We start from the raw sequence: 230,686 nt of genomic DNA, 5'->3' as shown, positions 1-230,686 counted from the left end.
TCCGCCTCGGACGCCCCGACGCTACCGAGACGGTCGACATTTTCGAAGACCCCATCTGCCCCGCGTGCGGCGCGATGGAAACCGCCTACGGCCAGGAGTTGGCCCAGAAGATCGACGAAGGCAAGCTCGCGGTGAACTACCACCTCGTCACCTTCCTCGACCCCCAGTCCAAGAGCAAGGACTACTCCACCCGCGCGACGGCCGCGAATCTCTGTGTCGCCCAAGCGGGTTCGGGCCCCACCTACAGCAAGTTCCACGAAACCCTGTTCACGAAGAAGCAGCCCGCCGAAGGCGGCTCCGACCTGAGCAACCCCGCCCTGGCCACCATCGCCACCGAATCCGGCGCCCCGGAATCGGTCGCCGCCTGCATCAACAACAGCACCCAGTCCGAAGCCGCCAAGGCCGCCGCCGCGAAGAACCTCGCCGACCTCGACGCCCGCACCGGCAACAAGTCCGCCACGCCGTCGATCTACGACGGCACCACCAAGATCAACTGGCAAGACGAGAACTGGGTAGTGAACCTGGCCCCCTGAGCCCCGCGTGAGGTTCGGCACATTCTAGTCCTGAACACCCGATCCTTCCCGCCTCACGGGCCACTGCGCCCCCGCCCGTAACCCCGCTTTTTCGCCGTCTACCAGCCGATTTGTTCTCGCTCAGACGGATGGTGTAACTTCATTCAGGCAGCAGCGAGAGCCGCTGAAACAACTGAACACGGGGCTATGGCGCAGCTGGTAGCGCACCACACTGGCAGTGTGGGGGTCAGGGGTTCGAGTCCCCTTAGCTCCACAGAAAAAGCACGGCAGACCGGGTCTGCCGTGCTTTTTGGTGTCGGGCCTCGCGTTACCTCCCGTTTTGGTTTCTGAACTTCTGTTCGGTCGCCGACTGTGGCGAGGTGAGCGGCGATGCGGCGTGCTACTCGAACGACGCTGCGTTCTCGGATGCCCACTGAGCGAAGGAGATCGGTTCCCGCCCGATGGCCTGTCGAACCCCGTCGGTCACCGTGTCGAGGCGGCCTTGGCGCACAGCGCGCCAGATGTCCACGAGGGCATCGACGTAAGGTCCTTCCCCAGCCCATCTGACAGCGTTTGCGCGCGCCTGTTGGTCAGATATTTCCTCGACGTCGATGGACTTGCCGATCGTCCGGCCGATCGTGGCCGCCATTTCCCGGTACGACAGCGCTTCGGGGCCCGTTATCACCAGGGCTCGGCCGTCGTTCTCACGCGTGAGCAGAGCGGTCGCCGCGACGGCAGCGATATCGCTCGGATGGATGAATGCGATCTTGCCCTCGCCCGTGGAGAAACGCAGGATGCCCTCGTTCCGGATCAGGTGCGACCAGCCCAGTGCGTTGGACATGAAGCCGGCGGCCTGAATGAACGTGAACGGGACTCCGCTTTCTCTGATGGCCAGCTCGCCCGCCGCATGCCAAGGCCCGGTGCCGATCCCAGTGAGAACATCCAGCGTCGAGAGCTTGACGATGTGCGCGACGCCGGCCTGGTAGGCAGCCGCGGAGATCGCTCGATCGTGTTCATGGAGGTTCGGTCCGTCCGTCAGGAGGAAGATTCCGTCCACACCGTCGAGGGCGGCGGGCAGCGTGAACCCCGGCGCCTCGAGGTCTCCGATATGAATATCGACCTGATCGCCGAACATCTCTCGCGCCTTGATCGCGTCACGCACGAAGACGGATGGGCGGGAGCCGGCCGCTATCAGATGGTGAGCTACCCGGGAGCCGACAGTGCCGGTGGCGCCGAAGACGAGGCACTTCACGTGAGGTTGCTCCAGCCCCGGATCACTTCGAGTGCCATTCGCTTCTGGCCTTCCACCGTGAGATGCAGTCCGTCTCCCATGAGCAGATCGGAAGCAGGCGGAGCCCCCAGCGCATCGAATACGTCGAACACGGGGGCGCCGCTGTCGCGGACGATAGTGGCGACTCGCTCCAAGTCCTGATTTCGGTACCGAACTCCGAATCGCGCGAGGCCCCAGTGGTTCGCCACCATCGACTCATCCACCGCGGGCGGAGTGACCCAGATGGCTGTTGCCGAGGTCTCGCTGGAGATGCGGTGACGCAGTTCCGCGATGTTGCGCTGGGTCTCCTCGTGGTGGACGAAAGTCTTTGTGGGGTGCGGCCCCTGGGTGCGGGCGTCGTTGGTGCCGAATAGGAAGAGGACCCAGTCGGGCTGGGCGTCGATGGTGTCCGCGATGCGCACCAGACCGTGTGTGGTGCTCTCGCCCGCGACGGCGTTGATGGTCAGTGAGATCTTGTCGTCGCCTCGGCGCTTGGCCAGCACCTCCCGCAGAATCACCGCCCACGACTGGGGGTCGGAGGTCAAACTGTCACCGAATGCCACGACTTTCGCGCCTTCCCGCAGGGGAAGTTGGTCGACCATCGTGGCTACGGCCGGATCCGCCAGCAATTCGTCCGCCGCTGCGGAGGCCTCTTCGCGCATGCGGTCGAGTTCGGCTGTGTAGACCTCGGTCGGGATGCCGAGGAGCTCGGCATGAGCTATCGGATCCAGGCTCGCTGCTCCGGGGAGAGAGGCCAGGGTCCGCTCGGGTTGGATGACCTTCAACAGCCACTGCACTTGTTCGTTCGACATGGGTGGTTCGCGTCCTTGGTTCTACTCGATCGGATTTCCTTCATCCTGTGGTCGGACGAGGTGAGCCGTCCAAGACCGATCCAGTGTCCGGCGATACCGCACGGGTATTGATACCGGTCAGCGACGGATACGATGCGTTGATGGAGACACGCGAGTTGCGATACTTCGTCGCCGTCGCCGAGGAGCTGCATTTCGGGCGGGCGGCACAGCGGCTCATGATGGCGCAGCCACCGTTGTCGCGGGCGATCCAGCAGCTCGAACGACGGCTCGGGGTCGTGCTATTGCATCGCACTGCTCGCGCCGTCACGTTGACCGGGGCCGGAGCAGTGCTGCTGCGGGAGGCCCGGCTCGCGCTCGACGCGGTCGAAGCCGCCGAGTCCCGCACCCTCCGAGCTGCCGCCAACCGACCCACCTTGGTGCTCGCCGCCAAAGCCGGAGCATCCGGCGAACTGCTGTCGAAAATCCTCGACGCCTACGCCGCTGAACCGGGCGCCGTCGCGATCGAGGTGACGCTGGGTGGGCCGGGCCAGCCGGAAACCCTGCTGCGCACCGGGCATGCCGACGTTGCTCTGCTTCACCGGCCATACGACGAGACGGCCGGACTGGACACCGAGGACCTGCACACCGAACAACAGGTGCTGGTCCTGCCCGCCGGTCATCCACTCGCCGGCCGACCCCACCTGGCAATGGCCGAGGTCGAGGCGTTGCATGACCTGCCCCTACCGCGCTGGCCGGAACCCGATGGCAGCTACCCCGACGGCCCCGGCCCGCAAGTCCGCGACCACACCCAACTGCTCCAACTGATCTCGCTCGGACTGGCCTGCGCTGTCGTGCCCGAGTCACTGCGATCCCAACTCCGTGACGGGCACGCGTCGGTGCCGATCTCCGACGCGCCAACTGTCACGACCGTCGTCGCCTGGCCCCCGCAGAGCACGTCCCAGGCGCTTGCCGACTTCGTCCGCACCGCAACACGGCTCTGAAAATTTGATCATGTGGCTGGTGTTCTGATCTTGTACCGAACAGATCAGGCCTGGTTTTCGAATCGGGTCTTTTGTGTTCTCTGCCAATGAGTCAGGATTCGGAGGGCAGTCGGCCCCGGACGATGATGTCTGTGGGAGTGCTGTAGGTGAGCTTGTCCAGGACGGTTTCGCGGTTTCCCTCGATCCGGGCAGTGCTCGCCATCAGAATGAGTCCGCCGGGCGTAGCGCCTTTCCGGTAGAGACCGGAAATGATGGTCCTGGCGGTCGGCACTGCCGCTCGCAACCGCGCCGCCTCTGAGGCCTCGTCGGTCTCATCTTGCTTATTCGGGGGTTGGACGCGGCTGAACAGAACACTTCATCGCTCGCCTCCTGATCAGCCCGTCTGTTTCCGACGTTGACGAAGGGCGCGCATGGATACCTGTGAGCCGCATCCAGGGCTGCAATAGCGGGCAGCTCGGTTTCGGGTTCGATCGACGAAGCCGAAGTGGCACGGCGGGTTACAGCATGCCTTGATACGTGGCCACTCGCCGCTGTGCGCCGCCTCGGTCACCGCGGCCAGAACGGTTCCCAAGACACCGGGGATGCCCGTGGAACCTGCGATGAGATGTGCCGATTCGGCGGTGATGACTGTTGCGAGCGGGTACCGGACACCGGTGTGGGCCAGGTACTTCTCTGCCTCGATGATCCGGGCGTCGGAGACATCATTGTCGCCGGCGTGAGCCAGCAGAACTGTCACCAGCGCGTCGCGAAGTTCGCGGGCGGCCGCCGCGTCCGAATCCGTCACCACCACGCCGCCGTCGAGCAAGCCGTGTTTCATCGCCCATTCGGCGAATTCCGCTGCCGTACCGAGGGTCTCGACGCGACCCGCCCCGTTGGCGCGCGTGTTGACGAACTGCAGCACCAACTCGGTCGCGTCGCGACTCCATCTCGATGAACCATGCGTCACGTCCACTCCTTCACAGTACAACCCGACAAGTCCATCGCTCATTCGGTAGCAACTTTTTTCAGAGAACACCTCGACATGTTGCGTTCTAAACGATTACGCTCACAACATGACAATTTCGACCAACACGGTTCCCGTATGGTTCATCACCGGAGCTTCCTCCGGAATCGGGCGCGAACTCGTGCGCCAAGCGCTCGAGGTGGGTGAGGTGGTGGCGGCGCTCGCCCGAGACGCAAGCCCTCTCGATGACCTGGGCGAATCCGATCGGTTACTCACGATCGACGCGGATGTGCGGGATGAGGCGGCGGTGCTGAGCGCGGTCGAACGGACGGTCGAGCGCTTCGGTCGCATCGACGTCGTGGCGAACAATGCGGGGTATGGACTGTTCGGCGCAGTGGAGGAGGTGGATGACGCTCGAGCGCGAGCGATCTTCGACACCAATGTTTTCGGTGTACTGAACGTGCTACGCGCGACGTTGCCCGTGCTGCGAGGTCAGCGGGCGGGCCACATTCTGCAGGGCTCGTCCTACTACGGTCAGACCGCGGACCCCGGCGTCGGCCTGCTCGCCGCGACGAAATACGCCATCGAAGGACTCTCGGACTCGCTCGCGACCGAGGTGGCTCCGCTCGGCATCTCGGTGACACTCGTTCAGCCCGGGCTGACCGCGACGGCGTTTCTGGGCAATCTCGATGTCGCCACGACAGCTCATGTCGACTACGACCAAACGGTTCGCGCTGTGCAGCAAACGATTCAAGGGCTGCCCGCGTCGGCTTTCTCCGCCGTCGACCGTGTCGCGGCCGGTATCCGCACTGCGGTGTTCAGCCACAATCCGCCACGGCGGCTCGCCTTGGGTGTGGCAGGGGCCGACAATATGCGGGCGGCGCTCACCGCCCGTGTCGCGAACCTCGACGAATGGGCCTCGGTCACCGAGAAAGTCGACGCCTGAACTCGAGTCGTAGCGGATGGGGTCAGGTCGGGCGGCGGCTTGCTCGAATCGCAAGCCGCGCCCGGTAGGCGTGGTGAGGCGGTCTTACTGTCCGCCGATCAGTTCCAACCGGCGGGCCAGCCAGTCCATCGCGATCCGCAGCCCGACCGACCACACCGACCAGCTATGTCCGCCTGGCAGTTCACGGGTCTTGATACTCATACCGGCGGTCTGGGCGGCTGCGGCCACGGTCCGCTGCGCCTGCAGTCCGGGCTGATCATCGGTGCCTACGACGAATATTCCCGCGGTGCCGGGGTAGCGACGAGTACGCAACAACCTCTCCGGGCTGACCCGGTCGAAGGCGGCGGTGTCGCCGCCGTAGGCGGCGTCGATGGTGTGGGCACGGTCGCCCAGGGTCGGTTCGGGGTCGCCGGAGAGGTCCATGAAGGTGGGGTAGATCTGTGGATGGTTGGTTGCCATCTGCAGTGCGCAGGTGCCACCGTAGGACATTCCACCGATCGCCCAACGCTGCTTGTTCGGGTCCACCTGCAACTGCCGGGTTATCCATGCCGGAACGTCGACGGCCAGGTAGGTGGAGACGTTGCCCAGGCGAGAGTCCATGCACAGCGGGTTACGCCACGTGCCGCCGGTGGCGTCGGCGACGACTGTGACCGGTGAGAGGCCGTGATGGGTCGCGGCGAAAGCATCCATCGTGGCGGCCAGCCTGCCCCCGTGGAACCAATCGATCGGGCTACCGGGCTGCCCCGACAGCAGCACCAACACCGGGAGCAGCGGCCTCGGGTCGGTGAAATAGGCGGGAGGGACATAGATTTCGGCCGCACGTGCGTCGAACCCGGACTGAGTGCCGGGGATCGCCGCGCGAAGGACCCGCCCGTGGGCGAGTAACCCGGGCGGGGCCTGCCATGCTGTCGTCAAGGGAGAACCGGTCACCACCTGTGCTCGTGGTCCCGGGAGTAGGGCGTAGGAGATCCGGTTGCCTTTGCTGATACCGAACGCGTCCTCCACGGTGGGGTAGGCGGCGAACACCAGGTTGACCTGTACCGCCACCATGGCCAGAACCGTGACGATCGCGATTCCACCGCCGAGTCGGCCGCGCCAGCCGCGAGAGCGCCGAAGCTGGACCAGCAACAGACCGAACGCCCATATCGCGATTCCCGCCCACGCGTACACCGTGCGTGGCACCGGATCCGGGAACGGGCGCCACCACCGCTCCACCACCAGATATCCCGACATCACAGTCGCTGTCGCGCCGCCACAGCAGGCCAGTACCAGTCTCCCGGCAATCGGGCGCGCGCCGATCAACACCAGCAAGCCGAAGCCCCCGAGACCGGTCACGACCCAGGGCAGCGGACCCGATACCAGGGACGACTCGGGAAAACTGGACATCCGACCCTCGGTACTCACCTGTGAACGACAAACCGATACTACGGAACTTCTTCTTCGAAGCTGATATCGACGGTCGTGGTCGCACCATCGAATGGTCCGATGGTCTGCCCGGTGGTGAGAATCAGCCGCACCGCGCTGAAAAGAGACCGAGGCCCGGTGCGCGCACCGGGCCTCGGTCAGGCCATCTACCGATCCTGTCGGATTCGCGGGATCACCAGCCCGGGTCGCCCCGCAGCGGTACGTTCACGAAACTCGGCCGGTTCGGGTCCAACTGCACGTGCTGGGGACGCAGACCGGTGTCGACGAGCATCGCCAGCACCGGCAGACCCTTCGGGAAGTTGCCCGCGAACACGTCCACTCGCAACCGGTGCCCCGGCTCCAGCACCGCCTCGGTGGCGGACAGGGTGATGTCGAGGGTGGTCGCCTCACCGGGGACCGTCGGCTGCCGCAGGTCCAGCGAGGTGAACGGCCGGGGGTCGGTGTAGTCACCGTTGGCCGAGCGGGTGCTGTTGGCGTCGTCCACCTGCCGCAGCGAGGCCATGAGCTGCCCCGAGGTCAGCACCGAGGACCGCCCGTCGGGGGCGACATCGTTGACCGTCACCGTCCAGTAGCCGTCCTCGGCGTCCTGGACGGTGTTGAGCCGCACCGCGATCGGACCCGAGATCGCCGTCTTCGTGGCCACGGGGGCGCTGGTGAAGGTCAGCGCGTTGGTCTCGGCGATGCGGGAGTCCTTGGCGCAGCCGTCGATGATCGAGAGCGCGCCGGCGGTGCCCTGGGCCGCGTCGTTGGAGCACACCGTGCTCACGCCGGGGGCGACGGTCAGCCGGTCGCCGTCGGCGACGGGATCGGGTCGCAGCGAGCCGTCGTGCAGGCTCGCCGCGGTGCCGCTGGACGCCGCGGACAGGTACATCCGGCGGTGGGTGGCCCGATCGGCACCCGTGGCGCTGTCGCCGAAGCCGTTGGCGGTGACCCAGCCGCCGCCCTGCTGACGCACGGTGACCGGCCCGAAGCCGTCGATGCCGTTGTCGATGCCCTTGAGCCACTTGTCGAACCAGGCGCGCTGGAGCACGTCCAGGCGCGGGGGCAGCCCCGGCTTGCCGTACTCGTTGCCCGAGTTCAGGTGGTAGGTGTTGCCCATGAGCAGCTGTTTCTGGCCCGAGGGTAGCGGGATCTGGTTGTAGATCTTGGATTCGGAGTAGGTGAACAGGTCGTGCCAGCCGCCGACCACGAACGTCGGCACCCGGATGGCGCTCGGATCAGCCAGGTACTCCTGACGCGCCGGACTGCTCGCGCTGAGCAAATCCTTCAGACGCGGGTCGGCGTCCTCGAAGCGGGTCGAGGTGTAGGCGTTGAGGAAGACGTCCATGAACGTCAGCGGAGAGGCGGCGCGATCGGCGAGCCACTGCCGGTCGAACTGACCGTTGGCGATGGCCTGCGCGTCCGGGAGCCACTTGAGGGCATTGACCGCGGTCAGCCACAGCGGGATGAAGTTGAAGCCGAAGCCGCCGCCGGGCGCGAGCACGTCGTTGATCAGGTCGCTGCCGGGGACGATCGGGAAGATCGCCTTGAGCGCGGCGGGCTGTCTGGCGGCCGCCTGCACCTGGTTGATCGCCGAGTAGGAGATGCCGCTCATACCGATGTTGCCGTCGGACCAGGGCTGAGTCGCGGCCCAGTCGATGACCTCGACGGTGTCCTGCTGTTCGCGGTCCCGCAGCAGGTTCCATTCGCCCTGGGAGAAGCCGGTGCCGCGGACGTCGACGACGACCTGGGTGTAGCCGCTCGTGATCAGCTGGCGGTCCACGGAGAAGTTGCGCAGTTCGCCGCCGCCGAACGCCTTGGTCAGGTCGGTGACGCCGGACAGCGGGGTGCCGGAGAGGTCGAAGCGGCGCAGCGCGTCGATCAGCGTGTCGGACAGGCCGGGCACGGCACTCGCGTGGTCGGCGAGGTTGGAGACCAACTTGGTGTACGGGGTCAGGTTGACAACCGTCGGCGTGCGGGTCTCGATCGGGCGGCCGGAGGCGTCGGCGGGCCGATAGACGTTGCTCTTCAGCACGGTGCCGTCACTCATCGTGATCGGAACGTCCCACTCGATGAACACCTTCGGGTACTGCTGCGCGGCGTCCTGGGTCGCCACCCAGGACGCTCCCGCCGCACCGCCGTCGGGGCCGGTGGGCGCAGGCGTCGCGGCGGCGCCGGAATTGAGGAAGGGGACGAGCACGACAGTGGCCATCGCTGCCACCGTCGTACGCAACGCGTATTTCATCGGATGTCATTCACCTCTCTGGCGGGAGAACGACCAAACCTACCGTTCGGTAAGGAAGCCCGTTCTGCCCGTCATGTTCAGAATGACCGTCAACATATACGGAAAATTCCAGCAAGGACAGTCCGTGTACTCGCCACATTGATCGGCTACTGTCCAGAATGCTGGTTAACCCATTCGCGTAAATAGAGAATGTCATTACCCTGATGATCGGCCCGTCGCGTAGCAGGGGCCGCACGAACGGGGCTCCCGAGCCTGGTTCGCCGACACCGGGTACCGGTTGCCACGGGTGCCCACCCGAAAGGCGGCGCGATGCGCTTTGCGATGACCTATCCGATGACCAGCCATCCGTGTGACCCCGGGCTGGCTTCGGGAGCCGGGGTCGCCGCGGTGGCCGTCGCGGCCGAGGCCGCGGGTTTCCACGCGCTCGGCTTCACCGATCACCCCGCGCCCTCGCAGCGCTGGCTCGACGCGGGCGGACACGACGCGCTCGACCCCTTCGTCGCCATGGGGTTCGCCGCCGCCCACACCACGACACTGCGGCTGATCCCGAATATCGTTGTGCTGCCGTACCGCAACCCGTTCCTAGTTGCGAAGGCGGGTGCCACGCTGGATCGCCTCTCCGGCGGGCGGTTCACCCTGGCCATCGGTACGGGATACCTCAAGCGCGAATTCGCCGCTCTCGGAGTCGATTACGACGAACGCAAGGACCTCGTCGACGAGGGGCTCGCGGTGATTCGGGCGATCTGGACCGGCGACGATGTCTCCTTCGAGGGCAGGCATTTCAGTGCGCACGGCATCACCGCGCACCCGAGACCGGCGACCGCGCCGCCGATCTGGATCGGTGGGAATACCGGCGCCGCTCGGGCGCGGGTGGTCACCCACGGCGACGGCTGGTGTCCGTTCGCCGCGCCCGCTGTCCTCGCCCAGACGGCAGGCACCACCTCCATGACCTCGAACGATGCCCTCGTGCGTGGTATCGACGATCTGCGCAGACGCTGCGACGCCGCGGGACGCGACTGGACCGCGCTCGATATCAGTTTCACCAATTTCGCCGGTGGCAGACCCGGTGAAGCTGGATTCGACGCCGACGGCTATCTCGGCGGGCTGGAGGCGCTCGCGGCGATCGGTGTCACCTGGGTGCAGGTCCCGATGCTCGGACTCGGTGTCGAGCAGTTGGTCGAACAACTCGACCGTTTCCGTGCAGATGTCATCGACGTCTACGACCAGTGAGGAATGCCGATGGTTCTGCGTCGTGACGCCGCGTCGCTCGAAGGACACACGGCCGTGGTCACCGGCGGCGGCTCGGGAATCGGGCACGCGATCGCGCTGGCGTTCGCCGAATACGGTGCGCGGGTGGCGGTGTGGGAGAAGGACGGGGACCGGGCGCGCACGACGGCGGGCCTGGTAGATGGTCTGGCCTGTGTCACCGATGTCCGCGACGAGGGCCAGGTCGATGCCGCGATGCGTGCCACGGTCGAAAACCTGGGCGTGCCAACAATTTTGGTGAACAACGCGGGCGGGACGTTCCGGTCCGCGCTGCTGGAGACCACCGTGAAGGGCTGGGACGCGTTGATCCGGTCCAACCTCACCCACGTGCTGCTGTGTACTCAGCGCGTCGCCGCGGCGATGGTCGAGGCCGAGCGCGGCGGCTCGATCATCAATGTCAGCACGATCGAGGCTGTCCGGGCCGCCCCCGGCTACGCGGCCTACGCCGCGGCCAAAGCGGGGGTCGTCAACTTCACCAAGACCGCGGCCTTGGAGCTGGCTCCGCACGGGATCCGCGTCAATGGAATCGCTCCCGATGTCATTGCCACCGAGGGCATTCTGAACATGGCGCCGGAAGGTTTCGAGGAGCGGACGAGCCGGATGATCCCGATGAGCCGGATCGGCCATGCCGACGAGGCGGCGGGCGTGGCGGTCTTCCTGGCCTCCGCGCTCGGCTCCTATGTGACCGGTCAAACCATCCACGTGGACGGGGGTACCGCCGCGGCGGGCGGTTGGTATCACCATCCAGCGGACGAACGGTACGTCCTCGGACCGAGCGCGTGAGCGTCCGCGCCGCTGCGGGCTCGTGGGTGAGTGAGCTCTAGTCCGGCTGGAGGGCGCGGACTGCGGGGGCGACCCAGGTGGTGAGGTAGGCGCGCAGGTCGGGGCCGCGGCGCGGGGGGCGGCCGGGGTCGAGGATGAAGGATTGGACGATGCGGAGCATGTGTTCGACCAGTTCGTCGAGGCGGGTGCTGTCGATGCCCGCTTCGGTCCAGTCCACGGCGAAACGTTCGAGGATGGAACGGCCGAAGGTGCGGGCGGCGTCGGAGGTGACGCCCGCGGAGAAGGTGCCCGCGCGGCCGGGGGTCAGCAGCAGGCTGAGGTAGCGGTCTTCGTGGAGGCGTTCGAGGGTGTAGGCGATGCCTTCGACCACCGCGTCGGCCGGGTCGCGGATCTGGTCGAGGTGGGCGGCGAGGACGTCGAGGAACCGGCCTGCCTCGGTGAGCGCGGTGGCGGCCAGCAGCGCGTCGCTGTTGGCGAAGTAGCGGTAGACGGTCTGGCGGGTGACGCCGAGTTCGCGGGCGATCTCGGCCATCGTGAACTCCCCGCCCGAGCGACCGATGGCGGTGCGCGCGGCGGCGAGGATGCGCTCGATCGCCTCCTCGTCATCGACCGGGGTGGTGCCCGACCAGCCGTGCGTGCGCATCCCTCTCCTCGTGTCGATTTCGACAGACCCTAGCGGGCGTGGTCGGTTCGTGGGTTTCTCCCCCGGAATCGAGACCATACACATTGAGATTTATGTATGGTCTGCTCATGACGACACTGAATCCAGGTCTCACCGACGACCTGACCCGCCGCGCCCTGCGCCTGGTGCTCGACAAGACCACCGACATGGCCGAGTCGACCCTGCGCGTGCCGCTGCACTACTACCGCGACGCGAAGATCACCGAGGTCGAGGAGTCGCAGATCCTGCGCCGCACGCCGCTGGCCGTGATGCCGAGCGCGCGGATCCCCGAGCCCAACGACTACGTCGTGCGTTCGGTTCTCGGCGACTCGCTACTGGTGACTCGCGACCGATCCGGCCAGGCACACGTGTTCCTGAACTACTGCAGACACCGCGGCGCCCAGCCCGCGTGCGGATCGGGCAACGCCACCCGCTTCACCTGCCCGTACCACGCCTGGACCTACCGCAACACCGGCGAACTGGCCGGCGTGCCGGGCAAGGCGGGCTTCACCGGCATGCGCCGCGAGGACTACGGGCTGGTCGAACTCCCGAGCCAGGAACGGCACGGCTTCATCTGGGCGGTGCTCTCGGCCGAGGGCTCCATCGACATCGACGCGCACCTCGGTGCGATGGGACCTGAACTGGCCCAACTGGATTATGCCTCCTACGGCTACCACGACGACCGCGAGTTCGTCTCCGAGGTGAGCTGGAAGGGGGCGCTGGAGGCCTTCGCGGAGAGCTATCACTTTCCCTTCGTGCACGGCGAGAGCGTGATCGGGCAGAACACCGTCGCCGACACCTCCACCCACGACGAATTCGGCCGCCACCACAGAATGGGCTTTCCGTTCAACTGGATCACCGGCCTCGACACCGACCCCACCGGCACCTGGGATCCGCTGATGAACATGGGCGTCATCTACTGGATCTATCCCAACCTGATCCTGGCCAACAGCCCCGTCGGCGTCGAAGTCCTCGACATGCTGCCCGCCGGTGCCCCGACCCGCTGCACGGTCCGCCACAGCTGGATGGCCAAGATCCCCGCGACCACCGACGAACAACGCGCCGTCTACGACCAGATCTACTCCCAGGTCCACGCCGCCGTCCGCGACGAGGACTTCGCCATGCTCCCGCAATGCGGCGAAGGGGTGCGCCACGGCCAGCACGACCACATGCTCATCGGCCGCAACGAGATCGGCGTCCAACACATGATCAAGACCTTCGCCGCCGAGTTGGGGGTCGCTCTGGGCTGAGCGTGCCGATCCGGGTCGGAACACAACACCCTGGCTGCCTCGATCGCAGGCGGCAGTCATCACGGGACCGGCTCGTCAGGCGGGCGTCCATGGATTGATGACGGGCAGGCCCATCGGCTCGAAATCCTTCACATTGCGAGTCACCATGGTCATGCCGTATGCGTCTGCTGTTGCCGCGATCATCGCATCGCGCTCGGGCCGTGGGTCTGGGACGTGTAGCCGTGCCGCGCGTCGACCGACTGCGAGGTCGAGGGGCAGGATTCGATTCGCGAACACGTCCAATAGATCGTCTTCGAGCCAGGTGCGAAGCCGACTGCCCTGAGCTGAGTCGCGCCGTTCGATGCGGCAGATACCGACCTCGACCTCCATGATCGTGATGACGCTCAGGAACAAGTCGGATGGCCGTCGTTGCGCCACCCATGAGCGCACCGCTGGGTTCACTGACTGTGGGGACTTGCGCAACTCGCTGATGACATTGGTGTCGAGGAGGAAAGTCACAGGTCGGCGACCTTCAGGTTCACCTGCAGCGGCGCGGGCTCGAACTCGATGTCGTCGTCCATGCTCAGCCGGGAAACGAGATCCAGGCTATCGGCCTTCAATCGTCGGTACTCGTCGATGGAGAGGAGCACGAAAGCGTCCTCGCCCCGATCTGTGATCACGACAGGCCCTTCGGCCGCAGCCCGTTTAGCGGCGCTGACATCCTGGTTGAACTCCCGAGCGCTCATTGAAGACATCGCAACCCCTTCTTATGTAGGTACGTACCTACGATACGCCGAGTGGGGTCGTGCCGGCGACGGCCCTGCTGTTCCGGGGAGCCGACGGGGTTCGGTTGTCATCGATCTGCAACCCGTTCACCCGTGCGTGGCCTGGATACGCCATGCTTGTCCCGTGGTTATCGCGTCTGATGTCGTTCCCGTGCGTGGCAGTGAGTACTCGGTTCTGTTGCGTCGCGTCCGGGCGGCGGATCTGCTCGACCGGCGAGTGGGGTATTACGGGTGGAAGAGTGCGCTGACCGCGGTGGCCTTCGTTGGCGGGTGGGTGGCGTTCTTCGTCATCGGTGACTCGTGGTGGACGCTGCCGGTGGCGGCGTTCCTGGCCGCGGTGTTCTCGCAGATCGCGTTCCTCGGCCACGATGCCGGGCACAAGCAGATCTTCGCCGGGCGCCGGGCCAACTATCTGTACGGGCTGATCGCGGGCAACCTCGCGATCGGGCTGAGTATCGGCTGGTGGACCAGCAACCACAACCGCCATCACGCGCACCCCAACACCGAGGGCATGGACCCGGACGCGATGGGTGTGCTGGCGTTCCACGCCGACCGCGCGCGGGCCGGAAAGGGTTGGCGGCGATTCATCTTCCGCTACCAGGCGTGGCTGTTCTTCCCGCTGCTGCTGCTCGAGGGCGGCAGCCTGCACTGGAAGAGCATCGTCGCGGTGTTCCGCTGGCCGATCCCGAACCGTGTCTGGGAGGGTGCGCTGCTGGCGGCCCACTTCATCGGCTTGCTCTCGGCGGCGTTCCTGGTGTTGTCGCCGGGTAAGGCGTTGGTGTTCATCGCCGTCCAGCAGGGGCTGTTCGGTCTGTACATGGGCTCCACCTTCGCCCCCAACCACAAGGGGATGGAGGTGCTGCCCGACGGCGACAACACCGACTTCCTGCGTCGCCAGGTGCTCACCTCGCGCAATGTGCGCGGCAGCTTCCTCATCGACACCGCGATGGGCGGCCTGAACTACCAGATCGAGCACCACCTGTTCCCGTCGATGCCGCGCGCCAACCTCCGCCTCGCCCAGCCCATGGTCGCCCAGTTCTGCGCCGAGATCGACGTTCCCTACTGCGAGACCAGCCTGTTCGAGTCGTACCGCCAGGCGATGGCGGCCCTCAACGAAGTCGGCCGCCAGACGGTCCGCTGACGCCGACTCACCGACCGCCTCTACGACGACCGCTTCCACCACGAGCGGGTTCCCAGCCCCAGCGGCGTCGTGCACCACTTCTTCTGGCGTCGATAGGACGAGATCTCAGAGGCGGGGGTCGGTCGGTACGGACTCCATGGCGAGGATCGCGAACACCAATTCGTGGACGCGCCAGAGGGGTTCGCCGGTGGCGACGGCGTCGAGGGCGGCCAGGCCGAGGGTGTGTTCGCGCAGGGCGAGGGTGCGTTTGCGGCTGAGGGTTCGGTCGCGTAGGCGGGTGAGGTGGTCCGGGGCGGTGTAGTCGGGGCCGTAGATGATGCGCAGGTATTCGCGGCCTCGGCACTTGATGCCGGGCTGGACGAGTTTGCCGTTGGCACGATGGGCGAGTCCGGCGTAGGGCTTGATGACCATGCCCTCGCCGCCTGCCGCGGTCAGTTCGAGCCACCAGGCGGTGGCTTCGGCCTCGGCAGCGGGGTCGGACAGGTCGACGATGCGGCGGCCGGTGCGGCGGAAGGTCGCCGGGTCGGCGGCGACCAATCGGTCGCTGATGTCGAGATGCCAGCCGTGGTGGCGGTCGGCGTAGCTGGTGCCCTCGGCGGCGAGGAGGGCGAACGGGGCCAGTTGCAGGCCGTCGAGTCCTGTTGTGGGCCAGCAGTATCGACGGTAGGCGGCCGTGAAACCGGCTGCGTTCTCGGTGCGGGCGGCGGTGCGGGCGCGGAGTTCGCCGAGATCGAGTCCACGGGCGAGTCCGGCGTCGAGTGCCGCGACCGCGGCGGGCAGAGCGGACCGTGCGGCGGCGCCCGCGGCCGCGTACTGGGTGCGGATCAGCCCGGCGGCCTTGGCCGACCAGGGCAGCAGTTCGCAGTCCAGGAGCAGCCAGTCCGACTCGAGTTCGTCGAAAAGCGGTGCGGCCGCCGCGCGGACGCGGTCGAGGAGGGTCTCGGTGAGCGTCGCGTCGGTGAAGAACGCCCGGCCGGTGCGGGTGTAGATCGCACCGGAGCCGTCGACCCCGAATCGGGCCGCCGCGCTGTCGCGGCACACGAGCACCACGGCCCGCGACCCCATGTGCTTCTCCTCGCACACCACCGTGTCCACCCCCGCCGCGCGATAGTCGGCGAACGCCTCGGTGGGGTACTCGAGATATCCCTCCACGGTCGAGGTCGACGGCGGGGACATCGTCGGCGGCAACCACAGCAGCAGCCGAGGATCGATCGCGAACCGGCTCATCACTTCCAGCGCCGCCGCCGAGTTCTCGGCATCGACGATCACCGTGCCGTACTCGGTCCGGACGTGCCTGCGTCCGGTGACATCGGTGAGGTCGAGAGTCTCGTTGTCGCGCGCGGATTCGGCGTCGGCGAGCGGCCGGATCGGCTCGTAGTACGTCCGCTCGGCCCGGACCGCGACGAAGGTCTTCTCGGGGTAGCGCAGCGCCGTCAGTTCGCCGCCGAACACCGCGCCGGTGTCGAGGCAGACGGTGTTGTTGATCCATTCCACCTTCGGCGTCGGCACGTGTCCGTAGACGACCATCGCCGCGCCGCGATAGTCGCGCGCCCACGGATAGCGCACCGGCAGGCCGTATTCGTCTGTCTCACCGGTGGATTCGCCGTAGAGGCAGAAGTCGCGAACACGCCCGGACGCCCGACCGTGGTAGGACTCCTTCAGTCCGGCGTGCGCGACCACGAGGCGCCCACCGTCCAACCGCAGGTGGCTGACGAGATCGTGGATCCACTGCGCCGCCGACTCGACGAATTCCGTTGTCTCGCTGCTCAATTGTTCGAGCGTCTCGGCGAGACCGTGCGAGACCGTGACGTTCTTGCCTCGCAGTTTCCTCAGCAGTTTCTGCTCGTGATTGCCCGGCACGCACAGCGCGTTGCCGCTCGCGGTCATCCCCATCACCAACCGCAGCACGCCTGGGGAATCGGGCCCACGGTCGACGAGGTCGCCGACGAAGACCGCTCGGCGTCCGCGCGGGTGCGCGGCATCGACAGCACGGCCGGCCTCGTCGCGGATCAGCGTCCACCCGAGTTCGCCCAGCAGCGTTTCCAATTCGGCCCGGCAGCCGTGGACATCGCCGATGATGTCGAACGGTCCCGTGAGTTCACGCCGGTCGTTCCAGGCCTTTTCATAGGTGATCGTCACCTCGGCCGGGTCACGAACGACGTGCACCTTGCGGAAACCCTCGCGACCGAGCTCACGCAGCGAACGTCGCAGGTCCTGGCTCTGCCGCTTCAGGACATTGCGCCCGAAGTCGCGATCGGCGCGGTTCTGCGTGCGTTCCCAGGCCACAGCCTCGGGCGTATCGATGACGATGGCGACCGGCAACACATCGAAAGACTTCGCCAGAGAAATCAATTCGGCCCGCGCGTGCTTCTGCACATTGGTGGCGTCGATGACGACGCGCCGTCCGGCGCGCAGCCGGATTCCGGCGATGTGGCCGAGCGCGTCGAAGGCGTCCTTGGTCGCGGACTGATCGTTCTCGTCGTCGGCGACCAGGCCGCGGAAGAAGTCCGACGACAGCACCTCGGTGGGCTTGAAGTGCTCGCGGGCGAAGGTGGATTTGCCGGAGCCGGAGATGCCGACGAGAGCGATGAGCGACAGCTCGGGAAGGTCGATATTCACTGCGCGCCTTCACGTTCGGGCCCGGACGCGATAGCGGAGGGTGACTCCGCGGGGTCGAGTACTGGCATCGGTGCGGCTTTGCGGAAGAGCGCGAGTTGAGTGGGGGAGCCGGTCCGCGGGTCGCACTCGCCCACCGGGCGCAGGTCGACGGTGTATCCGAAGGCCTGCGCGACACGGGTGGACCAGGCGGCGAATTCCGCACGGGTCCACTCGAATCGGTGGTCGTCGTGGCGGTGCCCGTCAAGGGTCTCGTAGTGCACGTTGTATTCCACGTTCGGGGTCGTCACGATGACCGCGCCGGGTGCGGCATGCCCGAAGACGGCGCGTTCGAGCGCGGGCAACCGCGACTCGTCGACGTGTTCGATCACCTCCATGAGCACCGCCGCGTCGAAGCCGCGCAGTCGGCTGTCGTGGTAGGTCAGTGCCGACTGGATGAGCGTGATCCTGGCCCGCTGCCGGTCCGACATCCGGTCGAACTTCAAGCGCCGCTGCGCCATCGACAGCGCCGCGCTGGACACGTCGGCGCCGACGATCTCGGTGAACCTGGCCTCGGCTTGCAGTGCGAGCAGCAAAGCGCCTGGGCCACAACCGAGGTCGAGCACCCGCGCCGCGCCGGTCTCGGCGAGCGCGGCCAGGACCGCCGTCTTGCGCAACTGCACCAGGGGCGTGCGCCGCTCCGCGGCTTCGACGCGTTCGACCGCGTCCACGGGGATCTCGGTATCGTCGACCACCTCGTCCGCCGCGCGCAGCTGTTCCAGTGCGGACAGTGTGAGGGTCCGTCGTCCGGCCAGATAGCGTCGCGCGATCAGTTCGCGGTCGGGGTGCGCGCCGAGCCAGCCCTCGCCCGCGCGCAACAGCTTGTCGACCTCGTCGGCGTCCACCCAGTAGTGCTTGGCGTCATCGAGCACCGGCAACAGCACATAGAGGTGGTTCAGTGCCTCGGCCAGTCGCAGCGTCCCGGTCAGGCGCAGGTGGGTGTAGGGCGAAGCGCCCCATTCCGGGAACTGTGGATCGAGGGGCGTCGACGTGGTCGACACTGTCCAGCCCAGCGGTGCGAACAGCCGCTCGACGATCTCGGTTCCGCCCCGACACGGCACGGCGGGCACGTCGATCTCCAGCGGAATCGCGGTGCGCGCCAACTCCTGCCGGTCTCGGCTGGCCCCGTTCAGCGCCGACCGGAACACCTTGCCCATGGCCACCGACAGCAGGCTCGACGCCACGTACGGCCGGTCGTTCACATAGCGGCCGAGTGCGGATCCGTTGTGTCCCTTGCTCGGTCGCGCCAGCTCCACCGGGTCGACCTCGAGCAGCAGCGCCACGGTGCAGCGGTCGACGTCGGCCTGCGGATAGAACACATGGGCCGTGCCGCCGGTGGTCGTGAACGACTGCACGCGGTCGGGGTGTTTGACCACGAGGTAGCCGAGGTCTGTCGCCGGCACGTGAGTCGTGGAGATCGTCAAGAGCACTTGATGATCCTGTCACGGACCGCCAGCGATTTTCAGATCATCGGCAGTCGTCCGACGCGGGCAGGACAGGGTGTGGAATCCGCACCCTAGGGTGCAGATTTCGTTGAATCGCCTAACGACCGTATGGAGGGCCCCGATGAAGGCTGCATAGACGCGCTACAGCGCGCAAGGGGACACAGAATCGAGGAACCATGAAGAACACAGTTCGGCTGGGCGCGCTCATCGCCGTCGCCGCGGCGCTGGTCACCGGCTGCACCGACGAGAGTGGTGCAGGGACGACCACATCGACCTCCCGCGCGGCGGCCGCAGCATCGACCACCCGCGCTCCCGCGCCGGGTACCCAGAATCCGGGGTCCCCCGCGCCGGTGGAGACCGCGGCGCCCCAGCCCGGCGCCACCGTCGCGCCGGAGCCCGAAACACCGCCGGTCACACAAGCTCCTACGTCGGCACCCGGTACCACCTCGCCCGCCCCCGCGGACAACATCAGCGGACCGGGCCGCTGCATCGACCCGGCCTCGACCGGTGTGCAGAATGCCCTCGCGAGCCTGCAGGGCAGCTGGGTGGCCGGGCAGGCCTCGAGTGATCAGCCGGGTAGCTGTGGTCAGCTGTTATATGTGCGCGCCATCGGCGGCAACTCCGCGGGCGCTCCGATCCACATCTTGTTCTTCCGCAACGGAAAGTACCTGGGCACCGGCACTTCCGAGCCGTACGCCTTCACCACCGTGGTCGGGTCGAGCAACAACGCGGTCACCGTCGACTACCGCTGGCTCGCCGGTGACGAACCCTTCGCCGCGCCGCAGGGCGGCCCCGCGACGATCACCTATTCGTGGAACGGTTCGAAGGTGGTGATGGGCGGCACGCTGCCGACCGAAGTCACCCAGCCGCACCGCTGATCCGATCTCGGACGCTCCGGGTAACCGGGTTCAGTTGTCCGGGTGCAGCACCAGCACCGTGATCTCGCTGGGGGCGAAAACCCGAAGCTGGGGACCCCAGAAGCCGGTGCCGCGGCTGGTGTAGAGCTGGGTGTCGTTCGCGTGCCTGCTCAGGCCCGCGACCACCGGCTGGTCCAGCCGGACGAGGTAGTGGAAGGGCCAGATCTGCCCGCCGTGGGTGTGGCCGGAGATCTGCAGCGCGACGCCCGCCGCCGCGCTGTCGGCGATCTGCTTGGGCTGGTGGGCCAGCAGGACCACCGGGAGCGACGGGTCGGCGCCCGCGAGCGCGGCGGGCAGATCAGGGCCGTGACCGGGCAGTCCGACACCGGTCGGGTCGTCGATGCCCGCGATCACGAGCCGGTCGCCGTCGCGGGTGAGAACGCTGTGCTGGTTGTGCAGCGGCTGCCAGCCGAGCGAGGCCATGTAGTCGATCCAGCCCTGCGCGTCACCGAAGTACTCGTGATTGCCGGTGATGTAGAACCGGCCGAGCGGCGCCTCGACCTTGCCGAGCGGATCGACCTGAGCCTGACGTTTCACAACCGAACCATCGGCGAGATCACCGGCGTGGCAAGCGATATCGGGCCGCTGCGCGTTGACCACCTCGACCACCCGCTCGGACCAGCGGCGCCGATTCAGCGCCGCGTAGTGGGTGTCGGTGACGACCACGACACGCAACCCGTCCAGGCCCTGCGCGAGCCCACGAATCGCGACGTCGACCGTGCGGACGCGGGGCACCCGACGCGCCTCGTACACACCCCACCCGACCAGGACCGCCGAGGTGAGCAGGACCCCCGCCGCCACGATCCGCGCGCCGTCGACCCCGCCGACGGCCAGCGCGCCCCGGACGAACAGGCCGATGACCGACCAGGAGAACACCACCCATACGACCCCGAGCAGAGTGTCGCCGACGATCACCGCCGGATCGGACTGCGCGGGCCCGTGCCCGAGGAACATCGTGAGCGGCAGGCACACCAGGGCGGCCACGGCGATCGCCGTCCCGATCCAGAACAGCGTTCCGACGCCACCGGTCGGCGCCGAGACCAACGTCCACCAGGGCAGCCCGAACAGCAGGGCGAGGACCAGCGACAACATCATCAGGCGTACGGCGAGCTTCACGGCGGTCCCGTTCTGGGCAGGGCGGCCTGCGCGGCCACGAATCGACCTCCCAGCCTAGCGCCCCGTTCGCACCGCCCCGCACCGAGAATCCGCAGTTCGCAGCGGGCGCGCGAAGCGGATTGCCCCGCTTCATAATTCGCGGTACCCCGGGGATCGCCGGGCGCGCTATGCTGCCCGACAGGCCCCGCGCGCAGGTGTAGTACCGCGGCGGGTCGAGTGGGGAAAGCGGCCAGGCCGCACAGATGGGAAGGTCAGAACACCGATCATGCGTGGGGTAAACAGAGTTCTTCGGCGGGTGATGGTGGGCGCCGTCGTGGCGGTGCTGCCGTTCGGCGTCACGGTCGCGCCCGCGGCCGCCGACGCGGACCCGTCCGCGATCGACTTCCGGGTGCAAACCTCGATGGGGGAGATCAACACCAGGATCATCCGCGCGGCCGACGGCAACACCGATCGGGTGGTCTACCTGCTCGACGGCGAACGCGCCGAGGACGACCTGAACGGCTGGGAGAAGCACACCACCATCCCGGCGCAGATAGCGAAGTTCAACATCAACGTGGTGATGCCGGTCGGCGGGCAGTCCAGCTTCTACGCCGACTGGGACCAGCCGAGCAATTTCTTCGGTACCAACCCGGACGGGTCGCTGCTGCCGAGCGCGGACTCGGGTTCGGCGATCGGCGGCTGGGAGGACACCCAGGGTAAGACCAACACCTACCAGTGGGAGACCTTCATCTCCAAGACCCTCCCGGAGGCGATGAAGTCCCGGCTCGGTTTCAGCTCGACCCGCAACGGGGTGGTGGGGCTGTCCAGCGGTGGTGGCGCGGCGTTGTTGATGGCGGCCTACTACCCGGAGCAGTTCACCTACGCGGGTTCGCTGTCGGGCTACCTGCACATGTCGATGCCCGGCATGCGCGAGGCGCTCGGCGGCGCGATGATCGCCAGCGGTGGGTACAACATCGAGGCGATGGCGCCCGCGGGCAGCGAGAAGTGGAAGCGGATGGACCCCTACGGGTTCGTCGAGAAGCTGATCGCCAACAACACCCGCCTCTATGTCTCCGCCGGTAGCGCCAAGCCCGCCGATCAGGATCTGTCCTCGGTGGACGCGATCACCCAGGGCATGCCGCTGGAGGCGATCGCCCTTGCCAATACCCGCTCGTTCGAAAAGCGGGTGACCGCACTGGGTTACCAGAACGTCAGCTACGACTTCCCCGACATCGGAATCCACAACTGGGGCACCTGGGAGCAGGTCGCCATCCGGCTGATGCCCGATATGGCGCGCAATATCGGCAAGCCGCTGCCCGCGGGCGCGACCCCGCCTCCGGGTGGCGCACCGCCCGCGGGCGGACCACCGGCCGGTGGCGCACCCGCCGGTGGCGAGCCGCCGAAGTAGCCTCTACCGCAACTGAAACCGCCGCTCCCCGTTCGGGGGAGCGGCGGTTTCGTGTTTTCGTCCGAAGGTCAGCTGGTCTTGATCGGGGGCTCGGTCGTCAAGCCCCAGCGGTTCTCGGTGCGGACGGTGATATCGGCCGGTGGCGCGGCGACGGTGCGGGTGAGGCGCTGGAGTTCGCCCCAGTCGCGGGTCCAGTCGTCGGCCAGGTAGGCGGGGATGGTGCGTGCCTGCATGAGCATGCCGGTCCAGCCGAGGGGGCCGCCGCCGGTGTCACCCTGCCAGGTCTCGGAAACCTGGGCATTGAGCTTGTCGGGCTGGATGCGCCAGATCGGCATCTCGGCGACGCCGTCGCGGTGATCGAATGGGCGCTGGCACGGGAAGGCCAGTCCCACATGCCAATCCGCCAGCACCGGGTCGGAACTGCCGACGACAGTGGTCAGACTCGACAGTTTCGGCAGGCGTGGCGGGGTGATCGCGAGCCACTGCATGGGATCGGGCTCGGCCGGGTCGGCGACCAGGCGAACAGCGGTGGTGCCCGGGGGAATTCGGTCCAGCGCCACCGGAAGGTTTCGCCAGCCCGGAGCGCCGCCCACCGTCGGCGGGGTCACCTCGCCCAGCGCGGTGGTGGTTCCGTCCTCGGTGCGGCGAGCGAACTCCACCCGCAACCGCCGGCCCGGCATGCGTGAGCCATCGGGCGCGGTGGACTCGATGCGACCGGCCACCGTCAGGATCAACACCCGATACGCCGGATTCCGCTGTGCGGCGGCGAGATCCATCCGGTACCACTGCGTCGTCAGTCGCGTCGGCTGTGGTTCGCCGGTCGAGTAGCTACCGAGCACCGGTGTGCGTTCCGGGGCGAGCCCGAACGGCAAGGACACCGTGCTCCCGTTCACACCGGCCACCGCGGGCCCCGACACGCCCGGCGGACCCGCCTGCGGTCCGCTCGGCGGTGCTCCGGGGGAACCGCCTGGTGCTGAGCCGTTCGCCGCAGTGCCCGGCGCCCCGGATGTGCCACCCGGGGCGATACCCCCACCGGGTGCTGCGCCGCTGGGGCCTGCGCCGCTGGGGCCTGCGCCGCTGGGCGGGCCTCCGCTTAGACCGGAGCCGCCGGGGCCGGAGCCGCCGGGACCACCGCCGCCGGGGCCAGGGCCGGAACCTGAAGGCGGGGCGGAGGATTGACCGGGTCCGGGGTCGGGGGTGAGGCTGCCGACGCCGTTCGGCGTGAAGCCGGAGTTCTCGGCGGCCAGCCCGTCGGCTACGGGACCGCTGTACGGGGTGAGCAACGAGTCGGCGGTATTCGTCTCGACGAGAACGTCATCGGCCATCGCGCACCGATCACCCCCCAACGCGCGCAGATTCGACAGCCCGACCGAATACGCCGGGTACTGCGATATAGCCGCCGCCGCGAGCGAACCCACCTCGAACAGCACCATCGCCGCCGCCGCGACGGTCAGCGGCGCGATAGTCGCGACCTTGCGAGTGGGTCGGCCACGGCCACCGGATCTCTGCCGGACGCCGGGGCGTTCGAGTACGCGACTCGTGCCCGAACCTGCTGGACCTGCGGCATCGCCATCGGTTCCGTCCTCGCCGGTGCCGCCATCGTGAGCGCTCGGGTTGCCCTCACGCAGGTCATCGGCATAGTTCAGCGCGGTGGACGAGGTCTCGATGCCCGCGCGGTAGTACTGGACCAGGGCCGTGAGCAGGGTCGCGGCCGCAGCCACGAGGAACAGGGTCGACAACTCGACGCCGCCGAGAGCGGGGGCGCGGTCGGGCCACGGGACTCCGTAGCCGGAGACGTACCACCAACCATTCGACCCGGTGAAACTCACGGCGAGCAGGAACAGGACGGCGGCGGCGAACAGGGTGCGCAGGTGGCCGCGACCGACGCGGATCAACGCCACCGCCGTGATCGCGGCGAGTGCGGCCGCCAGGCCCGCGTAGACGCCGAAGTGATGGGTCCATTTGGTGGGGGTGAACATCATCAGCAGCAGAGCCATGAAGACGACGGCGAGGATTCTGGTCACCGGGCCACGCGCGGTGGCCGGGACGCGACCGCGGCGCAGGGTCGCGACGATGCCGACCGCGAGGCACAGCAGCATGGCCAGGACGCCGAAGCGGCGGGCCAGCGAGCCGTCGGGGTTGACCGACAGCAGCGAATCCCAGCGGGTGCGTTCCTCGAACCAGGACATGTCGGGGCCGACGAGCTGGCGCACCCGGGTGGCTTCGAGGACGGTCGAGAGGGTCTGGTCGGCGAAGACGACGACCAGCACGAGAGTGCCCGCGGCGATGATCGGGGCGAGGAGCGCGGCGTAGCGCAGGATTACGGCGCCGCGTTCCGTGGTGGCACGGGCGATGATCGTGCGGAGCACCGGTCGTGAACCGGCCAATAGCGCTGCCACGCAGATCAATCCGGTGGGACCGGCCGCCAGGGAGAAGGCCGCGACGAGCACCGCGACGGCGGCGGGCAGCAGGCGGCGGGTGGCGATCGCTCGTTCCATCGAGCACCAGGTGAGGAGCGCGCCGACCGCGATCAGGGGTTCCGGTCGCAGGCCGTTGTTGTAGGGCAGCCAGATCGACAGGAACACCAGGGCCGCTGTCCAGCGCGCCGCCCGGCTCGCCCGCACGCCCGAACCCAGGCGTGGCAACACTTCTCGGCTGAGCACCAGCCAGCACACGAACCCGGCGAGCAACGCGGGCAGGCGCATCCAGATCCCGGCTTCGCTGACCCGGGTCAGCTGGGCGAGCACCTCATACGGCCACCCGAACGGCGCCTCGGCCACCTGGAACCAGCGGTAGTAGTTGGCGGTGTAGCCGGCTTCTTTCGACGCGCGCGCCATCGTCAGGATGTAGCCGTCGTCAGAACTGTTGGCGCCGAGCACATGCCAGATGGCCAAGGTGCCCGCGACCACCGCGTCGAGACCGGTGAACCGCCACCAGCGGGCGGGCAGAACGCGCCGCGTCCGGCGTCCGTCGCGAATGTCGCCGCGGTGCAGGCAGATCAACGCGAGCAGCGCGCTCAGTACCGCACCGATGATCGCCGCCAGCTTCCAGCCGCTGGGACTCGACGAGAACCGCGCATCGATCTCGGCGTGCAGCCGGGCGTCTCCCATCCGACCGCGATCCAACTCGGTGAAGACCCCAACGACCTGTGGCCGTACATCGGCGTGCACGGTCGTCTTCATCGGCGATCCGTCGGCCCGCGTCATGCCCGTGAGTTCGGCGGTCGTGCTCGAACCGGTGGAAACCACGGTCAGCGCGCCACATCGAGCATCTCGGGCGGTCTCGGGCACAGCTGCGCCATTCGAACCGGTCGACGATCCGGTAGCCGATGGTCCGTTCGGCGACGGGGGAGGACTGCCAGGAGTGGGCGCGCCGTTGGGTGGGGTGCTGCCGGCGGGTGGTGCCCCACCGGGTGGGGCGCTGGCGAGTGGTGCTCCGTTGGGAGGGGTGCTGCCGATGGCCGGTGCACCACTGGGTGCGGCGCCGGCGGAGGGAGGCGCACCGTTGGGGAGGGTGCTGCCGGGGGGAGGTGCCCCGTTGGATGGTGTGCTGCCGGGGGGTGGTGTGCCACTGGGTTCGGTGCCGGCGAGGGGTGGTGCAATGCCAGGAGGCGGGCTGGCCGGAGAGCCGGCACCTGTGGGGCCCGTGGGCTGGTTCGCGCCGGTGCGTGGCGGACCGTTCCGGCCTTCGGTGGTTGAGCCGGGCGGACCGTCCAGCGCGGGATCGGTGCCCGCGATATCGGCGATCGGCGCGCTCAACAGCAGCTTGTCGCGCAGCACCACCGACACCGTGCGACCGGTGCCCGGCCGATCCTCGATGCGCGCGACCAGACCCTTCGAGCCCGCGCGCGGGGCCTGCGCGGGGACGGTGGCCAGGACTGTCCCGCCGGTCATATCGCGCAGCGCCGTACACGGAATGCTCACGTCCAGCGACAACGGCACGTAGTCCACGAGCGGTGCGCTCAGTTGCATCGACTGCGGCTGCGGCCAATCCAGACTCGCGCGCTGCTGCTGAACCGGGAGCAACGGAGTCGCCACCGCCAGCACCACACTCAGCGCCCCCGCCGCGATCCCGACTTTCTGAACTCGGCCGAAGCCGGAAGAATCTCCACCCACAAACGACGATGCTAGCCATGGTCGCCGGGTGGTCGTGACCTCAGCGCGGGCGACGCAGTTCGGTGACGGCGATCCGGGCCGCCTCGCCGATCGCGGCGTCGACCACCGGCAGCGTCGGATCCGCGCGGGCGGCACGGGTGAAGACCGCTACCGCGACCGGTGTTTCGCCGGGGAATTCGATGACGGCGACTTCGTTGCGGATCACCCCGATGGTGCCGGTCTTCCCGGCGACGAGCACGCCGCGATGGGGGAATCCGGCGGCGACGCGATGCGGCCAGATCTGCTTGCCCATCACCGTGCGGGCGAACGCGGTGCTCGCGGTGGACACGATGTCGCCCGACCAGAGCCGCCACAGGAACCGGGTCATCTCCTCGGGCGTGGTCGCGCTGGCGTAGGAGGGATCGTAGGCGGACACGGTCCACGCCTCGTCGTTGTCGGCCAGGGCCGCGAAAGCCTCTGCGGTGCTGTGGGTATCGGTATCACGGACCAGGCTGCGGTGCTGGTCGGCCGTGCCGCCGACGATGCGGGTGTCCGTCAGCGCGAGTTCGCGCAGGAGTTCGCCCACCGCGGCGAGGCCGACCTCGCCGAGCAGGACATCGGCGGCGGCGTTGTCGGACACGGTCATCATCGACGTCGCCAGATCGCGTCGGCTCAGTGTGACCGGATCATGCAGTGCCGCAAGGCCGGTCGGGCCCGGGGTGCAGTCGGCGGGGTCGATGGTGAGTCGGCCCGCGGGGTCGATCAGGCCGTGGTCGACCTGTCGCAAGAAGGTCGCCAGCAGCAGCAGTTTGTAGACCGACGCGATCACCACCCGCTCACGCCCGCCGACGCAGACCTCGCCGGCGGACCCATCGCAGCGGCGGGCGTGCAACCAACCGACGCAGCCCGCGTCGGCGAAGACGGCACGGATCCGCGCGCTCGCCGATTCCGAGACGCCGGCACCGCCATGGCCGGGGACGCTCGATCGGGGCGCGGCGTCGGTCGAGCTGAGCCGGTTCGCCTCGGCGCGCAGGTCGGGCGACGCCGCGTCGAACACGCTCATCGCAGTCGCTCGCGGTACAACACCCGATCCAGCGCATCGGCGAGCGCACCCGCGTCCACTCGGCGAATCACCCTCACCCGCACGGCGATCGACTGCGGTGCCAGCGTGAGCCACGCCACCCCGGGCGTCGGGGTCGGCGAGGTGGCGGTGACGCCGAAACTCGTGCCCGCAGCGACGGCCGCCAGCACCGCCCGGTCGTCGGGAGCCGCCAGCGGCGGTGCGTCGAGTCCACGTTCGCGCAGCAGGTCGACGATGCTGTCGAAGGCGGGCGGGTTCGCGGCGCGCGGTGGATGCGCGAAATGCAGTCCGGCGAGCATCGGGAAGGTCGGTCGTTCGGCGGTGGTGGTGCGGTGCTCGGCAGGCACCACCAACCAGCGCGGCAATTTCAGCACCGGTCCGGCTTCCACCCCGTCGACCAGCGCCGGATGTTCGATCACCGCCACATCGCAGACGCCGGCACGCACCCCGGCGACGAGATCGACGGTCGAGGCCAGCGTGGTCGCCACGCTGCCGCCCGCGGCGCGCAAGCCGGTGACACAGGCGGCGACCAGCCGATCGGGCAGCGCGCTCGTCGCGGCGAACCGCACCGTGCCGCGCAGCTGCGCGATCCGCTGTGATTCGGCGAGCAATCGGTCGGCGTCGTCGACGAGTAGCCGGGCACGCGGCAGCAGCTGCTTGCCCGCGGTGGTGAGCAGCGCCCCCTGGCTGGTGCGGCGGATGAGTTCGACGTCGAGGTGTTGTTCGAGGCGGCGCAACCCCTGCGACAGGGGAGGTTGGGTCATGTCGAGTGCCGCTGCTGCCCGCCCGAAATGGCCCTCGTCCGCGACAGAGACGAAGAACCGGAGGTGGCGGATCAGATCCATATCGGCCATTGAACCAGCGCGCTCGCCGCGACTCGGTCGATCCGCTTCGACGACCTGGTGGTGGTCGGCCTACCCTGTCACCTTACCGCCGCCGACCTGCGGTGATATCAGGTGCGACTCGTCCAGCCCGCTGTCCGATATTGGCCCCGAGGCGGTCGGCGATGATTGCGTACACCGGTGACTTCCTCCACCCCGACGCCCCGCTTGCGCACCCGGATCGCCGCTGTCGCGCTGGCGATCTCGACCGTGACGTTCACCGCCTGCTCGAGCGGCGACGCCGAATCGGCGCCCAGCACTTCGGCCACCGCGCCTGCCTCCGCGACATTCGCCGATCTGGAGTCGAAATACGGTGCCCGACTCGGACTCTCGGTGCTCGACACAGGCAGCGGGGCGGCCTTGGCCTACCGGGCGGACGAACGCTTCCCGATGGCCTCGACCTTCAAGGGCTTGGCGTGTGGCGCTCTCCTCCAGGCGCATCCGCTGTCCACCGGCTATTTCGATCAGGTCATCCGCTACACCCCGGCCGACCTCGTCGTGAACTCGTCGGAGACGGGGAAACACCTCGACACCGGGATGACCGTCGCCGCGCTGTGCGATGCGGCGATCACCCTGTCCGACAACACCGCGGGCAACATGTTGCTCCGATTGCTCGGCGGCCCAGCGGGATTCACCGCGTTCCTACGCACTCTCGGCGACCCGGTGTCGCGCCTTGACCGCTGGGAGCCCGAGCTCAACACCGCGATCCCCGGCGACGAACGCGACACCACGACCGCCGCCGCGCTGGTCGCGAACTACCGCGCCCTCGTCGTCGGGACCGCCCTCCCGGAACCCGAACGCGCCCAGCTCGCCACGTGGCTGAAGGCGAGCAAGACCGGCGCCACACGCATCAAGGCAGGTCTGCCCGCGGACTGGATCGTCGGCGACAAGACCGGCAGCCCCGCCTACGGCTCGGCCCTGGATGTCGCCGTCGCCTGGCCGCCCAACCGGGCCCCGCTGGTTCTCGCCGTGCTCACCACCAAACCGAAGCGCGATGCCGAACCCGCCAACGACCTCGTGGCGGAGGCGACTGAAGTCGCTGTAGCCCAGCTCGACTGATATCGGCCGTCGGTGCGCTGGCCTGGGCTTCGCGGCCGGGGAATGCCTGGTCGATCGGCCGCCGGGGCAGGCGTTAGCTCCATCGCGGTGTCAGTGTGATCGCCTAGAATAGCTCGAACGGGGATGCGCACTGCCTTCCGGAAACGGCCCCGCCGGGCCGACTTGTTACTTCTCGATGAGCGGAACCCAGTGACGAATTCTTCGCGACGCACGGCGGTGAGGGCTCCGCGTGAGGCCGCCGCGAGCGGTCGGTCGCCCGCCGGGCCCAGCGAATCGCGCCTCGCCCGCACGTCTTTCGGTATGCCGTGGTCACGGCGCTGACGGTGCGACTACGGTGGCTCGCCGCGCTCATCGCCGCCGTGGTCGCGCTGGCGCTGGTGGCCTTCGGTGCGCGCGATACCGAGACCTCGTGGTCGAGTGCCTGGACGACCGCCGTCCAGTATCCGGTGTATCAGAACTGGTCCGCGATGGGTTTCGCCGATCAGACTGTGCGACAGGTGTTCCGCCTGTCGGTGGAGGGGCCGCAGGTCCGGATTCGGTTGTCGAATCGGTTCGGCGAGTATCCGCTGCCGGTGTCGGGGGCGACGGTGGCCGCCAGTGCGGGCGGAGCGACGGTCGTTCCCGAATCGGTGCGGGGGCTGCGCGTCGGCGGGCAGTCCAGCTTCGAGATCGCGCCGGGGGCCGAAGTGATCAGCGACGCGGTGCGCACCGTGGGGGCCTCGGTCGCGGTCACGCTCTACTTCGACCGGCCCACCGGCCCCGCGACCCAGCACGGGCAGTCGCTGGCCACCAGCTACCGCGCGCAGGGCGACCACGCCGCCGACCCGTCGGCGGCACCGTTCACCGAAACCTCGCAGTCCTGGTACTACGTGGCGTCCATCGAGACACTGCGGTCGAGCACGGGCGATGTCACCGTGGCCTTCGGTGACTCGATCACCGACGGCTACCGCTCCACGCTCGACGCCGACCTGCGCTACCCCGACCAACTCGCGCGGGTGGGCTACCGAGGCCCGGTGGTCAACGCGGGCATCAGCGGCAACAGGCTGCTCACCGACTCGACAGTGCTCGGCGACAGTGCGCTGGCCCGGTTTCGCCGCGACGTCCTCGACCAACCCGGCGTCGGTACCGTCGTCGTCCTGATCGGGATCAACGACATCGGCCTGTCGGGCAGCGCGGGCCCGGACGGGGTCGTCTTCCCGCCGGTGTCGACCGGCCAGCTCATCACCGGGTTCGAAGCGCTGATCGCACAGGCGCGCGCGGCGGGTGTGCGCATCGTCGGCGCGACCATCCTGCCGTTCGCCGGTTCCGCGTACTTCTCGCCCGAGCGGGAGCGATTGCGCACCGAGGTGAACACTTGGATTCGACACGCGGGCGCCTTCGACACGATGGTCGACCTCGAACAGGCGTTGGCCACACCCGGTGACCGCAGTCGTCTGGCCGCCGCGTTCGACAGCGGTGATCACCTGCATCCCAATGATTTCGGCTATCGAGCGATGGCAGCGGTCATCGCACCGGCTCTCGCCACCTGATCGCGGGTTCGCGCACCTGTCGTGACCAGGTCGAACACTGACCCGTACCCGAACGGTCGGTGAATCCTGCTCGGTCGAGTGGCAGGTAGGGCGGGGGCTCGATATGCTCGACTCCGAATTTCGGAACAGGCTGCCTTGCTGCGTGTTTGGTCGACCACTGAAGGCAGGGGGCCTGTGAGTACTGCGGACGTAGTGCCGACGGCGCAGACAGTAGTAGCCGCGCCGAAGGCAGCCGGTGACGGCGCCGGATCGGTAGTGCTCGGTGCGGGCCTGGCGGTGGTGGCGATCGCGGTCGTGACCGCGGTGTTCACGCCGCAGACCATCGGCATCCCGGTGCTCGCCGCAGCGGTCGCCGCAGCGCTGATCGGCTGCCCCGCAGTGTGGTTCGCGCTGAGTCAGCGAAAGCAGGCCCGCGTGAGTCTGGCCGCCGCCGAGCAGGCCGAACAGCAACTGGCCGCCACCGTGGCCGAGGCGAGCGCGCGCCTGACCCAGGCCGACGAACACGCCGCCGCGTACGCGTGGGAAGCCCAGGACAACTCTCGCCGGGGTTCGGCGGCACTGGCCGCCTTCGCCGGCGCGGCCGGCCGCATCCAGGCGATGACCACCTCGATGCTGGCCGAACTGCGGGAGATGGAACACCGCCACGCCGACCCGCGCGTGCTCACCGACCTGCTCCACATCGACCACCGCACCGCTCAGGCGGGACGCCTGGCCGACAGCATCGCGGTCCTGTCCGGCGCGCGCACCGGCCGCCGCTGGGCGAAACCGATTGCGATGGAATCGATTCTGCGCGGCGCGATGGGCCGTGTCGCGGGCTATCAGCGCGTACGACTGCGCGCGATCGCCGAGGTCGGCATCGCCGGGCACGCCGCCGAAGGCGTGATGCACACACTGGCCGAACTCCTCGACAACGCCTGCAACTTCTCCCCGCCCACCACCGAGGTGCACGTCTACGCCGCGGAAGTACCCGCGGGCGTGGTGATCACGATCGAGGACAGCGGTCTGATCATGAGCGATTCCGCGCTGCGTCGCGCCGAAGCCGCCGTTTCCGGACGTGATCATCAGGGCAAGGGTGTCGACCTTGCCTCGCTGTCGGGTACCCGGCTCGGGCTCGCGGTGGTGGGACATCTGGCGCGCAAACACGAACTCACCGTGTCGTATCGGCCGTCGGCGATCGGTGGCACCGCGGTCGTCGTCGTCATCCCGCGCGAGCTCACCGCACGTGCCGAACGCCGCGGTCGCCCTGCCGTGGCGGCGCCGCGCTTCGCCGAACCCGCCACGCTGAGTCAGTTCGACAGCCCGATTCCGCGCAGAACCGACACCGGCACCATGGATTTCAGCGAGTCCGCCGGCCAGCACGCACGACCGGGGAACGACGACGCGGTCGCGAGCTCGCCCACGCTGCCGAAGCGGCGCAGGGGCGACACCCTGGCCCAGGTCCACCCCGGCGGACTCACCGCCGAACCCGCCGCCGCCGCGCCACCGGCCAAGCCCACCGCCCTCGGTGCTTTTCAGCGCTCCGCGCCGGGCCGCACCATCCCACGTCACGAATCGGGTAGCGGCGTCGCGGCTCCCGACCCCATGGAGGACCGATGACCACCACTGCCACCACGAACCTCGCCTGGCTGCTCGAGAAACTGCTCGCCCGCACCCCGCGCGCCAGGCACGCCCTGCTGCTGTCCGGTGACGGACTCAAGATTTGCCACACACCGGAACTCGATGTGGACCGCGCCGATCAGCTGGCCGCCATCGCCGCCGGATTCCAGAGCCTGGCGCACGGGGCTTCCGTCGAGTTCGGTGACGGGCGTGGCGGAGTTCGCCAGTCGATGACCGAGTTCTACGGCGGCATTCTGTTCGTGGTCGAGGCGGGGCGCGGCGCGCACCTTGCGGTGGTCGCCGCCGAGGACGCCGACGCCGGTCTGGTCGGCCACACGATGCACGAGCTGGTCGAACAGCTCGGCGAGCATATGGCTGCCCAGCCCAGACGCGGAGCGATCGAGTGACCAGGGCAGGTCGCGACGACGATCCCGACCGGTTCTATACGCTGACCGGCGGCCGCGCCCCCGTGACCGAGGAATTCGACCTGGTCACCCTGGTGGTCAGCGAGTCCGCGCCCACCGCGGGCATGCCGTCGGAACAGGCCGCCGTCCTCGATATCTGCCGGTCGCCGACCGCGGTGGTGGAGATCGCGGCCGAGCTGCACCTGCCCGTCGGGGTGGTCACGGTCGTGCTCTCGGACCTGCTCGCCGCAGGCAAGATCACGGTGCGCCCACCGCTGTCGGCGGCGATGTCGCTGGACGCTTCCACCCTCGAGAAGGTGCTCGTTGGACTTCGCAAGCTCTGAGAACGTGCCCGAGCGGGCTCGAGCGCCGCTGCACAGCACGGCAAGGCACGGGTTGAAGATCGTGGTGATCGGCGGATTCGGTGTCGGCAAAACGACATTGGTGCGTTCGGTGAGCGAGATCCGGCCCCTGGACACCGAAGCCACGATGACCGATGTCGGGGCAGATGTCGACGACACCAGCGGTGTGCCGGGAAAGTCCACCACCACCGTCGCCTTCGACTTCGGTCGCATCACCCTCGACGACGAACATGTGCTGTATCTGTTCGGAGCCCCTGGGCAGCAACGGTTCTGGTTTCTGTGGGACCGGTTGTTCGCCGGCACGCTCGGCGCGATCGTGCTGGTCGACCAGCGCCGGATCGCCGACTCCTGGTACGCGATCGACCGGCTGGAACATCAGGGCACCCCGTTCGTGGTCGCCTGCAACGACTTCGGCGATGTCCATTCGCCCGAGTCCGTGCGCGACGCACTCGATCTCGATCCGGCCGTTCCGCTGGTGATGTGTGACGCGCGCTCGCGCGAATCGAGCAAACAGGTGCTGATCACCCTGGTCGAGCACCTGTTTTCGGCTGTCCCGCACGGAGGAACCGTTTGATGAGCACACCGACCGGCGCCTGCCCGATCACCGGCGCGGTCCCGTTGAGCGGGCCCGAGTTCCACATCGAACCGCACGAGGTCTATCGACGGATGCGCCGTGATCACGGTCCGGTCGTGCGGGCCGAGCTGCCCGGCGGATTCCCGGCCTGGCTGATCATCGGGTATCGCGAACTGCACCAGGTGACCAGCGATCCGCTGCTGTTCCCGCGCGATGTGTCGCTGTGGAACCAGTGGGGCAAGGTGCCCGACGACTGGCCGCTGCTGCCGATGGTCGGGCGGCCCATGCCCTCGATCTACTACACCGCGGGCGCCGAACACCGCAGACACCTGGCGATGGTGGAGTCGGCGTTGGACGCGGTCGACCACTTCGAATTGCGCCGTGCCTGTGAGGAAATCGCAGACCGGCTCGTGGACCGGTTCTGTGGTCGCGGCAGCGCCGACCTGATGGCCGAATTCGCGGTGATGCTGCCGGTACTGGCGCTGGCCCGCATTCTCGGCCTGCCCGACACCGATGCGGCCGACCTCGCCCTGGTGATGAAACTGCTCGCCGACGGTGGCGCCGACGCCCAGGCCGGACACGCACGCTTCGCCGAACACATGGCGCGATTGCTGGCAGCCAAGAAGGCGCGTCCCGGTGGTGATCTGGTGTCGCTGATGCTGGCCGACGCCGAGCCGTTCACCGACGAGGAATACATGATGGACCTGATGGCGATCGCCGCCGCGGGCCATCTGCCCACCGCCGACTGGTTGGGCAGTTCGATGCGGTTGATGCTCACCGACGACCGGTTCGCCAACGCGCTCGGCGGCGGCAGGCGCAGCGTCGGCGAGGCGATGAGCGAGGTGCTCTGGGAAGAGAGTCCCACCTCGATCCTGTCTGGGCGGTGGGCGGCGCGCGATACCCGCCTCGCCGATCAGACGATCCGGGCGGGCGACATGCTGCTGCTCGGTCTGGCCGCCGCCAACCTCGATCCGCATGTGCGCCAATCGTTTACCGACGGCGGCTCGGTGCCGACGGGCAACAACGCGCACTTCGCGTTCAGCTACGGCGAATACCGCTGCCCCTTCCCGGCACAGCAGATCGCGGAGATCATTTCCAGGACCGGGATCGAGGTGCTGCTCGACCGGCTCCCCGACATGGATCTCGCGGTACCCGCCGACCAGCTCACCCGGCGACCCTCGCCTTTCCTACGGGGCATGAGCGCGCTGCCCGTCCGTTTCACACCGGTTCGACCCGTCGGAGGTTTCTCGTGAGTTCCCAATGCCCCTTTGCCATCGATCCCATGGTCAGCGACCTCGACGGGGAGACCAACCGACTACGTGAGCTCGGCCCGATCACCCGGATCGACCTGCTCGGCGTGCCCGCTTGGACGGTCACCGATCACGCCGTCGCGCGTCAGCTGACCACGGACACCCGGCTGGTCAAGGACATCAACGCGTGGTCGCTGTACGCCGACGGCGTGGTGACCGACCAGTGGCCGCTGATCGGGATGGTCCTCGTCGACCGTTCGATGTTCAGCGTCGACGGTGCCGAGCACCGCCGGTTGCGGCTCAAGACCTCCCAGGCGCTGGCCCCCCGGCGGTTGGAAGAGCTCCGCCCGGTGATCGAGCAGCTGACCGCCGACCTGCTCGACGACGTGGAGGCCGCCGGTGCCGATGGCGCTGCGGTGGACCTCAAGGAGGTTTTCGCCTATCCGCTGCCGATGCGGGTGGTCGGCGACCTCATGGGCGTCGCGCGCGAAGATCACGCGCAGCTGCTCGATTGGTACAAGAAGTTCTTCTCGGTGATGACCCCGCAGGACGAGCGCCTCGCGGTGATCGGCGGCCTCGATGTGTACTTCACCGACCTGGTCCGGCAGAAGATCGCGGACCCGGCCGATGATCTGACCTCGGCATTCGTCACCGCCGATGAGGGCGGCGAGCCGCTCACCGAGGAGGAGGCGATCGGCAACATCAAGGCCCTCGTCGCCGCCGGTCACGAAACCACCGTGAGCCTGATCATCAACACCGTGCGCGCGCTGCTCGGCGAACCCGAACAGCTGGCCAAGGTCCTCGCGGGCGATGTGGAGTGGAAGCAGGTGATCGAGGAGTCGCTGCGCTGGGACGGCCCGGTCACGCACCTGCTGATGCGTTTCGCCACCGAGGACATCACCGTCGGCGACACCGTGATCGCCAAGGGCGAGGGCGTGGTGATGTCCTACCGCGCCGTCGGCCGCGACATCACGGTGCACGGCGACACCGCCGACGACTTCGACGTGACGCGCTCGACCGCCAACCGCCACTTGGCCTTCGGCTACGGCCCGCACATCTGCCCCGGCGCCGCGCTGTCGCGTCTGGAAGCCGCCATCGCGCTGCCCGCGCTGTTCGCGCGTTTCCCGCGGATGCGACTTGCCGTGCCGCACGGTGAGATCGGCAATCTGCCGGTACTCACGCAGAACGATGTGGCCGCGTTGCCGATCATCCTGAACTGACCGGCGCCGCGTCGCGCCCGGTGGTCAGTTACGCCGGGCGCGACGCTTTTCTGCCCTACAGGCCCAGATCGCGGCCGATCAGTTCCTTCATGATCTCGTTGGAGCCCGCCCAGATCTTGGTGACCCTGGCGTCCATCCACGCCCGCGCGACCCGGTATTCGCGCATGTAGCCGTATCCGCCGTGCAGCTGCACGCACGCGTCGAGCACGTCGTTCTGCACCTGCGCCGACCACCACTTGGCTTTGGCCGCGTCGACCGCGGACAGCTCACCGGCGGCGTGGGCGACGATGCCCTGATCGACGAACGCCTGGGTCACTTCGATTTTGGTGACCAGTTCGGCGAAAAGGAACTTGTTGTACTGGAAGCTACCGATCTGCTGCCCGAAGGCCTTGCGCTCCTTGGCGTATTGCAGCGTCTCGTCCAGGATCGCGGCGGCGTGCGCCAGGTTGGAGATCGCCGCGCCGATCCGCTCCTGCGGCAGCCGCTCCATCATGGCGATGAAACCACGGTCGGTCTCGCCGAGCCGGTTGGCATCGGGGACGCGAACATTGTCGAAGAACAGTTCGGCGGTATCGGATTCGGGCTGGCCGACCTTGTCGAGCTTGCGTCCACGGGTGAAGCCGTCCATGCCGGTTTCGACGACGAACAGCGTGATGCCCTTGGCCTTCTTCTCCGGGCTGGTCCGGGCGGCGACGATCACCAGGTCGGCGTTGAAACCGTTGGTGATGAACGTCTTCGAGCCGTTGATGATCCAGTCGTCGCCGTCGCGCACGGCGGTGGTTTTCAGCGCGGCCAGGTCCGAACCGCCCGAGGGCTCGGTCATGCCGATGGCCGTGATGATCTCGCCGGTGCAGAACTTCGGGAGCCAGCGCCGCTTCTGCTCGTCGGTGGTGAGCTCGACCATGTAGGGCGCGCACACGTCGTAGTGGATGCCGAACGAGGACGCGATCGCGGCACCGGCCTTGGCCAGCTCTTCGCCGAACACCGCGTTGAACCGGTAGTCACCCGCGTCGCTGCCACCGAACTCCTCGGGCACGCCGAGCCCGAGGTAACCCAGTTCGCCTGCCGCGAGCCAGGTTTCGCGGTCGATCGCGCGCTCTTCGATGAATCGCTCGGCATTCGGCTCGATCGAGCGCTTGACGAACTCGGCGACCGACGCGCGGAAGGCGGCGTGGTCCTCGGTGTAGATGGAGCGCTTCATGATGTCCTTTCGCTGACCTGACTTACTGCTCGGGCCGTTCGCCCAGTAGAACCAGTGACGCGCGGACAACACTGGCCGCGTCGGGTTCGGCACCGCTGATCACATCGGTGTAGATGAAGGTCTCGGTGATCCGCACCAGCAGCAGCGCCAATTCCGGCACCGGCAGCAGCGGATCGAGAGCATCGGCCGAAATCTCTTCGGCGAGTAGGTCTTCCACAATCGCGACGATGCGGTGCTGCACCGACCCCGCGCGCGTGGTGAGTAGTCGCAGCGCCCGTTCGGGTTCGCGCAACAGGAACTGGCGGAAGGCGTCGGAGGTATTGGTGGCCTGCGCGAAATCGCCGAGAATCGTCGCGATGCGGTAGGCGCCGCGACCGGGAGCCGCGGCGGCCGCGCGCCGCAAGGTCGGCTCGGCGACCGACCAGATCACCTCGGCGAGTAGTTCGTCACGGCCGCCGACCCACCGGAACAGCGTCGCCCGGTTCACCCCGAGCGCGACGGCCAGTTCCTTCATCTCGAGTCGGTGCCCGGCCAGGAATACGGCCCTGGCGGCGCGGAACGCGCTCGCGGCATCGGGACGTGCCGCTGCGTCCCGCAGGCGCCGCTCCAGCGCCGTCTGCTCGATCACGTCACCTCCATACCCCGTTTCCTACAGTGTATGAATCGTGCAACGTCTGTCAATATGTTGCACTTCGGGCACAGGGTGCGGGCATGAAAAAACTCCCCGGTCACAATGACCGAGGAGTTCTCGCTGTAGCCCCGACGGGATTCGAACCCGCGCTACCGCCTTGAGAGGGCGGCGTCCTAGGCCGCTAGACGACGGGGCCAGAACCACAACTCACTTGCGTGAGCCGCGCGGACATACGATAGCCGATGACCAGGGGATCGACCAAAACGGGTGGTCACGGCCGATCGGTTGACCACCCGGTGACCTCGGGGCAGGGTGGGGCCATGACCAGCAAGGAGTTGCGCGGCGGGGTCCAGATGAGCAATCTCGATCAGCCGTTGTTCGACGGGGCCGAGGCGACCAAGCGGGATCTGGTCGACTATCTCGAGTTCGTGGGGGAGCGGCTCGTTCGGGTGCTGCGCGGGCGGGCGCTGTCGGTGGTGCGGGTGCGGCCGGGGCAGGAGCCGTTCATGCAGAAGAACCTGCCGAAATACACCCCGGATTGGGTGCCGCGCGCGACGGTGTGGGCGCAGAGTTCACATCGTGAGGTCACCTACGCCCTCGGCGACGACGTGCGCACGCTGCTGTGGTTCGGCAATCAGCGAGCGGTGGAGTACCACCCGCTGTTGCTGCCGGTCGACCACAGCGCGGGACCGACGCATCTGGTGCTCGATCTCGATCCGTCGCCGGTGCAGACGTTTCGCGATGCCGCCGCGGGGGCGCACCTGATCCGGGCGGCACTGGCCGCCGACGGGCTGGCGGGTGCGGTGAAAACGAGTGGGGCCAAGGGATTACACGTCTTCGTGCCGATCGAGCCGGGCGTCGCGATCGAGGACGCCGCGGCCGCCACCCGTGCGGTGGCCGCGCGGGCCGAACGCCTCGACCCCGCGGTCGGGACAACCGCGTTCATCCGCGAGGACCGCGCGGGGAAGGTCTTCCTCGATTCGACCAGGGCGGGCGGTGCGACGGTGATCGCCGCCTACAGCCCGCGTATTCGCCCGGGTGTCCCGGTGTCGTTCCCGTTGCGCTGGAACGACATCGACGCGGTGTCGCCCGCGGACTTCACCCTGCGAACCGCACCGGGCCTGCTCGGCGACAGCGACCCATGGGCCACGGAAATGCCCGCGCCGCAGGCACTTCCCGCCGATCTGATCGCCGAAGGGCACACCATCCCGATCGCTCGCGTCCAGGCCATGCACGAAGGCAAGCGACGCGCGCGAACCCGGCGGGAGCAATGAGCGACGGCGGCGTCACGATGCGTAGCGAAGGATGCCCGCGATCTGCGCGCCATCGGGCATGTCGTTCGCGCGCACCGCGAGGACTTCGCCACCGGTGAGCAGCACCCGGCGACTGATCTCGTCCAGCACTCCCGGGGACGCGGTGTCGGTCGCCTCGTCGAAAACGACGGCGCCCTCCGGGGATACGGTTCCCGGCACCGACGCGTCGATATCGATGAGCACCGTGTCGATCGCTCCCGCGGTCGCGGCACGCGCGAGGTCGGAGACGTCGGTGCTGGCCCGCCCTTCGCCGCGACGCTTGTCCAAGAGCTCGGCCAGTTCGGCCAGTTGTGTCGTGTAGTAGCGGTCCAGGATCTGCCTGGAACGGTCGGCGAGGTCCTGATCGGAGACGTGCTCGGGGTTACCGGGGATGCTCTCGGCCAGCAGGCCGTCGTAGCTGCTCACCGACCGGTACAGCGAGTCGCCGGGCTCGGTGGCGGCCAGAATCAGCGGAACGTCGCGGCCGGCCAGGATGTCTCGTAATTCGGCGTCGATCGCGCGGGCGTACTGGCGTACTCGCATCTTGCTGCCTTCGTCGCCCTGGACGCGGCCCTTCGGCGCACGATCGCCCAGGCTCGCCTTCCCGGCGTAGTCGGCGGCACTGCTCGGCAGACCTGCGACAGGCACCGTCCGCGCGGGTCGATCCGGGGCCACCTCGACCAGTCGCACCCCGCCCTCGGCCAGGGCGAGTACGAACGCGGACTGTGGGAAGGTCACCGCGCGCACCAGTCGCGCGAGGTAGAACCGATCGCCGACGGTTTCCGCGGCGCCGAGCACATTGGGCAGGCGGTAGGTGCGGATTCGCCGCGGGGTGGCGAGGACCACGAGGGTCCGGGCCTGATACCGCCAGAACTCGGCGTCCTCGATCAGCGCGTCGAACTCCTCTTCCAGTGCCGCGCGCGCGTCGGAGTCGGTGACGAGGTCCAGTGTTCGCCGAGCCTGATTGGCGAACGCGATCCGGTTCTGGTCCGGGTTCGCGGTATCGGATTCGGTGGGTGTGTAGATCGAGACGCACCAGCTATCGGTAACAGCGGCGAGGGCTTTGAGCTCGCTCCGGCTGGGGATATCGGTGTGTAGCACGATGGCCTCCGCATTCGTTGGTCGGACGGCGCGCCGACAGCAGCTGATGGGCAGAGCACTCTGCGGCCAGCATACGCTCGGCTAATGCGAGGTCGGCCGTCGTCGTCGGCCCGAACCTCGGACGGCACCGTCGCCCGACCGAAACCGGCAGTGCGACAGTGCCGTCCGCGACCGATCAGCTGCCGAGCGAGGCGACACCCGCTTTGGCGAACTTCTCGTCGAGGTCACCGCTGGGGGCGCCGGCCACCCCGATGCCCGCGATCGGGGCATTGCCCGCCCGCACCGGGGCGCCGCCACCGAGGAAGAGGGTGCCGTCGATGTCGGCCAAATGGGGAGCCGACTCGAGCCGCTCGGCCAGCTCCGTGGTGGGGGCGTTCCACGAGACCGCGGTGAAGGCCTTCTGCTGGGCGGCGTCGTAGGACTGCGGGCCTGCGCCGTCGCCGCGCAGGGTGACGATGACATTGCCGTTGCGGTCGACCACCGCCACGCTCACCCGCTGGTTCTCCTTCGCGGCGGCATCGAGGGCCGTCTGCGCGGCCCGGGTCGCGGCGGCGATCGACAGGTGGGTGGACTGCGCCAGATGGGCGTCGGCGGCGTTCACGATCACCGGTGTGCGGGTCGCCGGGTCCTGATCCTGCGCCTGGACCGTCACGACGCCGACCACGCCGGCGGCGACGACGCCGACGGTGGCGCCGGCGATGATGAGACGGTTGCGTGTGGTGGACTTCGCGGTCATGCCGGCTCCTGTGGATCTCGGCCGGTCGGCGGTCTGCCGTGGCCTGGTGATATCCATCCTGTGCGCCGCGCGGCGGCCCGGAATCGGCGTACCGGCTGCACTGCGCGCCCGGATCGGCCGACACCCGGGTCAACCGATCGGATGACCCGTCACGGGCGCGCACGGGGAGAATGGTCGGTATGGCCCAGTTGCTCGGCGCCCAGCGCGACGACACGCGACTGCTCGCCGTCATCGTCCACAGCGCCTTCTACGTACTGCTGGCCGCGTCGTTGCTGCGCTGGTTGATCCGGCACAGCGAGACCCGTTCGACGCCGTTGATCGTCGTGCTCTCCGTGGTGCTCGCGGTGCTGTACGCGCTGAGCGAGCTGCGGCAGTCGGGTCGGCCGGTGTGGTTCGCGCTGCTGGTTCTCACCTGGTCGGTGCTGGTGGTGCTGGCCCCGAGTTTCGCCTGGTGCGCGGTGCCGCTGGTGTACACGGGGTTGCGGATGCTGTCGGAGCGGGTCGCGGTGATCCTGGTCGTCGTGCTCACGGCGCTGGTGGTGTCGAGTCAGGTACGCATCGCCGGCTGGCTCGATCCGAATCTGGTGCTCGCCCCGCCCGCGGTGGCGGCGGTGACGACGGCACTGTTCGTCGGTATGCGCCGTCAGGCCGAGCGGCAGGCCGCGCTGATCGACGACCTGGTGCGGACCAGGCGGGAACTGGCGGCCACCGAACGCCGGGCGGGCACTCTGGCCGAACGGCAACGGCTGGCCATGGAGATCCACGACACCCTCGCACAGGGTCTGTCCAGTCAGCGGATGCTGCTCCAAGCCGCCGACCTGGTGTGGGACAGCGATCCACGGCTTGCGCGCACTCACCTGCGAACGGCTGCCGCCATCGCCGAACGCGACCTGACCGAGGCGCGCCGGTTCGTCCACGACCTGGCCCCGGCCGACCTGGCCGCGGGCGGATCGCTGCCCGCCGCGCTGGCCGCGCTGGCCGAGCGGGAGACGACCGACGCGCTGACCGTGCGCTGCCATATAGAAGGCGCGCCGGGACCGCTACCTCGGCGGATCGAGGCCACGCTGTTGCGGATCGCCCAGGGCGCGCTGGCCAATGTGCGCGAACACGCGGCCGCCACCACCGCGACCATCACACTCACCAGCCTCGACGACCAGATCGTGCTCGACGTCGCCGACGACGGACGCGGCTTCGACCCCGCCGCGCCGACCGACCCGGCCCGCCACCGCGGCCACGGGCTGCCCGCGGTCCGAGCACGGGTCAGCCAGCTCGGCGGTACCTGCACCGTCGAGTCCGCGCCCGGCGACGGCACCGTGCTCTCCGCCGCTATCCCGCTCGCTACCCGCCCCGGCGCGACCTCGGTCGACCGGTAGGCGCGTTAGCATCGGCACCTGTGACCACCGTGCGCTTGCTGATCTGTGACGATCACGCCGTGGTGCGCGCCGGTCTGCGCGCGCTGCTGTCGAGCGCGCCCGATATCGAGGTCATCGGGGAGGCGGCCGACGGGCCCGCGGCGGTCACGCTGGCCGCGAAGCTGAACCCGGACGTGGTGCTGATGGATCTCCAGCTCGGCAGCGACATGGACGGTGTCGAGGCGACCCGCCGCATCACCGCCCAGCCGGCGCCGACCCCGCACGTCCTGGTGCTCACGACCTACGACACCGACGCCGACATCACCCGCGCGATCGAGGCGGGCGCCACCGGGTACCTGCTCAAGGCCGAGCGGCCGGAGGAGCTGTTCGCCGCCATCCACGCCGCCGCGAGCGGACAGACCGCGTTGTCCGCGCCGGTCGCTGCCAAGGTGATGGCCAAGATGCGCAATCCGGGCCCCACGCTCACCGCTCGTGAGCGCGACATCCTCGGTCAACTCGCCCACGGCCTCGGCAATCGCGAGATCGCGCGTGCCCTGCACATCAGCGAGGCCACCGTGAAAACACATCTGGGCCGCATCTACGACAAGCTCGGCGTCGATACCCGCGCGGCGGCGGTCGCCGTCGCCACCGAGCGTCGGCTGCTCGCCTGACCTGCCCGAATTTCCGGTGGGAAAACGTGATAGGGGTCTCTGATTTCCTATGAGCCCCGTCACTTTACGGCGCTATAACGACAGTAGTGTGATTACGGATTTATTACGGTCGACCAGGGGTGAAAGGCTGTCCTTTGGACAATATCCGCTACAAAACACGCCGTGATAGGTACGTGATCTCAGGTCGCAAACCGGCTACATTCGATCACGGCTTGAACAACAACCCGAGCCGAATCGAATCGCAGAACGCCGGAAAGCCTGCCCCGCGATTCGAGGATCCCCGACACGACTGAGGGGCAGGGACGCGGTAGTTTCCATCACCGAGTCGGTGGGCGCAGGCAGGAAATACTTTATGTCTTTCAATCGCAAGTTCACCACCCGTGCCCTTGGCCTTGCCGCTGTTGCCGGCGCGATGATCGCCGTTCCGGCCGGTCTGACCACCGCCACCGCCTCGGCCAACAACTGGGACGCCGTGGCGCAGTGCGAGAGCACAGGCAACTGGAACATCAACACCGGTAACGGCTACTACGGCGGCCTGCAGTTCTCGCAGAGCACCTGGGAGGCCTACGGCGGCGCGGGCAGCGCCGACAACGCCAGCCGTGAGGAGCAGATCCGTGTGGCCGAGAACGTGCTGGCCGCGCAGGGTCCCGGCGCCTGGCCCGTGTGCAGCGCCTACCTGTAAAGAGCGCTGACAAGTAAGCTTTCCTTGTCGGGAAACGAATTACCCGCTATTCGATGCACACGTCGAATGGCGGGTTTTTTCGTTCTCCATGGAATCGAGTCGATATACCGTCAGCGACGCGGCGAGCATACGCGAATCTCGCGGATCAGCCGGGTCGAGGCCGGTGAGTTCGGCGATTCTTCGTAGGCGGTAGGTAAATGTATTCGGGTGCACGTGAATAAGTCGTGACGCGGTTTTGCGGTCGGCGCCGTGCATGAGATGCGCTTCCAGCGCGTCGATCAGGTGCGGACTGCTCAAGAGCGGAATCACCCGCTGCGCCAGACGTTCTCGGGCCGGGCCGGGCCGGGTGAGCTGATATTCCAGCAGCAGATCGTCGAGCCGATAGCAGCCACCGGGCCTGCCGCGTAGTCGCGCCAGTTCGGTCAGCTCGGTCGCGTCCTTGGCCGCGGCCGGAATCGCGTCACGGCGCACGCCGGAGAATTCGGACAGAAACACCGGTACACCGAACTGGGCGCGCAGGCGGTCGGCGAGTTCGTCGAACTTCGCCGCGTCGATGACATCGGTGTCGGAACTGTGGCTCAGCAACGCGATGCCGTACGCACCGTCGAAGGTGGCCGGAGTGGTGGTGCCGGTCAGTTCGTCCAGCGCGCGCTGCAACACCCGGATCCGGCGCCTGGTCACCAGGTTGGCCGCGGTGCCGACGCGCGGCGGCTCGCTCAGATGGACCGCCAGCACCGTGTACTGGTCGGCGAGGACCGTGTCGGCGCGGGCCGCGAGCTCCTCGGCGGGCAGGCCGCGCACCAGCGCCGAGCACAGCTCGCGGCGCGCCTCGCGTTCGGCGTGGTAGATCGACTGCTCGACCTCGGTGTAGGTCTCCACGACCGTCATGTTGATGTGGCGCAGCAGGTCGAGCAGGCGGTTGCCGACCAGCGCCATCTCCGCGGTCTCGGTCGGCAGGGCGAGCGAGAGCGCCTCCGCGAACACCGACTGCGCCGACCCGTGGATCGCGCCGATCAGCATCGGCAGCGGCAACCTGTCCTCGGCGTGACGCTCGGCGACCGGCGCCACGAACGCGGCCACCTCGGCGTAGGTGAATTCGCGATCGGCGCCGATCGCCTCGAGCACGGCGCGACCGCACGCGTAGATGGTCGGCAGTACTTCCGCGGTGAAGTGCCCGTCGGGGAGTTCGGCGGGGGCGGTGGCGCCGAGACCGGCGGCGAGCATGCGCTCGGAGATCTGCGGCCACCGCGTCAGCAGACGCGCGGTCAGCGCGGGTAGCGCGGGGAGTTCGGATACGGGGTGTTCGACGAGCATGCCTCGATTGTGTCCGACAACAGCCTGGTAGTGAGCAGTCCGAGCGAAAACGAACAGAACTTGGTTTCCGCACCAAACCCGTCGGTAGATTCCCGTTACCCGGTGCAGTGACAGCACTGTGGCCCGGGTCATAGATTCGCAGAGCGCGTCCGAACTACCTGTTCGTCGACGCGGATCTACGGAAGTGAAACCATGATTGCAACGACGCATTCCCTTCGCCGCGCTCTGTGCGGAATCGGCATCGCGGCGGCGCTGGCCGTCGCAGCGGGCCCGGCGGGCGCGGCCCCCACCCTGGAGCCGACGATTTCCTCGCTGGCCGAGTACCTGAACGCGGGCACGGTGGCGGCGGCCGACGGCCGCACGCCCACCGCGATCGCCGACACCGGCAGTGCCTCCGGGAGCAGCTCGGGTTCGGCAGGCAGCCGCGCTTCCGACGCGATCGGCGAGGGCCCGCAGATGTCGGCCTACCTGCCTGCCTTCGCCTACGGTCTGCTCCACCCCGATGCCGCGCCGCCCGGTGCCAACCGCTGGGACTGCAAGCCCTCGGCGCAGCACCCGCGCCCGGTGGTGCTGCTGCACGGCACCTGGCTCAACGCCTACGACACTTTCTCCTCCCTCTCGCCGCGCCTGGCCGAGGCGGGCTACTGCGTATTCACCCTGAACTACGGCAAATCCGGGCTGGTGGAGGCGGGTGGACTCGGCGCCGTGCTGCCGGGTCGCTACGGGGTCGGCCCGATGGTCGACTCGTCCCGTCAGGTCGCCACGTTCATCGAGCGGGTGCGCACCGCGACCGGGGCAGCACAGGTCGACATCGTCGGCCATTCCCAGGGCGGCACCATCGCCAATCACTACCTGAAGTTCGAGGGCGGCCAGGGTAAGGTCGGCACGGTGGTCAGCTTCGGCGCCACCCACCACGGCACCTCGCTGCTCGGGATCGCCACCCTGGGTCGCATGATCAACAACGCCGGCATCGACATTCTGGGCTTCTACCGGCCGATCATCGGCGCGGCCAATGTCGAACAGGCGATCGGCTCGCCGTTCTACACCACCCTCAACGCCACCGGCGACACCGTGCCCGGCGTCGCCTACACCGTGGTCGGTTCCCGCTACGACGAGGTGATGAACCCCCTCGAACTCGGCTTCCTGCGGGCCGGACCGGACGCGACGGTCGACAACATCACCCTGCAGAACGGCTGTGAGCAGGACGTCTCCGATCACCTGACCATGATGTACTCGCCGCGCGCCGCCTCGATCGCGCTGCGAGCCCTCGATCCGGCCGGCGATCACACCCTGACCTGCACATTCAACCCCTGGTTCGTCGGCGGCAGCGGCAGCCTATGACCGTCGACGCCCCGACCTCGACTCCGCTGCTACCGCCCGACGACCCGTTCTACGACAGCCCACCCGGCCTCGACGCGCTCGCGCCGGGGACGGTGGTGCGGTCGCGGCCGGTGGATGTCGCGCTGTTCGGGGTGATCCGGCAGCGGATCACGGCGTGGCAATTGCTCTATCGCACCTGCGATCTCGACGGTGCGCCGGAAGTATCGGTGACGACGGTGCTGCTGCCGTGGGGCGCCCCCGCGCGGTCCCGGCCGCTGGTGTCGTTCCAGTGCGCGATCGATGCTGTCGCGCCGCAGTGCTTTCCGTCCTACGCGCTGCGGCTCGGCGCGCGGACGATCGGCTCGATCGCGCCGCTGGAACTGCCGATCATCGCGATGGCCCTGGCGCAGGGCTGGGCGGTGTCGGTTCCCGATCACGAAGGGGCGGGCGGCCGGTTCGGGGCGGCGCGTGAACCCGGATACCGTGCACTGGACGGGATTCGGGCCGCTCTCGGCTTCGCGCCGGCAGCCCTGTCGCCGACCACTTCGGTTGCGCTGTGGGGTTATTCGGGTGGCGGGTTGGCGACGGCGTGGGCGGCGGAACTGGCCGCCGAGTACGCGCCGGAGTTGAAGATCGTCGGTGCGGCGGCGGGCTCACCGGTGGGCGACCCGGCCGCCGCCTTCGTCCGTCTCAACGGCGGCTGGTTCGCCGGGTTCCCCGCCGCGTTCGTCGCGGGGTTGCGGCAGGCCTACCCCGAGCTCGACCCGGTGCTGCGCGATCACCTCGACGCGCGATACCACGGTCTGCTCGGGGAGGCCGAGCAGCGCAGCACGTTCGCGTTGCTGCTGCGGTTCGCTCGCCGCGACGTGTCCCGGCACCTACGCGGGGGCATGGGGACGTTGCTCGCCGAACCCGTCCTGCGTCGCATTCTCGCCGATATCGAACCCGGCACCCGCGCGCCCGCGGCACCGTTGCTCGTCGTCCAGGGGGTCAACGACGAGGTGATCGCCGTCGCCGATATCGACGCTCACGTGCGGCGCTACGAGCAGGCCGGGGCGGCGGTGCGCTACCTGCGGGTGCGCCGGGGTTCGCACCTGCCGCTCGAATTCCTCATCGTGCCCGCTGTCCTCGACTGGCTCACCGACAGATTCGCCGGAATTCCCGCGCCGACCGGTACGTGCACCGTCGGCTCCGTCGCCCGTTCACCACGGGCGTTGCGTACCCACGTCGCGTTCGGGGGGCTGGCGCTGCGGATGCTCGCCGGTCTGCCGATCGGTGGGGAGGGGGAGCGTTCGCCCGAGCGAACCCGCTTGCGCCACAGCGATTCCGAACATCCGCATGGAATCGGGGATGCGATCGCGGTCGACTGTTGAGGCGGTGTCGGTCGTCGCAACATCGACGCGCCATGCCACGACGACGGTTGGCCGCGAACCGTTCACCCCGCGCACGGCATCAATGTCGGTGAGGGGTTTCACCGACGTCGTCGCCACCATCGCGTCGGCGTCGGTGAAGTACTACTGCCCCGGGAGCGATGGCCGCGCCGCGGCTCGCCGGTGGAGCCGCAGGGGGGTTCCACCCCGACGTCGGCGCGCCCTCCCCGGGCAAATCCGAACCCGGTTGCCGGACGAGAACCACCGGCAGCCGGGTTCCTTTCGCTGTGCGTGATCAGCTCAAACCAGCGACGATCGCCGCCCGCACCGGATCACCGACGGGTAGGCCCTTGGCCACCCGGCGCCAGGCGTTGCGCCCGGCCGTCAGCGAGCAGCGCACCGCGTCGGTGACCGCCGAGGTGTGCGTGCCACCGAGTGCCGTACCCGGCAGCAGCGAGATCTCGAGATCCTCGGACATGGTGAGCGACTTGGTGACGACCTGTCCGGTGAGCGTGCCGTCGTCATCGGCGTAGAGGACGACGAGCAATTCGGTGCTCTCGGCCCCGAGACGCACCGCGACCCGCACGATGTCACCCGCCGCGGCCCGAGCGCCGAACGAGTGCACCGAGATTCGCGTCTGCTCCGCACCCGCGGGCGAGCGGGTGAATTCGATCCCCAACTCCCGGTCGCGCTGCTTCTGCAATGTTCGGGTCGCCGGCTTCTCGCTCTCCGACGACGCGGCGAGCGGCTGCACGGTCCAGCCGGGCACCGTCATCGCGGCGCGGCGCGCACCGACATCGACGACAGTGGCCGAACGGCCCTGCCTCGACCCGATGTCGCCGCGCAGCAGCCGCTCGGCGATCCGGGCCCCCGCCGCCGCGGACTCCGCGTCGGCATCCGGACCGTCGGACTCGGCGAAGGCGATCAGTACGTCGATGTCGACCGGCAGACTCAACCGGTCCGCGTCATGATCCGGCGCCATCACGGTGTCTCCTCGTTGTCCCGTTCGTCGAGCTGCGCGCGGACGGCCGCGCGCAGCAACTTGGCTCCTGCCGCGCGTAATCGCTTGACCTTCTGCTGACTGAACCGCAGGTCCTGCGCCACCTCGCCGGTGGTCAGCACATCGGTGTAGCTGCCGTCCTCGGCGATCACGAAGGTCGCGCGGAGCACAGCCGCGGTCTCCGCGTGCGTGATCGAGGCCAGCGCGTTCAGCAGGACAGTGCGGTCGGCGAGCCGCTCCTCGACGTCGCCGGACCGGTGATCCTCGAGGACGAGCACAGCCGACTCGTAGTCGACCCGTCGGCCGGGGTGGCGCTTCTCGGCCGTGCGACTGCGCCGGTCCTGCAGCACCTGCCACTGAAGTCGCTTGATCACCAACGCTTTCCAGTGCCGGATGCGCTCGGTGGGTAGTGTCGCGGTGAGCTCGACCATGGTGTCCTGGGCGACATCCTCGAAGTCGCCGCGCCTGTCCGGGTCGAGCCGATCCAGGACGTAGCGTGCCTTGATCGCGGCGTAGCTCGACATGGTGACCAGATCGACGCCGAAGATGTGATCGACCACCGCGGGGCGCAGCCGTTCGGGAACCTCGCTCCAGGCGGCGCCGAGCCACTCGTCCAAGGGTTCAGTGCTCATCCGGCATCTCCACTCGGCCGAGGACGGGCACGCCACGACTCGGCTTCGCGATGGCGACCGTGCCGAGGTGAGGCAGCGGCCTGCGGTATGGGTTCGAGCCTGTCGCATCGCGGAGCCTCCTGTCGGTTCGATCGGCTCTTACACAGATGCGGTCGCGGCCCGCAGCGGTTCGCTCGGTCGGCATCGACGGTGTCCGCGCGGCTCAGGTCGGGCAGGCCGGGGAGGCGACCATGAACGAGAACGCGATCTGGCAGTACCAGGCCTTCTCGACCTTCCACTTCCCGTCCTCGGCGACGAAGTTCACGATGATCGGCTGCGGCGGGCTGTTGTCGACGGCGGCGGTGCCCTCGGCGAGCATGCCGGGTGGTGCGGTGCGGGTGCCCGTGATGGTGATCGTGACAGTGGTGCCGCTCTGCCGCGGTGCGTCGGCGACCCGGTTCGGCAGTTCGGGGTCGCTCCCGATGCCCTGGATCAGCTCGAGCTTCTCGGCATTGGGCACGCTCGCGTCGAGCAGCCAGTACAGCAGTCGGCCGACTTCGTCGGCGCTCGGCAGCGGCGGTGGTGCGGAGATCTCGTGCGCGACGACCGCGGTCGGCTTCGCGCCGGTGTCCTCGTCGGCGGCACAGCTCGCCGATATCGGGAGCGTGACGAGCAGGGCCGCCGCGGTCAGAGTGCGGCCGGCTAGGTGTCGTCTCGACAACGTGGTCCCCTGGGTCGATCGGTGGTGTGCTGGAATTTCATCGTATCGGGGCGTTCTCGCCAAGGCTCACCGGTGAGGCCCGACGGAAGATGAGGGAGACATGGCGGTCGAATCGACCGATCAGCCGACGGACGCGTCGTTGTCCGACGACGCGGTGCTGATCGAGCTGACCGGCGCGTCGCAGCGCTGGCTGGCCCTGTGCCGCGCCGCCGTTGCCGCGGGGTCCGAGGCCACGAGCCGACTGCTGGAGCATCGGCGGGAGACGGGCGTGCTGGCGCGGCAGTCGCTGGCCCGCTGGAAGGACATCGCCGCCGACGATCTGCTCGAGGAGGAGTCCGAGGATCCCGACGCGCAGGACCTGCGGACCACTGCCGATCTGTCCGCGGCACGCGCGATGGCGGTGCTGGCGAGGGCCCTGACCGGTTCATTCGACACCGACGACGCGTGCGCGTCGTTCCTCGACCACGCCGAACGCGCCGGACTGACCTCGGTCGGTACCCAGTTGTTGCCCGCGGGCACGCCGATCACCAGTGCGAACGCTCCACTCGGTGAGATCGTGCGCCATCTGCTCGGACAGGGCGCTCACCCGGCGCGCGGGTACGCCATCATGGCCGCGCTCGAGTTGTCCGGGCACACCCTCCCGGTCGTGCGCAGCAGCCGGATCAGCGTGCTGTTCGCGAGTTTCGGCGGCAGCGGCGAGGTGGGCGTGCTGCGCCTGGACCAGGTCAGAGGCGGACCGAGCGGCCTGCACCCCGACCCGGCACGAATGGGTTTCCTGCAGGCCGATCGCGCCTTCACCGACAGTCTCGACATGGCATGGCGAATCAGCAGATTGGCGGGCACCGACGCGTGTGTGCGATGGTCGGTCTCGACGCACGGCAGCGCCCCGGCCAACGACATCAACGGCGCGTCGATGGGCGCGGCGTTCGCGGTCGCCCTCGACGATCTCGCGCCGCGCCACGCCCTGCTGCGAAGGCTGCGGCCCCGACGCCTCGATCCCGAGTGCGCGGTCACCGCTGGCCTGTCCGGTGCGAATCTGACGGCGGTCGGTGGCTACGCGGGCAAACTGACTGCCGCGCAACGCTCTTCGCTGCGAGTGGTGGTGGCATCGGAGGCCCTCCGGGAAGCCGCCGACGAGGCGCCACAGAATTTCGCCGACCGGATCTCGGCCGCCCGCACGGTGACTGAGGCGATCGCCGAGACGCGTACACGGGCCAACTACGCGCTGTGGATCGTTTCCGTCGCGGCCGGGCTGGCCGTACTGCTGGCGGTGGTGTCGGTGGCCGAGGTGATCCAGCTGCGCAGCGCGGACACGACCGCGCGCGCGGAATCGAATTCGCGCCTGTTCGCCGGTGTCGCCCGTGGCGGCGGCAACCTCAATCCCGCGCTGTCCCAACAGATCGCGCTCGCCGCCTACCGCACCGCCCCGACCGAGGAGGCGCGGTCGGCGCTGTTGGAGAACACCGCGACGAACGCGCCGATCCGGATCAGCCCCGGCGTGGTGCTCGGCCGCGGGGTGGTCTTCGATCCCGACGCGCCGCGCATCGCGACCACCGAGCGGGGCGATGTGATCGCGATCGGTGAAGGCGACGGCTCCGTGGAATTGGTGCGGGTGACCGATTCCGGCGTCGACCGCTGGCCGCGGTTCGCCACCGAGAGCGGACACATCCGCGCTGTCGCGATGAGCGCCGATCACGCATGGTTGGTGGTCGCGGGCGATCTGCGATCGGCATTGTGGAACATCGCCGACCCGGGCGCGCCGCGCCTGGTGACCGAGTTCCCACTCGGCGGCCGGTTGCCCTCTTCGGTGGCGCTGAGTCCCGATCTCGGGTTCGTCGCGATCGGCACCCACACCGCGACGATCTCGAGCTGGCGCCTCGGCGACGATCCCGCGCACCCGGTCGCCCTGCCGACGGTGTCGGCCTCGGGTCGGCGTGCAGAGGTCGCCCTGAGTGATCGCACGCTCGTCATCGCGGTGCCGTCGCTGATCAGCGGGATCTGGACGACCACGGTGCGCGCCTGGAACATCGAGACCCTCGACCGCGAGCAGGCACCGATCTTCGATCGTCGCCTCGAACGGCCCGGCGGCGCGGAGGCCAGGTCGGTCGAGTTCCACGCTGACGGGACGGTGCTGGCCATCGGACTCAACCCGGGCGAGGTGGCGCGCTGGCGAGTCGGCGCGGGCGGGTTCGACCCGATGCCCGCGGTGACGCGGGGCGCCAACGAATACCTCGACGTGTCACTGACCGCGGACGGTCGATCCGCGGTGATCGTCGGCGGCGATTCCAGGGCGCGCATTCGCGATCTGGACACCGGCGAGGACCTGGTCACGTTCCCGATCGACATGGTCGCGCGGGCGCGTTTCCTGCGTGGTGGAAGATCGCTGGTGACAACGAGTTTCGACCACGCCGTGCATGTATTCGAGCTGCCGGGCCCGATCGTGTCGACCAGTTCGCTGACGCTGTTCCGGTTTCCGCTCGACCAGCCCGCCCTCCCGCACGAACTGTTCCCCCCGCTGCGAAAGCTGGCCAGAGCGCCGTACCCCACCGACCGGGCGCTGCTCGACGGCGACCCCGCGGGCCTGATCGATGTCGTCGCGATCGCCCCGAACGGGACCAGGGCGGTCACCAGAACGGAATACGAGATCCAGGTCTGGGATATCACCGACCCCGGCATGCCGCGTCGGGTCGGCGTGCCGTTCAGCGCGGTGGGCGTCGACATCCGCGCGATCACCTTCAGCCCCGACGGCACGTTGGCCATCGGCCGCAGCTTGACCCAGACCGTCGAGATCTTCGATGTCACCGGCGAACCCCGGCTGCGGTCGAGTATCCGTTTCGGCCGCGGCTACCCGACCTCGCTCGCGTTCAGCCCGGACGGCGGGCTGCTCGCCGTGGGTAGCCACCGCACCGGCAATGTCAGCGTCTACTCGACCGCGTCGACCGAGCGGCCCATCGCCGAACTGTCCGATCTGCGAACCCCGGGACAGACCATCGCGCTGGCCCTGAGCTCGCGCGCCACCCTCGCGGTCGGCACCCTCACCGGCGCCTTCGTCTATCAGCTCGGGCCGCCGGGTACCGCGCCGCGCGCGCTGGCCGCGCCCTCGGGCGCCAACGGTTCGGCGGGTTCGGTGGCGTTCGACCCGAACGGAACCCGGCTCGCCATCGACGACATCGTCAGCGGCACCATCCTGCTCTGGGACTACGCCGACCCCGCGCACCCCACCGCCTACGCCACCATCGCCAGGGGCCTGCGCCACCGGCAACCCACCATGCTGGCCTTCGCCGCCGACGGCACCGTACTCACCGAGTCCGCGGTCGACGGCACGCTGCGTCAATGGCGCACCGACGCCGCCGCCGAAGCCGATCGGATCTGTGCCAGCGGTACTACGCCGATCACCCGCGAGGAATGGGCGGTTGCCCTGCCCGGCCACGGCTATGTGAACACCTGCCCGGCACGCTGATCGGCCCGTTCTCGACTATGGGGGCGCGCCCTCGTCAGTGCGTATGCGGGGCCCGTTCGGGCACGTGCCTGGGCCCGTGTGCCTCGGCGCACGGGTGGGAATCGCGGTTGCCGATGGCGAGCAACGTCGGGCTCGCGTGGTCGACCTGCAGGGTGACGTGCTCGATGTGGTGGTCGTGATCGAGCATGTGTGCGATGTCCTCACGGACCGCATGGCAATCGTGGCCGGGCCGCACGAGCACATGGGCCGACAGCGCGGGGGAGCCGGAGGTGATCTCCCAGATGTGCAGGTCGTGGACTTCGGTGACGCCGTCGCGCGCGGCCATAGCGGCGCCGATCCGCGCGGGGTCGAGGTGTTCGGGCGCGGCCTCGAGGAAGATCCGGCTCGAGGCCTTGATCAGCCCGACGCCGGCCTTGATCATCAGCGCCACCACGATCAGCGTGGCGACCACGTCGGCCTGGACCCACCCGGTGAGGATGATGATCAGACCGGCGACCGCGGTGGCGATGAACGCGAACAGGTCGTTGAGAATGTGCTGGTAGGCGCCCTCGACATTGAGGCTGGTGCGGTCGGCGCGGCTGATCATCCAGGTGGCGAGCACATTCACGACGACGCCGACCAGCGCGGTGATCAACACCAGCCACCCGTGTACCTCCGGCGGCTCGAACAGTCGGCGAATCGCCTCGTAGCCGAGCCATGCCGCCAGGAGCAGCAGCGTCAGCCCGTTGGCCTGGGCCGACAGGATCTCGGCCCGTTTCCAGCCGAAGGTCATCCGCCCGGTCGCCGGGCGTGCCGCCAGGCGAATCGCCCACAGCGCCAGCGCGATCGAGGCGGCGTCGGTGGTCATATGGGCCGCATCGGAGAGCAGCGCCAGCGAACCGGCGATGACGCCGACGATCACTTCGCCGATCAGGAAGGTGACGATCACCGCCAGCGCGCCGGCCAGCCAGCGCCGATCGCTGTCGGCCGAAACCCCGTGGTCGTGCCCGTGCCCTGCGCCCATCACGTTCCCCTCTTCTGCGGTCCGATCGGTCGCAATCATATGCACACATCGCTATGTATGCAATACTCTCCTGGTCGAGCGTGATCGTCGCTGGTCACCCGGATGCGCGGCGTCGAATCCACCCTATGCCTGAGCGCGCGGTAGTGGTGCCGCGTCCCTGGCGGACGGTTCCGGGCATGACTGTGACGTCGCGAGATGTCCGGACGCTCGACGGGGGAAACGTCGTGAATTACTCGATCAGTCCTGATCGGGCCACGAATCGGCGACGACCAACTGCCCCGCCGCCAGGAGCAGCGCGTAGTGCGCGGCGATCACGCCGCTGGGGTAGGTCGGCCAGAACGACACCGCCCCGGTCGCCTTGTCGATCACGTACACCGAGCCGCCGATCGGGATCGGCCGATCCGGTGGCGCGTGCAACGGCTGCACCGCGAAAACCGCGAAGCCGTCGGCGAATTCGACGATCCTGCGATCGTGGCCCGGCAGGTCGGCCGGTAGATGTTCGGCCGCCACGCGGGTGGCCTCGGCCCGGTCGACCGGCGTCTGCGCGTCGGTCGGATATGCATGGATGTTCACGTTGTTCGCTCCTCGTGGGCGATTGTCGTCGCCCGGAACCGATCGTGGGCGTATTCGCCCGAATGCGCGAGCCCGTGATGATCGGGCACGGAAACGGAGCGAGCCCGGCGTCCCTGCTCCCCCCTCCTGGAGCAGGCCCGGCCGGGCTCGCGAGAACTACTTTCCGGTACACCCCCAGCGAGATCCTGAAGAGTCGCTTAACGCGCGACGTTGTCATCGGCGCGGTCGGGCGCGATAACCCCATATGACGGACAACACCTGCGGTGCGCGGTGCGCGCGCCTGTGTACCAGGGACGGACTGGCCGAGGTGCTCGCCACCGATCGCGGCCTGCTGCACTGGCGGGCGATGCGCAGTCTCGGCGACGCGGGCCTGGCCGAGCACGCGGTGCAGGAGACCCTGCTGCGGGGCTGGCGTTCGTGTCACGACTACGACAGCCGCAAAGGCAGCGTGCGGACCTGGCTGTCGGCGATCGAACACAATGTCATCGTCGACATCGTGCGGGCCAGATCCGTCCGCCCCGGTGACGTGGGCTGGGACGACATCACCGAGGTGTCCGTCTGCGGCAAACCGGATTTCGCCGACGGCCTGGTCGACGGATTGCTGGTCGATCAACTACTCGCCCGGCTCCCGGAACCGCAGCGAGCCGCCGTGACCGAGGTGATCTTGCACGATCGCGGCTACCGGGAGGTCGCCGCGGATTTCGGTATTCCGATCGGCACCGTGAAGACCCGCGTGCACTACGCGCTGCGGTCGTTGCGCCAATTGCCGGAGGTTGCCTGATTCGGCCCGGTGGCAGCTCATCTGGGCATCTGAACAGCTTATTTCGATCCTCCCATCCCGTTGCATTTCGGTAACTGCACTTGCCCTCTGGTTGTCAGAGTTGCAAGAGTGAACTACTGGGTTTGGTGTTACCAGGTGTTACCAATGGGAAGGGAGGGGTGCTCCGGTCCCGGAGCGCCGACCGAACATGGAACCAAACATCAGCAAGGCCGGAATCTGCGCCAGCGTCTCCGCCGCGGTGGTGGTGTCGCTGTCGGGATTGGTCCCCATGACCGCCATCGCCGCCCCTGAACCCGCGACCAGCGAGCACCAGCTCGCCGGTAGGACGATCTTCCTCGACCCCGGCCACCAGGGGTCGGCGCATTCCGAGGATCTGAGCCGCCAGGTCGACAACGGCCGCGGCGGCACCAAGGACTGCCAGACCACCGGCATGACCACACTCAACGGCGTCCCCGAACACACCATCAACTGGGACGTCGCCCAGCTCGTGCGCGCATCGCTGGAGGCACTGGGTGCCGACGTGGTGCTGAGCCGCGCCGACGACACCGGGTGGGGCGGCTGCGTGGACGATCGCGCTCGCGCCGCCAACCAGTCGGGCGCCGACGTAGCGGTGAGCATTCACGCCGACAGCGCGGGCCCCGACCAGCACGGCTTCCACCTGATCGTGCCGCAGCTGCCCATCCCCGACTCGATCGCCGACAAGGCGCAGTCCGGCGGTGGCCGACTCGTGTCGAGCGCGGTGCGCGACGCCTATCTGGCGGCCGGCTTCACACCCGCCGACTACGCGGGCGTCAAGGCCGGTCTGCAGACCCGCGAGGACGTGGCAGGCCCGGCTCTGACGCAGGTGCCGCTGGTATTCGTCGAAATGGGCAACGGCGCCAATGCCGGCGACGCCGCCCGTCTGGAATCGCGCGAAGGTCAGCTCGAGCACGCGATCGCCATCGCGACCGGCGTCGCCGCGTTCCTGCTGAACAAGCCGATTCCCGCGCATGCCGCCGCGCCGAAACGCGCGTCGGCCGCCGATCCGACCGAGATTCCCTCGCCGAGCGCCCACGGAACGGTACCGGGATCGGACGGAGCTGCCACTCCGGCCGAGGTACCCACCGATCCCGCGACGCCCGCCGAGGGCACGAACGACAGCGCGGTGCCGACCACCCATCCCGCCGAACCCACCCAGCCGTCGAAGAAGCCCGGCGGGGTCACGGCGTCGCCGTCCGCACCGGAACAGTCGTCTCCCTCGACGACTACAACGCCGAGAGCCGGAGCGCCCGATCGCGATCCGGCCGGTAGTCCGACCCCGCCCACCGTCACCGTGACCATCCCCGCCCGTGGTCCGGTCGCGGCTCCGGTAGCCCCGGTCCGCACCGCGGCCCCCGGTGAACAGGCCCGCACGGCGTCACCCGAGGCTCCCGCCGCACCTGCCACCACCCCGAAGAACCGCGGCACCAGCCCCAAAACCCAGTCGACGCCCAACGAATCCGAACTCGATCTGAGCTCGCTCGGCGGTCCGATCACCACCGTCATGACACTGCTCATGCCCCTGGCCCAAGCACTCGGCATGGACGAGTCGACGATCCCCGGCCAGCTGATCAATCTCGCGTACACCCTGGTGGGATTGGTTTTCGGCCCGTCCTGACACCTGATATCCGCCCGGCACACCGCCTACCTCCGATCGCGGAGGTAGGCGGTGTGCCGCGTGGCGAGGACCGGTCGGCCTCGCCGCACCGAGGTGATGGCAGCATGGGTGCGGTGATTCCTGTCGTGATCGTTGCTGGGTTTCTCGGTTCAGGGAAGACGACCCTGCTCAATTACCTGTTGCGCAACAATCGGGGGACCCGGATCGGGGTGGTGGTCAACGATTTCGGGGCGGTGAACATCGACGCGATGCTGGTGGCGGGGCAGGTCGACGCGATGGTGTCGCTGGGCAACGGATGTGTGTGCTGCGCGGTGGACGTATCCGAACTCGACGATCTGTTCGCCCGGCTCGCACAACCACGCAGCGCGGTGGATGTGATCGTGGTGGAGGCCAGCGGGCTGGCCGAGCCACGCAACCTGATCCGGATGGTGATCGCCAACCCGAACCCGCGCATCGCCTACGGCGGGTTGGTCGAAGTGGTCGATGCCGAGCAGTTCACCACCACCAGCGCGCGACACCCCGAACTGATGACCCATCTGCGGATGGCGGACCTGGTACTGGTGAACAAGGCCGATCGGATCGAGGCGCAGGCGCTGGCCGGTTTGCGCGCGGAGTTGGCCGACTGGATCGGCCAGGTCCCGATCTACGCGACGACGCACGGTCGCATCGATCCGGGCCTGCTGTTCGACGATCGAGCGCCCGATCGGCCGTCCGTGGCCGAGCAGCTGAGCTTCGACCTGCTGCTCGACCACCACGACCATGACGACCCCGACCATCGCCACCTCCACGACGACTACGTCTCGCTGGCCTTCACGAGCGAGCGCGCGTTGAATCCTCGTGCGCTGGTGGACTTTCTGGAAGATCCGCCGTCAGGTCTGTTCCGCGCCAAGGGATGCGTCGCGTTCGCGGTGGCCGGGGAGCGACGCAAGTTCGTGGTCCACCTGGTCGGCAGGCATGTGGTCCTCACCCCCGCGAACTGGGCACGCGGCGAGCGACGTGTCTCCAACCTGGTGCTGATCGGCGCCGGACTGGATACCGAGGCCGCGTCGAAACGCCTGCACGACACCATCTTCGACGGTGAGACGCTGCTGGACGAGGGGGAGATGCTCAGCGTGTGGCGTTACGCCACGCCCTAGCGTCGAGACGCTCAGCCGCAGGCGTTGACCCACTCGGAAAGCCCGTCGGCGAACAACTGTCGCTTCCAGATCGGCACCTCGTGCTTGATCCGGTCGACCAGCCCGGCGCAGACCGCGAACGCCTCGGCCCGGTGCGGCGCGGCCACCGCCACCACGATCGCCAGCCCGCCGATCGTCAGCGCTCCGATACGATGCGACGCCGCGACCGGAAGTCCGCTCGCCTGCGCCACTTCCGCGCAGATCGCGTGCAGGAATCGCTGCGCCTGTGGATGCGCCGAATACTCCAGCGACGTCACCGCCTGCCCGCCGTCGTGGTTGCGCACCTTGCCGGTGAACACCACCACCGCGCCGAATTCCGGTCCTTCGACAGCCTTTTCGACGGCGAGGGGATCGAGGTCCTGATCGCTGATGGTCGCGAGTCGAACCGCGCCGAAGTCACTCATGGTCGCCGCCTCCGGCTACTTGCGCTAGCAGATGATCCAACAGCGGTTCCAGCACCGCTATCCCGTCTTTCACCCCGCCGGGCGAACCGGGCAGGTTCACCACAACGGTCCGACCGGCCAGTCCGGCAACACCGCGACTGAGCGCCGCGAGGGGGAATTTCGCGGTCCCACGCTGCCGAATGGCATCGGCGACACCGGGTAGTTCACGATCGAGCACCGCGCGCGTGGCCTCCGGTGTCGCGTCGGTGGGGGACGCGCCGGTACCGCCGGTGGTGACGACCAGCGACGGCTCGTGGCCCAGTGCGTCGGCCAGCCCGGCGGCGATCTCGGCATCGGCGTAGACCAGCGGCCCACGCACCGAAAAGCCCTGCGCGGTCAGCCAATCGGCGAGAACGGGACCGGTGGTGTCGACGCGGGTGCCCGCCGCGGTGCCGGTAGACGCGACAACGACCACAGCGGTCCGCGAAAATGCCTGGGCGTCAACCGATTCCGACTCGGCGCCGCTTTCCGCGACTTCGGTGGTCGTCGGCGCGGACCCTTCGTCGGCATCCGCGTCCACCTGTGCCAACCGGTCCAGCGCGGGTGTGCCTGCATCGGAGCGACCCTCGGGGCGCACCCAATGTCCGTGCTTTCCACCCTCTTTGGTGATCAGGCGAACCCCGTTCATCACGGCAGCGGGATCCACCGCCTTCACCATGTCGTGCAGCGTCAGCCCGGCCACGGCGACAGCGGTCAGCGCCTCCATCTCGACCCCGGTGGGCCCCTTGGTCTTCGCGGTCGCCTCGACCGTGATGGTGGTCTCGGTGAACCCGAACTCGACCTTCACCGACGACAAGGCCAGCTGATGACACAGCGGTATCAGCTCGGAAGTCTTCTTCGCACCGGCTATTCCGGCCAATCGCGCCGTGGACAGCACGTCGGCCTTCGGCATCCCCTCGGCCCGCACCAACGCCACCACTTCCGCGGTCGTCTGCAATTCGCCTGCGGCGACAGCGATTCGGGTGGTGTCGGCTTTCGCGCTGACATCGACCATGCGCGCGCGACCCTCGCGGTCGACGTGGGACAACTCGCTCATAGGGACAAGATTCGCACAGGGACACCGGTGGCCAGCGAGGTGACCTCGGCGGGAACGTCGACGAGGACATCGGCCCAGGCCATCCCCGCGATGAGATGCGAACCGGGGCCCGAGATCACTTCGACCCCATCCTCGGTGAGCAGACCGCGCAGGTATTGGCGACGGCCCGCGGGCGAACGCAGCGGTGTGAGCAGCGTGGTCTCGCCGCTCACGAGCTCGGACAACCCGGCCAGCGCGCGCACCACGGGGCGCGCGAACACGGCGTAGGACACCATCGTGCTCACCGGATTACCCGGGAAACTGAGCACCGGAACCCCGTCGACCACCGTGTAGCCCTGCGGCCCGCCGGGCTGGACCGCGACCGAGCCGAACGTCCCGCCGAGCGGACCCAGCACATCCCGCACGACCTCGAAGTCGCCCTTGGACACGCCACCGGAGGTGAAGACCAGGTCGGCGGCAGCGGTCGCGGCACGCAGTATCGAGGCGAACACCGCGGGGTCGTCGGTGCTGTGCGCGACCTCGACCACCTCGACACCGTCGGCCCGCAACGCGGCGGCCAGCGCGATGCCGTTGGAGTTGTAGATCTGGCCCGGCGCCAGCTCGGCGCCTGCGGGCCGGAGTTCGTCCCCGGTGGTGATGCAGACGGCGCGTAATCGACTCAGCACGGGCACGGTGGGCAGCCCGACCGCGGCCAGTGCCGCGATGTGGCGAGGCGCGAGCACCGTGCCCGCCCGGGCGACGAGCTCGCCGGTGCGCACGTCGGTACCGGCCTCGCGCACGAATTCGCCGCGTCCACGGCCACGCTCGACCACGATCCGTCCGTCGCCGGCCTGCACATCCTCGACCGGCACCACACAGTCGGCGCCGGGAGGCATCGGCGCACCCGTCATCACCTTCAACGCCGATCCGGCGGGCAGCTCGTCGGTGCCCGGCTTGCCCGCCGCCACCACGCCGACCACCGGCAGCGACACCGGGGTGACGGCCACATCGACCGCGCGCACCGCGTAGCCGTCCATCGCCGAGTTCCGGAACACCGGCAGATCGATGGGCGAGGCCACATCGGCCGACAGCGTGCGGCCCAGCGCCTCCGGCACCGGGACCTCGTCGTGCGGGCGCTCGGCGAGATGGGCCAGCAGCGCGGCGACGGTGTCGCGGTACTCGTCGACGCTGCGCGCCGACGCGGTAGCAGGCCGGGGAGTCATGCTGCCAGCTTAATCGTCACCATCGGGGCCGGTCGGGGTCGCGTTGCTCACGGTGCGCGGTGATGCGCGGTGAGCTGACGAGTTCGCGAAGAATCGGCCCGGCGCACGGAATGTGACGGGCCTTACGAGTCATACTGTAGAGATGACGCTGGTCGAAATGGGGATACCCGCCGTGCGATCGGAGCGTCCGTCCCTGGACGGCAGGCCCGACACGCCGTTCCTCGTCGACCGCTTCGGCCGAACCGCCCGCGACCTGCGCGTGTCCATCACCGAGAAATGTTCGCTGCGCTGCACCTACTGCATGCCCGAAGAGGGCCTGCCGCCGATCCCGCGCCAGGAGCTGCTCACCACCGACGAGATCGTGCGACTGGTATCGCTGGCCGTGCGTGAACTGGGTGTGCGGGAGGTGCGGTTCACCGGCGGCGAACCGCTGATGCGCCGCGAACTGGAACAGATCATCGCGGGCTGTCACGCGGCGGTGCCCGGCACCCCGTTGGCCATGACGACGAACGGCGTCGGCCTCGAACATCGCATCCACAAGCTCGCCGCGGCCGGTCTGACCAGGGTCAATGTCTCCCTCGACACCGTCGACCGGGAAGATTTCACCCGCCTTACCCGCCGCGACCGGTTGGAGTCGGTCCTCAACGGCATCCGGGCCGCGCGCGAGGCGGGCATGGCGCCGGTGAAGGTCAACGCCGTGTTGATGCGCTCGAACCTGGCCGGTGCGGCCGATCTGCTGGCGTGGTGTCTGGCCGAGCAGTGCGAACTGCGCTTCATCGAGGAGATGCCGCTCGACGCCGACCACGAGTGGGCGCGCGATCACATGGTGACGGCCGCCGACCTGCTCGACGTCCTCGGCGAGCGTTTCACCCTGACCCCCACCGTGCGCGCCGACCCCTCGGCCCCCGCCGAGAAATGGCTGGTCGACGGCGGACCGGCGACGGTCGGCATCATCGCCACGGTCACCCGCAAGTTCTGCGACACCTGCGACCGCACCCGGCTCACCGCCGACGGCATGCTGCGCTCGTGCCTGTTCAGCGACCAGGAGTTCGATGTGCGCACCGCGCTGCGGGCAGGCGCCGACGACGACGAGGTCGCCGAGCTGTGGCGCGGCGCGATGTGGCAGAAATGGGCCGGTCACGGTATCGACGCCGCCGGTTTCGTCCCCCCGGAACGCACGATGGGAGCCATCGGTGGTTGAGGTCCGCTATTTCGCCGCCATCGCCGACGCGGTCGGCAAGAACACCGAATCGCTCGACCTTCCCGACGGCGCCACCGTCGCCGACCTGCGCGCCACCCTCGCCGCCACCTACGGTTCCGACATCGACAGCCTCGTCGGTGTCTGCGCCTTCCTCATCGGCGACGAGCTCACCCGCGACCCCTCGGCCATGCTCCGCGACCGAGTCGACGTGCTCCCACCCTTCGCGGGCGGCTAGCGGTGGTCCAGAGCAAGGCCCCCGATGTGGCGTCCTACCTCGCCGAACTACCGGAACACCGTCGCGAGGCGCTCACCGGACTGCGTGAGCTGTGCCTGCGGGAGCTGCCGGGCTTCACCGAGGTGATGTCCTACGGCATGCCCACCTACGAACGTGACGGCACCGCCGAGGTCGCCTTCGCCGGCCAGAAGCAGTACATCTCCTTCTACCTGCTGCGCGCCGACGTGCGCGCGGCGTTCGCCGATCGCCTGGCGGGTCAGGACATGGGCAAAGGCTGCTTGCGCTTTCGCAAGGAACCGGACTACGAGCTGGTCCGGGACCTACTGCGCGCCATCGCGTCCGGCGGCGGCGCGCCCTAGCGCCACCAGGTGTCGAGCGGAGTCACCGGGACGGTGCGCTTGTGGCGGGTGTTGGTGAAGATCGACTCCAGGCGCTGCGCGACCTCGGGGGTGACATCCTTGCCTTCGAGGTAGTCGTCGATCTCGCTGTAGCGCAGGCCGAGCGCGTCCTCGTCGGCGAGGGCCGGGCGGTCGTCTTCGAGGTCGGCGGTGGGGACCTTGGACCAGATGCTCGACGGTGCGCCGAGTTCTTGTAGCAGCGCCGCGCCCTGGCGCTTGGTGAGACCGGTGAGGGGCGTCAGGTCGACGCCGCCGTCGCCGAACTTGGTGAAGAACCCGGTGACCGCTTCAGCCGCGTGATCGGTGCCGACCACCAGCAGGCTTTCCTGCCCCGCGAGGGCGTACTGGGCGACCATCCGCTCGCGCGCCTTGATGTTGCCTCGGACGAAGTCACGTAAGCGCTCGTGATCGAGCGCGCCCGCGACCTCGATGCCGATGGCGTCGGCGCTGGGGCGGATGTTCACCACGACCGTGCGATCGGGATCGATGAAGTTCAGCGCGGTCTGCGCGTCGTGCTCGTCGGCCTGCACGCCGTAGGGCAGCCGCACCGCCAGGAATTTCGCGTCGACACCGTCGGCGCGCAGCTCCTCGACGGCCAGCTGGCACAGTCGCCCGGCCAGCGCGCTGTCCTGCCCGCCGCTGATCCCGAGGGCGAAGCCCTTGGCCGGGGTGGTGGCCAGGTAGTCCTTCAGGAAGTCGACGCGCTGTCGGACCTCCTGCTTCGCCTCGATCTCGGGCAGCACACCCAATTCGGCAATGATCTGTTCACGCAGTGTCCCCATGCGGTCTCACTCTACTTGGGGGACAGGCGAAACGACTCGGCGAACAAGCCATTCCCAGTTGTCGCCGATCTGATCACGGGTGTAGCCGAGCACCTCGACCTGGTAGATGACCAGCGCCGCCGACAGGGTGGACAGCAGCGTGTCGGCGATCAGCGCGATCTCGCCCTCGACGCCGACCGTGCGAAGCAGCAGCATGACGTGCGCCTTGTGCAGGGCGTAGGGCCCGCCGCCGAACCGCCCGTCCCGCTCCGCGGCCTGGTGCAGATCGCCCTCGACCTCGATATCGAGCAGCCGGGTGCGACCGAAGGCGATCAGCCGCTCGACCGGCGCTGCCTCGGGGCCGAGCGGTGCGGGCCCGAACATGAAAGCGGCCTGGAATTTCTGTTCGGAGTGATCCAGCAGCGCCAGCATCAGCCCGGTCCGATTGCCGAACCGGCGAAAGACCGTGCCCTTGCCGACGCCGGCGCGCTTGGCGAGCGCGTCCATCGTGAGGCCGTCGACACCGTGCTCACGCACCAGCTGCTGGGCCGCGTCGAGCAGCAGCGCGCGATTGCGCGCGGCGTCGGCGCGTTCGACGGGTTCGGCGCTGCCGGGCAACGGCTGTCCGATTCCCAGCATCGGCGGCTCGTCGGACTTGGGTGTGCCGTAGCTCACGCCGCTCACGCGCCTTTCATGGGAAGTAATCGGACTGGAGTCCGGTTGATGTCGGATGAAACTTGGATCATTCCACTGAGTACACCAGGAGTTGCCATGAGCGAGACCCGCATCCTCACTCTCGTCGGAAGCCTGCGCGCGGGCTCCATCAATCGCCGCCTGGCCGAGGCCGCCGCGCAGACCGCGCCCGCCGGTGTCGAAATCACCATCTACGAGGGTCTCGGCGAGATCCCGTTCTACAACGAGGACCTGGACATCCCCGGTGCGGTACCCGCGCAGGCCGAGGCGCTGCGTGCCGCCGTCGCCGCGGCCGACGCCGTCCTGCTGGTCACTCCCGAGTACAACGGCACCCTGCCCGCCGTGCTGAAGAACGCCATCGACTGGGCCTCGCGCCCGTACGGCGCCGGCGCGATCAAGGGTAAGCCCGCCGCGGTCGTGAGCGCGTCGATCAGCCCGAACGCCGCGGCGTGGGCGCACGGCGACACCGTCAAGTCCGTCGGCGTGGCGGGTGGCGTCGTCGTGGAGTCGGCGCACGCGCAGTTCGCGACCATCGGCGAGCGCTTCGCGCAGACGCATCCGGCCGAGGACGCCGAGGCGCTGACCCAGCTCGGCGCGACCGTGCACGAGTTGGTCGCCGCGGTGAACGGCACATTGATCACCGCGTAAGCTGGTCTTTCGGCAGGGCGTCGCAACCGTTACGGATGCGACGCCCTTTCGCTGTCCGCGAGGTTTGCTGAAGACTCGCCGGTAGATGAAATCGTGATCTGAACCACTGTTTCACCTGCTCGTCGGTGGCCCGTCCTGGGACTTACCGCGTGGGAATTACATCCGTGCGACTCGCAACACCTTGTGTTGTTCCCATCTGTCGGACACTAGGTGTAGTGTCTGTCGTACTGGAAGACAGCACGGAGCCACCACTGATCGGGCCCAAGGGAAGGGGTTACGAGCAGGGCTTTCTTCGTCGGATCCAGGAGTTTGCGCAGCATCACCCGTTCGTGCGTTGCATACGGATCACAGGCTGTGGATCAGGCATAGGAGAGAGGGACTTCCATCATGACCGTCACCGTGTACACCAAGCCCGCTTGCGTGCAGTGCAACGCCACCTACAAGGCTCTCGACAAGGTCGGCGTGGACTACGACGTCATCGACATCTCGGAGAACGACGAGGCGCGTGACTTCGTCATGGCGCTGGGCTACCTGCAGGCGCCGATCGTCGTCGCGGGTGACGATCACTGGTCGGGTTTCCGTCCCGATCGCATCAAGGCGCTCGCCGTCGCGGCTGCGTGATTCGCGCCGGTTCGCCGGTAAGGAGGCGCCATGCCCGAGCAGACGACTCCGGGCGGGCTGGTCTACTTCTCCAGCGCTTCGGAGAACACCCATCGTTTTGTCGAGAAGCTCGGACTCCCGGCCACTCGACTTCCACTACACACCACCGCTGAATCGCCGCGGATCGACGAGCCCTACGTGCTGATCACCCCCACCTACGGTGGTGGTCGGCACGTCATGGGGGGACAACGTCCCGACAAGGACCTCGTCCCACGGCAAGTCGCCAAGTTCCTCAACGACCCACACAACCGCGCGCTGCTGCGCGGGGTGATCGCGGCCGGCAACACGAACTTCGGCGATACCTATTGCGTTGCAGGAGACATCATCTCGCGAAAATGCGGGGTGCCGTATCTGTATCGCTTCGAACTCATGGGAACCGCTGAGGACGTCGCGCGCGTCCGAGAGGGATTGGGATTGTTTTGGCAACAGCAACCACGGCACCGGCAGGCAAGTCAGCACGTCTAGAGAAGTCGGCGGTGCGCGGCGAGGCGGGCGAGGCGCTCGACTACCACGCCCTCAACGCGATGCTGAACCTGTACGGTCCCGACGGCGAGATCCAGTTCGACAAGGATCGCGAGGCCGCGCACCAGTACTTCCTGCAGCACGTCAACCAGAACACCGTCTTCTTCCACAACCTAGACGAGAAGCTGGACTATCTGGTCAAGGAGAACTACTACGAGACCGAGGTGCTCGACCAGTACGGTCGCCCCTTCGTCAAGCAGCTGTTCCAGCAGGCCTACGCCAAGAAGTTCCGGTTCCCCACCTTCCTCGGCGCGTTCAAGTACTACACCTCGTACACGCTGAAGACCTTCGACGGCAAGCGCTACCTGGAGCGTTTCGAGGATCGCGTCTGCATGGTCGCGCTCACCCTCGCCGCGGGCGACGAGGTGCTGGCGAGCAATCTGGTCGACGAGATCATCGACGGCCGCTTCCAGCCCGCCACCCCCACCTTCCTCAACTCGGGCAAGAAGCAGCGCGGCGAGCCCGTGAGCTGCTTCCTCCTTCGCATCGAGGACAACATGGAGTCCATCGGGCGCTCCATCAACTCCGCGCTGCAGCTGTCCAAGCGCGGCGGCGGTGTGGCGTTGCTGCTGAGCAACATTCGTGAGCACGGCGCTCCGATCAAGAAGATCGAGAACCAGAGCTCGGGCGTCATCCCGATCATGAAGCTGCTGGAGGACTCCTTCTCCTACGCGAACCAGCTGGGTGCGCGGCAGGGTGCGGGCGCGGTGTACCTGCACGCCCACCACCCCGATATCTACCGTTTCCTCGACACCAAGCGCGAGAACGCGGACGAGAAGATCCGCATCAAGACGCTGTCGCTGGGTGTGGTGATCCCCGACATCACCTTCGAGCTGGCGAAGAAGAACGAGGACATGTACCTGTTCTCGCCCTACGACGTCGAGCGCATCTACGGCGTGCCGTTCGCCGATGTGAACGTCACCGAGAAGTACTACGAGATGGTCGACGACAAGCGCATCCGCAAGTCGAAGATCAAGGCGCGCGAGTTCTTCCAGACCATCGCCGAACTGCAGTTCGAGTCGGGCTACCCCTACATCATGTTCGAGGACACGGTGAACCGGGCCAACCCGATCAAGGGCAAGATCACCCACTCGAACCTGTGCTCGGAGATCCTGCAGGTCTCCACTCCCTCGGAATTCAACGACGATCTGTCGTATTCCAAGGTGGGCAAGGACATCTCGTGCAATCTGGGTTCGCTCAATATCGCCAAGGCGATGGACTCACCGGACTTCGGTCAGACGATCGAGACCTCCATCCGCGCGCTCACCGCCGTCTCGGACCAGACCCACATCTTCTCGGTGCCCTCGATCGAGCAGGGCAACAACGAGTCCCACGCCATCGGCCTCGGTCAGATGAACCTGCACGGCTACCTGGCGCGGGAACGGGTCCACTACGGCTCCGAAGAGGGTGTGGATTTCACCAACATCTACTTCTACACCGTGGTCTACCACGCGATTCGGGCGTCGAACCTGATCGCCAAGGAGCGCGGCTCCGCGTTCGGCGGGTTCGCCGACTCCAAGTACGCCAGCGGCGAGTACTTCGACAAGTACACCGAGCAGGCCTGGGAACCGAAGACCGACAAGGTGGCTCAGATGTTCGCCGACGCCGGCGTGCGCATCCCCACCCAGGACGACTGGCGTCTGCTCAAGGCCTCGGTGCAGGAATACGGCATCTATAACCAGAACCTGCAGGCCGTCCCGCCGACGGGTTCGATCTCCTACATCAACCACTCCACCAGTTCGATCCACCCGGTGGCCTCGAAGATCGAGATCCGCAAGGAAGGCAAGATCGGCCGCGTCTACTACCCGGCCCCCTACCTGGACAACGATAACCTCGAGTACTACGACGACGCCTACGAAATCGGCTACGAGAAGATCATCGACACCTACGCCGCGGCCACCCAGCACGTGGACCAGGGCCTGTCGCTGACGCTGTTCTTCAAGGACACCGCCACCACCCGTGACCTGAACAAGGCGCAGATCTACGCGTGGCGCAAGGGCATCAAGACGCTCTACTACATCCGCCTGCGCCAGATGGCGTTGGAGGGGACCGAGGTGGAGGGTTGCGTCAGCTGCATGTTGTGAGCTGAGCTAACGATAATGGGCGGTCTTCTCGGGGAGGCCGCCCTTCATCGTGTCAGTGGGCATTGTCGAAGAGGTCGAAGCAGGACCAGCCACCGCGGAACCACTGGACGGTCAGCTGCCAGGTCGACGGGTAGGTGCCGTCGGCGTACCGCAGTCGGAGTCCGTACCGGCACTTGCCGATCGTTGTCCGGGTGCGGTGCTGGATGACGGTGCGGTGTAGGAAGGACGCGCCGAGCCAGGCGAGGATGCCGTAGAGGACGGCTGTCGGGCCGGGAGCGAGGTACCAGGCGGTGATGCCGATCGTGGCGTGCAGTGCCGCGTCGATGAGGAACGCGGGAATCACGCCGTTCTCGGTGCCGCTGGATGTGGTTCCGGTGAGCGGGAATTCGTCCTTCCGGTCCCGGGTTTCGCGTGCGACGCGCGTCGGTCGCGCGGGGCCGCGCACGTATCCGCTGTTCCTCGCCGCGTGCCGGGGCGGTGCTGCGTTGCTCATGGGGCCATCGTGGTGGGCGCCGCTTAATAAGCACCCGGTATCGGCCTTGTCGACCTGACGACGGTATGCGCGACGGCGAGCACCTATGGCCGTGGATGACGCGGCGTTTCCGCGACGAACTTCTCCGCACCGGACGCCGCTTCACGATGCTGACCGATCCGCACGAGCCGTGCCTCGCGACCGCCGTCGACGCACTCCTGACCGTGGGTTGGGCCGACGCGGATCCGTTGCCAGAGCGCATCGCGAGTGAACGGGCGCACTCCTAGTCTGCCGATCGGGTGCGCGGCGTGGGTGTTCGTCACAGTGGCGGCGCGAGCGAGGTGGTGACCGGCCCAGGTCTTGCGCGACGAGCGCTCGGTGCGGTTGCGGGTCTTGTTAGCGTGGCCGCGTTGTGCGAAGCACGGTGAAAGGGAACGGATGAAGCGCGCGTTCGTGGTGGTGGTCGCAGGGTTGGCGTCGGCGACGCTCGTCGGATGCGCGAGCGAGGAGCCCGGGGCCGCCGCCACGAAGACCTTGTTCGAGCCGTGCACCGGAGTCACCGCGGACGCACTGCGCGCGGCCGGTGTCGACCCCGCGACGAAGGTGGCGGCAGGCGCGGTGTCCGCCGGTTGGCAGACCTGCGAGTGGACCGGTGCCGCCGCCTATCTGAGGGTGTTCTCGACCTCGCGAACCCTGGACCAGTTCGAAAAAGAGGCAGGTCCGACACCTCTCACCGACTACACGGTCGCGGGCCGCACCGGCCGTCGCCTCGGCGACACCCCCACCTCCTGTGACATTCTCTTCCCCGCGACCCAGGGCGTCATCCGCATGGTTGTCGTGAACAACCCCGCCCAGCAGGCCGCGGACGCCTGCGCCACCCTGCGTCACATGGGTGATTCGATCGTCGCGACCTTCCCGACCTGAGCCGAGTCCGCGCCCGTCCGGGGTCGGCCGAACGAGCAGCAGAGTTCGATGGTGCAGCCCACGAGGTAGGTGCCGACGCGCGAGACCGGCCGTGGATTACGCCAACGCCGGGATCACCTCGCGTTCGAAGAGTTCGATACCCGAGGTGTCGTAGGCGGCTTCGGGGAAGTTGACGATGGTGTACGCGAGGCCGAGATCCTTGACCGCCGTGAGGCGTTCGACGATCTGCTCCGGGGTGCCGACGGCCGCGCTGGTCGCGAACTGCTCGTGCACGCGGGCTTTCGCCACATCGGCGCCGAGGAAAGGCGTGAATCGGTCAACGATTGTCGAGAGTCTTTCCTGCACTTCGGTTTCGGTGCTGCCGACGATGGCGTTGAAGTTCGAGCTGCGGGTGATGGCGGCGAAATCGGTGCCGACCTCGTCGCAGTGCTGGCGCAGGATGTCGGACTTGCGGGCGAACTCGGCGGGGTCGCCGCTGAAGTTGGTGTAGTCGGCGTACTTCGCGGCGATGCGCAGGGTCTTCTTCTCGCCGCCACCGGCGATCCAGATCGGAATCCCGTTCTCCTGCAACGGCCGTGGGTGCACGATGGCATCGTCGACCTGGTAGTACTTGCCGTCCAACGTCGCTCGACCGGTCTTCCACGCCTCGCGGAAGATCTGCACGCCCTCGTCCAGGCGGCCGAGACGTTCACCGGCGGACGGGAAGCCGTAACCATAAGCGCGCCACTCGTGTTCGTACCAACCGCCGCCGATGCCCATCTCCACCCGACCGCCGGAGATGAGGTCGACGGTGGCGGCCACCTTGGCGAGGTAGGCGGGGTTGCGGTAGCTCATGGCTGTACACATCTGGCCCAGGCGCACGCGGGAGGTGGTGGCCGCGAACGCCGCCATCAATGTCCAGGCCTCGTGGGTGGCCTCGTCGGTGGGAACGGGCGTGGTGTGGAAGTGGTCATAGACCCAGATCGACTCCCAGTCGGAGCCCGCGTCGAACCGCTGGGCCAGTTCGCGCATCACCGACCACTGGTCAGCCGGTTCGATACCGACCAGATCCAGCCGCCAGCCCTGGGGAACGAATATGCCGAAGCGCACAGGTTTTCTCCTGGAATGAAGTGAAACTCGAGCGGCGCCACACGCCGCGGATGTCGAGATCCACTGTTCCACTTCTGCGCGATCAGGCAACTATTGTGCGCGCACCGCGCTGAACCCTGGACCGGCCGTTATGTGTCGAAACGCAGTTGGCACGCGGGCCGAACCCGGGCATGCTTGTCGCTGTATGAACAATATTTCTCCACGCCGTCTCGGCGTCGACTTCGGGCGAGTGATCCAAGGGGCCGCGCTCACACCGGGCGCCGCGGACACCGTATTCCTGTCGGGCGGCATCGACGAGGCGATGAGCACCCCGCCGAGTCCCGGCGCGTTCGACGTGCTCAGCCGCCTGGTGGACCGTGTCGACGGCAACGCCTGGGTGATCTCGAAATGCGGTCCGCGCGTCGAACATCGCACCAGGCAATGGCTCGACCACCACGACTTCGCCGCGCGCACAGGAATCCCCCGAGAACACTTGCGCTTCTGCAGAACTCGCGCGGGCAAGGCGCCACACTGCGCCGAACTCGGCATCACCCACATGATCGACGACCGACTGGAGGTGCACGCGGTCCTGCGCGATCTGGTGCCCCGGCTGTATCTGTTCGGCGCGCAGACCGTACGGGTGCCGGACTGGGTGACCCACACCCCCGACTGGGCCGCGGTCGAGCGCGTGGTCGGCGCGGATCTGGCAGGTCAGGCGCTCGGGTCGCCGTAGGAGGCGGCGATGTCCTTGCTGCTCGGCCAGCCGCTGTAGGTCGGTGATTGCGGCCAGTTCTCCGGACTGTCCTGCCATTGCTCCTGGCGGCCGTAGGGGAGCGCGTCGATCAAGCCGAAGGTGTAGGCGAGTTGTTCGGTGCCACGGCCGTCGGTGTGCAGCTGCGGTAGACGGTGTCGCCGTCGCGCAGGAAGGTATTCACGGCGAAACCCGCGCCGGGGCCGGCGCCCACGTCGGCGCCGAACGGGCTGTCGGCGGTCGAATACCAGGTCATCGTGTTGCCGACGCGAGACTTGTAGGCGAGTACCTCGTCCATCGGCCCCTGCGTCACGATGACGAATCGCGCGTCGTAGCCGTCGAGAAAATCCAGCCGGGAGTACTGCGCGGTGAGGCCGGTGCAGCCGGGGCACTGCCAGGTGTTTCCCGGCGTCCACATGTGGTGATAGGTGATCAGCTGCGAGTGCCCGTCGAAGACCTCGGCGAGCGAAACATCGCTGCCGTCTTCGGCTTTCAGTGTGTAGTGGGGCAGGCGCACGGCCGGCAGACGCCTGCGCTGGGCGGCGACGGCGTCGAGTTCGCGGGTCGCGGCCTTTTCCCGGATCCGGAGCTGATCGAGTTCGGCCTGCCAGACGTCGCGATCGACGATGGTGGGCAATGCGGTCATGGTGAGCCACCCTTCGATGTGTACGGCGTGCACATTCGGTAATGTGCACACTGTACACTTCATCGAAAGGGCGTTCAAGAGTTGGCCTACCATCACGGTGACCTCGCGGCGGCCCTGGTCGAGGCCGGGCTGGACCTCACCAGATCCGGTGGTCCCGACGCGTTGACCATTCGTGCGGTCACCCGCCGGGTCGGCGTCACGCCGAATGCCGCCTACCGGCACTTTCCCGACCGGCGAGCCCTACTGCGGGCGGTCTCGGCCGCGATCGAGGCCAGGATGGCCCAGGGCATGGAGCGCGGCCCGGCGGCGCCGCGTGCGAGCCTGCGCGCGGTCGGCCTCGGTTACATCGGCTTCGCGCTGCTCGAACCCGGCTGGTTCGCGGTCGCGTTCTTCGGTGCCGGCGATGCCTCGCCCGAGTCGGTCGTCGACTCGCCCGCCTACCTCGCCCTCGCCGATGCCCTCGACATGATGGTGCACATCGGCGATCTCGACCCCGCGGCGCGCGCCGCAGCGACCTGGAGTTGCTGGTCCACCGTGCACGGATTCGCGGAACTGGCGTTGCGCGGCCCGCTGCGGCACCTGGATCGCGCCGAGTTGTGGCCGCTCGCCGAGCAGGCCGTCGACACCGTCATCGCGGGGCTTCCGCCCGCGGTGTGATCAATACCACTGTGACCGGTGGTGCGCGAGTTGGAGATGAAACGATCGGCCCCCGCATGTAGTCTTGCGGATGGAAGGGTGTGCCCGAATGGGTACGTCATGCGATCCGCGGAGCGATCACCCGCGGCGACTGCGAGGAGGTGGGGTTGTCATGTGCAACGAACCTCCCAGTCGAAGGCCGCGCGGCGTCGCCCCTTCGTCTTCGTACAGCGAATCCTGACCTGCTCGGTCCGGTCTGTGCGTATCGGCCTCGGTGGTGGACGCCCCGCGGTGTGAACCACCGTCACCCGTTCCACTTCTCGCGCAACCTGTAGCTGTGCCACAGGCGTGCGCGCTGGCATGCCAAGGACTCGATCATGTCGAACGTCGATTTCGTCACTGCCCGTCATGTACCCGCTGAAACCGTTGTGCCCGAGACTGTTTCGCCGCGCCGAGCGGTCGTGGAAGAGCACGCTGTCACCGAGGCGCTCGCGATCCTGTCCGAATCGGTGCGCGACATCGTCGAGACCCACCGGGTCTGTGGCGGTCTGGACTGGCTCGACAACCGTCCGCCGCACGTCATCGCCGACGCGCTGGCCCGGATGGACGCGGTGCAGGCCGGTGTCGTGTTCCGGCTGCTCGACAAGGAGCGCGCGCTGAGCGTGTTCGAGGAACTCGAGCCCGTCGACCAGCAGCAGATCCTGCAGGGCCTGCGCGAGAAGAGCTTTCGCGATCTCGTCGAGGCGATGGACCCCGACGACCGCGCCCGCATGCTGCACGAAGCGCCCGCCAAGGTCGCCAAGAAGGTCCTCGCCGGGCTGAGCCCGCGCGAGCGCCGGATGACCGCCACGCTGCTCGGCTACCCCGAGGGCTCGGTCGGGCTGTACATGACGCCGGAAGTTGTTGCGCTGCCGGACAATCTGACCGTCGCGCAGGCACTGGGCTGTGTGCGCGCCAAGGGTGCCAACGCCGAAACGGTCTACACGCTGCCCGTGGTCGATCGCGGCCGTCGCCTCACCGGCATCGTCGAACTGCGCGAGCTGGTGCTGCACTCGCCGGACGCGATGGTGTCGGAGTTGGTCGTCACCGAGCCGCCGTTCGTGCGGGCCACCGATGCCGCGGAGAAGGCCGCCCGGTTGATGAGTTCCACCAACCTCATCAACCTGGTGGTCGTCGACAGCGAGGACCGGGTGGTCGGGCTGCTCACCATCGACGACGCGATGGAGGTCCTGGAGGCCGCCGACAGCGAGGATGTCGCCAAGCAGGCCGGTTCGGCGCCGTGGGAAGGCCACTACATGGCCGCCAAGGTGTTCCAGCTGGCGCGTTATCGGGCGCTGTGGCTGACGCTGCTGCTGTTCGCGGCCACGCTGACCGTGAGCGTCACCGACATGTTCGCCTCCACGCTCGAACAGGCCGCGAGCCTGGCGCTGTTCATTCCGCTGCTGATCGGCGCGGGCGGCAACGCGGGTGCGCAGGCCGCGACGGCGTGCGTGCGCGCGCTGGCGGTCGGCGAGGTGCGCGTCTCGGATCTGTTCAAGGTGATCTGGCGCGAATGCCGGGTGGGGCTGGTGCTCGGCGCCATGCTGGCCGCCGCGGGCCTGCTGATCGGCACAGTGTTCGTCGGGCCGAAGATCGCCGTCGTCGTGGCCATCACCCTGGTGGTCATCTGCGGCTGGGCGGCGACCATCGGCGGCACGATGCCGTTGCTGGCCAAGAAGTTCCGGATCGACCCTGCGGTCGTGTCGGCGCCGATGGTGACCACCCTGGTCGACGCGACCGGGCTGATCATCTACTTCACCACCGCGAAGCTGGTGCTGGGAATCTAGCGCGGCGGGAAGAGCGTGAGCGCCTGCGCCATCACGTCCTTGGCGACGTCGTCGGTGGCGGCCACCACCTCGACCACCGGAATGCGCCTGCCGAACGCGGTGGATTCGGCGGGCAGTTCCGGGCCGACAGCCGCGGTGTAGATCGGGATCGAGCTGTCGTACACCGAGACCGAGCGGTGCACCGTGCGGCCGTCGATCCGGTCCTCGGTGCTGTTGGCGGCCAGATACTCGGGCACGCGGTACTCGTAGCTCACGGTGATCTTCTCGCCGCGATAGCTGAACAGGCACTGGGTGAGTCGCTGTTCGTCGTCGCGGACGGCGCCCGCGAGTTTGCCGCGCACTGTGCACGGGTCGGCGCCGAGCAACACCGTGGGCGCGGTGTCGGGGGAGGTGCCCTGCTTCGGTGACTGGCGCCAGCGCTCGATCATGCCCGGCATCAGGTCACCGGCCACGGTGCACGGTTTCTTGCCGGGAGTGGACAGGCCGAGGTAGACGGCGGCGCCGGAGGGAAACCAGGCCGTCGCGCCGCAGGCCCGGGGTTCACCGGCATCACGGTCGGGGACCGTGCGCACGCTGGCCGCGCCGACCTGTGTGGTGACGCCTCTGCCGCTGGAGCCGAGGCTGCTCAGCAGGGTGGCGTGCCAGGTGAGGGTGGAATCCTCGGTGCCCGCGCCACCACTGAGGATGGCCCGGCACGAATCGAGGCCGATGGTCACGCTCTTGACCTCGCCGACCTTCGCGAGCGCTTCGCGCGGCAGCACCGCGCAGACATCGACCTGGCGTGTCGCCTGGGCCACGTCGTCGCGCTGGCGCTCGTCCTGGGGCACCTGCGACCAGAACTCCGGGGGCTGGGCGGGAATCACCGGTGCGGGTGGTGGCGGCAGCTTCCCGTAATCAGGGGCCGTGCCCTCGTCGTCACTCCCGCATCCGGCGCACACGAGCAACGCGGCAGCGGCCAGCGCCATCCTGCGATACATCGGCACCCCTGTCCTCGACGGATCCAGGCCCGGACTCGCGCCCGACCACCGAGTCTGCCCGCCACGGCAACTCTCGCGCAAACATCGCGCGAGGTCGTTCTCGGAACGTTGTCGTCTGCTCGCCGACATCACCCGATATGCCAGGTCGTGTCGATGCCGCAGATATGACCCGGCACGGCGGGGCCGGGGGTCGGGTAGTGGCGGCGCTCACGGCGAAACGGGCGCGGGCACGCGGGTGGCGAGTCACTGGCGATGCGATGGTGGTGCGTGCGCGATCGTGGCGCACAATAGGGGCCGCGTGTGTGGTGTGGGAGTTCGGCCGGTCGGGTCGGGTTCGGCGCGCCGCAACACAAGCTGTAGTGCTCCCTGAGGTTTTGACCCACTACGAGTAGTGTTCGTGGGTGAAGGGCTTCGCGTACGGCGGCGGCTGCGGGTCAACAGGTCTGGCGGAAAGGTGTGGAGACGGAATGAAGCTCATCGATCGGGCGTCGGCCATCAACTGGAATCGGGTGCCCGATGAGAAGGACGCCGAGGTCTGGGATCGGCTGACCGGCAACTTCTGGTTGCCGGAGAAGGTCCCGGTGTCCAACGACATCCCGTCCTGGAACACCCTCACCCCCGACGAGAAGCAGCTCACCATGCGGGTCTTCACCGGCCTGACGCTGCTCGACACCATCCAGGGCACGGTCGGCGCGGTCTCGCTGATCCCCGACGCGCTCACCCCGCACGAGCAGGCGGTGTACACCAACATCGCGTTCATGGAGTCGGTGCACGCCAAGAGCTACAGCTCCATCTTCTCCACCCTGTGCTCCACCAAGGAGATCGACGAGGCGTTCCGCTGGTCGGAGGAGAACCGCAACCTGCAGCGCAAGGCCGAGATCGTCCTGTCGTACTACAACGGCGACGACCCGCTCAAGCGCAAGGTGGCCTCCACGCTGCTGGAGAGCTTCCTGTTCTACTCCGGCTTCTACCTGCCGATGCACTGGTCCTCGCGGGCCAAGCTCACCAACACCGCCGACATGATCCGCCTGATCATTCGCGATGAGGCCGTGCACGGCTACTACATCGGCTACAAGTACCAGAAGGGCCTCGAGCTGGTCTCCCAGGCCGAGCGCGAGGAGCTCAAGAACTACACCTTCGAGCTGCTCTTCGAGCTCTACGACAACGAGGTCGACTACACCCAGGACCTCTACGACGAGGTCGGCCTCACCGAGGACGTCAAGAAGTTCCTGCGCTACAACGCCAACAAGGCGCTGATGAACCTCGGCTACGAGGGCCTGTTCCCGAAGGACGAGTGCGAGGTGAACCCGGCGATCCTGTCGGCGCTGTCGCCCAATGCCGACGAGAACCACGACTTCTTCTCTGGTTCGGGTTCCAGCTATGTCATCGGCAAGGCGATCAACACCGAAGACGAAGACTGGGAGTTCTGAGCGAACTCGACGCATAACGGCGGCGGAGACTTTCTCCGCCGCCGTTGTGCTATTCCGAGGCGGTCGCCCGGGTGAACCGCGCGGCGAGCGCGCGGAGGTGCTCGGACAGTTCGGGGCCGTGTTCGATGTCGAAATCGGTGTCGAGGGCGCCGAGGAGGAAGGTCAGTCCGCGCGGGTTGTCGGCGCCGATCTCCAGGCGGCAGGTGTCGGCGTCGATCGGTTCGACGGTGCCGTAGGTGGCCGCGGCGCGGGCCGGTTCGGAATCGGCGGGGACGTGGAGTCGAACGGTGGCGCGGTAGGGCCACAGCTGCGCGACACCTTTCGCCACGTGCGCGGCGGCATCGCCGCCGGGGATCTCGCGTGGCGAGAAGCGCGGGCCCACCGGTATTTTCGGCTGCATCCGGTCCACGCGGAAGGTGCGCCAGTCGTCGCGGTCGATATCCCAGGCGACGAGATACCAGCGCGGGCCCCAGGTGACGAGTTCGTGCGGCTCGGTCTCGCGGCGGGATTCGCGGTCGCCGCTGCGGTAGTCGAAGCGCAGGCGTTGGTGGTCGCGGCACGCGGCCGCGATGGCGGACAACACCGCGGGATCGATATCGACCCGCGCCCGGCCGGGGATCTGGACGTTGGAGACCTGCATGGCGTGCACGCGGTGGCGCAATCGCGCGGGCAGCACCTGTTCGAGTTTGACCAGTGCGCGCAGCGCGGTCTCGCCGATTCCGCTCACCCCGCTGATCGACGCGGTGCGCAGGGCGATCGCCATCGCGACGGCTTCCTCGTCGTCGAGTTGCAACGGCGGCAGCCGCGCGCCCGGCTCCAGGTGATAGCCACCGTCGATGCCCTTCACCGCGCGCACCGGGTAATCCAGTGCGCGCAGCTTGTCGACATCGCGGCGCACCGTGCGGGTGCTGACGTCCAGGCGCGCGGCGAGCTCGTCGCCCGACCACTCGCGCCGGGTCTGCAACAGGGCGAGCAGTCGAAGCAGCCGCGCCGAAGTTTCTTTCACGAATTCGACTCTGCCAGGTCTATAGGACAGAAGGTGTCCGCTTGTGCCCATAACGTTGTTCTCATGAGCAACGAGATCACCCCGTTCCGGATCGAGATCCCGCAGGCCGAGCTGGACTACCTCCAGGCCAGGCTGACCGAGGCCCGCTGGCCCGTCCAGCAGCCGGGCGCCGAATGGAGCCGCGGTGTGCCGGTCGCGTATCTGCGCGAGTTGGCCGAATACTGGCGTAATTCCTACGACTGGCGCGCCGCCGAGGCGCAGCTGAACGAGTTCGCGCAGTTCACCACCGAGATCGACGGCCAGCGCATCCACTTCCTGCACGTGCGATCGGCGAATCCCGATGCCACGCCGCTGATCCTGACGCACGGCTGGCCGGGTTCGGTCGTCGAATTCCTCGATGTGATCGGTCCCCTCACCGACCCCGCGGCCTACGGCGGCGACCCGGCCGACGCCTTCCACCTGGTGATCCCGTCGCTGCCCGGCTTCGGTTTCTCCGGACCGGTCGCCGAGGAAGGGTGGGATCCGGCCCGCATCGGCAAGGCCTGGGTCGAGTTGATGAGCAGGCTCGGCTACGAGAGCTACGGCGCGCAGGGCGGTGACTGGGGTGCGTTCGTCACGCCCGAGGTGGGCCGCGCGGGCGGTGACAAGGTGATCGGCGTGCACGTCAACGCAGCGACCTTCGGCTACATCCCGTTCGGTCCCGTCTCCGACGAGGACAAGGCGACGATGACCGAGTCCGAACTCGCCCGGCTCGACCGCCTGGCCCTGTTCAAGAGCGAGGGCAACGGCTACTTCCAGATCCAGGCCACGCGCCCGCAGACCGTGGCCTACGGCCTGCACGATTCGCCGATCGGCCAGCTCGCGTGGATCGTGGAGAAGTTCAAGGAGTGGACGTTCCCGGCCACGGGCCTGCCCGAGGACGCCGTGGATCGGGATCGGCTCCTGACCAACGTGATGCTCTACTGGCTCACCGGCACCGCGGGCTCATCGGCCGCGCTGTACTACGAGGCCACCCACGTCCGCTCCTGGGAGACCACACCGCTGAGCACCCCCGTCGGCGTCGCGGTCTTCGCCGAGGACGTCGCGATCCGGCGCTACGCCGACGCGGACACCGACATCGTGCACTGGTCGGAATTCGACCGGGGCGGTCACTTCGCGGCGATGGAAGTACCGGACCTGCTGGTCGCCGACATCCGCGCGTTCTTCCGAGGGCTGCGCTGAGCCAGCGGTCCCGCGGACGCCGGCCGAATCAGGCTGAGATCGACAGGGTGCTCACGGGACCGCGATCTGGGCGTTGATCGAATCGGAGAGTCGGTGACCGCTGATTGTTCAGCGGGGAGCCGAGCCGCCGGGCGGGGGGCCACTCGGGGCGCCGCCTGAGGGGGGCGGGCCGCCGGGGGCGCCGTTGCCCGAGGGGGGTGGGCCCGGGAAACCGTTGTCGGACTGGGTGTTCTGGGACTTCGCCGCTACGCCGACGGTGAGGGAGACCGACATGGTGGTGGTGGGGGTGCCGGTGACGGTGGCCAGTTCGGCGTCCCAGCCGTCGCCGAAGACGCCGTCGGAGGCGAGGGTTACCCCGGACATGTTGCGGATGCTGTCGGCGTAGCCGGAGTCGGCCTCGAAGACCGTGGTGCACGCGTCCTGGGGGAGGGCGATCTGGGAGGTGAGGCGGGCGTTGTCACCGGCGACCGCGGTGGTCAGGGAGTCGTAGACCTCGAAGTGGATGTGTGGCCAGCGACCGGCGTAGCAGGCGGGGAAGATCGAGGTGAACCGGACGGTGCCGTCGTCGTCGGCCACTTGGACCCCGCGCAGGTAGTTCTGTTCGGTGGCGCCCTCGGTGTAGAGGGAGTATCGGCCCTCGCGGTCGCAGTGCCAGACGTACACCGCCATTCCGGTGCCTGCCACGTTCTTCACGAGGTCACGCAGATTCAGCGTGAGGGTCATCGGAACACCCTGGGCCGTACCGGAATACGCGCCGAAGCTGGTGGTGATGTCGGAGCGCACCACGCCGGATTCGATCAGCACATTGGGTCCGTTGGAACCGTCACCGGGGTAGGGGCCCGCTGTCTCCTCTGGTGCCGCGGCCGGAGTCGCTGACGTGGCGGAGGAGGTGGCGCCGGCGGTGCTCGTGCTCGACCCGGAACTGTCGGACGAGGTCGCGCAACCCGCCGCCGCTGCCGCGACCCCGGCGACGCCGAGGAAACCCAGCGCTCGTCGCCGTGACATCACTCGAAGATCGTGCCCTAATCCCAGATCGTGCTCGCCCATCGTCGCTCCTTCGCTGTGGCGGTGTTGTCGACCACGCTAGGTACGGGGACTGCGCCGAGACTGCGAACACGCTGGGAGTGAGCTGGGAGTCAATCGGTGACGTAGCCGTTGAGGCTGTTGCGCAGATCGGTGAGGATCGCGCGGGCGGCGGTGAGGCCTGTGGTGTGCCAGATCTTGTCGTCGACCGCGAAGACACGCTTGTCGGTCGAGGCGCTCAATTCCTTGAACCGGTCCGAGCGCAGGACCTGTTTGCCGTGCTGCTCGCCGGTGGGGCCGTCGAACATCACGTAGATCACGTCGCCTTCGGCTTTGGTGGCGAGGTCGGCCTCGGTGATGTCGAAGGACGGTCCGCGCTGCGCGGGCGGGCGCTGGACGCCGACATCGGACAGGACCTGGGCGGCGAAGGTCTCGGCGCCCTGGACTCGTGTGGCATCGGCGGTGAAACGCAATACCGAAGCCTGGGACTGGCGCGCGTTCAGCGCGGAGCCGACGTCGTGCGCCTCGGTGAGGTAGTTCTCGAGCGCGGTGTCGGCGGCGTCGCTACGGTTCATTCCCGCGGCGTAGGCGGCGACATCGGATTGCCAGCTGCCGCCCGCGCCGATCAGCACGGTGGGCGCGATCTTGCTCAGTGCCTCGTATCCACCGGCGGCCGGGGCGAGGTCGCCGAGGATCAGATCGGGTTTCAGCTCGGCGATCCGAGCCGGATCGGGACTGCCGATCGGGCCGACGCTCGGCACCTTCAGCACGCCGTAACCGAGGTACATCGGCTGGGAACGGTCGCCGTCGAGGGTGACCGCGCCCGCGACCCGCTCCCACAGGCCGACCGCGCAGGCCGCGTCGAGCGCGGCGGTGGTGAGCACGACGATGCGTTTCGGGTCGGCGGGCACCTGCGAGGTACCGGCGGTGTGGGTGACCGCGCGGGTGCCGCCGGAGCCCGCGTCGGGTGCGCTGGGCAACGGGCAGGCGGTCGCGGTGTCGCGCGCGGCCCCGACCACACCGGCACCGGCGATGTTCGTGGTGGTGCGGATGATCGTGCTCGCGTCGTCGTGTTTGTCCGCGCATCCCGCCGTGAGCACGGCGGCGCACAGCAACGCGACAGCCACCGCGAAGCCGCGTGCGCGGACGCGCCCGCCCTGCGCTGCGGTGCGACGGAATCGGGTGCGGTTTCGGACGCTCGCCGGCATGCGCACGAGGGTACTGCGTAGCCGACGGCGCGAGTGTCGCGGGCCGAGCTACCGTCGGCTCGCGCGCCGGAAGCCGACGGCGGCGGGCACGGCGAACACCAGTAGCGCGCCGCCGGACCAGGCGAGCGTGAGCAGCAGCGGCTCGGCGATGGGACCGTGATCGGACAGGCCGCGCATCGCGTCGACGGCCACCGACATCGGCTGGTAGTGAACCACCGGCTGAATCCATGTCGGGAACGCGACCAGCGGGACGAAACCGGTGCTGAAGAACATCATCAGCGAGGCGAGGATCGTGATGCCCTCGACCAGTGAGGCCTTCGCGCTGTAGACGGCGACGGCGGTGACCATGGTGGCGAAGGCGAGCCCGAACACCACGGGGATCGCCAGGAACACCAGGGCGGCCAGTGGGCCGTTGTGGAAGCGGAAGCCGAGCAGGTAGCCGACGATCAACACCGCCACGGTGCCGAGCAGGATCCGGCAGCCCTCGGCGAGGATGCGCGAGACCAGGCCTGATGCGCGATGCACGGGCAGCACCCAGAATCGGGCCAGCAGACCCTCGTCGCGTTCGCGGCCGAGCAGCACGCCGCTGGCGACGGCGCCCGACAGCGCGCCGACGAGGGCGACCATCGGAACCGAGCCGTAGAGGGCATCGTCGCCGGTGAACTTCTCGATCTGACCGCCCACCACGATGTTGAGCATCAGCAGCAGCAGACAGGGGATGAGCAGGGTCTCGAGCAGCGTCACCGGATTGCGCGCCCAGCGCACCAGTAGCCGCTCGGTCTGGATCATGGTGTGCCGGACCAGTGAGACCGCCGAGGTCTCGCGTTGCTCTGCCATCAAGCCCTCCTGGAACTCAGCCGAACAGCCACGGGCGCGCAGATCGCTATCATTCCGATCAGCCAGAGCAGCGACGGGGTGACCAGCGACCAGGTCACCGTCCCTGCGTTGCCCAGGGTGTCACCGGCCAGCGCGCGCAACACGATCGCGAATTGGGAGACCGGTTGATTGCGGACGAACCACTGGATCCACTCCGGGAACTGGCTCGCGGGCGCGAGACCGGTCGAGAGCATGCCGAAGATCAACGGGGGCAGCAGCAATGCCTGCGAGGTGGCTTCCGGGCTCTTGGACAGCGAACCGATCACATCCGCGCCCAGGGTGAACGCGAGCCCGATCAGCACCGAGAACGCCAGGTAGGCGAGGGTGTGCGCGGCATCGAGCCGGAAGCGGAAGCCGATCACATAGCCCGCGGCGATCCCCGCGGCCAGCGAGATGAGCAGCCGGAACAGGTTGGCCGACATCCGCGCCGCGACCGGGACCAGCGGCCGCACCGGCATCGCCCCGAAGCGACGGTTGAGGCCCGCCACGGAGTCCGACGCCGAGCGGAACGCCGCCGAGATGGCGGTGAACGCGGCGGCCTGCAGGATCACCAGCGGCATCATGTACTGGGCGTAGCTGCTGAAACCGTTGCCGGAGAACGTCATCACGGTCTTCAGCGGGATGTAGAAGCTGGCTGTGAAGGCCGCGGGCGCGAGGACCGAGGCGAGGAACTCGCCGGTTTTGATCGAGGGCACGATCAGCCGGGTGGTCAGGACCCACCACTGCTGCACCGTCTCCGGTGTCGCGCGCGCGGAGGTGTTCCAGGTGGCGGCGGTCATGCCGTGGCCTGCGATTCGGCCTCGGTCGAGGCCAGATGACCGGTGAGTTGCAGGAACACATCGTCGAGCGAGGGTCGGCGCAGGGCGATGTCGACGAGTTCGACCGAGGCGTTGTCGAGTCGGCGCAGGGCCTCGGCGAGGGTCTTGGCGCCGTCGGGCGCCGGGATGGTGATGCGGTCCGATTCGGGGGTGAGCGCGGCCAGGTTCTCCGCCGGAAGCAGCGAGCCGAGCGCGCTGACGATGGCGGGCACCTGTTCCAGATCCAGCGGCACGATCTCGCAGTAGCTGCCGCCGGTGCGGTGTTTGAGCTCGTCGGCGGTGCCGGAGGCGATCACCACGCCGTGATCGATCACGATGATCTGATCGCTGAGCGCGTCGGCCTCCTCCAGGTACTGGGTGGTGAGCAGGGTGGTGATACCCGCGGACTTGAAGCTGCGCACCAGGTCCCACACACCCTGCCTGCTGCGGGGATCGAGGCCGGTGGTCGGCTCGTCGAGGAACACCACGTCGGGGCGAACCACCAGCCCGCACGCGATGTCGATGCGGCGCCGCATGCCGCCCGAGTAGGTGCCGACGCGCCGATTCGCGGCCTTCTCCAGGTCGAATTCCCCGAGCAGTTCTCTGGCCCTGACCTGCGCGGCCGACTTGCGCAGGCCCATCAACCTGCCGAACATGACGAGGTTCTCGTAGCCGCTGAGCATGTCGTCGAGCGCGGCGTACTGCCCGGTCAGCATGATGCGTTTACGCACCGCGGCGGGGTCGGCGACGACATCGTGGCCGGCGACCACCGCCCGCCCACTGTCGGGCGTGACGAGGGTGGACAGGATGTTCACCATCGTCGTCTTGCCCGCGCCGTTGGGGCCGAGGATGCCGAGCACCTCACCGGGGGCGGCCTCGAAATCGACACCGCGCAGGGCGTGCACATCGCCGAAGGACTTCTCGATCCCTTCGACCACGACACCGCCGGTGCGCGGGTTGCTCTGCACGAGAGTGGGTTCGACGCTCATATCCGGTCTCCTGCTTCCATGTGGTCATCGAGCAGCGGCGCGATGACCGACAGCGCGTAGGGGTTGGTCATGTCGTCGTGGGTCACGTCGACGTCGTGGTTGGTGATGTCACCGGTGACGTAGGGCCGCCACCCGTCCGGTCCCATCCATTCGGCGGGGTCGACCGTGGCGCGGAAATAGACGATGTCGCCGTGGTAGACCGGGCGCTGATAGCCGGTCCGCGTCCCCGCGGAGGCGTTGTAGGAGCCGGCCATGCGCTCGATGGTGCCCGCGTCGATGAGTTCGACCCCGCCGAGCCGGGCGGTGATGAGCTCGGCCGCCTGTTCGGCGCTCGATTCGGCGGGCACGTCGTCGATGCCGAAGATGGCGCCGAAGGTGTTGATGAAGGCGCCCGGCGAGAGGCGCTCGATGGTGTCGCCGTCGATGTCGGCGGTGTCGGTGTCCAACAGCGCGACGACGCCCACCTGCTCGCCCGCCGCCCGCAGTTGCACCGCCATCGCCTGGGCGATGAGTCCGCCGAAGGACCAGCCGAGCAGGTGATAGGGGCCGTTCGGCTGTACCGCGCGGATCTCGCGCACGTAGCGCTGGGCGAACTCCTCGATGGAGCGCGCGCTGGGTTCACGGCCGCTGAGGTCGGGCGCCTGGAGCCCGTAGATCGGGCGATTCGGCGCGAGCTGTTCGGCCAATCCCAGGTAGCTCCACGACATTCCGGAGGAGGAGTGGACGCAGAACAGCGCGGGTCGGTCGCCGTCGGGTCGGATCGGGAGCAGCACGTCGAGACCGAGTCCGGCCGGTCCGGACTCGACGACCGCCGCCGTGCGGGCTGTCATGGCGGCGGCCTCCTCGGCTGAATCCTTCTGGGCAGCAGGTGTTTCGGCGTATCGCGCGGCCGCGCCGAGAGCGTCGACCCAGAGGTTCGCGAGTTCGGTGACATCCTCGCGATCGAGTAGTTCTGCCGCGTAACCGAAGTCGGCCCGCAGCCGGTTGCCGACGACCATGGCGTTGATATCGATCGCGGACATGATCGGCACGTCCGGATGCTCGGCCGCCTCGAGATCGCCGAGCGCGTCGGTGGGCAGCCAACCGAGACCTTCGAGGCCGGGTGGTGTGTCGACCGAGGTGTGCCTGCCCAGGTAGTTCACGCAGATCTGGCCGGGCAGACGGGACGGAAGTTGTTCGGCGGCTTCGGGATTCAGGTAGCGCAGCAGGCCGAATCCGATGCCTTTGTCCGGGACCGCCAGCAGGTCGTGCTTGACCCGGCGGATCGCCGCGCCCATGGCCGGGCCGCCCGTCAGCGCGTCGTCGAGGTCGAGGTCGGCGAGATCCAGTCGCACCGGGTACAGGTTGGTGAACCAGCCGATGGTCCGCGAGAGGTCGGCGCCGGGCACGACTTCCTCCTGTCTGCCGTGGCCTTCCAGGCGCAGCAACGCCGAGGGCTCGTGCACGCCTCTGCGCGCGCGCCAGCGCACCAGCGCCACCGCCAGGGTGGCGAACAGCGCGTCGGTGACGCTGCCGTGGAACAGGCTGGGCAGGGTGGTGAGCAGGGCCGCGGTGGTGTCCTCGTCGACCTCGATGTCGAGGCGGCGCACGGTCTGTCCCTGGTCGATATCGGGATCGAGGTGACGGGTACCGAGCAGCGGATCGGGGCCGTTCACCACCGCCTGCCAGTACGGGAGTTCGGCGCGGCGCCGCTCGGTCTGCGCCTGCTCGGTCATCGCATGCGACCAGCGCCGCATCGACGTGCCGATCTCGGGGAGCACGGGAGTGGTATCCGCGCAGACCTGGGCCCAGGCGGCGATCAAGTCCTGCACCAGGATTCGCCACGACACGCTGTCGATCGCGAGGTGGTGGGCGACGATGATCAGGCGTCCCGGCCCGAGGTGCGCGCCGGCGTCACCGACCGGGTCCAGCCACACGAACTGCGCGACGACCCCGCCCGCCGGATTCAGCCGGTTCATCGCGGAGTCGAGCTCGGTCCGGGCGTATTCGCGCAGCTCGGTCGGGTCGATGGCGGCGTCGAAGGCCGTGCGGTGCACCAGCGTGTCGACCTCGATCGAGCCGGGCTCGGCCACCCGCAGCCGCCACCCGTCGTCGGTGGCCCACAGGCACGATCGCAACATGTCGTGGCGGTCGACGACGGCGGTGAGGGTGGCGACGAGTCGCGCGCGGTCGATGCCGACGGGCAGTTCGAGGACCGCGGTCTGGGCGAACCGGTCGAAGTCGCCGCCGCGTTCGACCATGTAGCGCACGATCGGCGTGAGCGGCAGGTCGCCGGTGCCGCCGCCGGGCAGTTCGGCGAGCGCCTCGACGGTCTCGGCGGTATCGACGGCCGCGCCGAGCGCGCAGACCGTGCGGTGTTCGAAGACCTGCAGCGGTGTGCAGTGCACGCCGCGCAGCTTCGCCTGGGTGACGAGCTGGATGGCGAGGATGCTGTCGCCGCCGAGGGCGAAGAACGAATCATCGATGCCGACCCTGGTACGGCCGAGCAGTTCGGCGTAGACCTCGGCGAGCACCAGTTCGGTCGGTGTCTGCGGTGCGCGGTACGGGGTGTCATCGGTGACGAAAACCGGCTCCGGCAGTGCTTTTCGGTCGAGTTTGCCGACCGCGTTGATGGGGATCGCGTCGAGCACCACGAACGCGGTGGGCACCATGTAGGCGGGGAGGGTATCGGCGGCCAGCGCCCTGATCTGTGCGATGTCGAGGTCCGCATCGGGCAGGCGCACCAGGTAGGCGGCCAGCGCGGTGGCGCCGGTGGGGCCCGGAACACCCAGTGTCACAGCGAGATCGACGCCGTCGATCGCGCCGAGTACCGCGTCGATCTCGCCGAGTTCGATGCGCTGGCCGCGCACCTTGACCTGGAAGTCGGTGCGGCCGAGGTATTCCAGAGTCGGTGCGGTGGCGTTCGTCCACCGCACCAGATCACCTGTGCGATAGAGGTATTCGCCGGGGCGGCCGAAGGGGTCGGCGATGAAGCGGGCCGCGGTCAGACCCGGTCGGGCATGGTAGCCCCGGGCCAGACCGGCGCCCGCGAGGTACAGCTCACCCGCGACGCCGACAGGTACCGGGCGTAGGCGGTCGTCGAGGACGAGGGCCCTCGCACCGCGCACGGGAGAGCCGATGGTCACCGGCTCCGTCGCCGACAACGGTGCGGAACCTGTTGCCCAGATGGTGTATTCGGTCGGACCGTACAGGTTGACCATGGTTCGCCTGTCGGTACCGCCGCACCAGCGCGCGACGAGATCGGGACCCACCGCCTCACCCGCGACCGCGAGGACACGCACACTCGACACATCGGCGGGATCGACGGTGGCCAGCGCCGACGGCGTGATCACCATGTGGGTGACCTGCTCGGCGGCGATCAGCTCCGCCAGGGGTGCGCCGCCGAAGACACCGGGCGGGGCGATCACCGACGCGCCGCCGCAGCCGAAGGCCATGAGCGCCTCGAAGATCGACGCGTCGAAGCTCGGCGAGGCGACCTGCAGCACCCGGGCGTGCTCGTCGAGGCGCAGGTCGGCGCGCTGGGCGGCCACCAGGTCGGCCAGGCCGCGATGCGTCACGGTGACGCCCTTCGGGGTGCCGGTGGAGCCGGAGGTGTAGATCATCCAGGCCGGGTTCTCGATTCTGATCGGCGCCGGTAGTTCCTCAGGGGTGAGGTCGGCGTCGTCGGTGGCGTTCAGGCGGGTGACGAAGCCGGGGTCGTCGAGGATCAGCCAGCGGGTGGTGTCGGACAGCGTCGGCCGGTACTCGGCGAGCGTGATTCCCACCTGCGCGCCGGAATCGGTGAGCATGTGCTCGATCCGGTCCGCCGGGTGTTTCGGGTCGACCGGCAGGAACGCCGCGCCGACTCGCGCCGCCGCCCAGATACCCGTGTGCAGTTCGGCGCAGCGGGGCAGACCGAGCGCGACAACGGTTTCCGTGTGCGCGCCCGCCTCGATCAGCAGCCTGGCCAGCTGATTCGACCGAGCCTTCAGCGACCGGTAGGTGATCGTGTCGTGCGGCGGCGGGGAGGTGGCGGCAGCGGTCGGATTCGTGATCGGCGCGGGCCGGGTCGCGGGGTCCGTGGTGGAGATCAGCGCAGGCCGGTCCGGGAAGGTAGTCGCGGTCGCGGTGAGCAGGTCGGCCAAGGTGGTTGTCGTGGTGGAGGCGGGGCCGCGAACCGGAACAAGTTGTGCGCGTTCGGATTCGGCGAGGAGGTCGATATCGGCGACGCGGATGTCGATATCGGCGAGGACGGTGGCGAGAACCCGGCGCCACCGGTTCGCGAACGAGGTAACCGTGGTGGCGTCGAACAGGTCGGTGGCGTAGGTGAGGACGCCGTCGATGCCCGCCGGGCCGGTCTCGTCGAAACGTTCGCGCAGGTCGAGGGTGAGGTCGAAGGCCGAGGAACGGCGGTCGAAATCCTCGACTTCGACCCGCAGGCCGGGCAGTTCGAGCACCGGTTCGACGAAGTTCTGCAACGACAGCGACACCTGGAACAGCGGGTGATGCGCGGTGGACCGGGTGGGGTCGAGTGCCGCGACGAGTTGCTCGAACGGCACGTCGGCGTGGCCGAAGGCATCGAGGTCGGCGGCACGGACGCCTGCGAGCAGCTCCCGGAAGCCGATGCCGGGGTCGACAGCTGTGCGCAGGGCCAGCGTGTTGACGAACATGCCGACGAGGTCGTCGAGCGCGGCTTCGCCGCGACCCGCGATCGGCGTGCCGATGACGACATCGCCGGTACCGCCGAGTCGGGCCAGCAGCACCGCGAGGGCGGCGTGGACGACCATGAAGACGCTGACGTTGTTCGTGGCGGCGAAGTCGATCAGCGCGCGGTGGGTCTGCCCGTCGACGGCGAAGTCGACATCGTCGCTGCGCATCGTCTGCACCGCGGGACGGGGACGGTCGGTCGGGAGTTCCAGCGCATCCGGTGCGGCGGACAGGGTTTCGCGCCAGAACCGGATCTGCTGTGCGGCGACGGACGCCGAATCCGTGGCGCTGCCGAGCAGTTCGCGATGCCACTGGGCGAAGTCCGCGTACTGCACGGTGAGCGGGGGCCGCGTGGGGGCCTCGCCCGATACCCGTGCCGAGTACGCGGTGACGAGATCGGCCGCCAAGGGGGCCATCGAGGCGCCGTCAGCGCTGATGTGGTGCACCACGAGGACCACAACATGCACTGGCACAGGGGTTTCGGAGCGAGAGGCTCCGTCGTGGTGCGGCGAGGTATCGGCGGTCGGCGCGAGGGCGTCGCCGATGCCATCGGCTACTACCGGCTCGATGCCGGAATTCGGCTGCGCATCGCGGGCTTCGGCTCGACCACTGTCGATGCGGAACAGGCCGACGCGCAGCGGCGCCTGACGGGTGAGGTCGAAACCCGTGCCCGCCAGTTCGTTGATCCGCGCACGCAGCGACGCCCCGTCCTCGGTATCGATCAGCGGCATCGACGGAACCTCGGTGTCGATCCCGACGATCACCTGGCGGGGGCCCTGCGCGTCGGCGGGATAGCGGGTGCGCAGGCTCTCCTGGCGTTCGACCACGTCGGCGAGTGCGTGGCGCATCGCCGCCACATCCAGGGTGCCGGTGAGGCGAAGGGCGATCGCGATGTTGTAGGCCGAGGAGGCGGGGTCGAGTTGGTTGAGGACCCACATGCGCTGCTGGGCGGGGGACAGGGGGATGCGGTCGGGGCGCAGACGGGGGGCGAGGGCGAGTCGGCCCGGCGTGCCGTCGACGGCGGGGACGACCCGCGACGACAGTTGGGCCACGCTCGGCGCGTCGAACAGATCACGCAGGGCGATGGTGGAGCCGAGCGCCGAATTGACCCGTGCCACCACCTTGGTCGCACTCAGTGAGTTGCCGCCGAGTTCGAAGAAGGACTGGTCGACGCTGACCCGTTCGCTGCCGAGGACGTCGGCGAACACCTCGGCGACGGCCTGTTCGATCGGTGTGCGCGGTGCGAGATAGGACTGCTGGGCGGCCGAGAAATCCGGAATCGGCAGGGCCTTGCGGTCCAGTTTTCCGACGGGGGTGAGCGGGATGTCCTCCAGGACAACGACATAGGCGGGCACCATATACCCGGGCAGTTCCGCCGCGACCCGCGCGCGCAGCCGTTCGGCGTCGAGCTCGACATCGGGCACCGCGAGCACGTAGGACACGAGCACGGTGGCGCCCGCCGGGCCTTCCCGCCCGATCGTCACCGCGTAGTCGACCTCGTCGTCGCGCGAGAGGACCGCGTCGATCTCGCCCAGCTCGATCCGCAGGCCACGGATCTTGACCTGGAAGTCGCTGCGGCCCAAGTACTCCAGGGTGAGCGCGGCGTTCTCGCCCGTGACCCAGCGCACCATGTCGCCGGTCCGGTACATCCGTTCCCCGGCGAGCCCGAACGGGTTGGCGACGAACCGGCTCGCGGTCATCTCGAAACGGTTGAAGTAGCCGCGCGCCAGCGCGGGCCCGGCCAGATACAGCTCGCCCGCGATGCCCACCGGGACCGGACGCAACCAGCTGTCCAGCACCACCAGCGCCGCCCCGCGAATCGGTCCGCCGATGGTGACCGGCTCGCCCGAGAGCAGCTCGGCGGGACCGGTCGCCCAGATGCTGAACTCGGTGGGGCCGTACAGGTTCACCATCCGCCTACCCGCGGCCCACTTCTCGATCAGTTCGGGGGTGGCCGCCTCGCCGGCTACCGACAGCACCCGCAGGTCGGTGAGATCGGTCGGCTCCATCGTCGCCAGCGCCGACGGGGTGATCACCGCGTGGGTGACCCGCTCCGTGCGCAGCAGCGCCTCGAGTTCGCCGCCGCCGTAGACCTCCGGCGGCGAGACGACCAGGCGGCCACCCGCGGCGTGCGCGGTCAGCATCTCGAAGACGGAGGCGTCGAAGCTGGGGGAGGCGACCTGCAGTGCGCTGGCGCTCGGGTCGAGCGCCAGCGTGTCACGCTGGGCGGCAACGAGATTGGCGATACCGCGATGGCTGAGCAGCACCGCCTTCGGTTTGCCGGTGGAACCGGAGGTGTAGATCAGGTAGGCCGTGTGGTCGATGTCGAGCGGACCGCCGCGTTCGGCGTCGGTGATCGGCGCGTCCGAGACCAGCATCGCGCGGCGCATGGTGTTCAGGTCGTCGAGCAGCAGCCAGTCGATGGAACCGGGCAGGTCGTCGCCGACGGCCGTCACGGTGACGCCGATCGGCGCTTTCGAATCGCTGAGCATGTGCTCGATCCGCTCCACCGGATAGCTCGGATCCAGCGGGACGAAGGCCGCCCCGGTCTTGGCCAGCGCCCAGACGGCAACCACCGATTCCAGCGACCGGGTGAGCGCGAGCACCACGAACACCTCGGGGCCGATCCCGCGACGGAGCAGGACCCGGGCGAAACGATTGGACCAGGCGTCGAGGTCGCCGTAACTCATCCGCAGCTCGCCCGCGCTGACCGCGATCGCCGTGGGATCGATGCGCGCGCCCGCTGTGAGGATGTCGGGCAGCGTGCGCATCGGCAACGGAGCCGGGCCGTGCACCGGTGCGAGCAAGGCTGTTTCGGTATCGCCGCAGATCTGTAGTCGGGAGACCAGGACGTGCGGGTTCTCGGCGAGTTGACCGAGCACCCGGACGAATCGGTCCAGCAGCGTCTGCGCCGCGTCGGGTGCGAGCTGATCGGCCATGAACTTCACGGTGATGCGCAGCGCATCGCCCGCGCCGGCCGCACCACGCAGCGGAATGACCATGAGGTTCAACGGGTACGGTGTCGCGTCGGTGCCCTCGACGTCGAGCACCCGCATGCCGGCGATGTCGAGGGCCTGCGACAGCGCCTCGCGATCGATGGGGTAGGACTCGAATACGGTGAGGGTGTCGAACAATTCGGCCAGCCCCACCACACGGTGGATGGCGGCGAGACCGACGTGCTGATGGTCCATGAGCCGGGCCTGCTCGGCCTGCACCCGGGCCAGCAGGTCGGTGACCCGCTCCGAGGGATCGAGGGTCACCCGCACCGGGACGGTGTTGATGAACAGCCCGACCATCTCCTCCACACCGGGCAGTTCCGGCGGCCGACCCGACACCGTGGCGCCGAACACCACATCGGTGCGGCCGGTGAGCATCGCCAGCAGCACCGACCAACCCGCCTGGACCAGCGTGTTCACGGTCGCGCCCGCTGTCATGGCCGCGGATTCGAGTACCGCGACGGTGGCCGAGGACAGATCGCGCGAGAGCATCGCGGTCTCGGTCGACTCGATCCCGGCGAGGGTGGGGACGGCGCGGGTCGGCGTGTCGATCCCGGCCATGGCCTGTTTCCACGCGGCCAGGGACGCTTCGGTGTCCTGTTCTGCCAGCCAGGACAGGAAATCGCGGTAGGACTGGGCGGGCGGCAATATCGACGCGTCGCCCGCGGTGACGTACAGGGTGAGCAGTTCCCGAACCAGCAGCGGTGTCGACCAACCGTCCAGCACCAGATGGTGATTGGTCATGACGAGTCGGAAAGTCTGTGTGTCGGTCCTGATCAGGGTGAAGCGCAGCAGCGGGGGCCGGGTCAGGTCGAAACGGGTGAGCGCGTCGAGTTCGATCACCCGATCCAGCTCGCGCGCTCGCTGGTCGGCATCGGCGATCTCGGTGAGATCCCTTTCCGCCCAGTGGATCTCGGCTGTGGACAGCACCAACTGGCGGGGACCGTCGTCGGTTTCGACGAAGGCCACGCGCAGGTTCTCGTGCCGATCGACGAGGGCCTGCGCGGCGGCGCGCAGGCGGGCGGCGTCCACTGTGCCCGCGAGGGTGAGCAGCGACTGGACCGTGTAGCCGTCGGCGGTGTCGGAGTCGTACAGGGCGTGGAAGAGCAGACCGTATTGCAGTGGCGAGAGCGGCCAGATGTCGGTGAGCGTCGGGTAGGCGTGTTCCCAGCGCTCGATCTGGCGCTGCTCGACGGTGACCAGCGCGAAATCCGACGGGGTGCGCCCGCCCGCGTCGCCGGTTCCGGCATGGATGAGCAGTGCTCGCAGCGCCAGCGACCAGAGCCGCGCCAGCTCGCGCACGTCGGCTTCGTCGAGCAGTCTGCTCGCGTAGGCCCAGGTGACGTCCATTCCGGCATCGGTGCGCACCGCGTTGATGTCGATGACGGCCGCCAGTGGCGCGCGGTCGTCGTTGGTCGCGGCGAAGCGTCGCGGCACCCACGGATCGTCGCCGGTCACGGCTCTGCCGAGATAGTTGAAGCTCAGCTGCGGTGTCGGCGCGTCCGCCAGCGCCGCGGCGGTTTCGTTGTGCAGATAGCGGAGTAGGCCGAAACCGACACCGCGATCGGGGACCGACCGCAACTGCTCCTTGGTCGCCTTGATCGCCGCACCCGCCGCCCGGCCACCGGCGAACGCCTCGTCGAGATCGATGCCGGTCAGGTCGAGCGCGACCGGGTACACGCTGGTGAACCAGCCGACCGTGCGCGCGACATCGGCGCCGGGCAGCAGAGATTCGTCGCGGCCGTGACCCTCCAGCGTCAGCAGGGCGCCGGTGCGGTCGCGCCACCGGCACACGGCCATGGCGAGGGCGGCCAGCAGCACATCGTCGACGCCGCAATGGAACCGCTCGGGTACGTCGTGCAGGACGGCCTGTGCGACGTCGTCGGGCACCGTCGTCTGCCACTGCGCCATCGTGGCGACCACATCGAGTTCGGGGTCGAAAGTACAAGGGGCCGAGACATTCTCGGGGGTGGTCGGAGCGGCGGAGGCGGACGGTGTGGTGTCGTGGGACCTGTCGGGAGTAGCCGAGGTGTCGGCGGTCTGGGTGAACGGCGGGTCGGGGGTTGCCAGGATCGCCTGCCAGATCGGCAGTTCGTCGAGCCGTGTCGCGGCGTTCTCGGGCTGGCTGTGCGCCCAGCGCCGGAAGGAGGTACCGACCGGGTCGAGCGCGCCACCGAAGGCCGCGGTGGCCAAGTCGGGCAACAGGATTCGCCAGCTGACACCATCGGTGACCAGGTGGTGCAGCACCAGCCAGCACAGCGGGGCGGCGTCGGCGTGTTCGATCAGCGTGAACCGGGCGACGGCGCCGGTGGTGGGATCGAGCAGGTCCGCGGTGTTCTGTAGGGCGCACTCGAGCGCGTCGTCGGTATCGGCCACGACCACGTCGATCAGACTCCCGGCATCGACCGAACCGCGTTCGGCGACAACCCATTCCCAGCCGTCGGCGGTCGGTCGCAGCGAGGAACGCAAGAGATCGTGGTGCTCGAGCAGGACCTGGAGCGCCGCCGCGAGCATCGGGCGGTCGAACCCCTTGGGCAGCCCGATCAGCACGGCCTGCCCGTAGCGTCCCCAGGTGTCGGGGTGCTCGATCATCGCGTGCACGATCGGGGTGAGCTCTATAGCGCCGACCCCACCACCGGGCAGTTCCTCCACCACGTGGACCTCGGTGTCGCCGGCGACAGCGGCCAGCGCGGCCACCGTCTTGCGTTCGAAGACATCGCGGGCGCTGAACGAGATGCCGGCGGCTTTGGCCCGCGAGACCAGCTGGATCGACACGATGCTGTCGCCGCCGAGGGCGAAGAAACTGTCGTCGACACCGACCGCGTCGAGTCCGAGCACGTCGGCGAACAGGTCGGCCAGTGCCTGTTCCCTCGGCGTGGACGGGGGTCGGCTCGTGACCGCGCGGGCGCCGAAATCGGGCGCGGGCAATGCTTTTCGGTCCACCTTGCCGAGTGGCGTCAACGGAACCCGGTCGAGCACCGTCACCACGGCGGGCACCATATAGGCCGGAAGAGACTCGCCGACAGCGGCTTTCACGGCCTCCGGAACGACATCGGCACCCGGCTCGGCGGTGACATAGGCGACGAGCGCGGTGGCGCCGGTCGGCGACTCGACACCGAGCGTGATCGCGAAGTCGATCTCGGGCAGCCGCTGCAACGCGGCATCGATCTCGCCGAGCTCGATGCGATAGCCGCGCACCTTCACCTGGAAGTCGCCGCGCCCCTGATAGTCCAGGGTGACGCGCCCGCCGGCATCGGTCCAGCGCACCAGGTCGCCGGTGCGATACATCCGTTCGCCGGGTGCGTGCGGATTCGCGACGAACCGGCTCGCGGTCAAGCCCGCGCGCCGGTGATAACCACGTGCGACGCCGGGGCCCGCGAGGTACAGCTCACCCACGGTGCCCGCTGGTACCGGCCGCATCCACGGATCGAGTACCAGGCCGGACACCCCGCCGACCAGGCTGCCGATCGTCACCGGGGCGCCGGGAACCAGCGGCTCGCTCAGCGTGGTGGTGATGGTGGTCTCGGTGGGACCGTACCCGTTGATCAATGCGCGACCGGCCCACTTCGCCACCAGTTCCGGCGGGCAGGCATCGCCGCCGACGACGATGGTGCGCAGGTCGGGCAGCGTGGCCGGCTCGAGCGAGCCGACAACGGCCGGGGTGACATTGAGATGGGTGACGCGATGCGCGCGCAGCACCCGCGCCATGTCCTCGCCCGCGTACGCCGAGGGCGGAACCACCGCGAGGGTGGCACCCGCGGCCATGGTCACCACGATCTCCTCGACGGAGATATCGAAGCTCGGCGAAACCGCATGGGCGACAACAGAGTCCGGCTCGACACCGAAACCGGCACCCGAGCTCGCGGCGAGGTTCGCCAGCCCGCGGTGCGAGACCAGCACGCCCTTGGGCAGTCCGGTCGACCCGGAGGTGTAGATGATGTAGGCCACCTGATCCAGCGCGATCGGGGCGGTGCGGTCGGCATCGGTGATCGGCGCGCACTTCTGCGCGGCGAGCGCCGCGACGGTGGCTTCGTCGTCCAGCGAGAGCCAATCGACCTTGTCGGGCAGGGAGTTTCGGACCGCGTCGATGGTCAGGCCGGTGACCACGCCGCTGTCGTCGATCATGTGCTCGATGCGATCGTCGGGGTAGGTCGGATCGATCGGCACGAACGGCGCACCGGTCTTGGCCACCGCGATGGTGGCGAGCACGGATTCCGACGAGCGTGGAATCGACAGTGCGACAGGAGTTTCGGGACCGGCGCCCGCGGCGATCAGCAGGCGGGCCAGTCGATCGGTGTAGTCGTCGACCTCGCGATAGCTCAGCGCCTCGTCGATGCCCCAGCGCAGCGCCGGTGCGTGCGGGTCGATCGCGGCGCCCGCCGCGAGAATCTGCGGCAGGGTGCGCGGCGTGACGCCGACCGGACCGCGGGCAGGCACCGAGGCCGTCTGCTCGGCCGTCGAGAGCACGGGCACCGTCGACAGTGCGGCGTCCGGTCCGGCGGCGAGGAAGCGGCGCAGGAACAGCAGGAAGCGCGCGTGATGGCCGGTCAGCTCGGCCTCGCTGTACAGGTTCGCGTTGCCCTGCAGGTCGATGTGGGTGCTCTCGCCACCGACGCCCGGATAGAGGTTGACGAACAGGTCGTCGATCAGGCCGGAGGTGAGCACATGCAGCCGTCCGACGACCGGGCCGAGCGCGATCCTGGTATCCACCATCATCAGATTCACGGCGGGTCCGAACGACGCCGCCTCGTCCATCGCCCAGCCGAGATCGCGGACGATGTCCTCCTGGCGGTACCGCTGGCGGCGCAACGCACCGGTCAGCTCGCTCTGCACGGCGAGAATCGCCGCGCCGACGGTGGTGGTGGGATCGAGGCGAAGACGCAGCGGCACGACATTGGCGAGCATGCCGCCCGAACGACGCAGGATCGCCGAGGTCCGTGCGGAGACCGGCAGGCTCAGTACCACTTCCGGTGCGCCGGTCATCGCAGCGAGATAGGCGCCGAACGCCGCGACCACCGTCGGCGCGACACCCGAATTCACCGACGCGGCAACGGAATCGAGTAGCGAGCCGGTGTCCGCGGGCAGCGCGCCCGACACCCGGCGCGGGTGGGCGTCGACCTCGGCGTCGCGCCCGGCCAGCGTCACCGGATCCGCCAGCGCGGCCAGATGCTCGCGCCAGTACTCGCGGTCGGCGGCGAAACGATCGGAGCTGCGATAGGCCAGATCGGCCTCGACGATCTTCTGCAACGGCTCGGCTTTGGCAGCCGACGGCTCGCGGCCGTCGAAGGCGGCGTTGTAGAGCTCGCCGACGCGCTGCACCAGAGCCAGCGCGCCCATTCCGTCCAGCACGATGTGGTGCATCCGCGCGTACCAGAACCAGCGGTCCTCGGCGACGCGCAGCAGGGCGATGCGGACCAATCGGTCGTGCATGACATCCAGCGGTGCGGTGTACTCGGCGCGCATCCACGCGTGCGCGGCCGCTTCCGGATCGGGGTCATCGCGCAGATCCAGTTCGGCGACGTCGTCGTCGAGAGTGAGGTCAACGAGCTGATGGGGACGGCCGTCGATATCGACCAGCCGGACATAGCCGGTACCGAACTCGCGACCGGTTCGCTGGACCGCGTCGATCAGCAGCGCGGGGTCGATCGCGCCGGAAAGTTCTACGTATTGGGCAATCGAGATGGGCGTGTCGCCCGCGATGTGCTGGGCGAACCAGATGCCGCGCTGGGCGGCGGACAAGGGAAAAGGCCCCTCGGGTGCGCCGGTATCCGACGCATGCGAAGAAGACTGGATCATGAGCGAACCTGCGTTCTCATGTCTGGAGCTGGAAGTTCACCTCTGGCCCTGGACCGGCGGGTGGCTACCTGGTGGGTAGTACCCGCCGTTGCGTACTGCGCTCTATGTTCATTCTGGACCTGTATCGAGCTCATCGGAATGGGTTCAGGAGACTGCGCGCAGTTCCGTGGCCGCCAGCGGCGCGTCGGAGGTCACCAGATACCGCCGCAGGGTCGAGCGGTCGTCGAGCACCAGCCAGTCGGCACCGTCGGCGAGTTCGTCCCGGCCGACCCTGGTCGTGATCCCGAATCCGGCGCCCTCGAGCGGCGACACCGGGACGGCGCCGATCTTGCGCACCGCGGCCTCGGCGACAACCGACTCGATCCGGGGATCCACCGCGAGGGCGATCCGGTCACCCGCGTCGGCGCCACGGGCGAGCAGCAGCCGGGCCAGCCGGTTCGCCCAACGGTCCAGGTCGGCGTCGGCGAGCTGACCGGCGGCGACCGGTGCGCCGGAACGGGCGCGCATCGGGATGACGTTGGCGGCGGGTGCGGTGACCAGGGTGCTCATCGTGTTCCCCTCGAAAGGCTTGGCGGGTGTTTGTGGGTACACCTCTAATCTCGTCTTCGGGAGGGGGAACCGACAGCAACCCCAGCGTTGATGCGCCGACTCCAAGGGGGCGCGTTTACCACCCCTTGGTGGTCGAACCCCGGCGGCGGCGGTCTCGTGTGCCCGCCGCCGGGGTTCGCCTCAGCGGACGTTGCCGCCGATGCTGAAATGCGCGCCGGTGGGGTCGATCAGGCCGGCGAGGCGGCCGTAGGGGGTGTTCATCGGGTCGAAGGCGATGGTCCCGCCGAGGGCCACGGCCTGTTCGGCGGACTTGTCGACGTCGTCCGCGCCGAAATACACCGTCCACGACCCCGGTACGCCCTCGGCGAGATGGCCGCTCGCGTCGAGGACGCCGCCGCCCATGGGCGGGACGGCATGGAGGGTGGTGTAGCGGAAGTCCGCGGTGTCGGCGATCGTCAGGGTGTCGCGCCAGTCGAAGACGTCGCGGTAGAAGGTCAGGGACGCGTCGTAGACGCGGGTCGTCAGCTCGAACCAGGACGGTACGCCGACGTGATCGGTCCAGGTCCCGTCGGCGACGAGGCCGACCGCCTCGAAGCCCGCGAAGGTGTCGGCCTGCCGCACGCCGACGCCGATGCCGCCGACATCGGCGAGCACCGCCATCGCGCCGAGATCGCCGACCGCCATCGGTTCGACGATCACAGTGCCGCCCGCCGCGCTCGCCTTCGCCGTGGTCGCCGCCGCGTCGGGGGAGTTCAGGTACACCGTCCAGCGATCGGGATACGGGTCGCCGGGGTCGTCGTGGCGGCCCATCGCGCCCGCCACCGCCCGACCGTCCTTGCGCAAGGTGGTGTAGCCGCCGAACTCCTCACCGCCGCGATCGGCGGTCCAGCCGAACAGTTCGCCGTAGAAGGCGATCGCGCGGTCCAGATCGGTGGTGTAGAGATCGACCCAGGTGGGATCACCGGGCAACGGGTGCAACGACATGACTTCTCCTCGGGTGAAGGGATAGCACGATGTCCGACGCCGGCATGTTCGCGCGTCGGCATCGATCATGACGCGCCGACCGCCGAAAAGTCATCGCCGACAACCGTTGCACCCACGCGACCTGCGGAGGAAGATCGGGATCGCGAACTACGGCGCGCCGAATACGACACAGAGTAGGACCCGCGCGGAATGCTGCGGCAGCACGGTTTACGATTCACTCCAACGCATGTCTGCTGCCCTCTGCGAAGGTGCGGCGGGCGCTGCGAGTGACGTACAGGCATCTTCAGGAGGATCAGTGACTGCGGTAGAGCCCAGGCCAGTCCCTCAGTTGGAAGCGACTCGACCGTATCCGGCCCGGACCGGTCCGAAGGGCTCGTTCCTCTACAAGGCGGTCACCACCACCGACCCCAAGGTGCTCGGCACCATGTACCTGGTGACGGCGATCAGCTTCTTCCTGATCGGCGGCCTCATGGCCCTGCTCATGCGTGGTGAGCTGGCCCGTCCGGGTCTGCAGTTCCTCTCGCCGGAGCAGTTCAACCAGCTGTTCACCATGCACGGCACCATCATGCTGCTGTTCTACGCGACAGCGATCGTGTTCGGTTTCGCCAACATCGTCCTGCCGCTGCAGATCGGCGCCCCCGACGTCGCCTTCCCGCGACTGAACGCGTTCAGCTACTGGCTGTACCTGTTCGGCGGCAGCATGGCGACCGCGGGCTTCGTGACCCCCGGCGGCGCGGCGGACTTCGGCTGGACGGCCTACGTGCCGCTCACCGACATCCTGCACTCGCCCGGCGTCGGCACCGACCTGTGGATCCTGGGTCTGGCCGTGTCGGGCCTCGGCACCATCCTCGGTGGCGTCAACATGCTCACCACCGTCGTCTGCCTGCGCGCACCCGGTATGACCATGTTCCGCATGCCGATCTTCACCTGGAACATCGCGGTCACCTCGGTCCTGGTGCTGCTCGCGTTCCCGCTGCTCACCGCGGCGCTGTTCGGTCTGGCCTACGACCGCCACCTGGGCGGCCACATCTACGATCCGGCCACCGGCGGCATCCTGCTCTACCAGCACCTGTTCTGGTTCTTCGGCCACCCCGAGGTCTACATCATCGCGCTGCCGTTCTTCGGCATCGTGTCCGAGATCTTCCCGGTGTTCAGCCGTAAGCCGATCTTCGGTTACACCACGCTGGTCTACGCGACGCTGGGTATCGCGGCGCTGTCGATCGCGGTGTGGGCGCACCACATGTACGCCACCGGCGCCGTGCTGCTGCCGTACTTCTCCTTCATGACCTTCCTTATCGCGGTCCCGACCGGTGTGAAGTTCTTCAACTGGATCGGCACCATGTGGCGCGGTCAGTTGACGTTCGAGACACCGATGCTGTGGTCGATCGGCTTCCTGGTGACCTTCCTCTTCGGTGGTCTGTCGGGCGTCATCCTGGCCTCGCCGCCGCTGGACTTCCACGTCACCGACTCGTACTTCGTGGTGGCGCACTTCCACTACGTGCTCTTCGGCACCATCGTGTTCGCGACCTTCGCGGGTATCTACTTCTGGTTCCCGAAGATCACCGGTCGCATGATGGACGAGCGTCTGGGCAAGTGGCACTTCTGGACCACTTTCGTCGGCTTCCACACCACCTTCCTCGTCCAGCACTGGCTCGGCGCCGAGGGCATGCCGCGTCGCTACGCCGACTACCTGCCGTCCGACGGTTTCACCACGCTGAACACGATCTCCACGATCGGCGCTTTCATCCTGGGCTCGTCGATGCTGCCGTTCATCTGGAACGTCTTCAAGAGCTACCGCTACGGCGAGGTCGTCACGGTCGACGACCCGTGGGGCTACGGCAACTCCCTCGAGTGGGCCACCACCTGCCCGCCGCCGCGGCACAACTTCTACGAGCTGCCGCGAATCCGGTCCGAGCGTCCGGCGTTCGAGCTGCACTACCCGCACATGGTCGACCGGATGAAGGCCGAGGCGCACGTGGGCTGGGGCTCGGGTAAGCACAGCACGCACGTGTCCGAAGACGCGCTCGCGAAGAAGTAGGACACCACCGAACAACAGGGTGTGCACCGGCTGGGTGACCAGCGGGTGCACACTCTTTTTGTGGGTAATCGAACGGAGCAGATCGACTTGGCCGACACCACAGTTCTCGTGACCGTCACCGGCCCCGACCGACCCGGCGTCACCTCGGTGCTGCTGGCGGCGCTGTCCCGGCACCGGGTGAGCCTGTTGGACGTGGAGCAGGTCGTCATCAGGGGCAGGCTCACCCTGGGCGTGCTGGTGTCGTGCCCCAACGACCCCGAGGCGTTGCAGGACGACCTCGAAGAGGCGATGAACACCGTCGGCATGCAGGTCGACGTGTCGGTCGACGCGCAGATCGGCAAGCCGCCGATGTCCACCCACGCCGTGGTGGTGCTCGGCGCTCCGGTGACCGCGCGGGCGTTCAGCGCGATCTCGCGCGAACTCGCCACCGGCGGCGCCAACATCGACTCCATCCGCGGTATCGCCGACTACCCGGTGACCGGCATGGAACTGCTGGTCACCGCGACCGATACCAGCGCCGAGGGCGACGCGCGGCTGCGCACCGCGCTGGCCGAGGTGGCTGTCGCCGAACAGGTCGACATCGCGGTGGAACGGGCCGGGCTGGCGCGCCGCGCCAAGCGCCTGATCGTGTTCGACGTCGACTCCACCCTGATCACCGGCGAGGTGATCGAGATGCTGGCCGCGCACGCGGGCGTCGAGGACCAGGTCCGCGAGGTCACCGAGGCCGCGATGCGCGGTGAACTCGACTTCGCCGAATCGCTGCGCCAGCGCGTGGCCACCCTCGCTGGGCTCGACGAGTCGGTGATCGAGGAGGTCGCCGACCGGATCGAGCTCACCCCCGGCGCGCGCACCACCATCCGCACGCTGCGCAGGCTCGGCTTCCGCTGCGGTGTGGTCTCCGGTGGATTCCGGCAGGTGATCGAGCCGCTCGCCCACGAGCTGGAACTCGATTTCGTACAGGCCAACACCCTCGAGATCGTCGACGGCAAGCTCACCGGGCGGGTGGTCGGCGAGATCGTCGACCGGGCGTTCAAGGCGACCGCGCTGCGCAAGTTCGCCGCCGAGGCGGGGGTGCCGATGGAGCAGACCGTCGCGGTCGGCGACGGCGCCAACGACATCGACATGCTGAACGCGGCCGGGCTCGGCGTGGCGTTCAATGCCAAACCCGCCCTGCGGGAGGTGGCCGACACGGCGCTGTCGCACCCTTATCTGGACGCGGTGCTGTTCATCCTCGGCGTCACCCGCGACGAGGTGGAAGCGGCCGACGCGCGTGACGGTGGCGTACGACGGGTTCCCCTGCTCGGCCGGTAGCGCGAATCGCGACCTCGCCGACGTAGAGTGACGGCACAGGCACGTCGTCACCGCTCGTCACCGGGAGGTTGTTGTGCGCAGGTCAGTTCTCGTGCTGGTCGCCCTGGCGGGTCTCGGCGGATCGATCGCCGGTTGCGGCGGCGACAAGACCGACACCTATGACGTGGTTCTCCAGCCCACCGCCATCGCGCGGTCCGCGGTCGCTCCGTTGATCATCGAGCTGTCCGCCAACGGCAGCACGGTCGTGCCGACGGTGGGTCAGCGCCTGCTGGTGCGCCTGCCGCGCGATCCCGCGTCGACCGGGGAGTGGGGCCTGGTCAACGCCGAGCGAGGCATCCTGATCACCGACGGTGGGCCGACCAGCGAGGGCAACGCCACCGTGTGGCCGTTCCGGGCGATCCAGCGGGGTGTGACCACGCTGGCGTTCACGTACGGGCCCGCCAACGAACCGTCGATCGGTCCCGAGCCGACCTTCATGGTGGATGTCCGGGTGATCTGAGCCGGGTTCGACCGGAGCCCGCGAACTCGCCGAGGACTGTCGGACCGCGCGATTAGGCTGGCGGGCGGACTGGTGTCGATCGAATGGGTGTCGTGGGATGGGCAGTGGGTTGGAGACCGAGGAGCAGGCGCAGGCGCCGGTTCGCGACGAGGCGGCCGAATTCGGCGCTCGGCACGCGGAATTGGCACAGGGCTACGGCGGCGGCGGTGATCCCGACGACCCGGCCATGGTGCAGGCGATGCAGATGGTGTTGCACATCCCCAAAGCCGACCCGCCCGCCCGCAGCTCGTTGCTGGCAGCGGCCGCCGCCGCGGCGGTCGCGGTGTGCCTGGATCCGCGTTCGGGGCCCGGCGGGGAGTGGGAGCCGCGCTACCTCGCCTGGAAGCGGTCGCGGATCCGGAAGGTCGCTCGGCGGGCGCGCGGTGCGCAGTGGGCGGCCGCGGCGGCCGTCGACGGGGTGAGTGTCGAGGTCGACGGCGCGCAGGCCCGTGCGTTCGTCCCCGGCCCGGTCGGGGAGATCGATCAGCGCATCCGCAAACTCCAGATCGGCGGTACCGATCTCGACCACGACGAGCCGGGCCCGGCGGATCCGAGCCTGCCGGTGCTGTGGGTGAACGCCGCGTTGGCGATGTCGGTGGGCAAGGCGGCGGCGCAGGTCGGGCACGCGAGTATGTTGCTGGCGGGTGCGTTGCCGGTGCACGAGGCGGCGGCGTGGGCAGGCCGCGAGTTCCGGTGCGCGGTGCGCGACGCCGACGAACAGCAGTGGGCGGCATTGGTGGCCGAGGTGACGGCGGGTCGCGCGGTGGCCGTGCGTGACGCCGGTTTCACCGAGGTGGCGCCCGGTTCGATGACGGTGATCGCGGTGCCGCCACGCCCGTGATCATTGCGACACGCGCGACGCGAATCCGACAGTGTGGTTGCGAATTTCGCGACTCGCCGCGATGACTCGGTGTGGCGGCGGTGTCTCGCGGGTATACGTAACCGACAGCCGTGCACGTCGAGGTACAGGGAGGTTCCGCGATGATGACGACGATTGTGGTGATCCTGATCGTGTGGGTCGCGCTGTCGGTGCCGGTGTCTTTCGTGGCCGCGCGGATGTTGCGCGGCGAGGTTCGCGGCACGGATAACCCGTCGCCGACCAGGACCGACGAATCTCGCACGGGCCGGTCGCTGCGCTGAGAGCCCCCGTGGGCCAAGATGGAGCGCGTGTCGCAACCCGATCCCGATTTGCTCATCGACTTCTCCGACGTGACCATCCGTCGCTCGGGCCGAACCCTGGTCGGCCCGGTCTCCTGGCAAGTAGAGCTCGACGAACGCTGGGTGGTGCTCGGCCCGAACGGCGCGGGCAAGACCTCGCTCCTGAGAATGGCCGCCGCCGAACTACATCCGACCTCCGGGTCCGCGAACCTGTTGGGGGAGACGCTCGGCCGCGTCGATGTCAACGAATTGCGGCCACGGATCGGAATGTCCTCGGCGGCGGTGGCCAGCCGCATCCCGGTGGACGAGAAGGTCAGCGACCTGGTGGTCTCGGCCGGGTACGCGGTGCTCGGCCGCTGGCGTGAACGCTACGAGGACATCGACACCGAACGCGCCGTCGACATGCTGGAAACCCTCGGCGCCGAACACCTTTCCGAGCGCACCTACGGCACCCTGTCCGAAGGCGAGCGCAAGCGGGTGCTGATCGCGCGTGCCCTGATGACCGACCCGGAACTGCTGCTGCTCGACGAACCGGCCGCCGGCCTCGACCTGGGCGGGCGCGAGGAACTCGTCGAGCGTCTCGGCGATCTCGCCGCCGACCCCGACGCGCCCGCGATGGTGCTGGTGACCCACCACGTCGAGGAGATCCCGCCCGGCTTCACCCACGCGCTGCTGCTGAAGGAGGGTGAGGTGGTCGGCCAGGGTCTGCTCGGCGATGTGCTCACCGCCAAGAATCTGAGCAACGCCTTCAGCCAGTCGATCGCCCTCGATCGGGTCGATGGGCGGTGGTTCGCGCGGCGGGCTCGTCGTTCGGGCGGGCATCGGCGCCGTAACTGAGCCCTCGCCTCGTCGAACTGACCCGGGCGCGGTCCCTCGATAGCCGAGCTGACCCGGCGGGTGTCCGGTCGGCGGGAAGCCCGTCGGGCGGGGGACCAAGCGGGCGTTAGGGTGCTGAGAGGGCTGTGCTCGCGAGAGGCAGCCGGTCCGGTCGGTAGATCGGCGGTTGCCGAGCGCTCGGTTCGGTGGTGGAGAGGAACGATATGAGTGAGTCCGGGGCTTCGGTGCGGGACGCGTCGACCGTGATGCTGGTACGTGACGGCGATTCGGGTATCGAGGTGTTCCTGCAGCGCCGGGTCAAGGGGATGGCGTTCGCGGCCGGGGTGACGGTGTTCCCCGGCGGTGGCGTCGACGCCGCCGACGGGACTGCCGATATCGCCTGGTCGGGTCCCGAACCTGACTGGTGGGCCGAGCGTTTCGCCACCGACGAGAAGACCGCGCAGGCGCTCGTCGCCGCCGCCGTGCGGGAAACGTTCGAGGAATGCGGTGTGCTGCTGGCGGGGCCGACCGCGGATTCCGTCGTCGACGACTCGGCGCGCTATCGGGATGCGCGCGGCAAGCTGGAGCGCCGCGAATTATCGCTCGCCGAATTCCTCACGGCCGAGGGTCTGGTGTTGCGGGCCGACCTGCTGCGCCCGTGGTCGAACTGGATCACCCCGGCGGCCGAACCCCGCCGCTACGACACCCGCTTCTTCGTCGCGGTGCTCCCTTCGGGCCAGATCGCCGACGGTGCCACCTCCGAGGCCGCCCAGGTGGCCTGGCAGACACCGCGGGCCGCGCTGGCGAGCTGGCGGGCGGGCGAACACGTGCTGATGCCACCGACGTGGTCGCAGCTCGATGCGCTGTGTGGGTTCGCCGACACCGCCGCCGTGCTGGCCGTCGACCGGGTGGTCGAGCCGATCATGCCGAAGTACTCGCCGGGTCCGGGCGGCCGTCCGCTGTCGGACTTCCCCGACAACGAACGGTATTTCGACGAGCTGCCTCGGTTGGGTGCCCTCGGCGGCCGGTAGGTTGCTCCCATGGCCGAATTCGTGACCCTCGAGCTGCCCGCCGAGCCGACCACCCGTGGCGTCGCGCTGTTGCGCATCGATCGTCCGCCGCTGAACCTCGTCGGTGCCCAGTTGGCCCGTGAGGTGGCAGCCGCGGCGGCCACCGTGGCCGAGCACCCCGGGGTCGCCGCCCTGATCGTCTACGGCGACGCGCGGGTGTTCAGCGCCGGCGACGAGATGGCGGAGCTGGCCGAACTCGACGCCGATCAGGCCGCCGCCATGGCCGCCGATCTCCAGGCCGCGCTCGGCTGCCTCACGCGGGTTCCGCAGCCCACCGTCGCCGCGATCACCGGCTACTGCCTCGGGGCCGGCCTCGAACTCGCGCTCGGCGCCGATCACCGGATCGTCGGCGACAACGTGAAACTCGGTCTGCCGCAGATCAAAGCGGGTCTCATTCCGCTGTCCGGCATCCGGCGGCTCTCGCTGCTCATCGGCGCGAGCCGAGCCAAGGATCTCGTGTACACCGGTCGTTTCGTCGACGCCGAGGAGGCCGCGAAACTCGGTCTGGTCGACGAGGTCGTCGCGCCCGACAATGTCCTCGCCGCGGCTCGCGCGTGGGCCGCTCAGTTCGTCACCGCCGCGCCCCGCGCGCTCGCCGCCGCCAAGGCCGTCTTCGAATCCGGACCGCACGGGCATGCCACCGCCGTCACCGAATGGTCGGCCCTGTTCGACACCGAGGACGTCCGCACGGGCACCCGCGCCTTCGCGGCGGAGGGGCCCGACGCCGCCACCTTCACCGGTCGCTAGCCCGACCCCGCCTACCCGGCCCCCGGCCCGGTAGGCGGGTTCGTGCCGCACCGATGCGCGGTGGCGGGCGAGTTACCCACGGTGTCGCGATACCGGCGGGTTCGAAGTTAGTTCTCGTTCCGCGGGCGTTCGGCGAGTCGGTCCGGGTGACCGAAAGGGCTGTGCCTCGTCCCCGCAGCGGCGTGCCGAGGCACACATATTAGGCTGACCTCTATGACGGTCCATCCCGACGACCCGGCGCCGAACCCCCACGCGACCGCGGCCCAGGTCGAAGCAGCGCGCAAAGACACCAAACTCGCCCAGGTCCTGTACCACGACTGGGAAGCGGAGACCTACGACGACAAGTGGTCGATCTCCTATGACGAACGCTGTATCGCGTATGCGCGCGGCCGGTTCGATCTCGCTGTCGGTCCCGCTCCGCTGCCCTACGAGCGTGCGCTCGAGCTGGGCTGTGGCACGGGATTCTTCCTGCTCAACCTGATGCAGGGTGGCGTCGCCAAGTCCGGTTCGGTCACCGACCTCTCGCCCGGCATGGTGAAGGTCGCGCTGCGCAACGCCGAGCACCTCGGCCTCGATGTGGATGGTCGCGTCGCCGACGCCGAGACCATCCCGTACGACGACGACACCTTCGATCTGGTCTGCGGCCACGCCGTGCTGCACCACATCCCCGACGTGGAGCTGGCGCTCAAGGAGTGCCTGCGCGTGCTCAAGCCGGGCGGACGTTTCGTGTTCGCCGGTGAGCCCACCACCATCGGCAATATCTACGCCCGTCGCCTCGGCCAGGCCACCTGGAAGGTGACCACCGAGATCACCAAGCTGCCGTTCCTGTCCGGTTGGCGTCGTCCGCAGACCGAACTGGACGAGTCCTCGCGCGCCGCGGCGCTCGAGGCCGTCGTCGACTTGCACACCTTCGACCCGAGCGATCTCGAGAAGATGGCGAAGTCGGCCGGTGCCGTCGACGTGAAGGCCACCACCGAGGAACTCGCCGCCGCCCTGTGGGGCTGGCCGGTGCGCACGTTCGAGGCCGCCGTCCCCGACGAGAAGCTGACCATGCCGTACCGCATGGCGCAGTACCGCGCGTGGCTGGGTCTGAGCTGGCTGGACGAGAAGGTGCTGCGCAAGGTCGTGCCGCGCCAGTTCTTCTACAACGCGATGATCACCGGTGTGAAGCCGGGCACGGCGCAGAAGTAGGTGGGCTATCGCTTCGGCCGCGACGATGTCGCCTATCTCGGCAGCGCGGCAGGCCGTGCCGCGCTCGCCGAGGTCGACCGGCTGGAGCTGACCACCGCGACGCACCTGCGCGATATCGAGCAGGTGCGTCGCTCGCACGGCGAACATGGCGCCGCGCTGATCGAGACGGTGCGGCTGCGTCGCAAGGCCGCGGTGAAACTGCCCGCGGCAGGGGAGTGGCTGTTCACCGACGACGCGTTGCAGCAGGCGACGCCCGCGCTGGTCGCCCGGCATCGGGCCGCGAGGTTGGCCGGACGGCCGGTGCACGACGTCACCTGTTCGATCGGCGCGGAACTGTCCGAACTCGCCGCGGTGTGCCCCGCGGTGATCGGCAGCGATCTCGACGACGTGCGCTTGGCGATGGCCGCGCACAACCTCGCCACGGCGCCTCTCGAGGCCACCGGCCGCGAGCCCGCCCAGGCGAGTGAGCACGGTGCGTATGTGACCGCCCAGCAGCTTCCCGGCGCGCGGGCGAATCGCGAAACGACCGACGACATCCGGCGGGGCCGACGAAACATCGTTCTGGCCAGAGCCGACGCTCTCGTCCCGACCACGCGCGACACCGTGATCATCGCCGATCCGGCGCGTCGGGCCGACGGTCGCCGCACCTACGATCCCGCGAAACTGCAACCCCCACTTCCGGATCTGCTCGCCGCCTACGCGGGTCGCGATATCGCGGTGAAGTCCGCTCCCGGTCTGGATTTCGACCGCCTCGGTTGGGACGGCGAGGTGGAGATCGTCTCCCTCGGCGGCGCAGTCCGCGAAGCGTGCCTCTGGTCGCCCGGTCTCACCGACCCCGGCGTCACCCGCCGCGCGACCGTCCTGAACTCCCATGGTGGCGCGACCACGCTCACCGACGCCGCCCCCGACGACATCCCCGATCGCGCTCCCGGCGACTGGATCGTCGACCCCGACGGCGCCGTCGTGCGCGCGGGGTTGGTCCGCCACTACGCCGCGAAACACGGGCTCTGGCAACTGGACCCACAGATCGCCTACCTCACCGGGGACTCGGTCCCCCCTGGCATGCGTGGCTTCCGCGTCGAGGATCGTTTCGAACTCCGCGAGAAGACCCTCCGTCAGGAGCTGGCGCGCCGCGACTGCGGTTCCCTGGAAATCCTCATCCGGGGCGTCGACGTCGATCCCGATGCCCTGCGCAAGAAGCTCAAGCAGCGGGGCTCGACGCCGTACACCCTGGTGATCACCCGCATCGGCCGCGCCGGTGTGGTCTTCCTCTGCCGAGCGGTCGCGCCGGCCCGCTGACCGTGTCGGTGTCCGCGCCTAGTCTGGTGTTGCCGGACGAAAGGGTGCCCACGATGACGGATACGGCGGCTGAGACCGAGTTCCCCCGCGGGATCGGCAAGGTAGCGACTCGCGAACTGGCCGCGCACGGCTATACCCGCTACGCGCAGCTCACCGAGGTCAGCACGAAGCAACTACTGGCCATCCACGGCGTCGGACCGAAGTCCATCCGCATCCTCGGTGTGGAACTGGCGGCCCGTGGGCTCGCCTTCGCCGACTGAGGCGCCGGTCAGGCTTGCATCTTCTTCACCACGCGCTGCACCGTGAGCCAGGTGCGGGTGGTGATGTCCTTGCCGTAGGTCTTCTCCAGGCGGGCCATGAAGTCGGGGGTTTTGCCGGTGCTGTTGTCGATGACGGTGAGGAAGGCACGAGCATCGCGGTCGTAGCCGATGACGCGGGTGAGGGGGTCGTCGTCGAAGGCGGTGGTGTCGGCGTCGCGCATCGTCGCCTTGAAGAAGGTGACGGTGAGGTAGGAGCCGCGTTCGTGGGGTAGGCCCTCGAACGGGTCACTGTCGAGGAGCGCGCGCAGTTCGGGATGGCTGCGGATGATGGTGCCGCCGGGGATGCCGAGCTCGGCGTTGAGCGCCCGCTGGATGCGTTCCTCGAGGTCGGTGGGGTCGTCAGCGGTGCGGAAGACGACATTGCCGCTCGTGAGTACCGAGGCGACCTTCTCGAAGCCGAGCCCCTCGAACACCGCGCGCAATTTCTCGTTGCGCATGTTCGGGTTGGTCGGCATGATCCCCCGCAGCAGCGCTGCATAGCTCTCCACGCCGCTGACCGTACCGACCCGCACCGACAGAAACCTCGCATCCCACGGCCGTGTCCCATCACGGAAGATCAGGACTGTGCGGCGGCGTTCTTCTTCCGCTCGATGTCGGCCAGCGCCGCCATATAGGCCTCGCGTTCCTCGGCGCTAGCGTCCCAGGCGACTTTGCGGTTCTTCACGACCTTGACGGGAGCGCCGACCGCGATGCTGTAGTCGGGGATGTCCCCACGGACCACCGCGTGCGCGCCTAGCACGCACCCGCGACCGACTCGGGTGTCGCGCAGGACGGTCACCTTCGCCGCGATCCACGTGTCGGGGCCGATGCGCACCGGGCTCTTCACGATGCCCTGGTCCTTGATGGGCATGGTGATGTCGTCCATGCGATGGTCGAAGTCGCAGATGTAGCACCAGTCGGCGACCAGGGTCGACTCACCGATCTCGATGTCGAGGTAGGTGTTGACGACGTTGTCCTTGCCGAACACCACCTTGTCGCCGATGCGCAGCGAGCCCTCGTGGCAACGCAGCGCGTTGCCGTCGCCGATGTGCACCCAGCGGCCGATCTCCATGCGCGCGAGTTGCGGTGTCGCGTGGATCTCCACATTGCGGCCGAGGAACACCATGCCGCGCAGCACGATATGCGGGTTGGCCAGGCGGAACTTGGCGAGCCGGTAGTAACGCACCAGGTACCAGGGGGTGTAGGCGCGGTTGGCGAGCACCCAGCGCAGTGAATCCCTGGTCAGAAATCGGGCCTGCTGCGGATCGCGGCGGCGTGATCCACGCCAGCGCGCGCTCAGCGGTGCGCCCCACATGCTCGTCACGAACTACTCTCCCGTCATGATCCATCGGGCCTGCCCCGAGGATTCGGTCGTCGGCTACACAGAGTACTTTCGCAGGGCACACTTACCGTGCCATACCCCGATTACCCAGGGAGATCAGCAGGTGCGAACTCGGACTCGTGTGGTTGCCTCGCTCGCTGCCGCCGGTGTGTTGGCGCTGGCCGGGTGCGGTACGGATGTGGACGACATCACGGTCGGGGCCGGAAAGGGTTGGCCCGCAACGCATCACGATGGCAGTAATGCGAGCGGCAGCCCGGTGTCGGGAGCGAAGTCGATGTCGCTGAGCTGGTCGCGTCCGGTGGGTGGCCCGATCGCCCAGCCGTTGACGATCGGCGCAGACGGCCAGATGTTCGTCACCACGAGCACCGGCAACTGCGCGATCTTCTCCTTCCAGATGCTCACCGGCCGCAAACGGTTCTGCAACCCGCTCGGACCGTCGACGATCGAAGCGCCGACCGTGCTCGACGGCGTCAGCAATGTCTACGTCGGTGACGACGGCGCGGTGAACTCGTTCAACTACCTCGGCCAGCCGCGGTGGCGCACCCCCGTCGCGGGTGTCCCGGTGGCGATCCAGTTCACCGGCGACGGCAATGTGCTCACGGTGACGCAGTCCGGTCAGGTCGACGTGCTGAGCCGCCAGACCGGCGGTCGGGTGGTGCCGACCGCGCAGTTGCTCGGCGAACCCGATTTCCTGAAGTACCCCGGCCTCACCCGCCCCGCCTCCGGCGACGGTCTCGACGACTGCCACACCGGTGGGCCCCGCTGCGCGGTCGCCAATACCACCGCCGTCGACCCGTCGACCGGCCGTTTCTTCGTCACCGTCTGGGAGCCGGGCAAGCAGGCCGCCGCGCTGCGTGCCCTGCGCTACGGGAACGGGACCGTGACCCAGGAGTGGAGCGCCGAAGTCCTCACCGGCGGCAGCGCGACCAGCCCCGCCCTGTCCGCCGACGGCGACACCGTCTACATCGGCGACAACAGCAAGCGCCTCATCGCCCTCAACGCCGCCGACGGTGCCACCCGGTGGACCCAGCCGCTGCCATGGGCACCTCGCGGCGGCATCGCCGTCGCGGGCGATCTGATCATCCCGGCCGGCGACGACGGCTACCTGACCGCCCTGCGTGACAACGACGACAAGGCCGAGATCGTCTGGGAGCGCAAGGACCTCGCCCTGCGCGGCACCCCGGCCCACACCGCCGGCGACATCGGCTACACGGTCGCCGCCATCGGCGCGGGCCTGAGTCTCATCACCTTCGACACCACCACCGGCAAAACCATCGACTCCGACCCCCTTCCGGCCGCGACCGGCACCACCACGGGCACCTCCATCGGCCCGAAGGGTGAGGTCGTCGTCGCCACCCGTCTCGGCGAGATCTTCGCCTTCACGCCGGACGCCTGACAGACGCGGCCGCGCGCCGCGTCAGTACGGGTTGGCTCGGTCCTGCCAGCGCACGTCGAGTTCGGTCGCGCGCTGGCGGGTGAAGGAGACGCGCGACGGGTCGCCGTCGGCGGTGTAGCGCTGTTCCGGGTTCGCGGCGAGCCAGTCCAGCCAATAGGCCGAGTCGAACGGGATCGCGCCCCGGCCCGATCGGATGCGCGGCACCCCGCCGGGGTCGACCGCGCCGTAGGGGGAAGGCGCGGGGTCGGCCCCCACCAGCATCACGGCGTCGAAGCGGTAGGGCGTGCCGTCCCAGCTGCCTGCCGTGGCCAGCGCGTGATCGCGGGGATAGACGCCGAGCGGTAGCGCCATGGTGCGCACGGCGACTGCGGGGGCCGCCGCGGTCACCGCGCGCACATTCCGCACGAGTTCGCGTTGCACGCCGTCGGTGTCCAGACTCGCGAGGTTGGCGTGATCGGCGGTGTGCGCGCCTATTTCGTGGCCGTTCGCGGCCAGCCACGGTAGCGCGCGCGGGTCGCCGCCGAAGGGTTCGTTGTTCACGTAGAAGGTGGCCACCGGCCGGAAGTCCGGGTAGCGGGCGCCGAATTCGGCGAGAATACCCGCGGCGCTGTCCGGTGCCACCGTGCCGGATTCGGTGAAATTCAATTGGCTGCTGGTGGAATCGTCGAAGGTGAGCACCACCGGGTGGGTACCGGCGGGCAGGTCGAGGTCGCCGGAGATGTAGCGCGCGGCGGTCACCGGGCGGTAGCCCTCGCGGTAGAGCCGTTCCAGTTCGTCCCGCAATTCCGCCGGGGTCTGGTCGTATTCGCCCGCCGGGTTCGGGGTGATCTGGTGATACATCAGGACCGGGACGAATCCCAGTTCGTTGGCGCCGATCTCGGCCGGATTCGGCGGCTGGGTTTCGGCGGTCGTCACGGGCGCGGGGGTTCGGACCGTCGATATCGCTTCGTTGTCCCCCGCGGCACAGGCCGTGAGTGTGGCCGCCAGCATTGCCGCCGACGCGAGCCGGAACTTTGTGTTCGAACCGCCCATCATCAATGCGATATTACGCAGCGGCGTCGGATTACAGTCGATCTATCGATACCGAGTACGCCCGGTCGGAATTGCGAAATAGTTGGCGCGTCAATGTTTTTGGAAGGCGGTGTTGACGTTGGAATTGCAGCTCCGATCGGCCGATCGACGGCGATGGATGGCCCCCGTTATCGGTGTCGGTCTCGCCGCGCTGGTCGTTTGTCTGGTGGCCGGATTCGCGCTGAGCAGATCCGCCGAGCTGCCGTCCACCGATACCGTGGCGCCGACGCTGCGGATGGCCGCGCCCGAACCCGTTGGCTCCTATCGCGCGCCGGTCGTGGTGCGCGGCACCGCCGTCGACGCGGTGCGCGTGTCCATCGGGCCGGATTCGGTGGTCCCCGCCGCGGACGGGACCTTCGAGCTCTCGGTGCGCTGGGCACCGGCTTTCGAGGTCGTCGCGGTGGACGCGCACGGGAACCAGACCGCGGGCACCGTGGTCACCCGGAGTGCGCTGCCGAGCATGCGCGCGGTGCACGTGACCGCGCACGCCTGGTCGCATGACGGCCTGCGCGAAGCTGTCCTCGATCTGGCGCGGGAAGGCCGCATCGACACCGTGCAACTCGATATCAAGGACGAGGACGGCGTGATCGGTTACGCCTCCCAGGTGCCCCTTGCCCGCGAATCCGGCGCCGCCACCGCGATCTACGATGCCCCGGCCGCCCTGCGGCAACTGCACGACATGGGGCTGCGGGTGGTCGGTCGGATCGTCGCGTTCCGTGATCCGACGCTCGCCGGATGGGCCTGGCACAGCGGGCGCCCCGACTGGGTTGTCCAGAATCCCTCCGGGCAACCCTATTCCAGCCACTACGGCCCGATCGCGTTCACCAACTTCGCCAATTCCGAAGTGCGACAATACAATATCGACCTCGCGGTGGAAGGCGCGCAGCTCGGCTTCGACGGCATCATGTACGACTACGTCCGCCGCCCGGACGGCAGCCTGAGCAGTATGAATTTCTCGGGGCTCGCCACCACACCCGCCACCGCGGTCGGGGCATTCCTCGCCGAGAGCCGCTACCCCGTGCACCTCGCCGGCGCGCACCTGAGCGCCGCGGTCTACGGAATCGCGTCCACCCGCCCCGACGAGATCGCCCAGGACATCCCCCTGATCTCGCGCAGCGTCGACTTCGTGGCGCCCATGATCTACCCATCGCACTGGGGCCCCGGCGAGTACGGCGTCGCCAACCCCAACGCCCAGCCCTACGACATCGTCTTCCGCTCGCTACAGGATTTCCGGGCGGCCACCGCGGGCACCAGCGCGAAAGTGGCACCGTGGCTCCAGGACTTCAGCCTCGGCGTGACCTATGGCGACGCCGAACTGCGAGCCCAGATCGACGCCGCCCGAGACGCGGGCGTCGACAGCTTCTTCCTCTGGAACGCCGCCACCCGCTACCATGGAGGCGGCCTCCAACCAGCCTGAGCCGCAACAGCTTTCAGTGCGACATCGGGACACCGCGCGCATCACCGTACCCAGGCGAGCGCCGCACTCTCGTCGGCCAGCGCGAACACCCGCACCTGCGCCGGAATCAGAAAACCGAACAGGTGCACCGCCTCGCCCAACATCCGATGATCGGTGACCAACGCGATCCGCCCCCACGCCTCGCGCGGCACCTTCACCAACTCCAGATCCTTCGCCATCGCCCCCAGCGAATACCCGTCGAAGTCCTCGCCGAGCACATAGACCAGGTTCACCGGTTTCCCCTGCTCGACAGCCTTCCTGATGGCTGGGTCGAGCACCTTCACGTAGTCCTCGGCATGCACCTTCCCCCTGGCCCGGAACCCGATGGTCGCGTCGGGCAGATCGGCGATCGGTTGCAAAGGCATCGGGTCTCCTCGTGTGAAGGCAGTGGTCCGGACTCCGCGACCCTAAGTCCGAACCATCACCCCGACCTCACCCGTCACGGATGATCCTCCCGTGAATCAGTCGGCAGTTCCCGACGGGTCGAGGACGACCTGTTTCGGCGCCGAGGGGACCCACTCGCGCAGTGGTTGCATGACCGCGCCGTAGAAGGCGTCGGTGGCCGCGGTGACGCTGGCGATGAAGCTGGCCGCGGTGCCGGAGCGCTTGTTGCCCATCGGGAAGGTCTGTTCGAGGGTGAACGAGACGATCGGGCTGGTGCGGCCGTCGACGAGCGACTTGGGGGTGGTGCGAACTGTGTCGAGGAATTCGCACGTCTCGATCCCGCGCTCGGCGAACACGGCCTCGACCTGGACGCGGCCGGGCGCATCGGTGAGCTGCTTGGTCAGCCAGGACACGCGGCGAACCGGGGTGCCCTCATCGGGTGCGGCGATGGTGGTGCGGCAGCGGACCTTGTTCGTTCGCACATCGGCGATGACGGTGAGTTCGCCCGCGGTCTCGGGGATACGCAGGACGGCCTCGAACGAACCGTCGGTGGCCAGCCGTTCGGCCACGGCGGCGGCCCGCACCGCCGGATCGGCGTGGAACTTGCGGGCGAGAACATGCTTGACCTCGACACCGAGTTCGGCGGTGAGTCGCAGCGCGAGATGCCTGCACAGCGACACCCAGGTGTCGGCGACGGCCAGCGCCTTCGTATCGCCGCCCCGCAGCGTTCCCTGGGTGACGGCGTCACGAACCGTGACCCAGTGCCTGCCCATATCGACGAACTCGGCCGCACCCGAGCGGGGATGGTCGAGAAAGCGCAGGAACTCGGCGAGAATCCAGGCTTGCAGCGCGTCGTCGATGCCGCCGTGGGTGGTGAGCATGCGTGCCTCGTGGGCGACTTCGGCCCAGGACAGATGGCGCAGCGCCACCTTCGTCAGCTTGCGGCGGTCCACCGGGACGGGCAGTTCGCCCGGTCCGGCGGGGATGTCGTTGGACAGGCTGACGACGGCGTCGTACTTCTTTCGCCGGGCGACGTCGAGGTAGCTCTCGAGCTGGTCGCGTCGCAGCTTCCCGTTGCCTGTCTTCACTTCAAGCAGCGCGGTCCACTGCTTGGCGCCGCGACTCACCTTCAGCACCGCATCCGGAATGACCTTGGTTTCGCCCGATTCGTACTGCACCTCGAGGTAGCCCTCGAAAGCCCCTGCGGGCGCACCCATTCGGGCGCAGATGGCCCGGGCGAAGGGGCGCACGGCCTGCATGGTGGCGATGAGCGCGGAGGTGGTGCGCCGTTCCTGTTCCTCGCCGGCGCCGACCCCGACGACGGAGAACAATCGAGCGGGTTGCCAGGTATCCGCTTCGGCCTGCCGGAATTCGATCGGCTTGGTTTTACGCACTACGCGCCTGGTGGTCGCCACTCCACGCGCCGGGGCCTGCGCGGTTGGAACCTCGGGGACAACGACTTCCGGTTCTGTGGTCGCGGGTGGTGCGCTGTCTTCGACGGTGACTCCGAAATCGGTGGCCAACCCGGACAAGCCCGACTCCCAGCCCTGCCCGACGGCCCGTACCTTCCAGGTGCCGTCCCGTCGATAGACCTCGCCGAAGACGAACGCCGACTCCGTGTCCGCGTCGGCGGTGAGATATTCGGCCAGCGAATGCCCGGCGGGATCGATGACATGGAACGCGAGTTTGCCCAGCGCGCCGAAGGTGCCTTCGCCGACGCTGCCCGCCAACGCGATGGTGTGGATGTGCGCGGGAACCATCGACAGGTCGATCGAGATCCTCGCCTGCTTTCCCTCCTCGGTGGCGCTCGTGCCGAGGAAGCGCACCGAGCCGTCGGGTGATTCGGTCTGGTTGTAGAAGACGAAGTCGGCATCGGACCCGACGCGCCGGTCGGCGCCGAGCAGCAGCGCGGAGGCGTCGACCTCGATCTCGGGTTCCGGCCAGCCGATCACGATGTCGACGCGGTCGACATCCTCGGGGAGCGGAATGTTCTGGCCCTTGGACAGCAGCGGAGACAACACAGTGCGGTTCACCCTTCGGTGGTCGGCGTTCAGTCGCAAGGCTGATACAGCCGACCCACTCGCTGACCCCCCTTGTCGCACACCGTTATGGCGTGACGGTGCCGAGGGGTGTCGGCGGCGGAACCCGCTCTGTTACACAGATCACGTTCGGTCGATCGACCGAATGGTAAGCGGCCCTACTTCGGATCTCGTTCCGGCAGTGGTCTTTCCACGATGTCGGGGCGGCCGAGGGAGGTGCGGACCCGGCGTTTGGCAACGGAGTAGACCTGAGCGGTTTCGACGGCCACCACGTCCCAGGCGAAGTCGGCGGTGAGGCGTTCGCGGGCGGTGTGGGCGCGGGCCTGGGCGGTGGGCGGGTCGTCGAGGACCGCGCGGGCGGCGTCTACCAGGCCGTCGATGTCGGCGGGGGCGAAGGACGCGCCGGTGACGCCGTCGATCACCGCTTCGCCCAGACCGCCCGCGGTGGAGGCGATCAGAGGCACACCCGCGGCGGTCGCTTCGAGGGCGACGATGCCGAAGGGCTCGTAGCGGCTCGGCAGGACGATGGCGTCGGCGCCGTGCAGCCAGCCGAGGAGTTCCTCGTGGCCGAGGCTGCCGACGAAGTGGACGGCGCGGGCGACGCGGTGCACGCGGGCCCGTTCACGCAGCCATTCGAACTGGGTGCCGACCCCGGCCACCGTGAGGGTGGTGCCGGGGTGGGCGCGGCGGATGCGGGGCAGGGCGGCGATCGCGTCCTGCACGCCCTTCTCGTATTCGAGGCGGCCGACATACAGCAGGCGCGGCGGGCCCGAGCGTGGCGCGCGGGCCCGGAAGGTCCACGAGCCGACGTCGATTCCGTTGCGGATCACCGTGATCGGCGGAAGTTCGGGGCCGTAGAGGCGCTCGACCTCGTCCTGCATGGAGGTCGAGCAGGTGATGATCTGGTCGGATTCGTTGGTCAGCCACCACTCCACCGAGTGGACCTGCTTGTTGACCCGGCCCGATACCCAGCCGCTGTGGCGTCCGGCCTCGGTGGCGTGGATCGTCGAGACGAGCGGCACGTCGTAGTACTCGGCGAGCGCGATGGCCGGATGGGCGACGAGCCAGTCGTGCGCGTGCACCACATCGGGGGTCCAGCCCTCGCCGACCCCGGGCTTGCCGAGTGCCACCCCGGCCCGCACCATCGCGTGGCCCATGGCCAGCGTCCAGGCCAGCATGTCCTCGCCGAAATCGAAGCACGGCGGGTCCTCGGCCACCGCGACGACGAGCACGCCGTCGGCGATGTAGGAGTGGGTGGGGTGGGTGACCGAGTCGGTCCCCGTCGGCCTGCGGGCCAGGACGACGACCTCGTTACCGGCCGCGGCCAGTTCGACGGCCAAGTGATGCACATGCCGACCGAGCCCGCCGACCACGACCGGCGGGTACTCCCACGACACCATCAAAATCTTCATGCGGATCCTTCAGCGGCGGCCGACGGGACGGCGGTCGGCAACCGCCGCGCGTCCAGACCAGGGAAGAATCCGTCGGCCATCGCCCATCCTGCCGCGAGACGGGTCGCTTTGGCGAACTGTCCGGCGCCGATCGCCTCGGCGAGCTCGCGGACGGCGTGCGCGTGTTCATGGGCTCGATCGCGGGCGTACCCGGCGGCGGAGTCCTTGCTGACCATGAACGCCCAGTCGCTCGAGACCGTGAGGATCGCCTCACGCAGCAATTGATCGGCGACCTGGTCACGCGGGGAGCCGTCGCGGCGGACCTTGTCGAGGGTGTCCAGCGCCAGGCGAACGATGTCGGCGTTGAGCTCGACGAGGTCGGCGACCTGGTCGCCCGCCCACACCCGCCAGTCCTTGCCCGAACCCCACGAGGAGTCGTTGAGCTGCACGGGTTCGCCGACGTAGCCGTTCTGGCGGGCATCGGCGAGGGTGCCGACGTTCACGCCGGCTTCGGGCAGCGCGCGCAGCACCTGCTCGAGCCACTGGGGTCCCTCGTGCCACCAGTGCCCGAACAGCTCGGTGTCGAACGCGGCCACCACGAGGGCGGGCCTGCCGATCCGCGCGGACTCCTCGATCAGCCGGGCGCGGACCGTGTCGACGAAGTCGGCGACATCGCGGGTGACCGCTTCGGCGGCCAGCGCGGGATCGTAAGGGGCCTTGTCAGGACCGTCGACGGTCTTGCCGGTCACGCGCGAGGGTTTGAGCCCGGTCGCGTGGTCGTAGTGGTGGAAATCGCGGTAGGCGCTCTGGCCGGGGTAGCCCTGTTTCGGGGACCAGACCCGGTAGCTCACGGCCAGGTCGCGCCCGAAGGCGACGACCTCGGAGTCGCGGACCGGCCTGCCCAGCGAGGTGTCGCCGCGCAGCGACGGGCCGTCGACCATGAAGTGGGTGATGCCCGCGGCGTCGTAGCCCCGTTCCATCCCGGGGGTGTAGCCGCATTCGGGCGCCCAGATGCCCGTCGGCGTGGTGCCCCAGCGCAGGCGCGCGTCGGCCAGGCCCTCGGTGAGCTGGAACTGGCGCAGCCGCGGATCGAGCAGCGGCTGGAACGGATGGGCCAAGGGTCCGCCGAGCAGCTCGATCGCGTCGGCATCGATGAGTGAACGCCAGACCGGTGAACCGCCGTGCTGCCAGTTCTGGGCGAAATCGGCCAGCGCGGTCGCGGCGAGCCGGTGTTCGTGACGGCCCAGCGCCGTGTTCCCCGACATCGACGCCTCGTCGGCGCGCAACTGCCAGTTGCCCAGCCAGTGGTGCATGCCCGCGAGGCAGTGCGGATCGTCGAGCTGCGCGGCGAGCACCGGGGTGATGCCGAGACTCAGCAGATGCGAACGCCCTTCGGCGGCAAGATTTTTCAGCACCTGAACCAGCGGCAGATAGGACGCGGCCCAGGACTGGTAGAGCCATTCCTCGCCGACCGGCCAGCGCCCGTGATGGGCGAGCCACGGCAGGTGGGAGTGCAGGACCAGCGTGAACTGGCCCGGCACGGCGGAGCGGGAATCGGTCAACTTCTTGCCTGCCCGGCGGGTGCCTTCTCGGCGATCGCGACCAGGTCCAGGCTCGCGTCGATCTCGCCCGCGCGCAGGTCGAAATCGTCGATGGTGACGGCGGCGACATCGGCGGTGAGCTCGGCGGGCCACGGCTCACCGGCCAGCGCGCGTTCGATCTGGGCGTCGATGAACGACCCGCCGTGCTTGGCGTCCAACGCTTTCAGGTTCGCGCCGTGGTGCACGCCCAGCATCTCGGCGACGGTGAACCCGGCCTCGACGAGCAGTTCGGTCAGCTCGGCGGCATTGAGTTCGCGGGTGTGGAACGGGTTGAGCGGGGTGTCGCGACCGGGGGAGAAGGTGATCCGATTCGGGGTGCTGATCAGCAGCACGCCGCCGGGGCGCAGCACCCGCAGGCACTCGCGCAGGAACTGGCCCTGATCCCAGAGATGCTCGATGACCTGGAAATTCACCACGACGTCGACGGACCCGTCGTCGAGCGGCAGCGCGGCGAGGTTGCCCTGGATCATCTGTACGCGCGGGTAGCGCGCGCGGACGTGCGCGACAGCGCCCTCGTCGTAGTCCAGGCCGGTGACGCGCTGGGCGACGCCCGCGATCATGTCGGCGCCGTAGCCCTCGCCCGAGCCCGCCTCCAGCACGATCTTGTCGGTGCACCGGTCGAGCAGGCGGGCGTAGGCGATCTCGTGCCGACGGAACCAGTAGTTCTCCTCGGCGATGCCGGGCACCGTCCGCTCGCCGGTCAACGGCAGTGGTTCATGTGTGGCGGCCGCGGGTGCGGCAGGGATCACAGCCTCGCTCATTGGTCCGAGGTTACTGGTACCGCAGGTTCGCGCAGGAATCAGGGACCTCTTGCACGGGTAGGTTACCCACGAGTAACTTAGCGTAGGGTAGTGTTCCGATCTGAGCTAGATATCTCACACGGACGTACGGCTCAGCTCGTGCGGCCCCACCACACACGTGTCCCCAGAAGGAGGTCGACGAAGACCGATGCCGAACATCGTCGTACTCATCAAGCAGGTCCCCGACACCTGGTCCGAGCGCAAGCTGACCGATGGTGACTACACCCTCGACCGCGAGGCCGCCGACGCGGTGCTCGACGAGATCAACGAGCGCGCCGTCGAGGAAGCGCTGCTGATCAAGGAGGCCCAGGGCGGCGAGGTCACCGTGCTGGCCGCCGGTCCCGACCGCGCCAACGAGGCCATCCGCAAGGCGCTGTCCATGGGCGCCGACAAGGCCATCCACATCAACGACCCGGCGATCCACGGCTCCGACGCCGTGCAGACCGCCTACGTGCTGGCCGCCGCGCTCGGCCAGGTCGAGGGTGTCGAGCTGGTCATCGCCGGTAACGAGGCCACCGACGGCCGCGCCGGTGCCGTGCCCGCGATCATCGCGGAGTACATCGGCATCCCGCAGCTGACGCACCTGCGCAAGCTCACCGTCGACGGCGACAAGATCACCGGCGAGCGCGAGACCGACGAGGGCGTCTTCAAGCTCGAGGCCTCGCTGCCCGCGATCGTCTCGGTCACCGAGAAGATCAACGAGCCCCGCTTCCCCTCCTTCAAGGGCATCATGGCCGCGAAGAAGAAGGAAGTTCTGGTCTTCACCCTGGCCGACCTCGGCGTCGACCCGGAGACCGTCGGTGTCGCCAACGCGGGCACCCAGGTCACCGGCGCCACCCCGAAGCCGGCTCGCACCGCGGGCGAGAAGATCGCGGACGAGGGCGAGGGCGGCAACCAGATCGCGTCCTACCTCATCGGTCAGAAGATCATCTGACCCGGCGCCGTCCGAGACTTGTAAGGAGAAAGAACTGATGGCTGAAGTACTTGTGCTCATCGAGCACGCCGACGGTGCCGTGAAGAAGGTCAGCACCGAACTGCTCACCGCCGCCCGTGCGCTGGGCGAGCCCGCCGCCGTCGTGGCAGGCCCCGCCGGTACCGCCGACAAGCTGGCCGCCGCGCTGGCCGCCGCCGGCGCCGAGAAGATCTATGTCGCCGAGTCCGACGACATCGAGGGCTTCCTGGTCACCCCGAAGGTCGACGTCCTGGCCGGCCTGGTCGATTCCGCCGCGCCCGCCGCCGTGCTGGTCGCCGCCACCGCCGAGGGCAAGGAGGTGTCGGGCCGCCTCGCCGCGCGCATCGGCTCCGGTCTGCTCGTCGACGTCATCGGCGTCAACGCCGACGGCTCGGCCGTGCACTCCATCTTCGGTGGCGCGTTCACCGTGGAGGCCAAGGCCACCGGCGACGTGCCGGTGATCTCGATCCGTCCGGGCGCCATCGAGTCGGCTCCGCAGGCCGGCGCGGGCGAGCAGGTCGTCGTCGAGGTTCCGGCGCAGGAAGACGGCGTCGTGAAGGTCGTCTCGCGTGACCCGATCGTCGGTGGCGACCGCCCCGATCTCGCCGAGGCGAGCATTGTCGTCTCCGGTGGCCGCGGTGTCGGTTCCGCCGACAACTTCGCCGTCGTCGAGGCGCTGGCCGACTCGCTGGGTGCCGCTGTCGGCGCCTCGCGTGCCGCTGTCGACTCGGGCTACTACCCGGGCCAGTTCCAGGTGGGCCAGACCGGCAAGACCGTCTCCCCGCAGCTCTACATCGCACTCGGCATCTCCGGCGCCATCCAGCACCGCGCCGGCATGCAGACCTCGAAGACCATCGTCGCTGTCAACAAGGACGAGGAAGCACCCATCTTCGAGATCGCCGACTACGGCATCGTGGGCGACCTGTTCAACGTCTCCCCACAGCTCACCGAAGCCGTGAAGTCCCACAAGGGCTGACCGCCACCCCGGTTGAGTAGACCTCGGCCCGCGAAACCCGTCCCTGCGCCAGCGCAGCCGGTTTCGCGGGCCGTTGCCGTGTGCGGTGGAATAGCATGTGCGTATGTCCCCGCCCGATATCGAGCGTGCTGACCTGCCGGAATACCTGACTTGGGAGGATCTGGAGCGGCTTCCCGAGGAGATCGCCGATCAGATCGAGTTGTGGGATGGGCGAGTTGTCTGGGCGCGCCGGGGGATTGGTGAGCATCAGACCGCGATGCGCCGTCTGACCAATGAGATCGAACGTTGCGCTCGCATCGAGATGTCCGCGCATCCGCAATGGTGTTGGCGGGCGAACCTCGCGACAAACGTGTTCTTCGGCAGTACCGGGAAATCCGACTTCGTCACCCCGGACTTCGTCGTGCATCGTTGCCTTCCGGTCGGCGCCGACATCCGGGCAGCCGATACAGTTCTGGTCGGCGATGTGCTGTCGCCGTCGAACACCCCTGCCGAAATAGAAGCGAAGAAGGCCCGGTACGCGGGTGCCGGAATTCCGTCGTATTGGGAAGTCGACCTGACGCCGGATCTGACCGGTATCGGTGCCCTTCGCGTGTACATCCTCCAGGTCGGTCAAGCCGAACTCCCTCCCGGCGTGCGCCCGCTCCGCAACGTGAACTATCTAATGGCAGGCCAATGGACCCCCGATTCCTGTGCGGGCATTTCCTTCCCATACCCCTTCACACTCGAGATCCCTTGGACCGCACTGGCCTTCTGAGGGGTCCACTTCGAAACATCGAGCGGTGACTGTGCCGAAGTCCACCACTGTCGCGAATGTGTGTGGCGCAGGTACTTCGGTGCACTTCGCCATCGGCGGGTAGCGTGCGAGTCGTGTTGGAATCGGGGGCGGGCTTCGCCGGCTATCGCTTGGAGCGGGTGCTCGGGCAAGGCGGGATGGGGACGGTCTATCTGGCCGAACATCCCCGGTTGCCGCGCAGCGTCGCGCTGAAGCTGCTGAATCGGGAGTTCTCGGCCGATCAGGAATTGCAGCGGCGGTTCGAGCGGGAGGCCGATGTGGTCGCGCAGCTGGACCATCCGAGCATCGTCGGGGTATACGACCGTGGTCGCGATGACGGGTATCTGTGGATCGCGATGCAGTTCATTCGCGGAACCGACGCCGCCACCTGGGATTCGCGGGCACACGAACCCGGCGTCACCGCGCGCCTGATCGGGGAGACGGCGTCGGCGCTCGACTACGCCAACCAGCACGGGGTGCTGCACCGAGACGTCAAGCCGGGCAACATCCTGATCGCCGATCCCGAACACGGTCGTGAGATCCGCGCGGTACTCACCGATTTCGGGATCGCCCGGGTCGCTTCCGCCAACACCCAACTCACGGCGACGGGCACCTTCACCGCCACTCTCGCCTACGCCTCGCCCGAACAACTGTCCGGCGAGGTGGTCGACCATCGCAGCGACCAGTATTCGCTGGCCTGCACCCTGTTCGCGATGTACGCCGGGCACCCGCCCTACACCGCTACCAACCCCGGACAGGTGGTCGCGGGCCACCTGTCGCAGCCGGTGCCGCGACTCAGCACGGTCAGAACGGATCTGCCGCCCGCGGTCGACGACGTCATCGCCCGCGCGATGGCCAAACGTCGCGACGAGAGATTCGGCAGCGCGACGGAATTCACCGACGCGCTGCGCGACGCGCTCGAGGGCAGGCATGTCGCCGCGCCGACCACGCATCAGCAGTGGAACGACCCCGCGCAGCAGTCCCCGGGCTCCGCTGAGCACGCGCAGCGACCATGGACCGATCCTGCCCAGCAGTGGCATGGTTCCGGTGGGTACGCCCAGCACTCAGCCCCGGCGTACGGTTCGGGCGGGCACGCGCAGCAGCCCGTCCCGCAGGCGTATGAGTCCGGCGGGCACGCGCAGCAGCAGCTCGCCCCGCAGGCGGCGTATGGCTCCAGCGGCCTCGCGCCACAGCCCACACCGTTGGCGTACGGCTCCGGCGGCCTCGCGCCACAGCCCTACGGCTCCGGTGCGCAGGCTCAGCCTGCCTGGGCGCGCGCGGAATACGTTGTGCCGGTGAATGATCCGCGGATGTACCCGATGGCAGCCGCAGGTCCCTGGCAGCAGACCCCGGTCGGTCCCGAGCCGTCGAAGGCCGCCGCGTTCTTCGTCGGCATCGTGACACTGCTGTTCAGTCTGTCGATCGCGGCCTTCCTGGTCTTCGGCATCACTCAAACACTGGACGAGATCGACCGGGGCGAGGACCCCACCGGGTCGTTCCTCGCGATCGCGATTCTCACGGTCGTCGTCGTGTTCACCGGCAGCGGCGCGGTGCTGCTGCTCTGCGCGCGCACCGCAGGCCGGGTCATGTCGATCATTACGGCGGTGCTCGTGGGGCTGTTCGCGCTGTTCGGCGTCATCGGGTCCGCAGTGGGCGAGGTCTACCCCGCGACCGCGGCCTCCGCCGCGGTGTTCGTCCTCGCGGCGGCACTGGTCGGGTTCGCGGCGTCGTCGTCGACCGGGCGCTGGATCCGCTACCGCAAGGCGGTCCGCGCGAGTCGCTGGCGATGATCGGCGGCGGTGCCCGTGATGGTCGGTAGGGTGGGCTGATGTCGTCGGGGCGGGTCTCGGTGGTGTTGCCGTCCTCGGTCGAGGAAACGGTGCGCACGGTGTTCGGTGCGGCCGGCGCGCGGTGGATCGACGCGCTGCCCGAAGTGGTCGCGGGGTTGGCGGCGCGGTGGGGGCTGACGGAGTTCTCCGCGCCGTTCGACGGTGGAACGCACGCCTATGTGGCGTCGGCGCGGCGCGTGGGTGGTACCTGGGTGGTGTTGAAGGTGCCGATGCACGACGAGGAGAACATCGCCGAGGCCACCGCGCTGCACAGCTACGACGGCGACGGCGCGGTCCGGCTGCTCGATTTCGACCCGGACAGTGGTGCGCTGCTGCTCGAATGGGCCCGCCCGGGCGTCGAATTGCTCACGCAGCCAGGGTTTCCCAGCCTGGAGGGCCGACCGGAGAACGCCGACAAGGTGGCGTTCGCCTGCGGGCTGTACCGCCGACTACGACGACCGCTGACCACGGTTCCCGCCGGTTTCCCGGAACTGCCCATGGCCACTGACATCGTGGCGGGACTTCGCGCGCGGCTGGCCGATCCGGAACCCGCACTGGCCGAACATCTCTCACCATTGCTGCGAGAACAGGCGGCACGCAGGTGCGCCGAGTTGGGGGAGCCGATCGGTGAGCCGCTGATCGTCAACCGCGACACCCACCTCGGCAATATCGTTGCCGCCGAACGTGAACCGTGGCTCCTGATCGATCCGAAGCCCTGCCTCGGCGAAGCGGCCTTCGACGCGGGCTTCCTGATCATGATCCAGGTCCAGACGACCCCGACCCCCGAACACGCCCGCGCCGTCGTCGTCACCACCGCGCGCCACCTCGATGTCCCGATCGACCGCGCGGGCGGCTGGGCGTTCCTGCGCGCGATCGAGGAGATCGTCTGGTCGGTCGAGGACGGCGACGACGAGACCCTGCCACTGCACCTGGCGGTCGCGACAGCGCTGGCAGGCGACCCGTGGCGTCGCGCCGACCCGGCCTGAACGGCCACCGCACTCCGGCGATCCGGTGGGCTCGGCACCCGGAACGGTCGCCGACCTGAACGGCCACGGCACTCCGGCGATCCAGGTGGGGCCCGGCACCTCGAACGGTCGCCGACCGCATCGACTCGCTGTGGGATAGCGCCGTATGGCGGCGCTCACGGTCGGTGCAGGGCATCCAGCAGGGTCCGCACGATCGGATTCTCGCGGGCGTCCTCGCGTAGGACCGCCGACACCGGGATGCGTAGGCGGTGGTCGGTGAGGTCGAGGGTGAGCAGGCCCTTGGTCGGTCCCTCGTAGAGGATCGTCCAGGACTCGGGCCGGTTGAGCAGTTCCATCGTGGCGGTGTGGTCGGGCGGGATCGGCGGGCCGAACGTGGGTCCGGTCGGGAGGTCGGCAAAGGCCGAGCGGATCAGTGTGTGCAACAACACCTGCTCCTGTTCGGGCGGCAGCAGCAGGGGATAGGGGCTCAGATCGGCGAGGGTGACCGCGCCGCGTTCGGCCAGCGGATGATTGCTGGAGATGGCGATCACCAGGTCCTCGACCCACAGCTGTTCCACCGCCAGACCCGGCTGTTCGACACTGCCGCGGATCAGCGCCAGATCGCAGTCGCCGTCGGCCACCGCCGTGATCCGCTGACGGAACGGTTTGATGACGTATTCGATCTCGGCGTCGGGATGCGCGGCCCGCGCGGTGGCGATCGCCGACAGCGACGGCGCGGCGAAAGACATGTTGGCGGCCAAGCGAATTCGTGGTCCGGTGGTGCGCACGGCGGCGCGGATCGCCGATTCCAGGCTCAGCATCTGCTTGGCCAGTGGCAGCAGGCGTGAGGTCGCGTCGGTGGGGACGACGGCGCGGGTGGTGCGCTCGAAAAGTTGCGCGCCGAGGTCACGTTCCAGTCTCGCGATCTGATGACTGATCGCGGATTGTGAGATGAAGCAGCGGTTCGCCGCGCGGCTGAAACTGAGTTCCTCGCAGACGGCCACGAAGTAGGCCAACTGTCGAAGTTCCACCAGGTACCTCCCATTGATTAGTTATACAGATAAGAGTCATCTCTACTATGCGCCCAGGCAGTGGAAACATCTACGTTCCGCATCGCGTTTACTCATAGGAAAGGGTTCATTACCGATCTAGACCGCGATCTTGGAGCGAGCGATCATGGAACACACAGACGTCGTCATCGTCGGCTCGGGCTTTGGAGGCCTGGCCGCCGCCAAGCAACTGGCCAAGTCACGAGTCGGTGTCGTGCTGATCTCGAGCACGCCCGAGCACCTGTTCCAGCCGCTGCTCTATCAGGTGGCGACCGGAGTGCTCGCGCCCGAGGAGATCGCGCCGCCGATCAAGAACGTACTGCGCCGCCACCCCGAGATCGACGTCCGCCTCGGCAAGGTCACCGGCATCGACGCCGAGAACGCGGTGCTCACCTACGAGACCGCTGACGGACCCCGCCAGATCGCCTACGCCTCGCTGATCGCCGCCACCGGTGCCAGCCAGAGCTACTTCGGCCGCGACGACTTCGCCGAGAAGACCTATTCGCTCAAGACCATCGACGACGCCCAGCGCCTGCGCGCCCAGATCGCCCACGTGTTCGCGCTCGCCGAGAACGCCGACGAGGTGACCAGGCACCGCCTGCTGAGCTTCGTGGTGGTCGGCGCGGGCGCGACCGGCGTCGAGGTCGCGGGCCAGATCCAGGAACTCGCGAAAAGGCACTTCCACCAGCAAGTCTCGGTGACGCTGGTCGAGGGCGCCGGCGAGGTGCTGCCCCCCTTCGGCGGTGGGCTCTCGGAATACGCGAAGCGTTCGCTCACCGACAGCGGTGTGGAGGTGCTGCTCGGCACCTTCGTCACCGATATCGACGAGGGCAAGGTGACGGTCAAGGACAAGGAGGGCATGGAGCGCCGGATCGCCGCCGAGACCGTGGTGTGGTCGGCGGGCGTGCAGGTCGGCGGCTTCGCGACCCTGCTCGCCGAGGCCACCGGCGCCGAGACCGACCGCGCGGGCCGCATCCTGATCAACCCCGATCTGACCGTCGGCGGCCACGCCGACATCTACGCCATCGGTGACATGACCTCGCTCAACGGCTACCCCGGCCAGTCGCCGGTCGCCATGCAGGAGGGTCGCCACGCCGCCGACATCATCCGTCGCAAGAAGGACGCGGGCACGCCGTTCGTCTACTGGGACAAGGGCAGCATGGCCGTGATCAGCCGTTTCAGCGCGGTGGTGAAGCTCAACGAGCGCGTGACGTTCAAGGGCACCATCGCCTGGGCGGTGTGGCTGGCCGTTCACCTGATGTATCTGGTCGGCTTCCGTAACCGCTTCGCGGCGGTAGCGGGGTGGCTGGTCGCCTTCATCGGGACGGCGCGGCCCGGCCTCGACGAGGCCGAGCGCGCGGAGGTCGAGCGGGCGAAGATCGCGCGGGCCGTGGTCGAGCCGACGAAGGTCGAGTCGGCGAAGGTCGAGTCGACGGACGTCGATCGCACCGCCGAGGAGCGAGTGCACGCCTGATTCACCCCGCGACGGCCCGCCGAGGAATCGGCGGGCCGTTGTCATCGCGCAACGTTCGAAATACCCGATCTCGAAGCGGGTCCAGCGTCGAAATCGGTCGTGTTCGGCCAGAAACCCGCAGGTGGGCGAACGATAAGCAGCGGGTCGGTAAACGCCCGGTGTGACGTCCATCTCGTTCACCGAACGGGCATCGGGGCGACACTGGATCGTCGCCCCGATGCCAGCTCGGACTGGCTTCATCAGCAGTATGACAATTTCGTCCGTGTTGACCGCCCCGGCGCCGGACTCCGGGGTGGGGAAATCTCGGTACTCCTTGGTCATCGCTTCCGATGCCGAGCACCGGGAAGCCGCACAGCGACTGCGCTACCAGGTATTCGCCGCCGAACCCGGTTTTCAGATGCCCGAGAACGCGACCGGCCTCGATGCCGACAAGTTCGACGAGCACTGTGACCATCTGCTGGTTCGGGACGAGTTCTCCGAACAGTTCGTCGGCTGCTACCGGATGCTGCCGCCGGACCGGGTCGACGCGGCGGGCGGTTACTACACCGCCACCGAGTTCGATCTGACCCAGCTCGACCCCACCGGTCACCGCATCGTCGAGATGGGTCGGGCCTGCGTGGTCCCCGATCACCGCAACGGTTCGGTGCTCACCCTCATGTGGGCGGGCATCCTGCACTACATCCAGCTCACCGGCTACGACTGGGTGATGGGCTGTGTGTCGGTGCCGATGCAGGATTCGCCCACCGATCCGGCCGGGGTGAATGTGCGCGGCGTCCGCGACCAGTTGCTCGGCCGCCACGCGTGCGACCCCGAGCGTCGGGTGCACCCGTACAACCCGGTCGTCGTCGACGGAGTGTCCCTCGATCAGATGACCCCGCCGAGCCGTCCCAAGATGCCGCCGCTGCTGCGCGGCTACCTGCGCCTGGGCGCCGAGATCTGCGGCGAACCAGCCCACGACCCCGAGTTCGCCGTCGCCGACTTCGTCGCGCTGCTCGGCTTGGAAACCATCAACACCCGGTATCTGGAGCGGCTGCAGAGCGCGGCCGCCAATTTCGACGGGAAGTAAACCCCATGGTGTTCGACGCGCCCTTAGCAACGCACTCTCACTCCTGGATGCCGTCGAGCCCCTGTGGGTCCGGCTGCATCGAGCCGATCGACGAGGTCGGCACCGCCGCGATGTTCGCCCGGCTCGCCGCGATCGCCGGGCTGGTGCTCAGCTTCCCGGTGGTGACCGTGGCCACCCCGAAGTCGCGCCGCGAACGCGTGCAGCGCCGCTACGCCAGGGCGGCGCTGAGTTGCCTGGGGATGCGGTTGCGCATCATCGACAACCGCTCGTCCGAGCAGGGTGGGTCCGCCGAGGGCTTCGCCGACACCGGCACCGCGGTGATGATCGTGGCCGGACACATCGGCTGGGCGGATGTGGTGACGCTGGCCGCGGTGCAGCCGGTGAGCTTCGTCGCCCGCGCCGACATGGTGGAGTGGCCGCTGCTGGGCAAACTCGCGAAGCTCACCCGCGTCATCCCGATCGAACGGGCGCGGTTGCGTGAACTGCCGGGCGTGGTCGGGCAGGTGGCCGATCGGCTGTCGGCCGGTAACCGGATCGTCGTCTTCCCGGAGGGCACGACCTGGTGTGGCCGGGCCTACGGCTCGATGCGCCCCGCCATGTTCCAGGCCGCCGTCGACACCACCACCCCGGTCCAGCCGGTGCGGCTGCGCTACCTGAACAGCGACGGAATGCCCTGCACCGTACCGGCTTTCGTCGGCAACGACAGCTTCGCCGATTCCGCGAAGCGAGTGCTGCGCAGCAAGGGCATGATCGCCGAGATCGTGCTGGAGCCGCTCGAACACCCCGGCCTGGATCGCCGGGATCTGGCCCGACGCTGCGAGACGGCGGTGCGTGGCACCGACCGTTCCCGCCACGGTGTGGCCGACACCCAGTGGATCGAAGCGGGCAATACCCGCGTGCAGGATCCGTCGATGGGCGAGCAGGAGCAGGTCAGCCGTCCGGTGAGGGCTACTGCCTGGTAATCACCCTCGACGGGAATCGACGACGACCGGAGGCCGCGTGGCGGTCTCCGGTTTCGTCGTCCGTGGCTGGGTACTCCGTAGCGAAACGCAGGTCGATGGTTGCGCCGCGTGGAACACAATGTGAAACACTCGCGTCCGCTCGATATTCGTTCGCCCCGCGTATGACCTGCGAGGGAGGTGTTTATCGAACTGGCCAGGCGCTTATACCCCATCGCGGCTACGGCGAAACGATCAAATTGCCACCGTGCCGAAATTGATGAGATATTTGCCGTACCGTCACGCCGGATTTTTCCGATACCCCGGGTAGCCGAAGGTCTGGCGATGTTCGAGATGTGCGATCGCATGGGTGATCCATGGTGAAGGGAAGCCTTTCCGGTGACTGAGCAAGCTTCTGGCGTACGCCGTCGCACCGCGCGCCGCGCGCCCGTGACGTCGACGTTGCCGCGCCTCCTGCTGGCCGCTGTCGAGCGCGCCCCCGAGGCTTGCGCGTTGCGCTTCGATGGGCGCAGCCTCACCTACACCGAACTGGATCAGTGGTCATCGCGCCTGGCCAGGGTGTTGATCGCACGTGGTCTCGGGCCCGGCGACCGCTTCGTTCTCGCGCTGACCCGCTCGATCGAGTCCGTGGTCGCGGTCTGGGCGGCGGCCAAGGCCGGCGTCACCTTCGTGCCCGTCGATCCACGCTATCCGGCCGAGCGTGTCGCCCATATGCTCGCCGATTCCGGCGCCGCGTTCGGGCTGGCCCAGTCGGCGGACGCGGCCCGGCTCGACGCCGGTATCGAGTGGCTGTCGCTCGATTCCGACGGGTTCGCCGCCGAGTGCGCGGCGATGTCGGACGTGCCGGTGAGCGCGGGCGAACGGGTCCGCGGACTCTCCCCGGACGATCTCGCCTACATCATCTACACCTCCGGTTCCACCGGCGTCCCCAAGGGCGTCGCGGTCACCCACACCGGCCTGGCCGGGCTGTGCGCCGAACAGGTCCGCCGGTTCGGCATCACCGCCGACTCGCGCACCCTGCACTTCGCCTCGCCCAGCTTCGACGCCAGCATGCTGGAGCTGCTCCTGGCGATCGGCGCGAGCGCCACGATGGTCATCGCGCCGCCCGAGGTCTACGGTGGCGACGAACTGACCGACCTGCTGCGCGCCGAGCGCGTGACCCACGCCTTCATCACGCCCGCGGCCCTGGCCGGGCTCGACCCGACGGTGCTGCCGGAACTGGCCGCGCTGGCCGTCGGCGGTGAGGCCTATCCGCCCGAGTTGATCGCGCGCTGGGCGCCCGGGCGCGCGTTCTTCAACGTGTACGGCCCGACCGAGACCACCATCGTCTGCGCGATGAGCGATCGACTCACCGCCGACGACGTGATCTCCATGGGCGACACGATCCCCGGGATGCGGGCGCTGGTCCTCGACGCGCGCCTGCGCCCGGTTCCGGATCGGGTGCCCGGCGAGCTTTACCTCGCCGGGGAGGGTCTGGCCCGCGGCTATCACGACCGCGCCGGGCTCACCGCGAGCCGGTTCGTGGCCGACCCGCTCGGTCGCGGCAGGCTCTACCGCACCGGTGACCTGGTGCAATGGGTTCCGGTGCCCGGCGGAGTCGGCCTGAAATTCCTCGGCCGCACCGACGCGCAGGTGAAACTGCGCGGCTTCCGCATCGAACTCGGTGAGATCGACGCGCTGTTCGCCACCGACGACACGGTGCGGTTCTCCGCCACGCTGATCCGGACGCTGCCCAGCGGTGCGGACGCGCTCGTCTCCTATCTGGTCGCGGCCGCGGGCGCCACGATCGACACGGCGGCGTTGCTGCGGCGAGCCGAGCGGCACCTGCCCCAGCACGCGGTCCCCGCGGCGATCGTGGTGCTCGACGAGGTGCCGTTGACTCCGGTCGGCAAACTCGATCACCGAGCACTGCCAGCGCCGGAACTCGTCGCTCGCGAGTTCGAGGAGCCGCGCGGCGCCACCGAACGCGCCGTGGCCGCGATCTTCGCCGAACTGCTCGGCGCCGACCCGATCGGGCGCGGCGACGATTTCTTCGCCCTCGGCGGCAATTCGCTGCTCGCCACCCAGCTGGCGGGGCGGCTGGGCGCCGCGGGCGGTGTGCGGGTACCGGCCCGCACCGTGTTCGAGCACGGCACGGTGGCCGAGCTCGCCGTCGCCCTCGACGAGCTGGTCGGTGACGCGTCGGCGCGAGTCCCGCTGGTCCCCCGTGAACGTGGTGCGTACGTACCGCTGTCGCTCGCCCAGCAGCGCATGTGGTTCATGGCGCGGCTGGATCCCGACTCCAGCGCCTACAACATCCCGGTCGCGCTGCGGCTGTCCGGCCCGCTCGACACCGCCGCGCTGACCGCCGCCCTCGACGATGTGCTCGAGCGCCACGAAGTGCTGCGCACGGTGTACCCCGAGCACGAGGGCGCGGGCTTCCAGCAGGTGCTGCCCGTGGCGCAGGCCGGTCTCGACGTGGTGGTCGACCCGGTCACCGAAGCCGATCTGCCGGGCGAGCTGGCCAGGCTGACGTTCGGCGGTTTCGATGTGTGCCGTCGAGTTCCCTTGCGTGCGGCGATCTTCCAGCTGTCCCCGACCGACCATGTGCTGGCGGTGGTCGTGCACCACATCGCCACCGACGGCTTCTCGCTCGGCCCACTGACCCGCGACCTGATGACCGCCTACGCCGCCCGCGCCGCCGGTGCGGCCCCTGGCTGGGCGCCGCTGCCCGTGCAGTACGCGGACTACACGCTCTGGCAGCAGGACATGCTCGGCGCGGCCGACGATCCCGATTCCCTGCTGGCGCAACAGCTCGGGTTCTGGCGCAGCGCGCTCGCCGGCGCCCCGGCGCTGCTCGAGCTGCCCACCGACCGGCCGCGTCCGCCGGTGGCAGGCACCCGCGGCGCCGCACAGGACTTCGCCGTGTCCGCGCCGGTGCACGCCGCGCTGGAAAGCCTGGCGCGCGAGCACAATGCCTCGCTGTTCATGGTCGTGCGGGCCGCGCTGTCGGTGCTGCTGGCGCGGGTCGCCGGCACCGAGGACGTCACCGTCGGCGCGCCGGTCGCCGGCCGTGGCGAACCCGAACTCGACGATCTCGTCGGCATGTTCGTCAACACCATCGTGTTGCGCACCCGCGTCGACGCCGCCGAGTCCTTCGCGGCCCTGCTCGATCGGGTTCGCGATATCGATCTGGCCGCGTTCGCCCACGCCGATGTGCCGTTCGAACGCCTTGTCGCCGAACTGGATCCGCCGCGCACCCAGGCCCACCACCCGCTGTACCAGGTGGCGCTGTCGTTCCAGAACTTCGGCGCCACCCGCCTCGAACTGCCCGAGTTGACGGTGTCGGCGGTGGATCTGGGCGAGGAAGCGGCGCCGGTGGACCTCCAGCTCACCGTGGTTCCGCTCGAGGACAACGACGGACCCGCCGGTCTGCGCTGCTCCTGGCGCTACGCCACCGACCTGTTCGACGCCTCGACCATGGCCACACTCGGCGAGCGCCTGGCCGGGCTGCTGGCCGCGGCTGTCGCCGCGCCGCACCGGCCCGTCGGCGACCTGCCGGTGCTGACCGCGGCCGAGCGAACCGAGCCCGCGGGCGAGCTGCGCCTGATCCCGGATACGACGTTGCTCGGCGAATTCCGGGCACGCGCCCAGGATCGGCCGGACGCGCCCGCGGTCACCTTCGGTGCGGTCACGGTGACCTACGGCGAGCTGGCCCGCCGCGTCAACCGACTGGCCAGGCTGCTCGTCGCCGACGGTGTCGGCCCCGGAAGTACTGTGGGCGTGGCGATTCGGCCGTCGATCGAGCTCGTGGTGGCCATGTACGCGGTCTTCGCGTCCGGCGGCGCCTACGTGCCGCTCGATCCCGACTCGCCCGCCGAGCGCCGCGCCGACATCCTGGCCGCCGCGCGGCCGGTCTGCCTGCTGACCACCACCGGTGACGCGATCGCGGCCGAGGGCCTGCCGGTCGTCGCGGTGGACCGGGTGGCGACGGCGCACCTGTCGGACGCGTGGCTGACCGACGCCGATCGCCTACGCCCGCTGCACACCCTCGACCTGGCGTACGTGATCTTCACCTCCGGCTCGACAGGCAAGCCGAAGGGTGTCGGCGTGCCGCATTCGGCGATCGTCAACCAGGCCGCCTTCATGGTCGGCGAGTACGGGGTGGGGGAGTCCGACACCGTCCTGCAGTCGATTCCGTTCACCTTCGACGCCTCGATGATCGGTTTCGCGGCCCCCTTGCGCGCGGGCGCGCACATGATCGTGGCCGCCACCCAGGGCCTCACCGATCCCGCCTACCTCGCCGAACTCGTTGCCCGCCACCGTGTTACGGGCACGACCATCGTGCCCTCGGTTCTCCAGATGCTGCTGGATTCGGCACCGAGCGGCGCCCTGCGTTCGCTGCGCGCGGTGTGGGTGGGCGGCGAGGCACTGCCGAACGCCACCATCGACCGCTTCACCACCGTCACCGCGGGCCGCCTGCACAACCTGTACGGCCCCACCGAGGCCACCGTGTCGATCACCGGCGCCGACGTGACCGAGGTGGGCGACGGCATCGTCCCGATCGGGTTGCCGCACTGGAACTCTCGCGCCTACGTCCTGGACGCGCGGTTGCGCCCGGTGCCCGTGGGCACGCCCGGCGAGCTGTACCTGGCGGGCGCGCAACTGGCCCGTGGTTACCTCGGCAGTCCCGACAAGACGACGGAGCGATTCGTCGCCGACCCGTACGGACCCGTCGGTGAACGCATGTACCGCACCGGCGATCTGGTGCGCAGACTCCCGTCCGGTGACCTGACCTACCTGGGCCGCACCGACGTTCAGCTCAAACTGCACGGCCTGCGCATCGAACCCGGCGAGATCGAAGCGGCGCTGCGCACGCACCCGGCGGTCGCGGGTGCGGCGGTCACGGTGCACCACGAACAGCTGGTCGGGTACGTGACGCCCCTCGACGGCGCGGTCGACACCGCTGACGTGCTGGCGACCATCCGAACCCTGTTGCCCCCGTACATGATCCCGCACCGTCTGCTCGAACTCGACGAGTTCCCGCTCGGTGCCACCGGCAAGCTCGACCGCAAGGCGCTGCCCGCCCCCGCCGTCGAGATCCGCGAATACCAGGCGCCCGCCACCGCCGACGAGGAGATCGTCGCGGCGGCGATCGCCGGAGCGCTCGACCTCGAGCGGGTGGGCCGCGACGACGACTTCTTCGTCCTCGGTGGCACCTCACTCGCGGCGATCCGGGTGCGCGCCACCATCGCCGAGCAACTGGGCATCGAGGTGCCGCTGCGTCTGCTGTTCAGCTATCCGCTGGTCAGCGACCTGGCACTGGCCCTGCGCGACGAGACCGCGGCCTCGGCCGCCGGGCCGGATCCGGCCGTCGACGCGATTCTGGACCCGTCGATCGACCTCACCGGCTGCGCCCCCCAGCGCACCGGCCCAGCGACCACGCTGCTGCTCACCGGCGCCACCGGGTTCCTCGGCAGCTTCCTGCTGCGCGAACTCCTGGACCAGACCTCGGCGACCGTCCACTGCCTGGTCCGCGCCACCGACGACGCGAGCGCGGTGGAGCGCATCGTTTCGACCGCCGCGAAGTACCGCATCGACCTGCGGCCCTACCTCGACCGCATCGTCGGCATCCCCGGCGATCTCGCGCAGCCCAACCTCGGGATGGACCCCCTGCGCTTCGCCGAGCTCGCGGCCAGGGCGGACGCGATCTATCACAACGGCGCGCTGGTGAACCACCTCGAGCCGTACGCCCGGATGCGGGCGGCCAATGTGTGCGGCACCACCGAGGTGTTGCGCCTGGCCACCACCACCCGGGTCAAGCCGATCCACTATGTGTCGACCCTGTCGGTGCTCGCGGGTATCCCGCAGGACAACGGTGTGCCCGCCGGTCTGCCCGGGTACGCGATGACCAAGTGGGTCGCCGAGCAACTCGTGCACACCGCGATCGAGCGCGGTGTTCCCATCGCCGTCTACCGCCCCGGCCTGATCACCGGCGACTCGCGCACCGGCGTAGCCCCCGCCGAAGACGCCTGGTGGACGATGTTGCGGTCCATGCTGGTGCTCGGAGTGGCCGTCGATGTGCGCGCGATCGGCATCGAGATGGCCCCGGTCGACCATGTCGCGGCGGGGATCGTGAGCCGATCCCGGCAGCCGGCGGCCATCGGCAATATCTTCCGGGCCGCTGGTGCGCAGGTGCCGCTCCAGGTCGTCTACGAGGAGATCCGCAGCCGCGGTTACCGTTTCGACTTCATCGACCCGATGGAGTTCGGCCTCCAGCTCTCCACTGCCGCCGAACGCTCCGATGCCGACCCCATCCTGGCGCGCGCTTCCGCGCTGAGCGGCAACTACGCGGCCGCCCTCGCCAAGGCGGACCCGGTGGCGGTGCTGAGCGAGGTGGAATCGGCCCCGGTCGAGCCCTTCCGTGGTCTGCCGATCGAGTTCCCCGCGGTCGACGCCTCGGTCATCGCCCGCTACTTCGACCACTACATCGAGATCGGCTTCTTCCCGAAGCCGGAGGCGGAGAATCTCACGTCCGCGTGACAAGCCGTCCCGCAGGAGCGGGTGCTCCTGCGGGACGGTGCCTCACTTGGCGTAGTCGTAGAAACCGCGTCCGGTCTTGCGGCCCAGCCGACCCGCGTCGACCATCCGGCGCAGCAGAGCCGGCGGGGCGAGGTGCGGCTCGGCGAACTCCGCGTACAGCGACTCCGACGCCGCGAGCGCGATGTCGAGGCCCACGGTGTCGAGCAGCGTCAGCGGGCCCATCGGGTAGCCGCAGCCGCCCTTCATCGCCGCGTCGATGTCCTCGGCGGTGGCGTATCCCGACTCGAGCATCCGGATCGCCGAACACAGGTAGGGGATGAGCAGCGCGTTGACGATGAACCCGGAGCGGTCACCGGCCTGCACGGCCATCTTGCCCAGGGTGTTCTTCACGTAGTCGGTGACGGCCACGGCCGCTTCCGGCGCGGTCACCAGGGTCGAGATGATCTCGACCAGCGGCATCACCGGCACGGGGTTGAAGAAGTGCACGCCGACGACCCGTTCGGGCCGCTCGGTCGCCCCGGCCACCTTGATCACGGGGATCGAGGAGGTGTTGGTGGCGAGGATGCCCTCGGGCTTCACGATCTTGTCCAGCTTGCCGAAGATCTCGTACTTGAGCGCCTCGATCTCCGGCGCCGCCTCGATCACCAGGTCGCGATCGGCGAACTCGTCCATGTCCAGGGTGACGCGCACCCGCGCGAGCACCGCGTCGGCCTCGTCCTGGGTGATCTTGCCCTTGGTCACGCCACGGGCGATCGAGGTGGCGATCCGGTTGTGCGCCGCCTCGGCGAACTCGGGTTTCGTCTCCAGCACGAGCACCGAGCTGCCCGCCTTGGCGCACACCTCCGCGATCCCCGCGCCCATCGTGCCGCCACCGATTACACCGATCAACTCCACTGGAGTACTCCCAACATCGCATTGCCCTGGCTGTCCCGGGGATTATTTCACCTCGGCTGGCACTCAGTGCCATGGGCTGGCGTCAGCGCTGGTCACGGCACTGCGGATTCGACCGCTATGGTCCGAGCAGGGTCACCGCTTGCAACGCGAGATGCAGTTGCGCCGAATGCACCGGATCGGCGGTGTCACGGCCGGTGAGGTCGCGAATCTTGCGCAGGCGGTAGCGCACCGTGTTGCGGTGACAGTGCAGCCGTTCGGCCGCCGCGGCGGTTGATCCGCGGCATTCGTACCAGGCGTCGAGCGCGCCGATCAGATCGTCGCGTTCGGGTGCGGGCAGTCGCAGCACCGGTCCGAGAATCTGGGTCGCGGCGCGCCAACTGGCCTCGGGCACGGTGACGAGCAGGTGGGCGACGGGCTCGCTCCCGAACCGGACGACCGTGTGCGCGCCGGGTCGCGCGCTGCGGGCGGCGAGGCGGGCTTCGGTGAGCGCGCCGGGTATGGCGGTGGGGCTGGTGAAGGCGGTGCTGAGCCCGATCCGCCCGTCGACGAGCTCGGCCAGCGCGGCGGCGGACCGTTCGATCGCCGCCGGTGTGGTCGAGGACAGCAGCCCGGTGTGCGAGTCGATCTGTGAATCCCACACCGATCCGGCGCCGAGATCTCGCAACGCGCCGACCAGGCGGCCGGGCAGGGTGGCGCCGGGGTCGGTGGTCTCGATCGACACCACGGCGAACGTGCCGCTCTCGGCCAGTCCCAGGGTGCGCAGCGCGGTCAGCGTGTGGGCGGGATTGTCGGAATGATCGTCGAAAAGCGTACGGATCAAACGACTCTGAGCCTGCGCGTCGACGTGGGCGAGCATGATCTCGGTCTCGCGATAGGACTCGACCGCCGCGTCGGAGAAGGTGTCGATGAGCTCCCACAGATGGGTGGCGAGATCGTGCAGCCGAGGGTCGCCCGGCCCGGTGGATCGGGCGGTGAGTTCCTCCCAGGCCAGTCGGCCGCCGAGCCGGTAGGCGTGCAGCAGCGCGGCGATCGGGACCCCACGCTCGGCCTTGAGCCGACCGACCGCGCGCGCCGCGTGCAGCCGGGTCGGCTCGATTCCGGCGAGGGCGCTGATGATCGCGGTGAGGTTCGCCAGGCACGCCTGCTGGAGTTCCTCGGCCGTCAGCAGTCCTGGATCGGCGTAGGAACGGTCCGCTCCCGCTATGCGCGCGACGAGCTCCTCGGCCATCATCTCCACCGAGTCGAGGAGCGGCTCGGCGAGCCCGAGGGGTGTGGCGTCGGTGGTCGGCAGTGATGCGGTCACTCTCATAGGCTAGGCGATCCGACATGACTCACGCCACCTCCCCATTGTGCACGAGCACACCAGGTCTGTGGGCCGCTGAACTCGATACCGGTAGCACTCGGCACCAACGATGAGATCGTCCGAGAATCAGCATGAGGCACGTCACGCTGGTGTTGTGCTCGAGCACAGTCCGGAGGGGGGCCGATCCGCAACGGCGGCACATGGTGCCCATCTGCTCCGCCGCGACAGAATCGAAGTATCGCGTCCGCCGCATGCCGTGGACCGTCCCAAGAGTCGTGGAGGATCGCAAGTGGTCATCAAGATGGCAGAGTCCGCCCGTGTCGCGGTTGACGCCGCGCTGTCCGAGCTCGCCGAAGGCGAGAAGAAGTGGGCGGCCACCTCGTTGTCCGACCGGCGTGCCCTGCTGGACCGGGTGCGCGAGCTCACCGGCCGCCACGCTCAGCAGTGGGTCGACGCGGCCTGCGCCATCAAGGGTCTCGCGGCGTCCTCGCCGTTGGTCGGTGAGGAGTGGATCTCGGGGCCGTATGTGATGGCCGCCGGACTCGGCGCGCTGTCGAAGACGCTCGAGGTCCTCGCCCGCGGCGAGAGCCCGCTCGACGGAGCCACATTCGGCGTCGCGGGCGACCGGGTCACCGTGGATGTGCTGCCCGCCGGCCCGTTCGACGCGTTGCTGCTCAATGGGTTCAGCGCGCAGGTGTGGTTGCAGCGCGGCGTCAGCAGTGCCGCCGCGAAGACCAATGCCGGTCTGGCACAGCTGGATCCGAGCCGCACCCACGGCGTCGGCGCGGTGCTCGGCGCGGGCAACATCACCTCGATCGCGCCGCTGGACGTGCTCTACGAGCTGATCGCGCACAATCGGGTCGTCGCGCTCAAACTCAACCCGATCACCGATCCGATGCTGCCGGTGTTCGCCGCGATCCTGGCCCCGCTGATCGAGCTCGGCACGGTGCGGCTGTTGACCGGCGGCGCCGAGGTGGGCGGCTACCTGGTCGACCACGACCTCGTCGACCACGTGCACATGACCGGCAGCGCGCGCACCCACGACGCGATCGTCTGGGGCACCGGCCCCGAAGCGGACGAGCGCAGGCTGGCGGGCACGCCGAAGCTCACCAAGCCGGTCACCAGCGAACTCGGCGGCGTATCGCCGACGATCGTGCTCCCCGGCGAGTGGAGCGCGGCCGATATCGCCTTCCAAGCCGAGCACGTCGCGACGCAGCGGCTGCACAACGGCGGCTACAATTGCGTCGCCGCCCAGGCTTTGATCATCTCGGCCGATTGGGCGCAGAAGGATCAATTCCTCGCGGCGGTGCGCACCGCGCTCGCGGCGGCGCCCACCCGCCCGCCCTACTACCCGGGTAGCGATGATCGCGTAGCGCGGGCCTGCGGGACCTATCCCGAAGCCGAGCGCCTCGGACGCGACGGTGAGCGGGTCCTGGTCACCGGCCTCGCGCCCTCCCCGGCGGAGCCGCTGCTCACCGAGGAGTATTTCGCGCCGGTGCTCGGTGTGGTCGAATTGCCCGGAACCGGACCGGAATTCGCCAGGGCCGCGGCCCGCACCGCGAACGACGCGTTCGTCGGGACGCTCGGCGTCAACATCATCGCCAAGCCCGACACCATCGATCGGCTCGGCGCGTCGTTCGACGAGCTGATCGAGGACCTGCGCTACGGCACCGTCGCGATCAACGCCTGGACCGGCGTCGGCTACCTGACGCCGACGGCGTCCTGGGGCGCTTTTCCCGGCCACACCATCGACGATGTGCAGAGCGGCATCGGCGTCGTCCACAACGCCTGGCTGATCGACCGGGTGGAACGCACCGTGGTGCGCGGCCCGTTCCGCCCGGCGCCGCGGTCGCTGCTGCACGGCGAATTCGCGATCTCGCCGAAGCCGCCGTGGTTCGTCGGCAACAAGACCGCCGCGAGCACCGGCAGGCTGCTCGCCGGATTCGGCGCCGAGCCCGGCTGGCTGCGCCTGCCCCAGATCTTCGCGTCCGCCCTGCGCGGCTGAGCCCGACTTCCTTGGAGAATCAGATGAACAGCAGCATCGCCGACTACGTCGTCGTCGGCACCGGTTCCTCGGGCGCGGTGCTCGCGGCGCGGCTCAGTGAGCGCTCCGCGACCGAGGTCATCGCACTGGAGGCCGGACCGGAGGACAAGAACCAGGCGGTCCACATCCCGGCCGCCTTCTCGAAGCTGTTTCAGACCGAGCTCGACTGGAACTACCTCACCACCCCGCAGCCCGAACTCGGTGACCGCCAGGTCTTCTGGCCGCGCGGCAAGATGCTCGGCGGATCGTCGTCGATGAACGCGATGATGTGGGTGCGCGGCTTCGCGGCCGACTACGACGCGTGGGCCCGCGCCGCCGGGCCCGGCTGGTCGTTCGCGAATGTGGTCGAGTACTTCCGGCGCATCGAGTCCGTCGAGGACGCCGCCGAACCGGACGAGGGCCGTTCCGGGCCGCTGCGGATCTCGCACCAGCGCAGCCCTCGCGGCTGGACCGAGGACTTCCTCGCCGCTGCCGAGCACGCCGGTTTCAAGCGCGAGCGCGCCAATCTGGCGCAGCCCGAGGGCTTCACGCAGACCATGGTGTGCCAGAAGCGCGGCGCGCGCTGGAGCACCGCGGACGCTTATCTGAGGCCCGCGCGCAAGCGGTCGAATCTGACCGTCCTCACCGGCGCGCAGGCGACCCGGATCGTGTTCGAGGGCACCCGTGCGGTCGGCGTCGAATACCGCAGGGAAGGGCAAACCCATCTGGTGCGTGCTCGCAAGGAGGTGGTGCTGTGCGGCGGTGCGATCAACAGCCCGCAGCTGTTGCAGCTGTCCGGTGTCGGTGACCGGGAAGAGCTTCGCCGCCAAGGCATTCCGGTGGTGCAGCACCTTCCGGAGGTGGGCCGCAACCTCACCGATCACCTGATCTCACTGCTCGGCTTCGCCGTCGAATCCGACACGCTGTTCGCCGCGGAGAAACCGCTGGAGCTGGTCAACTACCTCACCCGACGCCAAGGCATGCTCACGTCCAATGTCGGCGAAGCCTACGGTTTCGCGCGCAGCAGGCCCGACCTCGAGCTTCCCGACCTCGAGATCATCTTCGGCCCCGCCCCGTTCTACGACGAGGGGATCGGCGTCGCACCCGGCCACGGCGTCGCGATCGGCCCGATCCTGCTCCAGCCACGCAGCCGCGGCACGGTCACCCTCGCCTCCGCCGACCCGATGGCCAAGGCCCTGGTCGACCCCCGCTACCTGTCCGACCCCGACGGCGCCGACCGCGCCGCGCTGCTCGCCGGACTGCGCATCGCGCACCGCATCGTGAGCGCCGAGCCGCTCGGCTCCCGGATCGGCCGATTCCTCCAGCCCAAACGCGAACAGCCCACCATCGAGGAAACCCTCGAGGACGCCCTGACCTGGCACTCCCACACCCTCTACCACCCGACCAGCACCTGCCGGATGGGCACCGACACCGCCAGCGTCGTCACCCCCGACCTGAAGGTTCGCGGCCTCGACGGCCTGCGTGTGGCCGACGCCTCGGTCATGCCGACCATCATCCGCGGCCACACCCACGCCCCCGCCGTGGTCATCGGTGAGAAGGCGGCCGACCTGCTGCGCTGACCCCGCGCAGCCCCTTACCTTGTTCGGGAAAAAGGCGCACAATGAAGTCGTATACCGGCTTCAAGGTCGGCGACCGGCGGGTATGCGAATACTCGCCGGGCAAAACCTCCGGGCGAGTATCCCGTGCTGGCAGCGTCCCCGAATCACGTTGTGACGACTGAGTTCACGTCGCCCGTCGCGTCCCGAGCATCACACCATGCACCTGCCGGGCGCGACGAAGGCTGCCTGTACCTCGCCGGCTCGGCGTGATCACGAGTGAGGGAAACGCTATGTCAGAGCAGAACAAGGCATGCGCCAAGCGCATGTTCGACGCGTGGAACGCCAGAGATCTCGACGTATTCGACGAGCTGATCGCCGACGACGCCATCGACCACGATCCGCAGAACCCGTTCGCCGAGATCCACGGTCCGGACGGCCTGAAACGGCAGGCACAGATGTATCTCGACGCTTTCTCCGACCAACGGTTCCTCGTCAACGAACAAATCGCCGAGGGCGACTTCGTCACCACCCGCTGGACGGGAACCGGAACCAACGACGGCGAGCTGATGGGCATGCCCGCCACCGGCAAATCCGCGGTGGTCGCGGGAGTGACGATCAACCGCTTCCGCGACGGAAAGATCATCGAGAGCTGGGCCTCCTGGGACACACTCGGGATGATGCAACAACTCGGCGTCGTCCCCTCGGCACACTCCGCGACCACCTGACCCCGTGACGTGGCCGGCGATCGTCACGTCGACCGCCGGTCACACCGCCCTGGTTTTTCGACGTTGGGCCGGCAGTGTCGATTCGGTCACTCAGCCAGGAGAAGCCCGGTAAACCGGCCTTCGGCACAGGTCACCGGGCTTAGCGTCTGGACATGAGCTGGTCTTCGCCGAGTTCCTCACCGGGTGACCCCCACTACACGCTGCCGAACGAATGGGGTTTCGCTGACGAACGCCTTGCCCTGCTCGGCGCGGCCTATGACTCAGGGAGTATCGCGCTTGCGCAACGGCTGGGTGTGAAGGCGGGATCGCGGTGCCTGGAGGCCGGGGCCGGTGGTGGATCTTTTGCACGATGGCTGTGCAGTGTCGCATTGCCCGGCGGTCGAGTGCTCGCAGTCGATGCCGACCCGCGCCACCTCGCCGACCTACCTGGCCTCGGTGGCGAAGTTGCCCAACTCGACCTCGTCACCGGCGACATCCCCGAGCGCGCATTTGATTTCGTCCATACCCGATTCGTCCTGCTGCACATCGCTGACCGGGACATCGTTGTGGAGCGGTTGGTCCGAGCACTGGTACCGGGCGGCGTTCTCGTGCTCGAGGAGGGCGACGGACTCGGCGTACTCGATGAAATGCCAGGTGCATTCGGCGAAGTTTGGCGTGCCTTCGCACACTCGACCGAAATCGCGGGCGCGAGTCAATCCTGGGCTCGGAGCTTGCCCGCGCAGTTGGACGCACTCGGGCTCGTAGATGTTCACGCCGAAGCTGAGATTCCGATGTTTCGCGGGGGCTCACCGATGGCGCGCATGTGGAGCCTCACCTGGGTACAGACCCACGACACTCTGGTCTCTCTTGGTATCCCACCCGAGGTGATAGCCGCTGCGCAGGCCGAGCTGGAAGACCAGCAGCAATGGCTGTACGCCCCACCCATAGTCCGTGCGTGGGCCCACCGCGCCGGCACGACCGACCTGTGAGCCGCCGTAGCAAGAGATGCGAAGAACGAAGTCGACACCGGGCCAACCAGGTATCAAGGGGTCGAGAGATAGTTCACGGCCACAGCCGGTTACGTCCCCAGCCGCCGTCGATGCGCTCGTATCGCAATCGTTTGTGCAGACGAGCGGGATCGCCTTGCCAGAACTCGACCTCGTCGGGCTGAACCGCGTAAGACGTCCACCCGGTGGGAACCGAGTCCGGCGAAGCTTCCAGCTCCACGCGTGCCTTTTCGAGGGCGTCCTCGAGTTCGCTGTCGGCATGGAAGATCTGGCTCTGACGCCCGGTGAGCGCGATCTGTCGAGACCCGATCGGGCGCGCCAGAAAATCAGCTGCTGCGACCTGCGGACTATCGGCCACCACCGGACCTGATATCCGAACCTGCCGCACCACCTGCGGCCAATAGAAAGTCAACGCCGCCACCGGATTCGCGGCCAACTCCAGTCCCTTGCGGCTTCCCGCGTTGATCGCGAAGTGCCAGCCGGTCGCGTCGACATCCTTCAGAATCAGCACCCGCGCCGAAGGCCGACCGTCGGCAGCGACAGTGGACAGAGTCATCGCATGCGGCTCGACCACACCCACGTCGACGGCATATCGGAACCACGTCGAAAACAACTCGACCGGGTTGCCGGGAGCATTATCCAGATCGAATTCTGGCGCTTGGCCTTTCAACACCGAGATCCCACGCAACACCTCACGAAGACCCTCGACCGACGCGACCTGTTCCACCGTCCAGCACCCCGATTCGACACAAACGTCTGACATCACACCCTAGCCAGACCGAGCGCAGTCCGCTGACCGACCCCATTTCGGTAAGTGACTTGCCATGATGGTGTGTTCGGGTGACGTAGCAAACGAGCAGGTGCCGCAGGGCTACTACAAGCGCCACTGCAAGGAGATCTGATAGATGCCGGACGAGAAACAGTTGTGGGAGATCCGTCTGGGAGTCATCGCCTCGGAGACGAAAGCGCGTGCGGTCGCCGAGCAGATCGAGCGACTGTTGTGCCCCGACCCTGACCATGCCCCGCCGTGCCCGATTCCGTGGAGCCTCAGCATCGACGCCGAGGACGATATGACCGCAGACCGTCGGGAGGAATACGACGACGTGGTCGAGCAGCACCGGATCGAGTCCGGAACGAGCCAGTAGCCGGGACATGCACTCGCCAGTCGGTCCACCGTCGGGGACGCCGAGGGCGTGGGTGTGTTCGGTGACGTTCGCTTCCGAACACGACCGCTCCACAGGCAGCCGTCCGGCAGCCGGAATGCAGATGTCGTTCGTCTCATTCATCCCGGCAGGAGCGCGCTGTCAGCGAGTATCTCCTCAGGATCGCCCCGAGTAGCGGGCGATTGATCGACACGGGGGTGCGCAATGGCAATGACGGGGCGGGATGTCGTCGGATCGGGAACGGTCGAGCAGCAGGCCGGCTCGACCCATCTCACCAGTGCCTTCGGGCCCGATCCGGGAATACAGATAGGTGATACACGTGTTGTCGATCGTGGGTAAATCGTAGAAAAATCGTAGAAAGCAGGGGTGGACCCCGAAGATGACCAGGTCAGCGGTGGTATAGGCTTTGTCGGTCATGAAGTCGGCTTATTCGGGTCCGGTCAACGGGGTGCCCAAGACGGTCTACCTCGATCACGCGGCGACCACTCCCATGTTGCCTGCCGCTGTCGAGGCGATGACGGCTGCTCTCGGGGCGGTCGGTAACGCGTCCTCGCTGCACGGATCGGGGCGGGCGGCGCGGCGGTCGCTGGAGGAGGCGCGCGAGTCGATCGCGGCCGATCTGGGTGCTCGGCCGTCCGAGGTGATCTTCACCTCCGGGGGCACCGAGAGCGACAATCTCGCGCTCAAGGGGATCTTCTGGGGGCGCAGGGCGGCTGATCCGCGGCGCACCAGGATCGTGACCAGCTCGGTCGAGCATCACGCGGTGCTCGATGCTGTCGAGTGGCTGGAGAAGCACGAGGGCGCGCAGGTCAGCTGGCTGCCGGTCGACGCGGAGGGCGTCGTCTCGCCGCAGGCGCTGCGCGAGGTGCTCGCCGCGCATGCCGACGAGGTGGCGCTGGTCAGTGTGATGTGGGCCAACAACGAGGTCGGGACCATCGAGCCGATCGCCGAATTGTCCACTGTCGCACAGGAATTCGATATTCCGATGCACAGTGACGCCATTCAGGCGGTGACTCAGATTCCGGTCGATTTCGCCGCGAGCGGGCTGGCGGCGCTGAGCGTGGCGGGGCACAAGGTCGGCGGTCCGCACGGGATCGGGGTGTTGCTGCTGGGCCGGAAGGTGCCGTGTGTGCCGCTGGTGCACGGCGGCGGACACGAACGCGACCTGCGCTCCGGTACCTCCGATGTGGCCGCCGCGATCGGGATGGCCGCCGCGCTGCGCGATGCCGTCGCCGACCTGCCCGCGCGCGCTCAGCGTTTGCGGGCATTGCGCGACGAGTTGATCAGTGGTGTGCGGGCCGCGGTGCCCGACGCCGTGCTCAACGGCCCCGCGCAACGGCTACCGGGCAATGCTCACTTCACCTTTCCGGGGTGTGAGGGCGACTCGCTGCTCATGCTGCTCGATGCCGCCGGAATCGAATGCTCCACCGGTTCGGCGTGCAACGCGGGCGTCGCCTCGCCCAGCCATGTGCTGATCGCGATGGGTGTGCAATCGTGGCAGGCGCGCAGTTCGCTGCGCTTCTCGCTCGGTCACACGTCGACCGGAGCCGATGTCGAAACACTGTTGACCGTGCTGCCGCAGGTCATCGATCGGGCCAAGGCCGCGGGCCTGGCCGGCGCTAGAGGAGGTGCCTGATGAGAGTTCTCGCCGCGATGAGTGGTGGTGTCGATTCCGCGGTGGCCGCGGCGCGGGCCGTGGACGCCGGTCACGAGGTGGTCGGGGTGCATCTGGCGCTGTCGGCGAACCCGGGCACGTTGCGCACCGGGTCGCGTGGCTGCTGCTCCAAGGAGGACGCCGGTGACGCGCGCCGCGCCGCCGATGTGCTCGGAATCCCGTTCTACGTCTGGGATTTCGCCGATCGCTTCAAGGAAGACGTGATCGACGATTTCGTCGCCGCCTATGCCGCCGGCGAGACCCCGAACCCGTGTCTGCGCTGCAACGAGAAGATCAAGTTCTCCGCGCTGGCCGACCGCGCGCAAGCGCTCGGGTTCGACGCCGTCGTGACCGGGCACTACGCGCGGCTCGACGACGGCGTGCTGCGTCGTGCCGTCGACGCGGACAAGGACCAGTCCTACGTGCTGGCGGTGCTCACCGCCGAGCAGCTCGCGCGGGCGATGTTCCCGGTCGGCGACACCCCCAAGCCGCGGATTCGCGAGGAAGCCGCCGAGCGTGGGCTGGCGGTGGCGAACAAGCCCGACAGCCACGACATCTGCTTCATCCCCTCCGGCGATACCCGGGCGTTTCTCGGTGCCAAGATCGGTATCCGGCCCGGTGCGCTGGTCGATTCCGACGGCACGGTGCTCGGCAATCACGAGGGCGTGCACGGCTTCACCGTCGGTCAGCGTAAGGGCCTCGGCCTGAGCCACACCGCCGCCGACGGCAAGCCGCGCTATGTGACCGGGATCGATCCCGATTCGGGGACCGTCAAGGTCGGTTCGGTCGAGGACTTGCAGGTCGATGTCGTCACCGCCGACCGCGCGATCTGGACCTCCGGTGTGCGCCCTGACGCGCCGATCGAGTGTGTCGTGCAGGTGCGCGCGCACGGCGGGATCGCGCCCGCCGTGGTCGAGCCCGCGGGCGACGGCTTCGTCGCGAGGTTGCGCGAACCGCTCACCGGCGTCGCGAAGGGCCAGGCCATCGTGCTGTACTTGCTCGACGCCGACGGCGGCGACACCGTGATCGGCAGTGGCACCATCAACGGCACCGACCGAACCGCTGTCGTCGAGTCCGATTCTTCGGCCGCGTCGGCCTGAGCGTGTCGCCGGGTGCGCCGACAGTCGACGCGCACGGCAGGATGACGGGTGACGCGCCCGCCCCCGGGCGCGGCGCACAGCCGGTGGCGGGTGACGCTGACCACCGATCCCATACGACACGAAAGGTGTTGAGCGCGTGACGTTGTGGCGTGGCAGTGCGCAGTCCGACGACCCGACCGCGGCGGAGCCGGTGGACGTGCTCGCCGGGGCGTTCGCCACCGGCCTCGGTTCCTGGCCCGGCACCGATCCCCTCGAAGCGGCGACCACCATCATCGGTGAACTGCCGGAACTGCCCCACCTCGTGGAGCTGCCCGATCGCGGTGTCGGCGCCGACATGATCGGGCGCGCCTCCGCGCTCCTGGTCGACCTCCGGTTCGACGCGACCACCCGCGGCTACCGGCTCGCCGACCGCCCGGGTTCGGTCTCACGCAGGGCCCGCGACTTCGTGCGCGTGGATCTCGACGCGATCGAGGAAGCCTGGGAGACAGCGGGTCTCGTCGGCTCCGGGCGGGCGATCAAGATCCAGTCGGTCGGCCCGCTCACCCTCGCCGCCGAAGTCGAACTGCCCGGCGGCCATCGCATCCTCACCGATCGCGGTGCGCTGCGCGACCTTTCGGATTCACTGGCCGAAGGCCTCGCCCAGCACGCCGCCGAGATCGGGAAACGGCTGGGGGCGAGTGTGGTTGTGCAACTGGATGAACCGCGGTTGACGACGGTCCTCGACGGATCGCTCACCGGTCCCAGTGTTCTCAATACTGTGCGCGCGCTGCCCGGTCCCGAGGCGATCCACTTCCTCGATGTCGTGATCGACGCGCAGCCGGGCCCGGTCATCCTGCACACCTGCGCGTCCCGGCCCGCCCTGTCCACTCTGCGCCGCACCGCGGCCGCCGCGCTGTCCTTCGACGCGTCGACGATCACCACCGCCGACTTCGACGAGATCGGCGAGGCCGTGGACTCCGGCAAGAAGCTGGCACTGGGACTCATCCCCACCGCACCGCCGACGAGCCCCCTCACTTGGCGCACCGCCGCCGAACCCGCGGTCCGGCTCATGGATGACCTCGGTTTCCCCCGCTCCGCTCTCACCCAGGTTCTCGTAACCCCCACCTGCGGCCTGGCAGGCGCTCCGCTCGCTTGGTCTCGCAAAGCGCTCGCCTCGGCCGCCGATGTCGCCCGCGCTTTCGCCGAAGACCCGGAGTCACTCACCGTCGAGCCCCCGCAACCGGCGCGGTCGGGTCGCGATCATCGGTGACGAAGTCCGACCGAGAACGGCTGCGACGTGCTGGAACGTTCGGCGGAAGTGTCGGTGGGCTCGACTAGCCTCGAGTGGTGAGCGACAGCGACAACGCGGTTTCTGTGAGTGCCGAAGCGGCCACGCCCGAGCAACGGGTGCGGTGGCAGCAGTTGGCCGACGAGGTGCGTGGGCACCAGTTCCGCTATTACCTGCGCGACGCGCCGATCATCACCGACGGTGAGTTCGACGCCCTGCTGCGTGAGTTGCAGGATCTCGAGGACACCCAGCCGGATCTGCGGACTCCCGATTCACCCACGCAGCTGGTCGGCGGCGGATTCGCGACCGAGTTCACCGCGGTGGATCATCTCGAGCGGATGCTGTCGCTGGACAATGTGTTCGACTTCGACGAGCTACGTGCCTGGGCGAGCAGGGTGCAGGCCGAAACCGGGGCGGAGCCACACTATCTGTGCGAGGTGAAGATCGACGGTGTCGCGTTGAATCTCGTGTACGAGAACGGCAGGTTGACGCGCGGCGCGACGCGCGGTGACGGGCGCACCGGGGAAGATGTCACCCTCAACGCGCGCACCATCGAAGACATCCCCGCCGAGCTCACCCCGACCGAGGAATTCCCGATCCCGCAGCTGCTGGAAGTGCGTGGCGAGGTGTATTTCCGGCTCGAGGATTTCGAGACGCTGAACGCCCAGATCGTCGCCGAGGGCAAACCGCCGTACGCGAATCCGCGCAATACCGCCGCCGGTTCACTGCGTCAGAAGAATCCCGCGATCACCGCCCAGCGGCGGCTGCGGATGATCTGCCACGGTTTCGGCCGCATCGAGGGTTACCGCCCGGCCTCCCAGCACGAGGCCTACCGGGCGCTGGCCGCCTGGGGGCTGCCGGTCTCGGCCCACACCCGCCTGGTCGAGGGCATCGACGCAGTCATCGAGCGGGTGGCCTATTGGGGCGAGCACCGCCACGACATCGAGCACGAGATCGACGGTCAGGTGATCAAGGTCGACGAGACGGCCTTGCAACGCCGCCTAGGCTCGACCTCCCGGGCCCCACGCTGGGCCATCGCCTACAAGTACCCGCCGGAAGAGGCCACCACCACGCTGCTCGACATCGCGGTCAACGTCGGCCGCACCGGTCGGGTCACCCCGTTCGCGGTGATGGCGCCCGTCTCGATCGCCGGGTCGACCGTGTCGATGGCCACCCTGCACAATGCCTCCGAAGTGCAGCGCAAGGGGGTGCTGATCGGCGATACCGTCACAATCCGCAAGGCCGGTGATGTGATTCCCGAGGTTCTCGGCCCCGTCGTCGACGCGCGGACCGGTGCCGAACGCGCGTTCGTCATGCCGACACACTGCCCCGAGTGCGCCACCGAACTCGCCCCCGCCAAGGAGGGCGACGCCGACATCCGCTGCCCCAACCAGCAGTACTGCCCCGCCCAGCTGCGCGAACGCGTCTTCCACCTGGCCGGTCGCGGCGCCTTCGATATCGAAGCCCTCGGCTACGAAGCCGCCAACGCGCTGCTCACCTCGGGCGCGATCACCGACGAAGGCGACCTGTTCGCCCTCGACGCGCAGGATCTGCTCGGCGTGCCGCTGTTCACCAAACAGGACGGCACCCTCTCCGCCAACGGTGTCCGCCTGCTCGACAACCTGACCGCCGCCAAGGACACTGCGCTGTGGCGGGTACTCGTCGCGCTGTCGATTCGCCATGTCGGGCCCACCGCGGCCCGCGCGCTGGCCGCCGAGTTCGCGAGCCTCGAGCGCATCGAATCCGCGACAGGAGAAGAACTCTCGGCCACCGACGGTGTCGGACCAACCATCGCCGCCGCGGTCGTGGAATGGTTCACCGTCGACTGGCATCGAGCGATCGTGGACAAGTGGCGGGCGGCCGGTGTACGGATGGAAGACGAGCGCGACGAGTCCATCGAACGCAACCTCGAGGGCCTGTCGATCGTCGTCACCGGTTCCCTACAGACTTTCACGCGCGATGGCGCGAAGGAGGCGATCCTCGTTCGCGGCGGCAAGGCGGCGGGCTCGGTGTCGAAGAAGACCGCGTTCGTGGTGATCGGTGAGGCGCCCGGTTCGAAGGCGGCCAAGGCGGAGGAACTCGGCGTCCAGATCCTCGACGAAGACGGCTTCCGACAGCTCCTGGACGGTGGCCCCGACGCGGTCCGGGCCGCACCGACCGAGGATCAGGTCGAGTAGACGCGAACAGCCGGTCGGCGTCAGTTCGGGGTAACGGTGACCGTATTGCCGATCTGGGTCTTCATATCGAAGGTCGCGCACTGCCCGTTGCTGAGTTCCTGGGTACGCAGCGGTCGCTTCTTGATGTTGGTCTGGATCTCGACCGTCACATCGGTGCTGGTCATCGAGCACACCTTCGAGACCGGAGCGTCGGTGTAGGACACCGTCCCCGCACCCTGACACGAGTTGGTCGAGTTCCCCAGGAACACGCGCGCGGTGCCGTTCGGGCAGGGATCAGCCAGCGCACTGGGCGCGCTGATCAGCGCCGCGGGAACGAGCGTTCCCGCCGTGACGGCGGCGACGACAACTCCGCGAACAACTACCCGAACCGCCATCACGCGCCACCCATCCTCATCGCCGACCGCTGAATCCGCGACGAACCAGCCGCAGTGTCCAGCACCTTAGTGTGTCCGAACCGAACCCGCCTGGGATAGGTGCCCTCGCCACGGCGCACCGGGCAGGCGAGGCTGCCGCCTCGGCCCGGCGAGATCGCGGCGAGGCAGATCAGGCTGCCGCGTCGACGAGCCCCCGCGTCCCCTAGTCTTGCCAGGAATCTCGGAGAGGCGGACCCTTGCTGCGCAGTTTTCAGGTGACCAATCACGGATCGCTGGCGGAGGCTCAGCAGTTGCGGCTCGCCAAGGGGGCGGGTGGGCCGTTGGCGGTGCCGGTGACCGCGGTGTACGGGGTGGCTGCTGCGGGCAAGACCAGTGTGATCGACGCGCTCGCGCAGATGCGCGACGCGGTCCTGAATTCGGTGAGCGGGTGGGACCCGTACGCCGGCCCGGTGCGTCGACCGCATCTCGGATTCGCTGATCGCCCAACGGAATTCGTCGCAGGGTTCGTCGCCGAGGGTGTGCCTTATACCTATGGGTTCCGGCTCGACAACGCCGATGTGGTCGCGGAGTGGTTGTACACCCATCCGCGCTCGCGCAAGCGGATCGTGTTCGAACGCCGTGGTGACGAGGTGAAGATCGGGCCGATGTTCGAGGCGGCTCGGTACGGGGTGTCGGCGTTGGCGCCGCTGCTGCGGCCGAACGCGCTGCTGTTGAGTCTGGCCGGGCAGCTCTACGCCGAGGCGCTCGTGCCCGCCTATCGGTGGTTCGCGGCGAATCTGGCTGTGCAGCAAGGTGATATCGATACAGATGCGCTCGCACACGACCTCGGCAGCCACATCTCCCGCTCGCCCGACAACGCCGCGCGTCTGCTGATGCTGCTGCGCACCGCCGACCTCGGGATCGAGGATCTGCTCGTCGCCGCACACGATCCGATGTATGCGGACTACCTGCGTGATATGGATGCCGAAATCGCCGTGCTGGCAGGTCATCTCGACCATCCCGAGCAGATTCTGGTGGAACGCGAGCTGAGCACCGTCCGCGCGGCGCGGGACGCGCTGTACCGGCGCATGGTCGACCGGCGCGGCGCGGCGCTGAGCCTGGTGCACGAGGGTATCGACGTCCCGTTCGAACTGGCCGACGAATCCACCGCGACCCGGTCGCTGCTGCGCGTGCTGCCCGCCATGCTGGAAGCCCTCGACACCGGTCAGGTGCTCGCGGTCGACGATCTCGGTGTCGGCCTGCCGGTCGAGGAGACCGACCGCCTCGTGCAGCTGTTCCAGAACCCGGAGACCAATTCCCGTGGCGCGCAACTGATCTACACCACCGCCGATCGAGCGCTGATCGACCGGGGCAACGGGCGCTCCCAGCGCACCCGTACGGCGGTCTGGCAGGTGCGCCGTGCACGGGGGGCCAGCGAACTCACGCCGTGGTGAGCGGGGCATAGCATGGGCGCATGCTCGAAGTGGTGATGGCGGTTGCGCTGGTGACGATGCTGATGGTGACGATCGCAGCCGTCGTCTCCGGACGGAGCGGCCGGGGGAGGGCGAACCTCGAACACGGGTCGCTGTATGTGACCGGTGTCAGCCCGCTGCCCGCGATGACCGGTGAGCACTACGTGACGATCACCGGCACCGTCACCGGCCCGTCGATCACCGGCAAGGTCGTCTACCGCCGCTTCGCCTGGGACGCCGCGCACTGGCCCGCTCCCGGCGACCACCTCGCCGTCGCCTACCCACCGCACAACCCCGACGACTGGCACGCCGATCACCCCGGCCTGCGTCCCTATCTCGGCTCGTGAGCGAGGCGCACCGGTCCGGGCATGGGTGAGTCGGGGCTCACAAGCGTCCGAATGGGATCATTCCGGGATGCACGGTACTGACCACCCGACCGCCGGACTCCTGATCCGCACCGCCCGCCCCGCCGAATACGACGCGGTCGCCGCGCTGACCGTCGAGGTGTACGTGGGCGAGGGCTATGTCTCCGACGGGGACGATTACGTGCGCGAACTCGCCGACGTCGCGCATCGGGCGGCCGAGGCCGAGGTGCTCGTCGCCGTGCACGACGGCGCGGTCGTCGGCTCGCTCACGGTCGCGAAGCCCGGCACGCCCTTCGCGGAGATCGCTCGGCCCGGCGAACTCGAGTTCCGGATGCTCGCGGTGTCGAAGCGGGCTCGCGGACTCGGTGTCGGCACCGCGCTGGTTCGCGCCGTCGTCGACGCGGCGAGGTCGGGCGACTTCGACGCGGTCGCGCTCACCACCATGTTCTCGATGGTCGACGCGCACCGGATCTACGAACGGCTCGGCTTCGTCGGTGTCCCCGAACGTGACTGGGCCACCCACGACGGACTACAGCTGTTCGTGATGCGACTGGCGCTGCGCTGACCGATCAGTTCAGCACGGTGGCGACGATGCCGGCGAGGTAGCCCAGGCGCGCCACTTCCGACGGACGGAAGTCAGGTCCGCCGGGGCGGCCGAGCAGCAGTGCCCTGCCGGTGTTGCCCAGCGGGGCGGCGGCGAGCTTGGTGTCCATGTCGCGCCAGATGTCGGGCACCCAGTCGGCCTCGCCGTCGAGCCACATCGGCTTCTCGATGGGCATCCACGGGGCCGAACCCGCTTGTGTCTCAGGGGCGCTCGGGCTGCCGACGATGCGGTGGGCGCCCGCCGGACCGAGGCCGATGATGGTGGACCAGCCCACGCGCAGCACCCGAGGGCAGCCGTCGACGAGGACCTGCAGGCGGTCGTCGCGAGCGCTGGCGACCTGGTCGATCAGTTCGAGCTCGCGGTGGGTGTCGAGCACGCCGGAGTACGGGCGAATGGAGTCGACGCTCACATCGCGCACCGATTCCGCGGCGGTGATGAGGGTGTCGGGCAGTGCGCCGGTGGGGACTTCGACGACCAGATCGTCGATCGCGAAGCCGGCGCCGCGTTCCACGACATCGAGCGAGAGAATGTCCGCGCCGACCCCGCCGAGGGCGAGTGCGAGGGAGCCGAGGCTTCCCGGTCGATCCGGAAGTTGCACGCGGAGCAGGTATGACACGTGCGTTCCTTTCCATGCCGGCCGGGGTTGTTCGAGACGAATACCCGGTGAAGCAATACTTACACCCCTGGACGCGGGTTCTCGACCCGAAGTATGACCCCATCGGCCCGACATGCGCGAACTTTCGTGCGAGGCGGGTGCGTGGCGAGGGGTGGTGTGGGGGCCCATTAGGCTGTACCGATACTGCCCACCGAAGCCGAAAGGGGTCCCGCGGTGCCCGCAATCTCCCGCGACGAGGTCGCTCACCTCGCCCGGCTGTCCCGGCTGGCGTTGACCGACGCCGAACTCGACCAGTTCGCCGGTCAGCTGGATTCGATCCTCAGCCACGTGCAGACCATCACCGAGGTCGCCGCCGATGTCCCCGCCACCGCGTCGCCGAATCCGGCGACCAATGTGACCAGGCCCGATGTGGTCACGCCCGGCCTCACCCCCGAGCAGGCGCTGGACCAGGCGCCCGCCGTGGAAGAACAGCGTTTCCTGGTCCCGCAGATCCTGGGAGAGGGCGAATGAGTGAGTTGACCCAGCTGTCGGCCGCCGAGCTGGCGAGCAAGATCCACGGTGGCGAGGTGTCCTCCACCGAGGTCACCCAGGCGCACCTGGATCGCATCGGCAAGGTCGACGGTGAGCTCAACGCCTTCCTGCACGTGGCGGGCGAGCGTGCCCTGGCCACGGCCGCCGTGGTCGACGCCGCGCTCGCCGCCGGCGAGACGCCCGCCTCGTCGCTGGCGGGAGTTCCGTTGGCGCTCAAGGACGTTTTCACCACCACCGATATGCCGACCACCTGCGCCTCGAAGATTCTCGAGGGCTGGATGTCGCCCTACGACGCGACGGTCACCGCGCGGTTGCGCGCCGCGGGCATCCCGATTTTGGGCAAGACCAACATGGACGAGTTCGCGATGGGCTCCTCCACCGAGAACTCCGCCTACGGCCCCACCCGCAACCCGTGGGACACCACCCGCATCCCCGGTGGTTCCGGTGGCGGTTCGGCGGCGGCGCTGGCCTCGTTCCAGGCGCCCCTGGCGATCGGCACCGATACCGGCGGCTCGATTCGTCAGCCCGCCGCGGTCACCGCGACGGTCGGCGTGAAACCCACCTACGGCACCGTCTCGCGCTACGGCCTGATCGCGTGCGCGTCGTCGCTGGATCAGGGTGGTCCGTGTGGTCGCACCGTGCTCGACACCGCGCTGCTGCACGAGGTGATCGCCGGGCACGACCCGCGCGACTCCACCTCGCGCGATGTCGCGGTGGCGCCGGTGGTCGCCGCCGCGAAGCAGGGCGCCAACGGTGACCTGACCGGCGTGCGCGTCGGCGTGGTGCGCGAATTGCACTCCGACAGTTACCAATCCGGTGTCCTGGCCTCCTTCGACGCCGCTGTCGCCGTGCTGAAGGAACTGGGCGCCGAGGTGATCGAGGTGTCGTGCCCGAGCTTCGAGTACGCGCTGTCCTCCTACTACCTGGTGATGCCGTCGGAGGTGTCGTCGAACCTGGCGCGCTTCGACGCCATGCGCTACGGCCTGCGCGTCGGTGACGATGGCAGCCACAGCGCCGACCAGGTGATGTCGCTGACCCGTGAGGCCGGTTTCGGCCCGGAGGTCAAGCGCCGCATCATGATCGGTACCTACGCGCTGTCGGCGGGCTACTACGACGCCTACTACGGCCAGGCGCTCAAGGTTCGCACGATGATCGCGCGCGACTTCGACGCCGCCTACGAGCAGGTCGACGTGCTCGTCTCGCCGACCAGCCCGTTCACCCCGTGGAAGCTGGGCGAGAAGGTCGACGACCCGCTGGCCATGTACCTGTCGGACCTGTGCACCCTGCCGACCAACCTGGCGGGCCACCCCGGCATGTCGGTGCCGTCGGGTCTGTCGGCCGACGACAACCTGCCGGTGGGTCTGCAGATCATGGCGCCCGCGCTGGCCGACGACCGTCTGTACCGGGTGGGCGCGGCCTACGAGGTGGCGCGGGGCGCGCTGCCGATTCCGAGCGGGGTCTGAGAAAGTTCACACAAGGGGCGCACCGGTTCGAAAGAATCCGGTGCGCCCCTTGTGTGGTCGTCGTGCGGTGTCTACGCCACCGCGCGTCGGCCGACGCCCGCTGTCATCGCGGTGAAGCCGGCCCGCAGATGCTTGCCGAGCGCCACCGTCACCACGGGACTCAGCCAGCCCGCGAGGGTGAACCGGGACTCGTAGCGGCACCGGTCGGGGCCGAGGGGGACGACGGTGTGCGAGCGCAGGCTGTGCAGTGCGCCCAGCGGCAGCGGCTTCATCGCGTAGCTGAACTCGACGCCCGGGGTATGGGTGCGGATCCATTCCTGCTGCGGACGGCGGTTGCTGCCCAGCTGCACCCGCATATCGATGGCCGAGCCCGGTTCCAGCGTGCTCGACGCCTCGTAGCAGAAGGTGTTCCATTCGCCGTAGCGCTCGAAATCCGTGAGCACTTCCCATACCTTGGCAGCGGGGGCGTCGATCTCGATCGTTTCGTCGATGACTAGAGACATGCGTGAAAACTAGGACATGTTCTAGTTTTCGGCAACCGCATCACACGAAGCGCCTGCGGAACTTGCGCAGCGCGTCGATGATCACCGCCGAGGCCGCTGTCACCGCGAACAGACCGAGGACGGTACGCGCGAGCGGCCAGAGGTTGGGGCGGTCGGCCGGGTCGGTCCGGGCGAAGACGTTCTCGACCACCGGTGCGCCGTACTCCTGGCGTCGCGAGTTCACGTCCACGGCGGTGAACGCGATATCGGCCATCACGCCGCAGCGAGCCCGGGAGAACTCGTCGTCGCGTAGCTGACAGGCCGCGTGGATGCGCCGGTTCAGTGCCGCGTCCACCGAGCGTCGCGCCCACCCGCCGAGGGGTTCGTCGACCCGCTCGGCGTAGCGCAGCACGTCGTAGCCCAGGTCGTGCGCCTTGCACGCCGACTCGAACTCGGGGGGCAGGGTGACCGGTGAGGAACAGTCGCCGTTCGGGTTCACCAGCAGGCCGTCCACCTGGACGGGGTCGTAACCGAACTTGTAACCGAAATCGCGGGGGATGAGCGAGGTGGCGTCCGGGCTGTCGTCGACGAGCGCGCGCACCGCGGCGGCGGCCGCGACGTTCTCGGTCGTGGCCGGGGTGGTGCCGCCCATGGCGCCCGGCGCCGACATGACCACGGCGGCGGCCATCGCCAGCCCGGCGGTGCACAGCGCGACACCGCTACGACGGCGGTGCTGCGCGGGAGCGGGCGATGGCGCGGAGGCGGCGGAATCCTCGGTACGGGCGCGAGCAGCGGCGGGTACCGGGCGAAGCGGGGTGTTCATGGCCTCCGACAGTAAGAAGCGGGTCGCGCGGCGGGCATCCCGCTACGGACTTGTTCATCGGGGCGCGCGGGTGGCATCCCCGGCGCCGGGGTCACACCAGGGTAGGGGGTCGTATTCGGTCCGTGGGTATGAGGTCCGCTGACCGGACGCTTCGTAGGCTCACAGTCATGACCGCACCACGACGCCCCGCCGCGCGACGAATACCAGCGCGCACCTGGTTCGATTTCGCAACGGTGCTGGTCGCGCTGATTTTGTACAGCGTCGCGTGGCCGACCCTGTTCGTCACTCACGACGTCTCGCCGGCCGCCGCGCCGCTGCTGTCGGCGCTGGCGGCCTTCCCGATCCTGTTCGTGCGGGTCAACCCGGCGTTGGGGTGGGCCATCTCCGCCGGAGCCGCGCTGCTGTTCTCGATCGCCATGCAGCCGGCCGTGGACAACGATCTGCCCTTCCAGGTCGTGCACATCATCGTGCTGTTCGTGCTGTTGTTCGCGGTGGCGCTGCGCGCCGCGGCGCCGATCGTGGTCGTCGCCTGGGCGGCCACCTCGATGCTGTTCGCCACCACGATGCCCGGCTCGCAGAGCGGTCCGCTGTGGGGCTGGGTGATGGGGTTCGGCGCACTGGCCCTGTTCGGCTATCTCGTGCGAATCCTGCTGGCCTCGCGGCGCAAACTCGAGCGGCAGGAAGAGGTAACCGAGCTCGAGCGCGCGCGACGAGCGATCCTCGAGGAGAAGGCGCGCATCGCCCGTGACCTGCACGATGTGGTCGCCCATCACATGTCGATGGTGGTGGTGCAGGCGCAGACCGCGCCGTACCGGATCACCGATCTCGACCCGGCCTCGCGCGCCGAATTCGAGTCCATCGGCGCCACCGCCCGCACCGCGCTCAATGAGATCCGGGGCCTGCTGGGGGTGTTGCGCAGTGATGGCCAACTGCCCGAGCACGCCCCGCAGCCGCGCGCCTCGGACGTGCCGACCCTGTGCGCGTCGGCCCTGCGTGCCGGTCTGCCCGTCGACTGGACGGTGACCGGCGACCTGGCATCGGTGCCGGAAACGACCGGGCTGGTCGTGTATCGGGTGGTGCAGGAGTCGATGGCCAACTGCGCTCGCCACGCTCCGGGCGCCGCGGTACACGTCGCGGTGGCGGTCGACCCCGGCGAGGTCAGGGTGAGCGTGCACAACGCCGCGACCGCCACGGTCTCCCAACCCGGTGCGGGTGGGGGGCACGGCATCGACGGCATGCGCGCCCGCGTTGTCGCGGTCGGCGGTGAACTCCACGCGGGGTCCACACTCAGCGGCGGATTCGAGGTCTCGGTGAAACTGCCCACCCACTAAGGTGGTTGGGTGGCTATAACCGTGTTGATCGCCGACGACCAGGCGATGGTGCGCCAGGGTTTCGGTGCCCTGCTGGGGGCGCAGACCGATATCAGCGTCGTCGGCGACGCACCCGACGGCAAAGTGGCGGTGGCCGAGGCCAAGCGGCTGCGTCCCGACGTCGTGCTCATGGATGTGCGGATGCCGCAGATGAACGGCCTCGACGCCGCCCGCGCGATCCTCACCGCGAATTTCGATCCGCCGGTGCGGGTGCTCATGCTCACCACCTTCGACATCGACGATTACGTCTACGAGGCACTGAGTATCGGCGCGAGCGGGTTCCTGCTCAAAGACGCGCCCGCCGAGGAACTGGTGCGCGCGGTGCGGGTGGTCGCCGACGGCGAGGCGCTGCTCGCCCCCACGATCACCCGCAGGCTCATCGCCGACGTCACCCGCCGACGCAATACGGTGCGCGCCGCACCGGCGCCCGCGCTCGGCACACTCACGCCGCGCGAACGCGAGGTGCTGGAACTGGTGGCCAAGGGCTTGTCGAACACCGAGATCGCCGCCGCGCTGTTCGTGGCCGAGCAGACCGTGAAAACCCATGTCTCCAAGGTCTTCTCGAAGCTCGGGCTGCGCGACCGCGCCCAGGCGGTGGTCCTGGCGTATGAATCGGGCCTGGTCGTACCCGGCTGAGCCGGCGCGCTCAGCCCGGGCAGACGCCGCCGCGCAGGTTCTGCAGGTGGCGGGCGAGCAGCAGCGCCATGCGGTCGAGCAGCGCGGTGGTGTCGTCGAAAGAGCCCGAATCAGCCTGTGCCGCAAGGGCTACGGCGAGCTGACCACTGCCGACGGGCACCAGCCCGAACTGGCGCACGGTGTAGACCCCGGTGACATCGTCGGGACCCCAGCCGCCTTTGAACTCGGTGTTGTCGAGCAGGCCCAGACCCCACCCCTGCTCCTCGGTGATCTCACCCATCAGCGAGGTGACGACCTCGGCCTGCGGCAGGCACGGCAGCCGCGACGCGAACCGCACCTGGTTGGCCAGCGACCACTCGGTGCCACCGAACGACGTGCCATCGAGTTCGGTGCGCGCGCCCGATTTTCCGGTGGCCGTGTCGCCCGCCTCGTCGAGGACCTGTTGGACGGCGAAGGCGGCCTCCGGCGCGTCACCGAGGGATTCCCACAGGCCCTCGGCGGCGTCGTTGTCCGATACCGTGATCGCGGCCTCCACCATGTCGAAGATCGACTGGTCGGAGTCGTGGCGCAACGCGGCGACCGCGAGCGGGATCTTGATCGTGGACCAGGCGATGCCGGTGGTCCAGTCGCCGTAGATCGTCATCCGATCGCCGCCGACCGGCATCAGGGCCATGCCCACCTGTCCCTGCAGTTTCGACTGCAGGAGGGTGAACTCCGCGGCCAGCGAATCGGGCAGTCCGATGGACAGACCCGGATGCCAGGCGTCTTTGCTGTTGACGGTGACCGTGGGAGCGCTCACCGCCGTAGGCGTGCCCGGCATGGCACACGAGGTGGACAGTGTGGCTGCCGCCAGCACTCCACCGAGCAGCAACCTGCGACAGGCAACCGCCGTTCCGGTCGACTTCACCACCGAATCCTCCCCACCACCCCTCGCGTGTGCTCCGGCGGTGCAAACTTCTCGTCGAGTGCGTCCGGTTACGCCCGGACGACCGTTAGCCAGTTTCACCGATTTTCGGTGAGAATTCGAATAAACGTGGTCACACGGTCGAAAGGGGGTCGTTGTGCACGACATCGGTGAGGTGTTCGCGGGGTTCACCATCGAGGCGATGCTGGGTCAGGGCGGCATGGGCACGGTGTATCTGGCCCGGCATCCGCGCCTGGACCGGCTGACGGCGCTCAAGCTGCTCAACCGGGATCTGTTCGCCGACGAGCGCGTCCGTGCGCGGTTCGAACGGGAGGCCGATCTCGCCGCCGGGCTCGACCACCCCGGCATCGTCACGGTCTTCGACCGGGGGACCGAGGGCGAACAGCTCTGGATCAGCATGCAGTACGTCGACGGGATCGACGCCGCGACGGTCGACCCCATGGCGCTGCCGCCCGAGCGGGCCGTGCAGATCATCGAGGGGGTGGCCGACGCACTGGACTACGCGCACGGCAGGGGAGTGCTGCACCGAGATGTGAAGCCCGCCAATATCCTGCTGGCCCGGTCCACCGGCGGCCAGGGCGAGCGGGTCTTCCTCACCGACTTCGGCATCGCCCGCCTGCGTGCCGACTCCACCCACCTCACCCAGCAGGGAATGTTCACCGCGACACTGGCTTACGCGTCGCCGGAACAGATGACGGGCGGCGAACTCGACCACCGCTCCGACCAGTACTCGCTGGCCTGTTCGCTGTACTGGTTGTTCACCGGGCTCGCGCCCTTCGATTCCGCCGACCCGAACGAGATCATCCGCGGCACCCTCTACGCCCCGCCGCCGCCCCTGGCGCTGCGCCGTGCGGGTCTGCCGCCGATCATGGACGCTGTCCTCGCCGCCGCGATGGCGAAACACCCTGCCGCACGGTTCGATTCGTGCACCGCGTTCGCCAAGGCGGCCCGCCAGGCGCTGACCTCCAAGACCCCGCCGGTCCTACCCCGTACCCCCGCGAGCCCCGCGCCGGGTTTCTACCCGCCCGCCCCGCAGCAGGGAACTGCCGCGCCCTTCGCGCAGCCCGGTATGGCACAGCCCGGGTACCAGGGCCCGCCCGTACAGCCTGCGCCACCACCCCATTGGCAACCGCCCTCGGTACCGTTCGGAGCGGTCCCGCCCGCCGCCCAGCGACCGGTGGGGCCCGGCGGTGCGATGGCACCCGCCGAAGTGCCTCCGGTCGTCCAGCGTCCGGCAGCCGGTCCCGTTGCAGCACAGCCGAATGCGCGGCAAGCCGCCCCCGGTGTGCCTGGTGCTGCTGGTGCGCCCGGTTCCCCTGGTGCTTCCGGTACTCCGGGGGCGGCGTCGGTGTCGGCCGCTTTGTCCGCGGTCGCCGCGCCGGCTGCGGTGTCGCCGTCGGCCGGCGTGCGGCGACCCACGCCGGAACCGGCCGAAGCGGTGGCGGCGGCAGTATCTCTCGACAAATCGCCATCGTCGGCGGTCCGATCGGGCAGCGCATCGGTGTCCGGCGGTGAGGATGCCGACGAGGTATCGGCAACCGCGGCAACCGATGTGGTGTCGATGCGTGATGCGGGCGAGCTCGACGCGGTGAACGCGGCGGCCCTGACCGAGGTGACGTCGATCCCTGGAACTTCGTCCGCCGCCCCCGGACCAGTGGAGGCGGACGGGGCCGCAGGGCAGTCCGGCCGGCCGGGACTGCCCGGCAGCGCGGCACGGAGCAGCAGTGCGGCACAGAGCAATACGGAGCAGCCGAGTACTTCGGGACAGGGCGGTGCTGGGCAGGCGAGGGATGCAGGACAGCCGGGCGGCGCGGGGGCACAGGGCAGCTTGGGGCAGCCGAGCGTGGTGGCGCAGCCGGGCGGCGCGGGTCGACCGGGCAGCGTGGTGGCACCGGTAGAGGCCGGGCAGTCGGGCGCTGCGGGCCAACCGGGCGCTGCGGGGCAGCCGGGGGCGCTTGGGCAGGTGGGTGGCCCGGTCGTGCCGGGTGGTGCTGGTCAGCAGCACGCAGCGGTGCGGCCGGGGCCGCGGGGGCCGTGGATGGGGCCGCATCGGGGGCATTGGCCGGTGCCTCGGCGGGTGTCGGGCATGCAGCGGTTCGGGTGGGTGGTGCTGGTGGCACTGGTGCTGGTGCTGGTGGCGTTGGTTGTCGCGTTGGTGGTGGTGGTGGTTCTGCCGGGCGACGGCGACGATCTCGACGCCGAGAACGGCGCGAGCGGGCCGTCGGATTCGATTGCGGAGGTGGCGGATTCGTTCGCGGACAGCCGACGGGTCTTTCCGACCTTGGTTCCGCAGGGTCAGATGAGTGACGGGGTGGGCTATCGAGGAGCGCGGTGTCTGGGGGTGCGCAATGTCAGCGAGCTGGCGTGGAAGGAGCCCGCGCTGCAGTGGACCCCCATCGCTACCGGGTGGCAGTGCGAGGGGCTCGACAACCAGATGGGCGCGGTGAGCTACCTGGTGCTCGAGTACGCGAACGTGAGCCAGGCGCGGTCGGTGTTGGAGGCGCTGCCCGCGACGGTGCGCTACGCGGGAAACAAGGACGAAGTGCCGTTCTCACTGCAGCGGTGGGTGATTCCGGATCCGGCGAGCGTCCGTATCCAGACCGCGCACCAGGTGCTGAGTTTCCCCGGCGACTCCGCTCGCGCGAACTACCTTGTCGTGGTGAGTCGCCGGGGCAGCAGCGGCACCGGCGGAGCCACCCGCCCCTCCGCGCAGGACGAGGTCATCGCGTGGTGGAACGAAGTACCCCTCTGATCGCAGGCCGCGGACCCGCCCGCTCCGACGCGAGACCCTGGCTTCGCACACTGGAACCGTTCAGCCGGTCGGCCGTCTGTCGGCGCGGTATCGGCGGTGCCCGCTCGATACCGCGCCGATAAGCTCAGTCCACGGCCAGCGCGGCCACGATCGGCATCCGCGCCGCGCGCAGGGCGGGCGGGATCGAGCCGAGCAGTGCCAGGCCGAGAGCCACCGCGCCGTAGACCGCGATCAACGGGCTCGGGCGGTAGACGATGTCGATGGTCATCGCATGGCCGATCGCCACGGTGGCCAGATACTGCACCGCGATGCCGACGACGAGACCGATCGCCGCGCCGATGAATCCGATGCCCGCGGCTTCGGCCAGCACCGAGCGCAGGAGGAACTTGCGGTTGGTGCCCATGGCGCGCAGCACCCCCAGCTCCCTGCGTCGCTCCAGCACCGACAGCATCAGGGTGTTGAGCAACGCCACCGTCGCCACCAGGACCACGATCCACAGGATCATGTTGCTCATCGCCGCGCCCTGCTGGACGCTCGAGGAGATCGCGTCGACCATGGCGGCGCCGGTGTCGACATGCATTTCCTGGGGGACCATCGCGCGGACCGCGGCCCGCACCGCGTCGGGATCCGCGCCGGGCGCGTAGTGAATCGACAGAATCGTCTCGCCGGGTCGCTGATACCACTCCCGCATCTGGTCGAGGTTCATCATCACCACGCCGGAAACAGCGGTGAAGTACGGAATCACTTGCAGCACAGATGTTTTCCGATCACCAGACGGAGTCGGCATGGTGATCTCGTCGCCTGCGGTCAGCGAGAGCGAGCGCGCTACATCACGGGTGATGACAACACCTTCGCGCCGCTCCATCCGGTCGATCACCGCTCGGTCCACCGCGCCGAGACGGGTATCGGACGTGCTCGGCGGGTAGCCCTGCAACATCACCCGGCCGCTGCCGAGGGTCGCGAAGGCCATCTGCGCGGGGCTCACCCGCTCGACGCCCGGTACGTTCGCGACCCGCGCGGCCAGTCCGTCGGGCAGGACGGGTCCGGTCGGGAACTGTTCGGCAGGGCTCGGACTCACGTAAAGATCTGTGTCGCCGAGGCTTTGGAAGGAATCGGTCGCCGACGTCACCATATTGCCCGACGCCCCGCCGAGCGCGACCACAGCCGCGACGCCGATCATCACCGTCATCGCGGTGGCCCACACCCGGCGCGGTGCGCGTTCCAGCGTCGTCGCTCCGAGTGCGCCCGGCGCACCGAACCAGCGCGCTATCGCCGCCGATCCGCGCACGATCGGTCCCGTCGCGGCGAAACACAGGAACACGGTCGCGGTGAACGATGTCGTGATCGCGCCCAGCGACAGGCGCCCGAGGTCGAGGAACGCGATGACCACCGCCACCGCACCGAGGAGTACACCCGCGGCCAGGGCGACCCAGCGCAGCACCGTGCTGGTCGCCGCGGCATCACTGGCCTCCACCGGCGCCAACGCCTCGACGGGGGCGACCTTGTACACCTGCCTGGCCGCGATCGACGCCGCCAGCACCGTCGCCACCACACATGCGGTGATCGCGACGGGAATCGCGTAGTTCGGCACCTGGAACTCGGTGCGCGCCTCGACCGATTGCACGATCGCGGCAGGCAGCCTGTCGATCGCGAACCGTCCCATCAGCGCACCGATCCCCGCGCCGATCGCCCCGCCGATCAGCCCGAGCAGCGCGGCCTCGACGAGCAGATCACGCACCATCGGGGCCCGCTTACCGCCGATCGCCCGCAACAGCGACAGCGTCGTCCTGCGTTGGGCCACCGCCATACTCATCGCGTTGTAGATCAGGAAGGCCGACACGATCAGCGCCGCCGCCGACGACATCAGGGTGGAATACCGCATGATCTGGATCGCGCCACTGGCTTGCGCGGTGCGCAGACTCGGCTCGGCCACCACGGCGCGCCCGTCCACCGCCTCGGTGAGCGCGCTGCGTAGCGTGGCCACATCGGTGCCGGGTTTCACCACGATCTGGACCGAATCGAGCTTGCCGACCCGGTCGGTGAGCAATTGGATCAGCGGCAGCGGACCCGCCACCACGTGGCCGCCGTTGAGGCGGTCGGTCGCCTCGGAGTTCAGGACCGCGGCCACCTTCGCCGTGCCCGCCCCGATCGGCACCGGGTCGCCCTCGCGCAGGCCCATGGCCGCGCCGACCAGCACGCCGCGCTCGGTCCCGAGCAGCTTGGTGGTGTACTGCGACATCGGCCCGGCCAGATCGCTGCCGAGCGCCCCGATCGTCTGATCGGCGCCGATCAGCAGCGCCCGGTCGGGGCCCGCGCCCAGGGTCCCGCGCAGCATCGGTACCGCTGTCGCGACCCCGGGCGTCGCGGCGATCCGGGGCAGCAGCGACTGTTCGAAGCCCGCGTCGGTGATACCGGTGATCTCGAGTTCGGCCGTGCCCGCCAGGCCCTTGGTGAGCTTGTCGACCGACCCGGTGACCGACCCGGAGATGCTCAGCACCGCCACGATCAGCGCGGCCGAGACACCCATCACCGCCCCCGACATCAGGGTGCGGCCGGGATGGCGCAGTAGTTCACCGAAGTTGAACAGCCGCAAGCGATCGATGGCGGCGGCGATCATGCGTCGACCCGCGAGCCGACGAGCTCGTCCGCGCCGATCCGTCCGTCGCGCAGGGTGATCACCCGATCGCAGTAGTCGACCGAACTCATGTCGTGCGTGACCATCACCACCGAATTGCCGCGCGCGGTGATGTCACCCAGCAGCGCGAGAATCGCGGCGCCGGTCTTGGAGTCGAGATTTCCGGTCGGTTCGTCGGCCAGGATCAGCGGCGGATCCATGATCAGCGCCCTGGCCACCGCCACGCGCTGCATCTGCCCACCCGAGAGCTCCGCGGGCCGGTGCTGGGCGCGATCGGCGAGGCCGACGAGGTCGAGTAGTTCCAGCGCGCGCGGCTTGGCCTTGCGTAACCCCGTGCCGTCCAACAGCTTCGGCACAGCGACGTTCTCCCACGCCGACAGCGTCGGCAGCAGATTGAAGAACTGGAAGATGAAGCCGACCTGCTCGAGCCGGAACGCGGCTTGCCGGTCTTCATCGAGACCGCCGATCTCGGTGCCGCGGAACCGAATCGAGCCCTCGTCGGGCCGATCGAGCGCGCCGAGCAGGTGCAGCAGGGTGCTCTTGCCCGAACCCGACGGCCCGATGATCGAGGTGAACTGGCCTGCTTCGATACGCATGCTCACCTCGTCGAGCGCGCGGACCTGCTGATCGCCGACGCGATACTGCTTGACCACCCCGGTCAACTCCAGCATGGGCTGCTGTGGCGATTCTATGTCTGACATACCTTGTCCCCCAGGGAGTTTCGAGTTCAGCGAGTTTCAGCGTGCGAGCGCGCGTTCGCGGGTAGTCTGCCCGATCGCCGGGTGGGCGTCGAGAAGCCCGCGCAGAGCCGGTTGTTCGGCGGCCAGTTCGAGATAGGCCTCCAGCGGAGTGCGGCCGTCGATCTCGGCCAGTTCGAGTTTGACGCGCAGATGATTGTCCCAGCGGTTGGCCAGGGCCCGCAGTAGGCCGTCGACCCCGCCGAAGAGCGTGTCGAGTTCGGCGATACCGGCGAACAGCGCCGGGTCGTTCGGGTCGATCGCTGCCCTGGCGAGCACGGTGTGCACGATCTCGGTGCGGTGGTGTAGTTCGGTCCAGGTCATGGGCTTCACCTTCCGTGAGCGGGTGAATCGAACGCTACGGGCGGTGATCGGCCGAATCGTCGTGCCGGGGACCTGTCTTCTTCTCCTACCCAGGTAGGAGATCGGTACCGTTCGCGGGACGATGCTCGCCCGGTGCGAGGCGACTAGCCTTGACGCATGGATGTGAGCCACGCCATCCCCGCGAAGGCGCCGGGCCAGGTGAGCCTGCGGCAGCGGTTCGCGGCCAGGGCCGGGGTGTCGCGGTTGCTCACCACGGTTCGCGAACGCATCGAATCGCTGCCCTACGACTATCCGCCCGCGGTGATCCTGGCCGCCGATCTCGCCCTGCTGGTGGTCACCGGTGCGGCTGTGATCCAACGACACGCGTACTTCCCGAGCGTGTTGCCGCTGGTGGCGATGGCCACCGCGTTCCTGCCGATCCCCCTGTTCGCGATCTTCCATATGAATCCGCACCCCGCGCTGCTGAAGGGCAGCGCGCTGGCGTCCTGCGCACTGTTCTTGTTACAGCCGGTCAGCGCCGACTTCGCGCCGTTCGTCCTGGTGATCGTCGCCGGTGAAGTGGCCGCGGTCGCCTCGCGCGGGTGGACGATCGGATTCGCCCTGCTCGCGATTCTCGAACTGGTCGCGTTCGACGTGGCCGGGCACGTGCACTGGGGTGAACAGCCGCTGCAGGGGCTACCGATGTACATCATCGGCATCCTGCTCGGCATGTTCGTCGGGGTGATGCTGCAGTACCAGCGGCGATTCCTGTACCAGGAGCGGGAGAATCACGCGATCCGCTCCGGTCAGGCCGCCGACGAGGAACGCCGCCGGATCGCCCGCGAAGTCCACGATGTGATCGCCCATTCCCTCTCGATCACCCTGCTGCACCTCACCGCTGCCCGCCGCGCGCTGCAAACCGACGACGATGTCACCGAGGCGGTGGAGGCGCTCGTCGAGGCCGAACGCCTCGGCCGCCAGGCCATGGCCGACATCCGACGCACGGTCGGCATGCTCGACGCGGGCCCGGCGCAGCTGGCACCCGAACCGGGGGCCGCCGATATCGACGAACTCGTCGGCGACTTCCGCCGCGCCGGGCTCACCGTGGACTACGCGCGCACCGGCGAACTGACCACCGTCTCCGGCGCCATCGGCCACGCGCTCTACCGGATCGGTCAGGAATCGCTGGCCAACGTCATCAAACACGCGCCGGACGCTCCGGCGACGGTTCGTTTCGATGTCACCGCCGAGGCCGCCACGCTGGTCGTGGCCAACCCACTGCCGTTCGGTCCGCCGCCGCGCCGTGACGCAGGCATGGGACTGCGCGGGATGCGCAAACGCACCGAACTGCTCGGTGGGACGATCACCGCGGGTAACGGTGATGGCGGCTGGATCGTACGGGTCGGCTTCCCGCTGCGAACGGGCTCGTGTGCCGCCCTCTCGGCCATGCTGCCGGGTCGGCTCTGGATCAAACAGGAGGAGACGTGACAACCGCTTCGCCGATCGAGCAGCTGGTGACAGTGCTCGTGGTCGACGACCAGGAACTCGTGCGCGGGGGATTGCGGCGCATCCTGCGCCGCCGTGACGGCTTCACCGTCAACGAGTGCGCCGACGGCGACGAGGTCGCGCCCGCCGTCGCCGCGCAACGACCCGATGTGGTGCTGATGGATCTGCGGATGAAGCGGGTCGGCGGCATCGATGCGACCCGGTTGCTGCGCGCCCGCCCCGACGCCCCGCCGGTGCTGGTACTCACCACCTTCGACGACGATCAACTGCTCTCCGGCGCGCTGCGCGCGGGCGCCGCCGGGTTCCTGCTCAAGGATTCGCCCGCGGAGGACCTGATCCGCGCGGTCCGTACCGTGGCGGGCGGTGGCGCCTGGCTCGATCCCTCGGTGACGGGACGGGTGCTCGCGGCGTACCGAACAGTCAAACCGGTCGGTACCCGAACCGATCGCCGACTCGGCGAACTCACCGCCCGCGAGTACGAAGTGCTCGAATTGATCGGTGCGGGCCGGGTCAACAGCGAGATCGCCGCCGAGCTCGGCATTTCGGAAGTGACGGTGAAAAGCCACGTCGGACACATATTCGGCAAGCTCGACCTGCGTGATCGAGCCGCCGCGATCGTGTTCGCGTTTGACCACGGCATAGTGACACCGGGAGAATCTTCCTACTGAGAAGCAGGTCCACGGACCTGCCAGAAGTGGGAGGCGGACGCTGGTGCAGGCACCTGGGTCACGGACGGGGAGCAGATTCGGCCCGTACGAGTTGCGGTCGATGCTGGGCAAAGGCGGAATGGGCGAGGTCTACGAGGCCTACGACACCGGCAAAGACCGTGTGGTCGCTCTGAAGTTGCTGGCCGTGGAGCTGGCGCAGGACCCGGCGTACCAGGTCCGGTTCCGCCGGGAATCCCAGGCCGCGGCCAAGTTGGCCGAACCGCACGTCATCCCGATCCACGACTGGGGGGTGATCGACGGGGTCCTCTTCATCGATATGCGCCTGGTGCCCGGATCCGATCTGCGGACCGTGCTGCGCGGAGGCGGACCGATGAGCCCGGAGCGCGCGGTCGCCGTCGTCGAGCAGATCGCCGCCGCGCTGGACGCCGCGCACGCCGGTGGGCTGGTGCATCGCGACGTGAAGCCCGCCAACATCTTGGTCACCCCCGCTGATTTCGCCTACCTTGCCGACTTCGGCATCGCGCACACCGAGGGCGACAGCGCGGTGACCCAGGCCGGGGTGGCGGTGGGCTCCTACATCTACATGGCGCCCGAACGCTTCGACGCCGGCCCGATCTCGCACCGCGCCGACGTCTACTCGCTGGCCTGCGTCCTGCACGAATGCCTCACCGGCGCTTCGCCTTTCCCCGCCGCGAGCATGAGCGTGCTGGTCCGCGCGCATCTGTCGGAGACCCCACCGCGGCCGAGCGAGCTACTGCACGGGATACCCGGCGCACTCGACGACGTCATCGCCACCGGTATGGCGAAGGACCCGGCCGATCGTTACGCGTCGGCCGGGGCGTTGGCCGTGGCCGCTCGTCGAGCGCTGGCCTCCGCCGTGCGGGAAGTCGGCGTGTCTGCGCCCGCCCCGGGCGCTTTCGCGTCGTACTCGGGTGCCCGCCGGGTCCCCGGCGGTCATGATGTGACTCCGTATTCTCCGTCGGGTCCGACGCTGCGGGACTCCGCCGCGCCCGGTGCCACCCAACCCCGCCCCGGTCCCGTGCCGGGGCGCGGTTTCGCCGCCGCCACTGGTTTCGCCGCCGGGGTGGGACGTGGTGCTGTCGGCGCCGAGCGTGGTGGACCGCTCGGTTCGCCGGGTGGCGTGCCCGCGGGGTCCGCGAACGGTCCCGCGAGTGCTGTGCCCATCGGTGCCGCGAGTGGCGCTCGCAAGGGCGTACCCGACGCCGACGCGCCGGGCGACGCCGCGCAGGTGCCGACGCCGACAGGGGAGTTCCGGGTGATCGGCGCGGTGACCGCGACCGGCGGCGTGGAGACCTCGCGCAGTCAGTCGACCGCGACGGGCGCCCAGCCCACCTTGATCATCCGCCCACCCGAGGCGCGCCCCGGGGCGAACGACACCACCGGGTTCCGTCGCGTTCCCGTCGAGGGCACCGGGGAGATCTCGATGCCCGCGGTGATCCAGCCGACCGGCCCCGCCGAGATCCGGCCCGCCGACACCTATTTCGCCCCCCTCCCGTCGGCCGATGAGCCGCAGGCCCCCGAGCCGCCACCGGCCTACACCCCCGACCAGGGGCTGCCCCGAATGCGCCCCTTCCCCGACGCGCACCTCTACGACGGCGCCCAGCCGGGGGAAACGTCGGCGCCCCTGCCGCAACCGCAGCGTCCCGCGTCGCCCACTCCCTACCCGGCGCCCACCGGCCCGCACCGCCTCCAGCCCCAGTCCGACCCCCACCGAGCCGCGCCTACGCAGCGCTACTCCACCGAACATCCCATCCCGGCCGCGTACACCCCGCCGACCGAGCAGTACCACCCGCAGGAATCGAACCCCAACCCTGGATTCCCCGTTCCCACACCGGAATTCGACGTATCCAACCCGATCCCGTCCGCTCCCTTCGCCGCGCCGACCCAGCGGTTCGGTACGGACCGGAACGAGCCAGAGGATCGGTTCGCCGGTCCCGCGGGGCCTTTCGGCGGCCCACCGGCAGACGGATTCGCGGCCGGCTCCGGCAGGGCCGACGCGTTCGGTCCGCCCACCGAGCACTACACCCCGGTCGCGGCACCGGCCGCCTTCGCGCCGCCGACGCAGCAGTTCGGTGGCGATCCCGACGATCAGCGGGAACGATTCGGCAATCCCGCTGAGCGTTTCGATGACGATGTCGACAACCGAGTCGGTGACTCTCCAAACCGGTACGCTCCGCCGACGGAGCAGTTCGACCCCGTCGACAGGCAACGATCGGCGCCAACCCAGCACTACGGCGAACCTGATCCGCAGCGCTCCCAGCCGACCCATCAATACCGTGGCGGCGCAGCGCCTTTCGCCGCGCATCAGGCCCCGTCGGCGTTCGACGACCCGCAGCGCTCGGCCGAGACCCGGCAGTACGCGGGCCAGGAGAACGCGTACTCCGACTACGACGAACCGCCGAGTGCCTACGGCGATCACGCCTACCGCGATCCGGCCTACGATCCCGGCTACGGGCCCGAGCCCGCCTATGGCCCTGACCCGTCCTACGGGCCCGATCCGGCCTGGGCGCATCAGGATTCGGGGCGCAGACGATCGGTCCTGCTGCCGGTCCTGGCCGGCGTCTTCGCCGTCCTGGTACTGGCAGTCGGGGGTGCGGTCGGTTGGCGCATGATGTCGGCCGCCGAACCCGCCCAGACCTCGACGGCCGCACCGATTTCGCAGGCGCCGGGCGGTTCCGGTCAGCCCGCGGGCACCACCCCGCGTGCCACCACCGCCGCCCCGACCACCTCGGCCGGCGCGGTCACCCTGCCCGCGGGCGCGCAACCCTGTGAATCCGATTCCGCCACTGGCTCTTACAGCAAGGTCGCCGTCGGCAGCACTGTCACCAGCTGTGGTTTCGCCGAAGCGGTCAGGCAGGCCTACGCGGGCGGCGGCTCCGGCGCCCGCTCGGTGGTGGCGGCCAGCCCGGTGACCGGCCGCACGTACACGATGACGTGCGCACCGGAGGGCAAACTCGTCACCTGCACCGGCGGTGAGAACGCCGTGGTCTACGTCTACTGACCGACAACGACCGCGAGCTCGCCCGCCTACGAGACGCCGGTACGGCCGACGTTGCATACTGTCGGCATGGCTGACGACAACGAGTGGTACTACTGCATCAAGCACCACCGGGCCGAACAGGGCAAGGCGTGCTGGTACGGCGACCGCATGGGCCCCTACCCGGACCAGGCCACCGCCGAGCGGGCGCTCGAGATCGCGAAGGCACGCAACAAGGCGGCCGACGACCAGGACGGCTGACCGCACCTCCCACGCCGTCGCAGGGGTTCCCCGGCGGTTCGGTGCTCGCCGCCGATCGAGCGTCGATCACCGGATCGCCCGACCCGCGTTCGATCGGAACCCGCGCAGTGAGCAGAGTGATGGGATGAGCAGAGTTACCGCACGGCGCAAGACGACCCGGCTGTCCCCGGCCGGGCGGATCCAGCGACCCGACACGCTCGCCGTCGAGGAGCCGCTCGAGATCCGGGTCGACGGCCGATCGCTCACCGTCACCATGCGCACTCCCGGCAACGATATCGACCTCGTGCACGGGTTCCTGTTCGGCGAGGACATCATCGGTTCGGCCGACGACATCGTCACCGCGCGCTACTGCGCGGGCACCGACAGCGACGGCCACAACACCTACAACGTTCTCGATCTGAGCCTGCGTGAACCGGTGCCGATCCACACCCGCAATTTCCTCACCAGCGGCGCCTGCGGCCTCTGCGGTAAGACCGCGCTGGATGAAGTGCGCACCCACACCCGCTTCCCGATCCCGCACGCGTCGGGGTCGATCGGCACCGACGTCCTGACCGACCTGTCGAGACAGCTCCGCGCAGGCCAGAAGTTGTTCGAGGCCACCGGTGGCCTGCACGCGGCGGCCCTGTTCACCACCGATGGCACGCTGCTCGCCCTGCGTGAGGACATCGGCAGGCACAACGCCGTCGACAAGGTGATCGGCTGGGCAGTGCGCGAGAATCGGGTGCCCGCGCACGATCTGGTGCTGGTCGTGAGCAGTCGCGCGTCGTTCGAACTGGCGCAGAAGGCGGTGATGGCCGGGATCCCGATCCTGGCGGCGGTGTCGGCGCCGAGTGCGCTGGCCGTCGACGTGGCTGTCGAGTCCGGCCTCACCCTGGTCGGCTTCCTGCGTGCCGAGACGATGAATATCTATTCGGGCGAACATCGTCTGACCTGAGGGTTCGTGCTCGGAGTGGGCGATCGGCATATGTCGCAGTACGGTAACGGTACGGGTCGCCAGCACCGAACGCCCCGGGGGAGTTTTCAAAAGAACATGCTTCGCACAATGAACAATGAACGACGTCATCGTGTCCGGGTGGCGCTGTCGGCGTTGCTGGGCGTGGCCGTGCTCGCCACCGCGGGTTGCGGCACCGTGCCGAAGACCGCTCGGTCCAGTGCCACTACCACGCCGGCCGCCGTCGTCGATCCCGGCGCCGACAACGGGACTTTCTCCATCGCGGTGCCGGGCAGCCTGGCCGCCGATTTCACCAGCTTCCAGCAGAGTTCCCGTGGTAGCGCGGGGTTGGCGATCATGCCGGTGGGTGGCAAGAAGATGGTCACCTTCGGCAACTGGTCCTCCGGTCCGGCGTGGTCGACGATCAAGGTGCCGCTCGCCATCGCGGCCCTGCGCAACAACGCCACCTACGCGTCGTACGCCGCCACCGCGATCACCGCCTCGGACAACGGTGCCGCCGACACCCTGTGGGCCTCGCTCGGCGGCGGTGCCGACGCGGCTCAAGCGGTCGAGAATGTGCTGCGCGAGGGCGGCGACGTCCGCACCGCCGTGCCGAAGACCCGCACCCGCGCCGACGCCTCGATCTACGGACAGGCCGAATGGACACTTGCCGACCAGGTGCGCTTCGCCTCACAGCTGCCGTGCATCCCGCAGAGCGAGCGCGTGGTCGGGCTGATGCAGCAGATCATCGCGAGCCAGCACTGGGGTCTCGGCGCGTTCGGCAGTGCCGAGTTCAAAGGCGGGTGGGGGCCCGACCCGGCGGGCAAGTACCTGGTCCGCCAGTTCGGTCTGATCGACTCGCCCACCGGCCGGATCGCGATCGCGTTCGCCGCACAGCCGGATTCGGGCACCTTCAACGACGGGATGGCCATGCTCGACAAAATGGCGACGCTCATCTCGGGACACCTGAGCGAGCTGGCCGGAGGTCACTGCCCCTGATCGGGTCCGGTGCGGCAAGATGGACGCCATGCGCATCGGAGTCTTGACCGGAGGCGGAGATTGTCCAGGTCTGAACGCGGTGATCCGGGCTGTGGTCCGCACCGCGAACGGACGATACGGCGATGCCATCGTCGGTTTCGAGGACGGCTGGCGCGGCCTACTCGAGAATCGAAAGATTCCCATTCACAACGATGATCGCACCGACCGCCTGCTCACCAAGGGCGGCACGATGCTCGGCACCGCGCGCACCAACCCCGACGTGCTGCGCGCCGGTCTGCCCAGGATCCAGCAGACCCTCGACGACAACGGCATCGAGGCGTTGATCCCCATCGGCGGCGAAGGCACCCTCACCGCCGCGAGCTGGCTCGCCGACGAGGGCGTGCCGGTGGTCGGTGTGCCCAAGACCATCGACAACGACATCGACTGCACCGACGTCACGTTCGGTCACGACACCGCGCTGTCGATCGCCACCGAGGCCATCGACCGCCTGCACACCACCGCCGAATCCCATCAGCGGGTGATGCTGGTCGAGGTGATGGGCCGCCACGCGGGCTGGATCGCGCTGAACTCCGGGATCGCCGCAGGCGCGCATCTGACCCTGGTGCCCGAGGAACCCTTCGAGGTGGCGCAGGTGTGCGCGATGATCAAGAGCCGCTTCCAGCGGGGCGAGAAGAGTTTCATCTGCGTGGTCGCCGAGGGCGCGCATCCCGCGCCCGATTCCGGATTCGCCCTGCGCGAGGGCGGGATCGACGAGTTCGGCCACGAGCGGTTCACCGGCGTCGCCCAGCAGTTGGGGTCGGAGATCGAACGCCGCATCGGCAAGGAAGTTCGCACCACGGTGCTCGGCCATATCCAGCGCGGCGGCAGTCCCACGCCCTACGACCGGATTCTGGCGACGCGGTTCGGGGTGCACGCGGCCGAGGCGGTGCACGCGGGACATTTCGGTCAGATGGTGGCGCTGCACGGCACCACGATCGGGCTGGTTCCGCTGTCGGAGGCCACCAAGCAGCTCAAACGCGTTCCGCCGGAACGACTCAGCGAGGCATCGGCGTTCTTCGGCTGAGCCCCGAGAGCTCGGGTTCTCGAGCATTGTCGGCGGGCGTCGGTACCGTGGGCGCATGCGCACCGGTCGAGTGATCGTTTCGGTTCTGTTCGTCGTCGCCGCGCTGGTGGCGGGTTGTTCGGAATCCTCGGACAACGTGGCGGCCCCCTCGGCGCTCGGCAGCTGGCACGGTGACATCGAGGTGCCGGGGCAGCCGATCGCGATCGGGGTGAGTTTCGCCGAGGACGGGTCGGCCACCATCGATATCCCGGTGCAGGGTGTGAACGCGGCGCCGCTGAAAGATGTTCGCACCGAACCGGACCGGGTGGAGTTCACCGTCCCCGGCGCGCCCGGTGATGCGGGTTTCCACGGCAGGCTCGAGGGCGACCGGCTCACCGGCCACTGGGTGCAATCCGGGGAGAGGGCTCCGATCACGTTGCGGCGCGGCAAGATCGAGAGCCTGCCCCGACCGCAGGACCCGAAACCGCCGTACCCGTACCGCGCCGAGGACGTCACCTATCGCAACGGCGACATCACCATCGCGGGCACGCTCACCGAGCCCGAAGGCAGGGGCCCGTTCCCGGCCATGCTGCTGATCACGGGCAGTGCACCGCAGGACCGCGACGAAGAGCTGATGGGCCACCGCCCGTTCCGGCTGCTCGCCGACACCTTCACTCGCGCGGGCTATGCCGTGCTGCGCGCCGACGACCGTGGCGTCGGCGGAACCGGCGGCACTCTCGACGAGGCCACCTACCCCGACCTCGCCGCCGACGCGGCCGCCGGCGTCGCGTTCCTGCGCACCCGCCCCGAGATCGATCCCGCTCGGGTGGGGCTGTTCGGGCACAGCGAAGGCGGCTACCTCGCGCCGATGGTCGCCGCGCTGCCCGGCACCGATATCGCCTTCGCGATCCTGATGGCAGGCCCCTCGGTGCCCGGCGCCGATGTGCTGATCGAACAGAACAAGGTGATCATGGCCTCGACAGGCTCACCACAGAACCAGATCGACCAGCAGGTCGCCTACGTCGCCGAATGGTCGAGGCTGCTGCGCGCGGGCGATATCGAGGGCGCGCGGGCCTTCACCCAGCGACACAACGACTCCCTACCGGTGGCCGAACGCGCGCCCCAGGAGGTGATCGACGGATTCAACACCCCGTACATGACCTCGTTCATCACCCACGACCCACAACCGACGCTGCGGGCGCTGCGGGTGCCGGTGCTGGCGTTCTTCGGCGACAAGGACCAGCAGGTCGTCGCCGGCCAGAACGAACCTCCGATGCGCGAGAACCTCGCCGCCACCGACGCGACCGTGCACACCTTTCCCGGCCTCAACCACCTGATGCAGCCCACCGCGACCGGCAAGCCGAGCGAATACGCGACCATCGAGACGACCATCGACCCGGCCGTGCTCACCTATGTCACCGAGTGGCTCACCCAGCGCGTCCCGCCCCGCTAGGACCACCGGCCGAGTGCGTCAGCGGGCTTACCTAGACTGAGCGTCATGAGTGCACCCACGGTCGAGTTGATGGATTACGCCGATGTCATCTCCCGGTACGAGCCGGTGCTCGGCATGGAGGTCCACGTCGAGTTGTCCACGGCGACCAAGATGTTCTGCGGTTGCCCCACCGAGTTCGGTGCCGAACCCAATACCCAGGTGTGCCCGGTGTGCCTCGGCCTGCCCGGCTCGCTGCCCGTGGTGAACGAGAAGGCCATCGAATCGGCCATCCGGATCGGTCTCGCGCTGAACTGTTCGATCACCCCGTGGGGCCGGTTCGCGCGCAAGAACTACTTCTATCCCGATCAGCCGAAGAACTACCAGATCAGCCAGTACGACGAGCCGATCGCCACCGAGGGCTACCTCGACGTGACCCTCGACGACGGGTCCGTCTTCCGTGTCGAGATCGAGCGCGCGCACATGGAGGAAGACACCGGCAAGTCCCTGCACGTCGGCGGCGCGACCGGACGCATCCACGGCGCCAGTCACTCGCTGCTCGACTTCAACCGCGCGGGCGTGCCGCTGATCGAGATCGTCACCAAGACCATCACCGGCGCCGGTGAGCGCGCGCCCGAGGTCGCTCGCGCGTATGTCACCGCGCTGCGCGAGGTGCTGCGTTCGCTCGACGTCTCCGATGTGAAGATGGAGCAGGGCTCGCTGCGCTGCGACGCCAATGTGTCCCTGATGCCCATCGGCGCCAAGGAATTCGGCACCCGCACCGAGACCAAGAACGTGAACTCGCTCAAGAGTGTCGAGGTGGCGGTGCGCTACGAGATGCGTCGCCAGGCCGCCGTGCTCACCGCCGGTGGCGAGATCATCCAGGAGACCCGCCACTTCCAGGAAGCCGACGGGTCCACCGCCGCCGGTCGCCGCAAGGAAACCGCCGAGGACTACCGCTACTTCCCCGAGCCCGACCTCGAGCCCGTCGCCCCGGCCGCCGAGTGGGTAGAGGAACTGCGCTCCACCATCCCCGAGTACCCGTGGCTGGTGCGCGCCCGCATCCAGGCCGAGTGGGGCCTGTCCGACGAGGTCATGCGCGACCTCGTCAACGCCGGCGCCCTCGACCTCATCATCGCCACCGTCGACGCGGGCGCCCCCGCCAACGAGGCGCGCTCCTGGTGGGTCGCCTACCTGACCGAGAAGGCCAAGGAACGCGACATCGCCCTCGCCGACCTGCCCATCACCGCGGCCCAGGTCGCCGCGGTGATCGCGCTGGTGGAGAGCAAGACCGTCAACAACAAGGTCGCCAAGCAGGTCGTCGACTTCGTTCTCGCCGGTGAGGGCGAGCCCGCCGCCATCGTCGAGGCCAAGGGCCTCGGCATGGTCAGCGACGACTCGGCCCTGCAGGCCGAGGTCGAGAAGGCCCTCGCCGCCAACCCCGACATCGCCGAGAAGATCCGCTCCGGCAAGGTACAGGCCGCGGGCAAGATCGTCGGCGACGTCATGAAGGCCACCCGCGGCCAAGCCGACGCCGCCCGCGTCCGCGACCTGGTCATCGCGGCGTGCTCGCCCGCCTCCCCGAGTCTTTAGGCCGGACCTGGGCGCCACTTCCCTTCCGTCGGCGACCGGCGGAAGGGAAGTGGATCGGTTCGCCCGTACCCGGTGAGTTACCCATGTGCGTGCGAGATCTGTGCCTTTAGTCGGGGCCGCCGGCTCCGCCCTGCGGGGGTGGGATGCGGACGACGCGGTCGTCGAATTCGCCTGGTGTGCCGTCGGTTTTGTTGGTGGTGGTGACCCAGATGCTGCCGTCGGCGCTGGCGGTGGCGCCGAGGAGCTTGCCGTACTTGTCCTGCGCGATCAGTGTGGGGGCGGTGGTGACGGCGAACGTGGTGGGGTCCGCGGCGACGGCGGCCAGCGCCTTGCCCTCGCCGAGTGCGATGCCGACACCGTCACCGGTGGCCGTGCAGCCGCCGACGCCGGGCCGGTCGGGCCAGGTCCAGGACACGCTGAGGGCGCCGTCGACGCTCAGATGCTGGAGGCGATCCTCGGCGGCGGTGCGGTCGGTGACCCACATGCCGTTTTTGCCGTCGCGGCAGATGTCGCCGACCGAGCCGATCCCCGACGCCACCACCTGTGGATTGTTCGCGCCGGCGGACGGCGAGTCGAGGCGAAGCAGCTTGCCGCCGAGCGAGCCGGGATCGGCTGCGGCGCCGGGGTTTCCGGCGTCACCGGTGAGGATCATCAGCTGCGTCGGCGTCGACCATTCCAGTGCGCCGCGATTTCCGTTGGCGCCCTTGGGAATTCCGGTGAGGATCGGCTTGGCCGCGCCGCCCTTGGACAGTCGCACGACGCGGTTGTCACTGCTGGTGGTGATGTAGGCGTACATCAGCCCGTCCTCACCGAAGGTGGGGGAGAGCACGATATCGGAGATGCCGCCGTCGCTCGACCCGTCGACGGGCACGCTGGCGATCTCCACCGGCGTCTCCTGTGGCGTGCTCGCGTCGACCGGTTTCACCTGCAGGATCCGCCCGGTCTTGCGCTCGGCGACGAAGGCGCCCTCGCCCACCGCGATCAGCCCCGCCCCCGATTCCATGCAGGTGGCGATGACATTGGGATCGGGATCGATACACGGTCCGGTCGGCCGCGGCGGCTGCGAGGGGTCGTCCTGTGGCTTCTTCGGCTGCGCGCCGGACCCACCCAGTTGCGGTTCGGTGGTGAACGGACTCGACGCCGACTCGTCGAAACGGGCGCACCCGGCTAGCAAAACGGTGCTCAGTGCCACCCCGACTGCCACGCGGCCCGCGATTCCCGAACTCATGGTTCAGACGTTACCGGCACCGGTGCGGGCCTGACACGCCCGTCGCTGCGAACGACGCCGTCAGCGACGCCCGGCGGGCATCGGTCCGCGACGACTCACCGTCGAGCGGGGCTGACACGCCCGTTGTGGTGAAGGACGGCGCACCGGCACACCGCGTCATAAGCTGGGTCGGTGACCGACAAGTCGAATGACACTCCGAAGGCCGAAGGTCCGGCCGCGGCCGGACAGGGCGCGTCGGCGGCGGGTCGTCCGGTGACCAGCCCGTTCGATTCGCCGACGACGCAGATGCGTAAGACGGATCCGAAGGATGTCCCACGCACCGACGAGGATCTCGGTCTCGATCCCGGCGACGAGGTTCCCGGTGCGAGCGCGGCCTCGACCGGTCGTAGCGGCGGCGATGACTACGGGTACGCGACGATTCCGCCCGCGTCCGCGGCCTCGGCGGACACCGTCCGCTTGCAGCGCCGCAACCGCGAGGCCCGTCGCGGCACCCTCGACCTCGGTCTGTTCGTGCTGCGCCTGGTGGTCGGCTATACCTTCATCTATCACGGCCTGCAGAAGCTGACCGGTTGGTTCCACGGTCCCGGCCTCGACGGCACCAAGACCATGATGGAAAGCGGCGGCTGGGACTATCCGTCACTGTCGACCGCACTGGTGATCGCCGGTGAACTCGGCGGCGGCATCCTGCTGGTGATCGGCTTGGCCACCCCGCTCGCCGCGGGCGCCGTCCTGGCCACGATCCTGAACGCCTGGATGTGGAAGCAAGGCATGGTCCCCGGCTTCCAATACAACGCGGGCACCCCCACCGGCGTCGAACTCGACTCGGTCCTGGCCGGTGCGGCCCTGGCGATCATCCTCACCGGCCCCGGCCGCTGGTCCTTCGACCGCACCCGGGGCTGGGCCACCCGCCCCGCGTACGGTTCCTTCGTGGTGGTCGTCCTGGCCATCGCCGCCGCTGTCCTCACCTTCTGGTTCCTCCACGGTGGCAACCCCCTGACGGGGATCGGCCCCTTCAACTGAGCCGTGGCCGCGGCGGTGCGGGTTCGGCCAGGTGGACGGTCATCGTGGCGTGGATGTCGGCCAGGAAGGCTTCGAATCGGCGCAGCTCGGCGGGGGAGTATTTTCCCATCACCGTGCCTTCCACCTTTGTGCCGAGTGGACCGAAGAAGTCGTTGGCGAGGGTGTGGATACGGGGTGTGCTGCGCAAGGTGATGACGCGACGGTCGTCGTGTTCTCGGCTGCGCACGATATGACCGGCTTGTTCCAGCCGGTTCAGCAACGCGGTGGTGGCGCTGTTGGACAACGAGATCCGTTCGCTCAGCCGTGCCGGTGACAGCGTGCTCCCGCGTTCCTCGGCGGTGAGGATCTCGATCAGCGCCTCGGCGTCGGTCGAGTGCAGCCCGAGCCAGGTCGCGAACCGGCGGGCGAGTTCCCGGTAACTTGCGCCGTAGGCCCGCATGCCTTCGTGGATTCGTTCGTACTGGGCGCGAGCGTCCGCCTGGCTCATAGGTTCCTTTCGCATCGTTTGACATCCTATTGCCCACAATCTACTTTGACCATGGAAATATTCCACCATGGAAATAGGAGTGTGCGATGAGTCAAGAGTCGTCCCTTCGCCGATGGCTCGGCTTGATCGCCATCGCCCTCGGCGTGGCGCTGATCGTGGTCGACACCACGATCGTGAACGTGATCATCCCGTCGATCATCGAAGATCTGGACACGGGTTCCACCGAGGCGCAATGGATTCAGGAGTCCTACGCGATCGTCTTCGCGGCCCTGCTGCTGGTGGTCGGCCGGGTAGCGGACATGGTCGGGGCGCGGCGGGTGTTCGTCGCCGGCGTCGTGGTGTTCGGCGCGACCAGCATCCTGGCCGGGCTCGCGCCGGACGGCGGACTGCTGGTCATCGCCCGATTCCTGCAGGGCGCGGGCGCGGCGATGATCCTGCCGACCTCGCTGGCACTGCTCAACGCCACCTTCAGTGGCAAAGCCCGTGGTCAAGCCTTCGCCGTGTGGGGTTCCACGATCGGTGCGGCCGCCGCGCTCGGTCCGCTGCTCGGCGGTTGGCTGGCCGAACACGTGTCCTGGCGTTGGGCGTTCGGCATCAATGTGCCGCTGGCCGCGCTGATCGTGGTGGGTGTGCTGGTGTGCATCGCGCCGTCGCCGAAGGTCGCCGGCCGACTCGACGTGCTCGGCTCGATCCTGTCGGTGCTCGGCCTCGGGCTGCTCGCGTTCGGACTCGTCGAGGGCCGCACCTACGGCTGGATCACCACCGTGCACCCGCTCGGAATCGCCGGATTCACCTGGGGTAGTGGGCCTTCGCCGGTTCTGGTCGCGCTCGTGCTGAGTGTGCTGGCGCTGGGCGGTTTCGTCATCAGGCAGGTACTGCTGCGCCGCGGCGGCAACGCCGACAAGGCGCTGATGGACCTGAGCCTGTTCTCGCTGGCCTCGTTCCGCAACGGCAATATCGCGACCCTGATCATCGGTCTCGGTGAGTTCGGCATCGTCGCCGTGCTGCCGCTGTGGTTGCAGTTCACCCTGGGCTACAGCGCCCTGCAGTCCGGTCTCGCGCTGGTGCCGATCGCCATCGGCAGCTTCATCGCCAGCGGCGCCAGCTTCGGGCTCGCGGGTAAGGCCTCGCCGCTGAACATGGTCCGCCTCGGTCTGGGACTCGAGGTGGTGGGCCTGGTCGGGCTCGGCTTCTTCGCCGCCACCGACAGTTCGTGGTGGTCGATCTCGCTGGTCCTGTGCGTGTACGGCATCGGCGTCGGTTTCGCCACAGCCCAGGTGACCAACGTCGTGCTGGCCGATGTTCCCGAAGCCGACAACGGCCAGGCCTCCGGCATCCAGAGCGCCTTCCGGCAGTTGGGTTCCGCGCTCGGCATCGCCCTGCTCACAACAGTCTTCTTCACCACGTTGAGCGCGAACGTCGACAAGGACCTGACGGCGACAGGCATGCCCCCGGCCCAGTCCCAGCAGTACGCCCACGCCATCACCGGCAGCGCGGGCGCGGCGATCGAAGGTTTCGCCGCCCAGCCGGATACGCAAGAGGTAGCCACCGTCGGCCGATCCGCCATGACCACCGGCATCAACCTCGGCGCCTACCTGGCCGCGGGCTTCGTCCTGCTCGGCCTCGTCGCCACAGCCCTGATTCCCTCCAGGACCGGCCGCGACGACGAGTCGTCAACGTCGACAACACAACCCGCGCTCGTCTGACACCGAAGATCTGGCCCCGTCGCACATATCGACAGGACCAGGCCATTTCGATCGGCGAAAAGAACCCCTGATCTCGCAGGAACATGGGTAACTCACCGGGAACGAGCTGACCCGACCAACAAGCGCGCCGCCGGTCGCATATACGACCGGCGGCGCACTCGAGTCTGGCCGAAATACGCGGAGAGGCGGCTGGGCTACGGCACGCGCCGGACCGCGCCCTTGTCGGCCGACGTCGCCAGCGCAGCGTAGGCGCGCAGGGCGGTGGTGACCGTGCGCTCGCGGTTGATCGGCTGCCACGGACGCTCCGAGGCTTCCATCTTCGCGCGGCGTTCTGCCAGGACCTCGTCGGCGACAAGGACTTCCAGCGCGCGAGTGTGCACATCGATGCGGATGCGGTCGCCGTTCTCGACCAGTCCGATGACGCCACCCGAGGCGGCCTCGGGGGAGACGTGGCCGATCGACAGGCCCGAGGTGCCGCCGGAGAAGCGACCGTCGGTGATCAGCGCGCACACCTTGCCGAGGCCGAGGCCCTTGAGGAACGAGGTCGGGTGCAGCATCTCCTGCATGCCCGGACCGCCCGCGGGGCCTTCGTAGCGGACGACGACCACATCGCCGGGCTGGATCTTCTTGCCCAGGATCATCGACACCGCCTCCTCCTGCGACTCGACCACCACGGCCGGGCCTTCGAAGGTGAACAGGTCTTCGTCGATGCCCGCGGTCTTGAGGATCGCGCCGTCGGGGGCGATATTGCCGCGCAGCACGCACAGCCCGCCCTCGACGGTGTAGGCGTTCTCGATGTCGCGGATGCAGCCACCGGCGGCGTCGGTGTCGAGCGAGGACCAGCGGTTGCTGGTGGAGAACGGCTCGACCGTGCGCACCCCACCGGGTGCGGCGTGGAAGAGTTCCTTGGCCTCGTCGGAGGCCTTGCCCGAGCGCACATCCCAGGTGTCGAGGTACTCCTCGAACGAGGCGGTGTGCACGGTGGTGACGTCGGTCTCGAGCAGTCCACCGCGACGCAGCTCACCGAGGATGGCGGGGATGCCGCCGGCGCGGTGCACGTCTTCCATGTGGTAATCCGAGTTCGGCGACACCTTCGACAGGCACGGCACCCGGCGGCTGATCTCGTCGATGCTCTGCAGATCGAAGTCGATCTCGCCCTCCTGCGCGGCGGCGAGGGTGTGCAGCACGGTGTTGGTCGAGCCGCCCATGGCGACGTCGAGCGCCATCGCATTGCGGAAAGCCTTGGCGTTGGCCACGTTTCGCGGCAGCACCGAGGCGTCGTCGTTCTGGTACCAGCGCTTGGCGATATCGACGATCACCGTGCCCGCCCGCTCGAACAGCGCACGCCGCGCGGAGTGGGTGGCCAAAGTGGAACCGTTGCCGGGCAGGGCGAGTCCCAGCGCCTCGGTCAGGCAGTTCATGGAGTTCGCGGTGAACATGCCGGAACACGAACCGCAGGTCGGGCACGCGGACCGCTCGACCTCGTCCAGTCCTTCGTCGGACACGGTCTGGCTCGCGCTCGCGGAGATCGCGGTGATCAGGTCGGTCGGTGCCTGCGCCACACCGTCGACGATCACGGCCTTACCGGCCTCCATCGGCCCGCCGGAGACGAACACGGCGGGGATGTTGAGGCGCATCGCGGCGTTGAGCATGCCGGGAGTGATCTTGTCGCAGTTGGAGATACACACCAGCGCGTCGGCGGTGTGGGCGTTGGCCATGTACTCCACCGAGTCGGCGATGATCTCGCGCGAGGGCAGCGAGTAGAGCATGCCGCCGTGGCCCATGGCGATGCCGTCGTCGACGGCGATGGTGTGGAACTCGCGCGGCACGCCACCGGCGGCGCGCACGGCCTCGGCGACGATGTCGCCCATGTTCTTGAGGTGCACGTGACCGGGGACGAACTGCGTGTAGGAGTTCGCGATCGCGATGATCGGCTTGCCGAAATCGGAATCGGTCATGCCGGTCGCGCGCCAGAGCGAGCGCGCGCCCGCGGCATTGCGGCCGATGGTGGTGGTCCGTGAACGAAGCGGTGGCATGGAAGTCCTCGTGGTGTCGCTGGGTGCGTGGCAAGCGTGCGAGCAGGGGGCTGACCTGCGCGGCACGGGCGAGTACGCGGTGCGTCCGGCAAGCGGCCACGTTACTCCGGCGGGCGATGGTCGCGTCGCGCCGGTGCTGTGTCCGGGAGTGCCGGAACCGGGCTCGAGGCGGGAGTGTCGCTCCGTGAGGTGTCGCCGCGGTGGTGCCGTCGGCGCGGGTTGCCCGGTTGCCGTCAGCCTACCGGTACAAAGTCGGCGCGGGCGTGGGCGATTCCCGACGTGCTCGGACACACAGTGCGCACGGCTACTGCTCGGACTTCGGCTCGGCTTTCTCATCCGACGATGTCGTCGCCTCGGTCTCGGCTTTCGCGTCGGATTCGGCCTGCGCCGCCGCCCGCTCGGCGGCGACGCGTTCGGCCTCGGCCGCCTCGGCGGCGGCGAACACATCGGGCAGCCGTCCGCCGGACGCCTCGATCAGCTCGCGCAGCCGGTCGTAGCCGACAGCGGGCAGTTTCACCTCGGAATCGTCGTCGAGCCGGGCGCGCACATATCCGCGCTCGGGGATGCTGATCCCCTTGACGCGCGCCCAGTCGAGGTGCTTGCTCTTACCGAGCATCGAACTCAGATCCAGCCCGGCCTCCGAGACGGTGGTGTGCGTCCGCGTCACCCACAGCACCGCGAGCACCGGGAACAGCAGCAACCACCACAGGCCCACCGGCCACCCGACGAACGGGAAGAACACGCAGAACGCCAACACCAGCACGCCGATATAGGCCAGGCGCGGGACGCCGATCACGTGCACGCCCGGCGTCGGCGTGTTCGTCCGGCGCGGCATCAGCAGCCAGACGACCACCGCGACGGGCACGATCAACCCGACCCGAACCCCCAGCGACCAGTCCTGCACGGTGCCGACGACGACGAAGGCCAAGTAGGCCAGTACCACCGCGCCGATCGCGGCGAGCCGCCCCGTACTGGCCGAGCGCAGGCCGCCGGGTCGCGACGGACGACCCGTATCGGTTCCCTCGCCGGTGGTGTGGGACGATTTAGCCGGTGGCACGGACTGATGCGGTGATGACACCCTCCTATCCTCGCATCTTGGTACACGGACCCACGCAACCACTCGAGTCCCACAGAATGGGACCGGAGTGGAAAGCCTGTTTGACTCGACGCACTACGCGCGCCTAACGTCGTATGCGTGATTCGAAACGAGCTCGTAATCGGCCGGCGCGTCCAGCGCTGAGCCTGACACCAGTCGATACGTCAGCTCGCGTTTGCGACGCGCCACCCTCGAACAGCCATGCGCTGGGCGGGGGCTTTTTTGTGTTCGGGCGAATGCCAGCGGCCCTGTCGGGTCAGTCCGAGTCAGAACGAGACAGTAAGGAACGAAGACGGTGAGTGCACCAACCGCACGACCCGGGCCATCGGCCCGCAGGTCAGCGCCTTCAGCTACCCCCGGTAGCCCGGCGACCAGCCCCGCCCGCCGCCAGGTCGCGCCCGAGCGCGTGACCGGCGCCCAGTCGGTGGTTCGGTCTCTCGAAGAGCTCGACGTCGACACGGTATTCGGCATTCCCGGCGGCGCGGTCCTTCCTGTCTACGACCCGCTGTTCGACTCCAAGAAGGTTCGCCACGTCCTGGTCCGGCACGAGCAGGGCGCCGGTCACGCGGCGACCGGCTACGCGCAGGCCTCGGGCAGGGTCGGTGTGTGTATGGCCACATCCGGTCCCGGCGCCACCAACCTGGTGACCCCGCTGGCCGACGCGCAGATGGACTCGGTCCCGATCGTGGCGATCACCGGTCAGGTGCCGTCGAGCCTGGTCGGCACCGACGCGTTCCAGGAAGCCGACATCTCGGGCATCACGATGCCGGTCACCAAGCACAACTTCCTGGTCAAGGACGCCGCCGAGATCCCGCGCACCCTGGCCGAGGCGTTCTACCTCGCCGCCTCGGGTCGCCCCGGCGCGGTCTTGGTCGACATCACCAAGGACGCCCTGCAGGCCCAGACCACGTTCTCGTGGCCGCCGGAGATGCGGCTGCCCGGCTACCGTCCGGTCACCAAGCCGCACGGCAAGCAGGTGCGCGAGGCCGCCAGGATGATCCTGGAGGCCAAGCAGCCGGTGCTCTACGTCGGTGGCGGTGTCATCAAGTCCGATGCCTCGCCCGAACTGCTCGAGCTGGCCGAGCTCACCGGCATCCCGGTGGTCACCACCCTGATGGCGCGGGGCGCGTTCCCCGACAGCCACACCCTGAACATGGGCATGCCCGGCATGCACGGCACCGTCGGCGCCGTCGCCGCGCTGCAGAAGTCGGACCTGCTGATCACCCTCGGCGCCCGGTTCGACGACCGCGTCACCGGTCAGCTGGACTCCTTCGCCCCCGATGCGAAGGTCATCCACGCCGACATCGACCCGGCCGAGATCGGCAAGAACCGCCACGCCGACGTCCCGATCGTAGGCGACGCGCGCGAGGTGATCGTCGAGCTGATCGAGACCCTCAAGGCCGATCCGCAGTCGGGTGCCGCACCGCTGCTGAACCTCACCGAATGGTGGGCCTACCTCAGCGGCATCCGCGAGAACTACCCGCTGGGCTGGAAGACCCCCAGCGACGGCTCGGTCTCGCCGGAGTACGTCATCGAGACGCTCGGCCGTCTCGCGGGCCCCGAGGCCATCTACTGCGCCGGCGTCGGCCAGCACCAGATGTGGGCCGCGCAGTTCATCAAGTACGAGAACCCGCGCACCTGGCTCAACTCGGGCGGTCTCGGCACCATGGGCTACTCGGTTCCCGCCGCGATGGGCGCCAAGATGGGCGCGCCGGACAAGGAAGTCTGGGCGGTCGACGGTGACGGCTGCTTCCAGATGACCAACCAGGAACTGGCCACCTGCGCGATCGAGGGTGTGCCGATCAAGGTCGCCCTGATCAACAACGGCAACCTGGGCATGGTCCGCCAGTGGCAGACCCTGTTCTACGAACAGCGTTACTCCAACACCGATCTCGGCACGCACACCCTGCGCATCCCCGATTTCGTGAAGCTGGCCGAGGCGCTGGGTTGCGTCGGCATCCGGGTGGAGAAGGAGTCCGAGGTCGAGGACGCGATCCGCCAGGCCCAGGCGATCACCGACCGCCCGGTCGTGATCGATTTCATCGTCGGCAAGGACGCCCAGGTCTGGCCGATGGTCGCCTCGGGCACCAGCAACGACGAGATCATGTTCGCCCGCGGCATCCGTCCGCTCTTCGACGACGACGAGTCGGTCTCCGAACCGGCCGTCATCCACGAGGCGATGGAACGCGAGCAGGCCACCTCCGAGAAGGGCGACGACGAATGAGCACCACCCACACCCTGAGCGTCCTCGTCGAGGACAAGCCGGGCGTGCTGGCGCGAGTCGCGAGCCTGTTCTCGCGCCGTGGCTTCAATATCGAATCGCTGGCCGTCGGCGGCACCGAGATCCCCGAGATCTCGCGCATGACGATCGTCGTGACCGTTGACGATCTGCCCCTCGAACAGGTCACCAAGCAGCTCAACAAGCTGATCAACGTCATCAAGATCGTGGAGCAGGACGCCGATGCCTCGGTGGCCCGCGAGCTGATCCTGGTGAAGGTGCGGGCCGACGCGTCGGTGCGCACGCAGGTGATCGAGGCCGTGCAGTTGTTCCGCGCCAAGGTGATCGACGTCTCGCCCGACGCGCTGACCATCGAAGCGACCGGCACCCGCTCCAAGCTCGACGCGCTGCTGCGCATGGTCGAGCCGTACGGGATCCGCGAGATCGTGCAGTCCGGTGTCGTGGCCGTCGGCCGCGGACCGAAGTCGATCACAGCCACCCGCTGAATCGCCCCCAGCAACCCCCGCGATAACTTTTCCTAACCGCATTCGAGAAGGGACCAACCAAAGTGGCAGTCGAGATGTTCTACGACGACGACGCCGACCTGTCGATCATCCAGGGCCGCAAGGTCGCCGTGATCGGTTACGGCAGCCAGGGCCACGCGCACTCGCTGAGCCTGCGCGACTCCGGCGTCGACGTGCGCGTCGGTCTGGCCGAGGGTTCGAAGTCTCGCCCGAAGGCCGAAGAGGCCGGTCTGACCGTCGGCACCCCCGCCGAGGTCTCCGCCTGGGCCGACGTGATCATGGTGCTCGCCCCCGACACCGCGCAGGCGTCGATCTTCACCAACGACATCGAGCCCAACCTGAACGACGGCGACGCGCTGTTCTTCGGCCACGGCCTCAACATCCACTTCGGTCTCGTCAAGGCTCCGGCCGGCGTCACCGTCGCGATGGTCGCCCCGAAGGGCCCCGGCCACCTGGTGCGTCGTCAGTTCGTCGACGGCAAGGGCGTTCCGGCTCTGATCGCTGTCGATCAGGACCCGACCGGCGAGGGCCAGGCCCTGGCGCTGTCCTACGCCAAGGGCATCGGCGGCACCCGCGCCGGCGTCATCAAGACCACCTTCAAGGAAGAGACCGAGACCGACCTCTTCGGTGAGCAGGCCGTGCTCTGCGGTGGCACCGAGGAACTGGTCAAAATCGGTTTCGAGGTCATGGTCGAGGCGGGCTACGCCCCCGAGATGGCCTACTTCGAGGTTCTGCACGAGCTCAAGCTGATCGTCGACCTGATGTACGAGGGCGGCATCGCCCGCATGAACTACTCGGTCTCCGACACCGCCGAGTTCGGTGGTTACCTGTCGGGCCCGCGCGTCATCGACGCCGGCACCAAGGAGCGCATGAAGGCGATCCTGACCGATATCCAGGACGGCACCTTCGTCAAGCGCCTCGTCGCCAACGTCGAAGGCGGCAACAAGGAGCTCGAGGGCCTGCGCAAGGAGAACGCCGAGCACCCGATCGAGGTCACCGGCGCCAAGCTGCGCGGCCTGATGAGCTGGGTCGACCGCCCGATCACCGAAACCGCGTAAGGTTTCATCCCGCGCGAATGGCCCGTCCGGTTCGGACGGGCCATTCGTGTTTGCCGGAATGGCGGCACGCGCTGTCACCTCATGGTTATCCGCTGGTCCTTGCCGTGACGGCTGGGTAGCGCAAGACTTGCTCGATGACGACGGTTGAGGATTTCGAGCAGCAGGCGGCGGAGGTCGGCAAGGCGGCGCGCAAGCGGGTTTCGCGGTCCGCGTTGGGGGAGTGGAAGGCCGGGCCGGGACGTGAGGACCCGGTGGCGATTCTGCTGAAGCAGAACGCGACGCGGGTGCAGAATCTGGTGCCGATCCGGATGGCGCGAATGGCGGTGTCGCCGTTCACCTTTCTGCGCGGCGCCGCGGCGGTCATGGCCTACGACCTGAGTCGCGGTCCTGACACCGGGCTCATCGCGCAACTGTGCGGCGACGCGCACCTGTCGAATTTCGGGCTCTTCGGCACTCCGGAACGCAATCTCGTGTTCGACGTCAACGACTTCGACGAGACGCTGCCCGGCCCGTTCGAGTGGGATCTCAAACGCTTGGTCGCCAGTGTCGCGGTCGCGGCGCTCGACAACGGGTGTTCCGACGAGGACGCGGCATCGGCGGCGGAGGCGACCGCCCGCGGCTATCGCGAGGGCATCGAGGCGATGACCGAGCGGGACAGTCTCGAGATCTGGTACGACCGGGTCGACGCCGATAGAGTCCTCGAACTGGTCCAGCGGAAGAAGGGCCGCAAGCTGGCCGAGAAAACGATCGCCTCGGCCAAGAAGCGCACCAGCCTGCAGGCGCTGGACAAACTCACCGAACCCGATGCCAACGGCATTCCGCGGATCAAGAATCAGCCGCCACTGCTGGTGCCCATCGAACTGCCCGACGAGGCGATCGTGAAATCGGTGTTCGCCGAATACCGGCGTACCCTGCCCGACCACATGCGTGTGCTGGTCGACCGCTACACCGTCGTCGACTTCGCGGTGAAGGTCGTCGGGGTCGGCAGCGTCGGCACCCGGTGCTTCATCGTGCTGCTGATGGACAAGGAGTCCGGCACTCCGCTGTTCCTGCAGTTGAAGGAGGCCGGCATCTCCGTGCTGGAGCCGTATCAGAAGGCGAGCCGGTATAAGCAGCAGGGTCATCGCGTCGTCACCGGCCAGCGCTTGATGCAGGCGGCGAGCGATATCTTCCTCGGCTGGGCTACCGGCCCCGCGGGCGTGCACTACTACTGGCGTCAGTTCCGCGATATGAAGGGTTCGGCCGATATCGAGAATCTGAGCCACCGGCAACTGTCCAACTATGGCGGACTCTGTGGCGCCGTGCTGGCGCGCGCCCACTGCCGCTCCGGCGACCCGCTGGCCATCGACGCCTACATCGGCGGCAGCGAGAAGTTCGACACCGCACTCAGCGATTTCGCGATGTCGTATTCGGATCAGAGCATGGCCGACTACCGCCTGTTGCGGGCCGCGATCAAGGACGGCCGGGTGGAAGTCGCCGACAACCCGTACTGATCGGTGCCCTTCGGGGCCGACCGGTACAGCGCGATCCCGATCGCGAACAACCACAGCATGGTGAGCCCGCCGACGGTCGCCGTGGTGCCCCACCCGTTGGCCGCGTAGAAGTCGGCCGGGGTGTTCCCGAAGAACAGTGACGGCACGAACGCGAAGTTCACCGCCGCGAGCGCCCCGCCGGTCACGCCGCACCAGCGGGGCAGCCATCGCGTGACCGCGATGGCGAAGGCCACGAGGAACAGTCCTTCCAGCAGCCGAGAGACGGTCCCGTACAGGATGTAGGTGCCGGTGACGGTGATGGTGGGGTCGATCGGTTCCGGGGCCGCGATCACCGCGCCGACCTCGAGGCCGGTCGACACGAAAGTGACGGTGAGCCAGGCGGTTCCAGCTGCGGCGGCCAGCGACCCGAACCACGCGCGTTCCGGGTCTCGGTGTCGCACTACGGCGGCGAGCCCGCTCATGAACACCACGAACAGGGTGAGGCCGATCATGCCGAGCAGGCATCGGGTGAGCACATTCGCATCCGGCGGTGCGCCCGAGTACACGAAGTACAGCGGTAGTTCGATCAGCGTGCATCCGGCACCCACGAATGCCGCTGCTCCGGTGATGCGCTGAATCTGGTTGATGCCCACAGGTGTTCACCCCTCGTCTCCGAGCGATACGGCCCGGCCAGAATTAGTATATGACTTAAACTATAACCCCTATGTTAGGTTGGCGGAACCCTGAGCGAACGAGGAGAAGGTGGCGGACAAGCAGCCAGGCTCGGCTCGACCACGCGTCGGCCGACCGGCCGAACTGGATGCGGATCGCATCGTCGCGACGGCGATCGAACTCGCCGACCGAGAAGGTCTGCGCGCCGCATCGCTGACGAAAGTGGCTGCCGCGCTCGATGTCACACCGATGTCGCTCTATCGCCACATCGGCTCGAAAGACGGTCTCACCGACCTGATGGCCGACACTGCTTTCGGTCCGCCTCCGGTGCTCGGCCCGGCCTGGCGCCCGGCTCTGCGCGAGTGGGCCACCGGCCAACGAGCCGTGTTCGCCCGCCACCCGTGGCTGACCCAGATCCCCATCGCGGGCCCGCCGCGCGGGATCAACGCCCTCGCGTGGATGAACGCGGGCCTTGCCGCCTTGCGTGGGACCCACCTGGACTGGCGTGCCAAGATCGGTGCGATCACCGTGGTCGGCGGCTACGTTCGTCAGGCGTTCGTGACCGACCGTCACATGGCCGAGCAGCGAAGTGCCGAACGGCGCAGCGAGGCTCAATCCCTCGACAGGTACCGCCGCGACGTGTCGGCCCTCGACCTGTCCCACCTGCCCGAGATCGCCGCGCTCTTCGCGGATCGAGCCTTCGCCGAGGTCCCCTCGGACGAGGAATCGGCGGCTGATGATTTCGCCTTCGGTCTCGACCTCGTCCTGGATGGCGTCGCTGCCGCTGTGACCACCGCCGAACGCCGCGACCGTGGTCACTGAGACTCGCGTCGGCGCCGTGTGGGCGGCAGTGGATACACTCATTACCGATGAGTAACTTCTTTTCCTCGGTGGACCAGGTGACCGACCGGCTGACGACCGCCGGTTACCTGCCGTCCCTCGATATCGCGACCGCGGTCTTCCTCGCCGACCGTCTCGGCAAACCGCTGCTGATCGAGGGTCCCGCGGGCGTCGGCAAGACCGAGCTGGCCAAGGCCGTCGCCGCCGCGGTACGCGCCGAGCTCATCCGCCTGCAGTGTTACGAGGGCGTCGACGAGGCGCGTGCCCTGTACGAGTGGAACCACGCCAAACAGCTGCTCCGCATCACCGCCACGTCCGGCGAGGACTGGGACAGCACCCGCGATCATGTCTTCACCGAGGAGTTCCTGCTCGCTCGCCCGCTGCTGGCGGCCATCCGCAACCCCGAGCCCACGGTTCTGCTCATCGACGAACTCGACAAGGCCGACGTGGAACTCGAGGGCCTGCTGCTGGAAGTCCTCGGCGACTTCCAGGTGAGCATCCCCGAGTTCGGCACGGTCACGGCCGTGCGCAAGCCCTTCGTCATCCTCACCTCCAACGCCCACCGCGATCTATCCGAAGCGCTGAAGCGCCGCTGCCTGTACCTGCATATCGACTATCCGAGCGCGGAGTTGGAGAAGGCGATCGTCGCGCTGAAGGTTCCCGAGCTGGACGCGGCACTCGCCGAACCGGTGGTGGCCACGGTGAGCGCGCTGCGCCAGCTCTCCCTGCGCAAGGCGCCTTCGATCGCTGAAACCGTCGACTGGGCGAAGACGCTGGTCGCGCTGGGCACGCGGACGCTCACCGGCGCAGTGGTTCGCTCGACACTCGGTGTCCTGCTGAAATACCAGTCCGACCATCGTGTGGCCATCGAGCGGCTGGGTCTCGACGACGACAGCGGGCGGCGATGACACCCGTCGTCACGGCGGGTTCCGCCTCGGTTCCGACGAGTGCGCGGCTCGTCGATTTCGTCACGTTGCTGCGTGAGCACAACATTCACGCGGGCCCCAGCGAAACCATCGATGCCGCCGCCGCGGTCGTGGCCCTCGGCACCACCGATCCCGGCGTCCTGCGCTCCGGGTTGGCCGCGTGCCTGCTGCGCCGCAACGGCCAGCGCGCGGTCTTCGACCAGCTGTTCGACCTGTATTTTCTCGGCGTCTCGCTATCCGCCGCTCGACCGAGCGAGAACCCCGATGACCTGCGCGAACGACTGATCGCCACGCTTGTCCAGGGGGCAGACACCGCCGAACTGGCCCGCGAAGCGCTCAACACCTTCGGTGCCTACGGCGGTGCGGGCGAGAGTGCGGGCCGGGTCACCCAGGCCTCCGGTGCGGGCTGGTCCTCCTACCTGACCATGAAATCCCTACGCCAAGAAGAGATCTCCGAGGAAGTCGCCCGAACAATGGGCGGCACAGGCCAGTTCGACACCGCCGTGCGGACCATCGAGGCCCGGCGCCGCGTCGACCGATTCCGTACCGAGGTGCGAACCGAAGCGCGCCTGCGTTCGGCCGAGCTGCGCGGCACCGACTACATCGCCCGGCGCGGCGTCGAGAACTCCACCGACCGAACGGATTTCCTCGGCGCACGCGAACAGGACCTCGCCGAGATGCGCCGCCTCGTTCACCCGCTGGCCCGCAAACTCGCCAGCCGGCTGGCGGTGCGCCGCAAGAAGGCGGTGCGCGGTCAGATCGATCTGCGCCGCACGCTGCGTCGCTCGATGGCCACCGGTGGCGTTCCGGTCGATCCGGTGCTAAGGGCCCGAAAACGCGGCAGGCCCGATCTTGTTGTGCTGGCCGATGTCTCGGGCTCGGTCAGCGGTTTCGCCGAGTTCACGCTGCAACTGGTGCAGGCGCTGCAGGACCAGTTCAGCAAGGTCCGCAGCTTCGGTTTCGTCGACACCTGTGCCGAGATCACCCACCACTTCACTCCCGGTGAGCCGCCGCCACCCGGCTTCGCCCGCGACATCGTCCGTGCGGGTGGCGTCGCCCGGTTCGGGTCCAGCAATTACGGCGAGGTCCTGCAGGGTTTCGTCGACCACTACCTCGACGCCGTCGGCCCCCGCACGTGCGTGCTGATCCTCGGTGATGCCCGCACCAACCGCACCGACCCGAATCTGGCCGCGCTGCAAGCGATCACCGAACGTGCGAAGGCCGTCTACTGGCTCAACCCGGAACCGTCGCGCTCTTGGTCGACCGGCGACTCGGCCGCCGAGGCCTACACCGACATCGTCACCATGCACGAATGCCGCAATGTCGCCCAGCTCGCCGAGGTGATCGGCCGACTCCTCCCGGCCTGATTCAGCGGTACAGCGTGGTGCCTGCCGAGCGGTCCGGGACTGCTCGGCAGGGCACTCGCGTTGTCGTCGCGCGCTACTCACCCAATGGCCGCCAGTCGCACCACGGCGTACTCCCGGCCCGCCTTGGCCTGATACTTGCCGTAGCGGGGTTGAGCGGCCGTGATGTCGTCCCAGGCCGCCGCCCGATCGGCGCCGTCGAGTACGTGGGCCGACACGGCGACCGGGGCGCTGTCGGGCAGCTGAACGGTCGCCTGTTCGGGGTGGCCCATCAGGTTGAGGAACCAGTCGGGGTGCCCGTTCTTGCCGCCTGAGGCGACCAGCAGCCAGGAGTCGTTCTCGCCCGGGAACCAGCTGATCGGGGTATCGCGCGGTTGGCCACTGCGGCGGCCGACCGTATGCAGGATCAGCACATCCATTCCCATGAACGTGCCGTTGCCGCGCCGGATCTTGCGGTTCACGCGCGCGTTCATCCGATGCTGCATCCAGCGGGAGAACCCGCCGTGTGAATTGTTCTCGCTCGCTTGCTGATTCGCCGACATCGTCACTGTTCCTTTCGAGAGGGGAGGCGGGCCTCAGCCCCAGGCGCCCGCGATCTGACGGGTGGTGGCGTTGAGCCGGTTGAACATGTTGGTGACGCCGATCATCAGCACGATCGAGGCGAGCTGGCGCTCGTCGAAGTAGCTGGCGGCGCTGTCCCAGATCTCGTCGGTGACCGGGTCGGGCCGATCGGCCATCCGGGTGGCGGCCTCGGCGAGTTCGAGGGCAGCGCGCTCCTCCTCGGAGAAGAACGGGGTCTCGCGCCAGGCCACCACCGTGGCGAGCCGGTCTTCGCTGACGCCCGCCTTGCGGGCGGTGGTGGTGCCGCCGTGTACGCAGGCACTGCACCCGTTGATCTGGCTGACCCGCAGGTGCACCAGCTCCAGGATCTCGCTGTCCACCCCACCGGTCTCCACGGCCTTCAGTACCTGCTGGATGGGGCCCATCGCGTCGGTGAGGACCATGGCGGGGTTCTTCATCCGAGACTGCATGTCGTTCTCCTTGTTCGGTGTTCTCCGCTGCTCGCGGTGTGACTCCATAACAGCCCGTCCGACCTCGGAACAGAATGGCTGTGGGACACTGTGGGACAGTGAAAAACGGCCCTGACCACCGCCTTGTCGGTCGCGAGATTTCTGGTCCAGGCCGGGACAACGGGAGTGGAACACGGTGGTTGCGCAACAGCGGACAGCACGGGCATACCCGCAGGACGAGCTCGCCTCGCGGCTGCGGCTGATCCAGGAACTCTCCGGCCGTGGCGTGCGCGCGCTGGCCCGCGACACCGGCCTGAGCTCGTCCTCGCTCTCGCGCTATCTCAGCGGCCAGACGGTCCCGCCGTGGCCTGCGGTCGTCGAGCTGTGCCGTCTGGTCAAACGTGACCCGCGCCCGCTGCGCCCCCTCTGGGAGCGTGCCGACAACCCGCTGCCCGCCCCGCCGAAGACCAGCCGTCAGCCCGCCCCGCCGAGTCCACCGGCCGACGCCCCGCCCCGCAACGACCTGCCCCGCGACGTGCCCGACTTCACCGGCCGCGAACAGGCGCTGGCCGAGGTGATCGCCGCCGTTCGCGCCGATCGGGTGGTCGCCGTCGACGGCATGGCAGGCGTCGGGAAAACGTCGCTCGCCGTGCACGCCGCGCATCGACTCACCGCCGAGTACCCGGACGCTCAGTTGTATCTCGACCTGCACGGCTTCACCGACGGCCGCCAACCGCTCGACCCCGATGCCGCCCTGCGTGCGCTGCTGTCCGCGTTGCGGGTTCCGTCGGAAAGGGTGCCGCAGGACGGGGGAGTCGAATTGCGCGCGGCCTGTTGGCGTTCGGAGCTGGCGCGGTTGCGCGCGGTGGTCGTACTCGACAATGTGGCCGATGCCGCGCAGGTGAGCCTCCTGTTGCCGGGTGCGGGCGAGTCGGTCGCCATCATCACCAGCCGTAACCGGTTGCTCGAACTCGACGAGGTCCCGCCGGTGACCCTCGACGTGCTCACCCCCGAGGAAAGTGCCGAGCTGCTGGTGCGGGCCAGCGGCGACGCCCGCGTCGGACGGCTCGCCGAGGAACCCGAGCAGACCGCCGAAGTGCTGCGCCTGTGCGGCAACCTTCCGCTGGCGTTGCGCCTGGCGGCCGCGCGCCTTCGTCATCGACCGGGTTGGTCGGTGGGCATCCTCGTGGAGCGAATGGCCGAGGGCGCCAGCGAATTCGACACCGCTTTCGGCATGTCGGTGCGTCAGCTCAATCGCGAGCAGCGCCGCCTGTTCCGGCTACTCGGGTTGATACCCGGCTCCACGTTCACCGACTACGTCGCCGCGGCCGTGGCCGAGGTGCCGTTGCGCAGCGCCCGCGCCATGCTCGAGGACCTGCTCGACGCGCACCTCGTTCAGCAACCGGCGCAGGGCCGTTATCGCCTCCACGACCTGGTCCGCCAACACGCCCGCACCGCCACCTTCGAACACGACACCCCGGCCGACCGCGAACGCGCGGTTCGTCGCGTCCTCGACTACTACGTGCACACCGCCGCCGCCGCCGACACCGCCATGCCGTTCCTGTCGCCGACCCGCCCCGTCTCCGCGGGTTCACCGCCCGCCGAACTGCCGCGTTTCCCCGATCGTGACGCGGCGTTCTTCTGGTTCGTCGCCGAGTACACCAACCTGATGGCTGTGTTCTACACCGCCGTCGAAGCCGGTGCCGACACCCACGTCTGCGAATTGCCGGGCTTCATGCGCACGTTCTTCGCTCGCCGCTGCGGCACCACCCATCTGAACGCGCTGTTCGAGCAATCCCTCACCGCCGCACAGAATCTCGGCGATCCGCGCCAACTCGCGCAAGCTCACAGCGACCTCGGTTTCGCCCGCTACAACGCGGGGCGAATGAGCGAGGCGGCCGCCGCCTACGCGGCCGCCGCACCCTTGATCGCCGCAGCCGGCGATCCGCTACCCCGAGCCGAGCTGACCATGCGCTGCGCCCAATTGCGTTGGGACGAAGGCAGTATCGAAGAACCGCTGGAACTGTTCCGCCGAGCCCGCGACCTCTACACCTCCGGCGGATGCCCGACGAGCGCCGCCGACGCCATCGCCGGCGAAGCCTGGGCCGTGCTCCAACTGGGACACCGCGAACAGGCCGCCCAACTCGCTCGCGAGGCCCTCGCGGTCCCGACCGCCACCCCGTCGCTGCAGGCTCGGATCACCCTCGGAGTGGCGATCGCGGCCGACGAACCCGCGGCGGCTCTCGACCACCTCGATCAGGCCCTTACCCTCGCCCGCGAGGACGGCCACAAACACAACGAAGCCTGGTGCCTGAACTGCCGGGGCATCGCCCTGCGTGACATGGGCCGCTTCGAGGAAGCCCTCGTCAATCATCGCGAAGCCTTCGCTCTGCTCGACGCGGTCTTCGAAGACCACTGGAAGATCCACTTCCTCAACAGCTATGCGCAGACCTGCCGCCTCGCGGGCCTGCCCGAACAGGCCCTCGACCTCTACCGTCAAACCCTCACCCTGGCACCGCGACTGGGCCACCGTTTCGAGGAGGCAGCGGCCCACCACGGCCTCGCCGATGTCCTCGACGCGACCGACCCGGCCGCCGCTACCGAACACCGCGCGGCAGCCGAGTCCCTGTTCGCCGCGATCACCCCATCGACTTCGCTCCATCCAGCGACTCACGAATGATGTCGGCGTGGCCGGAGTGCTGGGCAGTCTCGGTCATGATGTGCATCAGCGTGCGCCGCGCGCTCCAGCGTCCGCCGGGTTCGAACCACGGCGCCTCGGGCAGCGGCTGACTCACGTTCAGATCGGGCAGGGTGCGCACGAGCTCGTCTGTCCGCGCGGCCACCCGTTCGTATTCGGCCAGCACACCCGCGAGCGTGTCGCCGGGCAGCATCCGGAAGATCTCGCCCCACTCGGCGATCTGTTCCTCGCTCATCGAGGAGAAATCGGGGGCCTGCGCGGGCCCGTCGAGGATGAAGCTCGCCCAATTCGCCTCCACCGCGCTCACGTGCTTGATCAGCCCGCCCAGACACAGCTCGCTGGCGGTCGTGCGCAGCCCGGCCTGTTCGTCGGTCAGGTCGCGGACGGTGAAGCGCAGGAAGTGGCGGTGCTTGGCGAGCATCTCGAGGATGTCGGTGCGCTCGGTGTCGATCTGGGTGCTCGTGGTCATGTCCGGATCCTTCGCTTGTCGGTGTTGTGAAACCCAAGGTAGAAGCCATTGCGGCCAGTTTCTGTCCGCGATTGCGTAGATAATCGGACGATGGCCGATACGAGCGCACGCACCCTGCGACTGCTGTCGCTGCTGCAGACCCACCGGTCCTGGTCGGGCACCGAACTCGCGCAACGTCTGCGTGTCTCGGCCCGAACCCTGCGCCGCGACATCGATCGCCTTCGTGAACTCGGCTACCCCGTCGACGCCCGCCCCGGCGTCGACGGCGGCTACCAGCTGGCCGCGGGCGCGGCGATGCCACCCCTGGTCCTCGACGACGACGAAGCCGTCGCCATCACCGTCTGTCTGCAAGCCGGGTCCCAGGGCGCGGGCGACGGCCTCGCCGAACCGTCCATCCGCGCACTCGGCAAGTTGGTCACCGTCCTGCCCGCTCGCCTGCGCCGCCGTGTCGACGCTCTACGCGCGATGACCGAGTCCACCGCCTGGACCGCCGTCCCCCTCTCCGACGTGGACCCCGCCGTCCTCACCGACCTGGCCCTCACCTGCCGTCGCGAAGAACGCCTCACCTTCACCTACACCGCCGCGGACGACCGAACCAGCACCCGGGAGGTGGAACCCCACCGCCTCGTCTCCCTCGGCCGCCGCTGGTACCTGGTCGCCTACGACCTCACCCGCCACGACTGGCGCACGTTTCGCGTAGACCGCCTCACCGCCTCCGCGACCACCGGCGCCCGCTTCCGCCCGCGCACCCTGCCCGCCCCCGACGCCGCCACCTTCGTCCGTGACGCCATCGGCGCCCGCCGATCCGGCTACACCGTCACCGCGGAGATAGAAGCCCCCGCCACCGACGTCCACGCCCGAGTGGGCCGCTGGTGCGTCGTCACCGCGCTGCCCGCCGACCGCACCCACATCGAGATGACCGTCGACAATCTCGACTGGCCGATCCTGTTGCTGGGCAAGGTATCAGCCGACTTCCGGGTCCTCGGCCCACCGGAACTGGTCGCACAGCTACGGGAATGGGGCGCCCGATTCAGCAGCGTCGACGCACCGTGACGAAGTCTCGGCTGCTCGCGGCCACCGCCGTCGCTCCGATGTCGTCTCACCCGTTGCGGTAACGCCCCTGCTGCCGCCGCTGGAAGAACAGCAGATCCACCTCCACCGGTTCGACCAGCGCCGTGATCTCGGCCAACCGCGAGTCGTACCCGAGCTCGGTGACGGACCGGTGCAGGTAGGCCCGCCGCTCCGGCCCCAACCGCGCCCAGATCGACCCGAACCGCGCCTGCCCTCGCTCCCCGGAGACCGCGACGAGATCGAGTAGCGCGGGCCAGCTCGCGGTTTCGGTCGCCTGCGCGGGCAACTGCGCCACCGCGGAGTCCGGCAGCAGAGCCAGCGCGTACCCCACCGCGCTCCTGACATCGTCATCCATTCGCGACATCAACGTGAACAACCCACGCCAACTCTCCGCATCCCCCCGCCCACCCATCTGCGCGACAATGTCCACACCGATGTTCGGGTCGCGGAACACCGGATTGCCGACCAACGTCCACAGTCCCACCGGCGTGAGATGCCCTACCAGCGTGAGGAATTCGGGTACCGCCCCCAGCGTGAGCGCGTTGCGCACCAATCGCGCGACGTCCTCGGGCCGCGCACCCCCGAACAGCATGTCGCCCACCCGGCGGACCACATCGGGCGCGCACCGCGAAAACACCGACAGTGCGGCGTGTTGCAGCTCGGTAGTGCCCTTCAACACCGTCTGCGCCATCCGCGGCACCCGTCGATGCGGTCCATCGAGCAGCTGGCGAACCACCGCGCTGAGCACCTCGGCGTCGTAGGAGAACGCCGCCGAGAAGATCAGCCCCGCGTCGTCGTGCACCCCCGTCTCGACCGCCGCCATCAATTCATCTGTGGCACACGACAAAAACGGGCCGACCGTCACATAATCCCGCCGTCGCAGCAGCTCGTTCATGATGTCGACGATCGGTTTCGGCGCCATCCGATCGGACAGCTGCTCGATGGCCCGCGGATCGAGATAGGGTGCACAATCGGCCGCATATCCCGGTTCGAGCATCGTCAACGTCTCGGCGGCCTTGCCCGGATGATCCAGCCCCACCGGCCCCGCCGCCCGCCCTGTCATCATCGGCGGAACCAGCTTCTGCACCAACGGAATCGCGATCGTCAACGGAATGAACGGCACCAGCGCGCTGATCCGCCGAAACATCTCCGTGTGCTGATCCAGCAACACCCCCGAGATCTGCTGATGCAACGCATGCAGCTGCTCTGCCCCCAGATGCCGCAGGTGATCCAACCGCTGCGGATGAACATGCAATGTCCGAGCCAACAGAATCAACTGCGCTCGCGTAGTGAGGTCGGTCATCTGCCGCCGAACATGATCTTCTTCGTCACCCGGCGCAACGGCCGCGGCAACGCGGAGACCATCGATTCGATGGACTCGTCCAACGCGGCCGCCTCGAACATGCTCGCGGCCCTCATCAACTCGAACAGATCCCGAGCCTCATCCGCCGGCAACTGCTCCAACGCGGGCAGCGTCTCCGGCAAGCCACCTTCCCGGTCACTTCTGACAGTCATGCGGCTCCTGAATAACGCGATCCTCTACCCCGAGGGTCCCCTGTCCCTCTGTTCCGCGCTACAACTTCGCCGAATCACTGTGCATGACAACGAAAACCCCAGCCCAGGTACATGTAAACCGCCGTACCGCTTGTGGTAACGCGAGGCTGGTAAGTCCGCTGGGAGTGGGAGAGCGGGGAGTGCAGGGGTACCCCGGTACCGCGAGGTACGGATGCACCCGTGACGCGAGGTCCGCCGGTCGGTCGTCGCTACGGTCGTTTGGTGATGCACGCCCGCCGGGCATTACTCGGCAAGGGCCGGGACTGGGATTCTGCACAGAGTCAGGAACACCCAGGGAAGCCCTGGTATCCATGCCACCAACCACGGTGGAGCCGTCCGAGTCCGCCTTTACCGGCCAACTCTGTGTCATCGGAATGGTTGCAGCAGCCCCTCTGACGGGCGACGACTGCGCGAGTGAGGCGCATCACCCGCACAACTCGCCCGGGCGCACAGCGGCAAGGGGGGAGGTTGGCGGAGACGCCAGAATCATCGGTAGGCTTCCTGCCTACGGCGCTGAGTCTGCTGGTACCAGATTCTCGCCCAGGGCCTCGGTGGTGTTAGCGCACCTCCGGGGCCTGACTTGTGCGCCGACCGTACCATAGCTGTCTGCTATCCAGGAAGCGGTGTCCAGTCCTCGGACCGCCGATCCTGTTCTGAAACAGCGCTTTCCACCTTACGGCGGCGGCAAAACCAGCGCCATCACTGCCTGAATGAACTCGCCCTTTGTCATCTGGTTGGCGATCAGCTCATCTGGAGAAAAGCACTGTATCGGTACCCATTCGGTTGCGGCGTCAAGTGTGCCGAGGGCGCCTGCGCGGCCCGGCTTCGGGCGCTACTCTTGGTCGTGTTGCAGTGATTGTGGCGAGCAAGGGGGCGGCGATGAGGGGCGAACCGGATCGCGGTCCGCACAACGTACCGCAGACGAATCGCCTCACGTCTGTCGAGTTTTGCGCAGGTGCCGGTGGGCTTGCGCTCGGTTTGGAGCAAGCCGGCTTCGATCCGGTGCTCCTGCTCGACAACCGTGATGTGGCATGCGAAACACTGCGGGCGAACCGTCCTGGCTGGAATGTTCTGCACAAGGATCTACTCCGATTCGAACCCAGACTCGAACTGCCGCGACATCGCGAAATCGATGTAATCACCGCAGGACTTCCGCGAGTGAAGTCGGCAGCCACGGCATCGCGAACCAGGGGCAGCAGTTGGGAGTTGGAGCTCTTCGAGACGACCGCACGGCTGACGGTGGAATTGCGACCGCGGGCGCTTTTGATTGAAAACGTTCCCGACCTGCTCAAACGTGACGAGTACGAGTCGAGTCGGACCCGGGTTGCCAAAAATCTCGACGATGCCGGGTACAACTGCCGTTGGCTATTGGTCGACGCCTGCGATTTCGGCGTACCGCAGCACCGCGAGTACGCCGTGATGGTTGCCCTGCGCGATGGCGGGGTCAACACCTTTGTGGAAAGTCTGCGCCCCATCCCATCGGCGCCCGGACTGACCGTAGGCTCGGTGCTTCGCGGATCGTTGAGTGCGCGTGGGTGGCCGCAGGCATCGGAGTGGGCTGCACAGGCCGATGGAATTTCGCCGACGATCGTGGGCGGCTCATGGGATCGCGGTGGTGGCGACTTGGGTCCGCAAGGGTCAGTTCGCGCGTGGGCGAAGTTCGGGGTCAATGGGCGAGCACTTGCCGATGATGTGCCATCGGCCGACTTCGTCTGGGATCCGAAGCGGGGTACCGACCACATGCTGAAACTCACCGTCGATCAGGTGGCCGCGCTCCAGGGATTCCCGCCGTACTGGACGTTCGAAGGGCGAAAGACCGCCAAGTATCGCCAGGTCGGCAACGCGACGCCGCCGCCGTTCGCGCATGCGCTCGGCGTCGCATTGAGGTCAGCCCTGTCAGCCGTCTAATCTCTCGTTTTCAGTGGCCCCTCCCGCCGGCTAAGATCTCGTGTCATGCCCACTGACCAACGCGAGCCGTCCCTGCCGCGCCGCGCGGATATGGTCGATCTCTTCGCCGGGCCGGGCGGACTTGACGTTGCCGCGCGTTGGCTGGGGCTGGAGGTCTACGGATTCGAGTGGGATCGGAACGCTTGTGCGACTCGATCAGCAGCAGGTCTGAACGACCGTCCGCACGATGTTCGAGACTTCGGTCCGCACAGTGTGCCCGGGGCGACGATCCTCGCCGGTGGACCACCGTGCCAGACGTTCACTGTTGCCGGGTCCGGCGCGGGTCGCAAAGCCCTCGATCAGGTTTTGAGGTATGTCGATCGCATGGGTGACGGCGAAGACGTGACCGGTGATGTCGCGAAGCTGGATGACGAGCGAACCGGACTCGTGTTGGAACCTCTCCGGTGGGCACTTGAAGCCATTCGTGGTGGCAACCCCTACGAAGTCATTGTGTTGGAACAGGTTCCGGCAGTGTTGCCTGTCTGGGAGCGAATGGCCGGAATTTTGGAAAACCTAAAGTATAAGGTCGCCCCTGGTGTCCTGCGCACCGAGCAGTTCGGCGTCCCGCAGACCCGCCGCCGTGCCGTGCTCATCGCCAGCCTGGAGGGTGTGTGCGAACTTCCGAAACCCACCCACAGGCTTTACCGCAAAGGCGTTGATCGATCCGTCGGTGCGGCTGATCAATTGGAATGGGAGACAATGGGTTCCGCGCTCGGTCGCGGTTACGATTTTCAGGTGATCTCCAACTACGGCACCGGCGGTAACCCGAAGTTGCGCGGCCGCCGCCACAGCGGCGAACCGTCGTCGACGATTACTGGAAAGGTCTCGCGAAACCGACTCGTCGACTCCACTGGGTTCCCGATACCTCGGCTCAGCCTCGCCGAAGCAGGTCGATTGCAGACCTTCCCGATCGACTATCCGTGGTCGGGTAGCGACGTCGCTCAGCAGATCGGCAACGCGATTCCACCGATGCTGGCACTGCACGTGCTCGCTGCCGCGCTCGGCTTCAGCGTGAGTCATGAGGACGCAAGGAAGGTGGTCGATCGGCCCTGGCTCGACACGCGCGACTCCGCGCCGATCGACCATCTGCAGAGGATGGATCGTCTGTTCGCCTGAGGGTGTAGCGAACCGCGGTTGCCGACCGATAGCCCTCATCGACCGGGTTACAACTCTCGCACTCGCTTCCAACTGGTCCTACCGAGCCGATACTGTTACCCGCAACGTGGGGGATTGAAACCTCCTATCGTCGACCGAGGGGTTCGTGCGCAGGTGGGAGTTCAATGACTGATCTGATTGATGGGCAGTACGAGGTGTACAAGGCACTCCTTGACACGTACTCCCCGGCCGAAGCGATCAAGAAGCTCCGCCAGTTCGGTCCGTCGGAGGACATCATCAAGCGGATCATGGAGCGCTACGACGCGGACATGGTCCGGATCAAGGAGATGCGCGAGCCGCAGTCGGTGGTGATCGACAACTACGAAACCTGGTATGCGGGACCGCATCCAGGCGACAAACTGTGGCCTGCGATCGAGGACGACCTCATCAAGCAGGGGTGGCCGAGGGATCCCGCGATCAACAGCCTGGATGATTCGTCCACACGGATTGTGTCGTTGTTGCAGCATCCGCGCAAGAACGAATTCTCGACGCGTGGGCTTGTCGTCGGCTACGTACAGTCCGGCAAGACCACGAACTTCACCGCTGTCATGGCTAAGGCCGCTGACCGGGGTTACAAGTTGTTCATCGTGCTGGCCGGCATCCACAACGGGTTGCGCCGACAGACCCAAGCGCGGCTCATTCAACAACTGGTGCAGCCGAATCCGACGCTGTGGACACAGATCACCGACCTCGATCGCGACTTTTCGCCGGCCGCCAACCCGGCGAGCTTCTTCGGGAAGTCGAACAAGACCCATGTGCTGTGCGTAGTCAAGAAGAACGCGACGGTACTGCGGAAGTTGGTCAGGTGGCTGGATGACGCCTCGGAGTACCTGGCGGATTGCCCCGCGTTGATCATCGACGATGAGGCCGATCAGGCGACCGTCGCGACCAAATCGATCAACCCCTTGATCCGCGGAATCCTTAACACCCTGCCCAAGTCTGCGTATGTCGGGTATACGGCCTCGCCGTTCGCAAACCTGCTCATCGATCCGTCCGCGGACGATCTCTATCCCGAGCACTTCATCGTGAACCTCCCCAAACCTCGAGGACATTTCGGCACCGAGGTGCTTTTCGGTCGTTATGCCCTGGATGGAGAGGACCCGACGGAAGTCGATGACGGCTACGACATGATTCGCAGTGTTCCCGACGACGATGTGGCGCTGGTCCGGCCGAAAACCAGGGCGGATGCCGAGGACTTCTACCCGTCGATCACTGACACGTTGCGCCAGGCGGTCTTGTACTTCTGGCTCACGACGGCCGCCCGCCGCGTGCGCGGCACCGGAAATCCGCATTCCACCATGTTGATTCACACCAGCGTGCGAACGGCAGTGCATAACAGCTTTCGCGACCCACTGATGTTGCTCCGTGCCAAGGTCGGCACCAATCTCTCGGATCCCGCGCTTCGTCATGAGCTACGCGAGCTCTGGGAAGCGGAGACAGCACGGGTGCCCGCCGACGAATTCGGCGAAAAGCCAGTCGAATTCGATGACCTCGCCGCAGAACTTCCCGGCGTGCTACGCGACTGCCGCATCGTCATGGATAACTTCCAGAGCCCTGACCGACTCGACTACGAGAACGGGCCAGTTGTCGCAATCGCGGTGGGTGGAAACACGCTATCTCGTGGACTCACTCTGGAAGGCCTCTCGGTCAGTTACTTCGTTCGAGCGGTCTCGACGTATGACACGCTGCTTCAGATGGGCCGTTGGTTCGGCTATCGCGCCGGGTATGCGGACTTGCCGCGAATCTGGATGACAGAGGAGCTCGAGGATTGGTTCCGCCACCTGGCGACGGTCGAGACCGAGATGCGCCGTGACATAGACGTTTACATGACCGAGGGCAAGACACCGATGACCTTCGCGGTGCGACTGCGGACGCACCCGTCTTTGCGGGTTACTGCCGCCGCGAAGATGAAGGACGCGGTGTCGGCACAGTCGTCCTATGGCGGACAACGAGTCCAAACCCGATACTTCCGCAAAAATTCTGATTGGCTGCTGAGTAACCAAATTGCAGCACGGAACCTGGTGAAGTCGGCGCTCACCACGAATCGAGCCGAGGGGAACGGCTCAGATGGCCGCTATATGATTCGCGACGTTCCAAGCGAGTTTGTCCTGGACTTCTTGCGCGACTATCAGTTTCACGAGAAATCTCAAGAATGCGACGCGAAATTGATGGCCGAGTACATCGAGAAGCGTATACGATATGCGGGTACGTTGCGCCGGTGGAACGTGGCAGTCATGGGAAAACCTGCAGTGGCGGAACCGGATTTGTTCGACTTCGCGCCCGGAGTGAGCGTTGGCCGAATCATGCGTTCCCAGTTCGCTTCTGGGGCTGACCACGTCGACATCAAGACGTTGATGAGCCGTCGAGACGCCGGTCTGGACCTCGACGGAATCACTACCGCAACCAAAGACGGCGATATAGCCGAAGCTCGCAAGGCTCAGCAACCGGATGCCGGTCTGCTAGTGCTGTACCCGATCGACAAGGTGTCCGAGCCGGAGCCGTCCAAGGTCAAGCGTGTGCCGTTGAATGCGCCGGAGCATGTGATCGGTGTCGGTCTCGTGTTTCCGTCACCCGCCAACAATGACAGCACCGTCGCATGGGAGTCCGATTATATTTCCGCCGATCTGTCCGGCGTCGAGATCGAGGAGGAGGACTTCAGCCCCCTCGACTCCGAGGACATCTGATGCTCAGCGCTCTCGAGAAGGTTCTCGATGATCACTGGCGGCTGCTGCAACGCCGTCCACGCACTGACGCGTCCGTTGTCACGGTGTCCGACCTTCCGGTGACAACGCCGAACGGGCCGTTGGCTGCTGGTCTGGACAGTGTGGGAAACCGACACCTGCTTGTTCCGATCGGCGCGCACCAGATGGTTCGCAGGGGCCTCAACGGCCCGGTCCTACGACTGAGCAAACGTACGCTCGAATATGATTCGAGGTTCCAGGACTTCGCCGACCTCGTATGCCTTCGTCTAGATTTGAACGATATCTTTGCGACCTTGTGTGCCGACATTTTGTACGCGACCGAGGAATCATCCGACAATCCGGTGAAGGTCCTGCACCGCGTCCTCGATCGCTGGCGGGCGCTGTTTCTCAACCCGGGACCACCGCTGGGAACACAGCAACTCGCTGGACTCTTCGGCGAATTGGTCGTTTTGGAACTCTTGCTCGAACATGACAGTGGCGCTATCAGAACGTGGAAGGGTCCGTCCGGTCATCGGCACGATTTCTCCACGGATGTGGGAGCGTTGGAGGTGAAGACCTCAATGAATCCGGACGGACGAGCAGTGCGTATCCACGGCCTCGATCAGTTGGAGCCACCGCTCAACGGAGCACTCGGACTGGTCTGGCTGCGACTGGAAGCGGATGTTCAGGGCGGAATCGGTTTCCTAGAACTGATCAAGCGTGTTCTCGACCTTTCGGACGACGAGAGCGAAATCCTGGCACGGCTGGCCGCCGTTGGATATCGTGCCGCAGACAATGACCACTACGCGCACTCGCGTTACTCGATCCACGAACAACGTTGGTACAACGTCGATGTCGCCTTCCCGAGGCTCACCACCGTCGACTTGGCAGCGGCGGCGATTTCCACCAACGTTCGCAACGTCGACTACACGATCGACCTGTCAGGAGATTCGCCCGTGCCGATGGAAACCAACGAGGTCGATAGGCACATCACAACGATGCTCAAGGAGTCCGGATGACGGCACCCGCGTGGGTCTCCCAAGCGTTTCCTCCCGAGGGCGCGAGCGCTGCTGAGGGCATCAGGAACCAACTCGGCAAGCCTGAGTTGGACCACTTGACGATTCTGGTCCGTGAATCGGCACAAAATAGTTGGGATGCGCGCCAGGGAGATGGAATCCCTGTTGACTACCGCATCGACCTCCAGACCGTTGGTGCAGCCGATGCGCCGGCGTGGCGCGACAATCTCCTGCGTAAGGCGCCGCCGAAGCAGCGGCTTCCGCTCCGGGATGCTTTGCAACAGCCGACAATTCGAGTGCTGTCAATTTCCGACCGGGGCACTCGTGGGCTCGGTGGACCAACGAGAGCCGACGCTGTCACCGACCAGGGTCGCGATTTCGTAGCATTCCTCCGCAATATCGGTGAGCCGCGTGAGCGGGAACTGGGCGGCGGGACCTACGGGTTCGGCAAGGGAATCCTCTACCTCGCCTCGAGATCGGGCACCATCCTCGTCCACACTCGCTGTCAGTATCAGGGGAAGTTCGAGACGCGCCTGATGGCAGCGGCCCTGTGGAAGAGCTATGACGCCAAGGAAGAAGATCGCGAACGTCGATACACCGGCCGCCATTGGTGGGGCGACGTATCTGGCGATGTCATCGAACCGCTGGTGGGACCCGACGCAGATGCGATGGCCCGGAAGCTGGGCCTACGTGCGTTCGGGGCGACCGAAACCGGAACGACGATCTCCATCCTCGATCCGAATCTCGAGGGCGGCGAACCCTCCGATGTAGCACGCTACCTAGCCGAAACCATCGTGTATCAGCTGTGGCCGAAGATGCTGCCCAGCGGCAATGGTGCTCCGCCGATGCGGTTTTCGGTGACGTGTGATGGGATCGATTACCCGGTGCCCGATCCGGCCCAGATGAAGACATTGAAGCTATTTGTCAACGCGTATCTGAAAATGGTCGGCAGCGAAGGCGAGGAGTTGTACTGCAGGCGGCCTAAGAAGCTGCTCGGTCGCTTCGGAATCCAGCAGACGGTTGCGCTCCGATTCGAACCCAGCGAGGCGGAGTACATGGCTGGTTTCGAGACTGGCATGGTGCATCACGTGTGCCTCATGCGTCCGGCCGAGCTCGTGGTTACCTACTGGCCAGGACCAAAGCCCGCCAGCGAAATATCGGCTTACGCGGGCGTTTTCCGTGCAGACAAGGAAGTCGACGTAGCATTCGCGAGGGCTGAGCCGCCGACGCACGACAACTGGAACTATCAGTCCCTCGACCATCCCGAATATTCCTTCGTGAAGATGGCATTCACGCGAATGAAGGAGGAGATCGACAAAATCATCGGGCCTCGGGGCAGTAGCGGCGTCGAAGTCGCACAGGTTTCGCTCGGTGCGGCGAGTGACCGGTTGTCGCCGCTGGTCGGTGGTGCGTGGGGCGTCGGCTCGGCCACTGACTACGGCAGGCCCGGAGATACGACGCCACCGCCGCGGCCCGCACCGAAGCGGCGCCCGAGTGGTAGGCGAAACGATTCCTCGGAGTCCGATGAATTCGAACCCTCGGATGCGTTGGTGTCCAGAGGTTCGGGTGGTGATGGTTCATCAAATGGTGATACCTATGGAAGCACCGGGAACGGAGAACCGTTCGAACCTAACGCGCAACAGGCTCCTGTACGGCGCCGTAGGCCCAAGATCGAGTACGTCGGTGATCCCGAACCGGATGAACTTTGGGGGCATGGCGTTGTGGTTCAGCGGTTCAAGCTGCCGGTCGCAGTACTTCAGAGAGTCAGCGCTGATGTCGCAGTCGCATTGGCCAGTGATGGTGGACTCGAAATGGATCCGCCCACTGGTGCCGAGATACCCAATCTAGTGGGTTGGGAAGATCCGTCCGGGGAAGTTCATCAGACACCGACATACGTCATCGAGGGTGGCGACGGTCGGGTGTGGAAGGCCGTAGTCAAGCCCGCCGCCGACACAATGACCGACATCGTCCTGTTCACCGCGGCGGTAGGCTGATGGCCAATCGTGCTCTGCCATACAAGAAGCCGACTGCGGACGTTGTTCAGGCAGGGGAGTGGTTGATAAGGATCGGTGGCGAGGAGATGCCATTGCCGGATCACCTCCCGCACTGGGACTATCAGACAAATTTGTCGGTGCGCAGGGTTGTTCGCGTCGACCTCGGGCGAGCACTGGCCGAGTCGACGCTCGCGCCGGGAACTGAGTTGGCCTTGGCCGCGGTCTGGACGTCTACCGGTTCCAAGTTGCGCGGAACACTGTCCCGCGCAATCGTTCCTGTCAGAGGTGAGGTGGAGCTGCGAGCCGATCTCGTCGGCGCGGATCTCGGTGGCGTCTTGACGCTTGACACTGCATTGGTGCTGGCTCGACGCAGGCACGGCGCCGATCGGCCGGTGGCACCACGTCGCGGAGGATCCGTGCTGTGGAGTGATCGCACGCAGATCCGTCTGCAGGGCGATGCGCCCCAATTCCCTATCGCCATAGTTGACTTCGATCTGACCAACTATCCCGGCGATGCCGCATGGCACCTCGAGATCGGGACGGATCTAGACGTCGCCACAATGGGGTCGCTACTGCTGTTGGTCAACGAGAAGAAGACACTGATCGCAGAAGCATTGCAGCGCGCGGGAAGTCCCCGCCTCCAAGACAAGATGGCGCTATCGATGCTCTATGCCGACGTGGCGCGAACCATGGTCGACCACGCGCTGCGCATCAGTGAATTCGACGATGAGGCAATGTATCTCGATGAGACATTAGGAGCCACCCTGCAGGAGTTGTTCGGCCGCCTGTTTCCCGGTCGGTCCATCACAGACATCCGCCTCGCCGCGCAGGAATCCCCGAACCTATTCGCCTCACAGTTGCAGGCGGCCGTCAAGATCTTCGAGGGAATCGCATGACACTCCTCTACCCGCGGCTTCTCCGTCACCGCGCTAAGCCTCTTGCCGTGGACTACAAAGACCTCGGTCCGATCGAGTTGAACACTCGATGGTCGCTCGCTGACAGCTCTGCGGTGTTCGTCGCAACTGGCGGCACGCGGGTCGATCCGGCCACGCTCCAACTACTGCGCGACATTGTCGTCGACTTGGCCAAGGAATCCGGCTTTCCGCAGCCACCGGATGCCAAGCAGAAGGTCAGCTTCGACCTGCAGCTCGCCGTTGTACTGCACCGCGAGATGCGAATCTCGCCTGCCGAGGCAGCCTCCGGAGACGTCTGGGCCTTTCTCTCGCTTGTAGTCCTCCCCGACGTTTCGCACTGGCGCTACCCGAAGCCTCCAGGCGATCGAGTGCTCGGCTCCGACCTCACCCGCCACGTCCTCGGACGCATGTGGTGGCGAGCCCAACTCGTCTACGCCCCCACAGACTCTGATCCTTACGCCGCACTTCACGTCCTCGGTGAAGCAGCCTTCGACCAGATCTACGCGCGCCGCGCGGCTCTCGGCGGCAGCCCCCACCTGATCCAGTCGATTTTGCGCACCTGGAGGCAGATGGACTTCTCAGGTTCCGACATCACCGAACGAGACATCCTCCGAGACTTCCTCAAACGCCTTCTCCGGCTGGCGCCGTTCGTCGTCTTCGAGGCGCTGGACAGCAGGGCTCTGGACGAGGAACTGCTCGAGATCGCGAAGGAAACGGTGTTCGGCTACCTGTCATTCGGCGGTCGAACACCTGCAAACGAGGTGGAACCCCGAGCAGCGCGAGTCTTCGTCGGCGTGGTGTCCTGATTCCTCACGTCTGAGGAGGTGACGGTCCGACAGCAAACCGTCGGTGTGCTCACCGGACGCCTACGGGTTGCTCTGACCGGGGTCGCCGTCGGAGATTCGGGAACGAGAGGTCGACAGTGGTCGGAATCGAGTACTGCCAAGATCCGGAGGCGCCGAAGCCGAATTCGCTTGTGGTGGTAGGCGATCTACTGGTAGCTGATGGGCGGTAGCGAACCAGAGGGCAAAACTGTGCGAAGATCTCAGCCATCGTATGTGATCAGTTGCTCAATTCTGAAATATCGATGCGATTCCGAACACTGTGAGCAGACCAAGTAGTGATAGCGCAAAGCCAGCGGAGGCGACGAGTAGTCCCACTGCGATACGTTTCATCGACGATTGTGATCTCGCGATATTCGCGTTAAGGACGAGGAGTCCGATGCCGATGACGAGTGGAACGAAGATCAGCCACCACGCCGCCCGTAGAGTTGAAAGGGCGTAGGGGAGACTGATGCAGGCCATGCCCACTATCGAGGCCGCAAAGCTTTCTGGACCGTACAGCTTCGAAAGGTCGTTGGTTTTTCGTCTTTTCATCGCAGCACCAAGCTGACGAAAGCTATCAGCATTGCTGACGCGAACAGTCCGGTAGCGACGCCTCGTGTCCATGGAGTGCGTCGAATTGTGCCGGTCGCGATGGCTGAAACACACAGGGCGGCCACCGCCCCTACAGCGAGAACCCAGAATGAGGGATCAGTATCGGGGTAGTTCGAGTCGGCGATGACCGCGAAGATCGCAAAGAACGCCAGGCCGACCGCAGCCCCTGCCGGGACTGCCAAGGTTGCGGCCCGCCAGTATTCGACGCGGTCTCGCTCCGGGTCGTCGGGAGGAGGAGGAATGCTCACCGGTATCCGTTCACTGTCGGCGGGTTCGATGGACTACCCAGCTTTACCGCTGGGTAGTCAGGGGTCTCAGGATTTGCGTCAGCCTGGAACGGGTCTCTCGAGTCAGGATTGCTGACCTCGTGGTGGAAAGGAAGGTTCACTATCGGATCGAATTCCTATCCTCGGTCCAATTCAGTCAGGAGTACACAGTCCCGCCGGGCGGATGCAGGTAGGCGGTGACTCGCGGCGGAGAATAATTCGTAGAGTGGCTGGGCGTGCTGGCGAGCGAGTTCCTCGTTGTGCAGCATCACGTCGATCTCATTTGCGACCGTGATTTCCAGGAATGCCCGAATATCGGAGTCGTCGAGGCAATGGGAATCCCCGGTGAACCGGTCGATAACCGTAACCGGTTCACGCCCGGCCAGTTGTGGGTACAGGGGGTTTCGTACGCAGCTGCCATAGAGGTAGACGAGGTGCTCAGCTTGGTTGCCGATGAGGTCGACCAACTGGGGCCGCTCGTCGGGCGTGATCAGTGCAGTGACGAACCCGTCGGTGCCGTAGGCCGCGTGGCAGAGTCCGGCCATAACGACGTGGTCCGGTGTGGCCCAGGTCGTGAGGCGGTCGGCAACTCGACTGAGGTGGTCGAGGAGTGTGCCACCAGGGTGCTCGATCGCGTCGGCTCCGCGGTCGGTCAGCCACTGCTGGACCTGGTTGTCGTCGATCATCTGCCTGTCGCCCCCTGAAATCCTCTGGAGCATCCACGATCGCACACTCCGGAAACGAAAGCGCTTGACGTCCGGCGAGATAGCTGAAGTGGGGTGCGAAGATCGAACGTTTACGGCCATACCGTCTCTGGCCGACGTCATGAGTCACAGGGTGGCGCAGGGCGTGAGAGTTTTGCCTGATTCGAACTCTAGTTCGAGAATTGATAGCCTTCGTGCATGGTCAGCTCATCGCATGAGGCGATGCACGGGATCTTCACTCACAATGCCGCGGCGGTCGGTCATGCCTTTCGCGTGCTGGACCTACCGTTCCCTGATCCTGTTGCGGTGGAACAGATTTCGGTCGACCTGACCGAGACTGCGCCCGTCGAACGGTGGGCGGACACGATCCTGCGGGTCACGACCGCGGTGGATGAGTTCTTGCTCGTCGTGGAGGCGCAATCGAGCAGCGACAATTCGCGAGTGGCCGCGTGGTCGTACTACGTGACTTTTCTGCACAACAAGTATCGGTTGCCTGTGGTGTTGGTGGTCGTATGCCACGACAAAGAGACCGCTACCTGGGCGGGTAAGCCGTTGACGCTCACGTATCGGGGCTGGACGTGCTTCTCTCTGCTGCCCATCGTCCTCGGCCCGCACAACGTGCCTGCCATCATCGATCCGGCGGATGTCCTCGCCGACCTGCCTCTTGCTGCACTGTCGGCGATCACTCACGCCCGTGAGCCCGAGATCGGTGCGATACTGGAGTCGATCATCATCGCGTTCCGGCGGCACGGATTAGATGATGAGACCGCGTTCTACGCTGAACTCATCGAACAGGGAATTTCGCATACCGACGCAGCCCAACTTTGGAGGGACAAAATGGCCACGGATCTGTCGTTCTTCCGCTCGGAGTCTGCTCAGCGGCTACGCGCCCAGGGGCGCGAAGAAGGCCGCGAGGAGGGCCGCGAAGAGGGCCGCGAAGAGGGGGTCGGTGTGGGAGTCGCGGGCTCGGTGCTGACTGTCCTCACAGGTCGCGGCATCGAGCTCTCGGCCGCCCAGCGCGAACTGGTTGCTGGTACGACCGACCTTGATCAGCTCAACACATGGTTGTTGCAGGCAGTGACCGCTACCCGCGCGAGCGAACTCTTCGACTGAGCTTTGGAGGGACGAAATGGAAACGGATCTGTCGTTCTTCCGTTCGGAATCTGCTCAGCGTCTCCGTGCCGAGGGGCGGGAGCAAGGGTTGGCGGAAGCACGCGAGCAGGGCCTCGTCCAGGGGGTCGTACTCTCGGTATTGACCGTGCTCACCAGTCGTGGAATCGAGCTCTCCGCAGGCCAGCGAAAGCTGCTCACCGACACCACCGATATTGATCAACTCGACGCGTGGGTGTTGCAGGCGGTAACCGCGACCCGGGCGGACGAGCTCTTCGGCTGACTCGTCCGCGCGGGATGGGCTTGCGGAGGGTTAGTTGGTCTGGCGGACCTTGATGGCGTCTCGGGAGATGTAGACGTCGTATTCGCCGGGGGTGGCGATGGTGGCGTTGCCGTAGGCGGAGCGGACGAACGGGCTGGTGTACCAGCGGTTCTTGTTCATGTCTTCGAAGAAGTCGCGGTCGCCGCCGTTGAGGAAGGTCTGGTCTTGGGTGGGGGATTTGCCGTCGAGGCGTTGGCCGTACAGGCGGCTGAGCTTGTAGCCGGAGTGGAAGCCGAGGGCGTTGACCCAGGGTTCGAGTTCGACGATGTTGGACTGTAGGGCGAACATGTCGCCTTCGATGCGATGGGTTGTCGGCGGGCTCGGGGTGCCGTCTTCGTCGAACTGGGTGAGCACGAGTTCTATTTGATGTTCTTGGCCCGCAACGGGTTTGGCGACCACGTGAGCGGCTTTGATTTCGCCGGTGAGGCCGAGGTAGGTCTGCAGGAGTGTGGCGATCCAGAGTAGGAGGACCGCGACCAGTAGGAGAGCGGTGCCGGGGACCGCGCGGCCGAGAACGGCTTTGGGGCCGCGGCGGCGGGTGGCGGCCAGTGCGGCCATGACGAGGAGGGCAACAGCGAGGGCGATCAGGGCCAGGAGACCGACCTGGGCGACCCCAAAGGACACCGGGAAACTCATGATGTGGGTATACCCCGAAAACGTCGGTGAACGCGGCGGTCTCGAAGTTCTGGGTGGGCAAATAGACAAGGAGGGGTGACGGTGGATAAGTATCGCGTGCTGGTGGGGGTTCATCTGATCTTGATCGACGCGCGGGATCGGGTGTTGTTGGGGCGCAGGAGGAATACGGGGTTCGGGGACGGGTTGTTCCATGTGCCCGCGGGGCACCTGGAGGCGGGGGAGACGGCGGTGGCGGGGCTGATCAGGGAGGCTCGCGAGGAGATCGGGGTCGAGATCGAAGCCCTGGATGTGGCATTCGCGCACGTGTCGCACAGCGACGAGCGGGTCCAGATGTTCTTCGTCGTGCGTCGTTGGACGGGCACGGTTGTCAACTGCGAGCCCGAAAAGTGTTCGGAACTGGGCTGGTTCGAGCCCGCGGGCCTGCCCGACGAGATCGTCGACTACTGCCGGGTCGGCATCGGCAAGGTGATGGCGGGGGAGGCGTTCTCGGAATACGGCTGGGAATCGGCTAGGAGCTGATGGTGCTCGGGGGCGCGCTGCGGTAGCGCAGCAGGGCCAGCACGGCGACCGCGCAACCGAGGGCGACCGCGATCGCGACCGCGCCGGGGGCAACCCCCCGGTCGAGGTCCGTGGTGCGGTACCAGGTCGAGGAATACGCGAGGTGCCCGAAGCCGCTGTCGCTCAATGCGACTCCGATCGAGGGGACGAACAGGGTCGCCAGTCCGACGGTCCCGGAGGTGGGGCTCTGGGGAATCGCGGTGCCGACGCAGTACCCGCCGACCGTGCCGAGGGCGAGGCAGCCCAGGGCCGCGGTGAGTGTGGCGGGCGGGGCGAAGAAATCGGTGGCCAGGACGCAGCAGGCCAGCACGACCACGCTCGTCGCAGCTACCAGCGGACGCGGTCTGCGGATGCCGATCAGGAGGCCGCAGGCGATGGCGGCGAGGGTGGCGAGATCGATCCAGCCGGAGCGCGGCAGCGTGGTGACGAGGCTGCCCGCGACGGCGAAACTGTTCATCAGCAGGATCAGGACGCCGTCGCGTTCGGGCAGGATCATCGCGGCGGCGACCGCGGCCGCGATGGTGACGATCGAGGCGACGACCAGATAGGGGACGCTGGACTTGTGGGACGCCACGGCGAACGCGGTGATGATGGTCGTCGTGAACGTGACGACGGCGGCGAACACGGGTGCCAGCGGGATGGCCGTCTCGATGGTCGTGCGCGGCGGGGTGGCGGTGGTGAGCGCGAAGTAGGTGAGGGCGAGCGCGCTGGCCGCGATGAACAACAGCGGCAGGGTGCTGCCGAGCGCGCCGCTGAAGCCATCGGACGTCGGGTCGGTGGGGGACTGGGTCAGATCGCCGAGAATGGTGCCGCCGAGCGCGCCGAACAGGTAGACGGTGCGCAGGAACGGCTCGTTCCAGACCACCACGGCGAGCGCGCCGATGACAACGCCGGCGAGCAGCGAGTCGATGAAATTCAGGGTGGGCAGCGACAGGCTGTCGAGATGTCCGTCGGTGCTGTCCGGGATGAAGGCGAGATGACTGACCACGATGCCGCTCAGGGCGAGTAGCGCGGTCCAGCGCGCCGTTCGCTCGCTGCCGATGGCGACGGTGACCGCGGCGGTGATCACCGCGACGAACGCCGCACCGGTCATCGCCCGCGGCACGTTGAACACCAGCAGGTCGACATGCAGCGAGGCCGCCAAGGACGCGAAACTGATCGGCAGCATGATCGCGAGCGCCGCCACCGACGTCGCGACGAAGATCGTGACGGTCTCGGCCGCGCGGCGAACCGTCGAACGCTGCACCGAATCCCCGTTCTCGCGGCTGACCCGGTCCGGGCGGACCGTGTCCGGAGCATATCCACTCCGTCACCGGCCGATCGGCTCCTCGAATCGAATGCGGGTCGTGTCGCGGGCCCCGGCGTGCGACGATTGGCGAAACAGGTTGGCAGGCACAGAAGTCGGAGGGTGGGGGATGCCGAGCGGGATCGTGACCTGGTTCGACAGCGGCAAGGGATTCGGATTCATCGCTCCCGACGCCGGGGGACCCGACGTGTTCGTCGAATACACCGCGCTGGCCGGTGCGGGGTTCCGTACGCTGCGCGATGGTCAGCGCGTGGAATACACCGTGACCGAGACTCGGCGCGGACCGGAGGCCCATGATGTGCGGGCCGGGTGAGTCAGCAGTCGACCACCGCGTAGCCGGTGAAACCTGCGTGCCGCCGATGCGACGACCGCGCTGAGGATCGGCGAGGCGACGCCGCCAGCACCGGGTCCTGGTTCAGTTCTGCCCGCTGGGCCAGAAGCGGCTCGCGCGTTGACCGTGCACCGGTCGGGTGAGGTTGGGGTCTTCGGGCTCGGTGATGCCGATCTGCATCAGCAGGATCATGGTCACCATGCTGATGCCGATGATCAGCGGAGTGAGTAGCTGCGCCGCGGTGGCGCCGCTGGCGTGGGCCACGTGGGCGCTGGTGTGCGCGCTCATCGAGAACATGCCGGTGTAGTGCATGCCGGTGACGGCCACCCCCATCAGCAGGGCGGCGCCCGTCGTCGCGACGACGCCGTGGACGTGCAGCGCGAACCACAGTGCCGCGATCGAGGCGACCACCGCGATGGCCAGCGACGCGGCGACCACCACGGGCTCGTAGATGATCTCGGCGTCGGTCTGCATCGCGTACATGCCCGCGTAGTGCATGGCGGCGACGCCGAGCCCGGTAATCGTGCCGCCCACCGGTAAGGCGACGCTGTCCCCGCCGCGGCGCACGACGATGGACAATCCGAGCCACACCACCCCCATCGCGACGGCGGCGCTGAACAGGGTGACGGGAACGTTGTAGCGGATGGTCACGCCGTGCACCGAGAAACCGAGCATCGCGATGAAATGCATGACCCAGATACCGGTGCCGCCGAGTGCGATGGCGGCCGCTGTGAGCCAACCGCCGTGCATGCCCGAAGCGCGCGAGCGAACCATACAACGCAGCGCCAGCATCGACCCGATGACCGACATGAGATAGGCCAGCAGGGGGGTCACCCAGCCGTAAGTGAAATGGTTGATATCGAGCACCGTCTACTCCTTGCGTGATTTCTCGGCGAGGCGTGCGAACCCTCACGGACACGGAAAATACGCTGGTAGATAATTTGCCGTACACGGTTTCTGGAAAATGTCTAGGGCTGCTGACAGTGACCTTTCACTATCACGTGCAGATCTCGATGGTGAAGCCTGTCGGTCGGTTCGACGCGTGCGCAAGATCAAACCGGCATCCGCTGAGCAACTGACTCGGCATACGTCTGGCATCCATCCGAAAGCGGGCTGCGTCACCGCCGTGGCAGGAGCGGTCGGCGAGATCTCCGGGTTGCCTTCCTCACAGTTCGCACACTTTGCACTGTGGGATGTGGCCGAATTCGCCGGAGCATGGCATGGTGGAGACCGAGACCAGGGCCGGACTATTAGGACCTAGCTCATCTACAGAAGGTTTTTGAAATGGCACAGGGTGTTGTTAAGTGGTTCAACGGCGAAAAGGGCTTCGGCTTCATCGCCCAAGACGGAGGCGGCCCGGACGTCTTCGTTCACTACTCCGCGATCGGCGGCTCCGGCTTCAAGTCCCTCGAAGAGGGCCAGCGCGTGGAGTTCGAGGTCGGTCAGGGTCAGAAGGGCCCCCAGGCTCAGGACGTTCGCGCCATCTGATTCTGCGCTGACCAGCGTACGAATGTGAAGCTCCGCACCAGCTGGTGCGGAGTTTCTGCTATCGGGGGGTCGTCACCGCAGCGCTTCGGCGCGGAAGAACTCGCCGGTGACGGCCATCGACGCGGTGAGATCGCGGGGCCCGCGCGAGTCGAATTCCGTGGTGGCCCTGTCGAATTCGGCGTTGATGAAGGCCGTGATCAGTGCGGGCGGGGCGGCCGAACCCATCTCTCGCGTCTTCGACTTGAGATCGGTGAGTTCGGTGATCGCCGCCACGAGGTCGACCGGCAGGTCGCACTCGGCGAGCAGCGTCGGCAGGTGCATCGGCGCCACCGCCGCGTCGGGATGCTCACGCAACCAGCGCAGCGCCATCGCGGGCCGCAGCGCGTAGAAAACCTTCTTCAAGCCGCCGTTACGCTCGAACAGCGCCCACTGGCGCGCGCCGAGATGCAGGTAGTGCCGGGCGATCCGGTCACGGTCGGCCACCTCCCGCGCGACCTCGCGCAGCCGGGTGCGAAACGCCTCGTCGCCGCGGTAGACGATCGGCGACATCAACCATTCGACGAGCACCGCGTTGCCAGCCACCAGCAGACGCAGCGCCTTCGCGAGATCCCAGCCGTTCACGTCGAGCAGCCCGACCAGCGGTGTTTCGATCACATCGCGGGTGCGCCAGGGGGACAGGTAGGTCTCCAGGCCCGCCACATAGACGAACCGGCAGTCGTAGTCGGAATCGGGTGAGGGGAAACCCCAAGCGCGGCTGCCACTTTCGATCGCGAGACGAATGGACACGTGGTGCTCGGCGGCCACCCGGTCGAGTTCCGCGTCGACGGCGGCCACCACGGCTGGGTCCATCGAAGCGGGGACGGTGCGCAGGGACATGGGGTGATGGTAGAGCGGTTGGTGCCCAGGGTTCACCGAGTTTTCGGGCAGGGGGGTAAGGGCACCCGAACCTCGGGCGACTATTCTGGTCGGCGGTAACTGCCGACCCCCAATTCTTCCCAGGAGTACCCCACAGTGAGCCAAGCAGGCCGTCCTGTAGTTCTGATCGCCGACAAGCTCGCCCAGTCGACCGTCGACGCACTCGGTGACGGTGTCGAGGTTCGCTGGGTCGACGGACCCGACCGTCCGGCCCTGCTGGCCGCGGTCCCCGAGGCCGACGCGCTGCTCGTGCGTTCCGCCACCACCGTCGACGCCGAGGTGCTCGACGCGGGCAAGAAGCTGCAGATCGTCGCCAGGGCCGGCGTCGGCCTCGACAATGTCGACGTGCCCGCCGCCACCGAGCGTGGCGTGATGGTCGTCAACGCGCCGACCTCCAACATCCACACCGCCGCCGAGCACGCTGTCACGTTGCTGCTCTCGGCCGCGCGGCAGATCCCGGCCGCCGACGCCACCCTGCGGGACAAGACCTGGGCACGCAGCAAGTTCAACGGCGTCGAGATCTTCGGCAAGACCGTCGGCGTGATCGGCCTCGGCCGCATCGGTCAGCTGTTCGCGCAGCGTCTGGCCGCGTTCGAGACCAAGATCGTCGCCTACGACCCCTACACCTCGCCGGCGCGCGCCGCCCAGCTCGGCATCGAACTGCTGACCCTGGAGGAGGTGCTCGAGCGCGCCGACTTCATCTCCATCCACCTGCCGAAGACGCCCGAGACCAAGGGCATGCTGAACGCCGAGACGCTGGCCAAGACCAAGCCGGGCGTCATCATCGTCAACGCCGCTCGCGGCGGGCTCATCGACGAGCAGGCGCTCGCCGACGCCATCAAGTCCGGCCACGTGCGTGCCGCGGGTCTGGACGTGTTCGAGACCGAGCCGTGCACCGACTCGCCGCTGTTCGACCTCCCGCAGGTCGTCGTGACCCCGCACCTGGGTGCCTCCACCTCGGAGGCCCAGGACCGCGCGGGCACCGACGTCGCCAAGTCGGTGCTGCTGTCGCTGGCCGGTGAATTCGTGCCGGGCGCGGTGAACGTCACCGGTGGCGCCGTGACCGACGAGGTCGCCCCCTGGCTGGACGTTGTCCGCAAGCAGGGTGCGCTGCTCGGCGCCATCGCCAGCGAGCTGCCCGTCAGTGTCGAGGTGCAGGTTCGTGGCGAGCTGTCCGCCCAGGACGTCGCCGTGCTGGAGCTGTCCGCGCTGCGTGGTGTGTTCTCGGCGCTGGTCGAGGACCAGGTCACCTTCGTCAACGCCCCGGCGCTGGCCAAGGACCGCGGTATCACCGCCACCGTCACCACCGCGTCGGAGAGCCCGACCCACCGCAGCGTCGTCGACCTGCGCGCCGTGTTCGGCGACGGATCGACGCTGAATGTGGCGGGCACCCTGACCGAGCCCAACCTGGTCGAGAAGATCGTCAACATCAACGGCCGTAACTACGACATGCGCGCCGAGGGTCTGAACCTGGCTGTGCTGAACTACAGCGACAAGCCGGGTGCGCTCGGCAAGATCGGCACGCTGCTGGGCGAGGCCGAGATCGACATTCTGGCGGCGCAGTTGAGCCAGGATGTGGACGCCGAAGGCGCCACCGTGGTGCTGCGCGTCAACGCCGAGGTGTCCGCCGAGGTGCAGACCGCGATCGCCGAGGCCGTCGGCGCGTCCAAGGTCGTGCTCGTAGACCTGGCCTGAGTTGTTCGTCCCGGTCAGCCGGGACATCGGCAGCTGCGCGCCGTCACCTCACGGTGGCGGCGCGCACCTGTATTCCGGCGCGGCACGGTCCGCCCCGACTTCGAACGGAGCTAGTTCATGAAACTCGCAGTAATCGCCGGTGACGGCATCGGTCCCGAGGTCATCGCGCAGGCGCTCAAGGTGCTCGACGTGGTGGTGCCCGGTGTGGACAGGACCGAGTACGACCTGGGCGCCGCGCGCTACCACCGCACGGGGGAGATCCTGCCGGAGTCGGTGCTGCCCGAGCTCAAGCTGCACGACGCGATTCTGCTCGGCGCGATCGGCGATCCGTCGGTGCCCAGCGGCGTGCTCGAGCGTGGGCTGCTGCTCAAGACCCGTTTCGCGCTGGATCATCACGTGAACCTGCGTCCGTCGAAGCTGCACGCGGGGGTTACCAGCCCCCTGTCCGGCAACCCGGATATCGACTTCGTCGTCGTGCGTGAGGGCACCGAGGGCCCGTACACCGGCACCGGCGGCGCGATTCGCGTCGGCACCCCGCACGAGGTGGCGACCGAGGTCTCCAACAACACCCGCTTCGGCATCGAGCGCGTGGTGCGCTACGCCTTCGCCACCGCGCAGGCCCGTCGCAAGCACCTCACCCTCGTGCACAAGAACAATGTGCTCGCCTTCGCAGGCTCGCTGTGGCAGCGCACCGTCGACGAGGTCGCTGTCGAATTCCCGGATGTGACCACGGCGTACCAGCACATCGACGCCGCCACCATCCACATGGTGACCGACCCGGGCCGCTTCGATGTGATCGTCACCGACAACCTGTTCGGCGACATCATCACCGACCTCGCCGCCGCCGTGAGCGGTGGCATCGGCCTGGCCGCCTCGGGCAACATCGACGCCTCCGGGGTGAACCCGTCGATGTTCGAGCCGGTCCACGGCAGTGCCCCCGACATCGCGGGCCAGTCCAAGGCCGATCCGACCGCCGCTATCCTCTCGGTCTCGCTGCTGCTCAACCACCTCGGCAACACCGAGGGCGCCGTCCGCATCGAATCCGCCGTCGCCAAGGACCTGGCCTCGCGCGCCGGCGCCGCCTCCACCGTGGAGATCGGCGACCGCATCGCGGCCATCGTCTAGGACGCACTCGACAGGGAAGGACCTGCACCGGAGTCCGATGGTGCAGGTCCTTCCCTGTGTCTATCCCCCACGGTGGTGACTAGACTGACCACATCGTGGCGTGTCCAGGCAGGTGGAAGGTCCCAGACCGGGAGGCGAGATGACGGTTGACCGCGCTGTCGGTGACAGCGGCTTCGGCCCCTACACCGTGCTCGATCTGCACGACCTGTCGGAGGACGGCAAGGGGTTCGAACTCGAGGACGGGTGGTTGGTCGAGGTCGCTGCGGGGGCTCGGCACAACTGGATCGCGCACCGGCTCGCTCACCTGGTGCGCAGCGCGCTGCCCAACGACTCGCTCGTGGTTCTCGACGGTGGTGAATGGGAGATCAGCACGCCGACAGGTGTACGAAAGCCGGACGTTCTCGTCGTTCCTCGTGACGTCGCGCGATCGGTAATCGTGGACGAGGTGCCGAAAATCTCTCCAGGACTCGATGTTCTGCTCGTGGTCGAGGTGGTGTCGCCGGGCAGCGGAAGCGAACGTACCGATCGGGTGCGAAAGGTCGGCGAGTACGCGGCGCTCGGAATTCCCGAATATTGGATCGTGGAGCATCGGCCCGGTATTCGAGTCAGTCGGCTGCTGCTCGATGCGGGCGCGGGTACCTATCGTGCCGATCCGGCGGTCGGGTCCGGTTCGGTGTTCGACGTGGTTTTGCAGGGGGACAGTGATGTTCGATTGTCCTTCGATCCCGAACAGCTGATCGAGTTCTGACTGCTCGCGGCCAAGGCTCGCTCCGGCTGAATGCCGGAGCGAGCCTTCATCGTTGGTGGGCCCTGATCGAATGGTGTTCTGCGAGTGCGTGATATGGCTACTCGGCTGCGTCGGAACGAAATTCGTGGGCAGGGCAGGCGGTGCCGTAACACGCTGTCGTGCAGTTACTTTCAGGATCCTCTTGGCACCAATGGCACCGCTGCCAAGGCGGCGATCGCCGCCAGGGCGTACACCACAGGAAAACTTGTCGCCGTGATGGCAGCGCCGAAAAGTGGTGGGACGGCGGCTATCGCGAGGTTCTGCCCGGTGTTCTGGATGCCCAGTCCGCGACCGCTCCAGAAGGGTCCGGCGATCTCGGCCACGGCGGTGAAGGCCAAACCGTTGTCGGATACCGAGATCACCGACGCCGCGACCATCAACGGTACGGCGGCCCACCACCAGTCGGTCCAGGCGGTGACGGTGAGGGCGGCCATGGCGAGGGCGGCGGCGATGGCTACCTGGCGCAGCGGACCGAGGCGGGAGCCGACTCGGTCCGACCAGGCTCCCGCGCCGATTCTTCCTGCCGCGCCCAGGAACTGGGTGGCGGTCATCAGCGCGCCCGCGGCGGCCAGTGACCAACCCAGGTCGACGTGCAGCCACAGCAGACCGAAGGTCCACAGGGTGGCCTGGGGGACGACCAGCAGGATCGAGACGCCGTGGATGCGCCACAGGGTGGAGTCGCCGCGATAGGGGTTGGCGCGGTCGGCGGCCTTCGCGGCCGGTCGTGGTGGGTCGACGATGCCGACCAGGCAGCCGATCGCGGCGACGCCGGCCATCAGCGCGGGCACCAGCAGGGCGGCCGGGATGCCGTGGTGCGCGGCCACCCACGGGATGGTGAGCGCGCCGATGCCGACGCCGAGCGGCTGCGCGGTCTGGCGGATACCCATGGCGAGGCCGCGACGGTCCGGTGGGAACCAGCCGACGATCACCCGGCCGCTGGCGCCGTTGGAGCTGGCGGCGCCGATACCGCCCACGAACAGCAGCGCACCGAAGGCGACAGGGTTGTCCACCACGGCCGCGGCGACCCCGGCCACGAACATCAACAGGGTGCCCGCCACCAGCACGATGCGTTCGCCGATCCGGTCGACCACGTAACCCCAGGCGATCAGGGTGCAGACCAGACCCACGGTCGGTAGGGCCACCAGCGCCCCGGCGGATGCGAGTGAGTCACCGCGCGCGGTGAGCGCGGGCAGTAGGAAAGGGGTGCCGTGGATGAAGATCGAACTCGAGGTCTGCGCGAAGACGCCGAGGGCGAGCATCAACCAGCGCCTGCCGTCACCGATTTGCGTCACCGGGTCCATCGGCCGCACGTCTGTCACAGTTCTCACCTCGCCGGATTGCACGATTGCATCTCAATATATGAGATTGATGTCTCATTGATTGAACATCCATGCTCACGCTACACCTGTGACCCGTGGAAGTTGCCCCTCGGTGAGGTGTCTGACGGGTCACATCGGCGCACTCGTGAATCCCGCACGCGGGCAGTGGCTTCGAATCACATCGGTGTGACATTGCCCGCACTTCTTTCGACTTGCTATCGAGCGACCGATGTCGTATCGCGGGTGCGTTCGGGCAGGTAGCCCCGCCTCGATAGACTCCCGGGCATGCGCTTAGGTCGAGTTGCCAGTCCCGATGGTGTCGCGTTCGTCAGCATCGAGGGCGACGGAAGCGATGCCGTCGCCAAGGAGATCGCCGAACACCCGTTCGGCTCGCCGACGTTCACCGGACGGAGCTGGCCGCTGGCCGATATCCGCCTGCTGGCGCCGATCCTGGCGAGCAAAGTGATCTGCATCGGGAAGAACTACGCCGCCCACGCCGCCGAGATGGGCGGGCAGGCGCCGGTGGACCCGGTGATCTTCATCAAGCCCAATACCTCGATCATCGGCCCGAACGCATCGATCATCCTGCCGCCCAGCTCTTCTCAGGTGGACTACGAGGGCGAACTCGCCGTGGTGATCGGCCGCCCGTGCAAGGACGTGGTCGCGGCCAAGGCGGCCGAGGTGATCCTGGGCTACACCATCGCCAACGACGTCACCGCCCGTGACCAGCAGCGCCACGACGGTCAGTGGACCAGGGCCAAGGGCTACGACACGTTCTGCCCGCTCGGCCCGTGGATCGAAACCGCGCTGGACCCAAGCGATCTGGAGATCACCACCGAGGTCGACGGCGAGGTCCGCCAGCGCAGCCGCACGTCGCTGCTCCTGCACGATATTCCGAAGATCATCGAATGGATCAGCTCGGTGATGACGCTGCTGCCCGGTGACGTGATCCTCACCGGCACACCGGAAGGTGTCGGTCCGCTGCACGCCGGGCAGAACGTGTCGGTCACCGTCGAGGGCATCGGCACCCTCACCAATCCTGTCGCCACCAAGCGCTGAGACAAAGCGAAAGATGAGAGCCATGACTGAAGTACGGGTCCGTTTCTGCCCGTCGCCGACCGGTACGCCGCACGTGGGTCTGGTACGCACGGCGCTGTTCAACTGGGCGTTCGCGCGCCACCACGGCGGCACCTTCGTGTTCCGCATCGAGGACACCGACGCCGCGCGCGATTCCGAGGACTCCTACCGCGCGCTGCTCGACGCGCTGCGCTGGCTGGGGCTGCTCTGGGACGAGGGCCCCGAGGTCGGCGGACCCTACGAGCCCTACCGGCAGTCGCTGCGCCGCGATCAGCATCTGGACGTGGTTCGCCGGTTGCTCGAGGCGGGCGAGGCGTATGAGGCGTTCTCGACGCCGGAGGAAGTCGAGGCCAGGCACCGTGCCGCCGGCCGCGATCCGAAACTCGGCTACGACAATTTCGATCGTGATCTCAGCGCCGAGCGGATCGCGGCGTACAAAGCCGAGGGCCGTCCCGCCGTTGTCCGTTTGCGGATGCCCGACGAAGACCTCGGCTGGAATGATCTCGTTCGCGGGGAAACCACCTTCAAAGCCGGTACCGTTCCGGATTTCGCCCTTACCCGCGGCAATGGCGACCCGCTCTACACATTGGTGAATCCGGTCGACGACGCGCTGATGCGGATCACCCATGTGTTGCGGGGCGAGGATCTGCTCTCCTCGACACCACGTCAGCTCGCGCTGTATGCCGCGATGCAGCGTATCGGGGTTGCCGAGTTCACGCCCGAGTTCGGTCATCTGCCCTTCGTGATGGGCCAGGGCAACAAGAAACTGTCCAAACGCGACCCGGAATCGAATCTGTTTCTGCACCGGGACCGCGGATTCATCCCCGAGGGCTTGCTGAATTACCTCGCCCTGCTCGGCTGGAGCATCGGCGAGGACCGTGATGTGTTCTCCATGCCGGAAATGGTCTCGGCATTCGAAATATCCTCGGTGAATTCGAATCCGGCGCGCTTCGATCAGAAGAAGGCCGACGCCATCAATGCCGAGCAGATTCGTCTTCTCGAGCCCGGCGATTTCGGTCACCGCCTGCGTGAGTTCCTCACCGCGAAGGGGCACATCGGGGCCGAAGTCGACGAGAAGACGTTCCTGGTCGCCGCCGAACTCGTGCAGACCCGCATCGTGGTGCTCGGTGACGCGTGGGACCTGCTGAAATTCCTGTTCATCGCGCCCGCGGAGTTCGCGATCGACCAGGCGGCGGGCGCCAAGAACCTCGGTGCGGAGGCCGATCCCGTGCTCGACGCCGCGATCGCCGCTGTGGAGCCGCTGAGTGAGTGGACCACCCCGGCACTGGAGGAAGCGCTGAAAAAGGCGCTGATCGACGATCTGGGGCTCAAGCCGCGGAAGGCATTCGCGCCGGTGCGGGTCGCGGTGACGGGCTCGCACATCAGCCCGCCGCTGTACGAGTCGATGGAATTGCTCGGCCGCGCGGCCTCACTCGATCGCCTGCGTGCCGCCCGTGGTTGGGCGCCCGCCGCGCAGTAGCTGTCGGCGCGGGTGCGGCTCTTGGCGGCATCCCCGCCAGACGGGTCTAAAACCGTCGAAAAGTGGCTTCTGACCAGGCGATTTGTAGTTTACCCCCTAGTGTTTGGTAATCTTCTCATCGCCGCGGAACACGGCCTCGCAACACCGACAACCACTCGGTGGAGATTGCAAGGTCGGGCGTTTCGGTCTTTGGGGTAT

The 230,686-nt window shown here is 68.0% G+C and carries 194 protein-coding genes, 3 tRNA genes and 2 pseudogenes (2 of these 199 only partly in view); 119 read left to right on the top strand and 80 right to left on the bottom strand.

Going from position 1 to position 230,686, the window contains the following annotated elements; genetic code table 11:
- Both NA12_RS12165 and NA12_RS12160 read left to right on the top strand, forming a co-directional pair.
- Window positions 1-533, top strand: the 3' portion of a protein-coding gene (locus tag NA12_RS12165) for a DsbA family protein (RefSeq protein WP_067449382.1). Its footprint begins 208 nt before the window's first position; the window shows 533 of its 741 coding nt (coding positions 209-741); the start codon falls outside the window, past its left edge; its stop codon occupies window positions 531-533.
- Window positions 534-713: 180 nt separating this feature from the next.
- Window positions 714-786: transfer RNA gene (locus tag NA12_RS12160), tRNA-Ala, on the top strand.
- A 126-nt stretch (window positions 787-912) separates the two neighbouring features.
- Here the strand turns inward: NA12_RS12160 and NA12_RS12155 are convergent.
- Together NA12_RS12155 and NA12_RS12150 are read right to left on the bottom strand one after the other, a co-directional pair.
- Complete coding sequence (locus NA12_RS12155; protein WP_067449380.1) at window positions 913-1,764, bottom strand: NmrA family NAD(P)-binding protein; 852 nt, start codon at window positions 1,762-1,764, stop codon at window positions 913-915.
- The gene (locus tag NA12_RS12150; RefSeq protein WP_067449378.1) at window positions 1,761-2,594 is read right to left on the bottom strand and encodes an SGNH/GDSL hydrolase family protein; all 834 of its coding nucleotides are present in this window, start codon (window positions 2,592-2,594) and stop codon (window positions 1,761-1,763) included. Before NA12_RS12150 ends, NA12_RS12155 begins: the two co-directional genes overlap by 4 nt.
- Window positions 2,595-2,734: 140 nt before the next feature.
- Between NA12_RS12150 and NA12_RS12145 the strand changes: the two genes are divergently transcribed.
- The gene (locus tag NA12_RS12145) at window positions 2,735-3,574 is read left to right on the top strand and encodes a LysR family transcriptional regulator (RefSeq protein ID WP_067449529.1); all 840 of its coding nucleotides are present in this window, start codon (window positions 2,735-2,737) and stop codon (window positions 3,572-3,574) included.
- A 373-nt stretch (window positions 3,575-3,947) separates the two neighbouring features.
- On the opposite strand, the gene NA12_RS12135 is transcribed toward NA12_RS12145, so the two are convergent.
- On the bottom strand, window positions 3,948-4,520 hold the full coding sequence (locus NA12_RS12135; protein ID WP_243654702.1) for a CGNR zinc finger domain-containing protein: 573 nt from the start codon (window positions 4,518-4,520) through the stop codon (window positions 3,948-3,950).
- A 106-nt stretch (window positions 4,521-4,626) separates the two neighbouring features.
- On the opposite strand from NA12_RS12135, the gene NA12_RS12130 reads away from it, so the two are divergent.
- Window positions 4,627-5,463 (top strand): SDR family NAD(P)-dependent oxidoreductase, encoded by an 837-nt coding sequence (locus tag NA12_RS12130; protein ID WP_067449374.1) that lies wholly within the window; start codon window positions 4,627-4,629, stop codon window positions 5,461-5,463.
- 84 nt (window positions 5,464-5,547) lie between these two features.
- Here NA12_RS12130 and NA12_RS12125 read toward each other — a convergent pair whose 3' ends face one another.
- Together NA12_RS12125 and NA12_RS12120 are read right to left on the bottom strand one after the other, a co-directional pair.
- Window positions 5,548-6,849 (bottom strand): alpha/beta hydrolase, encoded by a 1,302-nt coding sequence (locus tag NA12_RS12125; protein WP_067449372.1) that lies wholly within the window; start codon window positions 6,847-6,849, stop codon window positions 5,548-5,550.
- A gap of 211 nt (window positions 6,850-7,060) precedes the next feature.
- Complete coding sequence (locus NA12_RS12120; RefSeq protein ID WP_067449370.1) at window positions 7,061-9,112, bottom strand: CocE/NonD family hydrolase; 2,052 nt, start codon at window positions 9,110-9,112, stop codon at window positions 7,061-7,063.
- Window positions 9,113-9,421: 309 nt separating this feature from the next.
- Between NA12_RS12120 and NA12_RS12115 the strand changes: the two genes are divergently transcribed.
- Entirely contained in the window at window positions 9,422-10,342 is a 921-nt protein-coding gene (locus NA12_RS12115; protein ID WP_067449368.1) for an LLM class F420-dependent oxidoreductase, read from the top strand.
- Between the two features lie 9 nt (window positions 10,343-10,351).
- The gene (locus NA12_RS12110; RefSeq protein WP_067449527.1) at window positions 10,352-11,161 is read left to right on the top strand and encodes an SDR family NAD(P)-dependent oxidoreductase; all 810 of its coding nucleotides are present in this window, start codon (window positions 10,352-10,354) and stop codon (window positions 11,159-11,161) included.
- Window positions 11,162-11,198: 37 nt separating this feature from the next.
- On the opposite strand, the gene NA12_RS12105 is transcribed toward NA12_RS12110, so the two are convergent.
- The gene (locus NA12_RS12105; RefSeq protein WP_067449365.1) at window positions 11,199-11,804 is read right to left on the bottom strand and encodes a TetR/AcrR family transcriptional regulator; all 606 of its coding nucleotides are present in this window, start codon (window positions 11,802-11,804) and stop codon (window positions 11,199-11,201) included.
- Between the two features lie 107 nt (window positions 11,805-11,911).
- Here NA12_RS12105 and NA12_RS12100 point away from each other — a divergent pair, with 107 nt between their 5' ends.
- A complete protein-coding gene (locus tag NA12_RS12100; protein WP_067449526.1) occupies window positions 11,912-13,072 on the top strand; it encodes an aromatic ring-hydroxylating oxygenase subunit alpha in 1,161 nt (386 codons plus the stop codon).
- A gap of 75 nt (window positions 13,073-13,147) precedes the next feature.
- Here NA12_RS12100 and NA12_RS12095 read toward each other — a convergent pair whose 3' ends face one another.
- Both NA12_RS12095 and NA12_RS12090 read right to left on the bottom strand, forming a co-directional pair.
- Window positions 13,148-13,570 carry a type II toxin-antitoxin system VapC family toxin gene (locus NA12_RS12095; RefSeq protein ID WP_067449364.1) on the bottom strand — a complete coding sequence of 141 codons (423 nt, stop codon included), beginning with the start codon at window positions 13,568-13,570 and terminating at the stop codon, window positions 13,148-13,150.
- The gene (locus tag NA12_RS12090; RefSeq protein ID WP_067449362.1) at window positions 13,567-13,806 is read right to left on the bottom strand and encodes a type II toxin-antitoxin system Phd/YefM family antitoxin; all 240 of its coding nucleotides are present in this window, start codon (window positions 13,804-13,806) and stop codon (window positions 13,567-13,569) included. Before NA12_RS12090 ends, NA12_RS12095 begins: the two co-directional genes overlap by 4 nt.
- Before the next feature lie 154 nt (window positions 13,807-13,960).
- On the opposite strand from NA12_RS12090, the gene NA12_RS12085 reads away from it, so the two are divergent.
- Complete coding sequence (locus tag NA12_RS12085; RefSeq protein WP_067449525.1) at window positions 13,961-14,977, top strand: fatty acid desaturase family protein; 1,017 nt, start codon at window positions 13,961-13,963, stop codon at window positions 14,975-14,977.
- Between the two features lie 105 nt (window positions 14,978-15,082).
- On the opposite strand, the gene NA12_RS12080 is transcribed toward NA12_RS12085, so the two are convergent.
- Window positions 15,083-17,596 carry a polynucleotide kinase-phosphatase gene (locus NA12_RS12080; protein WP_067449360.1) on the bottom strand — a complete coding sequence of 838 codons (2,514 nt, stop codon included), beginning with the start codon at window positions 17,594-17,596 and terminating at the stop codon, window positions 15,083-15,085.
- Complete coding sequence (locus NA12_RS12075; RefSeq protein WP_067449358.1) at window positions 17,593-19,062, bottom strand: 3' terminal RNA ribose 2'-O-methyltransferase Hen1; 1,470 nt, start codon at window positions 19,060-19,062, stop codon at window positions 17,593-17,595. Before NA12_RS12075 ends, NA12_RS12080 begins: the two co-directional genes overlap by 4 nt.
- 191 nt (window positions 19,063-19,253) lie before the next feature.
- Between NA12_RS12075 and NA12_RS12070 the strand changes: the two genes are divergently transcribed.
- Complete coding sequence (locus tag NA12_RS12070; protein WP_067449356.1) at window positions 19,254-19,955, top strand: LppP/LprE family lipoprotein; 702 nt, start codon at window positions 19,254-19,256, stop codon at window positions 19,953-19,955.
- Between the two features lie 30 nt (window positions 19,956-19,985).
- Here NA12_RS12070 and NA12_RS12065 read toward each other — a convergent pair whose 3' ends face one another.
- Entirely contained in the window at window positions 19,986-21,110 is a 1,125-nt protein-coding gene (locus NA12_RS12065; protein ID WP_307188347.1) for a metallophosphoesterase, read from the bottom strand.
- 265 nt (window positions 21,111-21,375) lie between these two features.
- Between NA12_RS12065 and NA12_RS12060 the strand changes: the two genes are divergently transcribed.
- On the top strand, window positions 21,376-22,497 hold the full coding sequence (locus tag NA12_RS12060; protein WP_243654701.1) for an alpha/beta hydrolase: 1,122 nt from the start codon (window positions 21,376-21,378) through the stop codon (window positions 22,495-22,497).
- Window positions 22,498-22,565: 68 nt separating this feature from the next.
- Here NA12_RS12060 and NA12_RS12055 read toward each other — a convergent pair whose 3' ends face one another.
- Genes NA12_RS12055 through NA12_RS12045 form a run of 3 tightly spaced genes read right to left on the bottom strand, consistent with a single transcriptional unit; the run spans window position 22,566 to window position 28,526 of the window.
- Window positions 22,566-26,612 (bottom strand): arabinosyltransferase domain-containing protein, encoded by a 4,047-nt coding sequence (locus NA12_RS12055; protein WP_067449352.1) that lies wholly within the window; start codon window positions 26,610-26,612, stop codon window positions 22,566-22,568.
- Between the two features lie 40 nt (window positions 26,613-26,652).
- Entirely contained in the window at window positions 26,653-27,654 is a 1,002-nt protein-coding gene (locus NA12_RS12050) for a serine hydrolase (RefSeq protein ID WP_084472706.1), read from the bottom strand.
- Entirely contained in the window at window positions 27,651-28,526 is an 876-nt protein-coding gene (locus tag NA12_RS12045) for a LysR family transcriptional regulator (protein WP_174551074.1), read from the bottom strand. Before NA12_RS12045 ends, NA12_RS12050 begins: the two co-directional genes overlap by 4 nt.
- A gap of 168 nt (window positions 28,527-28,694) precedes the next feature.
- On the opposite strand from NA12_RS12045, the gene bla reads away from it, so the two are divergent.
- The 8 genes from bla (at window position 28,695) to NA12_RS12005 (ending at window position 36,547) form a co-directional block, all read left to right on the top strand.
- Window positions 28,695-29,612, top strand: a complete 918-nt coding sequence (bla, locus tag NA12_RS12040) for a class A beta-lactamase (RefSeq protein ID WP_067449350.1) — start codon at window positions 28,695-28,697, stop codon at window positions 29,610-29,612.
- 305 nt (window positions 29,613-29,917) lie between these two features.
- Window positions 29,918-31,141: an SGNH/GDSL hydrolase family protein gene (locus tag NA12_RS12035; RefSeq protein ID WP_243654700.1), complete on the top strand. Its 1,224-nt coding sequence runs from the start codon at window positions 29,918-29,920 to the stop codon at window positions 31,139-31,141.
- A gap of 174 nt (window positions 31,142-31,315) precedes the next feature.
- Window positions 31,316-32,737 carry a sensor histidine kinase gene (locus tag NA12_RS12030; protein WP_243654699.1) on the top strand — a complete coding sequence of 474 codons (1,422 nt, stop codon included), beginning with the start codon at window positions 31,316-31,318 and terminating at the stop codon, window positions 32,735-32,737.
- On the top strand, window positions 32,734-33,144 hold the full coding sequence (locus NA12_RS12025) for a roadblock/LC7 domain-containing protein (protein ID WP_067449346.1): 411 nt from the start codon (window positions 32,734-32,736) through the stop codon (window positions 33,142-33,144). Before NA12_RS12030 ends, NA12_RS12025 begins: the two co-directional genes overlap by 4 nt.
- A complete protein-coding gene (locus NA12_RS12020; protein ID WP_067449344.1) occupies window positions 33,141-33,485 on the top strand; it encodes a DUF742 domain-containing protein in 345 nt (114 codons plus the stop codon). Before NA12_RS12025 ends, NA12_RS12020 begins: the two co-directional genes overlap by 4 nt.
- A gap of 4 nt (window positions 33,486-33,489) precedes the next feature.
- Window positions 33,490-34,077, top strand: coding sequence for a GTP-binding protein (locus NA12_RS12015; protein ID WP_243654698.1), 588 nt, complete (start codon window positions 33,490-33,492; stop codon window positions 34,075-34,077).
- Window positions 34,077-35,330 (top strand): cytochrome P450 family protein, encoded by a 1,254-nt coding sequence (locus NA12_RS12010; RefSeq protein WP_067449342.1) that lies wholly within the window; start codon window positions 34,077-34,079, stop codon window positions 35,328-35,330. The genes NA12_RS12015 and NA12_RS12010 overlap by 1 nt, the downstream gene beginning before the upstream one ends.
- A gap of 29 nt (window positions 35,331-35,359) precedes the next feature.
- A complete protein-coding gene (locus tag NA12_RS12005) occupies window positions 35,360-36,547 on the top strand; it encodes a cytochrome P450 family protein (protein ID WP_084472703.1) in 1,188 nt (395 codons plus the stop codon).
- A gap of 55 nt (window positions 36,548-36,602) precedes the next feature.
- On the opposite strand, the gene NA12_RS12000 is transcribed toward NA12_RS12005, so the two are convergent.
- The 3 genes from NA12_RS12000 to NA12_RS11990 all read right to left on the bottom strand — a co-directional run bounded on the left by NA12_RS12000 (window position 36,603) and on the right by NA12_RS11990 (window position 38,575).
- Window positions 36,603-37,748, bottom strand: coding sequence for an acyl-CoA dehydrogenase family protein (locus NA12_RS12000; RefSeq protein WP_067449338.1), 1,146 nt, complete (start codon window positions 37,746-37,748; stop codon window positions 36,603-36,605).
- 22 nt (window positions 37,749-37,770) lie between these two features.
- Window positions 37,771-38,376, bottom strand: a complete 606-nt coding sequence (locus NA12_RS11995; RefSeq protein WP_084472701.1) for a QsdR family transcriptional regulator — start codon at window positions 38,374-38,376, stop codon at window positions 37,771-37,773.
- Between the two features lie 126 nt (window positions 38,377-38,502).
- Window positions 38,503-38,575 (bottom strand) — tRNA-Glu (locus NA12_RS11990).
- A gap of 124 nt (window positions 38,576-38,699) precedes the next feature.
- On the opposite strand from NA12_RS11990, the gene NA12_RS11985 reads away from it, so the two are divergent.
- Window positions 38,700-39,653, top strand: coding sequence for a DNA polymerase domain-containing protein (locus tag NA12_RS11985; protein ID WP_067449336.1), 954 nt, complete (start codon window positions 38,700-38,702; stop codon window positions 39,651-39,653).
- Between the two features lie 12 nt (window positions 39,654-39,665).
- On the opposite strand, the gene NA12_RS11980 is transcribed toward NA12_RS11985, so the two are convergent.
- Together NA12_RS11980 and NA12_RS11975 are read right to left on the bottom strand one after the other, a co-directional pair.
- Entirely contained in the window at window positions 39,666-40,772 is a 1,107-nt protein-coding gene (locus NA12_RS11980) for a baeRF11 domain-containing protein (protein ID WP_067449334.1), read from the bottom strand.
- Between the two features lie 175 nt (window positions 40,773-40,947).
- Entirely contained in the window at window positions 40,948-41,508 is a 561-nt protein-coding gene (locus tag NA12_RS11975) for a GlcG/HbpS family heme-binding protein (protein WP_067449332.1), read from the bottom strand.
- 179 nt (window positions 41,509-41,687) lie between these two features.
- Here NA12_RS11975 and NA12_RS11970 point away from each other — a divergent pair, with 179 nt between their 5' ends.
- The 3 genes and pseudogenes from NA12_RS11970 to NA12_RS11960 form a co-directional block, all read left to right on the top strand.
- Window positions 41,688-42,881, top strand: coding sequence for a sensor histidine kinase (locus NA12_RS11970; RefSeq protein WP_067449518.1), 1,194 nt, complete (start codon window positions 41,688-41,690; stop codon window positions 42,879-42,881).
- A 20-nt stretch (window positions 42,882-42,901) separates the two neighbouring features.
- Entirely contained in the window at window positions 42,902-43,531 is a 630-nt protein-coding gene (locus NA12_RS11965) for a response regulator (RefSeq protein WP_067449329.1), read from the top strand.
- Window positions 43,532-43,883: 352 nt separating this feature from the next.
- Window positions 43,884-44,210: pseudogene (locus NA12_RS11960) on the top strand (transglycosylase family protein); the annotation flags it as partial.
- Between the two features lie 42 nt (window positions 44,211-44,252).
- On the opposite strand, the gene NA12_RS11955 reads toward NA12_RS11960, so the two are convergent.
- Window positions 44,253-45,527 carry a PucR family transcriptional regulator gene (locus NA12_RS11955; RefSeq protein WP_067449325.1) on the bottom strand — a complete coding sequence of 425 codons (1,275 nt, stop codon included), beginning with the start codon at window positions 45,525-45,527 and terminating at the stop codon, window positions 44,253-44,255.
- 192 nt (window positions 45,528-45,719) lie between these two features.
- Here NA12_RS11955 and NA12_RS11950 point away from each other — a divergent pair, with 192 nt between their 5' ends.
- Window positions 45,720-46,868 carry an esterase/lipase family protein gene (locus NA12_RS11950; protein WP_067449323.1) on the top strand — a complete coding sequence of 383 codons (1,149 nt, stop codon included), beginning with the start codon at window positions 45,720-45,722 and terminating at the stop codon, window positions 46,866-46,868.
- Window positions 46,865-48,220: a lipase family protein gene (locus NA12_RS11945; RefSeq protein WP_084472699.1), complete on the top strand. Its 1,356-nt coding sequence runs from the start codon at window positions 46,865-46,867 to the stop codon at window positions 48,218-48,220. The genes NA12_RS11950 and NA12_RS11945 overlap by 4 nt, the downstream gene beginning before the upstream one ends.
- Window positions 48,221-48,512: 292 nt before the next feature.
- On the opposite strand, the gene NA12_RS11940 is transcribed toward NA12_RS11945, so the two are convergent.
- The 3 genes from NA12_RS11940 to NA12_RS11930 all read right to left on the bottom strand — a co-directional run bounded on the left by NA12_RS11940 (window position 48,513) and on the right by NA12_RS11930 (window position 50,549).
- On the bottom strand, window positions 48,513-49,199 hold the full coding sequence (locus NA12_RS11940; RefSeq protein ID WP_067449321.1) for a hypothetical protein: 687 nt from the start codon (window positions 49,197-49,199) through the stop codon (window positions 48,513-48,515).
- Window positions 49,199-49,849, bottom strand: a complete 651-nt coding sequence (locus NA12_RS11935) for a hypothetical protein (protein ID WP_067449319.1) — start codon at window positions 49,847-49,849, stop codon at window positions 49,199-49,201. The genes NA12_RS11940 and NA12_RS11935 overlap by 1 nt, the downstream gene beginning before the upstream one ends.
- A 202-nt stretch (window positions 49,850-50,051) precedes the next feature.
- Entirely contained in the window at window positions 50,052-50,549 is a 498-nt protein-coding gene (locus NA12_RS11930) for an MTB12 C-terminal domain-containing protein (RefSeq protein ID WP_067449317.1), read from the bottom strand.
- A 100-nt stretch (window positions 50,550-50,649) separates the two neighbouring features.
- Here NA12_RS11930 and NA12_RS11925 point away from each other — a divergent pair, with 100 nt between their 5' ends.
- Complete coding sequence (locus tag NA12_RS11925; RefSeq protein ID WP_067449315.1) at window positions 50,650-54,009, top strand: WD40 repeat domain-containing protein; 3,360 nt, start codon at window positions 50,650-50,652, stop codon at window positions 54,007-54,009.
- Window positions 54,010-54,043: 34 nt separating this feature from the next.
- On the opposite strand, the gene NA12_RS11920 is transcribed toward NA12_RS11925, so the two are convergent.
- The gene (locus NA12_RS11920) at window positions 54,044-55,012 is read right to left on the bottom strand and encodes a cation diffusion facilitator family transporter (protein WP_067449517.1); all 969 of its coding nucleotides are present in this window, start codon (window positions 55,010-55,012) and stop codon (window positions 54,044-54,046) included.
- Between the two features lie 237 nt (window positions 55,013-55,249).
- On the bottom strand, window positions 55,250-55,585 hold the full coding sequence (locus tag NA12_RS11915; protein WP_067449313.1) for an SUKH-4 family immunity protein: 336 nt from the start codon (window positions 55,583-55,585) through the stop codon (window positions 55,250-55,252).
- Window positions 55,586-55,829: 244 nt separating this feature from the next.
- Between NA12_RS11915 and NA12_RS11910 the strand changes: the two genes are divergently transcribed.
- The 3 genes from NA12_RS11910 to NA12_RS11900 all read left to right on the top strand — a co-directional run bounded on the left by NA12_RS11910 (window position 55,830) and on the right by NA12_RS11900 (window position 59,138).
- The gene (locus NA12_RS11910; protein ID WP_067449311.1) at window positions 55,830-56,366 is read left to right on the top strand and encodes an RNA polymerase sigma factor; all 537 of its coding nucleotides are present in this window, start codon (window positions 55,830-55,832) and stop codon (window positions 56,364-56,366) included.
- Window positions 56,367-56,553: 187 nt separating this feature from the next.
- On the top strand, window positions 56,554-58,002 hold the full coding sequence (locus NA12_RS35050; protein ID WP_067449309.1) for an N-acetylmuramoyl-L-alanine amidase: 1,449 nt from the start codon (window positions 56,554-56,556) through the stop codon (window positions 58,000-58,002).
- 104 nt (window positions 58,003-58,106) lie between these two features.
- Window positions 58,107-59,138 carry a CobW family GTP-binding protein gene (locus NA12_RS11900; RefSeq protein ID WP_067449307.1) on the top strand — a complete coding sequence of 344 codons (1,032 nt, stop codon included), beginning with the start codon at window positions 58,107-58,109 and terminating at the stop codon, window positions 59,136-59,138.
- Between the two features lie 11 nt (window positions 59,139-59,149).
- Here NA12_RS11900 and NA12_RS11895 read toward each other — a convergent pair whose 3' ends face one another.
- From NA12_RS11895 to NA12_RS11885, 3 genes are read right to left on the bottom strand one after another with little or no spacing between them, the layout of a single operon-like run.
- Window positions 59,150-59,581: a molybdenum cofactor biosynthesis protein MoaE gene (locus NA12_RS11895; RefSeq protein WP_067449305.1), complete on the bottom strand. Its 432-nt coding sequence runs from the start codon at window positions 59,579-59,581 to the stop codon at window positions 59,150-59,152.
- Entirely contained in the window at window positions 59,574-60,656 is a 1,083-nt protein-coding gene (moaCB, locus tag NA12_RS11890) for a bifunctional molybdenum cofactor biosynthesis protein MoaC/MoaB (RefSeq protein WP_067449303.1), read from the bottom strand. The genes NA12_RS11895 and moaCB overlap by 8 nt, the downstream gene beginning before the upstream one ends.
- Window positions 60,653-61,858: a molybdopterin molybdotransferase MoeA gene (locus tag NA12_RS11885; protein WP_067449301.1), complete on the bottom strand. Its 1,206-nt coding sequence runs from the start codon at window positions 61,856-61,858 to the stop codon at window positions 60,653-60,655. Before NA12_RS11885 ends, moaCB begins: the two co-directional genes overlap by 4 nt.
- 142 nt (window positions 61,859-62,000) lie before the next feature.
- Here NA12_RS11885 and moaA point away from each other — a divergent pair, with 142 nt between their 5' ends.
- From moaA to NA12_RS11870, 3 genes are read left to right on the top strand one after another with little or no spacing between them, the layout of a single operon-like run.
- On the top strand, window positions 62,001-63,059 hold the full coding sequence (moaA, locus tag NA12_RS11880; RefSeq protein WP_067449299.1) for a GTP 3',8-cyclase MoaA: 1,059 nt from the start codon (window positions 62,001-62,003) through the stop codon (window positions 63,057-63,059).
- Entirely contained in the window at window positions 63,052-63,294 is a 243-nt protein-coding gene (locus NA12_RS11875) for a MoaD/ThiS family protein (protein ID WP_056812377.1), read from the top strand. Before moaA ends, NA12_RS11875 begins: the two co-directional genes overlap by 8 nt.
- 2 nt (window positions 63,295-63,296) lie before the next feature.
- Window positions 63,297-63,653: an iron chaperone gene (locus tag NA12_RS11870; protein WP_067449297.1), complete on the top strand. Its 357-nt coding sequence runs from the start codon at window positions 63,297-63,299 to the stop codon at window positions 63,651-63,653.
- Here the strand turns inward: NA12_RS11870 and nadE are convergent.
- Window positions 63,650-64,474 (bottom strand): NAD(+) synthase, encoded by an 825-nt coding sequence (gene nadE / locus NA12_RS11865; RefSeq protein ID WP_067449295.1) that lies wholly within the window; start codon window positions 64,472-64,474, stop codon window positions 63,650-63,652. The two genes, NA12_RS11870 and nadE, sit on opposite strands and share 4 nt — an antisense overlap.
- Before the next feature lie 6 nt (window positions 64,475-64,480).
- Window positions 64,481-65,092 (bottom strand): TetR/AcrR family transcriptional regulator, encoded by a 612-nt coding sequence (locus NA12_RS11860; protein WP_067449516.1) that lies wholly within the window; start codon window positions 65,090-65,092, stop codon window positions 64,481-64,483.
- Between the two features lie 132 nt (window positions 65,093-65,224).
- Between NA12_RS11860 and NA12_RS11855 the strand changes: the two genes are divergently transcribed.
- The 4 genes from NA12_RS11855 to nrdE all read left to right on the top strand — a co-directional run bounded on the left by NA12_RS11855 (window position 65,225) and on the right by nrdE (window position 69,060).
- On the top strand, window positions 65,225-65,794 hold the full coding sequence (locus tag NA12_RS11855; protein ID WP_067449293.1) for an NAD(P)H-dependent oxidoreductase: 570 nt from the start codon (window positions 65,225-65,227) through the stop codon (window positions 65,792-65,794).
- Between the two features lie 387 nt (window positions 65,795-66,181).
- Window positions 66,182-66,415, top strand: coding sequence for a glutaredoxin-like protein NrdH (nrdH, locus tag NA12_RS11850; RefSeq protein WP_067449291.1), 234 nt, complete (start codon window positions 66,182-66,184; stop codon window positions 66,413-66,415).
- 30 nt (window positions 66,416-66,445) lie between these two features.
- Entirely contained in the window at window positions 66,446-66,919 is a 474-nt protein-coding gene (nrdI, locus tag NA12_RS11845; protein WP_067449289.1) for a class Ib ribonucleoside-diphosphate reductase assembly flavoprotein NrdI, read from the top strand.
- A gap of 59 nt (window positions 66,920-66,978) precedes the next feature.
- Complete coding sequence (gene nrdE / locus NA12_RS11840) at window positions 66,979-69,060, top strand: class 1b ribonucleoside-diphosphate reductase subunit alpha (RefSeq protein WP_243654815.1); 2,082 nt, start codon at window positions 66,979-66,981, stop codon at window positions 69,058-69,060.
- 52 nt (window positions 69,061-69,112) lie between these two features.
- On the opposite strand, the gene NA12_RS11835 is transcribed toward nrdE, so the two are convergent.
- On the bottom strand, window positions 69,113-69,553 hold the full coding sequence (locus NA12_RS11835) for an RDD family protein (protein WP_132369666.1): 441 nt from the start codon (window positions 69,551-69,553) through the stop codon (window positions 69,113-69,115).
- A gap of 95 nt (window positions 69,554-69,648) precedes the next feature.
- Between NA12_RS11835 and NA12_RS11830 the strand changes: the two genes are divergently transcribed.
- A complete protein-coding gene (locus NA12_RS11830; protein WP_174551073.1) occupies window positions 69,649-69,819 on the top strand; it encodes a hypothetical protein in 171 nt (56 codons plus the stop codon).
- Between the two features lie 151 nt (window positions 69,820-69,970).
- Window positions 69,971-70,456, top strand: a complete 486-nt coding sequence (locus tag NA12_RS11825; RefSeq protein ID WP_067449281.1) for a DUF3558 family protein — start codon at window positions 69,971-69,973, stop codon at window positions 70,454-70,456.
- A 96-nt stretch (window positions 70,457-70,552) separates the two neighbouring features.
- On the opposite strand, the gene NA12_RS11820 is transcribed toward NA12_RS11825, so the two are convergent.
- Window positions 70,553-71,545, bottom strand: a complete 993-nt coding sequence (locus tag NA12_RS11820) for an LLM class F420-dependent oxidoreductase (RefSeq protein ID WP_067449279.1) — start codon at window positions 71,543-71,545, stop codon at window positions 70,553-70,555.
- 184 nt (window positions 71,546-71,729) lie between these two features.
- On the opposite strand from NA12_RS11820, the gene NA12_RS11815 reads away from it, so the two are divergent.
- Window positions 71,730-72,257, top strand: a complete 528-nt coding sequence (locus NA12_RS11815) for a hypothetical protein (RefSeq protein ID WP_067449277.1) — start codon at window positions 71,730-71,732, stop codon at window positions 72,255-72,257.
- Here the strand turns inward: NA12_RS11815 and NA12_RS11810 are convergent.
- Window positions 72,236-72,921, bottom strand: a pseudogene (locus tag NA12_RS11810) (DUF899 family protein). The gene NA12_RS11815 and the pseudogene NA12_RS11810 sit on opposite strands and share 22 nt — an antisense overlap.
- 81 nt (window positions 72,922-73,002) lie before the next feature.
- Here NA12_RS11810 and NA12_RS11805 point away from each other — a divergent pair.
- Window positions 73,003-73,578, top strand: coding sequence for a TetR/AcrR family transcriptional regulator (locus NA12_RS11805; RefSeq protein WP_067449275.1), 576 nt, complete (start codon window positions 73,003-73,005; stop codon window positions 73,576-73,578).
- Between the two features lie 356 nt (window positions 73,579-73,934).
- A complete protein-coding gene (mgtE, locus tag NA12_RS11800; protein WP_243654697.1) occupies window positions 73,935-75,383 on the top strand; it encodes a magnesium transporter in 1,449 nt (482 codons plus the stop codon).
- Here mgtE and NA12_RS11795 read toward each other — a convergent pair.
- A complete protein-coding gene (locus NA12_RS11795) occupies window positions 75,380-76,360 on the bottom strand; it encodes a peptidase (protein ID WP_067449273.1) in 981 nt (326 codons plus the stop codon). The genes mgtE and NA12_RS11795 overlap by 4 nt on opposite strands.
- 467 nt (window positions 76,361-76,827) lie before the next feature.
- Between NA12_RS11795 and nrdF the strand changes: the two genes are divergently transcribed.
- Complete coding sequence (nrdF, locus tag NA12_RS11790; RefSeq protein ID WP_067449271.1) at window positions 76,828-77,790, top strand: class 1b ribonucleoside-diphosphate reductase subunit beta; 963 nt, start codon at window positions 76,828-76,830, stop codon at window positions 77,788-77,790.
- A gap of 49 nt (window positions 77,791-77,839) precedes the next feature.
- On the opposite strand, the gene NA12_RS11785 is transcribed toward nrdF, so the two are convergent.
- Window positions 77,840-78,796 carry a helix-turn-helix transcriptional regulator gene (locus NA12_RS11785; protein WP_067449269.1) on the bottom strand — a complete coding sequence of 319 codons (957 nt, stop codon included), beginning with the start codon at window positions 78,794-78,796 and terminating at the stop codon, window positions 77,840-77,842.
- A 63-nt stretch (window positions 78,797-78,859) separates the two neighbouring features.
- On the opposite strand from NA12_RS11785, the gene NA12_RS11780 reads away from it, so the two are divergent.
- Window positions 78,860-80,017, top strand: coding sequence for an epoxide hydrolase family protein (locus NA12_RS11780; protein ID WP_067449267.1), 1,158 nt, complete (start codon window positions 78,860-78,862; stop codon window positions 80,015-80,017).
- 108 nt (window positions 80,018-80,125) lie between these two features.
- On the opposite strand, the gene NA12_RS11775 is transcribed toward NA12_RS11780, so the two are convergent.
- The 8 genes from NA12_RS11775 to NA12_RS11740 form a co-directional block, all read right to left on the bottom strand.
- Window positions 80,126-81,064 carry a dioxygenase family protein gene (locus NA12_RS11775; RefSeq protein WP_067449265.1) on the bottom strand — a complete coding sequence of 313 codons (939 nt, stop codon included), beginning with the start codon at window positions 81,062-81,064 and terminating at the stop codon, window positions 80,126-80,128.
- A gap of 89 nt (window positions 81,065-81,153) precedes the next feature.
- On the bottom strand, window positions 81,154-82,248 hold the full coding sequence (locus tag NA12_RS11770) for an ABC transporter substrate-binding protein (protein ID WP_084472697.1): 1,095 nt from the start codon (window positions 82,246-82,248) through the stop codon (window positions 81,154-81,156).
- A gap of 48 nt (window positions 82,249-82,296) precedes the next feature.
- On the bottom strand, window positions 82,297-83,085 hold the full coding sequence (locus tag NA12_RS11765) for an ABC transporter permease (protein ID WP_067449263.1): 789 nt from the start codon (window positions 83,083-83,085) through the stop codon (window positions 82,297-82,299).
- A complete protein-coding gene (locus NA12_RS11760) occupies window positions 83,085-83,903 on the bottom strand; it encodes an ABC transporter permease (RefSeq protein ID WP_067449261.1) in 819 nt (272 codons plus the stop codon). The genes NA12_RS11765 and NA12_RS11760 overlap by 1 nt, the downstream gene beginning before the upstream one ends.
- Entirely contained in the window at window positions 83,900-84,910 is a 1,011-nt protein-coding gene (locus tag NA12_RS11755; protein ID WP_067449259.1) for a daunorubicin/doxorubicin resistance ABC transporter ATP-binding protein DrrA, read from the bottom strand. Before NA12_RS11755 ends, NA12_RS11760 begins: the two co-directional genes overlap by 4 nt.
- Window positions 84,907-98,388, bottom strand: a complete 13,482-nt coding sequence (locus tag NA12_RS11750; RefSeq protein WP_084472695.1) for a non-ribosomal peptide synthetase — start codon at window positions 98,386-98,388, stop codon at window positions 84,907-84,909. Before NA12_RS11750 ends, NA12_RS11755 begins: the two co-directional genes overlap by 4 nt.
- A 144-nt stretch (window positions 98,389-98,532) precedes the next feature.
- Window positions 98,533-98,937 carry an AMP-binding protein gene (locus NA12_RS11745; RefSeq protein ID WP_067449257.1) on the bottom strand — a complete coding sequence of 135 codons (405 nt, stop codon included), beginning with the start codon at window positions 98,935-98,937 and terminating at the stop codon, window positions 98,533-98,535.
- Between the two features lie 180 nt (window positions 98,938-99,117).
- On the bottom strand, window positions 99,118-99,921 hold the full coding sequence (locus NA12_RS11740) for a VOC family protein (RefSeq protein WP_067449254.1): 804 nt from the start codon (window positions 99,919-99,921) through the stop codon (window positions 99,118-99,120).
- A 295-nt stretch (window positions 99,922-100,216) separates the two neighbouring features.
- On the opposite strand from NA12_RS11740, the gene ctaD reads away from it, so the two are divergent.
- The 11 genes from ctaD to NA12_RS11685 all read left to right on the top strand — a co-directional run bounded on the left by ctaD (window position 100,217) and on the right by NA12_RS11685 (window position 110,349).
- Window positions 100,217-101,959, top strand: a complete 1,743-nt coding sequence (ctaD, locus tag NA12_RS11735) for an aa3-type cytochrome oxidase subunit I (RefSeq protein ID WP_067449252.1) — start codon at window positions 100,217-100,219, stop codon at window positions 101,957-101,959.
- An 81-nt stretch (window positions 101,960-102,040) separates the two neighbouring features.
- Entirely contained in the window at window positions 102,041-103,270 is a 1,230-nt protein-coding gene (gene serB / locus NA12_RS11730) for a phosphoserine phosphatase SerB (protein WP_132369765.1), read from the top strand.
- Between the two features lie 73 nt (window positions 103,271-103,343).
- A complete protein-coding gene (locus NA12_RS11725; protein ID WP_132369665.1) occupies window positions 103,344-103,769 on the top strand; it encodes a protease inhibitor I42 family protein in 426 nt (141 codons plus the stop codon).
- A 97-nt stretch (window positions 103,770-103,866) separates the two neighbouring features.
- Window positions 103,867-104,649: a peptidyl-tRNA hydrolase gene (locus NA12_RS11720; protein ID WP_067449246.1), complete on the top strand. Its 783-nt coding sequence runs from the start codon at window positions 103,867-103,869 to the stop codon at window positions 104,647-104,649.
- A gap of 140 nt (window positions 104,650-104,789) precedes the next feature.
- Window positions 104,790-104,948 carry a hypothetical protein gene (locus NA12_RS11715; RefSeq protein WP_157106388.1) on the top strand — a complete coding sequence of 53 codons (159 nt, stop codon included), beginning with the start codon at window positions 104,790-104,792 and terminating at the stop codon, window positions 104,946-104,948.
- Between the two features lie 18 nt (window positions 104,949-104,966).
- A complete protein-coding gene (locus tag NA12_RS11710) occupies window positions 104,967-105,803 on the top strand; it encodes an ABC transporter ATP-binding protein (protein ID WP_067449242.1) in 837 nt (278 codons plus the stop codon).
- A gap of 203 nt (window positions 105,804-106,006) precedes the next feature.
- A complete protein-coding gene (locus NA12_RS11705; RefSeq protein ID WP_067449240.1) occupies window positions 106,007-106,813 on the top strand; it encodes an NUDIX hydrolase in 807 nt (268 codons plus the stop codon).
- 9 nt (window positions 106,814-106,822) lie between these two features.
- The gene (locus NA12_RS11700) at window positions 106,823-107,599 is read left to right on the top strand and encodes an enoyl-CoA hydratase-related protein (protein WP_067449238.1); all 777 of its coding nucleotides are present in this window, start codon (window positions 106,823-106,825) and stop codon (window positions 107,597-107,599) included.
- 213 nt (window positions 107,600-107,812) lie between these two features.
- Window positions 107,813-108,790, top strand: coding sequence for a class I SAM-dependent methyltransferase (locus tag NA12_RS11695; RefSeq protein WP_067449236.1), 978 nt, complete (start codon window positions 107,813-107,815; stop codon window positions 108,788-108,790).
- The gene (locus NA12_RS11690) at window positions 108,791-110,089 is read left to right on the top strand and encodes a THUMP-like domain-containing protein (protein ID WP_067449234.1); all 1,299 of its coding nucleotides are present in this window, start codon (window positions 108,791-108,793) and stop codon (window positions 110,087-110,089) included.
- 53 nt (window positions 110,090-110,142) lie between these two features.
- Complete coding sequence (locus NA12_RS11685) at window positions 110,143-110,349, top strand: helix-hairpin-helix domain-containing protein (protein WP_067449232.1); 207 nt, start codon at window positions 110,143-110,145, stop codon at window positions 110,347-110,349.
- Window positions 110,350-110,357: 8 nt separating this feature from the next.
- Here the strand turns inward: NA12_RS11685 and NA12_RS11680 are convergent, their stop codons facing one another.
- Both NA12_RS11680 and NA12_RS11675 read right to left on the bottom strand, forming a co-directional pair.
- A complete protein-coding gene (locus tag NA12_RS11680) occupies window positions 110,358-110,897 on the bottom strand; it encodes a DUF1697 domain-containing protein (protein WP_084472693.1) in 540 nt (179 codons plus the stop codon).
- Window positions 110,898-110,965: 68 nt separating this feature from the next.
- Window positions 110,966-111,712 (bottom strand): acyltransferase, encoded by a 747-nt coding sequence (locus NA12_RS11675; protein ID WP_067449230.1) that lies wholly within the window; start codon window positions 111,710-111,712, stop codon window positions 110,966-110,968.
- Window positions 111,713-111,833: 121 nt separating this feature from the next.
- Between NA12_RS11675 and NA12_RS11670 the strand changes: the two genes are divergently transcribed.
- Window positions 111,834-113,126, top strand: a complete 1,293-nt coding sequence (locus tag NA12_RS11670; RefSeq protein WP_067449228.1) for an outer membrane protein assembly factor BamB family protein — start codon at window positions 111,834-111,836, stop codon at window positions 113,124-113,126.
- Between the two features lie 21 nt (window positions 113,127-113,147).
- Here NA12_RS11670 and NA12_RS11665 read toward each other — a convergent pair whose 3' ends face one another.
- Window positions 113,148-114,041: a polysaccharide deacetylase family protein gene (locus tag NA12_RS11665; protein ID WP_243654696.1), complete on the bottom strand. Its 894-nt coding sequence runs from the start codon at window positions 114,039-114,041 to the stop codon at window positions 113,148-113,150.
- Between the two features lie 274 nt (window positions 114,042-114,315).
- On the opposite strand from NA12_RS11665, the gene NA12_RS11660 reads away from it, so the two are divergent.
- Window positions 114,316-115,614 (top strand): putative glycoside hydrolase, encoded by a 1,299-nt coding sequence (locus NA12_RS11660; RefSeq protein WP_067449224.1) that lies wholly within the window; start codon window positions 114,316-114,318, stop codon window positions 115,612-115,614.
- Window positions 115,615-115,655: 41 nt separating this feature from the next.
- Here the strand turns inward: NA12_RS11660 and NA12_RS11655 are convergent, their stop codons facing one another.
- The 5 genes from NA12_RS11655 to NA12_RS11635 form a co-directional block, all read right to left on the bottom strand.
- The gene (locus NA12_RS11655) at window positions 115,656-116,018 is read right to left on the bottom strand and encodes a SpoIIAA family protein (protein WP_067449222.1); all 363 of its coding nucleotides are present in this window, start codon (window positions 116,016-116,018) and stop codon (window positions 115,656-115,658) included.
- Window positions 116,019-116,114: 96 nt separating this feature from the next.
- A complete protein-coding gene (locus tag NA12_RS11650; protein ID WP_067449511.1) occupies window positions 116,115-118,058 on the bottom strand; it encodes a TerD family protein in 1,944 nt (647 codons plus the stop codon).
- 176 nt (window positions 118,059-118,234) lie between these two features.
- Window positions 118,235-119,488 (bottom strand): glycosyltransferase family 4 protein, encoded by a 1,254-nt coding sequence (locus NA12_RS11645; RefSeq protein WP_067449220.1) that lies wholly within the window; start codon window positions 119,486-119,488, stop codon window positions 118,235-118,237.
- Window positions 119,485-121,029, bottom strand: a complete 1,545-nt coding sequence (locus NA12_RS11640) for a 1,4-alpha-glucan branching protein domain-containing protein (RefSeq protein WP_067449218.1) — start codon at window positions 121,027-121,029, stop codon at window positions 119,485-119,487. Before NA12_RS11640 ends, NA12_RS11645 begins: the two co-directional genes overlap by 4 nt.
- Complete coding sequence (locus NA12_RS11635) at window positions 121,026-121,829, bottom strand: class I SAM-dependent methyltransferase (RefSeq protein WP_067449216.1); 804 nt, start codon at window positions 121,827-121,829, stop codon at window positions 121,026-121,028. Before NA12_RS11635 ends, NA12_RS11640 begins: the two co-directional genes overlap by 4 nt.
- A gap of 187 nt (window positions 121,830-122,016) precedes the next feature.
- Here NA12_RS11635 and NA12_RS11630 point away from each other — a divergent pair, with 187 nt between their 5' ends.
- From NA12_RS11630 to NA12_RS11610, 5 genes are all read left to right on the top strand, one after another.
- On the top strand, window positions 122,017-122,802 hold the full coding sequence (locus NA12_RS11630) for an electron transfer flavoprotein subunit beta/FixA family protein (protein ID WP_067449214.1): 786 nt from the start codon (window positions 122,017-122,019) through the stop codon (window positions 122,800-122,802).
- Between the two features lie 37 nt (window positions 122,803-122,839).
- Complete coding sequence (locus NA12_RS11625) at window positions 122,840-123,796, top strand: electron transfer flavoprotein subunit alpha/FixB family protein (RefSeq protein WP_067449212.1); 957 nt, start codon at window positions 122,840-122,842, stop codon at window positions 123,794-123,796.
- A 103-nt stretch (window positions 123,797-123,899) separates the two neighbouring features.
- Entirely contained in the window at window positions 123,900-124,550 is a 651-nt protein-coding gene (locus NA12_RS11620) for a Uma2 family endonuclease (RefSeq protein ID WP_067449210.1), read from the top strand.
- A 113-nt stretch (window positions 124,551-124,663) separates the two neighbouring features.
- Window positions 124,664-126,358, top strand: coding sequence for a serine/threonine-protein kinase (locus tag NA12_RS11615; protein WP_084472723.1), 1,695 nt, complete (start codon window positions 124,664-124,666; stop codon window positions 126,356-126,358).
- Between the two features lie 38 nt (window positions 126,359-126,396).
- The gene (locus NA12_RS11610; protein ID WP_067449206.1) at window positions 126,397-127,383 is read left to right on the top strand and encodes an aminoglycoside phosphotransferase family protein; all 987 of its coding nucleotides are present in this window, start codon (window positions 126,397-126,399) and stop codon (window positions 127,381-127,383) included.
- Window positions 127,384-127,538: 155 nt separating this feature from the next.
- Here the strand turns inward: NA12_RS11610 and NA12_RS11605 are convergent, their stop codons facing one another.
- On the bottom strand, window positions 127,539-128,393 hold the full coding sequence (locus NA12_RS11605) for a LysR family transcriptional regulator (RefSeq protein WP_067449205.1): 855 nt from the start codon (window positions 128,391-128,393) through the stop codon (window positions 127,539-127,541).
- Between the two features lie 145 nt (window positions 128,394-128,538).
- Between NA12_RS11605 and NA12_RS11600 the strand changes: the two genes are divergently transcribed.
- From NA12_RS11600 to NA12_RS11585, 4 genes are all read left to right on the top strand, one after another.
- Window positions 128,539-129,885 carry an NAD(P)/FAD-dependent oxidoreductase gene (locus tag NA12_RS11600; RefSeq protein ID WP_084472691.1) on the top strand — a complete coding sequence of 449 codons (1,347 nt, stop codon included), beginning with the start codon at window positions 128,539-128,541 and terminating at the stop codon, window positions 129,883-129,885.
- 247 nt (window positions 129,886-130,132) lie between these two features.
- Window positions 130,133-130,951: a GNAT family N-acetyltransferase gene (locus NA12_RS11595; protein WP_067449203.1), complete on the top strand. Its 819-nt coding sequence runs from the start codon at window positions 130,133-130,135 to the stop codon at window positions 130,949-130,951.
- A gap of 47 nt (window positions 130,952-130,998) precedes the next feature.
- Window positions 130,999-131,913 carry a lysophospholipid acyltransferase family protein gene (locus tag NA12_RS11590; RefSeq protein ID WP_243654695.1) on the top strand — a complete coding sequence of 305 codons (915 nt, stop codon included), beginning with the start codon at window positions 130,999-131,001 and terminating at the stop codon, window positions 131,911-131,913.
- A gap of 375 nt (window positions 131,914-132,288) precedes the next feature.
- On the top strand, window positions 132,289-138,432 hold the full coding sequence (locus NA12_RS11585) for a non-ribosomal peptide synthetase (protein WP_084472689.1): 6,144 nt from the start codon (window positions 132,289-132,291) through the stop codon (window positions 138,430-138,432).
- Between the two features lie 42 nt (window positions 138,433-138,474).
- On the opposite strand, the gene NA12_RS11580 is transcribed toward NA12_RS11585, so the two are convergent.
- Together NA12_RS11580 and NA12_RS11575 are read right to left on the bottom strand one after the other, a co-directional pair.
- The gene (locus tag NA12_RS11580; RefSeq protein WP_067449197.1) at window positions 138,475-139,326 is read right to left on the bottom strand and encodes a 3-hydroxybutyryl-CoA dehydrogenase; all 852 of its coding nucleotides are present in this window, start codon (window positions 139,324-139,326) and stop codon (window positions 138,475-138,477) included.
- Between the two features lie 115 nt (window positions 139,327-139,441).
- Window positions 139,442-140,635 (bottom strand): PucR family transcriptional regulator, encoded by a 1,194-nt coding sequence (locus tag NA12_RS11575; protein WP_067449195.1) that lies wholly within the window; start codon window positions 140,633-140,635, stop codon window positions 139,442-139,444.
- Window positions 140,636-140,930: 295 nt separating this feature from the next.
- On the opposite strand from NA12_RS11575, the gene NA12_RS11570 reads away from it, so the two are divergent.
- The 4 genes from NA12_RS11570 to NA12_RS33085 all read left to right on the top strand — a co-directional run bounded on the left by NA12_RS11570 (window position 140,931) and on the right by NA12_RS33085 (window position 145,904).
- The gene (locus NA12_RS11570) at window positions 140,931-142,634 is read left to right on the top strand and encodes an aldehyde dehydrogenase family protein (RefSeq protein ID WP_067449510.1); all 1,704 of its coding nucleotides are present in this window, start codon (window positions 140,931-140,933) and stop codon (window positions 142,632-142,634) included.
- 23 nt (window positions 142,635-142,657) lie between these two features.
- Window positions 142,658-144,232 carry a GMC family oxidoreductase gene (locus NA12_RS11565; RefSeq protein ID WP_067449192.1) on the top strand — a complete coding sequence of 525 codons (1,575 nt, stop codon included), beginning with the start codon at window positions 142,658-142,660 and terminating at the stop codon, window positions 144,230-144,232.
- Between the two features lie 269 nt (window positions 144,233-144,501).
- Window positions 144,502-144,936 (top strand): ester cyclase, encoded by a 435-nt coding sequence (locus NA12_RS11560; protein WP_067449190.1) that lies wholly within the window; start codon window positions 144,502-144,504, stop codon window positions 144,934-144,936.
- Between the two features lie 152 nt (window positions 144,937-145,088).
- Complete coding sequence (locus NA12_RS33085; RefSeq protein WP_084472686.1) at window positions 145,089-145,904, top strand: class I SAM-dependent methyltransferase; 816 nt, start codon at window positions 145,089-145,091, stop codon at window positions 145,902-145,904.
- 73 nt (window positions 145,905-145,977) lie between these two features.
- On the opposite strand, the gene NA12_RS11545 is transcribed toward NA12_RS33085, so the two are convergent.
- A complete protein-coding gene (locus NA12_RS11545; protein WP_243654694.1) occupies window positions 145,978-146,649 on the bottom strand; it encodes a pyridoxine/pyridoxamine 5'-phosphate oxidase in 672 nt (223 codons plus the stop codon).
- Between the two features lie 178 nt (window positions 146,650-146,827).
- Between NA12_RS11545 and NA12_RS11540 the strand changes: the two genes are divergently transcribed.
- The 5 genes from NA12_RS11540 to ligA all read left to right on the top strand — a co-directional run bounded on the left by NA12_RS11540 (window position 146,828) and on the right by ligA (window position 153,283).
- Window positions 146,828-147,067: a hypothetical protein gene (locus NA12_RS11540; protein WP_067449183.1), complete on the top strand. Its 240-nt coding sequence runs from the start codon at window positions 146,828-146,830 to the stop codon at window positions 147,065-147,067.
- 433 nt (window positions 147,068-147,500) lie between these two features.
- Entirely contained in the window at window positions 147,501-148,721 is a 1,221-nt protein-coding gene (locus tag NA12_RS11535) for a cysteine desulfurase family protein (protein WP_067449181.1), read from the top strand.
- On the top strand, window positions 148,721-149,839 hold the full coding sequence (mnmA, locus tag NA12_RS11530; RefSeq protein ID WP_067449179.1) for a tRNA 2-thiouridine(34) synthase MnmA: 1,119 nt from the start codon (window positions 148,721-148,723) through the stop codon (window positions 149,837-149,839). The genes NA12_RS11535 and mnmA overlap by 1 nt, the downstream gene beginning before the upstream one ends.
- 190 nt (window positions 149,840-150,029) lie before the next feature.
- A complete protein-coding gene (locus tag NA12_RS11525; RefSeq protein WP_067449509.1) occupies window positions 150,030-151,088 on the top strand; it encodes a methionine synthase in 1,059 nt (352 codons plus the stop codon).
- Between the two features lie 77 nt (window positions 151,089-151,165).
- A complete protein-coding gene (ligA, locus tag NA12_RS11520; protein WP_067449508.1) occupies window positions 151,166-153,283 on the top strand; it encodes an NAD-dependent DNA ligase LigA in 2,118 nt (705 codons plus the stop codon).
- A 20-nt stretch (window positions 153,284-153,303) separates the two neighbouring features.
- Here ligA and NA12_RS11515 read toward each other — a convergent pair whose 3' ends face one another.
- Window positions 153,304-153,657, bottom strand: a complete 354-nt coding sequence (locus NA12_RS11515; protein ID WP_067449177.1) for a hypothetical protein — start codon at window positions 153,655-153,657, stop codon at window positions 153,304-153,306.
- 236 nt (window positions 153,658-153,893) lie between these two features.
- On the opposite strand from NA12_RS11515, the gene NA12_RS11510 reads away from it, so the two are divergent.
- From NA12_RS11510 to NA12_RS11500, 3 genes are all read left to right on the top strand, one after another.
- Window positions 153,894-155,090 carry an AAA family ATPase gene (locus NA12_RS11510; RefSeq protein ID WP_067449175.1) on the top strand — a complete coding sequence of 399 codons (1,197 nt, stop codon included), beginning with the start codon at window positions 153,894-153,896 and terminating at the stop codon, window positions 155,088-155,090.
- Window positions 155,091-155,110: 20 nt separating this feature from the next.
- Entirely contained in the window at window positions 155,111-155,455 is a 345-nt protein-coding gene (locus tag NA12_RS11505) for a hypothetical protein (RefSeq protein WP_067449173.1), read from the top strand.
- 67 nt (window positions 155,456-155,522) lie between these two features.
- Entirely contained in the window at window positions 155,523-156,038 is a 516-nt protein-coding gene (locus tag NA12_RS11500) for a GNAT family N-acetyltransferase (RefSeq protein WP_067449171.1), read from the top strand.
- A 4-nt stretch (window positions 156,039-156,042) separates the two neighbouring features.
- Here the strand turns inward: NA12_RS11500 and NA12_RS11495 are convergent, their stop codons facing one another.
- Entirely contained in the window at window positions 156,043-156,693 is a 651-nt protein-coding gene (locus NA12_RS11495; RefSeq protein ID WP_067449169.1) for an ACT domain-containing protein, read from the bottom strand.
- A gap of 213 nt (window positions 156,694-156,906) precedes the next feature.
- On the opposite strand from NA12_RS11495, the gene gatC reads away from it, so the two are divergent.
- Together gatC and gatA are read left to right on the top strand one after the other, a co-directional pair.
- The gene (gene gatC / locus NA12_RS11490; RefSeq protein WP_067449167.1) at window positions 156,907-157,203 is read left to right on the top strand and encodes an Asp-tRNA(Asn)/Glu-tRNA(Gln) amidotransferase subunit GatC; all 297 of its coding nucleotides are present in this window, start codon (window positions 156,907-156,909) and stop codon (window positions 157,201-157,203) included.
- Entirely contained in the window at window positions 157,200-158,687 is a 1,488-nt protein-coding gene (gene gatA / locus NA12_RS11485; RefSeq protein WP_067449165.1) for an Asp-tRNA(Asn)/Glu-tRNA(Gln) amidotransferase subunit GatA, read from the top strand. Before gatC ends, gatA begins: the two co-directional genes overlap by 4 nt.
- A 71-nt stretch (window positions 158,688-158,758) precedes the next feature.
- On the opposite strand, the gene NA12_RS11480 is transcribed toward gatA, so the two are convergent.
- Window positions 158,759-159,190 (bottom strand): SRPBCC domain-containing protein, encoded by a 432-nt coding sequence (locus NA12_RS11480; RefSeq protein WP_067449163.1) that lies wholly within the window; start codon window positions 159,188-159,190, stop codon window positions 158,759-158,761.
- Window positions 159,191-159,230: 40 nt separating this feature from the next.
- Window positions 159,231-159,992: a hypothetical protein gene (locus NA12_RS11475; RefSeq protein ID WP_132369664.1), complete on the bottom strand. Its 762-nt coding sequence runs from the start codon at window positions 159,990-159,992 to the stop codon at window positions 159,231-159,233.
- 167 nt (window positions 159,993-160,159) lie between these two features.
- On the opposite strand from NA12_RS11475, the gene NA12_RS11470 reads away from it, so the two are divergent.
- Both NA12_RS11470 and NA12_RS11465 read left to right on the top strand, forming a co-directional pair.
- Window positions 160,160-161,323, top strand: coding sequence for a sensor histidine kinase (locus NA12_RS11470; RefSeq protein ID WP_067449161.1), 1,164 nt, complete (start codon window positions 160,160-160,162; stop codon window positions 161,321-161,323).
- Window positions 161,324-161,332: 9 nt separating this feature from the next.
- Window positions 161,333-161,998 carry a response regulator gene (locus NA12_RS11465; protein ID WP_067449160.1) on the top strand — a complete coding sequence of 222 codons (666 nt, stop codon included), beginning with the start codon at window positions 161,333-161,335 and terminating at the stop codon, window positions 161,996-161,998.
- A 10-nt stretch (window positions 161,999-162,008) separates the two neighbouring features.
- Here NA12_RS11465 and NA12_RS11460 read toward each other — a convergent pair whose 3' ends face one another.
- The gene (locus NA12_RS11460; RefSeq protein WP_243654692.1) at window positions 162,009-162,905 is read right to left on the bottom strand and encodes a serine hydrolase; all 897 of its coding nucleotides are present in this window, start codon (window positions 162,903-162,905) and stop codon (window positions 162,009-162,011) included.
- 154 nt (window positions 162,906-163,059) lie between these two features.
- Here NA12_RS11460 and NA12_RS34965 point away from each other — a divergent pair, with 154 nt between their 5' ends.
- Window positions 163,060-165,675 (top strand): serine/threonine-protein kinase, encoded by a 2,616-nt coding sequence (locus NA12_RS34965; protein WP_067449156.1) that lies wholly within the window; start codon window positions 163,060-163,062, stop codon window positions 165,673-165,675.
- Between the two features lie 124 nt (window positions 165,676-165,799).
- Here NA12_RS34965 and NA12_RS11450 read toward each other — a convergent pair whose 3' ends face one another.
- From NA12_RS11450 to NA12_RS11440, 3 genes are read right to left on the bottom strand one after another with little or no spacing between them, the layout of a single operon-like run.
- Window positions 165,800-168,292 carry an ABC transporter permease gene (locus NA12_RS11450; protein WP_067449154.1) on the bottom strand — a complete coding sequence of 831 codons (2,493 nt, stop codon included), beginning with the start codon at window positions 168,290-168,292 and terminating at the stop codon, window positions 165,800-165,802.
- Entirely contained in the window at window positions 168,289-169,011 is a 723-nt protein-coding gene (locus NA12_RS11445) for an ABC transporter ATP-binding protein (protein ID WP_084472682.1), read from the bottom strand. Before NA12_RS11445 ends, NA12_RS11450 begins: the two co-directional genes overlap by 4 nt.
- 36 nt (window positions 169,012-169,047) lie before the next feature.
- On the bottom strand, window positions 169,048-169,371 hold the full coding sequence (locus NA12_RS11440; RefSeq protein ID WP_067449150.1) for a hypothetical protein: 324 nt from the start codon (window positions 169,369-169,371) through the stop codon (window positions 169,048-169,050).
- 156 nt (window positions 169,372-169,527) lie between these two features.
- Here NA12_RS11440 and NA12_RS11435 point away from each other — a divergent pair, with 156 nt between their 5' ends.
- The 9 genes from NA12_RS11435 to gatB all read left to right on the top strand — a co-directional run bounded on the left by NA12_RS11435 (window position 169,528) and on the right by gatB (window position 180,777).
- Window positions 169,528-170,838, top strand: a complete 1,311-nt coding sequence (locus NA12_RS11435; protein WP_165914748.1) for a sensor histidine kinase — start codon at window positions 169,528-169,530, stop codon at window positions 170,836-170,838.
- The gene (locus NA12_RS11430; protein WP_243654691.1) at window positions 170,835-171,524 is read left to right on the top strand and encodes a response regulator; all 690 of its coding nucleotides are present in this window, start codon (window positions 170,835-170,837) and stop codon (window positions 171,522-171,524) included. Before NA12_RS11435 ends, NA12_RS11430 begins: the two co-directional genes overlap by 4 nt.
- 100 nt (window positions 171,525-171,624) lie before the next feature.
- A complete protein-coding gene (locus tag NA12_RS35045; protein WP_207905555.1) occupies window positions 171,625-174,546 on the top strand; it encodes a protein kinase domain-containing protein in 2,922 nt (973 codons plus the stop codon).
- Between the two features lie 66 nt (window positions 174,547-174,612).
- Entirely contained in the window at window positions 174,613-174,783 is a 171-nt protein-coding gene (locus NA12_RS34135) for a hypothetical protein (RefSeq protein WP_165914747.1), read from the top strand.
- Between the two features lie 124 nt (window positions 174,784-174,907).
- Window positions 174,908-175,717, top strand: a complete 810-nt coding sequence (gene fdhD, locus NA12_RS11420) for a formate dehydrogenase accessory sulfurtransferase FdhD (protein WP_067449146.1) — start codon at window positions 174,908-174,910, stop codon at window positions 175,715-175,717.
- A 108-nt stretch (window positions 175,718-175,825) separates the two neighbouring features.
- Window positions 175,826-176,713 (top strand): hypothetical protein, encoded by an 888-nt coding sequence (locus NA12_RS11415; RefSeq protein WP_067449145.1) that lies wholly within the window; start codon window positions 175,826-175,828, stop codon window positions 176,711-176,713.
- 28 nt (window positions 176,714-176,741) lie between these two features.
- Window positions 176,742-177,776 (top strand): ATP-dependent 6-phosphofructokinase, encoded by a 1,035-nt coding sequence (locus NA12_RS11410; RefSeq protein ID WP_067449504.1) that lies wholly within the window; start codon window positions 176,742-176,744, stop codon window positions 177,774-177,776.
- Window positions 177,777-177,831: 55 nt separating this feature from the next.
- Window positions 177,832-179,208: an alpha/beta hydrolase family protein gene (locus NA12_RS11405; protein ID WP_084472680.1), complete on the top strand. Its 1,377-nt coding sequence runs from the start codon at window positions 177,832-177,834 to the stop codon at window positions 179,206-179,208.
- A gap of 45 nt (window positions 179,209-179,253) precedes the next feature.
- The gene (gatB, locus tag NA12_RS11400; protein ID WP_067449143.1) at window positions 179,254-180,777 is read left to right on the top strand and encodes an Asp-tRNA(Asn)/Glu-tRNA(Gln) amidotransferase subunit GatB; all 1,524 of its coding nucleotides are present in this window, start codon (window positions 179,254-179,256) and stop codon (window positions 180,775-180,777) included.
- 106 nt (window positions 180,778-180,883) lie between these two features.
- On the opposite strand, the gene NA12_RS11395 is transcribed toward gatB, so the two are convergent.
- On the bottom strand, window positions 180,884-182,005 hold the full coding sequence (locus tag NA12_RS11395) for a PQQ-dependent sugar dehydrogenase (RefSeq protein ID WP_067449141.1): 1,122 nt from the start codon (window positions 182,003-182,005) through the stop codon (window positions 180,884-180,886).
- A gap of 171 nt (window positions 182,006-182,176) precedes the next feature.
- On the opposite strand from NA12_RS11395, the gene NA12_RS11390 reads away from it, so the two are divergent.
- Window positions 182,177-183,025 carry a DoxX family protein gene (locus NA12_RS11390; RefSeq protein ID WP_084472678.1) on the top strand — a complete coding sequence of 283 codons (849 nt, stop codon included), beginning with the start codon at window positions 182,177-182,179 and terminating at the stop codon, window positions 183,023-183,025.
- On the opposite strand, the gene NA12_RS11385 is transcribed toward NA12_RS11390, so the two are convergent.
- Complete coding sequence (locus NA12_RS11385) at window positions 183,018-183,512, bottom strand: MarR family winged helix-turn-helix transcriptional regulator (RefSeq protein WP_067449139.1); 495 nt, start codon at window positions 183,510-183,512, stop codon at window positions 183,018-183,020. The genes NA12_RS11390 and NA12_RS11385 overlap by 8 nt on opposite strands.
- Window positions 183,513-183,598: 86 nt before the next feature.
- On the opposite strand from NA12_RS11385, the gene NA12_RS11380 reads away from it, so the two are divergent.
- On the top strand, window positions 183,599-185,218 hold the full coding sequence (locus NA12_RS11380) for a DHA2 family efflux MFS transporter permease subunit (protein WP_067449137.1): 1,620 nt from the start codon (window positions 183,599-183,601) through the stop codon (window positions 185,216-185,218).
- 194 nt (window positions 185,219-185,412) lie between these two features.
- On the opposite strand, the gene ilvD is transcribed toward NA12_RS11380, so the two are convergent.
- Together ilvD and NA12_RS11370 are read right to left on the bottom strand one after the other, a co-directional pair.
- Window positions 185,413-187,254: a dihydroxy-acid dehydratase gene (gene ilvD / locus NA12_RS11375; RefSeq protein WP_067449135.1), complete on the bottom strand. Its 1,842-nt coding sequence runs from the start codon at window positions 187,252-187,254 to the stop codon at window positions 185,413-185,415.
- Between the two features lie 304 nt (window positions 187,255-187,558).
- Window positions 187,559-188,332 (bottom strand): PH domain-containing protein, encoded by a 774-nt coding sequence (locus NA12_RS11370; protein WP_243654690.1) that lies wholly within the window; start codon window positions 188,330-188,332, stop codon window positions 187,559-187,561.
- Window positions 188,333-188,645: 313 nt separating this feature from the next.
- Between NA12_RS11370 and NA12_RS11365 the strand changes: the two genes are divergently transcribed.
- The 4 genes from NA12_RS11365 (at window position 188,646) to NA12_RS11350 (ending at window position 193,643) form a co-directional block, all read left to right on the top strand.
- Window positions 188,646-190,574: an acetolactate synthase large subunit gene (locus NA12_RS11365; RefSeq protein WP_067449133.1), complete on the top strand. Its 1,929-nt coding sequence runs from the start codon at window positions 188,646-188,648 to the stop codon at window positions 190,572-190,574.
- Window positions 190,571-191,074 carry an acetolactate synthase small subunit gene (ilvN, locus tag NA12_RS11360; RefSeq protein ID WP_019048314.1) on the top strand — a complete coding sequence of 168 codons (504 nt, stop codon included), beginning with the start codon at window positions 190,571-190,573 and terminating at the stop codon, window positions 191,072-191,074. The genes NA12_RS11365 and ilvN overlap by 4 nt, the downstream gene beginning before the upstream one ends.
- A gap of 74 nt (window positions 191,075-191,148) precedes the next feature.
- Window positions 191,149-192,150, top strand: a complete 1,002-nt coding sequence (gene ilvC, locus NA12_RS11355; RefSeq protein ID WP_174551076.1) for a ketol-acid reductoisomerase — start codon at window positions 191,149-191,151, stop codon at window positions 192,148-192,150.
- A 134-nt stretch (window positions 192,151-192,284) separates the two neighbouring features.
- The gene (locus tag NA12_RS11350; RefSeq protein ID WP_067449129.1) at window positions 192,285-193,643 is read left to right on the top strand and encodes a DUF2252 domain-containing protein; all 1,359 of its coding nucleotides are present in this window, start codon (window positions 192,285-192,287) and stop codon (window positions 193,641-193,643) included.
- Here the strand turns inward: NA12_RS11350 and NA12_RS11345 are convergent.
- Window positions 193,580-194,275, bottom strand: a complete 696-nt coding sequence (locus tag NA12_RS11345) for a hypothetical protein (protein WP_067449127.1) — start codon at window positions 194,273-194,275, stop codon at window positions 193,580-193,582. The two genes, NA12_RS11350 and NA12_RS11345, sit on opposite strands and share 64 nt — an antisense overlap.
- A gap of 109 nt (window positions 194,276-194,384) precedes the next feature.
- Here NA12_RS11345 and NA12_RS11340 point away from each other — a divergent pair, with 109 nt between their 5' ends.
- The 3 genes from NA12_RS11340 to NA12_RS11330 are packed head-to-tail and all read left to right on the top strand — an operon-like array spanning window position 194,385 to window position 197,427.
- Window positions 194,385-195,116: a TetR/AcrR family transcriptional regulator gene (locus tag NA12_RS11340; protein ID WP_067449125.1), complete on the top strand. Its 732-nt coding sequence runs from the start codon at window positions 194,385-194,387 to the stop codon at window positions 195,114-195,116.
- 47 nt (window positions 195,117-195,163) lie between these two features.
- Window positions 195,164-196,042 carry an AAA family ATPase gene (locus NA12_RS11335; protein WP_067449123.1) on the top strand — a complete coding sequence of 293 codons (879 nt, stop codon included), beginning with the start codon at window positions 195,164-195,166 and terminating at the stop codon, window positions 196,040-196,042.
- Complete coding sequence (locus NA12_RS11330) at window positions 196,039-197,427, top strand: vWA domain-containing protein (protein ID WP_067449121.1); 1,389 nt, start codon at window positions 196,039-196,041, stop codon at window positions 197,425-197,427. The genes NA12_RS11335 and NA12_RS11330 overlap by 4 nt, the downstream gene beginning before the upstream one ends.
- 77 nt (window positions 197,428-197,504) lie before the next feature.
- Here the strand turns inward: NA12_RS11330 and NA12_RS11325 are convergent, their stop codons facing one another.
- Window positions 197,505-197,966, bottom strand: a complete 462-nt coding sequence (locus NA12_RS11325; protein WP_067449119.1) for a nitroreductase family deazaflavin-dependent oxidoreductase — start codon at window positions 197,964-197,966, stop codon at window positions 197,505-197,507.
- A gap of 33 nt (window positions 197,967-197,999) precedes the next feature.
- Entirely contained in the window at window positions 198,000-198,455 is a 456-nt protein-coding gene (locus NA12_RS11320) for a carboxymuconolactone decarboxylase family protein (RefSeq protein ID WP_067449500.1), read from the bottom strand.
- A 175-nt stretch (window positions 198,456-198,630) separates the two neighbouring features.
- Between NA12_RS11320 and NA12_RS11315 the strand changes: the two genes are divergently transcribed.
- Window positions 198,631-201,114, top strand: coding sequence for a tetratricopeptide repeat protein (locus tag NA12_RS11315; protein WP_067449117.1), 2,484 nt, complete (start codon window positions 198,631-198,633; stop codon window positions 201,112-201,114).
- Here the strand turns inward: NA12_RS11315 and NA12_RS11310 are convergent.
- Window positions 201,074-201,601, bottom strand: coding sequence for a DinB family protein (locus NA12_RS11310; RefSeq protein ID WP_067449115.1), 528 nt, complete (start codon window positions 201,599-201,601; stop codon window positions 201,074-201,076). The two genes, NA12_RS11315 and NA12_RS11310, sit on opposite strands and share 41 nt — an antisense overlap.
- Before the next feature lie 90 nt (window positions 201,602-201,691).
- Here NA12_RS11310 and NA12_RS11305 point away from each other — a divergent pair, with 90 nt between their 5' ends.
- A complete protein-coding gene (locus tag NA12_RS11305) occupies window positions 201,692-202,654 on the top strand; it encodes a helix-turn-helix transcriptional regulator (protein ID WP_067449113.1) in 963 nt (320 codons plus the stop codon).
- A 46-nt stretch (window positions 202,655-202,700) separates the two neighbouring features.
- On the opposite strand, the gene NA12_RS11300 is transcribed toward NA12_RS11305, so the two are convergent.
- Window positions 202,701-203,975 (bottom strand): hypothetical protein, encoded by a 1,275-nt coding sequence (locus NA12_RS11300; RefSeq protein WP_067449111.1) that lies wholly within the window; start codon window positions 203,973-203,975, stop codon window positions 202,701-202,703.
- Window positions 203,972-204,187, bottom strand: coding sequence for a hypothetical protein (locus tag NA12_RS11295; protein ID WP_067449109.1), 216 nt, complete (start codon window positions 204,185-204,187; stop codon window positions 203,972-203,974). Before NA12_RS11295 ends, NA12_RS11300 begins: the two co-directional genes overlap by 4 nt.
- A 918-nt stretch (window positions 204,188-205,105) precedes the next feature.
- Between NA12_RS11295 and NA12_RS11290 the strand changes: the two genes are divergently transcribed.
- From NA12_RS11290 to NA12_RS11260, 7 genes are all read left to right on the top strand, one after another.
- Window positions 205,106-206,134, top strand: coding sequence for a DNA cytosine methyltransferase (locus NA12_RS11290; protein ID WP_067449499.1), 1,029 nt, complete (start codon window positions 205,106-205,108; stop codon window positions 206,132-206,134).
- A 45-nt stretch (window positions 206,135-206,179) separates the two neighbouring features.
- Window positions 206,180-207,289, top strand: coding sequence for a DNA cytosine methyltransferase (locus NA12_RS11285; RefSeq protein ID WP_067449107.1), 1,110 nt, complete (start codon window positions 206,180-206,182; stop codon window positions 207,287-207,289).
- Window positions 207,290-207,453: 164 nt separating this feature from the next.
- Complete coding sequence (locus NA12_RS11280; RefSeq protein WP_067449105.1) at window positions 207,454-210,012, top strand: Z1 domain-containing protein; 2,559 nt, start codon at window positions 207,454-207,456, stop codon at window positions 210,010-210,012.
- Complete coding sequence (locus NA12_RS11275; protein WP_067449104.1) at window positions 210,012-211,028, top strand: PD-(D/E)XK motif protein; 1,017 nt, start codon at window positions 210,012-210,014, stop codon at window positions 211,026-211,028. The genes NA12_RS11280 and NA12_RS11275 overlap by 1 nt, the downstream gene beginning before the upstream one ends.
- Window positions 211,025-213,019: a hypothetical protein gene (locus tag NA12_RS11270; RefSeq protein WP_132369663.1), complete on the top strand. Its 1,995-nt coding sequence runs from the start codon at window positions 211,025-211,027 to the stop codon at window positions 213,017-213,019. The genes NA12_RS11275 and NA12_RS11270 overlap by 4 nt, the downstream gene beginning before the upstream one ends.
- Entirely contained in the window at window positions 213,019-213,915 is an 897-nt protein-coding gene (locus tag NA12_RS34405) for a hypothetical protein (protein WP_207905554.1), read from the top strand. Before NA12_RS11270 ends, NA12_RS34405 begins: the two co-directional genes overlap by 1 nt.
- Entirely contained in the window at window positions 213,912-214,739 is an 828-nt protein-coding gene (locus NA12_RS11260) for a DUF6339 family protein (protein ID WP_132369662.1), read from the top strand. Before NA12_RS34405 ends, NA12_RS11260 begins: the two co-directional genes overlap by 4 nt.
- 264 nt (window positions 214,740-215,003) lie before the next feature.
- Here the strand turns inward: NA12_RS11260 and NA12_RS33620 are convergent, their stop codons facing one another.
- The gene (locus NA12_RS33620) at window positions 215,004-215,381 is read right to left on the bottom strand and encodes a hypothetical protein (protein ID WP_132369661.1); all 378 of its coding nucleotides are present in this window, start codon (window positions 215,379-215,381) and stop codon (window positions 215,004-215,006) included.
- Between the two features lie 391 nt (window positions 215,382-215,772).
- The gene (locus NA12_RS11255) at window positions 215,773-216,321 is read right to left on the bottom strand and encodes a DUF6817 domain-containing protein (RefSeq protein WP_067449497.1); all 549 of its coding nucleotides are present in this window, start codon (window positions 216,319-216,321) and stop codon (window positions 215,773-215,775) included.
- 216 nt (window positions 216,322-216,537) lie between these two features.
- Between NA12_RS11255 and NA12_RS11250 the strand changes: the two genes are divergently transcribed.
- Together NA12_RS11250 and NA12_RS11245 are read left to right on the top strand one after the other, a co-directional pair.
- Complete coding sequence (locus tag NA12_RS11250) at window positions 216,538-217,452, top strand: hypothetical protein (protein ID WP_067449099.1); 915 nt, start codon at window positions 216,538-216,540, stop codon at window positions 217,450-217,452.
- Between the two features lie 16 nt (window positions 217,453-217,468).
- A complete protein-coding gene (locus NA12_RS11245; RefSeq protein WP_067449097.1) occupies window positions 217,469-217,732 on the top strand; it encodes a hypothetical protein in 264 nt (87 codons plus the stop codon).
- Between the two features lie 30 nt (window positions 217,733-217,762).
- On the opposite strand, the gene NA12_RS11240 is transcribed toward NA12_RS11245, so the two are convergent.
- On the bottom strand, window positions 217,763-218,407 hold the full coding sequence (locus NA12_RS11240) for a hypothetical protein (protein WP_067449095.1): 645 nt from the start codon (window positions 218,405-218,407) through the stop codon (window positions 217,763-217,765).
- 81 nt (window positions 218,408-218,488) lie between these two features.
- Here NA12_RS11240 and NA12_RS11235 point away from each other — a divergent pair, with 81 nt between their 5' ends.
- Window positions 218,489-218,926, top strand: coding sequence for an NUDIX hydrolase (locus tag NA12_RS11235; protein WP_067449496.1), 438 nt, complete (start codon window positions 218,489-218,491; stop codon window positions 218,924-218,926).
- On the opposite strand, the gene NA12_RS11230 is transcribed toward NA12_RS11235, so the two are convergent.
- Window positions 218,916-220,211 (bottom strand): hypothetical protein, encoded by a 1,296-nt coding sequence (locus NA12_RS11230; protein WP_132369660.1) that lies wholly within the window; start codon window positions 220,209-220,211, stop codon window positions 218,916-218,918. The two genes, NA12_RS11235 and NA12_RS11230, sit on opposite strands and share 11 nt — an antisense overlap.
- 169 nt (window positions 220,212-220,380) lie before the next feature.
- Between NA12_RS11230 and NA12_RS11225 the strand changes: the two genes are divergently transcribed.
- Window positions 220,381-220,584 carry a cold-shock protein gene (locus NA12_RS11225; RefSeq protein ID WP_067449495.1) on the top strand — a complete coding sequence of 68 codons (204 nt, stop codon included), beginning with the start codon at window positions 220,381-220,383 and terminating at the stop codon, window positions 220,582-220,584.
- Between the two features lie 102 nt (window positions 220,585-220,686).
- On the opposite strand, the gene NA12_RS11220 is transcribed toward NA12_RS11225, so the two are convergent.
- Complete coding sequence (locus NA12_RS11220; RefSeq protein WP_067449091.1) at window positions 220,687-221,469, bottom strand: MHYT domain-containing protein; 783 nt, start codon at window positions 221,467-221,469, stop codon at window positions 220,687-220,689.
- A 417-nt stretch (window positions 221,470-221,886) separates the two neighbouring features.
- On the opposite strand from NA12_RS11220, the gene NA12_RS11215 reads away from it, so the two are divergent.
- On the top strand, window positions 221,887-222,090 hold the full coding sequence (locus NA12_RS11215) for a cold-shock protein (RefSeq protein ID WP_056812000.1): 204 nt from the start codon (window positions 221,887-221,889) through the stop codon (window positions 222,088-222,090).
- Between the two features lie 72 nt (window positions 222,091-222,162).
- Here the strand turns inward: NA12_RS11215 and NA12_RS11210 are convergent, their stop codons facing one another.
- Entirely contained in the window at window positions 222,163-222,966 is an 804-nt protein-coding gene (locus NA12_RS11210; RefSeq protein WP_067449089.1) for a nucleotidyltransferase domain-containing protein, read from the bottom strand.
- 135 nt (window positions 222,967-223,101) lie between these two features.
- Between NA12_RS11210 and serA the strand changes: the two genes are divergently transcribed.
- From serA to NA12_RS11195, 3 genes are all read left to right on the top strand, one after another.
- The gene (serA, locus tag NA12_RS11205; RefSeq protein ID WP_067449087.1) at window positions 223,102-224,700 is read left to right on the top strand and encodes a phosphoglycerate dehydrogenase; all 1,599 of its coding nucleotides are present in this window, start codon (window positions 223,102-223,104) and stop codon (window positions 224,698-224,700) included.
- Between the two features lie 117 nt (window positions 224,701-224,817).
- Window positions 224,818-225,825, top strand: coding sequence for a 3-isopropylmalate dehydrogenase (locus NA12_RS11200; protein ID WP_067449085.1), 1,008 nt, complete (start codon window positions 224,818-224,820; stop codon window positions 225,823-225,825).
- 139 nt (window positions 225,826-225,964) lie between these two features.
- The gene (locus NA12_RS11195; protein WP_067449083.1) at window positions 225,965-226,573 is read left to right on the top strand and encodes a Uma2 family endonuclease; all 609 of its coding nucleotides are present in this window, start codon (window positions 225,965-225,967) and stop codon (window positions 226,571-226,573) included.
- 170 nt (window positions 226,574-226,743) lie between these two features.
- Here NA12_RS11195 and NA12_RS11190 read toward each other — a convergent pair whose 3' ends face one another.
- Window positions 226,744-227,913, bottom strand: a complete 1,170-nt coding sequence (locus tag NA12_RS11190; RefSeq protein WP_067449081.1) for an MFS transporter — start codon at window positions 227,911-227,913, stop codon at window positions 226,744-226,746.
- 303 nt (window positions 227,914-228,216) lie between these two features.
- On the opposite strand from NA12_RS11190, the gene NA12_RS11185 reads away from it, so the two are divergent.
- The 3 genes from NA12_RS11185 to NA12_RS11175 all read left to right on the top strand — a co-directional run.
- On the top strand, window positions 228,217-228,990 hold the full coding sequence (locus NA12_RS11185; RefSeq protein WP_067449079.1) for a fumarylacetoacetate hydrolase family protein: 774 nt from the start codon (window positions 228,217-228,219) through the stop codon (window positions 228,988-228,990).
- 22 nt (window positions 228,991-229,012) lie between these two features.
- Window positions 229,013-230,488, top strand: a complete 1,476-nt coding sequence (gltX, locus tag NA12_RS11180; protein WP_067449077.1) for a glutamate--tRNA ligase — start codon at window positions 229,013-229,015, stop codon at window positions 230,486-230,488.
- Window positions 230,489-230,678: 190 nt separating this feature from the next.
- A tRNA-Gln gene (locus tag NA12_RS11175) sits at window positions 230,679-230,686 on the top strand (it continues 64 nt past the right edge of the window).

The organism is Nocardia alba NBRC 108234 (genome assembly GCF_001612665.1).
Classification (GTDB): Bacteria; Actinomycetota; Actinomycetes; order Mycobacteriales; family Mycobacteriaceae; genus Nocardia; species Nocardia alba.
This window is presented reverse-complemented; position numbering and strand designations above follow the sequence as displayed.

What these genes read in the sequence shown, in the direction of transcription:
- NA12_RS11410 (WP_067449504.1), top strand. Translation starts at nt 176,742, where the DNA reads ATGCGCATCGGAGTCTTGACCGGAGGCGGAGATTGTCCAGGTCTGAAC.
- moaCB (WP_067449303.1), bottom strand. Translation starts at nt 60,656, where the DNA reads ATGAGCGAGTTGTCCCACGTCGACCGCGAGGGTCGCGCGCGCATGGTC.
- nrdH (WP_067449291.1), top strand. Translation starts at nt 66,182, where the DNA reads ATGACCGTCACCGTGTACACCAAGCCCGCTTGCGTGCAGTGCAACGCC.
- NA12_RS11570 (WP_067449510.1), top strand. Translation starts at nt 140,931, where the DNA reads ATGGCAGAGTCCGCCCGTGTCGCGGTTGACGCCGCGCTGTCCGAGCTC.
- NA12_RS11480 (WP_067449163.1), bottom strand. Translation starts at nt 159,190, where the DNA reads ATGTCTCTAGTCATCGACGAAACGATCGAGATCGACGCCCCCGCTGCC.
- NA12_RS11620 (WP_067449210.1), top strand. Translation starts at nt 123,900, where the DNA reads ATGTCCCCGCCCGATATCGAGCGTGCTGACCTGCCGGAATACCTGACT.
- NA12_RS11245 (WP_067449097.1), top strand. Translation starts at nt 217,469, where the DNA reads ATGGAAACGGATCTGTCGTTCTTCCGTTCGGAATCTGCTCAGCGTCTC.
- NA12_RS11535 (WP_067449181.1), top strand. Translation starts at nt 147,501, where the DNA reads ATGAAGTCGGCTTATTCGGGTCCGGTCAACGGGGTGCCCAAGACGGTC.
- NA12_RS11325 (WP_067449119.1), bottom strand. Translation starts at nt 197,966, where the DNA reads ATGTCGGCGAATCAGCAAGCGAGCGAGAACAATTCACACGGCGGGTTC.
- NA12_RS11815 (WP_067449277.1), top strand. Translation starts at nt 71,730, where the DNA reads ATGAACAATATTTCTCCACGCCGTCTCGGCGTCGACTTCGGGCGAGTG.
- NA12_RS11500 (WP_067449171.1), top strand. Translation starts at nt 155,523, where the DNA reads ATGCACGGTACTGACCACCCGACCGCCGGACTCCTGATCCGCACCGCC.
- NA12_RS12145 (WP_067449529.1), top strand. Translation starts at nt 2,735, where the DNA reads ATGGAGACACGCGAGTTGCGATACTTCGTCGCCGTCGCCGAGGAGCTG.
- NA12_RS11225 (WP_067449495.1), top strand. Translation starts at nt 220,381, where the DNA reads ATGCCGAGCGGGATCGTGACCTGGTTCGACAGCGGCAAGGGATTCGGA.
- NA12_RS12110 (WP_067449527.1), top strand. Translation starts at nt 10,352, where the DNA reads ATGGTTCTGCGTCGTGACGCCGCGTCGCTCGAAGGACACACGGCCGTG.
- NA12_RS11855 (WP_067449293.1), top strand. Translation starts at nt 65,225, where the DNA reads ATGAGCGAGACCCGCATCCTCACTCTCGTCGGAAGCCTGCGCGCGGGC.
- NA12_RS11780 (WP_067449267.1), top strand. Translation starts at nt 78,860, where the DNA reads ATGAGCAACGAGATCACCCCGTTCCGGATCGAGATCCCGCAGGCCGAG.
- NA12_RS11625 (WP_067449212.1), top strand. Translation starts at nt 122,840, where the DNA reads ATGGCTGAAGTACTTGTGCTCATCGAGCACGCCGACGGTGCCGTGAAG.
- NA12_RS11645 (WP_067449220.1), bottom strand. Translation starts at nt 119,488, where the DNA reads ATGAAGATTTTGATGGTGTCGTGGGAGTACCCGCCGGTCGTGGTCGGC.
- NA12_RS34135 (WP_165914747.1), top strand. Translation starts at nt 174,613, where the DNA reads ATGGCTGACGACAACGAGTGGTACTACTGCATCAAGCACCACCGGGCC.
- ilvN (WP_019048314.1), top strand. Translation starts at nt 190,571, where the DNA reads ATGAGCACCACCCACACCCTGAGCGTCCTCGTCGAGGACAAGCCGGGC.
- NA12_RS11295 (WP_067449109.1), bottom strand. Translation starts at nt 204,187, where the DNA reads ATGACTGTCAGAAGTGACCGGGAAGGTGGCTTGCCGGAGACGCTGCCC.
- NA12_RS11320 (WP_067449500.1), bottom strand. Translation starts at nt 198,455, where the DNA reads ATGCAGTCTCGGATGAAGAACCCCGCCATGGTCCTCACCGACGCGATG.
- NA12_RS12125 (WP_067449372.1), bottom strand. Translation starts at nt 6,849, where the DNA reads ATGTCCAGTTTTCCCGAGTCGTCCCTGGTATCGGGTCCGCTGCCCTGG.
- NA12_RS35045 (WP_207905555.1), top strand. Translation starts at nt 171,625, where the DNA reads ATGCTGGGCAAAGGCGGAATGGGCGAGGTCTACGAGGCCTACGACACC.
- moaA (WP_067449299.1), top strand. Translation starts at nt 62,001, where the DNA reads ATGACGCTGGTCGAAATGGGGATACCCGCCGTGCGATCGGAGCGTCCG.
- NA12_RS12090 (WP_067449362.1), bottom strand. Translation starts at nt 13,806, where the DNA reads ATGTCTTCAATGAGCGCTCGGGAGTTCAACCAGGATGTCAGCGCCGCT.
- NA12_RS12025 (WP_067449346.1), top strand. Translation starts at nt 32,734, where the DNA reads ATGACCACCACTGCCACCACGAACCTCGCCTGGCTGCTCGAGAAACTG.
- NA12_RS11765 (WP_067449263.1), bottom strand. Translation starts at nt 83,085, where the DNA reads ATGGCAGAGCAACGCGAGACCTCGGCGGTCTCACTGGTCCGGCACACC.
- NA12_RS11250 (WP_067449099.1), top strand. Translation starts at nt 216,538, where the DNA reads ATGGTCAGCTCATCGCATGAGGCGATGCACGGGATCTTCACTCACAAT.
- NA12_RS11330 (WP_067449121.1), top strand. Translation starts at nt 196,039, where the DNA reads ATGACACCCGTCGTCACGGCGGGTTCCGCCTCGGTTCCGACGAGTGCG.
- nrdE (WP_243654815.1), top strand. Translation starts at nt 66,979, where the DNA reads ATGCTGAACCTGTACGGTCCCGACGGCGAGATCCAGTTCGACAAGGAT.
- NA12_RS11300 (WP_067449111.1), bottom strand. Translation starts at nt 203,975, where the DNA reads ATGACCGACCTCACTACGCGAGCGCAGTTGATTCTGTTGGCTCGGACA.
- ilvD (WP_067449135.1), bottom strand. Translation starts at nt 187,254, where the DNA reads ATGCCACCGCTTCGTTCACGGACCACCACCATCGGCCGCAATGCCGCG.
- gatB (WP_067449143.1), top strand. Translation starts at nt 179,254, where the DNA reads ATGAGTGCACCCACGGTCGAGTTGATGGATTACGCCGATGTCATCTCC.
- NA12_RS12005 (WP_084472703.1), top strand. Translation starts at nt 35,360, where the DNA reads ATGGTCAGCGACCTCGACGGGGAGACCAACCGACTACGTGAGCTCGGC.
- NA12_RS11655 (WP_067449222.1), bottom strand. Translation starts at nt 116,018, where the DNA reads ATGCCTTTGCAACCGATCGCCGATCTGCCCGACGCGACCATCGGGTTC.
- NA12_RS11515 (WP_067449177.1), bottom strand. Translation starts at nt 153,657, where the DNA reads ATGGCGGTTCGGGTAGTTGTTCGCGGAGTTGTCGTCGCCGCCGTCACG.
- NA12_RS11950 (WP_067449323.1), top strand. Translation starts at nt 45,720, where the DNA reads ATGATTGCAACGACGCATTCCCTTCGCCGCGCTCTGTGCGGAATCGGC.
- NA12_RS11760 (WP_067449261.1), bottom strand. Translation starts at nt 83,903, where the DNA reads ATGACCGCCGCCACCTGGAACACCTCCGCGCGCGCGACACCGGAGACG.
- NA12_RS11685 (WP_067449232.1), top strand. Translation starts at nt 110,143, where the DNA reads ATGACGGATACGGCGGCTGAGACCGAGTTCCCCCGCGGGATCGGCAAG.
- NA12_RS12060 (WP_243654701.1), top strand. Translation starts at nt 21,376, where the DNA reads ATGCGTGGGGTAAACAGAGTTCTTCGGCGGGTGATGGTGGGCGCCGTC.
- NA12_RS11590 (WP_243654695.1), top strand. Translation starts at nt 130,999, where the DNA reads ATGCCGTCGAGCCCCTGTGGGTCCGGCTGCATCGAGCCGATCGACGAG.
- NA12_RS11350 (WP_067449129.1), top strand. Translation starts at nt 192,285, where the DNA reads ATGACGACGGTTGAGGATTTCGAGCAGCAGGCGGCGGAGGTCGGCAAG.
- nrdF (WP_067449271.1), top strand. Translation starts at nt 76,828, where the DNA reads ATGAAGCTCATCGATCGGGCGTCGGCCATCAACTGGAATCGGGTGCCC.
- NA12_RS11710 (WP_067449242.1), top strand. Translation starts at nt 104,967, where the DNA reads ATGGAGCGCGTGTCGCAACCCGATCCCGATTTGCTCATCGACTTCTCC.
- NA12_RS11405 (WP_084472680.1), top strand. Translation starts at nt 177,832, where the DNA reads ATGCGCACCGGTCGAGTGATCGTTTCGGTTCTGTTCGTCGTCGCCGCG.
- NA12_RS11335 (WP_067449123.1), top strand. Translation starts at nt 195,164, where the DNA reads ATGAGTAACTTCTTTTCCTCGGTGGACCAGGTGACCGACCGGCTGACG.
- NA12_RS11200 (WP_067449085.1), top strand. Translation starts at nt 224,818, where the DNA reads ATGAAACTCGCAGTAATCGCCGGTGACGGCATCGGTCCCGAGGTCATC.
- NA12_RS11900 (WP_067449307.1), top strand. Translation starts at nt 58,107, where the DNA reads ATGGGTGCGGTGATTCCTGTCGTGATCGTTGCTGGGTTTCTCGGTTCA.
- NA12_RS12100 (WP_067449526.1), top strand. Translation starts at nt 11,912, where the DNA reads ATGACGACACTGAATCCAGGTCTCACCGACGACCTGACCCGCCGCGCC.
- NA12_RS12115 (WP_067449368.1), top strand. Translation starts at nt 9,422, where the DNA reads ATGCGCTTTGCGATGACCTATCCGATGACCAGCCATCCGTGTGACCCC.
- NA12_RS11600 (WP_084472691.1), top strand. Translation starts at nt 128,539, where the DNA reads ATGGAACACACAGACGTCGTCATCGTCGGCTCGGGCTTTGGAGGCCTG.
- gltX (WP_067449077.1), top strand. Translation starts at nt 229,013, where the DNA reads ATGACTGAAGTACGGGTCCGTTTCTGCCCGTCGCCGACCGGTACGCCG.
- NA12_RS11940 (WP_067449321.1), bottom strand. Translation starts at nt 49,199, where the DNA reads ATGGCGCCGGATCATGACGCGGACCGGTTGAGTCTGCCGGTCGACATC.
- NA12_RS12070 (WP_067449356.1), top strand. Translation starts at nt 19,254, where the DNA reads ATGAAGAACACAGTTCGGCTGGGCGCGCTCATCGCCGTCGCCGCGGCG.
- NA12_RS11195 (WP_067449083.1), top strand. Translation starts at nt 225,965, where the DNA reads ATGACGGTTGACCGCGCTGTCGGTGACAGCGGCTTCGGCCCCTACACC.
- NA12_RS11305 (WP_067449113.1), top strand. Translation starts at nt 201,692, where the DNA reads ATGGCCGATACGAGCGCACGCACCCTGCGACTGCTGTCGCTGCTGCAG.
- mnmA (WP_067449179.1), top strand. Translation starts at nt 148,721, where the DNA reads ATGAGAGTTCTCGCCGCGATGAGTGGTGGTGTCGATTCCGCGGTGGCC.
- NA12_RS11770 (WP_084472697.1), bottom strand. Translation starts at nt 82,248, where the DNA reads ATGCCGGCGAGCGTCCGAAACCGCACCCGATTCCGTCGCACCGCAGCG.
- NA12_RS11750 (WP_084472695.1), bottom strand. Translation starts at nt 98,388, where the DNA reads ATGATCCAGTCTTCTTCGCATGCGTCGGATACCGGCGCACCCGAGGGG.
- NA12_RS11860 (WP_067449516.1), bottom strand. Translation starts at nt 65,092, where the DNA reads ATGCTGGGAATCGGACAGCCGTTGCCCGGCAGCGCCGAACCCGTCGAA.
- NA12_RS11635 (WP_067449216.1), bottom strand. Translation starts at nt 121,829, where the DNA reads ATGAGCGAGGCTGTGATCCCTGCCGCACCCGCGGCCGCCACACATGAA.
- NA12_RS11925 (WP_067449315.1), top strand. Translation starts at nt 50,650, where the DNA reads ATGGCGGTCGAATCGACCGATCAGCCGACGGACGCGTCGTTGTCCGAC.
- NA12_RS11715 (WP_157106388.1), top strand. Translation starts at nt 104,790, where the DNA reads ATGATGACGACGATTGTGGTGATCCTGATCGTGTGGGTCGCGCTGTCG.
- NA12_RS11395 (WP_067449141.1), bottom strand. Translation starts at nt 182,005, where the DNA reads ATGAGTTCGGGAATCGCGGGCCGCGTGGCAGTCGGGGTGGCACTGAGC.
- NA12_RS11505 (WP_067449173.1), top strand. Translation starts at nt 155,111, where the DNA reads ATGCTCGAAGTGGTGATGGCGGTTGCGCTGGTGACGATGCTGATGGTG.
- NA12_RS12010 (WP_067449342.1), top strand. Translation starts at nt 34,077, where the DNA reads ATGAGCACACCGACCGGCGCCTGCCCGATCACCGGCGCGGTCCCGTTG.
- NA12_RS11385 (WP_067449139.1), bottom strand. Translation starts at nt 183,512, where the DNA reads ATGAGCCAGGCGGACGCTCGCGCCCAGTACGAACGAATCCACGAAGGC.
- NA12_RS11775 (WP_067449265.1), bottom strand. Translation starts at nt 81,064, where the DNA reads ATGGGCGAGCACGATCTGGGATTAGGGCACGATCTTCGAGTGATGTCA.
- NA12_RS11210 (WP_067449089.1), bottom strand. Translation starts at nt 222,966, where the DNA reads ATGTCCCTGCGCACCGTCCCCGCTTCGATGGACCCAGCCGTGGTGGCC.
- NA12_RS11415 (WP_067449145.1), top strand. Translation starts at nt 175,826, where the DNA reads ATGAACAATGAACGACGTCATCGTGTCCGGGTGGCGCTGTCGGCGTTG.
- mgtE (WP_243654697.1), top strand. Translation starts at nt 73,935, where the DNA reads ATGTCGAACGTCGATTTCGTCACTGCCCGTCATGTACCCGCTGAAACC.
- NA12_RS33085 (WP_084472686.1), top strand. Translation starts at nt 145,089, where the DNA reads ATGAGCTGGTCTTCGCCGAGTTCCTCACCGGGTGACCCCCACTACACG.
- ilvC (WP_174551076.1), top strand. Translation starts at nt 191,149, where the DNA reads ATGTTCTACGACGACGACGCCGACCTGTCGATCATCCAGGGCCGCAAG.
- NA12_RS11660 (WP_067449224.1), top strand. Translation starts at nt 114,316, where the DNA reads ATGGCCCCCGTTATCGGTGTCGGTCTCGCCGCGCTGGTCGTTTGTCTG.
- NA12_RS11795 (WP_067449273.1), bottom strand. Translation starts at nt 76,360, where the DNA reads ATGTATCGCAGGATGGCGCTGGCCGCTGCCGCGTTGCTCGTGTGCGCC.
- NA12_RS11380 (WP_067449137.1), top strand. Translation starts at nt 183,599, where the DNA reads ATGAGTCAAGAGTCGTCCCTTCGCCGATGGCTCGGCTTGATCGCCATC.
- NA12_RS11935 (WP_067449319.1), bottom strand. Translation starts at nt 49,849, where the DNA reads ATGAGCACTGAACCCTTGGACGAGTGGCTCGGCGCCGCCTGGAGCGAG.
- NA12_RS11610 (WP_067449206.1), top strand. Translation starts at nt 126,397, where the DNA reads ATGTCGTCGGGGCGGGTCTCGGTGGTGTTGCCGTCCTCGGTCGAGGAA.
- NA12_RS11275 (WP_067449104.1), top strand. Translation starts at nt 210,012, where the DNA reads ATGCTCAGCGCTCTCGAGAAGGTTCTCGATGATCACTGGCGGCTGCTG.
- NA12_RS11745 (WP_067449257.1), bottom strand. Translation starts at nt 98,937, where the DNA reads ATGAGCACCCTGGTCACCGCACCCGCCGCCAACGTCATCCCGATGCGC.
- NA12_RS11450 (WP_067449154.1), bottom strand. Translation starts at nt 168,292, where the DNA reads ATGATCGCCGCCGCCATCGATCGCTTGCGGCTGTTCAACTTCGGTGAA.
- NA12_RS11825 (WP_067449281.1), top strand. Translation starts at nt 69,971, where the DNA reads ATGAAGCGCGCGTTCGTGGTGGTGGTCGCAGGGTTGGCGTCGGCGACG.
- NA12_RS12120 (WP_067449370.1), bottom strand. Translation starts at nt 9,112, where the DNA reads ATGAAATACGCGTTGCGTACGACGGTGGCAGCGATGGCCACTGTCGTG.
- NA12_RS11215 (WP_056812000.1), top strand. Translation starts at nt 221,887, where the DNA reads ATGGCACAGGGTGTTGTTAAGTGGTTCAACGGCGAAAAGGGCTTCGGC.
- NA12_RS11185 (WP_067449079.1), top strand. Translation starts at nt 228,217, where the DNA reads ATGCGCTTAGGTCGAGTTGCCAGTCCCGATGGTGTCGCGTTCGTCAGC.
- NA12_RS11700 (WP_067449238.1), top strand. Translation starts at nt 106,823, where the DNA reads ATGGCCGAATTCGTGACCCTCGAGCTGCCCGCCGAGCCGACCACCCGT.
- NA12_RS11285 (WP_067449107.1), top strand. Translation starts at nt 206,180, where the DNA reads ATGCCCACTGACCAACGCGAGCCGTCCCTGCCGCGCCGCGCGGATATG.
- NA12_RS11290 (WP_067449499.1), top strand. Translation starts at nt 205,106, where the DNA reads ATGAGGGGCGAACCGGATCGCGGTCCGCACAACGTACCGCAGACGAAT.
- NA12_RS11985 (WP_067449336.1), top strand. Translation starts at nt 38,700, where the DNA reads ATGACCAGCAAGGAGTTGCGCGGCGGGGTCCAGATGAGCAATCTCGAT.
- NA12_RS11755 (WP_067449259.1), bottom strand. Translation starts at nt 84,910, where the DNA reads ATGAGCGTCGAACCCACTCTCGTGCAGAGCAACCCGCGCACCGGCGGT.
- NA12_RS11920 (WP_067449517.1), bottom strand. Translation starts at nt 55,012, where the DNA reads ATGGGCGCAGGGCACGGGCACGACCACGGGGTTTCGGCCGACAGCGAT.
- NA12_RS11595 (WP_067449203.1), top strand. Translation starts at nt 130,133, where the DNA reads ATGACAATTTCGTCCGTGTTGACCGCCCCGGCGCCGGACTCCGGGGTG.
- NA12_RS11280 (WP_067449105.1), top strand. Translation starts at nt 207,454, where the DNA reads ATGACTGATCTGATTGATGGGCAGTACGAGGTGTACAAGGCACTCCTT.
- NA12_RS12050 (WP_084472706.1), bottom strand. Translation starts at nt 27,654, where the DNA reads ATGAGCGTGTTCGACGCGGCGTCGCCCGACCTGCGCGCCGAGGCGAAC.
- NA12_RS11575 (WP_067449195.1), bottom strand. Translation starts at nt 140,635, where the DNA reads ATGAGAGTGACCGCATCACTGCCGACCACCGACGCCACACCCCTCGGG.
- fdhD (WP_067449146.1), top strand. Translation starts at nt 174,908, where the DNA reads ATGAGCAGAGTTACCGCACGGCGCAAGACGACCCGGCTGTCCCCGGCC.
- gatA (WP_067449165.1), top strand. Translation starts at nt 157,200, where the DNA reads ATGAGTGAGTTGACCCAGCTGTCGGCCGCCGAGCTGGCGAGCAAGATC.
- NA12_RS11955 (WP_067449325.1), bottom strand. Translation starts at nt 45,527, where the DNA reads ATGCTCGTCGAACACCCCGTATCCGAACTCCCCGCGCTACCCGCGCTG.
- NA12_RS11445 (WP_084472682.1), bottom strand. Translation starts at nt 169,011, where the DNA reads ATGTCAGACATAGAATCGCCACAGCAGCCCATGCTGGAGTTGACCGGG.
- NA12_RS11470 (WP_067449161.1), top strand. Translation starts at nt 160,160, where the DNA reads ATGACCGCACCACGACGCCCCGCCGCGCGACGAATACCAGCGCGCACC.
- NA12_RS11720 (WP_067449246.1), top strand. Translation starts at nt 103,867, where the DNA reads ATGGGCAGTGGGTTGGAGACCGAGGAGCAGGCGCAGGCGCCGGTTCGC.
- NA12_RS11885 (WP_067449301.1), bottom strand. Translation starts at nt 61,858, where the DNA reads ATGACTCCCCGGCCTGCTACCGCGTCGGCGCGCAGCGTCGACGAGTAC.
- NA12_RS12130 (WP_067449374.1), top strand. Translation starts at nt 4,627, where the DNA reads ATGACAATTTCGACCAACACGGTTCCCGTATGGTTCATCACCGGAGCT.
- NA12_RS33620 (WP_132369661.1), bottom strand. Translation starts at nt 215,381, where the DNA reads ATGGACACGAGGCGTCGCTACCGGACTGTTCGCGTCAGCAATGCTGAT.
- NA12_RS11240 (WP_067449095.1), bottom strand. Translation starts at nt 218,407, where the DNA reads ATGAGTTTCCCGGTGTCCTTTGGGGTCGCCCAGGTCGGTCTCCTGGCC.
- NA12_RS11435 (WP_165914748.1), top strand. Translation starts at nt 169,528, where the DNA reads ATGGATGTGAGCCACGCCATCCCCGCGAAGGCGCCGGGCCAGGTGAGC.
- NA12_RS11540 (WP_067449183.1), top strand. Translation starts at nt 146,828, where the DNA reads ATGCCGGACGAGAAACAGTTGTGGGAGATCCGTCTGGGAGTCATCGCC.
- NA12_RS11835 (WP_132369666.1), bottom strand. Translation starts at nt 69,553, where the DNA reads ATGAGCAACGCAGCACCGCCCCGGCACGCGGCGAGGAACAGCGGATAC.
- NA12_RS11945 (WP_084472699.1), top strand. Translation starts at nt 46,865, where the DNA reads ATGACCGTCGACGCCCCGACCTCGACTCCGCTGCTACCGCCCGACGAC.
- NA12_RS11975 (WP_067449332.1), bottom strand. Translation starts at nt 41,508, where the DNA reads ATGACCGCGAAGTCCACCACACGCAACCGTCTCATCATCGCCGGCGCC.
- NA12_RS12150 (WP_067449378.1), bottom strand. Translation starts at nt 2,594, where the DNA reads ATGTCGAACGAACAAGTGCAGTGGCTGTTGAAGGTCATCCAACCCGAG.
- NA12_RS34405 (WP_207905554.1), top strand. Translation starts at nt 213,019, where the DNA reads ATGGCCAATCGTGCTCTGCCATACAAGAAGCCGACTGCGGACGTTGTT.
- NA12_RS12000 (WP_067449338.1), bottom strand. Translation starts at nt 37,748, where the DNA reads ATGAAGCGCTCCATCTACACCGAGGACCACGCCGCCTTCCGCGCGTCG.
- NA12_RS11270 (WP_132369663.1), top strand. Translation starts at nt 211,025, where the DNA reads ATGACGGCACCCGCGTGGGTCTCCCAAGCGTTTCCTCCCGAGGGCGCG.
- NA12_RS11190 (WP_067449081.1), bottom strand. Translation starts at nt 227,913, where the DNA reads ATGGACCCGGTGACGCAAATCGGTGACGGCAGGCGCTGGTTGATGCTC.
- NA12_RS11255 (WP_067449497.1), bottom strand. Translation starts at nt 216,321, where the DNA reads ATGATCGACGACAACCAGGTCCAGCAGTGGCTGACCGACCGCGGAGCC.
- NA12_RS35050 (WP_067449309.1), top strand. Translation starts at nt 56,554, where the DNA reads ATGGAACCAAACATCAGCAAGGCCGGAATCTGCGCCAGCGTCTCCGCC.
- NA12_RS11310 (WP_067449115.1), bottom strand. Translation starts at nt 201,601, where the DNA reads ATGACCACGAGCACCCAGATCGACACCGAGCGCACCGACATCCTCGAG.
- NA12_RS11260 (WP_132369662.1), top strand. Translation starts at nt 213,912, where the DNA reads ATGACACTCCTCTACCCGCGGCTTCTCCGTCACCGCGCTAAGCCTCTT.
- NA12_RS12105 (WP_067449365.1), bottom strand. Translation starts at nt 11,804, where the DNA reads ATGCGCACGCACGGCTGGTCGGGCACCACCCCGGTCGATGACGAGGAG.
- NA12_RS11705 (WP_067449240.1), top strand. Translation starts at nt 106,007, where the DNA reads ATGAGTGAGTCCGGGGCTTCGGTGCGGGACGCGTCGACCGTGATGCTG.
- NA12_RS11970 (WP_067449518.1), top strand. Translation starts at nt 41,688, where the DNA reads ATGGCCCAGTTGCTCGGCGCCCAGCGCGACGACACGCGACTGCTCGCC.
- NA12_RS11895 (WP_067449305.1), bottom strand. Translation starts at nt 59,581, where the DNA reads ATGAGTGACTTCGGCGCGGTTCGACTCGCGACCATCAGCGATCAGGAC.
- NA12_RS11830 (WP_174551073.1), top strand. Translation starts at nt 69,649, where the DNA reads ATGACGCGGCGTTTCCGCGACGAACTTCTCCGCACCGGACGCCGCTTC.
- NA12_RS12045 (WP_174551074.1), bottom strand. Translation starts at nt 28,526, where the DNA reads ATGGCCGATATGGATCTGATCCGCCACCTCCGGTTCTTCGTCTCTGTC.
- NA12_RS11475 (WP_132369664.1), bottom strand. Translation starts at nt 159,992, where the DNA reads ATGAACACCCCGCTTCGCCCGGTACCCGCCGCTGCTCGCGCCCGTACC.
- NA12_RS11695 (WP_067449236.1), top strand. Translation starts at nt 107,813, where the DNA reads ATGACGGTCCATCCCGACGACCCGGCGCCGAACCCCCACGCGACCGCG.
- NA12_RS11910 (WP_067449311.1), top strand. Translation starts at nt 55,830, where the DNA reads ATGACGGACAACACCTGCGGTGCGCGGTGCGCGCGCCTGTGTACCAGG.
- nadE (WP_067449295.1), bottom strand. Translation starts at nt 64,474, where the DNA reads ATGGGGACACTGCGTGAACAGATCATTGCCGAATTGGGTGTGCTGCCC.
- NA12_RS11560 (WP_067449190.1), top strand. Translation starts at nt 144,502, where the DNA reads ATGTCAGAGCAGAACAAGGCATGCGCCAAGCGCATGTTCGACGCGTGG.
- NA12_RS11565 (WP_067449192.1), top strand. Translation starts at nt 142,658, where the DNA reads ATGAACAGCAGCATCGCCGACTACGTCGTCGTCGGCACCGGTTCCTCG.
- NA12_RS11630 (WP_067449214.1), top strand. Translation starts at nt 122,017, where the DNA reads ATGCCGAACATCGTCGTACTCATCAAGCAGGTCCCCGACACCTGGTCC.
- nrdI (WP_067449289.1), top strand. Translation starts at nt 66,446, where the DNA reads ATGCCCGAGCAGACGACTCCGGGCGGGCTGGTCTACTTCTCCAGCGCT.
- NA12_RS11440 (WP_067449150.1), bottom strand. Translation starts at nt 169,371, where the DNA reads ATGACCTGGACCGAACTACACCACCGCACCGAGATCGTGCACACCGTG.
- NA12_RS11740 (WP_067449254.1), bottom strand. Translation starts at nt 99,921, where the DNA reads ATGTCGTTGCACCCGTTGCCCGGTGATCCCACCTGGGTCGATCTCTAC.